Annotated in this window: 168 protein-coding genes, 5 tRNA genes, 9 rRNA genes and 5 pseudogenes (2 of these 187 cut by a window edge); 135 read left to right on the top strand and 52 right to left on the bottom strand. The window is 41.8% G+C overall.

Features of this window, described 5'->3' with window-relative positions; all coding sequences use genetic code 11:
• Both AC2VOY_RS04840 and AC2VOY_RS04835 read right to left on the bottom strand, forming a co-directional pair.
• Window positions 1-496: the start of a Do family serine endopeptidase gene (locus AC2VOY_RS04840; RefSeq protein WP_491832648.1), read on the bottom strand. 863 nt of this gene lie to the left of the window's left edge; only the first 496 of its 1,359 coding nucleotides appear in the window; its start codon is at window positions 494-496; its stop codon lies off the left edge, out of view.
• 183 nt (window positions 497-679) lie between these two features.
• A complete protein-coding gene (locus tag AC2VOY_RS04835) occupies window positions 680-1,165 on the bottom strand; it encodes a Z-ring associated ZapG family protein (RefSeq protein ID WP_491832647.1) in 486 nt (161 codons plus the stop codon).
• Window positions 1,166-1,444: 279 nt separating this feature from the next.
• On the opposite strand from AC2VOY_RS04835, the gene AC2VOY_RS04830 reads away from it, so the two are divergent.
• Entirely contained in the window at window positions 1,445-2,281 is an 837-nt protein-coding gene (locus AC2VOY_RS04830; protein WP_491832645.1) for a patatin-like phospholipase family protein, read from the top strand.
• Between the two features lie 117 nt (window positions 2,282-2,398).
• Here AC2VOY_RS04830 and AC2VOY_RS04825 read toward each other — a convergent pair whose 3' ends face one another.
• A complete protein-coding gene (locus tag AC2VOY_RS04825; RefSeq protein ID WP_491832643.1) occupies window positions 2,399-3,007 on the bottom strand; it encodes a single-stranded DNA-binding protein in 609 nt (202 codons plus the stop codon).
• Between the two features lie 245 nt (window positions 3,008-3,252).
• Between AC2VOY_RS04825 and galU the strand changes: the two genes are divergently transcribed.
• The 3 genes from galU to AC2VOY_RS04810 all read left to right on the top strand — a co-directional run bounded on the left by galU (window position 3,253) and on the right by AC2VOY_RS04810 (window position 9,068).
• A complete protein-coding gene (gene galU, locus AC2VOY_RS04820) occupies window positions 3,253-4,125 on the top strand; it encodes a UTP--glucose-1-phosphate uridylyltransferase GalU (protein WP_491832641.1) in 873 nt (290 codons plus the stop codon).
• A gap of 248 nt (window positions 4,126-4,373) precedes the next feature.
• Entirely contained in the window at window positions 4,374-7,211 is a 2,838-nt protein-coding gene (gene uvrA, locus AC2VOY_RS04815; protein WP_491832639.1) for an excinuclease ABC subunit UvrA, read from the top strand.
• 42 nt (window positions 7,212-7,253) lie between these two features.
• A complete protein-coding gene (locus AC2VOY_RS04810) occupies window positions 7,254-9,068 on the top strand; it encodes a PglL family O-oligosaccharyltransferase (protein WP_491832637.1) in 1,815 nt (604 codons plus the stop codon).
• 18 nt (window positions 9,069-9,086) lie between these two features.
• On the opposite strand, the gene AC2VOY_RS04805 is transcribed toward AC2VOY_RS04810, so the two are convergent.
• The gene (locus AC2VOY_RS04805; protein ID WP_491832635.1) at window positions 9,087-10,220 is read right to left on the bottom strand and encodes a pyridoxal-phosphate-dependent aminotransferase family protein; all 1,134 of its coding nucleotides are present in this window, start codon (window positions 10,218-10,220) and stop codon (window positions 9,087-9,089) included.
• Window positions 10,221-10,862: 642 nt separating this feature from the next.
• Here AC2VOY_RS04805 and lysC point away from each other — a divergent pair.
• The 10 genes from lysC (at window position 10,863) to metA (ending at window position 19,706) form a co-directional block, all read left to right on the top strand.
• Window positions 10,863-12,155 carry a lysine-sensitive aspartokinase 3 gene (gene lysC, locus AC2VOY_RS04800; RefSeq protein WP_491833018.1) on the top strand — a complete coding sequence of 431 codons (1,293 nt, stop codon included), beginning with the start codon at window positions 10,863-10,865 and terminating at the stop codon, window positions 12,153-12,155.
• A 41-nt stretch (window positions 12,156-12,196) separates the two neighbouring features.
• Window positions 12,197-13,324 (top strand): cell division protein ZapE, encoded by a 1,128-nt coding sequence (gene zapE / locus AC2VOY_RS04795; RefSeq protein WP_491832633.1) that lies wholly within the window; start codon window positions 12,197-12,199, stop codon window positions 13,322-13,324.
• A gap of 204 nt (window positions 13,325-13,528) precedes the next feature.
• The gene (rplM, locus tag AC2VOY_RS04790; protein WP_491832631.1) at window positions 13,529-13,957 is read left to right on the top strand and encodes a 50S ribosomal protein L13; all 429 of its coding nucleotides are present in this window, start codon (window positions 13,529-13,531) and stop codon (window positions 13,955-13,957) included.
• Window positions 13,958-13,972: 15 nt separating this feature from the next.
• Window positions 13,973-14,365 (top strand): 30S ribosomal protein S9, encoded by a 393-nt coding sequence (gene rpsI / locus AC2VOY_RS04785; protein ID WP_491832630.1) that lies wholly within the window; start codon window positions 13,973-13,975, stop codon window positions 14,363-14,365.
• A gap of 321 nt (window positions 14,366-14,686) precedes the next feature.
• A complete protein-coding gene (petA, locus tag AC2VOY_RS04780) occupies window positions 14,687-15,283 on the top strand; it encodes a ubiquinol-cytochrome c reductase iron-sulfur subunit (RefSeq protein WP_491832628.1) in 597 nt (198 codons plus the stop codon).
• A complete protein-coding gene (locus tag AC2VOY_RS04775; RefSeq protein WP_491832626.1) occupies window positions 15,283-16,548 on the top strand; it encodes a cytochrome b in 1,266 nt (421 codons plus the stop codon). Before petA ends, AC2VOY_RS04775 begins: the two co-directional genes overlap by 1 nt.
• Window positions 16,545-17,282 carry a cytochrome c1 gene (locus AC2VOY_RS04770; protein ID WP_491832624.1) on the top strand — a complete coding sequence of 246 codons (738 nt, stop codon included), beginning with the start codon at window positions 16,545-16,547 and terminating at the stop codon, window positions 17,280-17,282. Before AC2VOY_RS04775 ends, AC2VOY_RS04770 begins: the two co-directional genes overlap by 4 nt.
• Before the next feature lie 183 nt (window positions 17,283-17,465).
• On the top strand, window positions 17,466-18,101 hold the full coding sequence (sspA, locus tag AC2VOY_RS04765) for a stringent starvation protein SspA (protein ID WP_491832622.1): 636 nt from the start codon (window positions 17,466-17,468) through the stop codon (window positions 18,099-18,101).
• A gap of 30 nt (window positions 18,102-18,131) precedes the next feature.
• On the top strand, window positions 18,132-18,623 hold the full coding sequence (sspB, locus tag AC2VOY_RS04760) for a ClpXP protease specificity-enhancing factor (protein WP_491832620.1): 492 nt from the start codon (window positions 18,132-18,134) through the stop codon (window positions 18,621-18,623).
• 141 nt (window positions 18,624-18,764) lie between these two features.
• Window positions 18,765-19,706, top strand: coding sequence for a homoserine O-succinyltransferase MetA (gene metA / locus AC2VOY_RS04755; RefSeq protein WP_491832619.1), 942 nt, complete (start codon window positions 18,765-18,767; stop codon window positions 19,704-19,706).
• 286 nt (window positions 19,707-19,992) lie between these two features.
• On the opposite strand, the pseudogene AC2VOY_RS04750 reads toward metA, so the two are convergent.
• Window positions 19,993-21,249, bottom strand: a pseudogene (locus AC2VOY_RS04750) (cation:proton antiporter); the annotation flags it as partial.
• A 468-nt stretch (window positions 21,250-21,717) separates the two neighbouring features.
• Between AC2VOY_RS04750 and metH the strand changes: the two are divergent.
• The 5 genes from metH to AC2VOY_RS04725 all read left to right on the top strand — a co-directional run bounded on the left by metH (window position 21,718) and on the right by AC2VOY_RS04725 (window position 30,779).
• Entirely contained in the window at window positions 21,718-25,389 is a 3,672-nt protein-coding gene (gene metH / locus AC2VOY_RS04745; protein WP_491832618.1) for a methionine synthase, read from the top strand.
• A 313-nt stretch (window positions 25,390-25,702) separates the two neighbouring features.
• Window positions 25,703-26,125, top strand: coding sequence for a MerR family DNA-binding protein (locus AC2VOY_RS04740; protein WP_491832617.1), 423 nt, complete (start codon window positions 25,703-25,705; stop codon window positions 26,123-26,125).
• 2 nt (window positions 26,126-26,127) lie between these two features.
• The gene (locus AC2VOY_RS04735; protein ID WP_491832615.1) at window positions 26,128-28,710 is read left to right on the top strand and encodes a heavy metal translocating P-type ATPase; all 2,583 of its coding nucleotides are present in this window, start codon (window positions 26,128-26,130) and stop codon (window positions 28,708-28,710) included.
• A gap of 194 nt (window positions 28,711-28,904) precedes the next feature.
• Window positions 28,905-30,293 (top strand): sigma-54 dependent transcriptional regulator, encoded by a 1,389-nt coding sequence (locus AC2VOY_RS04730; protein WP_491832613.1) that lies wholly within the window; start codon window positions 28,905-28,907, stop codon window positions 30,291-30,293.
• Window positions 30,294-30,467: 174 nt separating this feature from the next.
• Window positions 30,468-30,779 (top strand): DUF6482 family protein, encoded by a 312-nt coding sequence (locus tag AC2VOY_RS04725; RefSeq protein ID WP_491832611.1) that lies wholly within the window; start codon window positions 30,468-30,470, stop codon window positions 30,777-30,779.
• A gap of 1 nt (window position 30,780) precedes the next feature.
• On the opposite strand, the gene mutH is transcribed toward AC2VOY_RS04725, so the two are convergent.
• On the bottom strand, window positions 30,781-31,500 hold the full coding sequence (gene mutH, locus AC2VOY_RS04720) for a DNA mismatch repair endonuclease MutH (protein ID WP_491832609.1): 720 nt from the start codon (window positions 31,498-31,500) through the stop codon (window positions 30,781-30,783).
• A gap of 624 nt (window positions 31,501-32,124) precedes the next feature.
• On the opposite strand from mutH, the gene rppH reads away from it, so the two are divergent.
• From rppH to AC2VOY_RS04675, 9 genes and pseudogenes are all read left to right on the top strand, one after another.
• Complete coding sequence (gene rppH / locus AC2VOY_RS04715) at window positions 32,125-32,658, top strand: RNA pyrophosphohydrolase (RefSeq protein WP_491832607.1); 534 nt, start codon at window positions 32,125-32,127, stop codon at window positions 32,656-32,658.
• Between the two features lie 148 nt (window positions 32,659-32,806).
• Window positions 32,807-35,056: a phosphoenolpyruvate--protein phosphotransferase gene (gene ptsP, locus AC2VOY_RS04710; protein WP_491832605.1), complete on the top strand. Its 2,250-nt coding sequence runs from the start codon at window positions 32,807-32,809 to the stop codon at window positions 35,054-35,056.
• 51 nt (window positions 35,057-35,107) lie between these two features.
• Window positions 35,108-35,941 carry a prolipoprotein diacylglyceryl transferase gene (gene lgt / locus AC2VOY_RS04705; RefSeq protein ID WP_491832604.1) on the top strand — a complete coding sequence of 278 codons (834 nt, stop codon included), beginning with the start codon at window positions 35,108-35,110 and terminating at the stop codon, window positions 35,939-35,941.
• A gap of 167 nt (window positions 35,942-36,108) precedes the next feature.
• Window positions 36,109-36,663, top strand: a pseudogene (locus AC2VOY_RS04700) (thymidylate synthase); the annotation flags it as partial.
• A 153-nt stretch (window positions 36,664-36,816) separates the two neighbouring features.
• Window positions 36,817-38,073 (top strand): tyrosine-type recombinase/integrase, encoded by a 1,257-nt coding sequence (locus AC2VOY_RS04695; RefSeq protein ID WP_491832602.1) that lies wholly within the window; start codon window positions 36,817-36,819, stop codon window positions 38,071-38,073.
• Window positions 38,070-40,649, top strand: coding sequence for a tyrosine-type recombinase/integrase (locus AC2VOY_RS04690; protein WP_491832600.1), 2,580 nt, complete (start codon window positions 38,070-38,072; stop codon window positions 40,647-40,649). Before AC2VOY_RS04695 ends, AC2VOY_RS04690 begins: the two co-directional genes overlap by 4 nt.
• 2 nt (window positions 40,650-40,651) lie before the next feature.
• Window positions 40,652-42,709 carry a hypothetical protein gene (locus AC2VOY_RS04685; protein ID WP_491832598.1) on the top strand — a complete coding sequence of 686 codons (2,058 nt, stop codon included), beginning with the start codon at window positions 40,652-40,654 and terminating at the stop codon, window positions 42,707-42,709.
• Window positions 42,709-43,206: a hypothetical protein gene (locus tag AC2VOY_RS04680; protein WP_491832596.1), complete on the top strand. Its 498-nt coding sequence runs from the start codon at window positions 42,709-42,711 to the stop codon at window positions 43,204-43,206. The genes AC2VOY_RS04685 and AC2VOY_RS04680 overlap by 1 nt, the downstream gene beginning before the upstream one ends.
• Window positions 43,207-43,314: 108 nt before the next feature.
• Window positions 43,315-44,523, top strand: a complete 1,209-nt coding sequence (locus AC2VOY_RS04675) for an IS256 family transposase (RefSeq protein WP_491833016.1) — start codon at window positions 43,315-43,317, stop codon at window positions 44,521-44,523.
• Between the two features lie 124 nt (window positions 44,524-44,647).
• On the opposite strand, the gene AC2VOY_RS04670 is transcribed toward AC2VOY_RS04675, so the two are convergent.
• Window positions 44,648-46,039, bottom strand: a complete 1,392-nt coding sequence (locus tag AC2VOY_RS04670) for a DEAD/DEAH box helicase (RefSeq protein WP_491832594.1) — start codon at window positions 46,037-46,039, stop codon at window positions 44,648-44,650.
• Window positions 46,033-46,533, bottom strand: coding sequence for a VspR family transcription factor (locus AC2VOY_RS04665; RefSeq protein ID WP_491832593.1), 501 nt, complete (start codon window positions 46,531-46,533; stop codon window positions 46,033-46,035). The genes AC2VOY_RS04670 and AC2VOY_RS04665 overlap by 7 nt, the downstream gene beginning before the upstream one ends.
• Before the next feature lie 132 nt (window positions 46,534-46,665).
• Between AC2VOY_RS04665 and AC2VOY_RS04660 the strand changes: the two genes are divergently transcribed.
• Complete coding sequence (locus tag AC2VOY_RS04660) at window positions 46,666-46,989, top strand: helix-turn-helix domain-containing protein (RefSeq protein WP_491832591.1); 324 nt, start codon at window positions 46,666-46,668, stop codon at window positions 46,987-46,989.
• A 262-nt stretch (window positions 46,990-47,251) separates the two neighbouring features.
• Here AC2VOY_RS04660 and AC2VOY_RS04655 read toward each other — a convergent pair whose 3' ends face one another.
• A complete protein-coding gene (locus tag AC2VOY_RS04655) occupies window positions 47,252-48,112 on the bottom strand; it encodes a thymidylate synthase (RefSeq protein ID WP_491832589.1) in 861 nt (286 codons plus the stop codon).
• Window positions 48,113-48,398: 286 nt separating this feature from the next.
• Here AC2VOY_RS04655 and AC2VOY_RS04650 point away from each other — a divergent pair, with 286 nt between their 5' ends.
• Window positions 48,399-48,725, top strand: a complete 327-nt coding sequence (locus AC2VOY_RS04650) for a type IIL restriction-modification enzyme MmeI (RefSeq protein ID WP_491832587.1) — start codon at window positions 48,399-48,401, stop codon at window positions 48,723-48,725.
• On the opposite strand, the pseudogene AC2VOY_RS04645 reads toward AC2VOY_RS04650, so the two are convergent.
• Window positions 48,718-49,895, bottom strand: a pseudogene (locus tag AC2VOY_RS04645) (IS3 family transposase). The gene AC2VOY_RS04650 and the pseudogene AC2VOY_RS04645 overlap by 8 nt on opposite strands.
• A gap of 154 nt (window positions 49,896-50,049) precedes the next feature.
• Window positions 50,050-50,367, bottom strand: coding sequence for a hypothetical protein (locus tag AC2VOY_RS04640; RefSeq protein ID WP_491832586.1), 318 nt, complete (start codon window positions 50,365-50,367; stop codon window positions 50,050-50,052).
• A 99-nt stretch (window positions 50,368-50,466) separates the two neighbouring features.
• Here AC2VOY_RS04640 and AC2VOY_RS04635 point away from each other — a divergent pair, with 99 nt between their 5' ends.
• The 12 genes and pseudogenes from AC2VOY_RS04635 (at window position 50,467) to nhaR (ending at window position 65,295) form a co-directional block, all read left to right on the top strand.
• Window positions 50,467-51,216, top strand: coding sequence for a response regulator (locus AC2VOY_RS04635; RefSeq protein WP_491832584.1), 750 nt, complete (start codon window positions 50,467-50,469; stop codon window positions 51,214-51,216).
• An 8-nt stretch (window positions 51,217-51,224) separates the two neighbouring features.
• Window positions 51,225-52,676 carry a HAMP domain-containing sensor histidine kinase gene (locus AC2VOY_RS04630; protein ID WP_491832582.1) on the top strand — a complete coding sequence of 484 codons (1,452 nt, stop codon included), beginning with the start codon at window positions 51,225-51,227 and terminating at the stop codon, window positions 52,674-52,676.
• A gap of 131 nt (window positions 52,677-52,807) precedes the next feature.
• A complete protein-coding gene (locus tag AC2VOY_RS04625) occupies window positions 52,808-53,185 on the top strand; it encodes a hypothetical protein (RefSeq protein WP_491832580.1) in 378 nt (125 codons plus the stop codon).
• Between the two features lie 103 nt (window positions 53,186-53,288).
• On the top strand, window positions 53,289-54,611 hold the full coding sequence (locus tag AC2VOY_RS04620) for a TolC family protein (RefSeq protein ID WP_491832578.1): 1,323 nt from the start codon (window positions 53,289-53,291) through the stop codon (window positions 54,609-54,611).
• An 11-nt stretch (window positions 54,612-54,622) separates the two neighbouring features.
• A complete protein-coding gene (locus AC2VOY_RS04615; RefSeq protein WP_491832576.1) occupies window positions 54,623-56,359 on the top strand; it encodes an efflux RND transporter periplasmic adaptor subunit in 1,737 nt (578 codons plus the stop codon).
• Entirely contained in the window at window positions 56,359-59,490 is a 3,132-nt protein-coding gene (locus AC2VOY_RS04610) for an efflux RND transporter permease subunit (protein ID WP_491832574.1), read from the top strand. Before AC2VOY_RS04615 ends, AC2VOY_RS04610 begins: the two co-directional genes overlap by 1 nt.
• A gap of 71 nt (window positions 59,491-59,561) precedes the next feature.
• On the top strand, window positions 59,562-60,155 hold the full coding sequence (gene copI, locus AC2VOY_RS04605; RefSeq protein ID WP_491832572.1) for a copper-resistant cuproprotein CopI: 594 nt from the start codon (window positions 59,562-59,564) through the stop codon (window positions 60,153-60,155).
• Between the two features lie 95 nt (window positions 60,156-60,250).
• Window positions 60,251-61,864, top strand: coding sequence for a multicopper oxidase CueO (cueO, locus tag AC2VOY_RS04600; RefSeq protein ID WP_491832570.1), 1,614 nt, complete (start codon window positions 60,251-60,253; stop codon window positions 61,862-61,864).
• A gap of 179 nt (window positions 61,865-62,043) precedes the next feature.
• Window positions 62,044-62,436, top strand: coding sequence for a Cu(I)-responsive transcriptional regulator (gene cueR / locus AC2VOY_RS04595; protein WP_491832569.1), 393 nt, complete (start codon window positions 62,044-62,046; stop codon window positions 62,434-62,436).
• Window positions 62,437-63,320: 884 nt separating this feature from the next.
• Window positions 63,321-63,785, top strand: a complete 465-nt coding sequence (locus AC2VOY_RS04590; protein WP_491832567.1) for an HNH endonuclease family protein — start codon at window positions 63,321-63,323, stop codon at window positions 63,783-63,785.
• 320 nt (window positions 63,786-64,105) lie between these two features.
• Window positions 64,106-64,405, top strand: a pseudogene (locus AC2VOY_RS04585) (thymidylate synthase); the annotation flags it as partial.
• A gap of 2 nt (window positions 64,406-64,407) precedes the next feature.
• Entirely contained in the window at window positions 64,408-65,295 is an 888-nt protein-coding gene (gene nhaR, locus AC2VOY_RS04580; protein ID WP_491832565.1) for a transcriptional activator NhaR, read from the top strand.
• Window positions 65,296-65,387: 92 nt separating this feature from the next.
• On the opposite strand, the gene rpsT is transcribed toward nhaR, so the two are convergent.
• Window positions 65,388-65,648 (bottom strand): 30S ribosomal protein S20, encoded by a 261-nt coding sequence (gene rpsT, locus AC2VOY_RS04575; RefSeq protein WP_491832563.1) that lies wholly within the window; start codon window positions 65,646-65,648, stop codon window positions 65,388-65,390.
• 292 nt (window positions 65,649-65,940) lie between these two features.
• Between rpsT and murJ the strand changes: the two genes are divergently transcribed.
• From murJ to AC2VOY_RS04540, 7 genes are all read left to right on the top strand, one after another.
• The gene (gene murJ / locus AC2VOY_RS04570) at window positions 65,941-67,497 is read left to right on the top strand and encodes a murein biosynthesis integral membrane protein MurJ (protein WP_491832561.1); all 1,557 of its coding nucleotides are present in this window, start codon (window positions 65,941-65,943) and stop codon (window positions 67,495-67,497) included.
• A gap of 80 nt (window positions 67,498-67,577) precedes the next feature.
• On the top strand, window positions 67,578-68,510 hold the full coding sequence (ribF, locus tag AC2VOY_RS04565) for a bifunctional riboflavin kinase/FAD synthetase (RefSeq protein ID WP_491832560.1): 933 nt from the start codon (window positions 67,578-67,580) through the stop codon (window positions 68,508-68,510).
• Window positions 68,511-68,571: 61 nt separating this feature from the next.
• Window positions 68,572-71,439, top strand: a complete 2,868-nt coding sequence (gene ileS / locus AC2VOY_RS04560; RefSeq protein WP_491832558.1) for an isoleucine--tRNA ligase — start codon at window positions 68,572-68,574, stop codon at window positions 71,437-71,439.
• Window positions 71,440-71,462: 23 nt separating this feature from the next.
• The gene (gene lspA / locus AC2VOY_RS04555; RefSeq protein WP_491832556.1) at window positions 71,463-71,975 is read left to right on the top strand and encodes a signal peptidase II; all 513 of its coding nucleotides are present in this window, start codon (window positions 71,463-71,465) and stop codon (window positions 71,973-71,975) included.
• A gap of 101 nt (window positions 71,976-72,076) precedes the next feature.
• On the top strand, window positions 72,077-72,520 hold the full coding sequence (gene fkpB, locus AC2VOY_RS04550; protein ID WP_491832554.1) for an FKBP-type peptidyl-prolyl cis-trans isomerase: 444 nt from the start codon (window positions 72,077-72,079) through the stop codon (window positions 72,518-72,520).
• Between the two features lie 37 nt (window positions 72,521-72,557).
• Window positions 72,558-73,508, top strand: coding sequence for a 4-hydroxy-3-methylbut-2-enyl diphosphate reductase (ispH, locus tag AC2VOY_RS04545; protein WP_491832552.1), 951 nt, complete (start codon window positions 72,558-72,560; stop codon window positions 73,506-73,508).
• 221 nt (window positions 73,509-73,729) lie between these two features.
• On the top strand, window positions 73,730-74,125 hold the full coding sequence (locus AC2VOY_RS04540; protein ID WP_491832550.1) for a DUF3597 domain-containing protein: 396 nt from the start codon (window positions 73,730-73,732) through the stop codon (window positions 74,123-74,125).
• Between the two features lie 129 nt (window positions 74,126-74,254).
• On the opposite strand, the gene AC2VOY_RS04535 is transcribed toward AC2VOY_RS04540, so the two are convergent.
• Window positions 74,255-75,748: a carbon starvation CstA family protein gene (locus AC2VOY_RS04535; RefSeq protein WP_491832548.1), complete on the bottom strand. Its 1,494-nt coding sequence runs from the start codon at window positions 75,746-75,748 to the stop codon at window positions 74,255-74,257.
• A 293-nt stretch (window positions 75,749-76,041) separates the two neighbouring features.
• Here AC2VOY_RS04535 and AC2VOY_RS04530 point away from each other — a divergent pair, with 293 nt between their 5' ends.
• Window positions 76,042-76,431: a DUF2799 domain-containing protein gene (locus AC2VOY_RS04530; protein ID WP_491832547.1), complete on the top strand. Its 390-nt coding sequence runs from the start codon at window positions 76,042-76,044 to the stop codon at window positions 76,429-76,431.
• 262 nt (window positions 76,432-76,693) lie between these two features.
• A complete protein-coding gene (locus AC2VOY_RS04525; RefSeq protein ID WP_491832545.1) occupies window positions 76,694-78,589 on the top strand; it encodes a cation:proton antiporter in 1,896 nt (631 codons plus the stop codon).
• Here the strand turns inward: AC2VOY_RS04525 and btsR are convergent.
• Window positions 78,586-79,365 (bottom strand): two-component system response regulator BtsR, encoded by a 780-nt coding sequence (btsR, locus tag AC2VOY_RS04520; RefSeq protein WP_491832543.1) that lies wholly within the window; start codon window positions 79,363-79,365, stop codon window positions 78,586-78,588. The genes AC2VOY_RS04525 and btsR overlap by 4 nt on opposite strands.
• Window positions 79,362-81,041, bottom strand: a complete 1,680-nt coding sequence (locus AC2VOY_RS04515; RefSeq protein WP_491832541.1) for a LytS/YhcK type 5TM receptor domain-containing protein — start codon at window positions 81,039-81,041, stop codon at window positions 79,362-79,364. The genes btsR and AC2VOY_RS04515 overlap by 4 nt, the downstream gene beginning before the upstream one ends.
• A 326-nt stretch (window positions 81,042-81,367) precedes the next feature.
• Here AC2VOY_RS04515 and AC2VOY_RS04510 point away from each other — a divergent pair, with 326 nt between their 5' ends.
• From AC2VOY_RS04510 to AC2VOY_RS04500, 3 genes are all read left to right on the top strand, one after another.
• Window positions 81,368-82,438: a 3-deoxy-7-phosphoheptulonate synthase gene (locus AC2VOY_RS04510; RefSeq protein WP_491832539.1), complete on the top strand. Its 1,071-nt coding sequence runs from the start codon at window positions 81,368-81,370 to the stop codon at window positions 82,436-82,438.
• Window positions 82,439-82,651: 213 nt separating this feature from the next.
• The gene (tyrA, locus tag AC2VOY_RS04505; RefSeq protein ID WP_491832537.1) at window positions 82,652-83,779 is read left to right on the top strand and encodes a bifunctional chorismate mutase/prephenate dehydrogenase; all 1,128 of its coding nucleotides are present in this window, start codon (window positions 82,652-82,654) and stop codon (window positions 83,777-83,779) included.
• 112 nt (window positions 83,780-83,891) lie between these two features.
• The gene (locus AC2VOY_RS04500; protein WP_491832535.1) at window positions 83,892-84,770 is read left to right on the top strand and encodes a DUF6279 family lipoprotein; all 879 of its coding nucleotides are present in this window, start codon (window positions 83,892-83,894) and stop codon (window positions 84,768-84,770) included.
• A gap of 127 nt (window positions 84,771-84,897) precedes the next feature.
• On the opposite strand, the gene ettA is transcribed toward AC2VOY_RS04500, so the two are convergent.
• Entirely contained in the window at window positions 84,898-86,565 is a 1,668-nt protein-coding gene (ettA, locus tag AC2VOY_RS04495) for an energy-dependent translational throttle protein EttA (protein ID WP_491832533.1), read from the bottom strand.
• A gap of 296 nt (window positions 86,566-86,861) precedes the next feature.
• Here ettA and sltY point away from each other — a divergent pair, with 296 nt between their 5' ends.
• Both sltY and trpR read left to right on the top strand, forming a co-directional pair.
• Entirely contained in the window at window positions 86,862-88,808 is a 1,947-nt protein-coding gene (sltY, locus tag AC2VOY_RS04490; protein WP_491832532.1) for a murein transglycosylase, read from the top strand.
• Between the two features lie 79 nt (window positions 88,809-88,887).
• Window positions 88,888-89,238, top strand: a complete 351-nt coding sequence (gene trpR / locus AC2VOY_RS04485) for a trp operon repressor (protein WP_491833014.1) — start codon at window positions 88,888-88,890, stop codon at window positions 89,236-89,238.
• A gap of 81 nt (window positions 89,239-89,319) precedes the next feature.
• Here trpR and yjjX read toward each other — a convergent pair whose 3' ends face one another.
• The 4 genes and pseudogenes from yjjX to bamD form a co-directional block, all read right to left on the bottom strand.
• Window positions 89,320-89,865 (bottom strand): inosine/xanthosine triphosphatase, encoded by a 546-nt coding sequence (yjjX, locus tag AC2VOY_RS04480; protein ID WP_491832531.1) that lies wholly within the window; start codon window positions 89,863-89,865, stop codon window positions 89,320-89,322.
• 14 nt (window positions 89,866-89,879) lie between these two features.
• A complete protein-coding gene (gene pheA / locus AC2VOY_RS04475) occupies window positions 89,880-91,064 on the bottom strand; it encodes a prephenate dehydratase (protein WP_491832529.1) in 1,185 nt (394 codons plus the stop codon).
• 153 nt (window positions 91,065-91,217) lie between these two features.
• Window positions 91,218-91,565 (bottom strand): ribosome hibernation-promoting factor, HPF/YfiA family, encoded by a 348-nt coding sequence (gene hpf, locus AC2VOY_RS04470; RefSeq protein ID WP_491832527.1) that lies wholly within the window; start codon window positions 91,563-91,565, stop codon window positions 91,218-91,220.
• Window positions 91,566-91,955: 390 nt separating this feature from the next.
• Window positions 91,956-92,678: pseudogene (gene bamD, locus AC2VOY_RS04465) on the bottom strand (outer membrane protein assembly factor BamD); the annotation flags it as partial.
• A 195-nt stretch (window positions 92,679-92,873) separates the two neighbouring features.
• On the opposite strand from bamD, the gene rluD reads away from it, so the two are divergent.
• The 15 genes from rluD to AC2VOY_RS04390 all read left to right on the top strand — a co-directional run bounded on the left by rluD (window position 92,874) and on the right by AC2VOY_RS04390 (window position 115,454).
• A complete protein-coding gene (gene rluD, locus AC2VOY_RS04460; protein ID WP_491832525.1) occupies window positions 92,874-93,854 on the top strand; it encodes a 23S rRNA pseudouridine(1911/1915/1917) synthase RluD in 981 nt (326 codons plus the stop codon).
• 181 nt (window positions 93,855-94,035) lie between these two features.
• Window positions 94,036-94,791: a peptidoglycan editing factor PgeF gene (gene pgeF, locus AC2VOY_RS04455; protein WP_491832523.1), complete on the top strand. Its 756-nt coding sequence runs from the start codon at window positions 94,036-94,038 to the stop codon at window positions 94,789-94,791.
• A gap of 100 nt (window positions 94,792-94,891) precedes the next feature.
• A complete protein-coding gene (gene clpB / locus AC2VOY_RS04450) occupies window positions 94,892-97,474 on the top strand; it encodes an ATP-dependent chaperone ClpB (protein WP_491832522.1) in 2,583 nt (860 codons plus the stop codon).
• Between the two features lie 707 nt (window positions 97,475-98,181).
• Window positions 98,182-99,724 (top strand): 16S ribosomal RNA (locus AC2VOY_RS04445).
• A 360-nt stretch (window positions 99,725-100,084) separates the two neighbouring features.
• A 23S ribosomal RNA gene (locus tag AC2VOY_RS04440) occupies window positions 100,085-102,978 on the top strand.
• A 134-nt stretch (window positions 102,979-103,112) separates the two neighbouring features.
• A 5S ribosomal RNA gene (rrf, locus tag AC2VOY_RS04435) occupies window positions 103,113-103,228 on the top strand.
• Window positions 103,229-103,636: 408 nt separating this feature from the next.
• A 16S ribosomal RNA gene (locus AC2VOY_RS04430) occupies window positions 103,637-105,179 on the top strand.
• 360 nt (window positions 105,180-105,539) lie between these two features.
• A 23S ribosomal RNA gene (locus tag AC2VOY_RS04425) occupies window positions 105,540-108,433 on the top strand.
• Between the two features lie 145 nt (window positions 108,434-108,578).
• Window positions 108,579-108,694: ribosomal RNA gene (gene rrf, locus AC2VOY_RS04420) — 5S ribosomal RNA — on the top strand.
• Between the two features lie 408 nt (window positions 108,695-109,102).
• Window positions 109,103-110,645 (top strand): 16S ribosomal RNA (locus AC2VOY_RS04415).
• A 65-nt stretch (window positions 110,646-110,710) separates the two neighbouring features.
• Window positions 110,711-110,786, top strand: a tRNA-Ala gene (locus AC2VOY_RS04410).
• Between the two features lie 458 nt (window positions 110,787-111,244).
• Window positions 111,245-114,138, top strand: a 23S ribosomal RNA gene (locus tag AC2VOY_RS04405).
• A gap of 108 nt (window positions 114,139-114,246) precedes the next feature.
• Window positions 114,247-114,362, top strand: a 5S ribosomal RNA gene (rrf, locus tag AC2VOY_RS04400).
• Together the 16S, 23S and 5S rRNA genes with 2 tRNA genes alongside form the textbook arrangement of a ribosomal RNA operon.
• 94 nt (window positions 114,363-114,456) lie before the next feature.
• Window positions 114,457-114,533: transfer RNA gene (locus tag AC2VOY_RS04395), tRNA-Asp, on the top strand.
• A 366-nt stretch (window positions 114,534-114,899) separates the two neighbouring features.
• A complete protein-coding gene (locus AC2VOY_RS04390; RefSeq protein ID WP_491832520.1) occupies window positions 114,900-115,454 on the top strand; it encodes a metal-dependent hydrolase in 555 nt (184 codons plus the stop codon).
• Here the strand turns inward: AC2VOY_RS04390 and AC2VOY_RS04385 are convergent.
• The gene (locus tag AC2VOY_RS04385; protein ID WP_491832518.1) at window positions 115,447-116,676 is read right to left on the bottom strand and encodes a sensor histidine kinase; all 1,230 of its coding nucleotides are present in this window, start codon (window positions 116,674-116,676) and stop codon (window positions 115,447-115,449) included. The two genes, AC2VOY_RS04390 and AC2VOY_RS04385, sit on opposite strands and share 8 nt — an antisense overlap.
• Window positions 116,677-116,681: 5 nt before the next feature.
• Complete coding sequence (locus AC2VOY_RS04380; protein ID WP_491832516.1) at window positions 116,682-117,353, bottom strand: response regulator transcription factor; 672 nt, start codon at window positions 117,351-117,353, stop codon at window positions 116,682-116,684.
• Between the two features lie 86 nt (window positions 117,354-117,439).
• Between AC2VOY_RS04380 and AC2VOY_RS04375 the strand changes: the two genes are divergently transcribed.
• Together AC2VOY_RS04375 and AC2VOY_RS04370 are read left to right on the top strand one after the other, a co-directional pair.
• Window positions 117,440-117,829, top strand: a complete 390-nt coding sequence (locus AC2VOY_RS04375; RefSeq protein ID WP_491832514.1) for a YgiW/YdeI family stress tolerance OB fold protein — start codon at window positions 117,440-117,442, stop codon at window positions 117,827-117,829.
• A 21-nt stretch (window positions 117,830-117,850) separates the two neighbouring features.
• Window positions 117,851-118,219 carry a YgiW/YdeI family stress tolerance OB fold protein gene (locus AC2VOY_RS04370; protein WP_491832512.1) on the top strand — a complete coding sequence of 123 codons (369 nt, stop codon included), beginning with the start codon at window positions 117,851-117,853 and terminating at the stop codon, window positions 118,217-118,219.
• An 80-nt stretch (window positions 118,220-118,299) separates the two neighbouring features.
• Here AC2VOY_RS04370 and AC2VOY_RS04365 read toward each other — a convergent pair whose 3' ends face one another.
• Window positions 118,300-118,800, bottom strand: a complete 501-nt coding sequence (locus AC2VOY_RS04365; protein WP_491832511.1) for an RDD family protein — start codon at window positions 118,798-118,800, stop codon at window positions 118,300-118,302.
• 193 nt (window positions 118,801-118,993) lie between these two features.
• Here AC2VOY_RS04365 and AC2VOY_RS04360 point away from each other — a divergent pair.
• Window positions 118,994-119,078 (top strand) — tRNA-Leu (locus AC2VOY_RS04360).
• Between the two features lie 424 nt (window positions 119,079-119,502).
• Window positions 119,503-120,525, top strand: a complete 1,023-nt coding sequence (locus tag AC2VOY_RS04355) for a PLP-dependent cysteine synthase family protein (RefSeq protein WP_491832510.1) — start codon at window positions 119,503-119,505, stop codon at window positions 120,523-120,525.
• Between the two features lie 19 nt (window positions 120,526-120,544).
• Here AC2VOY_RS04355 and AC2VOY_RS04350 read toward each other — a convergent pair whose 3' ends face one another.
• Complete coding sequence (locus tag AC2VOY_RS04350; RefSeq protein WP_491832508.1) at window positions 120,545-121,441, bottom strand: LysR family transcriptional regulator; 897 nt, start codon at window positions 121,439-121,441, stop codon at window positions 120,545-120,547.
• Window positions 121,442-121,598: 157 nt separating this feature from the next.
• On the opposite strand from AC2VOY_RS04350, the gene AC2VOY_RS04345 reads away from it, so the two are divergent.
• The 3 genes from AC2VOY_RS04345 to nfsB all read left to right on the top strand — a co-directional run bounded on the left by AC2VOY_RS04345 (window position 121,599) and on the right by nfsB (window position 123,948).
• A complete protein-coding gene (locus tag AC2VOY_RS04345) occupies window positions 121,599-122,258 on the top strand; it encodes an NAD(P)H-dependent oxidoreductase (protein ID WP_491832506.1) in 660 nt (219 codons plus the stop codon).
• Window positions 122,259-122,460: 202 nt separating this feature from the next.
• Window positions 122,461-123,117 carry a nitroreductase family protein gene (locus AC2VOY_RS04340; protein WP_491832504.1) on the top strand — a complete coding sequence of 219 codons (657 nt, stop codon included), beginning with the start codon at window positions 122,461-122,463 and terminating at the stop codon, window positions 123,115-123,117.
• Window positions 123,118-123,294: 177 nt separating this feature from the next.
• Window positions 123,295-123,948, top strand: coding sequence for an oxygen-insensitive NAD(P)H nitroreductase (gene nfsB, locus AC2VOY_RS04335; RefSeq protein WP_491832502.1), 654 nt, complete (start codon window positions 123,295-123,297; stop codon window positions 123,946-123,948).
• Between the two features lie 96 nt (window positions 123,949-124,044).
• Here nfsB and arcB read toward each other — a convergent pair whose 3' ends face one another.
• Window positions 124,045-126,456, bottom strand: coding sequence for an aerobic respiration two-component sensor histidine kinase ArcB (gene arcB, locus AC2VOY_RS04330; RefSeq protein WP_491832500.1), 2,412 nt, complete (start codon window positions 126,454-126,456; stop codon window positions 124,045-124,047).
• 588 nt (window positions 126,457-127,044) lie between these two features.
• On the opposite strand from arcB, the gene gltB reads away from it, so the two are divergent.
• The 8 genes from gltB to AC2VOY_RS04290 all read left to right on the top strand — a co-directional run bounded on the left by gltB (window position 127,045) and on the right by AC2VOY_RS04290 (window position 144,633).
• Window positions 127,045-131,604 carry a glutamate synthase large subunit gene (gltB, locus tag AC2VOY_RS04325; RefSeq protein WP_491832498.1) on the top strand — a complete coding sequence of 1,520 codons (4,560 nt, stop codon included), beginning with the start codon at window positions 127,045-127,047 and terminating at the stop codon, window positions 131,602-131,604.
• Window positions 131,597-133,066, top strand: coding sequence for a glutamate synthase subunit beta (locus AC2VOY_RS04320; RefSeq protein ID WP_491832496.1), 1,470 nt, complete (start codon window positions 131,597-131,599; stop codon window positions 133,064-133,066). The genes gltB and AC2VOY_RS04320 overlap by 8 nt, the downstream gene beginning before the upstream one ends.
• 311 nt (window positions 133,067-133,377) lie before the next feature.
• Entirely contained in the window at window positions 133,378-135,480 is a 2,103-nt protein-coding gene (locus AC2VOY_RS04315; RefSeq protein ID WP_491832494.1) for a chondroitinase-B domain-containing protein, read from the top strand.
• A 254-nt stretch (window positions 135,481-135,734) separates the two neighbouring features.
• Window positions 135,735-140,363 (top strand): chondroitinase-B domain-containing protein, encoded by a 4,629-nt coding sequence (locus tag AC2VOY_RS04310; RefSeq protein WP_491832492.1) that lies wholly within the window; start codon window positions 135,735-135,737, stop codon window positions 140,361-140,363.
• Window positions 140,364-140,526: 163 nt separating this feature from the next.
• Window positions 140,527-141,381, top strand: coding sequence for a M23 family metallopeptidase (locus AC2VOY_RS04305; protein WP_491832490.1), 855 nt, complete (start codon window positions 140,527-140,529; stop codon window positions 141,379-141,381).
• Window positions 141,382-141,604: 223 nt separating this feature from the next.
• Window positions 141,605-143,287, top strand: coding sequence for a carbon starvation CstA family protein (locus AC2VOY_RS04300; protein WP_491832488.1), 1,683 nt, complete (start codon window positions 141,605-141,607; stop codon window positions 143,285-143,287).
• A 14-nt stretch (window positions 143,288-143,301) separates the two neighbouring features.
• Window positions 143,302-143,589, top strand: coding sequence for a cory-CC-star protein (locus tag AC2VOY_RS04295; RefSeq protein WP_491832486.1), 288 nt, complete (start codon window positions 143,302-143,304; stop codon window positions 143,587-143,589).
• Between the two features lie 51 nt (window positions 143,590-143,640).
• Entirely contained in the window at window positions 143,641-144,633 is a 993-nt protein-coding gene (locus tag AC2VOY_RS04290) for an ArsA family ATPase (RefSeq protein ID WP_491832484.1), read from the top strand.
• A 7-nt stretch (window positions 144,634-144,640) separates the two neighbouring features.
• Here the strand turns inward: AC2VOY_RS04290 and AC2VOY_RS04285 are convergent, their stop codons facing one another.
• Together AC2VOY_RS04285 and AC2VOY_RS04280 are read right to left on the bottom strand one after the other, a co-directional pair.
• The gene (locus AC2VOY_RS04285; protein WP_491832482.1) at window positions 144,641-145,723 is read right to left on the bottom strand and encodes a nickel/cobalt transporter; all 1,083 of its coding nucleotides are present in this window, start codon (window positions 145,721-145,723) and stop codon (window positions 144,641-144,643) included.
• Window positions 145,720-146,379 carry a DUF1007 family protein gene (locus AC2VOY_RS04280; RefSeq protein ID WP_491832480.1) on the bottom strand — a complete coding sequence of 220 codons (660 nt, stop codon included), beginning with the start codon at window positions 146,377-146,379 and terminating at the stop codon, window positions 145,720-145,722. The genes AC2VOY_RS04285 and AC2VOY_RS04280 overlap by 4 nt, the downstream gene beginning before the upstream one ends.
• Window positions 146,380-146,500: 121 nt before the next feature.
• Here AC2VOY_RS04280 and AC2VOY_RS04275 point away from each other — a divergent pair, with 121 nt between their 5' ends.
• The 6 genes from AC2VOY_RS04275 to AC2VOY_RS04250 all read left to right on the top strand — a co-directional run bounded on the left by AC2VOY_RS04275 (window position 146,501) and on the right by AC2VOY_RS04250 (window position 154,543).
• Window positions 146,501-146,938: a YqaA family protein gene (locus tag AC2VOY_RS04275; RefSeq protein WP_491832478.1), complete on the top strand. Its 438-nt coding sequence runs from the start codon at window positions 146,501-146,503 to the stop codon at window positions 146,936-146,938.
• A gap of 59 nt (window positions 146,939-146,997) precedes the next feature.
• The gene (locus AC2VOY_RS04270) at window positions 146,998-149,844 is read left to right on the top strand and encodes a M16 family metallopeptidase (RefSeq protein ID WP_491832476.1); all 2,847 of its coding nucleotides are present in this window, start codon (window positions 146,998-147,000) and stop codon (window positions 149,842-149,844) included.
• A 150-nt stretch (window positions 149,845-149,994) separates the two neighbouring features.
• Complete coding sequence (gene gshA / locus AC2VOY_RS04265; protein WP_491832474.1) at window positions 149,995-151,581, top strand: glutamate--cysteine ligase; 1,587 nt, start codon at window positions 149,995-149,997, stop codon at window positions 151,579-151,581.
• A gap of 6 nt (window positions 151,582-151,587) precedes the next feature.
• On the top strand, window positions 151,588-152,214 hold the full coding sequence (locus tag AC2VOY_RS04260; protein ID WP_491832472.1) for a transglycosylase SLT domain-containing protein: 627 nt from the start codon (window positions 151,588-151,590) through the stop codon (window positions 152,212-152,214).
• Between the two features lie 142 nt (window positions 152,215-152,356).
• Complete coding sequence (gene luxS / locus AC2VOY_RS04255) at window positions 152,357-152,866, top strand: S-ribosylhomocysteine lyase (protein WP_491832470.1); 510 nt, start codon at window positions 152,357-152,359, stop codon at window positions 152,864-152,866.
• Window positions 152,867-153,406: 540 nt separating this feature from the next.
• On the top strand, window positions 153,407-154,543 hold the full coding sequence (locus tag AC2VOY_RS04250) for a porin (RefSeq protein WP_491832468.1): 1,137 nt from the start codon (window positions 153,407-153,409) through the stop codon (window positions 154,541-154,543).
• 93 nt (window positions 154,544-154,636) lie between these two features.
• Here the strand turns inward: AC2VOY_RS04250 and AC2VOY_RS04245 are convergent, their stop codons facing one another.
• Together AC2VOY_RS04245 and AC2VOY_RS04240 are read right to left on the bottom strand one after the other, a co-directional pair.
• Window positions 154,637-155,923 (bottom strand): HlyC/CorC family transporter, encoded by a 1,287-nt coding sequence (locus tag AC2VOY_RS04245; protein WP_491832466.1) that lies wholly within the window; start codon window positions 155,921-155,923, stop codon window positions 154,637-154,639.
• 62 nt (window positions 155,924-155,985) lie between these two features.
• Window positions 155,986-156,780 carry a cytochrome C assembly family protein gene (locus AC2VOY_RS04240; protein ID WP_491832464.1) on the bottom strand — a complete coding sequence of 265 codons (795 nt, stop codon included), beginning with the start codon at window positions 156,778-156,780 and terminating at the stop codon, window positions 155,986-155,988.
• Window positions 156,781-157,075: 295 nt separating this feature from the next.
• Here AC2VOY_RS04240 and ffh point away from each other — a divergent pair, with 295 nt between their 5' ends.
• The 8 genes from ffh (at window position 157,076) to carB (ending at window position 166,811) form a co-directional block, all read left to right on the top strand.
• Window positions 157,076-158,455 (top strand): signal recognition particle protein, encoded by a 1,380-nt coding sequence (gene ffh, locus AC2VOY_RS04235; RefSeq protein ID WP_491832463.1) that lies wholly within the window; start codon window positions 157,076-157,078, stop codon window positions 158,453-158,455.
• A 220-nt stretch (window positions 158,456-158,675) separates the two neighbouring features.
• Window positions 158,676-158,924 carry a 30S ribosomal protein S16 gene (gene rpsP / locus AC2VOY_RS04230; RefSeq protein WP_491832461.1) on the top strand — a complete coding sequence of 83 codons (249 nt, stop codon included), beginning with the start codon at window positions 158,676-158,678 and terminating at the stop codon, window positions 158,922-158,924.
• A gap of 26 nt (window positions 158,925-158,950) precedes the next feature.
• The gene (rimM, locus tag AC2VOY_RS04225) at window positions 158,951-159,484 is read left to right on the top strand and encodes a ribosome maturation factor RimM (RefSeq protein WP_491832459.1); all 534 of its coding nucleotides are present in this window, start codon (window positions 158,951-158,953) and stop codon (window positions 159,482-159,484) included.
• Between the two features lie 32 nt (window positions 159,485-159,516).
• Window positions 159,517-160,260 (top strand): tRNA (guanosine(37)-N1)-methyltransferase TrmD, encoded by a 744-nt coding sequence (trmD, locus tag AC2VOY_RS04220; RefSeq protein WP_491832457.1) that lies wholly within the window; start codon window positions 159,517-159,519, stop codon window positions 160,258-160,260.
• Between the two features lie 41 nt (window positions 160,261-160,301).
• Complete coding sequence (gene rplS / locus AC2VOY_RS04215) at window positions 160,302-160,655, top strand: 50S ribosomal protein L19 (protein ID WP_244358289.1); 354 nt, start codon at window positions 160,302-160,304, stop codon at window positions 160,653-160,655.
• Window positions 160,656-161,037: 382 nt separating this feature from the next.
• Window positions 161,038-161,847, top strand: coding sequence for a 4-hydroxy-tetrahydrodipicolinate reductase (dapB, locus tag AC2VOY_RS04210; protein ID WP_491832456.1), 810 nt, complete (start codon window positions 161,038-161,040; stop codon window positions 161,845-161,847).
• Window positions 161,848-162,378: 531 nt separating this feature from the next.
• Complete coding sequence (carA, locus tag AC2VOY_RS04205; protein ID WP_491832454.1) at window positions 162,379-163,515, top strand: glutamine-hydrolyzing carbamoyl-phosphate synthase small subunit; 1,137 nt, start codon at window positions 162,379-162,381, stop codon at window positions 163,513-163,515.
• Window positions 163,516-163,592: 77 nt separating this feature from the next.
• Window positions 163,593-166,811 carry a carbamoyl-phosphate synthase large subunit gene (gene carB / locus AC2VOY_RS04200; RefSeq protein ID WP_491832452.1) on the top strand — a complete coding sequence of 1,073 codons (3,219 nt, stop codon included), beginning with the start codon at window positions 163,593-163,595 and terminating at the stop codon, window positions 166,809-166,811.
• A gap of 122 nt (window positions 166,812-166,933) precedes the next feature.
• Here carB and dacB read toward each other — a convergent pair whose 3' ends face one another.
• Entirely contained in the window at window positions 166,934-168,319 is a 1,386-nt protein-coding gene (gene dacB / locus AC2VOY_RS04195) for a D-alanyl-D-alanine carboxypeptidase/D-alanyl-D-alanine endopeptidase (protein ID WP_491832450.1), read from the bottom strand.
• Between the two features lie 192 nt (window positions 168,320-168,511).
• Window positions 168,512-169,645 (bottom strand): porin, encoded by a 1,134-nt coding sequence (locus AC2VOY_RS04190; RefSeq protein ID WP_491832448.1) that lies wholly within the window; start codon window positions 169,643-169,645, stop codon window positions 168,512-168,514.
• Between the two features lie 747 nt (window positions 169,646-170,392).
• Here AC2VOY_RS04190 and greA point away from each other — a divergent pair.
• Window positions 170,393-170,866, top strand: a complete 474-nt coding sequence (gene greA / locus AC2VOY_RS04185; protein WP_491832446.1) for a transcription elongation factor GreA — start codon at window positions 170,393-170,395, stop codon at window positions 170,864-170,866.
• Between the two features lie 172 nt (window positions 170,867-171,038).
• Here greA and yhbY read toward each other — a convergent pair whose 3' ends face one another.
• Entirely contained in the window at window positions 171,039-171,335 is a 297-nt protein-coding gene (yhbY, locus tag AC2VOY_RS04180) for a ribosome assembly RNA-binding protein YhbY (RefSeq protein WP_491832444.1), read from the bottom strand.
• Window positions 171,336-171,526: 191 nt separating this feature from the next.
• Between yhbY and rlmE the strand changes: the two genes are divergently transcribed.
• The 17 genes from rlmE to AC2VOY_RS04095 all read left to right on the top strand — a co-directional run bounded on the left by rlmE (window position 171,527) and on the right by AC2VOY_RS04095 (window position 190,299).
• Entirely contained in the window at window positions 171,527-172,156 is a 630-nt protein-coding gene (gene rlmE / locus AC2VOY_RS04175) for a 23S rRNA (uridine(2552)-2'-O)-methyltransferase RlmE (RefSeq protein WP_491832442.1), read from the top strand.
• A gap of 39 nt (window positions 172,157-172,195) precedes the next feature.
• Window positions 172,196-174,190 (top strand): ATP-dependent zinc metalloprotease FtsH, encoded by a 1,995-nt coding sequence (ftsH, locus tag AC2VOY_RS04170; protein ID WP_491832440.1) that lies wholly within the window; start codon window positions 172,196-172,198, stop codon window positions 174,188-174,190.
• Between the two features lie 74 nt (window positions 174,191-174,264).
• The gene (gene folP / locus AC2VOY_RS04165; RefSeq protein ID WP_491832438.1) at window positions 174,265-175,143 is read left to right on the top strand and encodes a dihydropteroate synthase; all 879 of its coding nucleotides are present in this window, start codon (window positions 174,265-174,267) and stop codon (window positions 175,141-175,143) included.
• Between the two features lie 191 nt (window positions 175,144-175,334).
• The gene (gene glmM / locus AC2VOY_RS04160) at window positions 175,335-176,675 is read left to right on the top strand and encodes a phosphoglucosamine mutase (protein WP_491832436.1); all 1,341 of its coding nucleotides are present in this window, start codon (window positions 175,335-175,337) and stop codon (window positions 176,673-176,675) included.
• Between the two features lie 249 nt (window positions 176,676-176,924).
• A complete protein-coding gene (secG, locus tag AC2VOY_RS04155) occupies window positions 176,925-177,278 on the top strand; it encodes a preprotein translocase subunit SecG (protein ID WP_491832434.1) in 354 nt (117 codons plus the stop codon).
• 87 nt (window positions 177,279-177,365) lie between these two features.
• A tRNA-Leu gene (locus AC2VOY_RS04150) sits at window positions 177,366-177,450 on the top strand.
• 32 nt (window positions 177,451-177,482) lie between these two features.
• Window positions 177,483-177,559: transfer RNA gene (locus tag AC2VOY_RS04145), tRNA-Met, on the top strand.
• Between the two features lie 394 nt (window positions 177,560-177,953).
• The gene (gene rimP / locus AC2VOY_RS04140) at window positions 177,954-178,409 is read left to right on the top strand and encodes a ribosome maturation factor RimP (RefSeq protein WP_491832432.1); all 456 of its coding nucleotides are present in this window, start codon (window positions 177,954-177,956) and stop codon (window positions 178,407-178,409) included.
• An 18-nt stretch (window positions 178,410-178,427) separates the two neighbouring features.
• On the top strand, window positions 178,428-179,921 hold the full coding sequence (gene nusA, locus AC2VOY_RS04135; RefSeq protein ID WP_491832430.1) for a transcription termination factor NusA: 1,494 nt from the start codon (window positions 178,428-178,430) through the stop codon (window positions 179,919-179,921).
• Between the two features lie 23 nt (window positions 179,922-179,944).
• Window positions 179,945-182,662 (top strand): translation initiation factor IF-2, encoded by a 2,718-nt coding sequence (gene infB / locus AC2VOY_RS04130; RefSeq protein WP_491832428.1) that lies wholly within the window; start codon window positions 179,945-179,947, stop codon window positions 182,660-182,662.
• A 103-nt stretch (window positions 182,663-182,765) separates the two neighbouring features.
• Window positions 182,766-183,158 (top strand): 30S ribosome-binding factor RbfA, encoded by a 393-nt coding sequence (gene rbfA, locus AC2VOY_RS04125; RefSeq protein ID WP_491832426.1) that lies wholly within the window; start codon window positions 182,766-182,768, stop codon window positions 183,156-183,158.
• Window positions 183,158-184,102 (top strand): tRNA pseudouridine(55) synthase TruB, encoded by a 945-nt coding sequence (gene truB, locus AC2VOY_RS04120; RefSeq protein WP_491832424.1) that lies wholly within the window; start codon window positions 183,158-183,160, stop codon window positions 184,100-184,102. The genes rbfA and truB overlap by 1 nt, the downstream gene beginning before the upstream one ends.
• Before the next feature lie 114 nt (window positions 184,103-184,216).
• Window positions 184,217-184,486, top strand: coding sequence for a 30S ribosomal protein S15 (gene rpsO, locus AC2VOY_RS04115; RefSeq protein WP_491832422.1), 270 nt, complete (start codon window positions 184,217-184,219; stop codon window positions 184,484-184,486).
• A 438-nt stretch (window positions 184,487-184,924) separates the two neighbouring features.
• Window positions 184,925-187,033, top strand: a complete 2,109-nt coding sequence (pnp, locus tag AC2VOY_RS04110) for a polyribonucleotide nucleotidyltransferase (protein ID WP_491832420.1) — start codon at window positions 184,925-184,927, stop codon at window positions 187,031-187,033.
• Between the two features lie 344 nt (window positions 187,034-187,377).
• On the top strand, window positions 187,378-188,337 hold the full coding sequence (nlpI, locus tag AC2VOY_RS04105; protein ID WP_491832419.1) for a lipoprotein NlpI: 960 nt from the start codon (window positions 187,378-187,380) through the stop codon (window positions 188,335-188,337).
• A gap of 172 nt (window positions 188,338-188,509) precedes the next feature.
• Complete coding sequence (locus tag AC2VOY_RS04100) at window positions 188,510-188,932, top strand: MarR family winged helix-turn-helix transcriptional regulator (protein ID WP_491832418.1); 423 nt, start codon at window positions 188,510-188,512, stop codon at window positions 188,930-188,932.
• Between the two features lie 38 nt (window positions 188,933-188,970).
• Window positions 188,971-190,299, top strand: a complete 1,329-nt coding sequence (locus AC2VOY_RS04095) for an MATE family efflux transporter (protein WP_491832416.1) — start codon at window positions 188,971-188,973, stop codon at window positions 190,297-190,299.
• 219 nt (window positions 190,300-190,518) lie between these two features.
• Here AC2VOY_RS04095 and AC2VOY_RS04090 read toward each other — a convergent pair whose 3' ends face one another.
• The 5 genes from AC2VOY_RS04090 to arcA all read right to left on the bottom strand — a co-directional run bounded on the left by AC2VOY_RS04090 (window position 190,519) and on the right by arcA (window position 194,904).
• The gene (locus tag AC2VOY_RS04090; RefSeq protein WP_491832414.1) at window positions 190,519-190,905 is read right to left on the bottom strand and encodes a RidA family protein; all 387 of its coding nucleotides are present in this window, start codon (window positions 190,903-190,905) and stop codon (window positions 190,519-190,521) included.
• 20 nt (window positions 190,906-190,925) lie between these two features.
• Window positions 190,926-191,405, bottom strand: coding sequence for an aspartate carbamoyltransferase regulatory subunit (gene pyrI / locus AC2VOY_RS04085; RefSeq protein ID WP_491832412.1), 480 nt, complete (start codon window positions 191,403-191,405; stop codon window positions 190,926-190,928).
• A 14-nt stretch (window positions 191,406-191,419) separates the two neighbouring features.
• Window positions 191,420-192,361 carry an aspartate carbamoyltransferase gene (gene pyrB / locus AC2VOY_RS04080; RefSeq protein WP_491832410.1) on the bottom strand — a complete coding sequence of 314 codons (942 nt, stop codon included), beginning with the start codon at window positions 192,359-192,361 and terminating at the stop codon, window positions 191,420-191,422.
• A gap of 257 nt (window positions 192,362-192,618) precedes the next feature.
• Entirely contained in the window at window positions 192,619-193,623 is a 1,005-nt protein-coding gene (gene argF, locus AC2VOY_RS04075; RefSeq protein ID WP_491832408.1) for an ornithine carbamoyltransferase, read from the bottom strand.
• Between the two features lie 57 nt (window positions 193,624-193,680).
• Window positions 193,681-194,904 (bottom strand): arginine deiminase, encoded by a 1,224-nt coding sequence (gene arcA / locus AC2VOY_RS04070; RefSeq protein ID WP_491832406.1) that lies wholly within the window; start codon window positions 194,902-194,904, stop codon window positions 193,681-193,683.
• Window positions 194,905-195,139: 235 nt separating this feature from the next.
• On the opposite strand from arcA, the gene rraB reads away from it, so the two are divergent.
• From rraB to AC2VOY_RS04055, 3 genes are all read left to right on the top strand, one after another.
• Window positions 195,140-195,565, top strand: a complete 426-nt coding sequence (gene rraB / locus AC2VOY_RS04065) for a ribonuclease E inhibitor RraB (protein ID WP_491832404.1) — start codon at window positions 195,140-195,142, stop codon at window positions 195,563-195,565.
• Between the two features lie 130 nt (window positions 195,566-195,695).
• A complete protein-coding gene (locus tag AC2VOY_RS04060; protein WP_491832402.1) occupies window positions 195,696-196,706 on the top strand; it encodes a DUF4822 domain-containing protein in 1,011 nt (336 codons plus the stop codon).
• Window positions 196,707-197,007: 301 nt separating this feature from the next.
• Complete coding sequence (locus AC2VOY_RS04055; RefSeq protein WP_491833012.1) at window positions 197,008-198,294, top strand: glycoside hydrolase family 18 protein; 1,287 nt, start codon at window positions 197,008-197,010, stop codon at window positions 198,292-198,294.
• A 207-nt stretch (window positions 198,295-198,501) separates the two neighbouring features.
• Here the strand turns inward: AC2VOY_RS04055 and AC2VOY_RS04050 are convergent, their stop codons facing one another.
• The 7 genes from AC2VOY_RS04050 to pepA form a co-directional block, all read right to left on the bottom strand.
• A complete protein-coding gene (locus AC2VOY_RS04050) occupies window positions 198,502-198,987 on the bottom strand; it encodes a GNAT family N-acetyltransferase (RefSeq protein ID WP_491832400.1) in 486 nt (161 codons plus the stop codon).
• Between the two features lie 139 nt (window positions 198,988-199,126).
• On the bottom strand, window positions 199,127-199,594 hold the full coding sequence (locus tag AC2VOY_RS04045; RefSeq protein WP_491832398.1) for a DUF2061 domain-containing protein: 468 nt from the start codon (window positions 199,592-199,594) through the stop codon (window positions 199,127-199,129).
• 175 nt (window positions 199,595-199,769) lie between these two features.
• Window positions 199,770-200,030 (bottom strand): hypothetical protein, encoded by a 261-nt coding sequence (locus tag AC2VOY_RS04040; protein ID WP_491832396.1) that lies wholly within the window; start codon window positions 200,028-200,030, stop codon window positions 199,770-199,772.
• Window positions 200,031-200,090: 60 nt separating this feature from the next.
• Complete coding sequence (yqfB, locus tag AC2VOY_RS04035; protein WP_491832394.1) at window positions 200,091-200,408, bottom strand: N(4)-acetylcytidine aminohydrolase; 318 nt, start codon at window positions 200,406-200,408, stop codon at window positions 200,091-200,093.
• A gap of 76 nt (window positions 200,409-200,484) precedes the next feature.
• The gene (locus tag AC2VOY_RS04030) at window positions 200,485-203,346 is read right to left on the bottom strand and encodes a valine--tRNA ligase (RefSeq protein ID WP_491832392.1); all 2,862 of its coding nucleotides are present in this window, start codon (window positions 203,344-203,346) and stop codon (window positions 200,485-200,487) included.
• 14 nt (window positions 203,347-203,360) lie between these two features.
• Window positions 203,361-203,816 (bottom strand): DNA polymerase III subunit chi, encoded by a 456-nt coding sequence (locus tag AC2VOY_RS04025; protein ID WP_491832390.1) that lies wholly within the window; start codon window positions 203,814-203,816, stop codon window positions 203,361-203,363.
• A gap of 396 nt (window positions 203,817-204,212) precedes the next feature.
• Complete coding sequence (pepA, locus tag AC2VOY_RS04020) at window positions 204,213-205,724, bottom strand: leucyl aminopeptidase (protein ID WP_491832388.1); 1,512 nt, start codon at window positions 205,722-205,724, stop codon at window positions 204,213-204,215.
• A gap of 339 nt (window positions 205,725-206,063) precedes the next feature.
• On the opposite strand from pepA, the gene lptF reads away from it, so the two are divergent.
• A complete protein-coding gene (lptF, locus tag AC2VOY_RS04015) occupies window positions 206,064-207,155 on the top strand; it encodes an LPS export ABC transporter permease LptF (protein ID WP_491832386.1) in 1,092 nt (363 codons plus the stop codon).
• 2 nt (window positions 207,156-207,157) lie between these two features.
• Window positions 207,158-208,231, top strand: coding sequence for an LPS export ABC transporter permease LptG (gene lptG, locus AC2VOY_RS04010; protein ID WP_491832384.1), 1,074 nt, complete (start codon window positions 207,158-207,160; stop codon window positions 208,229-208,231).
• 203 nt (window positions 208,232-208,434) lie between these two features.
• Here the strand turns inward: lptG and grcA are convergent, their stop codons facing one another.
• Window positions 208,435-208,812 carry an autonomous glycyl radical cofactor GrcA gene (gene grcA, locus AC2VOY_RS04005; RefSeq protein WP_491832382.1) on the bottom strand — a complete coding sequence of 126 codons (378 nt, stop codon included), beginning with the start codon at window positions 208,810-208,812 and terminating at the stop codon, window positions 208,435-208,437.
• Between the two features lie 480 nt (window positions 208,813-209,292).
• On the opposite strand from grcA, the gene ung reads away from it, so the two are divergent.
• On the top strand, window positions 209,293-209,973 hold the full coding sequence (gene ung, locus AC2VOY_RS04000) for a uracil-DNA glycosylase (RefSeq protein WP_491832381.1): 681 nt from the start codon (window positions 209,293-209,295) through the stop codon (window positions 209,971-209,973).
• Between the two features lie 85 nt (window positions 209,974-210,058).
• On the opposite strand, the gene AC2VOY_RS03995 is transcribed toward ung, so the two are convergent.
• A complete protein-coding gene (locus AC2VOY_RS03995; protein WP_491832380.1) occupies window positions 210,059-210,244 on the bottom strand; it encodes a DUF3545 family protein in 186 nt (61 codons plus the stop codon).
• 910 nt (window positions 210,245-211,154) lie between these two features.
• Here AC2VOY_RS03995 and AC2VOY_RS03990 point away from each other — a divergent pair.
• Together AC2VOY_RS03990 and yaaA are read left to right on the top strand one after the other, a co-directional pair.
• The gene (locus AC2VOY_RS03990) at window positions 211,155-212,618 is read left to right on the top strand and encodes an alanine/glycine:cation symporter family protein (protein WP_491832378.1); all 1,464 of its coding nucleotides are present in this window, start codon (window positions 211,155-211,157) and stop codon (window positions 212,616-212,618) included.
• 118 nt (window positions 212,619-212,736) lie between these two features.
• Entirely contained in the window at window positions 212,737-213,513 is a 777-nt protein-coding gene (yaaA, locus tag AC2VOY_RS03985; RefSeq protein ID WP_491832376.1) for a peroxide stress protein YaaA, read from the top strand.
• A 94-nt stretch (window positions 213,514-213,607) separates the two neighbouring features.
• Here the strand turns inward: yaaA and AC2VOY_RS03980 are convergent, their stop codons facing one another.
• The 3 genes from AC2VOY_RS03980 to AC2VOY_RS03970 form a co-directional block, all read right to left on the bottom strand.
• Window positions 213,608-214,864 carry a lactonase family protein gene (locus AC2VOY_RS03980; RefSeq protein ID WP_491832374.1) on the bottom strand — a complete coding sequence of 419 codons (1,257 nt, stop codon included), beginning with the start codon at window positions 214,862-214,864 and terminating at the stop codon, window positions 213,608-213,610.
• 199 nt (window positions 214,865-215,063) lie between these two features.
• Entirely contained in the window at window positions 215,064-216,302 is a 1,239-nt protein-coding gene (gene srmB / locus AC2VOY_RS03975; RefSeq protein WP_491832372.1) for an ATP-dependent RNA helicase SrmB, read from the bottom strand.
• A gap of 122 nt (window positions 216,303-216,424) precedes the next feature.
• Complete coding sequence (locus tag AC2VOY_RS03970; protein WP_491832370.1) at window positions 216,425-217,126, bottom strand: tRNA1(Val) (adenine(37)-N6)-methyltransferase; 702 nt, start codon at window positions 217,124-217,126, stop codon at window positions 216,425-216,427.
• A gap of 404 nt (window positions 217,127-217,530) precedes the next feature.
• On the opposite strand from AC2VOY_RS03970, the gene brnQ reads away from it, so the two are divergent.
• Together brnQ and AC2VOY_RS03960 are read left to right on the top strand one after the other, a co-directional pair.
• Window positions 217,531-218,835: a branched-chain amino acid transport system II carrier protein gene (brnQ, locus tag AC2VOY_RS03965; RefSeq protein ID WP_491832369.1), complete on the top strand. Its 1,305-nt coding sequence runs from the start codon at window positions 217,531-217,533 to the stop codon at window positions 218,833-218,835.
• A 297-nt stretch (window positions 218,836-219,132) separates the two neighbouring features.
• Window positions 219,133-220,716, top strand: coding sequence for an AbgT family transporter (locus AC2VOY_RS03960; RefSeq protein WP_491832368.1), 1,584 nt, complete (start codon window positions 219,133-219,135; stop codon window positions 220,714-220,716).
• Between the two features lie 126 nt (window positions 220,717-220,842).
• On the opposite strand, the gene fldB is transcribed toward AC2VOY_RS03960, so the two are convergent.
• A complete protein-coding gene (gene fldB, locus AC2VOY_RS03955) occupies window positions 220,843-221,361 on the bottom strand; it encodes a flavodoxin FldB (protein WP_491832367.1) in 519 nt (172 codons plus the stop codon).
• A 146-nt stretch (window positions 221,362-221,507) separates the two neighbouring features.
• On the opposite strand from fldB, the gene xerD reads away from it, so the two are divergent.
• The 6 genes from xerD (at window position 221,508) to lysS (ending at window position 228,399) form a co-directional block, all read left to right on the top strand.
• Complete coding sequence (gene xerD / locus AC2VOY_RS03950) at window positions 221,508-222,407, top strand: site-specific tyrosine recombinase XerD (protein WP_491833009.1); 900 nt, start codon at window positions 221,508-221,510, stop codon at window positions 222,405-222,407.
• Between the two features lie 9 nt (window positions 222,408-222,416).
• A complete protein-coding gene (gene dsbC, locus AC2VOY_RS03945; protein ID WP_491832366.1) occupies window positions 222,417-223,145 on the top strand; it encodes a bifunctional protein-disulfide isomerase/oxidoreductase DsbC in 729 nt (242 codons plus the stop codon).
• Window positions 223,146-223,148: 3 nt separating this feature from the next.
• Window positions 223,149-224,927 (top strand): single-stranded-DNA-specific exonuclease RecJ, encoded by a 1,779-nt coding sequence (gene recJ / locus AC2VOY_RS03940; protein WP_491832364.1) that lies wholly within the window; start codon window positions 223,149-223,151, stop codon window positions 224,925-224,927.
• A gap of 4 nt (window positions 224,928-224,931) precedes the next feature.
• Complete coding sequence (locus AC2VOY_RS03935; protein ID WP_491832362.1) at window positions 224,932-225,351, top strand: hypothetical protein; 420 nt, start codon at window positions 224,932-224,934, stop codon at window positions 225,349-225,351.
• Between the two features lie 211 nt (window positions 225,352-225,562).
• Window positions 225,563-226,661 (top strand): peptide chain release factor 2 gene (prfB, locus tag AC2VOY_RS03930; RefSeq protein WP_491832360.1). Its coding sequence is split into 2 segments (ribosomal slippage): window positions 225,563-225,637 and window positions 225,639-226,661, totalling 1,098 coding nucleotides; the frame shifts between segments, so codons are not numbered across the junction.
• Between the two features lie 208 nt (window positions 226,662-226,869).
• A complete protein-coding gene (gene lysS, locus AC2VOY_RS03925; RefSeq protein ID WP_491832358.1) occupies window positions 226,870-228,399 on the top strand; it encodes a lysine--tRNA ligase in 1,530 nt (509 codons plus the stop codon).
• Window positions 228,400-228,414: 15 nt separating this feature from the next.
• Here the strand turns inward: lysS and AC2VOY_RS03920 are convergent, their stop codons facing one another.
• The gene (locus tag AC2VOY_RS03920) at window positions 228,415-229,332 is read right to left on the bottom strand and encodes an alpha/beta fold hydrolase (RefSeq protein WP_491832356.1); all 918 of its coding nucleotides are present in this window, start codon (window positions 229,330-229,332) and stop codon (window positions 228,415-228,417) included.
• Window positions 229,333-229,566: 234 nt separating this feature from the next.
• On the opposite strand from AC2VOY_RS03920, the gene AC2VOY_RS03915 reads away from it, so the two are divergent.
• Window positions 229,567-229,788 (top strand): VF530 family protein, encoded by a 222-nt coding sequence (locus AC2VOY_RS03915; RefSeq protein WP_491832354.1) that lies wholly within the window; start codon window positions 229,567-229,569, stop codon window positions 229,786-229,788.
• A 102-nt stretch (window positions 229,789-229,890) separates the two neighbouring features.
• Here AC2VOY_RS03915 and metK read toward each other — a convergent pair whose 3' ends face one another.
• A protein-coding gene (gene metK / locus AC2VOY_RS03910) for a methionine adenosyltransferase (RefSeq protein WP_491832352.1) crosses the window boundary here: on the bottom strand, window positions 229,891-230,686 show its 3' portion. 359 nt of this gene lie beyond the right edge of the window; 796 of the gene's 1,155 nt are visible here — the last part of the coding sequence; its start codon lies off the right edge, out of view; the stop codon is at window positions 229,891-229,893.

The following is a 230,686-nucleotide window of genomic DNA, read 5'->3' as shown; positions in this document are numbered from 1 at the left end:
CGGAGAAATCACCAACTTGGATTTGATCTGAATCCGCGATTTTAATTTGGGTAAGATTCTTAGGATTATCGAGTTTTACGAGGGCTATATCAGAAAGCTTGTCGCCGCCTAGAACTTCAGCTTTAAACTCTCGACCATCGGTAAGCTGAACACGAATTTCATCTGCGCCATTAATAACATGGTAGTTGGTCACCACATAGCCTTTCTTCGCATCAAGGATGACGCCAGAACCTAAGCCTTGGAAAGGACGTTCTTGGGCAAATTGACCAGGGCCAAAGAAGTATTTGAATTGCTCGGGAATCTGGACCTTAGTGGCTTGTTTTCCCTTCACTGCGATGGTGACAACTGCTGGGGTTACATCTTTGAGCATAGGCGCTAAGCTTGGGATTTGCTCACCATTAACTGACGCCGGAAGTGCCGCATTTGCAGCGATTGGCGTCATAATAGCGCTTAGGCTTAAGGTTAGTGCACTTAAAACAAGCAAAGGTTTTTTCATCGATGATTCTCCTTCATGTATAGATAAAAAAACAGACCAAGATTTTTTTTGTAAGTTCAATTCGATTTAATTGTAACAATATATTTCTGAATAATTATATTGTAAGTGATTGATAATTAAATGAATAAAAAATGCTTAAAAATTGGTCTGATCTCTTCTTATTTTGTCTAAATTTGCACTATATTAGGCTTTTGTTGCTTCCTTTTCAGTGGCTTGTGGCTCAGTTTTGTTCTCTTCTGGCGTTTCTTTACCAGTAAGTAGACCTGCCGCACCATCGGCATAATCTTTTGCCGGTTCTGTGCTTGTTTCTTCATGCTTGCGCTCTTCGAGTTGCACTTGCGCTTCTTCACTTTCAGCTTCTTCAAGCTTTGCGTCTGCTTGGGTGGCAACAATTGATTTTTGTGCTTGCAAGCGGTTCGCACTTTGTTTTAGGTGGTCACTTAGTTTTTGTTGGACTTGTGCAACCTCTTGCAACAGCTGGCTTGATTTATCAAAATGATCATCCAATTCTTGTTGGTTTTGCGCGAGAGCAAACTGTGCTTTTTCTAGTTCTTTTTGTAGTGCTTTATGTTTTTTGTATTCAGGCATGCAGAAACGGGCAAAAAGAACGCCTGCGAGGATACCAACAATAAAAGCTGCCCCGATATATAAGTGCATAGATTCGTTCATTTATCACTCCTTGTGGATTTTTATTATGTAATACACCCCGAATAGATGCAGCTTCATATATAAGGGGCATAAGCCAAATGGGCTAGAACTCAGCTTACTATGATTAAACAATAAGATAAAATTAAAACCAACAGATAATCGCTGCCTACCCCAAATACTGGGGGATAGGTCGAATTAAAATCGGTTTTGGCGATTAAATTAATACAGTGAATATATTTTTAACTATGGGGTCGATTTGTTAAATTTAAATCTATAAATAAAAAATAATGGGTAAGGTATATGAAAAAAGCATTAGTTGTTGAAGGAGGAGCCATGCGCGGAATTTTCGCCAGTGGCGTACTCGATAGCTTTATGTCTCAGGATTATCATGAATTTGATTTTGTTATGGGGGTTTCAGCTGGAGCTTCAAACCTAGTGGGCTATTTAGCCAAGCAACCAGAACGTAGCTATAAGGTCATCACCGAACTTGCCACACGCCGCGAATTCTTTAACCCCTTGCGCTTTATGAAAGGCGGCGATCTTGTCGATGTGAAATGGCTAGTGGAAACCTCGAATGAGCTTTATCCTTTTGATCCAGAAGAAACTTTTACCAACAAACCTTTTTATGCCGCTGCCACTAATGTTGATACCGGACGTGCGCATTATTATCGCGTCACCCCTGAAAATTATGAGTTGGCACTGGAAGCAACAGCTGCATTGCCGCTAGTGTACAAACAAACCCCGTGTTTTGGCGGGCAATGTTTTACCGATGGTGGCGTGGCGGATTCTATTCCTGTGATTGAAGCTTATCGCCGCGGCGCGCGTGATTTAACCGTGGTGTTATCCCACCCATTGAGTTATCAAATGCAGCCACCAAAAACAACTTGGTTAATGAAGAAAATGCTTGCAGAGCATCCGCATGTGGCGAGAGCTTTATTGCTACGTTCACGCAACTATCAAAAGTCGGTTGAGTTTATTCGTAACTTTCCAAAAGATGCAGTTGTGCGTGTGATAGCGCCACCGGAAAACTTTAATGTGAAGCGTTTAAGTATGAATACAAGTGTATTGGATGAAGGGTATCAAATGGGGGTTGAGGCAGGGGATCTTCATTTATCCCATTTAGATCTGAGTATTTAAATTATTTATTAAGACAGTATTAGGATATTCAGATGTAAATGAAATAAAAAACCCAGTTATGATCACTGGGTTCTTTTTTATCTTTATTCAGCTAAAAGCTAACTTTAAACAAGTGCTTTAGAACGGAATATCATCATCAAAATCAACAGATGGCTCATTATATTGAGGTGCTTGTTGAGGGCTTTGCTGTGGCGCACTTTGTGGCGCTGGCGCAGGAGCTGATTGCTCTGGTGCATAGCCTTGATTTTGATTGTTTTGATATTGGTTGTTCGGTTGGCTAAATTGCTGACCGCCTTGTTGATTACCCTGTGAAGGATTACCCCAAGAACCTTGTTGGCCACCGTTATCATAACCACCTTGCTGACCACCACCTGAGCGGCCGCCTAGCATTTGCAGTGTGCCGTTAAAACCTTGCACAACCACTTCTGTGCTGTAACGGTCTTGACCGCTTTGGTCTTGCCATTTACGCGTTTGAAGTTGGCCTTCCACATAAACCTGTGAGCCTTTACGTAGGTATTCTTTTGCGATTTCAGCAAGTTTGCCAAATAACACAACACGGTGCCATTCAGTTTTTTCTCGGTTTTCACCTGTCGCTTTATCACGCCAAGTTTCTGAAGTTGCAATAGTTAGGTTGGCAACAGCACCACCGCTTGGTAGGTAGCGAACATCAGGATCATTACCTAGGTTACCAACTAAAATGACTTTATTTACGCCGCGGCTTGCCATATTTTGCTCCGTTTCGTTTGTATTGAATTCTGTGATCTAGAATGAGATTTAGCTCGCTATCATACCATGATTTTAGTTCAATCCTAGCGCGAATATCTGGTTAAATACTCAGTATGTTTTAGCTTAGCCGATAGAGAAGGCAACTTATGTCTTAACTTTGATACATTTATAGATTCGCAAGGAAGGTTGAAAAAATATATACTTAGTTGAGCATACTCATTTTATTTCACAGCAAGGACTCTCAAATGATCAAAAAATGTCTCTTCCCCGCAGCGGGTTATGGTACGCGTTTTCTACCCGCGACTAAATCTATGCCAAAAGAAATGATGCCAATCGTTAACAAGCCTTTAATTGAATATGGCGTTGACGAAGCGATTCAAGCTGGCATGAATGGCATGTGCATCGTAACTGGGCGTGGTAAAAACTCTCTCACTGACCACTTTGATAAAAATTACGAGCTTGAGCACCAAATCAGTGGTACTAACAAAGAAGAATTATTGGATGATATTCGTGACATCATCGATTCTGCAAACTTTACTTATATCCGCCAACGTGAAATGAAAGGCTTAGGTCATGCGATCTTAACCGGTCGTGAGCTTGTTGGTGATGAACCTTTTGCTGTGGTTCTTGCCGATGACTTATGTGTTGCACCAGAAAAAGGTGTTTTAGCACAGATGGTATCTCTGTATAAGCAATTTAGATGCTCAATTGTGGCAGTAGAAGAAGTACCAGAAAACGAAACTCATAAATACGGCGTGATCAAAGGTGAGATGATTAAAGATGACCTTTACCGTGTGGATGACATGGTTGAAAAACCAGAGCCAGGCACAGCGCCAAGTAACATGGCGATTATCGGTCGTTATATCTTAACTCCTGATATCTTTGAATTAATTGAGCAAACAGAACCAGGTAAAGGCGGCGAAATCCAAATTACCGATGCGTTATTAAAACAAGCGCAAAATGGTTGTGTGCTTGCGTATAAATTTAAAGGTAAGCGTTTTGACTGCGGTAGTGTGGATGGTTATATCCAAGCAACGAACTATTGCTATGAAAATATTTATCTAAAAAATGAAGAGAAAAAAATTGAGCTCGCCAAACAAAAAACGGGCAAGAAATAATTTTTAACCGTCTTTATTTTTAATCATTTCATATTTATATATGAGATACCTAAGCTTATGTTTTGCTTTAGCTATCCTTTGATCTTTGGGATATGCAGTTAAAGTTAAAACATAAGCTTTTTTTGTTTAAGCTGGCCTTGCTTTTATCTTTAACTGTACCTTTAACCAGTAAAGTATTTTCACTTATCTGACTCTGTGCCATACTTGAGCTTCGATTTCATACATAGCTTGATGGAAAAATAGATAGAATGGAAAGCATAGATATTCGCGGTGCGCGTACTCATAACTTAAAAGATATAAGCCTCACCATCCCACGCGATAAACTTATCGTGATCACTGGATTATCCGGCTCAGGTAAGTCTTCACTTGCTTTTGATACCTTGTATGCAGAAGGCCAGCGCCGATATGTTGAATCCCTTTCTGCCTATGCGCGTCAATTTCTATCCTTAATGGAAAAGCCAGATGTGGATCATATCGAAGGCTTGTCACCAGCAATTTCTATTGAGCAAAAATCAACTTCGCACAACCCAAGATCAACTGTTGGTACCATTACCGAGATCTACGATTACTTGCGTCTTTTGTATGCGCGCGTTGGTGAGCCGCGTTGCCCTGAGCACGATACGCCATTAGCTGCGCAAACTGTTTCGCAAATGGTGGATCAAGTTTTAGCACTGCCTGAAGGCAGTAAAATGATGCTGCTCGCACCTATTATTCAAGAGCGCAAAGGTGAGCATGTTAAAACCTTAGCCAATCTTGCTGCGCAAGGTTTTATTCGCGCGCGCATTGATGGTGAAATTGCTGACTTGTCTGATCCACCGACGCTTGAGCTACATAAAAAACATACGATTGAAGTTGTGGTCGACCGCTTTAAAGTACGTAATGACTTGCAGCAGCGCCTGGCAGAATCGTTTGAAACCGCGTTAACCCTTTCTGGTGGCAATGTGATTGCTGCGCCGATGGATGACTCAGAGCAAGAAGAATTGGTCTTTTCTGCTAACTTTGCTTGTCCACATTGTGGCTATAGCATGCAAGAGCTTGAGCCGCGCCTATTCTCATTTAATAACCCAGCGGGCGCCTGCGGCACTTGTGATGGTCTTGGCGTGCAGCAATATTTTGATGCCAGTCGCGTGGTGTTGGATGATAATTTAAGCCTCGCTGATGGTGCTATCCGCGGTTGGGATAAGAAAAACTTTTATTATTTTCAAATGCTCACTTCATTGGCGACGCATTATGATTTTGATCTCTCTACCCCCTTTAATAAATTGCCGAAAAAAATCCGTGACATCGTATTAAACGGCTCGAAAAAACAAAGCATTGAGTTTACTTATATCAATGACAGAGGGGACACACGAGTTAAGCGTCACCCGTTTGAAGGGATCTTAAATAACTTAAATCGCCGTTATCATGAAACCGAGTCGAACTCAGTACGTGAAGACTTAGCAAAGTATATCTCGAATAAAGCTTGTTCTAGTTGTGGTGGCACGCGTTTGCGCATCGAAGCAAGACATGTGTTTATCAATAACACTAACTTGCCAAATGTCGTGGAGATGAGTATCCAAGAGGCGATGGACTTTTTTGTGTCACTTGAACTCACCGGCCAACGCGCACAAATTGCCGATAAAATCTTAAAAGAGATCCATGACAGGTTGCACTTTTTAGTCAATGTTGGCTTAAATTATCTGAACCTTTCACGCAGCGCAGAAACTCTATCCGGTGGGGAAGCGCAGCGTATTCGTTTAGCAAGTCAAATTGGCGCAGGCTTGGTTGGAGTTATGTATGTCCTTGATGAACCATCCATTGGCTTACACCAAAGAGATAATGAACGCTTGCTGAACACCCTGACCCATCTGCGCGATCTCGGTAATACAGTGCTAGTGGTGGAGCATGATGAAGATGCGATCCGCGCAGCCGATCATGTGATTGATATTGGCCCGGGCGCTGGGGTACATGGTGGTCAAGTGATTGCTCAAGGCACAATGAAAGAAGTGATGCAGGTTGAAGAATCCCTAACGGGTCAATATTTAAGTGGTAAGCGTGCGATAGAAGTGCCGACTGAGCGTACGCCAGTTGATCCAAAACGTATGGTTAATGTATTAGGCGCATCCGGTAATAACCTAAAAAATGTCGATTTAGAAGTACCGCTAGGGCTCTTTACTTGCGTCACTGGTGTTTCAGGTTCAGGAAAATCGACGTTAGTGAATGATACCTTCTTCCAGATTGCGCATCGCAGTTTAAATAATGCGACGACTGCAGAGCCTGCGCCATATGCGAAAATTGAAGGTTTAGATCAGCTTGATAAGGTGATTGATATCAACCAAAGTCCGATTGGTCGGACCCCAAGATCTAACCCTGCCACCTATACTGGTATTTTTACCCCAATTCGTGAGCTTTTTGCGGCAACGGCTGAATCGCGTGCACGTGGTTATAAGCCTGGACGCTTTAGCTTTAACGTCCGTGGCGGCCGTTGCGAAGCTTGCCAAGGGGATGGCGTCATCAAAGTAGAAATGCACTTTTTACCGGATGTGTACGTTCCATGTGATACTTGTCATGGAAAGCGTTATAATCGCGAAACCTTAGATGTGAAATATAAGGGCAAGAGTATCGATCAAGTGCTTGAGATGACGGTGGAAGACGCACGTGAGTTCTTTGATCCGATTCCTGTGATTGCACGTAAACTTCAAACCTTGATTGATGTGGGTCTGTCTTATATTCGTTTAGGGCAAGCGGCTACCACTTTGTCTGGTGGTGAAGCGCAGCGCGTGAAATTGGCCAAAGAGCTTTCCAAGCGTGATACGGGCAAAACCTTGTATATTTTGGATGAGCCAACCACAGGTTTGCATTTCTATGATATCGAGCAATTACTGACAGTTATCCATCGTTTGCGCGATCGTGGCAATACTGTGGTGGTGATCGAACATAACCTTGATGTGGTCAAAACTGCTGATTGGATCATCGATCTTGGTCCTGAAGGTGGACAAGGCGGTGGTGAGATCATTGCTCAAGGCAGACCAGAAGAGGTTGCCTTGGTTGAAGGGTCACACACAGCAAGATTTTTAAAGCCAATGCTTCATTTGAATAAGGCTTAAATTGGTTTATTAACCAATGAAACATAAAGGATATTCGTACTCATGGCGGTTTTACTCTTAAACCAAACTCAGCTTGCATCTAAAGCAACGCCTTTGCCTTTGGCGAAGTATTTTTTATATGCTATTGCTGTGATGTTTGTGATCGCTATGCATTTATATTCTTTAACTGACCTGCAAAGTGATAAACAAGTACTATCTAATGCCGCGGTTTGGATAGTACTTAGTATTGCGGGTATGATAGGTGCATATCATGTTACAAACCAAAGGTTTATACGCTTTTCGCGTTTAAGTATTGGTTTGTTTATTGGCTGCCTACTTTTAACCTTGCCGCTGTTTTATCACTCCGCAAACCTTGATTTAGCATGGAGTCGAGTGATTGCTTTATGGGCAGGCTGGTGCTTATATGCCTTGCTCCAGCAGTTTGCTTTTACTCACCATCAGAAATATAAACTCCTTTTTTATATCCTTCTTGCCACTTGGATCGAGAGCTTGCTAGCCTATGCTCAAATCTTACTGCCTAATTTAGGTTTAGGAGCGGCAGGGCAAGTTTTTGGTGTGTTTAAAAGTGCAGATCTTTTAGTTAGTTTTTTAAATATGGGGCTAGCTATTTCAGGCGTACTCATCGCACGTCAAACTGAGTCTTTGGTTGCGCGAAATAAGTTTCGCCATAAATTATTGATTCTCTCGCCGGTTCTACTCGTGCCAGTGATCATTATTTACTCTGGCGTGGTGCAGTGGAGTGTCTTGATTTCAATCCCTTTGCTGATAGGTCCTTATCTTTATCAATTTGCCACACGCTCTAATCTAAAGCTTTGGTTTACAAGCTTATTAGCTGGCGCTGTGATTGGCTGCGTGAGTCTTTATGGATTGCACCAAGCGGATTCAAAACTTGTCCAAACCTTACCGACGCAAGAAGAGGCTTGGCAGCAACAAATTCAAGCCAAGTCAGATCTCTGGCGTCAAAGTATGGATATGTTGATTGAAAAACCGATCACAGGCTATGGCTATGGCAAGTTTGAATCCGCTTATTTACTTTATACTGCGCAACAACATCAACTTAACCCTAAGTATCCTGCTGGCCAAGTCGCCTTAGAGTCACCGGATAATGACATTATGTTGTTTTTTATTGAAGGAGGGCTCGCGAGCATTTTAGGGGTCAGCCTTATTGTTGGCTTATGCTGCATGAAACTATTGCGTTCTGTGCGCTTCTCACGTTTAGCTGTTTTAGCTATCTTTTTACCTTTGCTTATCCAATCTCAGTTTCATCCAAGCTTTAGTGTGTCTGCGATTCACTGGTTTAGCTTTATCATTCTCATTTTTTGGTTGGATAGAGTCAGTCGCCATTATTATCGTTATGAGATTAGTAAAGTTAGTGCGATTGGCGTGCGTTTGATTGCCTGTATTGTGCCTGGAATCATTATTTTTGTGATGGTGACAAGTGTACGCACCAACCACATCTTAACGGAACTGGAGCGTAAACAAGTGGTCAGCCAAGTGAAGATTGAAACCCTACGTTATCCTTTTTATTGGTATCAAAGGTATCAATGGGATAAGCATAAAAATATGCTAGCTGTAGGGATGGGGAGTAATGAGCAAGCTTATATAGATAGCTTTATCGATCATGCGATCAAGCTAGTGCAGTCACACCCAAGACCTCTGGTTTATCAAAAGCTAATTGAAGCATATCAATTTAAAGAAGAAAGTTTAAAAGCAAAACAAGTGCTTGCAGAAGCTAAATTTTTATTTCCACAAGACACTCGCTTTGCTGATATGATGATAGAAACTAAGCTCTCGCAGCAGTCTTCAGACTTAATTAAGACTAACTTGCAAGAGGCTTATAGTCAGTATCATCAATAGAGCTAAGCCTGACAAGCGTTAGGCTGTGAGCACATCTTCTAGGGCCTTAAGACACAGCGCGATATTTTCTTTTTTCGCGCTGTAACCCATCAAACCAATACGCCAAACTTTCCCTGCAAGTGCGCCAAGGCCGCTGCCAATTTCTAAGTTATATTCATTGAGTAGGCGCGCACGTACGCTTGCATCATCGACGCCTTCAGGCAGGTAAACTGCATTAAGTTGTGGTAGGCGATAGGCTTCATCCACCACATAGCGGCAGCCAAGTTTCTCTAGACCTTGCTTTAATTCTTGGTGCATATCTTGGTGTCTTTGCCATGCGTTCTCAATGCCTTCATTATGCAGTGCCACCAAAGACTCATGCAGTGCATATAAGCTATTGACTGGCGCAGTATGGTGATAACTACGTTTGCCTTCGCCACTCCAATAACCTAAGACTAAGCTTTGATCTAAAAACCAACTTTGAATCGGTGCGCCGCGAGATTGAATTTTTTCTATTGCTTTTGGCGAGAAGGTCACAGGTGATAAACCAGGCACGCAAGAGAGGCATTTTTGTGAGCCTGAATACACAGCATCTAAGCCCCAGTCATCGACTCTCAGCTCAACACCACCAAGTGAAGTCACAGCATCGACGATAGTAAGTGCGCCGTGATCTTGTGCTACTTTAGCCAATGCTTTGGCGTCAGAGCAAGCCCCTGTCGAGGTTTCAGCATGCACAAAGGCCAGAACTTTTGCATCTGGATGAGCTTTAAATGCGGCTTCAACTTTTTCAACTGAAACCGGCTGTCCCCACTCATCGTCGACGAGCACAGCTTCACCGCCACAGCGGATCACATTTTCGCGCATGCGCTCGCCAAACACGCCGTTGCGACAGACGATAACTTTCTCACCTTTTTCGACCAAGTTAACAAAGCAAGCTTCCATCCCAGCACTGCCCGGCGCTGAAATAGGGATAGTAAATTCATTTTCAGTTTGAAACGCATATTTGAGCAGAGCTTTAAGCTCATCCATCATTTGAATAAATAGCGGGTCAAGGTGGCCGATTGTTGGTCGGCTTAAGGCTTGCAGAACGTCTGATGAAATATCAGAAGGACCAGGGCCCATAAGTACGCGGCGCGGCGGGAAAAAGCTTTGGTAAGATGGCGTCTCGCTCATAAGAATATCCTTTTCATTTTATTAAACAAAATAACTAAATATTGTATACAATTTTAGTCTAGCAAAACTAACTGAATAAAAAAACATCAAAATTCCGTTATATTTTAACGTTTATTTTAGGATGTATTTTATTTCAATCCAGTCCGTTTAAATTCCTTCTGATTATCTGCAATTGACTATTGACAGTCAGGGTTAAAAAAAGCCATATTGGATTCCATTAAGAAGAGGCGCATAAGCTAGGTTAATCGTTTGCTGAACCCGATATTCAAGTGTTTTTACACTGGGCGGCGAGGAGGGAGACTTATGCCGAGGTAAAATTTAGTACGGGCTATATTTTATCGGGTGTTTAGGCTGAATCCTAGCAACTGTCCCTCTCTGCGTCGATGATAGCTATGGCTTTTAGATGACAAAGGAAAGGGAAGAGCTTCTAAAGAACAAGATATATCTCTACTATTTTGCACACTCTGCAGCTGTTTATATTTTTTCTTTTTCAAGCTCTCGAATGCTCTCTTCTCTATATATGGATATTCAATAATAAAAAGAATTTTGGAGAAGCTCGTGACTGCAACAAGTGTAAGCAATACCACCCCATCGATTAATGTCGCCAAATTTGGTGGCACTAGTGTCGCAAACTTTGAGGCGATGAGTCGCTGTGTCGCGATTGTCGCGAAGAACCCAAATACTAAGATTTTAGTCAGCAGCGCTTGTTCTGGCGTGACCAATCTACTGGTTGAACTTGCCAATGGTGTGAGTGATGACAAAGAACGTGAATCCTTATTTGCACAAATTAAAAAGATTCACCTTGAGGTGCTCAACCGCTTGCAACACCCAGAAGCAATTGAACCACAACTTGCACAACTTTTTGAACAGTTGCAAACCCTTGCGCGCCAATCTGCAACCAAAGCGACCACCCAAAGAACCGATGCGATTGTTGCTTGTGGCGAACTGGCATCGACTTATCTGTTAACTCAAATTTGTGTCGAGCAAGGTATTTCTGCTGTGCGTGTTGATATTCGTGACGTACTGCGTACGGATAGCAAGTTTGGTAAAGCCATGCCACAGCTTGATGAGATTAAACGCCTCGCAAGCGAAAAACTGGTGCCATTATGCCAAGATCACTTAGTGATCACGCAGGGCTTTATTGGCAGTGATAGCGAAGGTAATACCACAACCTTAGGTCGTGGCGGCAGTGACTATAGCGCGGCATTAATCGCCGAAGCAGTCGGTGCGATTGGCCTTGAGATTTGGACGGATGTTCCGGGGATCTACACAACTGATCCAAGGATTGCACCAAAAGCTGCACCTATCCCTGAAATTAGCTTTATTGAAGCCTCTGAAATGGCAAACTTTGGCGCGAAAATCTTACACCCTGCAACCTTGATCCCTGCATTGCGTCAGCATATCCCTGTGTTTGTGGGCTCATCTAAAGCGCCAGAATTAGGCGGAACTTGGGTACGCAAAGAAGTCGAAAGTAAGCCTTTATTCCGCGCGATTGCACTGCGTAGTAATCAAACTATGGTGACTTTGCATAGCACTAATATGTTCCAAGCTTATGGTTTCCTTGCAAAAGTATTTGAAATCTTAGCTCGTCATCAAATTTCGGTTGACCTTATCACCACATCAGAAGTAAGCGTCTCGCTAACTCTTGATCAAACGGATACTTCTGGCGGTGCGCCAGAGTTGCCGGTTGAAGCGCGTGAAGAGCTTGAAGCCTTATGTGAAGTAAAAGTTGAGCATGATCTTTGCCTTGTGGCGCTGATTGGCAACCAAATGAGCAGCTCGCGCGGCAGTGCCAAACAAGTCTTTGGTACCTTAGAAAACTTTAACTTGCGCATGATTTGCTATGGCGCCAGCCCGCATAATTTGTGCTTCTTATTACATAAATCTGAGTCGCAGAAAGCGGTGCAAAAGTTGCATGAGTCTTTATTTGAATAAATACTACGAGATGATTAATTTATAAGACTCAAGGAAGATCTATGGCTCAAGAGAATACGCCACTTAGCTTATATCAATATGATTTAGAACATAAAGATTTTACTCCGGATAGTGCCCAGCAATATGCGGTTGAAAAGCTCGATACGCTCTATCATGCTATTTTGGCGCTTGAGCCTATTTCAGATCCTGCGCCTAAAACAGGCTTTTTTGGCAAGCTATTTAAGCGCGAGACACAAGCGCCGGTGCAAGTCATGCCCAAAGGGTTATATTTTTGGGGGGGCGTTGGGCGTGGTAAGACGTATCTGATGGATCTTTTCTATGAAAGTTTGCCATACCCAAGAAAGCAAAGGTTTCACTTTCATCATTTTATGCAAAAGGTTCACCATGAGCTAAAAAGCCTGCAATCTGTTTCTGATCCTTTGCAAGTGGTTGCAGACAGATTTAAAGCGCAGGCTGACATTGTTTGCTTTGATGAGTTTTTTGTTTCAGATATTACCGATGCAATGATTTTAGGCACCTTGTTTGAAGCTTTATTCGAGCGCGGTATCGTCCTCGTTGCGACCTCAAATATTATCCCCGCAAACCTCTATAAAAATGGCTTACAACGGGCTCGTTTTTTACCTGCTATTGCGCTACTTGAGCAAAACTGTGAGGTGATCAATATCGACAGTGGTGTGGATTATCGCATGCGTACTTTAAGCCAAGCGCAGATTTACCATTACCCATTAGATGAAGCAGCGAACGAAAACTTACATAACTATTATCATCAACTGACCTCAGATAAAGCCTGCCCGAAAGAGCGCCTTGAAATTAACTTAAGAGAAATAAGCGTGATTGCCCATTGTAGTGGCGTGCTACATGCTAATTTTAACCAGCTATGTAAAAGTGCGCGTAGTGCTAGTGATTACATTGAACTCGCAAGACGTTTTCATACTGTGTTATTAGCTGATGTGCCGATCATTACGCCAGATTTAGACGATGCAGCAAGGCGCTTTATTGCCATGGTGGATGAATTTTACGAGCGCAAGGTAAGTTTGATTATGTCTGCTGCGACTTCCTTGGATGAGATTTACCAAGGAGAGCGCTTAAATTTTGAGTTTGAACGCTGTCGATCACGCCTTGTGGAGATGCAAAGCCAAGAATATTTGTCTTTAGCGCATTTAGGGTAGTTTTTAGGCTTGATTTTTATATGCGAGATCTCTATAATCTTGCGACCCACCGTTACTGCGGGTTGGTTTTTATAACCAGCCGAGAGTGCCAACCACTCGAAGGGGTGATGAAGGGGACTCTTAGACAGTGGGAGTCAAGGCTATTTATTAAAATAGAAAGCTTGCTCCTTAAACTATGAATTTAATTAAACGGGTATTATTAGCATGAAAACTTTCGTTGCTAAACCAGAAACTGTAAAACGCGACTGGTATGTTGTAGACGCTGAAGGTAAAACTCTTGGCCGTCTAGCAAGTGAAATTGCATCTCGCCTACGTGGCAAACATAAAGCTGAGTACACTCCTCACGTTGACACTGGTGATTACATCATCGTTGTAAATGCTGAGAAAGTAGCTGTTACAGGTAACAAAGCGAAGGGTAAAATCTATTACCGTCACTCTGAGTTCCCTGGTGGTCTAAAATCAATCACTTTTGAAAAACTGATTGATCACAAACCAGAAATGGCAATCGAACTAGCTGTTAAAGGTATGCTACCACGTGGTCCTCTTGGCCGTGCTATGTACCGTAAGCTAAAAGTTTACGCTGGCGCTGAGCACAACCATGTTGCTCAACAACCACAAGTACTAGACATCTAATCGAGGATTATCGAAATGGCAGAGAATCAATACTACGGCACTGGCCGTCGCAAAAGCTCAGCTGCTCGTGTTTTCATCAAACCAGGCAGCGGCAACATCGTAATCAACAAGCGTGACCTAGACACTTATTTTGGTCGTCCAACTTCACGTATGGTTGTTAAACAACCTCTTGAACTTGTTGAAATGACAGAGAAACTAGACCTATACATCACTGTTAAAGGTGGTGGTATTTCTGGTCAAGCTGGTGCTATCCGTCACGGTATCACTCGCGCTCTTATGGAATACGATGAGTCTCTACGTCCTGCGCTACGTGCAGCTGGCTATGTTACGCGTGACGCTCGTTGCGTTGAACGTAAGAAAGTTGGTCTACGTAAAGCACGTCGTAAACCACAATTCTCTAAGCGTTAATCTTCTCGCAAGATTATTGCTTTCCAGTTTTACTGGTTGGAATTCAAAGCTCGGCAGAAATGTCGGGCTTTTTGTTTTTCTGCGAGTGTGACTTTTCTCCACCAACCCTCCTGAATCCTTCGCATATAAAATTCAATTACCTCCCTTTCTGTGAAGTCACGAACAAATATACTTTATAGATCTTAACAATCGGGTTACATCCCTTGTCGCTAACTGGCTATTTATTTATCATTTAACCCACACAAATATAATGAAATTCATAAGTTTTCAGATTTTTGAGAATGTGTAGATGAAAGCTTATGCTAAACAGGGAGATGTTGGATGAGCACTGTGCCAATTAATAATGGCCGTCGCCGCTTTTTAACTGCCACCACAGCCGTGGTTGGCGGGGTTGGCGCTGCATCGGTTGCGGTTCCGTTTATCAAGTCATGGAATCCAAGTGAAAAAGCCAAAGCTGCTGGCGCCCCAGTTGAAGTGGATATTAGTAAACTCGAAGAAGGGCAACTCGTACGCGTCGAATGGCGAGGCAAGCCAGTTTGGGTGGTACGTCGCTCTCAAGCTAGCTTACAAATACTTGAAACACTTAACGATCAATTAAGAGATCCGGCTTCAGAAGAAGCACAACAGCCGGAATATGCACAAAATCAATATCGCTCAATCAAGCCTGAACTCTTTATTGCAGTTGGTATTTGTACTCACCTTGGCTGCTCTCCCACTTACCTTCCTGACACCTTTAGCGAGCAAGTGCAAGGGGTGCAATCTGGCTTTTTTTGTCCTTGCCACGGCTCAAAGTTTGATCTAGCTGGACGTGTTTTCCAAGGCGTTCCGGCGCCACTTAATTTGGTGATCCCACCCCATACTTATTTGAGTGACACTAGGATCATTATTGGTGAAGATGATCAAGAAGGAGCAGCTTAATGTCTGGATTACTTGATTGGGTCGAAGCTCGACTCCCTGCAATGAATGCCTATAAAAAGCATTTATCTGAATACCCAATGCCGAAAAACTTTAACTTCTGGTATCTATTTGGCTCTCTTGCCATGCTGGTGCTCGTTAATCAAATTTTGACAGGCATTTGGCTCACCATGAATTACAACCCATCGGCTGAAGGAGCGTTTGCATCGGTTGAATATATTATGCGCGATGTCGAATATGGTTGGCTGCTGCGCTATATGCACTCTACCGGCGCATCGGCATTTTTTGTTGTAATTTATATGCATATGTACCGTGGTTTGATTTATGGCTCTTATCAAAAGCCGCGTGAACTGGTTTGGCTGTTTGGCATGATGATTTTTCTTGTGCTGATGGCGGAAGCCTTTATGGGGTATTTGCTTCCTTGGGGGCAAATGTCCTATTGGGGGGCGCAGGTTATTATTTCACTCTTTGGTGCGATCCCTGTGATTGGTGATGACTTGACGCTTTGGATCCGTGGTGATTATGTTATTTCAGGCGCTACTTTAAACCGCTTCTTTGCGCTACATGTGATTGCTCTGCCGCTTGTATTGGTGCTTTTACTTGCGCTGCATGTCTTGGCGCTGCATGAAGTTGGTTCGAACAACCCTGACGGTATTGATACCAAATTAGCACGCAAAGAAGGCGAACCACCGGCTGAGTCTCAATTTAAGTTTCATGAAGATTTTACTAAGAAATACAATATTATAGACTCTGTTCCTTTCCACCCGTATGGCACAGTCAAAGACATAGTTGGGGTAGGTTTCTTCTTATTCTTCTTCTCTTATGTACTATTTTTTAATCCTGGGATGGGCGGGTATTTCTTGGAAGCGCCAAACTTTGAGGTCGCCAATGCGCTTAAAACGCCAGAGCATATTGCGCCAGTTTGGTATTTCACGCCTTTCTATGCAATTTTACGCGCCGTACCGGATAAGCTCTTGGGCGTTATTGCGATGGGTGCATCGATTGCACTGCTCTTCTTACTGCCGTGGCTAGATCGCTGCAAAGTACGCTCATTCCGTTATCGTAGCAAGCTGCATACGCTCAATATTGCGCAGTTTACTATTGCTTTCATTATCTTAGGCTATTTAGGCGTTCAACCTGCGACACCGACTTATACCCTGATGGCGCGTATCTTTAGCTTGTGTTATTTCATGTTCTTTGTGCTTTTGTTCTTCTACAGCAAAAATGAAAAAACCAAACCATTACCAGAGAGGGTGACGTATAAATGAAAAAGTTATTAATCCTGCTTTTTGTACTTTTACCTTCGTTGGCAACGGCCGCTGGTGGCAATCTTAAGCTCGATGTGGCGAACAATGATCTCACTGACAAGGCGTCACTGCAAAATGGTGCCAAGTTGTTTATGAATTATTGCTTTGCATGTCATTCGACGAAATATCAACGTTATCAAAGGGTCGCACAAGATCTTGAGATTCCAGAAGATATTATGCAGAAGAATTTGATGCCAGATCCGAATGCGAAAATTGGCGATCTGATGGAGAATGCATTACCAGAAGAAGTGGCAGCAAAATGGTTTGGCACAGCGCCACCAGATCTTACTTTAGTGGCTCGGGTGCGTGGCACTGATTGGCTTTATACCTATTTAAGATCTTTTTATGCGGATCCAAGTCGTCCATTTGGGGTGAATAATATTGTTTTCCCAAATGTTGGCATGCCTCATGTGCTTGAAGAGTTACAAGGCACACCGACGGCTGTGTTTGAAACCCATGAAATCGATGGAGTTGAAAAGCAAGTCCCGGTTGCGGTGAAGAGTAACGGGCGCGGTGAAATGACAGCAGAGGAATATGATGATGCAGTGCGTGATATTGTCAATTTCTTAGAGTATTCAGGCGACCCAGTCAAACTTGAACGTCATCGTTTAGGTTGGTGGGTAATGGGCTTTTTAGTCATCTTCACCTTTATAGCTTATCTTCTGAAGAAAGAATATTGGCGCGATGTCCATTAATTAAAACTGAATTTATCGCTAAATATGAGGCGCTGTATCTAGGTTTAGGTACAGCGTTTTTTTGTAGTGCAAAATTTTATCACTAGCTAAGATATAGCAAAATATGTTATCATTTAATGCTAATTTTTTTAATGATGTCAAGATACATCATGTTATTTTTATTTAAGTGTGCTGGAGGGCTCTATGGCTGTAGCTGCCAATAAACGTTCTGTAATGACTCTATTCTCAAGTGCTTCAGATTTATATAGCCACCAAGTTCGTATCGTACTGGCTGAAAAAGGCGTAAGTGCGGAAATTGAACTTGTTGATGAAGCGAACTTACCTGCTGAATTAATCGAATTAAACCCTTATCAAACAGTACCAACGCTAGTTGATCGTGATTTAACGCTTTATCAATCTAATATCATTATGGAATATTTAGATGAGCGTTTTCCGCATCCACCGCTAATGCCTGTCTATCCTGTCTCACGTGGTAAAAGCCGTGTGATGATGCACCGCATCGAAAATAACTGGTACTCACTAGCGAAAAAAATCGAATCTGGCTCTGCAGATGAAGCTGAGCGTGCGCGTCAAAAACTGCGTGGTGACCTACTTTCTCTTGCGCCTATTTTTGCGCAATATGACTACTTCACAACCGAAGAGTTTAGCTTAATCGATTGCTACTTAGCGCCTTTATTGTGGCGTCTACCTAGCTATGGTATCGAATTATCTGGCCCAGGTTCAAAAGAAATTAAAACTTATATGAACCGCGTATTTGAACGTGATTCATTCCTTGCGTCATTAACTGAAGCTGAACGCGAAATGCGTCTCGTGCGTTAATTTAATTTGAAAACGAGTTTGGTTTAGAAAATGCAAGAATTAGAACTAACAGCGAAGCGCCCATATATGCTACGCGGCTTTTATGACTGGATGGCGGATAACGATTTAACGCCACACATTGTTGTAGATGCCACGCTGCCGGGCGTGCGCGTGCCGACTGAGTTTGTTGATGATGGCCAGATTGTGCTAAATATAGCGCAGCGTGCGGTCGGTAATCTTGAATTAAGCAATGATGCAATTACCTTCCATGCGCGTTTTAGTGGTCGTCCTCATTCAGTCTATGTGCCTATGTATGCAGTGATTGCTATCTATGCACGTGAAAATGGCGCAGGCACTATGTTTGAGCCTGAAGAAGCTTATCAAGATATTGAATCTATTGAATTAGAAGAAGCTAGCCAACCAGAAGTCGAAATTGTTGCACTGGATACACAGGCACCAGTTGACGCTTCGGATGATGAGCCTGATCCGGACTCACCACCGCCAAGACCAAGTGGGCGTCCAAGCCTAACTGTCGTCAAATAGTTGGTTTAATATAAAAGATAAGAGGCAGCTCAGTAGGGCTGCTTTTTTTATGCGTAAAATTTAGACTCATTACTCGACAAACTTGCTTTCCTCATATAGTCTAGCTATATAGACGTCTAGATAGCTTATGGAGAAGTAACGATGCCAATTAAGATCCCAGATCAACTACCAGCCAGTGATGTATTGCGCCAAGAAAATATTTTCGTGATGTCGGAAACGCGCGCCATGACACAGATGATACGTCCGCTTAAAGTGTTGATTTTGAATCTAATGCCGAAGAAAATTGAGACCGAAACTCAGTTATTGCGTCTGCTTTCAAATAGCCCGCTGCAGTTAGATATTGAGCTGTTACGCATCGATGATAGACCAAGTAAAAATACCCCAACCGAGCATTTAAATAACTTTTATCGTCAGTTTGAAGCCGTAAAAGGGCGTAACTTTGATGGCTTGATTATTACCGGTGCGCCGCTTGGTTTGGTTCAATTTGAAGATGTTGCCTATTGGGAGCATTTACAAACTATCATGACTTGGGCAGACCGTCATGTGACCTCGACCTTATATATCTGCTGGGCTGCGCAGGCTGGTTTGAAGATTTTATATGATTTGCCGAAACAAACTCGGGATGAGAAATTATCAGGAGTTTACTATCATGAAATCAAAAGTCAGTTTCATCCTTTGCTCCGTGGCTTTGATGACACTTTCGTCGCGCCACATTCGCGTTATGCTGATTTTTCAGCAGATTACCTTTCTGAACACACCAACTTAGAGATTCTAGCCACTTCTGAAGATGCAGGCGTATACCTTGCCACTACGCCAAATAAGCGTCATGTGTTTGTCACAGGTCATCCTGAATATGATGCACATACGCTGCACAACGAGTACATACGCGATCTAGGCGCAGGTTTAGAACCAAGCATGCCAGTGAATTACTATCCGAATGATAATGCCGACAATACCCCGTGCGCGACGTGGCGCAGTCACGGGCATTTATTATTTGCTAACTGGTTGAACTATTGTGTGTACCAGCAAACGCCTTATGACTTGGAACACTTCTCAGAAGATAACTTTACCAAAGATGAGTGATAGTTTTGGCTCTTGGTGATTTTACCTAATCTAGGACAAGATCAAAAAAGGCACTTGAATCAGAGCTATATTTGCGAGATTCAAGTGCCTTTTGTTTGTGCTTTATATCTGTGTGAGCTTAGCTCTTGGTTGTAGTTTCAGACTTATCATCTGAATTGTCATCCGAGATTGCTTGATCAACTTTTGCTAATTCCATTTCTTGCTCAGCTAGTAAAGTCGCCTCAGCTTGCTGCGCTTGCTTCTTTGCAAGTAAATCCTGGTTTTGCTTTTTTTGCTCTTCATATGCTTTGGCTTTATTGATCATAGGCGTAATGGTTGAACCTTGAACCAAGATAGAGAAGACCACGACGGCATAAGTCATCACCATAATAACTTCTTTAACATCAATGCCTTTTGCATCTATAACCATGTGTCCGGATGGAATTGAAAGTGCCATAGCTAATGCAAGGCCACCACGTAAACCACCCCAAGTTAAGATTTTAACTGATTCAGGGTTATAATTACGGAAGCGTTTAAAGCCAATGTATGAGCAGTAAACACTTAAGTAACGTGCAAGTAATACCAATGGTACGGCAATCAGCATCACAATCCAGTCTTCTTTGTGGAATTCAAACAAGAGCATAGACATACCGATAAGCAAGAAAAGAACGCCATTTAAGAACTCATCAATCAGCTCCCAAAATGCATCGACGTGCTCGCTAGTATCTTTTGAAAAACCAATAAAGCGTGTCCAGTTACCGATCATGATCCCTGAAACCACCATTGCCAGCGGGCCTGAAACTTCGATGAACTCAGCAAATGCATAGCCAGCCGTTGGCACACAGATCATAAGTAATAATTCCATCGAGTGTTCATTGGTTGAGCTGATCAAGTAGTGGGCGATCACCCCAAGAATCAAACCGTAGATAATCCCGCCGACTGCTTCTTGTAGGAAAAGCTCGACTACACTTGTCACTGTTGGCGCTTCTGTGCCAAAGGCCACGGTGAACATAGTGACAAAAATAACCAAACCAAAGCCGTCATTGAAGAGAGATTCCCCTTCAATTTGAGTCGAAATACGTTGTGGTGCATGCAGTTTCTTAACAATCGCAAGTACTGCAATCGGGTCGGTTGGAGAAATCAAAGCGCCAAATAATAGGCAGTAGATTAAATCAAAAGGAATCGCGAGTAATTGAAAAATAAAGTACAGCGCAAAGCCGATAAAGAAAGTTGAGAAGAGGGTTGCACCTAATGCGAGCCCTGCAATTTCCCATTTTTGATCTCTAAAATGCGGCAGCTTAATTGCCAGTGCGCCACCAAAGAGTAAGAATCCTAAAATACCGTTTAAGAGAAATTCTTCAAAATTAATCGAGTCGATGGTCTCTGTTGCAATTTGAGTGAGGCTAAACCAGCCATTTTGACCTGCAATCAATATAAATAGAGACAACATCATCGAACCAGCTGTAATCGCAATCGTGGTTTGAAGGCGACCAAATTTGCTGTTTATAAAAGCTATCAGCATGGCTGCGGCTGATAGAAAACAAAGCGTATGATAAACGGACATAGCAAGACCTTAGATAATGGAGTTGGTTGTATACCTAAGTAACTTCAATCGATAGGCGAAGCCTTAACCTGAAGTCACTTGGGTATAAAGTATTGTTACAAATTGTAAGTTTATAATTTTCGACTGCTTAGACCTAAAGATCAATCTATTTTTGTAAGACAGTGCGTCTTAATCCCAAGTATTAATTATTCTAGCGGGAAAGTTGGGATAAAATAGATGTTAAATGTAAATATGCTCAAAATTTATTCTATCTTAGTTTTGGTTTACTTCACTAGCCACAAATCAAATTCTTTTGATTTAAACTAACTTTTGTTTATCTTTGATTTAAAATCGGTTCAGATCTAAAGTTATTTAGACGTCTAGATTTCTATATTGATTTATCAAAAAGGTGTGATAGGATGAATTATCACCATGACGCACGGACAGCGAGGTAAGAATACCGTGGCACAAGTTTTTAACGATTCCAATATGAAAACGCATCCTATCGCCCAAGCGCTAGAAAAACGCATTCTTATTATAGATGGCGGGATGGGCACTATGATCCAAGGCCATAAACTTGAAGAAGCAGACTATCGTGGTCAGCGCTTTCAAGACTGGCATTGTGATCTTAAAGGTAACAATGACTTACTTTCTCTCACCCAACCACAGCTGATCCAATCTATCCATGAAGATTATTTAGCAGCTGGCGCTGATATTCTCGAAACCAACACCTTTAACTCGACTAGCATCGCAATGGCCGATTATGATATGAGCGAGTTAAGTGCTGAGATTAACTTGGAATCAGCCAAGCTTGCGCGTGCTGCTGCAGATAAATATACAGCTCTAACGCCTGAAAAGCCGCGTTATGTGGCCGGTGTCCTCGGCCCAACCAACCGTACTTGTTCAATTTCACCAGATGTGAATGATCCCGGCTACCGTAATATAGATTTTGATACTTTATCAGAGGCTTATCAAGAATCGACGCGCGCACTGATTGAAGGTGGCGCTGATCTTATTTTAATCGAAACTATTTTTGATACTTTGAATGCCAAAGCTTGTGCCTTTGCGGTGGAAACTGTCTTCGAAGAGCTAGGTTATAAGCTACCTGTCATGATTTCAGGTACGATTACCGATGCCTCTGGCCGTACTTTATCCGGTCAAACTACCGAAGCTTTTTATAATGCCTTACGTCATGTGCAGCCGCTATCTTTTGGCCTCAACTGCGCCCTTGGGCCTGATGAATTGCGTCAATATGTTGAAGAGCTATCGCGCATTGGAGAAGGCTTCGTTTCTGCGCACCCAAATGCTGGGTTGCCAAATGCTTTTGGTGAATATGATCTTGGCGCCGAAGAAATGGCGGAGCATATTAAAGAGTGGGCGCAGGCGGGTTTTCTAAACCTTGTTGGCGGCTGCTGCGGAACCACGCCTGAGCATATAAAAGCCATGAGCGAGGCTGTGTCTGGGGTTGCGCCACGAAAACCTGCGACACTCACCACTGCTTGTCGTTTATCTGGCCTTGAGCCTTTGACAATCGAAAAAGACTCTCTTTTTGTGAATGTCGGTGAACGTACCAATGTTACGGGTAGTGCGCGATTTAAGCGTTTGATAGTCAATGAAGAATATGATGAGGCGCTTGACGTTGCGCGTCAGCAAGTTGAAAATGGCGCCCAGATCATCGATATCAACATGGATGAAGGCATGCTTGATGCTAAAGCCGCGATGGTGCGCTTTTTAAATCTATGTGCAAGTGAACCTGAGATCTCCAAAGTTCCTGTGATGGTGGATTCCTCTAAGTGGGATATTATCGAGGCAGGCCTGAAATGCATTCAAGGCAAAGGCATCGTTAACTCGATCTCGCTTAAAGAAGGTGAAGAAAACTTTATTGCTCAAGCCAAACTTGTACGTCGTTATGGCGCAGCTGTGATTGTGATGGCGTTTGATGAAGCGGGGCAAGCGGATACTCGTGAACGTAAATTTGAGATTTGTAAGCGCGCGTATAAGATCTTAGTCGAACAAGTAGGCTTCCCACCTGAAGATATTATTTTCGATCCAAACATTTTTGCAATTGCGACAGGGATTGATGAGCATAATAACTATGCTGTTGATTTCATTGAAGCGGTTGCGGATATCAAACAAAACTTACCGCATGCGATGATCTCCGGTGGGGTCTCGAATGTGTCGTTCTCATTTCGTGGCAATAACTATGTGCGTGAAGCGATTCATGCTGTCTTCTTATATCACTGCTTTAAAAACGGCATGGATATGGGGATTGTTAACGCAGGTCAGCTTGAGATTTATGACAATGTTCCCGAAAAACTGCGTAACGCGGTCGAAGATGCAGTCCTAAACCGCCGTGATGATGCGACTGAACGTTTGCTTGATGTTGCCGAAGAGTATCGTAGCAATGCCGTCGGTAAAGCCGATGATCCGGCGGCACTCGAATGGCGCACTTGGCCGGTTCGAAAACGCCTTGAGCATGCGCTAGTAAAAGGCATCACTGAATTTATCGTTGAAGATACAGAAGAAGCGCGCGCCCAAAGTGCCAAGCCACTTGAAGTTATCGAAGGCCCGCTGATGGATGGCATGAATGTGGTTGGCGATCTCTTCGGTGAAGGGAAAATGTTCTTGCCGCAGGTGGTGAAATCTGCTCGCGTCATGAAGCAAGCTGTGGCTTATCTTGAGCCTTATATCGATGCGGAAAAACAAGTCGGTCAAACCAATGGTAAGATCTTACTCGCGACGGTTAAAGGCGACGTGCACGATATCGGAAAAAACATTGTTGGCGTTGTTCTACAATGTAATAACTATGAAATCATCGACTTAGGCGTTATGGTGTCAGCGGAGAAAATCCTCCAAGTCGCTCGTGATGAAAAGGTCGATATTATTGGTCTGTCAGGGCTTATTACCCCATCACTCGATGAAATGGTGCATGTTGCCAAAGAAATGGAGCGTCAAGGCTTTGATTTGCCTCTATTAATTGGTGGCGCAACGACATCAAAGGCGCACACTGCGGTTAAAATTGAGCAAAATTACTCGCAACCTGTAGTGTATGTGAATAATGCGTCACGTTCGGTTGGGGTCTGCTCAGCACTCTTATCTGAGACGCAAAAGCCTGCTTTTGTTGAAAAACTGCAAGCAGATTATGACATTGTGCGTGAGCAACATGCGCGTAAAAAACCGCGTACGCCGCCAGTGACTATAGAAGTTGCTCGCGAAAATGCATTTAAAACCGATTGGCAAACTTACACGCCGCCAGTACCCAAGCAAACTGGAATACAAGTTTATCAAGATGTGTCCGTTGCAACCTTGCGTGAATACATTGACTGGACACCATTTTTCTTAACTTGGGGGTTGATGGGCAAATATCCTGCGATCTTAAAACATGAAGAAGTCGGTGAAGAAGCTGGGCGTTTATTTAAAGATGCGAACGATTGGTTAGATAAAATCGAAGCCGAAGGTATGCTCAAAACAGCTGGTGTGTGTGGTCTGTTCCCTGCAAACTCAAATGGTGATGACATTGAAGTTTACGCGGATGAGTCCCGAGACGAGGTGATTGAATGCCTGCATCATTTACGTCAGCAAACTAAAAAACCAAGAGGTGCGAACTATTGCTTGTCTGACTTTGTGGCGCCAAAAGCAAGTGATAAGCAAGACTGGATTGGCGCATTTGCAGTGACAGGTGGTATAGGTGAGCGTGAACTAGCCGATGACTTTAAAGCCAAAGGCGATGATTACAACGCCATTATGGTGCAAGCTGTGGCGGATCGCCTAGCAGAAGCCTTTGCGGAATATTTACATCAAGAAATGCGCATTAAAATTTGGGGTTATAGTCCAGATGAAAGCCTTTCCAATGATGATTTGATCCGTGAGAAATACCAAGGTATACGCCCAGCACCAGGTTATCCAGCCTGCCCTGAACATACAGAAAAACAAGCGATTTGGGATTTACTTGATGTTGAAACCCGCATTGGCATGCAACTGACAACAAGCTATGCCATGTTCCCAGGCGCATCGGTTTCGGGTTGGTATTTCTCTCACCCAGAGTCGCGTTATTTTGCAGTTGCGCAAATTCAACAAGACCAAGCGCAAGATTATGCCAAGCGCAAAGGCTGGGATGACGTGGAAATGGAAAAATGGTTAGGGCCAAATCTGAATGCTTAATTAGTATTTAACTAAATCTATAACCAGCAAACAATCTAAAAGCTCAGATCGATATAAGATCTGGGCTTTTTTTCATTCCATCTTTGGCATAAAAACGATAATGACTTGACCTGTGTGTTAGACATATGTTTTAGACTGTCTTTATGCTGTCATGATTTTGAATCCTTTATATAGATAAAGAGGTGCTTATGGGATGTTGTAATCAACCACCAAAAGGTGGTGGTGACTTAAAACTAGGCTTAAAAGTCTTTGCTGTGATGATGCTTGTGGTCGCGTTATTAGTGATCTTTTTTGGCTAACTCAAGGGGCATTTATGTATACCAAAGAACTCGCAAACGCAGCTCAAGTGAGCTTAGATACAGTGCGTTTTTATACCCGTAAGGGCCTGCTTTCGCATGTTAAAGATCCGGATAATGGTTATAAAATTTATGATCAACAAGCGCTCCATCGACTCAAGTTTATAACCGGCGCACGTGCGTTAGGCTTTAGCGTCAGTGAAATTGAGCAGATCATTGATACCTCAAATAAAGGTCATTCACCTTGCCCTGATGTGCGTGAATTGATGGCACAAAAAATTTATGAGACAGAACAACGAATTAGACAAATGCAAACCGAACTCACGCAAATGAAGACGGCCTTTAATACATGGCAATCACAAGCGGATGGCCAACCAAATGGAAAGAGTATTTGCTGTCTCATCGAAACTTGGCAACAAGAGCAGCAAGATAAGGAGTAAAAATGGCAGAGCAAATAGTTTATTTATCCGGTGTTCGTTGTGGCAAGTGCATGAATAAAATTAAAAATCATCTGATTGATATTGAAGAGAATTTAACTCTAGAATTTTCTGATGATAAGTCTTGGGCGAAAGTGAATACATCGCTTTCCCAATCTAAATTGATAGATGAGATTGCTAGCCTTGGTTATGGCGCAAGTGCTACGCCGATAGGTTCAGATAAAGTCAAGCAAGATGTTAGCAACCAAACTCCGCAAACAGATACCAAGCAAGTTGAATTAAGCCTTGAACAAGCAGCTAAACCTGCCGCAAAAACTAGCCAGACAAATTCTCAGGATGCACACTCACAGAATATTAGCTTAGCCTTAACCGGCGTCACTTGTGCCAGTTGTGTCGCAAGTATTCACAAAGCCTTGATGAATACCCAAGGCGTCACAAATGTTGAGATTAATTTTGCCAACCGCACCGCGCAAGTTGAATCGAGTTCAGATCCAAAAATCTTGATCCAAGCGATCGAAGATGTAGGCTATGGTGCAAGCTTGATTGAAGATAAAGATCAAGCACCGGATGTTCAAATCCAACGACAAGAATCTGAATATAAAACCAAAGTCTCGCAAAGCTGGCTTGGCTTGGGCGTAGGTGTGCCACTCATGCTATATGGCGTTTTAGGTGGCAATATGGCAGTAGAGACAGGTGTTTCTCAGCTGATTTGGGGCATTGTTGGTCTGGTTTGTTTGGCTGTCTTGTATTTTTCAGGACGTCACTTTTATATCAGTGGCTTTAAAGCAATTAAAAATCGTCATGCCAATATGGACGTTTTAATTGCGATGGGGACAGGCGCAGCTTGGCTTTATTCTATGCTGGTGGTTTTAGTGCCGACTTTGTTCCCAGAAGCAGGGCGCCATTTGTATTTTGAAGCCTCGGCGATGATTTTAGGTTTGATCAATTTAGGCCAAGCCCTTGAAGTCAAAGCACGATCTCGAACTTCCAAAGCACTGCGTCATCTTTTTGATCTGCAAGTAAAAACTGCTGTAATCATTCAAGATGGCAAAGATATACAAGTGCCAGTTGAAGACGTCAAAATTGGCGATCGCTTGCATGTTCGCTCAGGCGAGAAGATCCCTGTTGATGGAATAATACAAGAAGGTGAAAGCCTGATTGATGAATCTATGCTAACTGGTGAGCCGATCCCTGTGGTGAAAAAGCAAGGTGATCTTGTGCATGCAGGGACTGTCAATGGGCAGGGTAGTTTTGTGTTTGAAGCTCAAAAAGTTGGCAATGAAACTATGCTTTCACAAATTATTGATATGGTGAACAAGGCGCAAAATACCAAACCGCCGATTAGCCAACTCGCAGATAAGGTTGCAGCAATATTTGTACCTTGTGTGATTGTGATTGCTCTGCTCAGTGCTTTGATCTGGTTCTGGGTTGGGCCTGAGCCAAGTATCTCTTATATGTTAGTGGTCGCGACTTCTGTACTTATCATTGCTTGCCCGTGCGCACTTGGGTTAGCGACACCAATTTCGACCATGATAGGTATAGGCAAGGCAGCGCAATTTGGTGGATTAATTAAAAATGGTGATGCACTGCAAGTAGCCAGTGAGTTAGATGCTATCGTGCTCGATAAAACAGGGACGATCACCCAAGGTAAACCTGAAGTGAAACAAGCTTTCTTTGCTCAGGACGAACTAAGTTTAGAGCTCGCATTGGTCAAAGCGCTAGAGCGAAAAACCCATCACCCACTTGCGGATGCTTTGATCGCTTTCGTCGATGAAAAAGCACAAACGCAAGGAGTAACCTTAGAGTCGCTTAAGCTTCAAGAATTTGAGTCAGTGTCAGGGTTTGGGGTGAAAGCTCTTTATCAAGATGAGGCGCTACTGCTCGGTAATCGCAAATTGATGCAAACTTCTGGTGTTGATCTTAAAAGCGTTCAAGCGCAAGAAACAAGCTGGCAAAAAACTGGGCATACCTTGGTTTACTTTGCGAGAGGCAATCAATTAATGGCGCTTTTTGCCATCATTGACCCGATCCGTGAGGATGCCATAGAGGCGATTGCAGGCTTCAAACAACGCGGTTTACAAATCATTATGTTAACCGGTGATAATCAAGCCAGTGCAAAACTTGTGAGCGAAGAAGCTGGCATTGATGAGTTTCATAGTGAACTGTTACCACAAGATAAACTGGATTGGATTGAAAAACTTCAAGCGCAAGGTCTTAAAGTCGGGATGGTTGGTGATGGGATTAACGATGCACCAGCGCTAGCTAAAGCAAACCTTGGTTTTGCCATTGGCGCAGGCACTGATGTAGCGATTGAAGCATCTGACATCACCTTAATGCGAGATTCTTTACTCGGTATTCTCGATGTGATTGATGTGAGCCAAGCGACTTTGACTAACATTAAACAAAATCTATGGGGCGCCTTTATTTATAATAGCTTAGGTATCCCTATTGCAGCTGGAATATTATTTCCCTTAACGGGCATGTTACTTAATCCAGTAGTGGCCGGCGCTGCGATGTCTTTATCATCGATTACCGTGGTGAGCAATGCGAACCGTCTGCGTTTATTTAATCCAGAAACAAAAAAATAAAACACCTATACAAATAAGATTTTGTTTTAAATATATGTTTTAAATTAAAAAGGAGCTAAGTGAAAATTTAGCTCTTTTTTATTTGTGTTAAATATTCCACTTCACATATTCAGATAATCAAATATTAAATTTGAGACCTAATACGAAATAAAGTGCTCTATTATGACAGGCACACTGTAATAGAGGTGGAAATAATGAAAGCATATCATCCTAACAATAAACAAAACTATTTACTTGAAGAAGTGAATGATGCACAACAAATAGACTATCAATTAAATCAGCAAGTCAAAACGAGCTTCATTATTTTTACGAGTCAGGCTAAACATTGGCAAGACTTTGTTGATCTTTGCGCGTGGGAGACGCGACTCATCGATGATGTTCGCAAGTTAAAACTTTCGCTCACAACGAAACCCTCGATTGTCTTACTTGATCTAACCAAAGATAACTGTAGTTACACCAGTTTAGCGAGTGTAATGATGCACTTTCCAAAAGTACGTTGGTTTGCTTACATCAAAAAAGAACAGCTTGAAAATGAGCATATCCGGTTATTAATTTCACGCTTATGTATTGAATATTTTACCATCGCCAACCAGATTCCATATATCTTGAATCGATTGATTTCACAGGTAAATATGTTACAACTCGCGATTCAAGATCATCAGGATTGGCATCAGTTTGATCATCATAATCAGCTTGGTCAATCGAAAGCTTACTTAAGATTAAAAGAGCAAATGAACCGTCTGGCCAAGACAGATGCTTGTTTACTTATTTATGGTGAAATCGGCGTTGGTAAAACCCTTTCGGCATGTAAAATACATCAACGCTCGATTCGTAGATTAAGGCCTTGCGTAGCCTTTGATTGTGAAAACTTACGCGCCTATAAAAAGAAACCAAATGGCCTTGAAGAAGCAAAATTTATTTTACGTCAGCAATTAGAATCTGCGAGCGAAGGGAGTTTAATTTTGAAAAATATCGAAAGTTTGCCCTTTGAGTTGCAGCACTTTGTTTTAGCTTGTTTATCTGATTCACAATTAGAGACTAAACTGCAAGATGACTTTTTAAATGTACGCATTTTAGCTACGACGAGTTTAGATTTAAATGATGCTAAAATTAGTCAATTTTTTAGTCCTGAGCTTATTTTTAGGTTTAATGCTATGCATTTAAAAGTGCCATCACTGTCAGATAGAATAGAAGATTTAGGTTTTCTTGCGCAGCACTTTTTAGATAAATATTGTTTAAAATATGCTAAACCGAAAAAATTATTAACCAACGAGGCGATAGAGCATATTTCAGGCTATGCTTGGCCTGGCAACTTCCATGAGCTGAAATCAAGGTTAAAGCACTTAGCTCTCACGGTTTCAGAGGTTTATATATCAAAACAACATATTGATTTACCAAGGCTTTACTTTTTAGATAATGATCTCAAAGATCTACGTGATGTCTGTGAACATGAGGCTTTAGTTCGAGTATTAAATACCTGTGATGGGAAGATCCAGGAAGCTGCGAAGCGACTTAAAATTTCACGTGCAAGTATGTATCGATTAGTTAATAAACATCATTTACAGTATCTGTTAAAGCTATAAGTAAACTTAAAAATTGACTCGCTTGCACAAATTCAAGTCTATTACTAAGCTAAAAAAGGGTAAACCTATACTCATAATTTTTAAGCCAGTGACATAATACTTACTGTATTCGATTATTTGAGTATAGATTAGGTAAGAAGATAATCATCTTATCTTGAATAAGGAGAGCTTATAATGAAAAAGAAGCAATTAGAACTATGGCTAAAAGCGTATAAAAAAGAGCATCAGCAATGTCCTAAAGTTTTTATTTTAAGCTGTGCTAACTTATCAAGATATTCATTAGCTGTTGAGTTTAAACATAAAATTGAGCCGATTTTACTCGATGGTGAAGCGATTTATTTTTCATCTTTAGAATGTGCAAAAGAAGAGCTTAAACGCATCGGCTTAGAGTTTGCTTATTTACGTGTGACGAATGTTTATGATGAGTTAGGTTGCCCTGAATTTAGCCAGACAGCGCAAGATATAGAACTGCCGCTTGCGAGTTAATTTATAAATCGATCATTTGTTGATAAAAGTCTTGTAAGATTTGCTCGGTAAACTGAGTACGTAAATAAAAACCTCGCGGTAAGGTTTGGATTAATTCCCCATTTTCTCCATATGCTTGGGTCAAAGCTTTGCTATTGGCAGCTTTTGGCCTTAGCTGCATCACATCACCCGCCTTGGCACTAATAGATCCCACTTGTCCGAGCGTGATCTTCGCCATATGCTCTTCCCAATCTTTTTTGAGTGCTTGATTTTGAGCTTCTGTAGGCTGCCATAAAATAGGGAAGCCGACGCGTCTTTGCGCCAAAGGAATACTCGAATCACCCTCAATCGGTACCCATAATACTTTAGCAAGTTTATGTTTTATATGGCTTTTCTCCCAAGTTAAACCTTGTACGCCAGTTAATGGTGCGACACACACAAACGTCGTTTCAAGCGGACGCCCATTTAAACCAACCGGAATAGTTTTAAGTTCAATACTCAGATCTTCAAAGTCAGGGGTTGGCTTGCTACCTGCTTGCGCGCCCAGATGCCACTCAAGTAACTGACCCACCCAACCTTTGGCACGCTTAAGATCTTGTGGCACGAGAATGTGAGCACTTTGCGCAAGTTCAGCAAAGGTTTTTCCTGCAAGATCTTGTGCTCGCGCTAAAAGCTCTGCTTGGGTTTTAGGCAAAGGCGGTTGAAAATCAGGGGAAAAGTTTGCTTGGTATGGGTTTGTCATAAGATCATTTCTTTAATTGAGAGAGCATAGTGTAAGAAAAATCCTTGTTAGGATCTAGTGATGGAAAAAATTTATCGGTTTAGATCGAACGATCTTTGATTATTTACAACTTATCCACAGAATAGGTTGGTTGTTTAAATTTTTTTCGTCTTGATTAATTTTTTATCGCCCGAATTTGGGATAAATAGGCATTTGAAGGGAATTAAATACTTTTATTGTTTAAATTTTAAAGTGGTCAGGCAAGCTGATTGATCTTTAACCGATCTTAAATTGGGGATGATCTTTTGGATCTTTTTTAAGCGATTATAGCTTTTGGATGCACTTAATTTATTGTTTATTAATGTTTTTTGTTGCTGATCTTGGCGTATCCTGTACAAAGGGGGATTTCATATTTATTTTGGCCTGTGAGTTAAAATGCGCTTCTTCACATACTTATTCACAGAAAAAGTGAATAAATCAAACTTAGGTCACATAATGCTGTGGATCTTTCTCATTTATCGCTTCAAGCTCGCAAGATCATACTTTATTGAAATAAAATTAACATTTTTCACAGATGAAGTTTGCGGTAATTGGGGATATGTGAAAAAATTAGGATAAGAGAAGTTTTATTTTAGAGGTCAGCCAGTGATAGATGGCGATGGTTACCGACTGAATGTCGGAATCGTAATATGTAATAACCATGGTCAGGTACTCTGGGCTAAACGATATGGACAACATTCATGGCAATTTCCTCAAGGAGGAATTGATGAGGGGGAAACCCCAGAGCAAGCCATGTATCGTGAATTATATGAAGAGGTCGGGCTGAGTAAGCAAGATGTCAAGGTGATAGGCGTTAGTCGTCATTGGTTAAAATATAAATTACCTAAGCGTTTAGTTCGTTGGGATTCAAAACCCGTGTGTATCGGACAAAAGCAAAAGTGGTTCTTGTTACGAATAAATTGTGAAGAGTCTCAGATTAATATGTTACGTGGCGGTTCGCCCGAGTTTGATGGGTGGCGTTGGGTCAGTTTTTGGTATCCAGTCAGGCAAGTTGTGTCGTTTAAACGTGATGTTTATCGACGTGCAATGAAAGAGTTTGCGGCGGCAGCGATGCCTTTTCGTGAGCCTAAATCAAGACATAGTAAGCCTAAGTCACGTAAATTTAGATCCTATTCCTGATACGACTCAAGAATAATGAATGAAAACTCAAAAGAGGTTTGCTGTATTCAATTTTTTTGATGCAGTCAGCCTCTTTTTTATTTATTCTCTAAGCTTGGGGATTAAGCTGATAGTGAGCTTTTGTTTACAACTTACAAAAGGGACTTAAATGTTAAGGCGATTGCGAGAAATAGTTGAACAAGTATCTAAGGCTGATGGCATGCATCAAGCTTTCGATGTGTTGGTAAAAAGTACTTGTGACGCCATGCAAACAGAGTGTTGCACGCTTTATCTTGCAAACGACAAAGAAAAATACCTTGAACTTATGGCAACCCAAGGCCTAATTTTTCGAGGTCAAAGTATTAAAATCCCTTTTCATGAGGGCTTAGTTGGCCTTGTTAGACGTAGCGCAGAGCCGCTTAACCTTGCCAATGCTCAATTGCACCCCAATTTTAAGTTCTTCCCCGAACTTGGTGAACAAACCTTTAACGCCTTTCTTGGTACCCCCATTATCTATCAGCGCCAAGTCTTAGGCGTATTAGTTATTCAGCAGCGTGATTCGCGTCAATTTACCGAAGATGAAGAAGCCTTTTTAGTGACCCTTGCTGCGCAATTAGCATTGGTTATTACCCACAGCCAATCGAAAGCAGTTTGGGATCAAGATGGTTCTAATATCCAAACTTATCAAGGTGTTGCTGCTTCTTCAGGGGTTGCCGTCGGAGACGTTTGGTGGGATCAAGATCAACCTAGCTTAGATAAAATCACGCCAAGTAGTACCTTAGACTCAAAGCAAGAGATTGAATCCTTAAGCCAAGCAATTGAAAATACTATTCTTGATTTTCGCCGGATGCATAAGGGCTTTCATCATGAATTGCATAAAGACACATTAGCTATTTTTGAGTTTTATATTCATCTTTTACATGATCCTATGCTCAATCGCGAGTTAGAAGAAAAGATCAATAAAGGTGATGCGGCTTCTTGGGCGCTTAAGCAAGTGATCGAATCTTATATGAAGCGCTTTGCCGCAATGAAAGATCCGTATTTGAAAGAAAGGGCGCTGGATCTTAAAGAGCTCGGTCAACGAATCTTGTTCTTTCTTGAACAGCGCACCTTGCGCGAGCATAGTTTCCAAAAGCCAATCATTTTGCTTGTGTCAGAGCTAACCGCGAGTATTTTAGCAAGTATTCCGCGTGAAAATTTACTCGCAGTGATAAGTCTTGAAGGGGCGGCGAATTCACATGCTGCTATTTTAGCGCGAGCATTAGGCATTCCAACTGTGATGGGGTTAAGTCTTAATCCTGAGCATTTTGCGAATAAATCTGTCATCGTTGATGGTTATAGTGGTCAGGTGATCCTCGAGCCTTCAGAGCAGCTGCGTAGCGAATATTATGCATTGGCACAAGAAGAGAAATTACTCTCTAACCTTGCAGAGCAAGATGTTGATAAATCTGCGACCACACTAGATGGTGAAAATATTCATATTATGCTTAATGCAGGTTTGAGCGCTGATACTCAAATTGCACATAATCAAGGTGTTGACGGGGTTGGATTGTATCGCACTGAAATTAGCTTTTTATTGCAGCAACGCTTTCCATCTGAATCAGAGCAAATTCAAGTTTATCAGAATATTTTAAGTGCTTACCCAGATAAGCCTGTGGTGATGCGCACCCTTGATATTGGCGGTGATAAATCATTGCCTTATTTTCCAATTGAAGAAGATAACCCATTCTTGGGGTGGCGTGGGATCCGCTTTACCTTAGATCACCCAGATATTTTCTTAATCCAATTAAGAGCCATGCTGCAAGCAAGCATTGGGTTAGATAACCTTGAGATTATGCTGCCGATGATCTCCGGCTGTAAAGAGTTGGATGATGCAATCGATTTGATCCATCAAGCCTATTTTGATGTTAGTGCAATTCACCCACAAGTAAAAAAACCGAAAATCGGTATGATGCTTGAAGTCCCATCTATGATTTACCTATTGCCATTTGTTGCCGATAAAATCGATTTTATTTCGATTGGTAGTAATGACTTAACTCAGTATCTGCTAGCGGTTGATCGCAATAATCCAAATGTTTCAAGCGTGTATGAACAAGTCCATCCAAGTGTGATTTGGGCGCTCAAGCAAATTCATGAAACTTGCCAGACTCATCAATTGCCGGTGTGTATTTGTGGTGAACTGGCAGGGGATCCTCTCGGCGCACTTATTTTAGTTGGACTTGGCTATAGGCATTTAAGTATGAATAGCGCGAATGTGGCAAAAATTAAATATATTTTGCGCCGCACCAATAGTGATGATTTAGCCAAAATAGCGAATCAAGCACTGGCAATGTCCTATGGGGAACAAATTCATGATATGTTGTCTGATTATATGAAAGCGAATGATTTAGCTGGCTTTATTCGAGCTGGCAAACACTAATATCTAGTCTTGCTAGGTTTTTATTACTACTAAACAATCAAAGAGAAGTTAATGAGCTCCCAATTTTTAGTTTTCCCACAAATCGATCCGATAATTTTCTCTATCGGTCCTTTGTCTGTCCGTTGGTATGGCATGATGTACCTACTTGGCTTTGTATTTGCGATGTGGATGGCCAATCGCCACGCTGATAAATTAGGCACTTGGACCCGAGATCAAGTTTCTGATTTACTTTTCGCCTGTTTCTTAGGTGTCGTCATCGGTGGACGTGTGGGCTATGTACTCTTCTATGGCTTTGAATACTTAATGGAAGATCCACTCTACTTATTTAAAGTCTGGACCGGTGGGATGTCTTTCCATGGCGGCTTGCTTGGGGTGATCACCGCTATGTTTTGGTATGCGCGTAAAAATCAGCGTACCTTCTTTGGCGTTGCCGATTTTATCGCACCGCTCGTGCCATTTGGCTTAGGCGCGGGGCGCATTGGTAACTTTATCAATGGTGAGCTTTGGGGACGCGCAACCGATGTGCCGTGGGCGATGGTATTCCCAACTGGTGGTGATGTGCCTCGTCACCCATCACAACTCTATGAATTTGCACTAGAAGGCGTGGTACTGCTACTTATCTTGAATATCTTTATTCGCAAGCCTCGTCCATGCGGTGCTGCGGCTGGTTTATTTTTAATGGGTTATGGAACCTTCCGCTTTATTATTGAATATTTCCGTGAACCGGATGCACAGCTTGGACTTTTCGCCGACTTTATTTCTATGGGACAAATCCTGTCCTTACCTATGATTATCTTCGGCGCGTTGATTATTGCTTGGGCGTACAAAACTCAGCCAATGAGCCCTGCAACAGGTTTGGCAAGCTCGGCGCCAAAAGTGAAATAAGCAATTCACAACTTTGAATTTTAAATCTCTCTGCTCCTTGACGGGTTAGAGAGATTTTTTTTAACTTTTTTATGTTATTTTTTTAGATTCTTATAAAGAGATAAGTTTGCTAAAATCTAAACCTGTATATTTTTAAGATTTTTAAAATTTAACCAAGGACATCAAACATGAAGCAGTATCTTGACTTGTGCCAACGCATCATCGACCAAGGACAGTGGGTCACCAACGAACGTACAGGGAAGCGCTGCTTAACCATTATCAATGCTGATTTAACTTATGATGTGGCAGCTGGTGAATTTCCACTTGTGACAACGCGTAAAAGCTTTTGGAAAGCAGCCGTTGCAGAACTGCTTGGTTATATTCGCGGCTATGATAACGCAGCAGATTTTCGCAAACTCGGCACCAAAACTTGGGATGCTAATGCCAACCTAAACCAAGCATGGCTCGATAATCCATATCGTAAAGGTGAAGATGATATGGGGCGCGTCTACGGAGTGCAAGGGCGTAACTGGGCGACACCTGATGGCGGGCATATTGATCAGCTGAAACAAATTGTTGATGACCTAAGCCAAGGGATTGATAACCGAGGTGAAATTTTAAATTTTTATAACCCAGGTGAGATGCATATGGGCTGTCTGCGTCCTTGTATGTACAGTCACCACTTTTCACTGCTTGGGGATACCTTGTATCTAAATAGTACCCAAAGATCTTGTGACGTACCCTTTTTATAACCCTTCCCAATAAATGCATAGTCCGTAATAATATCAAGTCTCTTTTAATTAGTATAATGGTTTTACTGTGAAGTAATGTAATTTGCACAATACGTAATATTTGTGTAATTTGTTTCATATATTAATGCACAGTTCGAGGCTGTTATGGATAAGCTGGTTATTATCTCAAGAGGCAAAACACTTGATGTTTCAAACTCTGTCGCACATGAAGATTCTGAAGACTACTCTAACGTACTGCTATTGGCTGATGGAGTTGCGGCATTTAATGAGAATATGGAATTATTACCATTAATCTCAGACTTTCTAACTCACTACAAAATAAATCACAGTGATCAATCTGTTGTCACATACGGAAAAAATTTATGCTATTTAGTTAAGTATCTGACTACTTACGATGAAGTGCACAAGAATTCTAAACGTGATGAGTGCTTATTAACGGTACATGCACATTCAATTCAGCAGTATTATCTTTATTGTAGAAAAGATGAAGATAAGGATGGCAATCCCAAAACTCCTGTTTCAGCAAGAACTATACAAAATAGAGATGCTACTTACGCTCGATTTTTTGGAGAGTTCTTATGCAATCCTCCTTCTGGCTATAAATGTTTAAGAGTTGAAGAAAACCCTTATGAATATGGAGGCTTAGCAGGAGCAGCAAAAGAGTCGTTAATTATACCTGCACAATTTTCGGATGTTGCAACTTTGATTTATGTTGCCAACCATGAGCGAGAAAAGTGTTTAATCCAGTTTATGTACGATTCTGGAATACGTCGAGGTGAAATTAAAGACGTATTACAACGGGATATATTGAGTTTGTCTAGGCAAGAAAGAAAAAGTTTAATTGTCGATAACCAAACATTTTGCATTCCTAGTCCATATAGTACTTTAACAATTAAAGGTAATAAAGGGAGAGGAAGGGAAGGGAAATATCGAAATACAGTTATTTCAAAGGAAACAATTAATCGAGTACAAAAGTACAATTCAAGTCTTGAGTATAAAAAACACAAGAGAAAGTGGGGGCAAAAACCCATACCTGCATTTCTTAATAGCAATGGTCACCCATATACCGCTAACTCAGTTTCTAAGCTAGTTATTAAGTTATCGAAAAGAGCTTATAAGTTAGGTTTACTTGATAAACTTATTTCACCCCACAAAATTAGGCATGGATTTGCTGCAATGTTGTTGAACTCAGATGATCTAGGAGATTCGCAACTGGATAGATTATTGTTATTACAACAGTGTTTAGGCCATGAATCGCTAGACACTACGCAGAGGTACACGAAAATACCAGTGGAAGTCTGGGATAAGTTTGTTGATAGCAGTGGCGTAGAGCTTAAAAGGCATGAGTTGATGAAGAAACTACGAGATAAAACAAGGCCAAGACGAGGGGCTATTAAGTGAAAATAAAAGACTATCGAAAGCTACTCAATGATTGGTGGTACAACTTAACTTATGAAGAGAAGAAGCTAACTCCTATCAGTCGAAACTCTGTTGATTTACGTGCATTGTTCAGCGTAACAGATACTAAACATTATTACTCCCTACGTTCGTCTTTACAAAAAGAAATAAAAAAAATAAATGCAGAGCTAATTGATCTTGGAGTAATTGTTTTATCAAATACTCGTAATGAAATAGCTATCGAAATAATGCGTGATTTTGTTTCTCAATGCGAAGATAACCCTGACTTATTATGGGATGTTGAGTTTTCTGGTCACCAAGGGATGAATTCTTTAAATCTCACGGATCAAGAACAGGATTATTTGATTGATAAATTTGGGCTTGTTTCTAGAGCGTATTTGTTGAAGAAATTGTCATGTAAAGCTAAAAGCCTTAAATTACCAGATATGCTTGTTTTAAGAGAAAAGCTTAATCAGTTACTTCTCATGCATGGTGTTTCTTTACCTTATAAACAAATAAAAGAGAGTAGTCATTCTGTTGCTTACGATTTAAATAATAGAAGACTATTTTTGAAATGGAAAAACAGCTTAACAAATGAAGAAAAGCTTGCACTGCCTATGTTTGGAAAAGTAATTGACAGGAAAGCATTCAGCCATGTAATTCCACTTGAGCGTACTTGCCGTTTACTCCCACTATTAAAAACTGAGTTTCAACGTTTTTCTAATGAGGTGCTTAACCTAAAGGGAATGAATTATAAAACTGTCAAGGAGCGAGAACAATCACGTAAAGAAAAGGCTTTAGGTAAAAATAAAAGTAAGATTGAAGTTTTCGTAAAGCTGCGAGATAAAACACTTAACTCTATTTCAGATTTTGGTTATGAAAAAGGTGAGTATGGTGATGTTCAGCATGCGTTTGCGATTGCTTCTTTAAAAGTAGAATCCAAATCTGGAATTTCTAATTACTTGCAGAGTTATTATCATTATTGTGAGTTTTTATCAAATAAAGGTATTCGTGGTTTTGGGGGGGTTAGGGAGTATTTTGGTTCGTGGTCACTGAGAGATTTTAAAGATTTTCTAGGTAAAAAAATTAGTGATGAGATATTAACAACGTCAACTGCAAATACGATTCTGTCTTCACTGAGAGTGACACTTGATATGTTAAAATCAATAAGGGGATATGATTTTAACTATATGCCTGCCGATGGATTTGAAGTAGTAAGAGTTTCACTGGCATACAAACCATATTCTCCATATGAGCGAGAGCAAATACATAAAATGTTTGATAAGGAACTAGCTTTAGTTGAAGAGAAGCTAGTTCCTTATAAGAAATTAGATCGAGAGAACGTTGATTTAACAGACCCCAAAATTCAAGCAAGATTAATGTTCGAAGATTGTTGTAATTGTATACCTGTTTATAATGGTGAATTAGCCGTACGAGAGAATACTGTTCAGCAGAATAAATTTGTTAATTTTGTCTCAAAAAGAAGACTTTCTTTAGTTGAACTGTATATAGAATGGGGGGTATTGAATCGAAGAGTAACATCTAGCGAGGTTGGTGTCTATGTGCTAAAAATGAGTCAGGTCTTAGGTATGAATTTAGAATCCATATTAAGCCTTGAATATAGTGACTATCAAGATCACCATCCACTTACTAATAAGCCTTGTTTGACGTATTGGAAAGAGCGCTCGACGGGAGAAAAAATGATACACCTTGATCTATTTCATGCTGATCTTCAGTGGTTAAGTGTTAGTCAAGAAAGCTTTGTTAAAAAGGTATTTGAAGACGTTCAGAAGTTAACTTCGGAGGCAAGGAAATTTGCTTCAGGTAAGTTAAAAAATCGTATATTTATAAATTTCGGCACGAAGCCGAAGTTATTAACTGTTAACGATATGTCTGATTTGTATTCTGAGCTTGTAGATAAATATCAATTAAGAAGCGATGATAATAAACCTCTATTACTTACGACAACAAGGTTTAGACCAACGCTTGTTAGTGAATTAATTGAAGCTGATATTTCGTTGAGAGAAATACAATACTTGCTTGGGCACAGTTCCCTTTACACTACTATGAAATATATAGAAAACTTAGATTTTGATCGAGTTATAAAAGACAAGGCAAGAAAAGCATTAGAAGATATATATAGTAATGCTGTTCTTAAGCGAACAAAAAGAATAAGCAAGTCAACGCAACGTAAATATGATGATAATCAGGTTATAATGAAAACCCCACTAGGGGGATGTAAAAATATATTTGATCCACCAGATTTTATTAAAAAATCCTCCATGTATATCAAAGGTAAACCATGCTCTCAGTATAATAAGTGTTTATCTTGTGAGAATGTAATGTTAACTGAACAGCATTTACCTGAGTTATTTGCGATGCAGAGAGATTATTTAGCGTCACTAGAAAATGGTGAGGTGGTTAATACGCCTTATCATGTGGTTCTACTAGAAAATCTTACCTTACTTGATGATATATTGAATTTAGAAACATCGGAGTTTGAAGATAACATTTTGATTAAGGCAAAAGAAGACTCGCTATTTATTGAAACTTCAATACTGGATAGTTGGGGCAACTAGTTATGAAGAAAGAATATGTAGAACATCTTTACAAGATTAATCAATACTGGGAAAGTGTGCACGCTAACCTTTCGATTCTAAATGATAATATAAGTCAGTCTAATGGTGCTATTAACTCATATGTAGCTCAGCTTGCTTCATTACCAGTATCTAAAACGTCGCTCTTCAAGGAAATGTTGTGGGATTATGACAAGGAAACTTCAAATAGATCTGCATCTGTAGGTTTATCAAAGGTTCAACTTGACTTCGATCGTTATACTCATATCCCTTTGGGGGTTATTACTGAATTAAAGTGTTTATTTTTAGCTATTTATGCATCTCCAAAGGATTTTGGACACAGAAAAAATGAAATCAAGGTAAACACTTTGATATCTGTATTTAAATCTGGTTTGAATTTCTTAAATTTTACTTTTTTAGATATCCAAAGTCGATTAGGTAAAGAGTATGTAAATCTTCAATATAATCGGCTTTCAGAAGTTACATTGGTAGATTTTGAAGGTGCAGCGAAGAAAACATCGTTAAATTTAACAGGTGTAAGAAATGGTTATAGTAGTTTTTTCCGTTATTTAAACGCTCCAAAAGCAGCAGAAACTATTGGTATTGAATCTCAGGCTGATTTTGACGCAATAGAGCAGGCGTATAATGCAGAACACTTTTCAGACACTACTAATGATAACACACCAGAACCATTACCTTATTTAGAAACCTCCATCTTCGACAATACACTAAAGCAAGCATCATTTAACGTTGTTAGTTTTTTAAAAGCAGTTGATGAGAAAGTTACTGATCCGATAATGATTAAACATTATGACACTCTAGCAACACGTTTTGGAGTATTTAATTATTCTAAAGGAGACTTTAATGACTATGGAGCTTATCGTTTGAATTCGAAGAAGTACTCTTTCGATGTTATCAATGCTATTTTTGTCGACAATCAAGTAGCAAAGTTTGATCCTACGATATTAGCTACACCTTCTATGTTGAGTCATATCTTTCGTAAAAAATACAAATATACAACATCTTTACGATTAGCTATTAACAAAGCATATTATTCGGCACTTTGGGTTATTGGTTCATTAATGGGAGCAAGACCAAATGTTCTTTCGGACTTGAAGATTGATGGCTGTTTGGATATAGAGACACATACAATAGTTTCAGAGGAGCATAAAGGTAGAGATAATCAATGGAATCTATTTAATGATCGTTGGGTAGCTATACCAATTGTTGTAGATGCAATGAAAGTGGTTGAATTAATAGGTGGGAAAATATTTCAAAATACTTATGTTTTCGGAAATGTTGATACATTAAAGCCTGATGGTATAAATAAGCCTATGAGTTCTCTATCTGAACTTATCAAAAATAGTATAGAAGCGATCAGAGGTAAACCCTCAAATGATATAAACAGTAAAATCAATGGTTATCTGTTTCGCCATAGTTTAGCACATCAAATGTATAGGGCAGATGTTGGCCTTCCTGTTATTTCTTATCAACTTAAGCATATTGTTACAGCTGCGGAGAGTTTGATTCGTAAGGGTAAAGTTAGTAGCACTACTTTAGGTTATGGGGGAATTGCTAACCAATTAACCAGCGGTAATGAAGGGAAAAAATCAATCAACCTCAGAAGAGTAGCTGAAATTGAGTCAGTTAAAACTAATTTTAACCCTGATGGGACTTACCTTGGGGGGAAAGCTGATAGACACCTTGCTAATATCAAGAAGTTCTTCAATGGCTGCATTCAGTCCAATTATACAGAAGAAGAAATCTATGCAGCTATGGTCGATCAGGGGTTAGCTATCATTAATGTTGGTAGTGGATATTGTTTTGGTGGTGCTGAAGATTTCGATGAGACATTACCATGTATTGGTGGCTTAAGATGTAACCCCGTCCGCTGTAGCAATGCAGTAGTAACGAAAGCTAATGCTCCAAAATGGAGAACTATATATATAGATAATTTGAAGTTGATCGATGCTAAAGGCTACGAAGATATTCAAGATCAAATAGTTGCTGTCATCGAGGAAGCCAAAAGTGTTCTGGAGTACTTGGGAGAGGAGTTGATTTAATGGGTGAGTATTATGACGAAAAAAATAAAGAAGTTTTTGAGGCTAATACTCAAAAGATATGGGATGCATTAGATGCTATACGAAATGATAAAAAATTAAAACCTACTAAAGCTCAACTAGTTAAACTGACGGGACTTACCCGTAACACCTTTAATCCCAAAGGAGCTAGAGGATGGGTTGGTAGCGAACTTGATAATATTAAAAGAGACAGGATAGTTGATGCCGAAAAAAAGAAAGCAATTAAAAAGGAAGAAGCTCAGAATTTAAATGTACTACTGGATCAATCAAAGTTAGAGATCCTGCATTGGTTTACAAAATACTCTGAATCAGAGCGAGAACTAGAAAAGTTAAGTATAAGTTCTAGGAGATATATTGAGAGTCTTGAGTGGTATAAAACTGAACTTAATAAAGAGAGAGAGGCTAAAAAGAATCTTAATCAACGGATTGAGTTATTGGAGAGTTTATTAAACGATAAAGTAAATGATAATGGGGCATGATGCCCCATAAGAAAGGCTGAAGACCGCTTAGAAAGAGACTGTAACTAACTTTGTGTAATTACCTATAATCGACTACCTTTTAATAAGGTCAAGGATAGGTATATGAATATGAACAAAAAAGAGTTAGAAGCTTTCGCTAAAGAAGCTGCAAAAGGGATTAAAACACCTGAAGATTTAAATGAATTTAGCCAGATGCTCAAGAAAATCACCGTTGAAGCAGCTCTCAATGCTGAAATGGATGAGCATCTTGGCTATGAAAAGCACCAAAAATCCAATTCTGAAAACTCTCGCAATGGCAAAAGCCGAAAAACTGTCAGAACTGAGGACGGTCAGTTTGAACTTGAAACACCTCGTGATCGACATTCTACCTTTGAACCTAAGTTGATTAAAAAGCACCAGTCTCGATTTACTTCAATGGACGATAAAATCTTATGGCTATATTCCCAAGGGATGAGCACAAGAGATATCGTTAATGCTTTCGAGGAATGGTATGGCGCTGAAATTTCACCGACACTTGTTTCTCGCGTAACAAGTGCTGTCATTGAGCAAGTTATCGAGTGGCAGTCTCGACCATTGGACTCGATTTACCCGATTGTTTATTTAGATTGTATCGTAGTAAAAATTCGCCAAGATAAGCGAGTCATAAACAAATCTATTTTCTTAGCTCTAGGCGTCAATATAGATGGTCACAAAGAGCTCATGGGGTTATGGATAGCTGAAAATGAAGGCTCTAAGTTCTGGTTGAATGTTCTAACTGAACTTAACCAACGAGGCGTCCAAGATATTTTGATTGCTTGTGTTGATGGCTTAAAAGGCTTTCCTGATGCGATAAATACCGTATTTCCTCAAACTAAAATACAGCTTTGCATTGTTCACATGGTGAGAAATTCACTTAAATATGTTTCTTGGAAAGACTACAAATCAGTGACGGCAGATCTAAAGAAAGTTTATGGCTCAGCTACCGAAGAGGAAGCTTTACTTGAATTAGAACGGTTTAGCGATACCTGGAGTCATCAATACCCTCAAATTGCTAGATCTTGGCAGGCCAATTGGGAGAACTTAAATACTTTATTTAATTATCCTGAAAATATTCGTAAAGCTATATATACAACAAATGCCATTGAATCACTAAATAGCGTCATCCGTCGAGCCTTGAAAAAACGTAAGGTTTTTCCAAACGATGATTCCGCACGCAAAATGATCTATTTAGCGATAAAAGAAGCCAGTAAGAAGTGGACAATGCCGATTCGAAACTGGCGTCAAGCAATGAGCAGATTTATAATTGAATTTGAAGACCGCTTAGAAAAGCATCTTTAATACATGAGGTAGTTACACAGAATATGTTACAGCCTCTACACAGAATATGTTACAGCCTCCTTAGAAAAGCATCTTTAATACATGAGGTAGTTAACAGAATATGTTACAGCCTCCTCAAGACCGGTTACAGCATCTCCTCAAACGCAGATATAACTCTCTTTTTAAAAGCACCTAATCTAAGCTCATCAAATACTTCAATTGATCGATATGATTTTTCATCTTGTTTAATAGACTTATTCCACAGAAACTCAGATAATGCTTTATCTTGCCCATCTAATATACGACTTACCCCCATAAGACGGCGTAAATCTTCACCCTTTGTAAACTCAGGTTCGACATTACTTTCCATCTTGGCAAACATACATGTTTCAGGAATATCTTGCTCGATTCTTTCTGAAAATTCAATGAGACTCTTCTCTGCAAAAGTAAATAACCAGGCTTGCTGATTTGATGTTCCGTTTACTCGTAGAATTCGACCAAGAACTTGTCTAAAGTACAACTCTGTTTTAACGGAACTCATATGACAACAAACTTGAAGACGAGGAATATCTGTCCCTTCACTTATCATTCCAACACTAACTATCCATTGAGTATCATTTTGACGATATCTATCAATCTCCGCAATTGGCTCTTCATGGCGATACGTCACGATAGATACCGTTTGGTGGAATTTTTGAGAGAGTATTTTTTGAATACTTTTGGCATGTTGAACAGAAGATGCGACAACTAACCCACCTGCATTCGGAGTCTGGGAGCGGATTTCAGCTAATTTTTTACAACCAAGCCCCAATAAATACTCCATTGCATCTTGGTTATGTATGACTGTTTGATACGAGGTTTTGCTTTCCTTTATCATCTCCAAGATTGAAGAAAAGGATTTTATTCTCTTATCACGACTCAAGGTTAAGTGTTCGTTATCAACAAGGACCAGTTTAGGAGCCCTGCATACATTATCAGTAATTGCCTGTTTCAATGTGTATTGATAATCGACTTGAAGTTGACCTTTTGGATCAGTGTATTCGCCCATAGTGATAGGCAAAGAGTCCGAACGCCATGGTGTTCCAGACAGTGCTAAAGTATAAGTCGCCAAGCCTTGAATTTTCGTTAATACTTGCTGCCCCCAAACATTCGCATTTTCAATGTCAGCACCAGAGCAATGGTGTATTTCATCAAACACAACAAAAACTCTGTAGGTACGTAACGCCTCCCAAAAATCGTTATTAAGAAATTGGATAGATTGATAAGTCAATGATTGACCAATCGAACCTAACCCACCATTGAACGGGCAACCCAGAACTCTTGAGAAAGTATTTTTGATACTATCAGAAACGCTCAAAGCGGGAGAAAAGCACAATACAAGATCAACCATATTAGCTTGCAATAGTTGAGATGCAACTTCAGCAGCCAGTACTGTTTTTCCTGATCCTGGCGTGGCTTGACAAAAGAAGTGTAGTTGATTCTGCTTATATTTATCCAATGCTTTTTGGGAGCATTCAGCCTGCCACAGCCTTAACATTCGAGAGCATCCTTCGAAAGCTTATTGATAACATGCGTAAGAACATTCAATTTCCCTAACAATAGTGTCGAACGCTCTTTTGATTTTTGAAGAAAAGGAGTTAGCTCTTTTTCCAAGTTAGGAAATCTAGAAATAAGAGATCTGCATTCATCTATTTCATTCAGAGTAATATCCAATTCGCCTGCATATTGGTTACGCTCATTCAGCAAAATTGCATAATCTGTATTTGCTTCCACAGGTTCTGGAGTGATTGCATTGTTAGTTCCATTAGAGATAAATTGCTTCTTGAATTTCTCAGTCTGAAAGTATTTTTTATCTCGTCCCGATCCTTCACTGCTAAGCCACCCTTTGTTCTGAAAACGCAGAATTTGTCGGTAAACTTTTTTTCGAATATCAATGGGCTCGAACTTCTCCTCATTAAGAGATAAAAAAGCATCTCTTGCTTCCAGAACGGAAAAACCATTCATTTCTTTTTCCACCAGTAACTTATGCATTAATGCACTCGTTTTCGTAGACCGTTTCATTTACTTACTCACATCAATCAAAACTAAGGATTGCTTAGTATACAGAAATAGATAAAACTAAGAAAATCTTAGTTAATCTAGGCTCAGAGAAATGAATAATAAGTGTCTTTCAAAAACCCAATCCCAATACGGCTTAAAGAAGCTCGTAAAAAAGCAAATCTCTCTCAAAAAGCATTGGGGGTTAATATAGGTATGGATGAAAGTTCAGCAAGCCCTAGAATGAACCAATATGAGAAGGCCAAGCATACGCCAGACATCAATACACTAAAGCTACTTGCAGATGAGCTAGGTGTACCGCTTAATTACTTTTTTTGTGAAGATGAACGAACGGCAAGGTTGGCTTGTCTTATTGCAGAATTGAGTGAAAGTGAAAGAGATGAGCTTATATGTACACTAGAAAAAAAGAGCTCCAACTTGGAAAAATAATTCAGGTTAGATTAATTAAACGACTATTTTAAACTCATTAGCTTTAGCTATTTCGATGAGGGTATAAACATCAGTTTGGTCTATTATCAAATGCCTACCCGCCAAGGTGGCTTGCTAATGTGCTTCATTGATTCAATAGTGTATTGTGGGATGCCTTATATAAAGACTCAAGACGGCTTAATATACTGATTTAAGAATTGGAAATCTTATTATGGGGTGTGATACCCCATAATAAATATAATATTACTAGCCTTGGTTATGATTAAACAGCAAAAGGATATTGAATCGGATCATGGTGTTGGTAATCAACTACTTCAAAATCATCGACTGTAACCCATGTTTCTAAATCTTCTAATGATTTAATCTTTGGGTTAATAATTAGTTTAGGCGGAGTAAAAGGTTCCCTTTTTAACTGCTCTTTCATTAGCTCTAGTTGATCTTCATAGATGTGTCCATTTACTATTTTATGGAACACTTTACCTGCTTTCAAACCAGTAATTTGAGCAGTAATAGCAAGCAGCCAGAAAGTTTGTGGAGCGTTGAAGACTTGCCCTAAAGGTAGATCATTCGAACGTTGAATACTGTTTAAATATAATGTATCGCCTAGCAAACTGAACTGATGTAAAAACATACATGGACGTAAACACCCCATATGAAATTCACCAACGTTATAAAACGATAGTATTTCACCACGATCATCAATGCCATTCGTCAGGTTGTGGACGATTTTTTTATATTGATCGACAGAGCCTCCATCTGGCTTTGCCCATGCTCTTCCTTGGACTCCATAGACCCGTCCCATATCATCTTTACCTTTACGATAAGGGTTATTTAGCCATGCTTCGTTTAGGTTCGCATTTGCATCCCAAGTTTTTGTTCCTAACTTACGAAAATCAGCTGCGTTATCATACCCACGTAAATACCCGAGCATTTCTGCGATAGCACTTTTCCAATAAGCTCTACGAGTTGTTACTAATGGAAATTCATTAGCAGCAACATCGTATTCCAAATCTGCATTGATTACGGTTAAGCAACGTTTGCCCGTTCGCTTGTTTTCGATCCAAACGCCTTCTTCTATAACTCGCTTACATAAGTCTTCGTATTGACTGTATATCTTCTTCATTCTATCTACCGATTATCTTTTGATAAATTATACCAATATTATGGTTCAATGTTTATAACAAAACTTAATTATTGTCACTTTCCAGACTAAACTAATGACTGAGGTTGCAAGGCTGTGCTTCACTACAGACTGCTAGTTTTATTTGTAACAATCATAAAGAAATAAATCAGATAGAGTCGACAGACAAAGAAGTATACAATAATTAGAATATATCTTTATAAACAAAGAGTAATCAAGAGTTGATCTGGTTGTTTCTGGTGTCGATTTAACCGCTATAGGATTTTAAATGAACATTACCCAAATAGAAGAAGTTGTTAAGAAGTTAGTTAGTGATGTTAATGCGAGTAACGTTAGCAAGGATGAGTTCATTTATCATTTAATGGCGGCTTATGGGCATCGTAAAACGACTATAGGCCGAATCAAATCAGGTGAGCGTAATTTAGCTGATGTTGAAGGGGAAGTCAGAGCTAAACGACACATTTATTTCAAACATTGCCAAGGGAATGATGTGCTATTAGATATTGATGGTATGAAAAAACATCCATCGGTGAACCGTGATAAAATTCGTTTTGTTATAGCAACTGATTTTAAGCAGTTTGTAGTGGTCAAATAAAATTGGCCACGATTTTAGAATTTTCCCAATATAATCGCTCTGACTCATTTGGAGTTAACCCTCCATTATAGCTATGAGGCCTGAGTTGACTGTAATAACCGGTAATATACCGAGTAATATGTTGTTTGGCTTCACCAAAGTTTTTATAACCTGAATGCGGTACCCATTCCGTCTTTAAACTTCTAAAAAAGCGCTCCATTGGGCTATTGTCCCAACAATTTCCACGTCTTGATAAGCTTTGTTTGATTTTATAACGCCAAAGTTTTTGCCTATAATAGCGGCTTGTATAATGTGTACCTTGATCGCTATGAAACATTAAATCTTTTGGCTTTCCACGTGATTCAAAAGCCATTGTGAGGGCTTTTGCGGTTAGTTTACTATCTGGGGAGACTGACATCGCCCAACCCACTGGTTTTCTGGTGAATAAATCCATTACAACTGCAAGATACATCCAGCGTTGCCCAGTCCAAATATATGTCACATCGCCAACCTAAACTTGGTTCGGTGCTGTAACAGCAAATTGGCGAGATAAATGATTGGGGATATCTACATGTTCTTTCTCTGCTTTACGGTAGCGATGCTTAGGTACCTGACAACTAACTAAGCCTAATAATTTCATTAGCTTAGATGCACGATATCGGGTTAATTTTACACCTTGAGATGTAACCATCTCTGCAATACTTCTTGCTCCAGCCGAACCATTACTAGCTGCATGAACTTCTTTAACTAAGTTTTGTAACTTAGTTTGTTCTGAACAAGAGTATTTTGAGCGGGCACGCCAATATTTATAACTGCTTCGATGAACACTAAATACCTGACATAATGTTTTTACGCTGAAGCTCTTCCTGAGTCTCTCAATTATCGAGAATTGTTCAGTGAGTCCGACATCAAGAGAGCTGTAGCCTTTTTTAATATTTCATTGTGCTCTTCAAGTTGTGCAATTTTCTTTCGTAATTCACGATTTTCAATTTGCTCTGGTGTCATAGGAGAAGCTTTAGGCGCTTTACCATGACGATCTTCCCTGAGTTGCTTTACCCACTTGCACATTGTCGATTCACCAACCCCCATTGCTTTGGCTGCTTCAACAATAGTGTAGTTTTGGTCTAGGACAAGTTGTGCAGCTTCGAGTTTAAATTCAGCACTGAAAGTTCGTCTTATTCGTTTAGTCATAATTCCACCTATTTTCATATAAAGTGAGTTTAACACTTCTAATTAGGTGGCCAAAATGAGTATGCCACTACAAACTTATTGATTTATCATACAGACTTCTTTGCAAACATCACTTTATTATGTTTGCAAAGAAGTCTGCATCGTCTGTTTTACCTTAATTTTTCTGCATTTGAGCCATCATGGTTTGCATCTCGGCTATATCTTCATCTGACATATCCGCCATCATGGCTTTCATTGCTTCAGGGGTCATGTTGCCCATATGCTGCCTATGCAACGCTTGCATATGATTGCTATTCCCCATCATTCCTCCTGACATGCAATCTTCCATATTATTTTCGTTCATATGATTGGTTTTATTGCTAGACGTTGCAGCAACTGAATTGTCAGAATCTATCATCCCATTTGCAAAGACAGCCGTTGGAACCATAGCTAAAAGAGACACTAAAAGCCATTTCATGTTTATATTTTTCATAATAATTTCCTCGTTGCGAATAATTTATGTCACTATATAAACAGCAAAATTTGTCACAATTGTGTCAAGATGTGAAAATCTTATAAAAGTAGAAACAGAATGAACGAAAAAATAATGATGCCAAACAAGCGCCTCCTCATTGTTGATGATCACCAAGAAATTCGTGAGCTATTGCAGAGGTTTTTAGCACAATATGAATTTGATGCTTATACCGCACAAGATGGGAATGAAATGTTGGAGCAACTTACTCGTTATCCAATTGATTTGATCATTCTCGATCTCATGTTGCCGGGAAAAGATGGGTTAACTTTATGCCAAGAGTTGCGCCAACACTCTAATGTTCCTGTCATTATGTTAACCGCAATGGGCGAAGAACAAGATCGGATTAAAGGATTAAATTTAGGAGCGGATGACTATCTTGCTAAACCATTTAACCCACAAGAGCTACTTGCTCGAATTCACGCCATATTCCGACGCACGACATCAAATCTAACAGATGCTCAAGCATCAACAGCTTACGATGTTTACCATTTCGACCGTTGGCAATTGACACTTCAGACTCACCAGTTAGTCGATGATAAGCTGGTTTTGACGAGCTTAACTCAAGCAGAATTTTCAATGCTCAACGTCTTTCTCAACCATCCAAAGCAAGTGCTCAGCCGAGAGCAACTTTTAACCTTAATCAATGATCATGATGCAGATGTATATGATCGAGCGATCGATAGTATTATTAGTCGATTACGCAAAAAATTAGAGCTAAACCCTAAAAAACCAACCATCATTAAAACTATTTGGGGAGGAGGTTATCAGCTCATTTGTTCGGTAAAAAAACAAACCACAATTCAATAGGCTCATGTATGTCTAAATTTATTCCCAAAAGCTTAATTGCTCAATGTTGTATAATTTTAATTATTGGTTTGATGTTTGAGTTATTAATCACATTAACGGTCATCTCAACAGACAAAGACCAGTTAATCTCATTGAACTCTGAACAAGCTTCGATTGAGCGGATTATTTCCTTAATCAATGTGTTAGATAAAACTCCAGCGTCACTTCATACTGAAATTATTAATGCTAGCCAAAGTTTTGGTTTTTTACTTTCATTAGAAAAATCACCGTTAGTAACGGAGGAAAATACAGATATTGATGAGCGGCTTAATGCTCAAATTTTATCCATTCCTCATGAGTTTCGTATTCATTCATCACACCAATCCAATCGTTCAAAGATTTCTAATAATGCTCATCAAAGCATGATGCAACATCACAATATGATGATGGGAAACGGCCATTCAGGTATGATGGGTTCAGGGCAAATTATGGGAAATATGATGCACGATGAGAATTATCAAGTTGAGCTCACAGCTTCCATTAAGCTCAATCCAGACCATTGGCTTAATATCAGCACTTATGTCGATCCAAATCAATCTCAGTGGTCTTTAACAGCACTCGGAGCTATTGGTTTTGTTGCATTAATTATGTTAATTGCGGTTTATTTTACGCTAAAAAAAGCACTTAAACCAATTAAATACCTAGGTGTTGCTGCACAACAGTTTGCTCAACAGCGAGATGTGGTCTCCTTACCTGCTAATGGGCCGACGGAAATTTTACCGACAATCGACGCATTTAACCAAATGCAGATAAAACTTGCACAATTTATTGATGACCAAAGAAAAATGCTTGCCGCGATTTCCCATGATCTAAAAACGCCCATCACAACAATGAGATTAAGATTAGAATTTTTTCCAGACAACCATGAAAAGCAAAAGCTATTGGCTACGGTCGATCAAATGGATGCTATGCTAAAAGCGACGCTCAACTTTAGCCGTGCCAGTATTGAGCAAGAATCTTTTCAAAAAACAGAAATTACCAGCTTCCTAGAAATTATTTGTGATGACTTTCAAGATAAAGGACACCCTATTGATATTATTGCAGAGCAAAAATCTATCGTATCCATTAAGCCAGTTTCATTTCGTCGGCTGATAGAAAATTTAATTAATAACGCCATCCACTATGCTCACCCAAAAGATGAGCAGTTACTTATCCAAATCAAAGTAAGTCAGATTACTGCAATGGATCAGTTATCTATTCAAGTCTGTGATAACGGACAAGGCATTCCTGAAGAGATGTTTGATGAAGTGATCAAACCATTTGTTCGTCTTGATAAAGCGAGAGGGACACAAACAGGTCATGTCGGACTGGGGCTTTCTATATGCCAATCCATTGCTCAAATTCACAATGGCACACTAACATTAACAAATAAGGGGAGCGGCGGCTTGTGCGTGACTATTTTTCTACCAAGTACATTTTGACCGAATGACAAAATATTTTAATAAATGATTGACCTTACCCTTAGGGGAGCCTTTATAATTTGGTCTGTAAGTTATTATTATCCTAGCTAAATATTGAGATTATGGGCCAAGTTATTCGTACATGGAGTATTGTGACATTTGTTATCACTGCACTATTGCTTCCAAGCTTTAGTTTTGCAGCGGCATCACTGTGTCTACAACCAGTATCAATGTCGGCGCATCACAACATGCCAACCCACTCAATGGGCAAGCAAATATTATCGGATTGTCACCAAGAAACTCAATCTGCCGATAAAGCTCAAGATAAAAATCAATCTGAACATCGTGTTGCTAAGCATCAAGGCCAACTTAGTGATTGTTGTAGTGCGAGCTGTGTACCAAGCTATACCTCGACCCATCATACAGTTAGCACCCATATAGCCGCAATATATCACCTAGATATACCGTTTTTTAACCCCCAATATACCTCCCAATATCAACCGTCATTATATCGCCCTCCGATAGCATAACTTTCCTATTTTGTAATAAAAAATAGAACTAAAACAATCGAATTACATTGTTTTGAAATTGAGCTTTCAAACCGCTGTTTTTGTTTTTTAATGGAAAGTAATTATGACAATCAAACCAAGTGCATGGTTTGCACTCTTGGCTTTATTTAGCTCACCACTTTGGGCTAAAACTGAGCTTACCTCAATGATTGAGCAAGCATTGACGCTTGATTCAACACGAGATCAAATATACTCGCAATCACAAGCCATTCGAGAAAATGGTATTGCAAGTGCGACTTTATCCGATCCTAAACTTAAAGTTGGTGTTGGCAATTTACCGATTGATTCGTTCCAGTTTGACGACGATCCTATGACCAATATCTCTGTTGGTTTAATGCAAGAATTTGGTCGGGGCGACACGCTTGAGCTACAGAAAAAAATGGCAAATCGACAAGCCGATGGCACTGCTGTTCAAATTCAAACCCGTGAACTTGATGTTGCGAATTCAATCACTCAACTATGGGCTGAATTAGTTTATCAACAACATGCACAGCAAATAATCCTCGAGAATAAAAAGCTAGTCAAAGAATTGGTTCGTTTTATTGATACCAACTACTCAATGGGTCGAGGGGAATCTCAAGATCTGTTACAAGCCAAAGTACAGGTATCAAAGCTCGATGATCAATTGCAAAAAAACCTACAAACGCAACACAAAATCAAGGCTCAGTTATCTGAATGGCTAGGTGAGAATTGGTATAGCGAACAAAAGCAAACCGCAGTTGATGACAAGTTTGATTGGCACAATTTAGACCAGTTATTGGCTAATCAATCTGGTTTTGATGGTAAATATTATGACCAATTAATGATACACCCATCTATAAAAGTCGCCGATGCCAATATCAAAGCTAATCAAGTGAAAGTTGAAATTGCTGATGAGTCTTATTCGCCAAAATTTGGTGTTGAAGTAATGTACGCACATCGAGAAGCCAATAGCATGGATGGTCAACCGGCTTCTGATCTGATGAGTGCCTACCTCACCATGGACATTCCATTATTTACAGGTAAACGACAAGACCGTCAATATGCAGCGGCACAACTTGGTGTTGGTGCGGCAAAATCGGCTCGCGATGTCATGCTCAAGCAGATGAATGCCAAGGTGAATGCCTTAGTTGTCGATCGTGAAAACTTGATGGCACGTATTAGTCGTTACCAAAATACGATCATAGATCAATCCAATGCACGTCTAAAAGCAGTTGAACGAGGGTATCAAAATAACACGGCACAATTTAATGATGTCGTGACTGCGATCAGAGATAAGCTTGCTTTATCGCTTGAAATGTATCGCCTTGAAGCGGATCTCAACATTACAAATAGCAACCTTGCTTATTTATTAAATCGCTTTTCTTACCGCGTTGACGCCCCATCACTTGCCCAAACAGATCGCTAGGAAAAAATATAATGAAAACACTATCAACTATTTTGCTCACGACAGTTATTAGCGCTTCATTCGCTGGCGGGGCTACTTATTATTACTTGTCGTCTCATCAGTCGATGCAATCAGCATCAGCTCAAACAAACACAAAGGCGAATAAGGAGCCGTTATATTGGGTTGCTCCAATGGATGCCAACTACAAGCGAGACAAACCCGGAAAATCACCAATGGGTATGGATTTGGTACCCGTTTATGAGGAAGGCAATGCTACGCAAGAAAACCCTGCTGGTACCGTAATGATATCTCCAGCGGTTGAGAATAATCTCGGTGTGAAAACAGCTCCTGTGATCAAAGCGAAACTATCACCCAATATTGATACAGTTGGATATATTGCGTTCGATGAAAGCCGCCTTTGGCAGACCAACGTTCGAGTTAGTGGTTGGGTACAAAAACTTAATATTAATGCCGTTGGAGAGAAAGTTCGCAAAGGTGAGGTTCTTTTTACTCTCTACTCTCCCGATCTGGTTAAAGCGCAAGAAGAACTGCTAAACGCTTACCGAACAGGCCGCAGTGGTTTAATTAAAGGCGCCACCGAACGCTTGGTGACACTCGGTGTTGACCGCCCTCAAATTGCACAAATCGTAAAAACAAAGAAAGTGGTAAATTCTGTTGAAGTTAAAGCGGTTAACGATGGGATCATTGCCAGCTTAAACATCCGTGAGGGAGGTTACTTATCTCCAGCTCAAGCGGTGATCAGTGCTGGCCCCATTGATGAAGTTTGGGTCGATGCGGAAGTATTTGAACGTCAAGGCCACTGGATTAAAGCCGGCACTAAAGCCAACATGACGTTAGATGCGATTCCGGGGAAAGCGTGGCAAGGGCGTGTTGACTACGTCTATCCCATTTTAGATCCCAAAACACGAACGTTACGTGTGCGTTTAAAGTTTAAAAATGATGATAACAATTTAAAACCAAACATGTTTGCTAACATTATCTTGCAACCAGAGACTCAAGAAGAAGTGTTGACGATCCCTAGAGAATCGGTGATCCGTTCCGGTGCTATGACACGCGTGGTACTTGCTCAAGGAGATGGTAAATTCCGTTCAGCACGTATTGAAGTTGGTCGTGAAGCTGGTGACGAGGTTGAAGTGATCGCAGGCTTAACCACAAAAGATACTGTCGTGACTTCTGCTCAATTTATGTTGGATTCAGAATCAAGTCAAAATGCCGACCTCAGCCGCATTAATGGGATTGATGCTGTGAGTGATTCCGTATGGACGAAAGGTGAAATCACCAAAGTCATGACTGATCACAAGATGCTAACCATCAGCCACCAACCGATTCAAGCGTGGGATTGGCCGGGAATGACCATGAACTTTAATGTCAGCGATAAATTAAATATGGAAGATTTTAACCAAGGGGAAGCCATTGAATTCAAAATTGAAAAACAAGCTGATGATAGCTATTTGATCACGGAATTCAAACCTGCATCAAAAGCACCACAAGAGGTTTGGGTAACAGGAACAATTAGTTCATTAATGGCAGATTTTGACATGATCACTATCAAGCATGATGCCGTAGATGAATGGCAGTGGAAATCAGGAGAAATGAACTTCACGGTTGATCCCTCAATCGCTCTTGATGGCCTAGAGGTTGGCCAAAGTGTTCGATTTCTGATCGGTAAACAACAAGGTGAGTTCACCTTATCCAAAATAGATGGCTCTCAGTCTAAATCAATGAACCATGAAACAGGAGCGCACTGATGATCCCCGCAATTATTCGTTGGTCAATCAATAATCGCTTTCTCGTTATCGTGTCGGCTATTTTATTGACTCTCGCTGGTATCTATAGTGTCAAACAGACCCCTGTTGATGCCTTACCAGATTTGTCTGATGTTCAAGTGATCGTAAAAACCAGTTACCCCGGCCAATCACCACAAGTGGTTGAAGACCAAGTTACATACCCACTAACCACTGCTATGCTTGCGGTGCCGGGGGCGGTCACTGTGCGTGGCTTCTCTTTCTTTGGTGACTCTTATGTGTACATCATATTCGACGATGATACCGATATGTATTGGGCACGTTCACGAGTGTTGGAATATTTAAGCCAAGTTACGCCAAACTTACCACCACAAGCCAAACCAACATTAGGACCCGATGCGACTGGTGTTGGCTGGGTATTTAACTATGTATTGCAAGATAAGTCAGGCAAACATGATTTGGCCGAATTGACGAGTTTGCAAAATTGGTTCTTAAAATATGAATTACAAACCGTGGATGGTGTGTCGGAAATTGCAACCGTGGGTGGGATGGTAAAACAGTACCAAATCCAAATCGACCCTGCGAAATTAAGAGCTTACGATTTAACCCTCAAGCAAGTTAATGCTGCGATTTCTCAAGGCAACCAAGAAACGGGAGCTTCTGTAATTGAAGTTGCCGAAGCGGAGCACATGGTTCGTACCACCGGTTACCTAAGTAGTATCGAGGATATTAAATCACTACCTCTGAAAGTGACCGATAAGGGGACACCTTTATTACTTGGTGATATCGCTGAAATCAACATTGGGCCAGAAATGCGCCGAGGTATTTCCGAGCTTAATGGTGAAGGAGAAGCCGTCGGAGGTGTCGTTGTGATGCGCTATGGCGAAAATGCGAGTGAAGTGATCAAAAACGTCAAAACAAAGTTGAAAACACTTCAAAAAAGCTTACCGGATGGGGTTGAAATTGTAACCACTTACGACCGATCAACATTGATCAACCATGCTGTTGACAACTTATGGCATAAATTGCTGGAAGAGTTCATCGTTGTTGCGATTGTGTGTGCCTTGTTCTTATTCCACTTTCGTTCGTCGCTTGTGGTTGCATTAAGCTTACCCGTAGGGATTTTATCTGCATTTATTATCATGCACTGGCAAGGCATTAACGCCAATATTATGTCGTTGGGGGGAATTGCCATTGCGATTGGTGCCATGGTCGATGGTGCTATTGTGATGATAGAAAATGTGCACAAGCATATTGAACGTACACCACTCACCGACCAAAACCGTTGGCAAGTGATCAGTAAAGCAGCGCAAGAAGTGGGGCCACCACTCTTTTTCTCTTTGCTTATTATTACACTAAGCTTTGTACCTGTCTTTGCACTGCAAGGTCAAGAAGGGAAAATGTTCGCCCCTCTTGCCTTTACTAAAACCTTAGCTATGGCTGCATCGGCAGGGCTTGCCATTACTTTGGTTCCGGTTTTAATGGGCTATTTTATACGCGGCAAAATCCTACCTGAGCATAAAAACCCAATTAACCAAGCCCTTATCGCTATTTATAAACCACTACTGAACATCAGCTTGAAGTACTCAAAAACGATGATCTTAGTTGCGATTGCTTTAATGGCTTCAGCTTATTATCCACTCACTAAAGTGGGCAGTGAGTTTATACCACCATTGGATGAAGGCGATTTAATGTATATGCCAACCACTTATCCGGGTATATCCATCGGTAAAGCTCGTGAATTATTGCAGCAAACCAATCGCTTAATCAAAACTGTGCCAGAAGTTAAAACAGCATGGGGTAAAATTGGTCGAGCAGAGACCGCTACCGATCCTGCACCATTAACCATGATTGAAACTGTGATCCAGTTAAAACCTAAAGATCAGTGGCGAGATGGCGTTACCACCGAATCTTTGCGGAAAGAACTTGATAACTTGATTCAATTCCCCGGCCTAACCAACGCTTTTGTCATGCCGATCAAAACTCGAATCGATATGCTTTCAACCGGGATTAAAACCCCAATTGGGATCAAAATTGCAGGTCCCGATTTAAAAGAAATAGAGAAAATCGGCGCACAGCTCGAACCTATTTTGAATACCGTTGAAGGTACCACATCGGTTTATGCGGAACGTGTTGCTGGTGGTCGTTACGTCACGATTGATATCAAACGCCGTCAAGCTGCTCGCTATGGCTTAAGTATTCAAGATATTCAACGGGTAACCTCAACGGCGATCGGCGGCATGAATGTTGGTGAAACAGTTGAAGGTTTGGAACGCTATCCAATCAATGTCAGGTATCCACAATCGTATCGTGATTCTGTGGTGAAATTGCAGAACTTACCTTTAGTTACACCAAATGGTGCGCGTATTTCTTTAGCGGATGTTGCTGATGTTCGTTATGAAGATGGTCCACCGATGATCAAAACAGAGAATGCACGTCCAAATGGTTGGGTTTTCGTTGATATTGATGGCCGTGATTTAGGCTCGTATGTCGCAGAAGCGCAGCAAAAAGTAACAGAACAATTGAAGTTACCGTCTGGATATTCTCTTGTCTGGTCAGGTCAATATGAATATATGGAACGCGCAAAAGCGAGATTGAGTATTGTGACTCCAGTGACATTAATGATCATCATGTTGCTCTTGTACTTGAGCTTCCGACGCGTGGGGGAGGTTGCCATTATCATGGGGACATTACCTTTAGCCATGGTTGGCGGTTTATGGTTAATGTATTTACTCAACTTTAACTTCTCTATTGCTGTCGGAGTCGGTTTCATCGCACTTTCTGGCGTAGCTGTCGAGATTGGCGTGATCATGTTGGTTTATCTCAATCAAGCATGGGATCAAAAACTGATTGATGCAGATGAAAGAAAAATACCAGTCGACAACAAAGACTTAATGACAGCGATAAAAGAAGGCGCAGGTTTAAGAGTTCGACCAGTTCTGATGACGGTTCTAACCGTGATCATTGGATTAATTCCAATTATGTACGGCTCTGGTACGGGATCTGAAGTTACTCAACGTATCGCTGCACCCATGATTGGGGGGATGTTTTCTGCGCTTATCTTAACGTTATTAGTATTACCCGCAGTTTTCAAATTATGGAAGCAGCACTCATACAAGTTAAAGGGAAAATAAATCAATGACCTAGATAGATGCAGGTCATGGTTTATCTAGGCTTTATCACTTAATTTTACAAGGAAATACACATGAAAAAATCACTACTTACTATTGCTTTAGTGCTGAGCTCTTCTATTGCTTTCGCAGACAATAACCATGAAATGATGGATCATCAAACCATGAATAGTCAGACTATGGATATGAGCAGTATGGATCATTCACAAATGGATCATAGCCAAATGAGCGAAAGCAAAACAACAATGCAAGGCATGAATCATAGCAACATGGCGATGGAAAATATGTCGGATGTTGGGATGCCAGCAAAAGGGGCTGCACCTGATAAAGTGATTCAGGTGGTTTTAGCGGATGATATGAGCATGACCTTTAAAGGCAACACAGAAATTAAGCCGAATGATATTGTTCAATTTGTGGTGATGAATACAGGAAAAATCGATCACGAATTTGCAATCGGTAGTCATGCTGAACAGAAAAAACATCGAGAAGAAATGAAAAGCGGTCAAGCTCAACACGACCATGGTTCAATGGGTAATATCGTCACGGTTAAACCCGGCAAAGCCAAACAATTAACATGGCATTTTCATGGAGATAGCAAGATTGAATTTGCTTGTAATATTCCTGGGCATGCTGAAGCAGGCATGATAAAAAAAATGACATTGAAATAACTATTTATCGGAGATGATTTTTTAGTAGTTGACGTTGCGGATAACAACTACTCCGCAACGTTATGCTGATAATGAAATGATAATAGGAGAAAAATATGAACCGTCGAGATTTTATCAAGTTTACAAGTATAACTGGTGCCTTTACGGTATTAAATGTACAAACATCATGGGCACTAACAAGGCAACAGCAGACCGCGAATATACAGCAACCGCTTGCTATACCGCCAATGATAGAAACAAGTGATCAACACGTCACTGAGCTAAATATTCAGTCAGGTCAATCTTCATTTCTACCTCACCTAAAAACGGAAACCGCAGGGGTAAATGGTAGTTTTCTTGGCCCTGCGTTAAAAATGCGTCGAGGCAAAATTTCAAAATTAAAAGTAAACAATCAATTAAATGAAACCATCACACTTCACTGGCATGGGCTTGATATTGCAGGAAAGTATGATGGTGGCCCACATCAAAAAGTTCCATCAAATCAATCATGGAATATCGATATTCCCATTGAACAACCAGCAGCAACGTGTTGGTTCCATCCTCATCAATACCCAAATACGGCAGATCTTGTAATGCGCGGTATCGCTGGTTTAATTGTTATTGAAGATGAGGAAAGTGACGCATTAAACCTTCCTTCTGATTGGGGATTTAATGATATTCCAGTTATTATTCAAGACCGACGTTTTGATGATAAAGGTCAATTTGATTATGAGCTTTTAGACATTGTTAATGTCGCAATGGGTTTTGCAGGTGACACACTATTAACCAATGGTGTTATTCATCCAAAATTTGATGTGCCTCAAGGCTGGGTTAGACTTCGACTGTTAAATGGTTCAAATGCTCGCAGTTACCAACTTTCAGCTTCAGATCAGCGAGAATTTTATGTCATTGCCTCTGATTCAGGCTTTATCGAAAAACCGATACGCTTAACACAGTTACATATGGTCGCCGGTGAACGTTATGAAATAATGATAAAAATTTCTGGAAAAGAGCCTTTTGATCTAATCACAAGCCCAATCCAACAAATGGGCATGAGGGCAGCTCCATTTAACCGTCCAGTACCTTTTTTAACTCTTATTCCACAAGCCACTGTGAGCCATGCGGAGTTACCAGAGCAACTCACCAAGATAGAACGTTATCAATTAGCAGATGCCAAGGTTAAACGAGAAATTACTCTTGGCATGGGAGAACATTTAGATCAACAAGCGATGATGTTAATGATGCAAAAACAATCAAAATTTCAGCAACGTATGCAAATGGCCAATGATAACAAGATGAATATGGATGATGGTATGTCGATGAAGTCAGATCATATGATGGCTAACAAGGTTAAAGAATCGGATCTATTGACACCTGATGATTTAAAAAACATCAATAGTATCAATGGTAAAGCCTTTGATATGAATCGCATAGATTTAGAGGCGAAAAGGGGTATTTTAGAGCACTGGGTCATTAGTCAAGGGGATGACATGATGGTCCACCCGTTTCATATTCATGGTTGCAGGTTCCAGATTTTATCCATTAATGGAGAGGCTCCAGCAGCCCATTTAGCTGGTTGGAAAGATACTGTGACCGTCTTTCCTAAAGGGAAAAGCGAAGTATTATTGAAATTTAACCACTTAGCAGATGATAAAACTCCTTATATGGCACACTGTCATATTTTGGAGCACGAAGATACAGGAATGATGATGCAATTTACGGTAAGCTAGTTATTCAATTTATATTATAACTAATTGAAATTGTAGTGAGTTGAATGGTTTGTATATCTGATAGCCGCTCAACTCATCAATTGTAACGCTATCATCGATATAATTAGTTTATGGCTTGTGAAACAACTCTGTATTTTTAAGCTGATGTGTTTTAGAGTATTAAATAGAGGGTCTAAATTATGAATATAAGTGAAGTAGCAAAACTCACTAACCTTTCAACTAAATCAATTCGATTTTATGAATCTAAGGGGATCATTGCTCCGCCAAATCGAGCAGATAATGGTTATCGATTTTATTCACCAATACAAATAGAACAGCTTCAACTTGTTTCACGTGCACGCTCTGTTGGTTTTAGTTTGGATGAGTGTAAAGGATTAATTGAGTTATCTGAGGATCCTAAAAGAACCAGTGCTGCAATCAAGAAAAAAACAGAACAAAAATTAATAGAGATTGAAAAACAAAAACAGGAACTTGAGATCATAAGTAATCAACTGAAGTTATGGTTAGCAGAATGCCCCGGAGATGATGGTGCTGATTGTCCTATAATAGATAATCTTAAAGGGCATATTTAGTCGAACGAATAATTATTATTAATAAGAGCAGAAACAAAAAGCTAAAGTATTTAAGTTTATTTGATGCCCCACCGTCCTTACGCTTGTTATCAAACATTGAGCACGAGACGTATAGAGATGAAAACGAATTGATAAGTGATACTTTCTTTTGCCAGAACTGACTTGAGTATATATGGAAAGCTATTATTTTAACAAATTAAACAAAGATGAGTCTAAGTATGGGATGCTGCAACAAACCACCAAATAGTGGCAGTGATATAAAAATGGCAATGAAGCTTTTTGATGTGTTGGCTGTAGTTGTTTTGGTTATTGTTCTAGTGTGGGGTTAATACCGAGTTGATCTGCTCATGTTAAAATGAACACATTATTGATAGAATAGCAATATTGGAAAACAATAGCTGAGTTAATTTGAAAGTAATTTTCTTACAGGATTATTTTCGACATTAAAGTTATGCAAACTTTTACTTCATTTTTATGCAAATTTTTGTTGCAAAATGGCATGTAACTTATTGATTGACTCAATTTATTATGCAGACTTATGTTGCAAACATCAAACTCCTTCGGAGGCTTATGCTTATCTTACAGAATTAATTGAGTATGCTCCAATTTATGCCTCACTTATTAACCCTAGTGATTCATGGTGGGCTGAACAACCTCAAGAATATAGAGATTCTCTCAAGTTCTTAGTTGGTATTAGGTTGTTCAATATTAAGCAACCATTAGCCATCCTGCTCCCTGCATTTAAGTACTTCACGGCAGGATAGTTTGTAAAAACCGTTAAATATATATACGTTTTGTCTATTCGATATAACGTCATTTGTCATTTGTCACCAAGTGAGCAAGAATCACTATATAACCAAATAGCAATAAAGGTATCAGGAGGAGTGTATGAAAGAGCAAGCCATATAAAGAATAGTGAAGAGTTCAAACGGTTATACCCAAATGATGATACATTTTTTAATGCTTTTGAGTTTCATCGAATGCCAAGTAGACAAACAGCGAAAAAAATCAGGTTTTTACTTGCTGAGATTGAAAATTACCTTGGATTTAATTGTGAATTTAATAGAACAACGTTAGAGCATATTTGTCCTTATAACCCTGAAGAGCAATGGATTGGAAGCTTCGGTGAAGGCATAAATGATGTTAAAGATCGTTTAGGCAATATGCTTCTACTTAATAAAGATGAGTTAAAACGAACTAGTTTTGAACAAAAAAAGAAAGTATACGGCAATGCTCCATACCGTTTAGCTCAAAAGGTTACTGAATACGATGAATGGAATTTAGATGCAGTTAATGAGCAACAAAAATGGATGGCCGAACAAGCGGTTCGCACATGGCGTGTTGACTAAATATCGGGCATGTTAATAAACTATGCAGGTGATAAAAGTTTATTGCTTTTCGATATTCGCATCACATAGCGGCATTGTAATGAGTATTTGAGCAGTGTTGTTTACTAGTCAAATAAAGCAAAAATGAAATTGTTATACTGTAGTTTTTTGTTGCTAATCGATTCTGCATCAAAGAGCTTAGTGTTAGTTATTAGTTTGTGATGTTTACAATTATACTTGAAACTTGACCAGTGATTGTGCATTATCTCAATATCACAGTGCCATAATCTAATCTAAGATAGGTAATAATTCGAATTATGCAAAAAATATGGGAAGTAAAGCCCTTGGGGCTTAATTTCAACATGGTGCAAGTGTATGTCTTTTTAGCGTTAATGGCGCAAATTACAGGCAAGAAACCCGGGCAAGCTTTCCATAAGATAGTCAATGGCCATATTTATGAAGATCAACTTGATCTGATGCAAAATGTGCAGCTCAAACGCGAGCCATTGCCTTTACCGACATTTAAGATTAATCCGAAAATTAAGACGCTTGAAGATCTAGAAACTTGGGTGACTTTGGATGATTTTGAAGTTGTGGGTTATGAACATCATGATGCAATTAAATATCCATTCTCGGTTTAAGCATGTCACATTTAAACTACAATCACCTGTATTACTTTTGGATGGTCTGCAAACAAGGCTCAGTGGCGAAAGCTGCGAAGGCCTTGTTTTTGACGCCGCAAACCGTGACAGGGCAAATTAAAGCTTTTGAGTCACGCATGAATGGCAAACTGCTTAAGCCGAGTGGGCGCAGTGTGCAGCCGACAGAGTTAGGCGAGCTAGTGTTTCAGTATGCAGATAAGATGTTTGATTTGAGCTATGAAATGCTTGATATCGTCAACTACAGCCGAGTTGAAAACATCTTGTTTGATGTTGGGGTGGCCGATGCCTTATCCAAAAACCTTGTCAGCCAGATTTTATCCACCACAGTGCCACCAGATCAGCGGATCCACTTACGTTGTTTTGAATCTTCAACCCATGAGCGGCTACTGGAGCAGTTATCGCAACATAAGTTGGATATGATTCTTTCTGATTGCCCTGTAAACTCTAGCCAAACAACTGATTTATATCATAAGAAATTGGGCGAGTGTAAGATGAGTTTCTTTTCTTATACACCAATTAAAGCAGCAGAGTTTCCTGCTGTACTTGAAAAGCGTAAGCTCCTATTGCCGGGCAGTAGTACCACGATGGGGCGAGTGATCATGCATTATTTTGATAAGCTTGGCGTTACTGTGGATGTGCTCGGCGAGTTTGATGATGCAGCTTTAATGCAAGCCTTTGCGCGCCAATATCCTGATAGCATCTTTGTTGCGCCGACGCAGTTTTCGCAAAGTCTGCATAGTAAAGGTGTGCATTGCCTTGGTGAGATTGAAGGGATCACAGAGTCTTATTATGTCATTTTTGCTAAGCGTATGATCCAGCACCCGGCAGTAAAAAACATTTGCGAAGCCGACTTTAGCTATTTGTTTTAGTTATTTGTTTACACGCAGCACTAATGAGCAGGCACAAAAAAACCAGCCACATGAGCTGGTCTTTATATTAGTATTTAAGTTTAAATTAAAACTTAAAGTGCTTTGATAGCAGCAGAGAAGCGAGACTTATGACGCGCAGCTTTATTCTTATGAATAAGGCCTTTAGTTGCCATACGGTCTAGTAGAGGTGTAACTTGAGCAAATGCTTCAGTTGCAGCTTCTTTGTTACCTGCTTCAATAGCAGAGATTGTTTTTTTCATGTAAGTGCGCATCATAGAACGACGGCTAGCGTTGTGCTGGCGACGTTTCTCAGCTTGGATAGCGCGCTTCTTAGCAGATTTAGTGTTTGCCAAGGGTCTAACTCCCAAAAAACTTTAGTTTGGTGACAATATAAGGGCGAGGACTATGCCTGTTTCCCGTCAATATGTCAACTTAATTAGTGCAAAAATCCAGTCTTCACAAAACAAATTTTGCGAAATCTAGGCAATTGCGGTTAAGATGGCGTGGATTCTACCAGTATTTCTATTGCAATGCTAGGGATTGTTTAATTTTATACCTAACTCGGTTAAGTTATGCCTTTATTCAGATACACACTATAAAGCTAGCTGTCTGTTATATTCATTTTGGTCTTTTTTTGAGGTTGCTGTGAGCAAAAAACTTTTACGTTCTGGGCTGATCGTCAGTGCCATGACTTTTTTATCTCGCGTGCTTGGCTTAGTGCGAGATGTGGTGGTTGCAAACCTAATGGGCGCAGGCGCAAGTGCCGATGTATTCTATTTTGCCAATAAAATCCCAAACTTCTTGCGTCGCTTGTTTGCTGAAGGGGCATTTTCGCAAGCTTTTGTGCCGGTGTTAACTGAGTATCACAGCCAAGGTGATGAAGATAAGACTCGTGAGTTAATTGCTCGTGCAGCTGGTACCTTAGGTGGCCTTGTCACCATTGTCACTTTATTTGGGGTGCTCGGCTCAGGAATCGTCACTGCAATGTTCGGTTTTGGCTGGTTTCTTGATTATTTAAATGGTGGTCCAGCCGCTGCGAAATTTGAACTTGCCAGTTTCTTGTTAAAAATCACCTTTCCCTATCTTTGGTTTATCACCTTTGTTGCTTTATCTGGGGCAATTTTAAATACGATAGGAAAATTTGCGGTGTCATCCTTCACCCCAGTTTTTTTGAATGTGATGATTATCTTTGCCGCGACTTTCATTTCCCCACGCTTAGCACAACCTGAAGTTGGACTTGCGATAGGTGTGTTATTGGGCGGCCTCGTGCAATTTGCTTTCCAACTGCCGTTTATCTATAAGGCGGGCTATTTAGTCATGCCCAAGTGGGGTTGGCGCGATCCGGGCGTGACCAAGATCCGCACCTTAATGATCCCAGCGTTATTTGGCGTTTCAGTGAGTCAAATCAACCTCTTATTTGATACTTTTATTGCAAGCTTTTTAGCAACAGGCTCTATTAGCTGGTTGTATTATTCAGATCGCTTACTCGAATTTCCGCTAGGTCTGTTTGGCATTGCAATTGCTACTGTCATTTTGCCTGCTCTTTCTCGCAACCATGTTTCAGCGCAAAGCCAAAGCTTTAGTCAAACCATGGATTGGGGCGTGCGCATGGTGATCTTGCTTGGCTTGCCAGCTATGTTAGGTTTAGTCGTGCTGGCTGAGCCTATGCTGATGGTGCTCTTTATGCGCGGTGAATTTACTCCATTGGACGTACATCAAGCGTCGATGTCATTGCATGCGTATGCGGCAGGGCTGTTAAACTTTATGCTGATCAAAGTCTTAGCGCCGGGTTATTATTCGCGTCAAGATACGAAAACCCCAGTGCGTTACGGGATCATCGCTATGGTCACTAATATGGTGTTCAACGCTATTTTTGCTTATTACTTTAGTTATGTAGGGCTTGCGATGGCCACATCTTTATCTGCTTTTGTAAACATGGCGCTGTTATACCGTGGTCTGCATCGCGCTGGCGTTTATAAAGTGAGTAAGCAAACCATCTTCTTTATCGTGAAGATTTTGCTTGCAGGCATTGCGATGATTAGCGCTATTTTATACTTGATGCCGACAAACCAAGCATGGCTTGATATGGCGTTCCAATCACGCGCATTATGGCTTACAAGTCTGATTGCTGTTGGTGGTGGGGTTTACTTGATCAGTGCATTCGTGTTTGGCTTGCGAATTCGTGATATAAAATCAGCTTAATTCTCGCTGAAACTAGCATCTTTAGGTGACTTGAGTATATAATTCAAGGCTTTTAGCAAACTTGTTGGTAATAAGGTTTTATGGAACTCATTCGTGGCATCCACAATTTAAAATCGCAACATCATGGCTGTGTTTTAAGCATAGGCAATTTTGATGGCGTGCACCTTGGGCACCAACAAGTTTTGCAGCAATTAGATGCCCAAGCAAAACGCTTAAATTTACCCTCTGTGGTGATGACATTTGAGCCGCAACCTCTTGAATACTTTCTAAAAGAGAAGGCGCCAGCACGTTTAACACGGCTGCGTGATAAGTTTGAGAGACTTGCAGAGATGGATGTGAAACGCTTATTATGTGTGCGTTTTAACCAAAGTTTTGCCCAGCTTTCACCACAAGATTTTATCCAAGAATTATTGGTCAAAAAGCTTGGGGTGAAGTTTTTAGTCGTTGGGGATGACTTTTGTTTTGGCAAAAATCGTCAAGGCAATTTTGCGGACTTAAAAGCTGCGGGCGAAAAATATGGCTTTGAAGTCGTCTCCACCCAAAGTTTTTGCATTCAACAGCAGCGCGTCAGTTCCACCATGATACGCGAAGCCCTTGCCGCGGATGAACTGGCAAGCGCAGCGCATTTTCTCGGACGTGACTACAGTATTTGTGGACGCGTTTCACATGGACGCAAACTTGGGCGCACCATAGGTTTTCCGACAGCTAATGTGCCGCTAAAACGTCAAGTCTCACCAGTGCAGGGCGTATATGTGGTGCAAGCGAAACTTTTGGATGGAAGATGCTTTAAAGGGGTTGCGAATATCGGCAACCGCCCAACTGTCCAAGGCATTCGCCAACAATTAGAAGTTCACTTGTTTGATTTTCAAGGGAACTTATATGGTAAGCAGCTCGAAGTCGTCTTGCTTGCCAAGCTTAGAAATGAACAAAAATTTGATTCATTTGAGCTACTTAAACAACAGATACAAATTGACGCCGAACAAGCCCGCAACTGGTTTGTCGACGCGAAATAATACAGATCAAACAAAGTTTTGATTCACTTTTAAACTCGCCAATGTATGGAATAAACAATCGATGACTGATTATAAAGACACCCTGAACTTACCTGAAACAGGGTTTCCAATGCGCGGGAATCTGGCAAATCGTGAGCCAGAAATGCTCAAGCGTTGGTACCAAGAAGATCTTTACGGCGCAATCCGCGCTGCGAAGAAAGGCAAAAAATCATTTGTACTGCATGACGGCCCTCCGTATGCGAACGGTGATATTCACATTGGTCATGCGTTAAATAAAATTATTAAAGACATCATTATCAAGTCAAAGACACTTTCTGGTTTTGATGCGCCATATGTACCAGGTTGGGACTGTCACGGTCTACCAATCGAATTAATGGTTGAGAAGAAAAAAGGCAAGCCAGGTCAAAAAATTACTGCAGCTGAGTTCCGTGAAGAATGCCGTAAATACGCAACTAAGCAAGTTGAAGGTCAACGTGAAAGCTTTAAGCGTCTTGGCGTATTAGGTGAGTGGGAAAAACCTTACCGCACTATGGATTTTGGCACAGAAGCGAACATTATCCGCAGCCTAGGTAAAATTGCCGATCAAGGCCACTTACTAAAAGGTTTCAAACCTGTTCACTGGTGTACAGATTGTGGCTCTGCATTGGCAGAAGCTGAAGTTGAATATAAAGACAAGCAATCACCATCAATCGACGTACGCTTTAAAGCGGTAGATGAAGCGGCAACCCTTGCTAAGTTTAATACGACTGAAGGGGAAGGTGATGTTTCTGTTGTGATCTGGACAACCACGCCTTGGACACTTCCTGCAAACCGCGCAGTTTGTTTGCATGAAGAGCTTGAGTATGTGTTACTTCAAGTTGAAGCAACGGCTGAGCGTCCTGCTGAGCGCATCATTGTGGCAACTGAGCTTGCAAAAGATGTTGTCGCGCGCGCTGGTATCGAAAACTATCGTGAACTGGGCGTATGTAAAGGTAGCGATTTAGAGCTTGTTCGCTTTGCGCACCCATTCTATGACTTTGACGTGCCTGCAATTTTAGGTGAGCACGTGACCACAGATTCTGGTACAGGTGTGGTTCACACGGCGCCAGGACACGGTCAAGAAGACTTCGTTGTCGGTCAAAAATACGATCTTGAAGTCGCAAACCCTGTTGGTTCAAACGGTGTTTATCTTCCTGATACTGAGCTATTTGCCGGTCAACACGTATTTAAAGCAAACAAGTCAGTGCTTGAAGTGCTTGAAGAAAAAGGCGCATTGCTGCACCACCATAGTTATGAGCACAGCTACCCACACTGCTGGCGTCACAAAACACCGATTATCTTCCGCGCAACGCCGCAATGGTTCGTTTCTATGGATCAAGCAGGTCTACGTGCGAAAGCATTAGGTGAAATCAAAAATGTTCAATGGATGCCAGAGTGGGGTCAAAGCCGCATCGAAGGTATGATTGAAGGTCGCCCAGAATGGTGTATTTCACGTCAACGTACGTGGGGCGTGCCAATTGCATTATTTGTACATAAAGAAACGGCTGAGCTTCACCCAAATACACTTGAGCTCATTGAAAAAGTAGCCAAGCTAGTTGAAGAAAAAGGCATTCAAGCATGGTGGGATCTTGATCCTGCAAGCATCATGTCTGCAGAAGATGCGGATAAATATGAAAAAGTGCTGGATACTTTAGACGTATGGTTTGACTCAGGTGTGACGCACTTTGCTGTGGCAGATAACCGTGAAGAGCTAAACTTTGCTGATGAAGGCCGCACTCACAGCGCTGATCTTTACCTTGAAGGTTCGGATCAACACCGTGGTTGGTTCCAATCATCGCTTATCACTTCGGTTGCAATGAAAGATAAAGCACCATACAAACAAGTGTTAACACACGGTTTTGTGGTAGATGGTCAAGGCCGTAAGATGTCTAAATCTATCGGTAACGTGGTTTCTCCAACAGATGTAACCAATCGCCTTGGCGCAGATATCTTACGTCTTTGGGTCGCATCAACCGATTACACAGGTGAAGTTGCAGTTTCAGATGAAATCCTAAAACGTAGCGCTGATGCATATCGCCGTATCCGTAACACTGCGCGTTTCTTGCTTGCAAACCTAAGCGGCTTTAACCCAGAAACAGACATGGTTGCACCAGAAGATATGGTTGCACTGGATCGCTGGGCAGTTGGTCGTGCACATGCTGCGCAAACTGAAATCGTTAAAGCTTATGACGAATACAACTTGCACACAGTGACGCAACGCTTAATGCAGTTCTGCTCAATCGAGATGGGTTCTTTCTATCTTGATGTGATTAAAGATCGTCAATACACAGCGAAAAATGGTGGCCACGCACAACGTAGCTGTCAAACTGCGCTTTACTATATTGTTGAAGCATTAGTACGTTGGATGGCGCCTGTGATGTCATTCACTGCAGATGAAATTTGGAACGAAATGCCAGCGAAATTGCCGACAGGTGAAAACCGCGACAAGTTCGTCTTCACTGGCGAGTGGTTTGAAGATTTATTTGCTCTAAACGATGACGAAGCACTGAACAATGCTTATTGGTCGCAGGTTCAAACCATCCGCACCGAAGTGAACAAGCTGCTTGAAAATGCACGTAAAGATAAAACGATTGGCGGCGCGCTACAAGCTGAAGTCACTTTATATGCTGATGATGCGATTGCAGCTAAATTAAGCCAGCTTGAAGATGAACTGCGCTTTGTGATGCTGACTTCAAAAGCAATTGTGAAACCACTTGCACAGAAAACAGACGCTGCGCAAGCAACTGATCTTGATGGCTTATTTGTTGAAATCACAGCAAGTGAAGCGCAAAAATGTGACCGCTGCTGGCACCATGTGGCAGATGTTGGCACGATTGCAGGTCACGAAGAAATTTGTGGTCGCTGCGTGACAAACATCGAAGGTGACGGTGAATCTCGTCAATTTGCTTAATATTTTAGAAATAGGAGCAAAAAATGACGAGTCCTAAGTTTGCACTCAAAGACTCAGGTGTGCGCTGGCTATGGCTGGCGCTACTTCTGGCGGTGATCGATGTTACAGTCAAACTCGTTGTGATGAATAGCATGGGCTATGGTTGGGCAAACCGCATTGAAGTGTTGCCTTTCTTTAACTTGTTATATGTTCACAACCTTGGCGCAGCGTTTAGCTTTTTAAGCGATCAACCCGGTTGGCAACGTTGGTTCTTTACTGGCATCGCAGTTGTCGTGGTGAGCTTTTTGATCTCAATGATGCGTAAACTGCCGAAGGCTGAAAAGTGGAACAATATCGCCTATGCCATGGTGATTGGCGGCGCTGTGGGCAATGTGTTTGATCGCCTGATGCATGGCTATGTGATTGACTTTTTAGACTTTTATATTGGCGATTCACATTGGCCAGCATTTAACCTCGCGGATACCTTTATTTGTATTGGCGCGGTGATGATAGTGCTCGATGGCTTTCGCAATAAAGAGCAGAAAAGCGACGCATAAGCAAAAAGTCAAACAAGTAGCTTCATTTTAAATTCTAAAGCGTGGTATCTTCGGATGCTGCGCTTTTTTGTTTTTAAAGCAGAACTTTAGAAGGAATTAATATGACAACCCAAACGCAAACGCCAATCACCCAAGACAGCCAAGTCTTACTCCATTTTACGATTAAACTGAGCAATGGCTCAGTGGCAGATAGCACTCATAACTTAGGCAAGCCGGCTAAGTTTGTCATGGGAGATGGCAGTCTAAGTCCTAACTTTGAAAAATGCTTACTTGGCCTGCATGCAGGGGATAAAAAAGCGATTGATTTGAAAGCAGCAGATGCTTTTGGTATGCCCAACCCTGACTTTATTCAATATATGGATAAATCGAACTTTCAAACTCAAGATTTAGAAATTGGCACCATTATGGGCTTTGAAGGTCAAGGCGGAATGGAAATTCCGGGGGTTATCAGTGAAATTTCGGGCGATTCAGTCACGGTTGACTTTAATCACCCATTAGCCGGACAAGATGTGTGTTTTGAAGTTGAGATTTTAGAGGTACAATAGCCGATAATTTGAACCCCTCAAAGCTAGAGTGAAAGAAATGAATATATTACTCGCAAACCCACGTGGATTTTGTGCTGGTGTTGATCGCGCGATCAGCATCGTTGAACGTGCCCTAGAAATGTATCAACCGCCAATTTATGTGCGTCATGAAGTGGTGCACAACAGATTTGTGGTTGAAGGCTTAAAAGCGCGTGGCGCAGTATTTGTTGAAGAGCTTTGTGAAGTGCCAGATGACAGCATTGTTATTTTCTCGGCGCATGGGGTTTCTCAAGCCGTACGCGCAGAAGCGAAAGAACGTCAATTAACGGTTTTTGATGCCACTTGCCCTTTGGTGACGAAAGTACATATGGAAGTTGCGCGTGCTAGCCGTCGCCATATGGAAGTGGTTTTAATTGGCCATGCTGGGCACCCTGAAGTTGAAGGCACTATGGGGCAATATGCAAGTAGCGAAGGCGGAATGTACTTGGTTGAAAAGCCAGAAGATGTATGTGGCTTAAAAACAAAAGTAAAAGATCCAAGTAACTTGCATTATGTCAGTCAAACCACGCTTTCTGTGGATGAAACTGCCGATGTGATTGATGAACTGCGCTGCGTCTTCCCTGAGATTCAAGGGCCACGTAAAGATGATATCTGTTATGCAACGCAAAACCGTCAAGATGCCGTGCGCACTATGGCTGAAACGGTTGATGTGATGGTCGTGGTAGGCTCTAAAAATTCATCCAATTCAACCCGCTTAAAAGAATTGGCAGAAAAACTTGGCACCGAAGGGCACCTGATTGATTGCCCAGAAGATATTAACCCTGCTTGGTTTGAAGGCAAAGCCAAAGTTGGCGTCACCGCTGGCGCTTCTGCCCCAGAGGAGTTGGTCGCACAAATTATTCAGCGAATTCAAGATTTGGGCGCAACCAATGTTGAAGAGTTGCAAGGGCGTGAAGAGAATATGTTCTTTGAAGTGCCAAAAGAGCTTCAAGTGAAACAAGTAGATTAAGCAAACAATCTTTAAATATTTAAGTTAAAGAAATGTTAATTTACTGATTTTATGTATTAAAAATGTGGATATATAGTTAACTTGGGTTTATGATGATTAAGCACTTGCATGCTGTGACATCCATTATATAAGCGATAAAAAGCTTAGGGTGAAGCACAAGTTAGGCTGGACTGGTTTGTAACCTAGCGCAAGGCTTATCATTATTTAAATAGGAGTTAGATATGAGCATTTTTGGCAATATCATGAGCAAACTTGGCTTTGGCGATGACAAAGTTGAAGAAGCAGTAAAAGTGGCAGAGCTTGCACCTGCAGAAGTAGAAGCAAAAGTTGAAGCAGGTGAAATTGCAGCCCCTGCACCAGCGCAAAGCGTTGATGTGACGGCTATCCTAGAAGAAAAAGCAGCGGGTTCTGGCCTGAACTGGAAAACTTCTATCGTTGATCTACTGAAAGTTCTCGGTCTTGAGTCTAGCCTAGATTCACGTAAAGAGCTTGCTCGTGAATTAGGTTGCCCAGAAGATAAAATGTCTGATTCGGCATCAATGAATATCTGGCTTCATAAAACAGTACTGCAAAAGTTAGCACAAAATGGCGGTAATGTTCCGGCTGATCTACTGTAATCTTTAAAGTTACTGTAATTTTTAATCTTATTTGTTTGTTAGTATAAATTTAAAAGGCTGCCAAGGGATTCCTCCACTGGCAGCCTTTTTATTTCAATGTCTTATCTAAATGGTTTATGTAAGCTTAAGTTATGCTTTCGCATCCGCTTGTGGGCGAAGCAATGCTTTTTCAGCTTCCTCATCGACCACATCACCTTTGCCTTTTGAAATCTTGATAACATAAGTCGTTACGCCAAGCATAATCACAAGGCCGGCAATGGTTGAGATTTGCATATCTAGACCAAAACCAAGGCTTTCGCTGTTTAAGATAAAGGTTGCGCAAACACAGGTCATAAACATTGCCGGAATCGTTGTGATCCAGTGTAGTTTGTTCATGCGTAGCAAGTAAGCCGAGGCAGTCCAAAGCATCATTACGGCTGTCATTTGATTTGCAAAACCGAAGTAGCGCCAGATAATTCCAAAATCAACTTGCGTTAAGATGCCACCGACAACGAACAAAGGAAGCGCCATAAATAAACGGTTTTTCAGGCTTTTTTGTTCCATGTTGAAGTATTCAGCTAAGATCAAGCGGCTAGAGCGAAACGCTGTATCGCCAGAAGTAATAGGCAGAATCACCACACCTAAGAAAGCAATGATGCCACCGAATACGCCAAGTAAACCAATTGAAGAGTCATAAACCACTTGACCTGGGCCACCAGAGTGAATCACTTCAGATAATGCATCCATTGAGCCAAAGAAAGTTAATGCAACCGCACACCAAATCAGAGCGATAACGCCTTCACCTATCATTGCGCCATAAAACACAAAGCGACCATTTTTTTCGTTTTCAAGGCAGCGTGCCATCAGTGGTGACTGAGTCGCATGAAAACCTGAGATTGCGCCGCATGCAATGGTAATAAATAGCGCAGGCCAAAGCGGTAGATCGTTCGGGTTCATGTTAGTGAACATATCGCTCATCTCAAATCCGCCTAAGATGTGGTGTTCGCTTGAAAACGCAATTGCAGCGATAAGGCCGACAGACATAAAGATCAGTAGAGCGCCAAATAGTGGGTAGAAGCGACCGATAATCTTATCGACAGGCACAACAGTGGCTAGAATGTAGTAAGCAAAGATAATTGCAACCATAGTGCCCATGCTTAGGTTGACATCGGTTTGTTCATTCACAAGGTTGGTGATCATGCCAGCAGGCGCTGATACAAATACAACCCCAACGAGTAGCAGCAAGACAATCGCAAACACATTCATAAAGTGTTTTGCACCAGTGCCTAAATAGCGACCAGTGATGCTTGGCACCGATGCGCCATTGTTACGAATCGACAACATGCCTGAGAAATAGTCATGCACAGCGCCAGCAAAGACACAACCTAAGACAATCCATAACATAGCAGCAGGGCCATATAATGCGCCCATAATTGGGCCAAAAATTGGACCGACGCCAGCGATATTAAGAAGTTGAACTAAATAGACTTTTTTATTCGACATCGGGACATAATCGACCCCATCTTGCTTACTAAATGCAGGAGTGGTACGGCGTTCATTGATACCAAATACTTTTTCAACAAAACTTCCGTATATGAAATAGCCGGCGATAAGGGCGACGACACAAATCAAAAACATTGCCATAATTAGACCTATAGTGTTATTGGAGCGTGTAGGATTAAAGGTTCTTTTATCTAAAGTCTGTGCTTTATTCTTGGATAAAAGATGATTATTTGTTCAGACTTTAACTAGTTTTTAACAAAGCTGCATTCGTTGTTAACTTGAATGGTCGTATAATCTATTAAGCGGTTAAAGTGGCAATTAAGTGGTTTGGAGGCGAGGTGAGAGGTCCAAGTGTTGAATTATTAGCGTTGAAACTAGCATCTTAAGGTGACTTGCGTATACACTTAGATAATACCTAAAAACTTGGACTAATTATGATAAAACAACAGCCTATATTTCATATCAAGGCATTCCCAAAGCTTGCTTTGATTGCATCAGCTCTTCTGCTTGGTGCTTGCTCTACCACAGGTGATCAATACATAGAAAATGGCGATTGGTATCAGCTTGGGGTACATGATGGCCAAAGAGGGCAAGAAGCGCGCTCTGTATCTAAACTCACTAGCTATGGCAGCGCAGATCAAGGCGCTTATGACGATGGCTATATGCAAGGGATCCAAGAGTATTGCAATCCTGATCATGCTTATCAAATAGGCCTTTCAGGTAGTGATTACCAAGGCATGTGTGAGAACACACCAGACGGACAAAAGTTTCGCCTAGAATGGCAGCGCGGCTGGCGACATTATCAAAGCAATAATTCGTTCTAATCGAGCTAAAAATCACTTTATTTAATAAAGCCTTTGTATGATGCAAGGGCTTATTTTTTGTGCTCACCCTCTTGGGCCTTATGGGCCATCAATGGTTTTGAGTAGACTGAGGTAAAAATTAAACTTGTGACTTAAGTATAGCCTTGCTAACTTAATTAAAGTTCATCTTGCTCCCTTTGGTGTTTGAAATTGCAGCGTGTTTTTGCATGACAAGAAGAAGGGAGACATTACATAAATTGATATTGCATCATAGGAAGTTTGTATGCATGAAGAAATGATCGGCCTTAGCCTTGCCTTAGTCGGCGTGGTGGGGCTTGCTTGCCAGTGGCTCGCTTGGAAGATGCGTTTACCGGCGATTTTATTTTTGTTGATTGCTGGCTTTATTATGGGGCCTGTGACACACATTTTTAACCCTAATGAGATCTTTGGCGATATGTTATTTCCGCTGATTTCTTTAGCGGTAGCGGTGATCTTATTTGAGGGTAGTTTAACCTTAAACTTAAAAGAGATCCGTGGTGTTGGCGGTACAGTGCAAAGTATTGTCAGTATTGGCGCCTTGATCACTTGGGCATTAACCAGTGTCTTCACCCACTATCTACTCGATTTTAGCTGGGAGATGTCGTTACTTTTCGGTAGTTTAACTGTGGTGACAGGGCCGACTGTGGTGGTGCCTTTGCTACGCACTGTTCGCCCGAAAGCTAAGCTTGCCAACATTCTGCGCTGGGAAGGGATTTTAATCGATCCGATTGGCGCGCTGTTTATCGTGATTGTATATGAGTTTATCGTTTCAAGTAGCGAAATGCATAGCTTGAATGTGTTTGGACTTATCATCGCCATCGGGATCATTTTTGGGGTTGTGGCAGGCTATTTGCTCGCGCAAGTGCTACGTCGTGAATGGTTGCCAGAATATCTACAACCATTTGCTGTCTTGACCTTAGTTCTTGGGGTGTTTGCAGCTAGTAATCATCTTGAATCAGAGTCAGGCTTATTATCTGTGACTGTGATGGGGATGTGGCTAGCAAACTCGCGTGATGTCAATATTAGTCATATTCTTCACTTTAAAGAAAACCTAACTATCTTACTGATTTCAGGTCTTTTCTTGATTCTTTCCGCGCGCATGGAAATGTCTGATTTTGCGACCTTAGGGGTTGGCGCTTTTGTACTTTTTGCTTGCATTCAATTCTTATCGCGTCCGATTGCGATTTTAATTGCAACCATGAAAAGTAACTTAAGCTTTAAAGAAAAGTCTTTCATTGCTTGGGTTGCGCCAAGAGGCATAGTTGCCGCATCAATTTCTGCATTGTTTGCGATTAAACTTGTCGATCAAGGGGTTAAAGATGCTGAAATGCTAGTTCCTTTGACCTTTATGGTGATTGTTGGAACTGTTGTGTTACAAAGTATCACAGCACGTCCACTGGCGCGAATATTAAAAGTCTCTGAGCCATCACCAAGTGGTTATCTAATTGTTGGTGCCAACGATGTGGCACGTACGATTGCTTGTGCACTGAAAAAATATGATGTGCGTGTCGTGGTCTGTGATTCTAACTGGGATTATATTCGTAAAGCACGTATGGAAGGCTTGGAAACTTATTATGGTAACCCAGCATCGAGCCACGCTGAAGAATACTTGTCGTTAATTGGCATAGGTCATCTGATTGCCGTAACGCCAGATAAGCACTTTAATATGGTAACTTCTCGTGCCTTCTTAGCTGATTTTGGTGAAAACAATGTGTTTTGCTTAAATGGGGCTAAAAACTCTAGCAAGATCACGACAACTTCACATGAAAAGCATGGCGTGTCTGAAGACTTCCACGGGCGTACTTTATTTAATCAAGATGTTAGTTACAAGAAATTGGCGAGTTTGATTAACCAAGGCGCTGAAATTAAGCACACTAAGTTAAGTGAAGAGTTTCAGTGGAAGGACTATATTAAGAAGAATATGGAAATGCATATGGTGCCTATGTTTACCATAGATCCAAAAGGTAAGATCCATGTGATTGCAAGTAACTCTAGCTTTGATGTGTGCGAAGGCTCGACTGTGGTTTCAATTCTTAAATCTGAAATGAAACCAAAACCAGAAAAGCCAAAGCAAGACGGCAAAGAAAAAGCGAGTGTTGGTGATAAATTGCCGACACCAAAAGCAGAAGGCTCTGTTTAATTGACCCCAAAAGCTTCTTTGAGAGACTTTAAATAACGACGACTGACAGGGATTTTAGCGCCACTTTGGCTTAAAATTTCTGCCAGTCCATTCTCAAGAAGCTTTATCTCTCTTATCTTAGATAAATTGACCAAGCATTGGCGGTGACAGCGAATAAGGTCCGTTTTCTCTTCTAATACTTTCAACGTGAGTTGGCTGGTTGCAAGCTGATTTTGCGTTTGAATATGCACGCCAGCTAAATCACTAAATGCAGACTCAACCTCATTGACTGGAATAATCAAAATACGGTTATGCCCAGTACAAGGAATATGTGAGAGCTTTTTCGGTGATAAACCTAAGGACTGCATACTTTCAATTTTTTGCGCCGGGATCTGCTCAAGTTCAATTGATGGCTTATCAATTAAGCTGCGAAATCGCTTCAATGTTTTACTTAAGCGGCAAGTTTCAACTGGTTTTAATAAATAATCAAAAGCGTTGTCTTCAAATGCTTGCAGAGCGTATTGATCAAAGGCTGTGACAAACACAAAGTGTGGCATCACATCTTTATCTATCATGGTGAGCATTTCAAAGCCATTGATTTGTGGCATCTGAATATCTAAAAATACAAGATCCGGCTTATGCTCAGCAATCGCTTTTAAACCTTCAATCGCATTATTTGCCTTGGCTAGAATGTCGACATCACCCATTTCCATGAGAAGCTCAGATAACTCGTCACGTGCGAGTTCTTCATCATCAATAATTATGATGCGAATAGGTGTTAGTGCTAATGATTTCATTTCGTTTCTTTTACTTCTGGAATGAAAAAACTCATTTGAGTCAATTCATTCGGTTGAACGACAGTTTGTAATTTAGCGGCGCAGCCGAAATGCTTTTTCAATCGTTTGTTAACAATCTCAAGCCCTAAACCTTGATGATCTGGCGCTGGTGGCGAATAACACCCAGCATTATCTTCGACAAAGATTCGATGCCCATTGGCTTCGCGTTGGCTATATATGTGAACCTCTCCTGCGCTAAGCAGTTGCGAAATACCATGTTTAATTGCGTTTTCAACTAAAGGTTGCAAGGTAAAGGTTGGTAATTCTTGAGTCAGTAATTCATCGGCTATATTTATGCTCACTTGAAGTCTATCCGTAAAGCGGGCTTTTTCTATTTTTAAATAAGCATTTACGTGGGCAAGTTCGTCTTTTAAGGTGACAGTTTCTATGTTCTGCTTCAAGTTACTTCTGAAGAATTGCGATAAGTGTTGAATTAATTCACGCGCTTTTTCTGGATCGCGACGGGTGACCGCATTAATTGTGTTGAGTGCATTAAACAAAAAGTGCGGGTTTACTTGAGCATGTAAGAGCTTGATTTCTGCTTGATTGAGCAAGATCTCTTGGCGTGAAAAGTTACCATATAGTAACTGGCTCGATAATAGTTGACCTAAACCTTCCCCCATCGAACTGCTGATGTTCGAAATCATTTTATTCTTTTTCTCATACAACTTAATCGTGCCGACGACTTCTTTGCCCATTTTGAGTGGAATAACCATAACTGCGCCAAGTGAGCATTCAGGATCAAGGCTGCATTGATACTTAATTGCGCCGCCATCAAGATGGATCACTTCACCTTCAAGCAAGGCTTGATGGGTATAATTAGATGAGATAGGCGTATTTGGCCTGTGGTGAGAGGCGCCAACACCGATAAAGGCTAAAATCTTTTCTTTGTCTGTGATGGCGACTGCTGCAACGTTGGTTTCTTCATAAATAATACGCACGATACGCTCAGCGGTTTGCATGGTTAAACCTTGGGTGAAGATCCCTATGCTACGCTCTGCAATGGTTAAGGCGCGACGTGAAAAGCTGGCCGAGTACTTCTCATATAGGCTTTTTCTGTCTTGCAAAATACTCACAAATAAGGCTGCGCCAAAGCAGTTGGCTAAGATCATCGGCGCTGCGATGGCTGAGACGAGATCTAAAGCTAAATCAAAAGGTTTGGCTATCACTAAGATGATGATCATCTGTAAGGACTCAGCAAATAAGGTGATCAAAAAAACCAAGATAGGGTTAAACAGCTGCTCAGTTTTATCACGGCGCATGGCATATAAATGAAATAAACCGCCAATTAAACCTTCGACGGTTGTTGAGATCATACAAGCAAAATCAGTAAACCCGCCTAAGCTATAGCGGTGCACCCCACCGGTTAAACCAACTAAAAATCCCACTACAGGACCACCAAATAGACCGCCCATAATAGCGCCTATAGCACGTGTATTGGCAATCGCATCATAGATCCCTTGACCAAAATAAGTGCCTAAAATGCAAAATGATGAGAATAAGAAATAACAAATCAGCTGGTGCGAAAAACGTTTTGATAAGTTAAATAAGGGCAAAAAAATTGGTGTTTTACTTAGCATGTAAGCCAACACAAGATAGACGCACATTTGTTGCAACAAAGAGAGGATAAGTTCCATGCTAAAGGCTCGTATAGTGAGAGTGTATTTGTGAGTAAAAAACCATGCCCTTGGTTATCATGGCTGCTGATGTATTGTAGTGAATATTGATTGGATGTAAAAACAAAGATTAAAGAAGCGAATTGTAAATATATTTTTACACTGTGTTTTAATGTTTTTACACTTGGCATTCTGAATTTTGGCTGTTACATTAAATTCAAAGCGAGTGAATACAAAGAAGTCTTTTAAATTATGATGATATTTTGAAGATAAAAGACTTTAAGTATTGGCTAATCAGTTATTCATATCAGCCAATTAAGCTGTATAAAAAAGTTTACGGTATCAATATGCAAAAATCGAATCTAAGCAACATCAATATCACAGACGAAACTATTCTATGTACGCCAAATGAGCTCAAAGCAAAACTGCCTTTGTCTGAAAATGCACGCAAATTTATTGCTCAATCACGTGAAACTATCGCAAACATTATCCATAAAAAAGATCACCGTTTGCTAGTCGTATGTGGCCCATGTTCGATTCATGATCTAGAAGCGGCGCGAGAGTATGCAAAACGTCTAAAAGCACTTTCAAGCCAGTTAAATGATCAGCTTTTCATTGTGATGCGTGTTTACTTTGAAAAACCACGTACAACAGTGGGTTGGAAAGGTTTGATTAATGATCCGCATATGGATAACTCATTTGATATTGAACATGGTTTGACCCAAGCGCGTGAGCTTTTAGTTGAACTTGCGGAAATGGAAATTCCAGTGGCAACCGAAGCACTCGATCCAATTAGCCCACAATACATTGGTGATACGTTCAGTTGGGCGGCAATCGGTGCACGTACCACTGAATCACAAACCCACCGTGAAATGGCAAGTGGTTTATCTATGCCAGTTGGCTTTAAAAATGGTACCGACGGCAGCCTAGCGACAGCGATTAATGCGATGCAAGCAGCAGCCTCAAGCCATAGATTTATGGGGATCAGCCGTGAAGGTGAAGTGGCACTTTTAACCACAAAAGGCAACCAAGATGGACATGTGATTTTACGTGGTGGCAAACAGACTAACTATGATTCAGTTTCGGTTCGCGAGTGTGAAGAAGAAATGGCGAAACATGGCCTAGATGCCGCGCTGATGGTTGATTGCAGCCATGCGAACTCTCGTAAAGACTACCGTCGTCAGCCTTTGGTAGCAGAGGATGTGATCCATCAAATCCGTGAAGGCAACCGTTCAATTATTGGTGTGATGATTGAAAGCCATATTAATGAAGGAAACCAGGCGTCTGATATTCCTTTTGCGCAAATGCAATACGGCGTTTCTATTACGGATGCATGTATTAATTGGCAGACAACGGAAGATCTTTTGCGTCACGCCCACAAGGAGCTTGTGCCGTTTTTAGAAAATCGTTTAAAGTAAGACTGTATATTAATTTGTAAAAGAGGCTTAGGCTTGTATCAGCGTAGCAAAGTATGTGAGCACATGGATGTGCGAACTAAGCGAACCAAGGATGGCTTTGAGCAACTTTGCGTGAGTCGATATAAGCCTGAGCCTATTCGTATACTTGTTTGATACACTTACTTCAACGAACAGCAAATAGCACTTGCGCGCAAAAGATAAGAAAGGAATAACATGACACAAGCATTGGATCAGCTTAGAGATAAAATTGACTCAGTTGATAAACAAATCTTAAATCTACTCGCCGAGCGCCTCGCCTTGGTTGAAGAAGTCGGCGTAGTCAAAAGCGAACACGGCTTACCAATTTATGTACCCGAGCGCGAAGCTGCCATGCTCGCATCACGTCGCCTTGAAGCCGAGAAAATTGGCGTCCCACCACAACTGATTGAAGATGTACTGCGCCGCACCATGCGAGAGTCTTATGCTAGTGAAAAAGATTCAGGATTCAAATGCTTAAATACCGATCTTAAAAAAGCAGTCGTCATTGGCGGGCATGGTCAACTTGGCTCACTCTTTACTCGCATGTTGAAACTTTCTCGCTATCAAGTGGAGGTTTTAGGTGAAGAAGACTGGGATCAAGCTGAGCAGATCTTGCATGATGCTGGCTTAGTTATAGTTAGTGTTCCAATTGGGCAAACGCAAGCCGTGATTGAAAAGCTGCCAAAATTGCCACAAGACTGTATTTTATGTGATTTAACCTCAATTAAAGCCAAACCTTTAGCCGCAATGCTTAAAGCGCACCAAGGTCCAGTGGTTGGTTTGCACCCAATGTTTGGCCCTGATGTGCCAAGCCTTGCCAAGCAAGTAGTGGTACGTTGCGATGGCCGTATGCCAGAGAGCTATCAATGGCTGATCGATCAAATCAAGATCTGGGGCGCAAGCGTGATTGAAATGAGCGCGGCTGACCATGACCAAGGCATGACCTTTATTCAAGCATTGCGTCACTTTACTTCTTTTGCTTATGGCTCACATCTTGCAACCGAAATGCCACAACTGAAAAACTTAGTCACGTTAAGTTCACCAATTTATCGTTTAGAATTAGCCATGGTTGGTCGTCTGTTTGCTCAAGATCCTGTGCTTTACGCTGAGATCATCATGTCTTCAGAAGAAAACCTTGCTATGATCAAACGCTTTGCCAAGAACTTAAATCAATCTATTGCTTTAATTGAAGAAAAAGACAAGCAAGGCTTCATCAACCGATTTAAAGAAGTCAGCGATTGGTTTGGTGATTATGCTCCGAAGTTTATGCAAGAAAGCCAAGCACTTTTGAAGCAAGCCAATGACTCGATTGTACGAGATTAAGCGCCAGCATTAATTTTACGATCTTACCTATCTAACATCTTTCTATTTCTTAACTTGTCTTAGGTTTTAAATCATAGGACACTGGGACAAGTTAAGTATTAAGGAAGATCTTATGAAACACCTCAGCACATTTTTTTCATCTCTTAAATCCAAATCCCATTCACGGATCTTACTTGTGGTCACAAGCATTCTTTTGCTTGCCGGTTGTGTGTTCCAAACAGCTTATAAGCAGTTGGACTGGGCGACAGTGATGATGCTAGATCGCTATGTTGATCTTAAATCGTCACAAAAAGATCTCACCAAGGCAAATATGCAAAAGCTCCTTGCTTGGCATAAACAAAATGAGATCCCTAAGCTCAAAGCTTTAATTCAAAACGTTCAAGCTAAGCCAACCAATGAAATCACCAGCAGTCTGTTACTTGCGCAATGGGAAACCTTAGAAGCGAGTATGTGGCGCACATATGATGAACTTGAACCTTATGCTTATACATTTTTACGTGATTTAGATAAAGAGCAGCAAGCGGAGTTACTTGAATATTTAAATAAGAAATATCAAAAGCGCATTGATAAATATAAAAAACGCAGCCAAGAGGATAGAGATGAACGCGATCTGACAAACTTTAGTGAGTTGGTTGAGTATTGGGTGGACGATCTAACTAAAGAGCAAGAAGCGATTTTAAAACAATGGGGTGAAACCAAGCAGCATAATTATAGCCTTGAAGTGGCGCGCTATATGCTTGATGAAGTCGGTAAGTTCAGTAGTGTAGTGTTTAATCATGAACTATCAGAAGAAGATGCGAAAGCAAAATTTGCCAAGGTTTATGCCGATGCGAAAAACATTCAGCCGGCATCACTTAAAAATGGTTTAGAGTCGAATAAACAGGGTAAAGCAGAAGTGCTTGCACAAGTGTTGCAAACCCTAACGCCAAAGCAAGAGAAGTATTTTCGTAAGCGTTTAGCTATGTGGGAAGATAACTTCACTATCGAGTAGTGGTTAGATTTGAAGTTTTAGAATGAGCTTAAAATAAGGCGATAAGTCAGCAAGACCCTAGGCCAATAAGAATATGGACTAGGGCTTGGAAGTTCAGTCAGCCGAGCAATAAGCTCAACAGTGAAGATTATTTAGATATACGCTTATACTTAATGCGATGCGGCTCAGCAGCAGCGGCGCCAAGGGTTTTCTTCAACCACTCAGAGTATTCGGTATAGTTCCCTTCAAAGAAGTTCACTTGGCCTTCATCACGATAATCAAGGATATGGGTCGCGATACGGTCTAAGAACCAACGGTCATGCGAGATGACCATAGCGCAACCTGGGAACTCAAGAAGTGCTTCTTCAAGTGCACGAAGCGTTTCAACGTCCAAGTCATTGGTTGGCTCATCGAGTAGTAAGACGTTACCGCCAGCCTTGAGCAGTTTAGCTAAGTGAACACGGTTACGCTCACCACCAGAAAGCTCACCAATACGTTTTTGCTGATCCACACCTTTAAAGTTAAAGCGTGAGCAATATGCACGTGCAGGGATCTCAAAGTTGTTGATCTTGATGATATCAGCGCCTTCCGAGATTTCTTGGAAGACAGTGTTGTTATCATTCATGCTGTCACGGAACTGATCAACCGATGCCAATTTAACAGTGTCACCAAGCTCGATTGTGCCAGAATCTGGCTGCTCGCTACCACTTAGCATTTTAAATAGGGTAGATTTACCCGCACCGTTGGCACCCACAATCCCGACAATCGCACCTTTTGGCATGCTAAAAGATAAGTTATCAATTAATACGCGATCGCCAAATGATTTGGTTAGGTTGTTCACTTCTAACACTTTATCCCCTAAACGCTCACCCGGCGGAATAAACAGCTCATTGGTTTCATTACGTTTTTGGTGATCAGTTGTGGTCAACTCTTCAAAGCGGGCCATACGTGCTTTTGATTTTGCTTGGCGACCTTTCGGGTTTTGACGAACCCACTCAAGCTCTTTCTCAATCGTCTTCTTACGTGCATTTTCAGCCGAAGCTTCTTGCGCTAGACGGGCATCTTTTTGCTCAAGCCAAGAGGTATAGTTACCTTCCCATGGAATACCTTCACCACGGTCAAGCTCTAAGATCCAACCTGCTGCATTATCAAGGAAATAACGGTCGTGGGTAATCGCTACCACAGTGCCGCTGTAGTCCACTAAGAAGTGCTCAAGCCATGCCACAGATTCTGCGTCCAAGTGGTTGGTTGGCTCATCAAGCAATAACATATCTGGTTTTTCAAGAAGCAAACGACAAATCGCCACACGGCGACGCTCACCACCTGAAAGGTGCTCAATTTTTGCATCCCATTCAGGTAAACGCAGTGCATCGGCTGCACGCTCAAGGGCATTTTCTAGGTTATGACCATCTTTGGCTTGAATTAGGGCTTCAAGCTCTGCTTGCTCTTTTGCTAGCTCATCAAAATCAGCATCAGGTTCTGCGTAGGCTGCGTAAACTGCGTCAATGCGTTTGAGTGCATCGGCAACATCACTCACGGCTTCTTCAACAATTTCACGTACGGTTTTTGACTCGTCAAGCACTGGCTCTTGCGGTAGATAACCCACTTTTAGGCCAGGTTGTGGACGTGCTTCCCCTTCAATATCTGTATCTATGCCAGCCATAATGCGCAGCAAGGTTGATTTACCTGCACCATTTAGACCTAAGACACCGATTTTAGCGCCAGGGAAAAAGCTTAAAGAAATATCTTTTAAAATTTGACGTTTCGGCGGAACAATCTTGCTCACGCGCGACATGGTATAAACGTATTCAGCCATTGCTGGATCATCCTATCATTTTTTACACAGAAGAAAGCTCTCATAGATGAGAGAAATATGCCTAAGTTTACATCTTATTGACCTAAATTCACATGCTAATATGCTCTCGTTTATCTGGCTTGCATTCTATTTGTACGATTTAAAAACAAGACAAACCTTGAGGGTAAAATGTAAAAGAAATTACAATTTCCTTGTTTAAAATAACAGCGTGTAAATAATAAACTTGCTATGATGGAAACGTTTGGTGAATTAAGTATTCATTTTTTGTTATTGTTTTTATAGGGAAATTGCCTTCTATGTGTCACGCTCATTCTTCCTCACCTAAAAAGCGCAAGCCTTTGCTTGGTCTGCTTTGCTTTGGCCTTGCTGGGGTCTCCTCGGTTGCGCACGCTGATTTAGCTCAGCAAAGATCTTGGTATGATCAGGCGCAAGATTTGATTTCAGCCAATAAAATCAGCGAATACCAAGCGCTACGTCCGCGTATTTCAAATTATCCGCTTACGCCTTATTTGGATTACCGAGTATTTAATTCAAACCTAAGCAGTAAAACCCCCGCTCAAGTTGAAGCTTTTTCTAAGGAATATCAAGATTTTCCATTTTCAGAAAGCGTACGCGCGAACTATTTAGATACCTTAGCAAAATCAGGCAATTGGCAGCGTTACTTGCAATATCAAACCACAGAGCCAAATACAGAGAAATATAAGTGCCAATATTATTATGCCAAATATGTAACAGGGCAAAAATCAGAAGCCTTTAAAGGCGCTGAAAATTTATGGCTTAGCGGGCGCAGCATTGATTCAGCTTGCGATCCTTTATTTTCACGTTGGGAAGCCGCCGGTCAGCGCGGTGATGATTTAGTCCTAGAGCGTATGAAGCTTGCATTTGATGCGCGCAATACGAGTATTGTAACTTATTTGGCAAAAGAGCTTCAGTCTTCGCAAAACAAAGCATTAGGTAATGCTGTGGTTGAGATGATAAAGAGCCCAAGTAAGGTTGTTGATTTTAGTAAGCGCCGCCCAATTACAGAAGATAGCCAAGAATTTACCGTGTTAGGTCATGAATTACTGGCGCGTAAGAATACGCAACAAGCTGTCAGTGTGTTTGAGCAAGTGGCTGCGAATCAAAAGCTATCGAAAGATCAGCGCCAACAAATGGCTGATGAAACCGCCTCTTGGCTCACCAATACAGAATCAAGTTATTTAGCTCAATGGCGTGATAAAGCGCTATCAACATCTTCAAACCTTGATAGATTAGAACGTCGTGCGCGTTTAGCGATTCAAAATGGCAATATGAAAGGGCTTGAAGGCTGGATTGCGCGTATGCCAAAAGAAGGCCAAGAAGATTTACGTTGGCAATATTGGCAAGCTCGCGTGGAACAATCTAAGGGGGAAACCAAAAAAGCTGAGCAGCGTTTAAATGCTATGCTTGGGCAGCGTAACTTTTACAGTGCGGCAGCAGCCTTTGCGTTGGGCAAGCCCGTGCAAGTTTCAGGGATTGTGGTCAAAAGCGAGCCTGAAGAATTAGCCTCAAAACAAAAAGCACTTTCTCGCATTAAAGAGATGAAAGCGCTAGATAAAGCAGGCTCTGCGCGCAGTGAATGGTTGTATCTGATTAAACATGCCACTGAAGATCAAAGAGAGCAATTAGCTTTATATGCGCAGCAGCAACATTGGTATAACGATGCAGTGGTTGCAACCATTGAAGGGGACATGTGGGATCATTTAAGCTTACGTTTTCCGATTGCGTATCGCTCAACCTATGAAAGCTATGCACGTAAACATGGCTTAGATTTCATTACCTTGATGGCGTTATCTCGCCAAGAAAGTGCCTTTAATGAAAAAATTCGCTCACCTGTTGGCGCGCGTGGTTTGATGCAAATTATGCCTGCAACGGCAACCCATACGGCGAGACTGTTTAATATTCCTTATTCTGGTGCGCATCAGTTAGTGCAACCAAATAAGAATATTGAGATCGGTAGCCAATATTTTGCAAGTTTAATGGATGACTACAACAATAACCGCATCTTCTCACTTGCAGGTTATAACGCAGGACCAAGCCGTGTGAAACTATGGCGCTCACGTACCAATGGGCGTGTGGATGCTTTCTCATTTATTGAGGCGATCCCATTTAATGAGACGCGTGGTTATGTGCAAAACATCTTGATGTTTGAAGTTTACTATCGCAGCCTACTTGGCAAGCAAGGTAGTTTCTTAACGCCAAGTGAAGCTAAAACACGCTATTAAATTCATATTTTGTACTAGCTCCTGAATACATGTTATATTACTAACATACTCATTCAGGAGCTTTTTTATGCAAGAACAGATCCAAGACACCCCAGAATTTAGTGACTGGCAAGATGTATTAAGCTTGCTGGCAAAATCCGATCCCACTTCTACGCATTCGACAACTGAATCTAGCGACAATAACCTCCAATTATCCAAGGCCCATATTGGATTTATTCTTTCTGTCTTACTCACTCCTGATGAGCGTGATACGGTTTTATCGCGCATGAATATTGTGTACGAGCTTTTAGAAGGTGAGAAATCACAGCGTCAAATCAGTCAACTGCTTAAAGTTGGAATCGCGACAGTGACCCGTGGCTCCAATCAAATGAAGTCGGTTGCCGCAGAGGATAAAGAAAGGCTGAAAGCGTTATTTGAAAGCTTAAAATAGATAAAAAAGGACGCTGTCAGCCTACTTTAAAAGTATTATGACGCGCCCTTTATATGCTTTTAACAAGGTGATGCAAAGCTTTTATGACTTATAGCGCTCCGAATGTAGAAAAGGTGCGAGCGCGAGCAAAATTGCATCTTGATAGACACTTGAACGGGTAATTAGCCCATTGGTGAAGAGGCTAATCGCGCCGCCTGCTTGTTTAACATTTGTGGTGCTAAATTCTTCATCCATCACATCCCCAAGCTCTTTGCCTTGGTTAACTTTCTCTAAGACTCTTTGAGGGAGTTCAAGCCCAGCTGAGCGTGATTGACCACGGATCAAATTTTTCTCATCGACAGGATTATTTTCAATAATCATCCAAGCGTAAGTCATGCTGTCATCTATGCCGGCCTCTAACGCCACATAAAAATCAGCGCCAGGGTATTTTGCTTTTGCATCTTGCACTCGATTAAGTGCGCCTTGCTTGGTTTCTGCGTCGGATAAAGGTTGGTCTGCGACCTGACTTTGCGCATCAATACCTTGCACAATTAGCGCCTTCATTGGATAAGCAAGACAAAATGCTTCTTTTACCGCTCGAATTTTAGCTGGATTTTTAGATGCTACAGCTATCGTTAAAGTTGTCATATCTCGACCTAAAATTATGCTTTAGCTAGATGCACTTGCGTTGGTTGAATATTTTCAATTGGATAGCAGCCCAGAACTTTTAAATGACGAGTTAACTTGGTGAGCTCACTTAATGCATTTTGCATTGGCATTGAATCTAAATGCGCCTCAAGATCCACATAAAACATCTCTTCCCACGGGTTACCTAAGATAGGACGTGATTCGAGTTTACTCATATTGATGTCATAACGACGTAGTACAAGCAGGGCCTCAACTAAGGCGCCAGGCTCTTGTGAGGTTGACATAATTAAGGTTGTTTTTGCCGGGATTTGCTCCGAAACCTCAACCGGTTTACGCGCAACTAAAATAAAGCGAGTTTGGTTTTCAGTTTGATTCGCAATATCTGTTTTAATGCTTTGTAAGCCATATAGTTTACCGCTTAATGCATTACCGATAGCCGCAACATTTGGATCATCCATTTGCGCCACAGTTTGCATCGCATCGGCTGTACTATTACAAGTTTTTAGCTCTACATTTTCAAGACGGTGTAAGAATTCACTGCATTGCTGATGCGGTTGTGGGTGAGAATAAAGGGTCGTGATCTTCTCTAATGGCAAATCGGTTTTAGCCAGCAAACAATGCTCAATTGGTTGGGTGATTTCACCAATAATCGATAGTGAAGTGTGCTGCAGAAGATCATAAACTTCATTGATCGAGCCTGAGCTGGTGTTCTCAATCGGCAGAACGCCATAATCGGCATGCCCTGATTCTACCGTATCGGTAATATCTTTGAACTTGGCACAGTTCATTTCGACCAAGTCCATGTTCTTGCGGCCAAAATAATCAAGGGTTGCAAGATGTGAATATGAGCCTTTTGAGCCTAAAAACGCGACTCTTGCCAAAGGTTTACGACTTTGCTCTGGGTTGGCAAGGTTTTGCAAGAAAGATTGTTGTAACAGCACTGAGTCTTCAATAATGATATGGAACAACTTAGTGATATAGCGGGCATCGAGTTGATATTTATCTTTGCCGTTATTAATCAGCTTGACTAAGAGCTCTTGCTCTCGTTTTGCATCACGCACAGCTTTAGATGTTTCGACTTTGCTTTTCGCAACTTCTAGGCTTAATGCACGTCTTTGAGATAATAAAGAGAGTAATTGATCATCCAGATCGTTTAAACGTAGACGTATCTCATCAAGGGAAAGTTGCTCTATGGTCATGTGCGTATCCTATTTCGCGAAATTATTTTATTTATCATTTGAAGATACCGAGTAAAGCCAATTCAAGCAAGCTTTGACAAACTAAAATCACATAAAAAAAGCACCCCAAGTGGAGTGCTTAAAGATAAATCTAGTTTTATCTAAGAAGTGAAATTAATCTTCGATTTCCGCTTCTGATTCTTCAGCGGCGAAAGCAGGGCGGTCGGCATTGCGACGAGCTTCTGGTTTGTGGCTAAGCTTATTGAGCTGACGCTCTAGCTTTTGCTCTGCTTCGTTAATCGCTTTATATAAGTCGTCGTTGACTGCTGAAGCGACAAGTTGTCCCTTAGGAACGCTTACAGTGACATCGATTTTGTGTTGCTTGTTTGGCTCAGCACTAATACTTGCTTGGCAGCCAATTAAATCAACTCCCCATTTTTCAAGTTTGCTAATTTTAGCCTCAATGTGCGCTTTGATTGCATCTGTAACTTCGATGTTTTTGCCGGTAATATTTATTTTCATAGACGACTTTCCTTTTCACTTACCGATATAGGTACAAATTCAGAGTACGTACTTCTGAGAGAAAAAGGTGTGATCAAGATCACTTTTATTTAACATCATATGTAAACTTGGAGGAAGTGTGAGACTTATCAGTATGAATCGATTAAAACTTGCGCGATATGATTCTTTTGTATGCTATTTGGGGTGTTTTGAGTTGTATCTAAATGTTAATAAGTATATAAAAAATAAATAAAAAAACAGCGACCTCAAATGAAAGCCGCTGTTTTAATCTATTATTTTATTTAATTCAAGAAGCCAAGTTTTGACTTAGAACCAGTCAAACCAATCTGTCCAGCTTGAGTCATCATCATCATCTTGTACATCATTAATGTTAACAACTTCATCTTTGCCGACAGGGTTTAATTTCATCATTTTTTTCGTGTTAGCTGCGGCTGTTTCTAAACCAAGTTCTTTGTATGCATCATACTGAATATGTAATGACTTGCGCGCAGCTTGGGTATCAGGATAAGTTTTTTGCAGTTCTTGAGCTCGATTTACCGCAGCAATATAAGCCTCACGGCGTAAGTAATAATCAGCTGAAGCTAAGTCATATTGTGCAAGGCGGTTTTTCAAGTAGACCAAACGTTGCTTGGCATCAGCAGAATATTGGCTGTTAGGGTAGCGCTCAAGTAATGTTTTAAAGTCATTGAAGGCAACTTTTGCTGGCTCAGGATCGCGATCCGATCTGTCCATATGGAAAATGGAATGCAAAAAGTTATTATCTTGTGCCATATAATTCAGACCACGCATATATAAAACCCAGTCACTACGCTCATGAGTTGGATTTAAGCGTGTAAAGCGTGAAATAGTTGCCACTGATAGCGGATATTGGCCAGATTTGTAGTAAGCATAAATAAGATTTAGCTGTACTTGATCTGAATACGGGCCAAATGGATAACGTGAATCCAAAGCTTCAAGGCTAGAAATCGCACTCTGCCAGTCTCCAGATTGGAGCTTTTGCTGCGCTGCTGCGTAAAGTTCTGCCGGTGGCGTGTCTGGCACTACTTCTTTCGTTGAAGAACAACCAGCGAGTAATGCTATTAAAATCAGTGTTATAAAGCGTTGATGTTTCATCTTGAGGAGAAATTTCCTTGATTTAATGGGTTCGTCCGTTACTTCTTGTAGTTTAACAGATACAATGAAGGATAAACCTATCCTATTTATTCGATTCTATCATTAAATTTGTTGAAGTTGTTACGACAGCTTCAGAATTAAAGAGTATATAGATTTGATGGATATTAGTCTCATTGTTTTTTAAAAAGTTCAAATATGGCCCAACAGATAAAATTAGAAGATACGATTAAACCGTCTCAATTGGGGCAGCGCTTAGATCAAGCGATTGCCGAAATTTTCACAGACTTCTCTCGCTCGCGTCTGAAAGAGTGGCTCCTGCAAGGTAAAGTTGAACTTGATGGACAAGTGGTGACTAAACCGCGCGTCAAAGTGATGGGTGGCGAAAGCGTGCTTATCCATGCTGAGCTTGAAGATGAAGATCGCTGGGTGGCGCAAGACTTGCCACTTGATATTGTTTATGAAGATGATGATTTACTCGTTATCAATAAACCGCGTGACTTTGTGGTTCACCCAGGTGCTGGTACGCCAGATGGCACAGTGCTAAATGCTTTGCTGCATCATTATCCTGATATTGCAGAAGTGCCACGTGCTGGTATCGTGCACCGTCTGGATAAAGACACGACTGGCTTAATGGTAGTGGCGAAAACTGTTCCTGCGCAAACGCGTCTGGTTCGTGCCCTGCAAAAACGTAATATTACGCGTGAATATGAAGCGATTGTCATTGGCACTATGACAGCGGGTGGCATGATTGAAAAGCCAATCGGTCGTCATTCTACTAAACGTACGTTAATGGCGGTGAATGAGCTAGGGAAGCCAGCGATCACTCACTACCGTGTTGCCGAGCATTTCCGTGAGCACACACGTATTCGTCTGCGCCTTGAAACCGGTCGTACGCACCAGATCCGTGTTCATATGTCTTATCTGCAGCATCCACTGCTTGGGGATATAGCTTATGGCGGACGTGCGCGTATTCCAAAAAATGCTTCAGAAGAACTAACTCAAATGATCCGCAGTTTTGATCGTCAAGCGCTACACGCAGTCATGCTGAAATTCAAACACCCAGTCACAGGTGAAGAGATGCAGTTCCATGCACCGATCCCAAATGATATGGTGGTGATGACCGAAGCGCTGCGTGAAGATACTAAGCTGCATAAAGATGAGATGATTAAAGATTAAAAAAATACTCTTCATCCTTGAAGCTGCAACTTCGCTGATCTTTTTAAAAAGAAAGGTACGGCGACTCGCCCTAGTCACATATTCCTATATGCTCCTAGGGTCTCACCACCTTGTTGCCTTGCTGCATCTCCAATGATTTTGAGTATATTTTATAGTTGAAATAGAAAAGAAAGGATTGCAAATGAGTCAAATTGAGATGGCGATTACTCCCAACTGGCCGGCGCCAAAAAATATTCGAGCATTTTCGAGTACGCGTTTAGCTGGGGTATCTCAAGGTGCATATCAAGGGCTTAATTTAGGCATGCATGTGGCAGATGATGAACAAGCTGTGCTTGAAAATCGTCGACTGATCATGCAAGCGTTAAATATGCCAAGTGCGCCAATTTGGCTCTCGCAAATCCATTCCGCTAAGCTTTTATCATTTGACGCGCCAACATCTGAGGTTTTTGAAGCTGATGCCAGCACAACTAAAACTTCTGGTGTGGTGTGTTGCGTGATGACGGCTGATTGCTTACCTGTGTTACTGACTAATAAGCAAGGCACACAAGTGGCAGCTGTGCATGCAGGTTGGCGCGGTTTAGCCGGCGGTGTGGTGGAAAACGCAGTCGCAAGTTTTGCAGATCCCAATGAGCTGATGGCTTGGGTTGGCCCTGCAATAGAGCTTGAAGCCTTTGAAGTCGGGCAAGATGTGTATGATGCTTTTGTGATCCAAGGCGCGCCAATGGCTGCTGAGTTTGCCAAAGCATTTCATTCACATCCAGTCGAAGGCAAGTATTTTGCTGATATGAACAAACTGGTTGAACTTCGCTTGCAACTAGCTGGGGTTTCCTCTGTCTATCAAAGCAATCTATGCACCTATCAAGATAAAGAACGTTTCTATTCTTATCGCCGAGATGGCGTAACCGGTCGTCAAGCAAGCTTTATCTGGATTGAATAAAATCCAACTGTATTTTTGATTGTTTTTTAATCGCCCCTTGAATTTACGCCAAATCAGACCAATTTATAAAAGCAGATAATCTTTTATATTGGAGGTCAATATGCGTTTTGATAAGTTTACGAGTAAATTTCAACTTGCCGTATCAGATGCGCAATCTCTCGCACTGGGTCGTGATCATTCCTTGATTGAGCCTGTACACATTATGCAGGCACTGCTTGATCAAGAAAACAGTGTCGCGCGCTCAATCTTTTCTATGCTCGGTGTCGATGTGGCGCAGTTTCGCACTAAATTAGCCGCAGAGTTAAATAAACTTCCAAAAGTAACCGGCACCGCTGGTGAAGTGCAACTTAGTCGCCCAGCAACCAATCTTTTAAATCTTTGCGATCAAATTAGTCAAAAACGTAAAGATAGCTATATTGCAGCCGAAATCTTTTTGCTTGCAGCAGTAGAAGACAAAGGCGCTTTGGGTGAGCTATTTAAACAATTTAAATTAACCAAGCAAAATCTAGAGCAAGCAATCGATCAAATTCGCGCAGGGCAAACGGTGGATGATCCAAACGCTGAAGAATCTCGTCAAGCCCTTGAGAAATACACTATTGATCTCACCGAACGCGCTGAGCAAGGTAAACTTGACCCTGTGATTGGGCGTGATGATGAAATTCGCCGCACGATTCAAGTTTTACAACGCCGCACGAAAAATAACCCAGTTTTGATTGGTCAACCGGGCGTAGGTAAAACTGCGATTGCAGAAGGCCTAGCACAACGAGTGGTGAATAACGAAGTCCCAGAAGGCTTGCGTGGTCGCCGCGTATTATCTTTAGATATGGGCGCTTTGATTGCCGGTGCAAAATACCGTGGTGAATTTGAAGAGCGTTTAAAAGCCGTGCTCAATGAGTTAGCAGCAGAAGATGGCAACGTGATCCTCTTTATTGATGAGCTTCATACCATGGTTGGGGCAGGTAAAGGTGAAGGTTCGATGGATGCTGGTAATATGCTTAAACCAGCACTGGCTCGTGGTGAGCTCCATTGTGTAGGCGCAACAACCCTTGATGAATATCGTCAATATATAGAGAAAGACCCAGCACTTGAGCGTCGTTTCCAAAAAGTATTGATTGATGAGCCAAGTGTTGAAGATACGATTGCGATTTTACGTGGCCTGAAAGAGCGTTATGAGTTGCATCACCATGTTGAAATCACAGATCCTGCAATTGTGGCGGCAGCTAGTTTGTCGCATCGCTATGTTTCTGATCGTCAACTGCCAGATAAAGCGATCGATTTAATCGATGAAGCTGCGTCAAGCATCCGTATTCAAATGGATTCTAAACCCGAAGAGTTGGATAAACTTGATCGCCGCATCATTCAATTAAAAATCGAGCAACAAGCGCTGAAAAAAGAAAACGACGCTGCGAGTTTGAAACGTCTAGAAGCGATTAGCCATGAGCTTGAAGATAAAGAGCGTGAATACAGTGAGCTTGAGCAAATCTGGACGAGTGAGAAAGCTACGGTTTCTGGCACGCAACATATTAAAGAAGCATTAGAGCAAGCGCGTATCGAATTAGATATTGCGCATCGTGCTGGTGATTTATCACGTATGTCTGAGCTGCAATATGGTCGTATTCCAGAGCTTGAAAAACAACTGGCACAAGCCTCGCAAGCTGAAAGCGCAGAGCAAGCTCAATCCTTTACGCTGTTGAAGAACCGTGTGACGGATACAGAAATTGCAGAAGTTCTGTCGCGTCAAACAGGGATCCCTGTTTCAAAAATGCTTGAAGCGGAAAAAGTGAAGCTTCTTTCGATGGAAGATGTGTTACATGAGCGCGTCATCGGGCAAGTGGAAGCTGTCGATGTTGTGGCCAACGCGATTCGCCGCTCACGCGCAGGGCTTTCTGATCCCAATAAACCTATTGGCTCTTTCTTATTCTTAGGTCCAACTGGTGTGGGTAAAACCGAGCTATGCAAAACCTTAGCGAACTTTATGTTTGATAGTGAAGATGCCATGGTGCGCATTGATATGTCTGAGTTTATGGAAAAACATTCCGTCTCACGTCTAGTCGGTGCACCTCCAGGTTATGTTGGCTATGAGTCCGGTGGTTATTTAACCGAAGCGGTGCGTCGTAAGCCATATTCAGTGATCTTACTCGATGAAGTCGAAAAAGCGCATCCTGATGTGTTTAATATTTTACTGCAAGTATTAGATGATGGGCGGTTAACGGATGGCCAAGGACGCACGGTTGATTTTAAAAATACTGTGGTGATCATGACATCTAACCTTGGCTCTGATCGCATCCAACAAAATGCCGATCATGCAACTTATGATGAAATGAAAGCTGCCGTCATGGAAGTGGTGAGTTCTCACTTTAGACCTGAGTTCTTAAACCGTGTGGATGAAAGCGTCGTGTTCCACCCATTAGGTAAAGAGCATATTAAGTCGATTGCGAAAATTCAGCTTGATCGCTTAGCTCAAAGAATGACTGAGCAAGAATTAACGCTCGAAGTTGGCGATGCTGCGCTTGAGATGATAGCTGAGATTGGTTTTGATCCTGTCTATGGCGCAAGACCATTAAAACGAGCGATTCAGCAATATGTTGAAAACCCATTGGCACATGCAATGCTTTCAGGTGAGTTTACACCTGGGCAAAGTGTTTACTTAAATGTTGAAGATAGTGAGATAGTGATTCACTAAAGCTAACTGTCTATCTATGACTACTAAATAAAGACAAAAAGCTCAGCATTAATTTTTATGCTGAGCTTTTTTGTATCGAGAAAACAAGACGCTCAAAAAACAAGCAAAACCAAGGTTATCCACAGATTTTTGTGGGTAAGGTGTAACTAAAAAGTGTGTAAATAAGGCTTTAATGCTTAATTTTAAATAAAATGCACTTTTTTGTGATTTTTGCAAAATAACGCTTGCCAATGTGATCTATATCCCTATAATGCGCACTCACTGACACGGCAGACGCCGCCTAGCTTGAAGAGCAAAGCAGCAGAGCAAGTCAGTTAAATAAGTCGCTTTCTTCTTAAATGAAAGAAAATAGAAAAACTTCAAAAAAGTGTTTGACACTTGAGTTTAAATCTATAAGATAGCGCACCTCTTCAAGGCAAGCCACTAAGCAAGCTAAGAAGATGCTCTTTAACAATTTAAACCTATCAATCTGTGTGGGCACTCGTTGATTGTACAATTAGACTTCTTAGTTTACTAAGAGTCAAAATTTCAATGAACTAGTGACCAAATCGAGATTTCTTATCGTTTTACGATATAGAAAACTTGGCACAGTCAATTCATTATCTTTCTGTTGGAAAGATAATAGCTTTAGAATTACATCTTATTTTCGGATAAGAATTAGTTTTGAAGTCAGTATTCATTGAGCTTGTCGAAAGACACAAAATCTTAAATTGAAGAGTTTGATCATGGCTCAGATTGAACGCTGGCGGCAGGCCTAACACATGCAAGTCGAGCGGAAACGAGAAGGTGCTTGCACCTTCGGCGTCGAGCGGCGGACGGGTGAGTAATGCATAGGAAATTGCCCTAATGTGGGGGATAACTATTGGAAACGATAGCTAATACCGCATAATGCCTTCGGGCCAAAGCAGGGGACCTTCGGGCCTTGCGCGTTAGGATATGCCTATGTGGGATTAGCTAGTTGGTGAGGTAATGGCTCACCAAGGCGACGATCCCTAGCTGGTCTGAGAGGATGATCAGCCACACTGGGACTGAGACACGGCCCAGACTCCTACGGGAGGCAGCAGTGGGGAATATTGCACAATGGGCGAAAGCCTGATGCAGCCATGCCGCGTGTATGAAGAAGGCCTTCGGGTTGTAAAGTACTTTCAGTTGTGAGGAAGGTAGCGTAGCTAATAACTGCGTTGCTTGACGTTAGCAACAGAAGAAGCACCGGCTAACTCCGTGCCAGCAGCCGCGGTAATACGGAGGGTGCGAGCGTTAATCGGAATTACTGGGCGTAAAGCGCATGCAGGTGGTTTGTTAAGTCAGATGTGAAAGCCCGAGGCTCAACCTCGGAACTGCATTTGAAACTGGCAGGCTAGAGTACTGTAGAGGGGGGTAGAATTTCAGGTGTAGCGGTGAAATGCGTAGAGATCTGAAGGAATACCAGTGGCGAAGGCGGCCCCCTGGACAGATACTGACACTCAGATGCGAAAGCGTGGGGAGCAAACAGGATTAGATACCCTGGTAGTCCACGCCGTAAACGATGTCTACTTGGAGGTTGTGGCCTTGAGCCGTGGCTTTCGGAGCTAACGCGTTAAGTAGACCGCCTGGGGAGTACGGTCGCAAGATTAAAACTCAAATGAATTGACGGGGGCCCGCACAAGCGGTGGAGCATGTGGTTTAATTCGATGCAACGCGAAGAACCTTACCTACTCTTGACATCTACAGAACTTAGCAGAGATGCTTTGGTGCCTTCGGGAACTGTAAGACAGGTGCTGCATGGCTGTCGTCAGCTCGTGTTGTGAAATGTTGGGTTAAGTCCCGCAACGAGCGCAACCCTTATCCTTGTTTGCCAGCACGTAATGGTGGGAACTCCAGGGAGACTGCCGGTGATAAACCGGAGGAAGGTGGGGACGACGTCAAGTCATCATGGCCCTTACGAGTAGGGCTACACACGTGCTACAATGGCGCATACAGAGGGCAGCCAACTTGCGAAAGTGAGCGAATCCCAAAAAGTGCGTCGTAGTCCGGATTGGAGTCTGCAACTCGACTCCATGAAGTCGGAATCGCTAGTAATCGTGGATCAGAATGCCACGGTGAATACGTTCCCGGGCCTTGTACACACCGCCCGTCACACCATGGGAGTGGGCTGCAAAAGAAGTAGGTAGTTTAACCTTCGGGAGGACGCTTACCACTTTGTGGTTCATGACTGGGGTGAAGTCGTAACAAGGTAGCCCTAGGGGAACCTGGGGCTGGATCACCTCCTTATACGAAAGTGCATAGATGAGTGTCCACACAGATTGATATGTTTAAATATTAAAGCGTTATTGATAAGTGCATGTTGAATGTATTTATCAATAACTTCACTATTTTCAGTGAGTTTGCTCTTTAACAATTTGGAAAGCTGACGAAATAATAAATTTCAATTTTTATTATTTCACCAAAAGTTCTCAATCTTATCTTTTAAGATAAGTAAACAAACACACATTTAAGTGTCTTGGCGTTTAATTACTAAGTAATTAAACGTATCTATTGAGTCCGGCAATCGATATTTAGATTAACCCTCTAAATATCAAAAACAAATCTTATTTGTTTGGTATACAACACTAAAACTTTTTAGGGTTGTATGGTTAAGTGAATAAGCGTACACGGCGAATGCCTTGGCAGTCAGAGGCGATGAAGGACGTATTAACTTGCGATAAGCCCAGATTAGGTAGTAAAAACCACTTGAGTCTGGGATTTCCGAATGGGGAAACCCACATGCATAAGCATGTATCATTAACTGAATACATAGGTTAATGAGGCGAACCGGGGGAACTGAAACATCTAAGTACCCCGAGGAGAAGAAATCAACCGAGATTCTGAAAGTAGCGGCGAGCGAAATCGGATTAGCCCTTAAGCTTTTGATGAGGCAGGTGAACAAGCTGGAAAGCTTGGCGATACAGGGTGATAGCCCCGTAACCAACACCTCATAATCAGTGAAATCGAGTAAGGCGGGGCACGTGAAACCTTGTCTGAACATGGGGGGACCATCCTCCAAGGCTAAATACTACTGACTGACCGATAGTGAACCAGTACCGTGAGGGAAAGGCGAAAAGAACCCCTGTGAGGGGAGTGAAATAGAACCTGAAACCGTGTACGTACAAGCAGTAGGAGCACCTTCGTGGTGTGACTGCGTACCTTTTGTATAATGGGTCAGCGACTTATATTTAGTAGCAAGGTTAACCGTTTAGGGGAGCCGTAGGGAAACCGAGTCTTAACTGGGCGTCGAGTTGCTAGGTATAGACCCGAAACCAGGTGATCTAGCCATGGGCAGGTTGAAGGTTGAGTAACATCAACTGGAGGACCGAACCGACTAATGTTGAAAAATTAGCGGATGACTTGTGGCTAGGGGTGAAAGGCCAATCAAACCTGGAGATAGCTGGTTCTCCCCGAAAGCTATTTAGGTAGCGCCTCGGATGAATACTACTGGGGGTAGAGCACTGTTAAGGCTAGGGGGTCATCCCGACTTACCAACCCTTTGCAAACTCCGAATACCAGTAAGTACTATCCGGGAGACACACGGCGGGTGCTAACGTCCGTCGTGGAGAGGGAAACAACCCAGACCGCCAGCTAAGGTCCCAAATTATAGCTAAGTGGGAAACGATGTGGGAAGGCTAAAACAGCTAGGATGTTGGCTTAGAAGCAGCCATCATTTAAAGAAAGCGTAATAGCTCACTAGTCGAGTCGGCCTGCGCGGAAGATGTAACGGGGCTAAGCTATAAACCGAAGCTGCGGCTGCATATTCTTATGAATATGCGGGGTAGGGGAGCGTTCTGTAAGCCGTTGAAGGTGGTCTGTAAGGGCTGCTGGAGGTATCAGAAGTGCGAATGCTGACATGAGTAACGATAAAGGGAGTGAAAAACTCCCTCGCCGGAAGACCAAGGGTTCCTGTCCAACGTTAATCGGGGCAGGGTAAGTCGACCCCTAAGGCGAGGCAGAAATGCGTAGTCGATGGGAAACGGGTTAATATTCCCGTACTTCTTACAATTGCGATGGGGGGACGGAGAAGGCTAGGTGGGCCTGGCGATGGTTGTCCAGGTTCAAGTGCGTAGGCTAATTTCTTAGGTAAATCCGGGAAATTGTTAGGCTGAGACACGACGTCGAGCACCCAAGGGTGTGAAGTCATTGATGCCATGCTTCCAGGAAAAGCCTCTAAGCTTCAGATTGTAAGGAATCGTACCCCAAACCGACACAGGTGGTCGGGTAGAGAATACCAAGGCGCTTGAGAGAACTCGGGTGAAGGAACTAGGCAAAATGGTACCGTAACTTCGGGAGAAGGTACGCTCTTAGCGGTGATGAGACTTGCTCTCTAAGCTGCCGAGAGTCGCAGATACCAGGTGGCTGCAACTGTTTATTAAAAACACAGCACTGTGCAAAATCGTAAGATGACGTATACGGTGTGACGCCTGCCCGGTGCCGGAAGGTTAATTGATGGGGTTAGACTTCGGTCGAAGCTCTTGATCGAAGCCCCGGTAAACGGCGGCCGTAACTATAACGGTCCTAAGGTAGCGAAATTCCTTGTCGGGTAAGTTCCGACCTGCACGAATGGCGTAATGATGGCCACGCTGTCTCCACCCGAGACTCAGTGAAATTGAAATCGCTGTGAAGATGCAGTGTACCCGCGGCTAGACGGAAAGACCCCGTGAACCTTTACTACAGCTTGGCACTGAACATTGACCCTACATGTGTAGGATAGGTGGGAGACTTTGAAGCGCAGTCGCTAGATTGCGTGGAGTCAACCTTGAAATACCACCCTTGTATGCTTGATGTTCTAACTTAGCCCCATTATCTGGGGTGAGGACAGTGCCTGGTGGGTAGTTTGACTGGGGCGGTCTCCTCCCAAAGAGTAACGGAGGAGCACGAAGGTGGGCTAATCACGGTTGGACATCGTGAGGTTAGTGCAATGGCATAAGCCCGCTTGACTGCGAGAATGACAATTCGAGCAGGTGCGAAAGCAGGTCATAGTGATCCGGTGGTTCTGAATGGAAGGGCCATCGCTCAACGGATAAAAGGTACTCCGGGGATAACAGGCTGATACCGCCCAAGAGTTCATATCGACGGCGGTGTTTGGCACCTCGATGTCGGCTCATCACATCCTGGGGCTGAAGTCGGTCCCAAGGGTATGGCTGTTCGCCATTTAAAGTGGTACGCGAGCTGGGTTTAGAACGTCGTGAGACAGTTCGGTCCCTATCTGCCGTGGGCGTTGGAAGATTGAAGGGGGCTGCTCCTAGTACGAGAGGACCGGAGTGGACGAACCTCTGGTGTTCGGGTTGTCATGCCAATGGCATTGCCCGGTAGCTAAGTTCGGAATCGATAACCGCTGAAAGCATCTAAGCGGGAAGCGAGCCCTAAGATGAGTCTTCCCTGGCACTTTAAGTGTCCTAAAGGGTTGTTCGAGACTAGAACGTTGATAGGCAGGGTGTGTAAGCGTTGTGAGGCGTTGAGCTAACCTGTACTAATTGCCCGTGAGGCTTAACCATACAACACCTAAAAAGTTTTGTAGTTGGATTGAATAGAAACACTTGAATGTAGTGTTAGAGAATTTTTTCTTTAAAAAGAAATAGCAGCTTTCCGAATTATTATTTAATGTGAAACGTTAAATAAAAAGAATTTACTTGGCGACCATAGCATTATGGACCCACCTGATCCCATGCCGAACTCAGAAGTGAAACGTAATAGCGCCGATGGTAGTGTGGGGTTTCCCCATGTGAGAGTAGGACATCGCCAGGTTCTAATTTGCACTTTTCCTGTAAAGGAAAAGTCACCATAAAACTTTATCGAATAAGTTAGAGTTTTATGTTGACTTTCAAAGTGAAAAGCGTATTATACGCATCTCGCAACGATAATCTTAAATGTAAGTCGTTGAAAGTTAAGCTCTTTAACAATTTAAACCTATCAATCTGTGTGGGCACTCGTTGATTGTACAATTAGACTTCTTAGTTTACTAAGAGTCAAAATTTCAATGAACTAGTGACCAAATCGAGATTTTTTATCGTTTTACGATATAGAAAACTTGGCACAGTCAATTCATTATCTTTCTGTTGGAAAGATAATAGCTTTAGAATTACATCTTATCTTCGGGTAAGAATTAGTTTTGAAGTCAGTATTCATTGAGCTTGTCGAAAGACACAAAATCTTAAATTGAAGAGTTTGATCATGGCTCAGATTGAACGCTGGCGGCAGGCCTAACACATGCAAGTCGAGCGGAAACGAGAAGGTGCTTGCACCTTCGGCGTCGAGCGGCGGACGGGTGAGTAATGCATAGGAAATTGCCCTAATGTGGGGGATAACTATTGGAAACGATAGCTAATACCGCATAATGCCTTCGGGCCAAAGCAGGGGACCTTCGGGCCTTGCGCGTTAGGATATGCCTATGTGGGATTAGCTAGTTGGTGAGGTAATGGCTCACCAAGGCGACGATCCCTAGCTGGTCTGAGAGGATGATCAGCCACACTGGGACTGAGACACGGCCCAGACTCCTACGGGAGGCAGCAGTGGGGAATATTGCACAATGGGCGAAAGCCTGATGCAGCCATGCCGCGTGTATGAAGAAGGCCTTCGGGTTGTAAAGTACTTTCAGTTGTGAGGAAGGTAGCGTAGCTAATAACTGCGTTGCTTGACGTTAGCAACAGAAGAAGCACCGGCTAACTCCGTGCCAGCAGCCGCGGTAATACGGAGGGTGCGAGCGTTAATCGGAATTACTGGGCGTAAAGCGCATGCAGGTGGTTTGTTAAGTCAGATGTGAAAGCCCGAGGCTCAACCTCGGAACGGCATTTGAAACTGGCAGGCTAGAGTACTGTAGAGGGGGGTAGAATTTCAGGTGTAGCGGTGAAATGCGTAGAGATCTGAAGGAATACCAGTGGCGAAGGCGGCCCCCTGGACAGATACTGACACTCAGATGCGAAAGCGTGGGGAGCAAACAGGATTAGATACCCTGGTAGTCCACGCCGTAAACGATGTCTACTTGGAGGTTGTGGCCTTGAGCCGTGGCTTTCGGAGCTAACGCGTTAAGTAGACCGCCTGGGGAGTACGGTCGCAAGATTAAAACTCAAATGAATTGACGGGGGCCCGCACAAGCGGTGGAGCATGTGGTTTAATTCGATGCAACGCGAAGAACCTTACCTACTCTTGACATCTACAGAACTTAGCAGAGATGCTTTGGTGCCTTCGGGAACTGTAAGACAGGTGCTGCATGGCTGTCGTCAGCTCGTGTTGTGAAATGTTGGGTTAAGTCCCGCAACGAGCGCAACCCTTATCCTTGTTTGCCAGCACGTAATGGTGGGAACTCCAGGGAGACTGCCGGTGATAAACCGGAGGAAGGTGGGGACGACGTCAAGTCATCATGGCCCTTACGAGTAGGGCTACACACGTGCTACAATGGCGCATACAGAGGGCAGCCAACTTGCGAAAGTGAGCGAATCCCAAAAAGTGCGTCGTAGTCCGGATTGGAGTCTGCAACTCGACTCCATGAAGTCGGAATCGCTAGTAATCGTGGATCAGAATGCCACGGTGAATACGTTCCCGGGCCTTGTACACACCGCCCGTCACACCATGGGAGTGGGCTGCAAAAGAAGTAGGTAGTTTAACCTTCGGGAGGACGCTTACCACTTTGTGGTTCATGACTGGGGTGAAGTCGTAACAAGGTAGCCCTAGGGGAACCTGGGGCTGGATCACCTCCTTATACGAAAGTGCATAGATGAGTGTCCACACAGATTGATATGTTTAAATATTAAAGCGTTATTGATAAGTGCATGTTGAATGTATTTATCAATAACTTCACTATTTTCAGTGAGTTTGCTCTTTAACAATTTGGAAAGCTGACGAAATAATAAATTTCAATTTTTATTATTTCACCAAAAGTTCTCAATCTTATCTTTTAAGATAAGTAAACAAACACACATTTAAGTGTCTTGGCGTTTAATTACTAAGTAATTAAACGTATCTATTGAGTCCGGCAATCGATATTTAGATTAACCCTCTAAATATCAAAAACAAATCTTATTTGTTTGGTATACAACACTAAAACTTTTTAGGGTTGTATGGTTAAGTGAATAAGCGTACACGGCGAATGCCTTGGCAGTCAGAGGCGATGAAGGACGTATTAACTTGCGATAAGCCCAGATTAGGTAGTAAAAACCACTTGAGTCTGGGATTTCCGAATGGGGAAACCCACATGCATAAGCATGTATCATTAACTGAATACATAGGTTAATGAGGCGAACCGGGGGAACTGAAACATCTAAGTACCCCGAGGAGAAGAAATCAACCGAGATTCTGAAAGTAGCGGCGAGCGAAATCGGATTAGCCCTTAAGCTTTTGATGAGGCAGGTGAACAAGCTGGAAAGCTTGGCGATACAGGGTGATAGCCCCGTAACCAACACCTCATAATCAGTGAAATCGAGTAAGGCGGGGCACGTGAAACCTTGTCTGAACATGGGGGGACCATCCTCCAAGGCTAAATACTACTGACTGACCGATAGTGAACCAGTACCGTGAGGGAAAGGCGAAAAGAACCCCTGTGAGGGGAGTGAAATAGAACCTGAAACCGTGTACGTACAAGCAGTAGGAGCACCTTCGTGGTGTGACTGCGTACCTTTTGTATAATGGGTCAGCGACTTATATTTAGTAGCAAGGTTAACCGTTTAGGGGAGCCGTAGGGAAACCGAGTCTTAACTGGGCGTCGAGTTGCTAGGTATAGACCCGAAACCAGGTGATCTAGCCATGGGCAGGTTGAAGGTTGAGTAACATCAACTGGAGGACCGAACCGACTAATGTTGAAAAATTAGCGGATGACTTGTGGCTAGGGGTGAAAGGCCAATCAAACCTGGAGATAGCTGGTTCTCCCCGAAAGCTATTTAGGTAGCGCCTCGGATGAATACTACTGGGGGTAGAGCACTGTTAAGGCTAGGGGGTCATCCCGACTTACCAACCCTTTGCAAACTCCGAATACCAGTAAGTACTATCCGGGAGACACACGGCGGGTGCTAACGTCCGTCGTGGAGAGGGAAACAACCCAGACCGCCAGCTAAGGTCCCAAATTATAGCTAAGTGGGAAACGATGTGGGAAGGCTAAAACAGCTAGGATGTTGGCTTAGAAGCAGCCATCATTTAAAGAAAGCGTAATAGCTCACTAGTCGAGTCGGCCTGCGCGGAAGATGTAACGGGGCTAAGCTATAAACCGAAGCTGCGGCTGCATATTCTTACGAATATGCGGGGTAGGGGAGCGTTCTGTAAGCCGTTGAAGGTGGTCTGTAAGGGCTGCTGGAGGTATCAGAAGTGCGAATGCTGACATGAGTAACGATAAAGGGAGTGAAAAACTCCCTCGCCGGAAGACCAAGGGTTCCTGTCCAACGTTAATCGGGGCAGGGTAAGTCGACCCCTAAGGCGAGGCAGAAATGCGTAGTCGATGGGAAACGGGTTAATATTCCCGTACTTCTTACAATTGCGATGGGGGGACGGAGAAGGCTAGGTGGGCCTGGCGATGGTTGTCCAGGTTCAAGTGCGTAGGCTAATTTCTTAGGTAAATCCGGGAAATTGTTAGGCTGAGACACGACGTCGAGCACCCAAGGGTGTGAAGTCATTGATGCCATGCTTCCAGGAAAAGCCTCTAAGCTTCAGATTGTAAGGAATCGTACCCCAAACCGACACAGGTGGTCGGGTAGAGAATACCAAGGCGCTTGAGAGAACTCGGGTGAAGGAACTAGGCAAAATGGTACCGTAACTTCGGGAGAAGGTACGCTCTTAGCGGTGATGAGACTTGCTCTCTAAGCTGCCGAGAGTCGCAGATACCAGGTGGCTGCAACTGTTTATTAAAAACACAGCACTGTGCAAAATCGTAAGATGACGTATACGGTGTGACGCCTGCCCGGTGCCGGAAGGTTAATTGATGGGGTTAGACTTCGGTCGAAGCTCTTGATCGAAGCCCCGGTAAACGGCGGCCGTAACTATAACGGTCCTAAGGTAGCGAAATTCCTTGTCGGGTAAGTTCCGACCTGCACGAATGGCGTAATGATGGCCACGCTGTCTCCACCCGAGACTCAGTGAAATTGAAATCGCTGTGAAGATGCAGTGTACCCGCGGCTAGACGGAAAGACCCCGTGAACCTTTACTACAGCTTGGCACTGAACATTGACCCTACATGTGTAGGATAGGTGGGAGACTTTGAAGCGCAGTCGCTAGATTGCGTGGAGTCAACCTTGAAATACCACCCTTGTATGCTTGATGTTCTAACTTAGCCCCATTATCTGGGGTGAGGACAGTGCCTGGTGGGTAGTTTGACTGGGGCGGTCTCCTCCCAAAGAGTAACGGAGGAGCACGAAGGTGGGCTAATCACGGTTGGACATCGTGAGGTTAGTGCAATGGCATAAGCCCGCTTGACTGCGAGAATGACAATTCGAGCAGGTGCGAAAGCAGGTCATAGTGATCCGGTGGTTCTGAATGGAAGGGCCATCGCTCAACGGATAAAAGGTACTCCGGGGATAACAGGCTGATACCGCCCAAGAGTTCATATCGACGGCGGTGTTTGGCACCTCGATGTCGGCTCATCACATCCTGGGGCTGAAGTCGGTCCCAAGGGTATGGCTGTTCGCCATTTAAAGTGGTACGCGAGCTGGGTTTAGAACGTCGTGAGACAGTTCGGTCCCTATCTGCCGTGGGCGTTGGAAGATTGAAGGGGGCTGCTCCTAGTACGAGAGGACCGGAGTGGACGAACCTCTGGTGTTCGGGTTGTCATGCCAATGGCATTGCCCGGTAGCTAAGTTCGGAATCGATAACCGCTGAAAGCATCTAAGCGGGAAGCGAGCCCTAAGATGAGTCTTCCCTGGCACTTTAAGTGTCCTAAAGGGTTGTTCGAGACTAGAACGTTGATAGGCAGGGTGTGTAAGCGTTGTGAGGCGTTGAGCTAACCTGTACTAATTGCCCGTGAGGCTTAACCATACAACACCTAAAAAGTTTTGTAGTTGGACTGAATAGAAGCGCTTAAATGAGTGTGAGAACCTTATATTTTATAGCTTATGTTATAAAGAAAATAACAGCTTTCCGAATTATTATTTAACGTGAAACGTTAAATAAAAAGAATTTACTTGGCGACCATAGCATTATGGACCCACCTGATCCCATGCCGAACTCAGAAGTGAAACGTAATAGCGCCGATGGTAGTGTGGGGTTTCCCCATGTGAGAGTAGGACATCGCCAGGTTCTAATTTGCACTTTTCCTGCAAAGGAAAAGTCACCATAAAACTTTATCGAATAAGTTAGAGTTTTATGTTGACTTTCAAAGTGAAAAGCGTATTATACGCATCTCGAAACGATAAGCTTAAATGTAAGTCGTTGAAAGTTAAGCTCTTTAACAATTTAAACCTATCAATCTGTGTGGGCACTCGTTGATTGTACAATTAGACTTCTTAGTTTACTAAGAGTCAAAATTTCAATGAACTAGTGACCAAATCGAGATTTCTTATCGTTTTACGATATAGAAAACTTGGCACAGTCAATTCATTATCTTTCTGTTGGAAAGATAATAGCTTTAGAATTACATCTTATCTTCGGGTAAGAATTAGTTTTGAAGTCAGTATTCATTGAGCTTGTCGAAAGACACAAAATCTTAAATTGAAGAGTTTGATCATGGCTCAGATTGAACGCTGGCGGCAGGCCTAACACATGCAAGTCGAGCGGAAACGAGAAGGTGCTTGCACCTTCGGCGTCGAGCGGCGGACGGGTGAGTAATGCATAGGAAATTGCCCTAATGTGGGGGATAACTATTGGAAACGATAGCTAATACCGCATAATGCCTTCGGGCCAAAGCAGGGGACCTTCGGGCCTTGCGCGTTAGGATATGCCTATGTGGGATTAGCTAGTTGGTGAGGTAATGGCTCACCAAGGCGACGATCCCTAGCTGGTCTGAGAGGATGATCAGCCACACTGGGACTGAGACACGGCCCAGACTCCTACGGGAGGCAGCAGTGGGGAATATTGCACAATGGGCGAAAGCCTGATGCAGCCATGCCGCGTGTATGAAGAAGGCCTTCGGGTTGTAAAGTACTTTCAGTTGTGAGGAAGGTAGCGTAGCTAATAACTGCGTTGCTTGACGTTAGCAACAGAAGAAGCACCGGCTAACTCCGTGCCAGCAGCCGCGGTAATACGGAGGGTGCGAGCGTTAATCGGAATTACTGGGCGTAAAGCGCATGCAGGTGGTTTGTTAAGTCAGATGTGAAAGCCCGAGGCTCAACCTCGGAACTGCATTTGAAACTGGCAGGCTAGAGTACTGTAGAGGGGGGTAGAATTTCAGGTGTAGCGGTGAAATGCGTAGAGATCTGAAGGAATACCAGTGGCGAAGGCGGCCCCCTGGACAGATACTGACACTCAGATGCGAAAGCGTGGGGAGCAAACAGGATTAGATACCCTGGTAGTCCACGCCGTAAACGATGTCTACTTGGAGGTTGTGGCCTTGAGCCGTGGCTTTCGGAGCTAACGCGTTAAGTAGACCGCCTGGGGAGTACGGTCGCAAGATTAAAACTCAAATGAATTGACGGGGGCCCGCACAAGCGGTGGAGCATGTGGTTTAATTCGATGCAACGCGAAGAACCTTACCTACTCTTGACATCTACAGAACTTAGCAGAGATGCTTTGGTGCCTTCGGGAACTGTAAGACAGGTGCTGCATGGCTGTCGTCAGCTCGTGTTGTGAAATGTTGGGTTAAGTCCCGCAACGAGCGCAACCCTTATCCTTGTTTGCCAGCACGTAATGGTGGGAACTCCAGGGAGACTGCCGGTGATAAACCGGAGGAAGGTGGGGACGACGTCAAGTCATCATGGCCCTTACGAGTAGGGCTACACACGTGCTACAATGGCGCATACAGAGGGCAGCCAACTTGCGAAAGTGAGCGAATCCCAAAAAGTGCGTCGTAGTCCGGATTGGAGTCTGCAACTCGACTCCATGAAGTCGGAATCGCTAGTAATCGTGGATCAGAATGCCACGGTGAATACGTTCCCGGGCCTTGTACACACCGCCCGTCACACCATGGGAGTGGGCTGCAAAAGAAGTAGGTAGTTTAACCTTCGGGAGGACGCTTACCACTTTGTGGTTCATGACTGGGGTGAAGTCGTAACAAGGTAGCCCTAGGGGAACCTGGGGCTGGATCACCTCCTTATACGAAAGTACATAGATGAGTGTCCACACAGATTGATATGGTTTGAAATTAAAGAGATTCGTAGAGGGGCTATAGCTCAGCTGGGAGAGCGCCTCGCTGGCAGCGAGGAGGTCTGCGGTTCGATCCCGCATAGCTCCACCATTTCTAAATGTATTTATTAATAAAGATATTAATGAGTATGCTTAGAAATGGTTCATCTAGTAATATATGAATCTGCTCTTTAACAATTTGGAAAGCTGACGAAATAATAAATTTCAATTTTTATTATTTCACCAAAAGTTCTCAATCTTATCTTTTAAGATAAGTAAACAAACACACATTTAAGTGTCTTGGCGTTTAATTACTAAGTAATTAAACGTATCTATTGAGTCCGGCAATCGATATTTAGATTAACCCTCTAAATATCAAAAACAAATCTTATTTAGTTGTCATACACTAAAAATCTTAAGATATGTTTTTTAGACAGATTTGGCAGTTAATACAAGGCAAGGATAGAAATTGTCGCTGGGAACATAGTTCATCTATGTGACCAAGCAATTTTTAGACTTAACGACGTAGTAACAAACAAATCGAACTAAAAAAACTTTTTAGGGTTGTATGGTTAAGTGAATAAGCGTACACGGCGAATGCCTTGGCAGTCAGAGGCGATGAAGGACGTATTAACTTGCGATAAGCCCAGATTAGGTAGTAAAAACCACTTGAGTCTGGGATTTCCGAATGGGGAAACCCACATGCATAAGCATGTATCATTAACTGAATACATAGGTTAATGAGGCGAACCGGGGGAACTGAAACATCTAAGTACCCCGAGGAGAAGAAATCAACCGAGATTCTGAAAGTAGCGGCGAGCGAAATCGGATTAGCCCTTAAGCTTTTGATGAGGCAGGTGAACAAGCTGGAAAGCTTGGCGATACAGGGTGATAGCCCCGTAACCAACACCTCATAATCAGTGAAATCGAGTAAGGCGGGGCACGTGAAACCTTGTCTGAACATGGGGGGACCATCCTCCAAGGCTAAATACTACTGACTGACCGATAGTGAACCAGTACCGTGAGGGAAAGGCGAAAAGAACCCCTGTGAGGGGAGTGAAATAGAACCTGAAACCGTGTACGTACAAGCAGTAGGAGCACCTTCGTGGTGTGACTGCGTACCTTTTGTATAATGGGTCAGCGACTTATATTTAGTAGCAAGGTTAACCGTTTAGGGGAGCCGTAGGGAAACCGAGTCTTAACTGGGCGTCGAGTTGCTAGGTATAGACCCGAAACCAGGTGATCTAGCCATGGGCAGGTTGAAGGTTGAGTAACATCAACTGGAGGACCGAACCGACTAATGTTGAAAAATTAGCGGATGACTTGTGGCTAGGGGTGAAAGGCCAATCAAACCTGGAGATAGCTGGTTCTCCCCGAAAGCTATTTAGGTAGCGCCTCGGATGAATACTACTGGGGGTAGAGCACTGTTAAGGCTAGGGGGTCATCCCGACTTACCAACCCTTTGCAAACTCCGAATACCAGTAAGTACTATCCGGGAGACACACGGCGGGTGCTAACGTCCGTCGTGGAGAGGGAAACAACCCAGACCGCCAGCTAAGGTCCCAAATTATAGCTAAGTGGGAAACGATGTGGGAAGGCTAAAACAGCTAGGATGTTGGCTTAGAAGCAGCCATCATTTAAAGAAAGCGTAATAGCTCACTAGTCGAGTCGGCCTGCGCGGAAGATGTAACGGGGCTAAGCTATAAACCGAAGCTGCGGCTGCATATTCTTACGAATATGCGGGGTAGGGGAGCGTTCTGTAAGCCGTTGAAGGTGGTCTGTAAGGGCTGCTGGAGGTATCAGAAGTGCGAATGCTGACATGAGTAACGATAAAGGGAGTGAAAAACTCCCTCGCCGGAAGACCAAGGGTTCCTGTCCAACGTTAATCGGGGCAGGGTAAGTCGACCCCTAAGGCGAGGCAGAAATGCGTAGTCGATGGGAAACGGGTTAATATTCCCGTACTTCTTACAATTGCGATGGGGGGACGGAGAAGGCTAGGTGGGCCTGGCGATGGTTGTCCAGGTTCAAGTGCGTAGGCTAATTTCTTAGGTAAATCCGGGAAATTGTTAGGCTGAGACACGACGTCGAGCACCCAAGGGTGTGAAGTCATTGATGCCATGCTTCCAGGAAAAGCCTCTAAGCTTCAGATTGTAAGGAATCGTACCCCAAACCGACACAGGTGGTCGGGTAGAGAATACCAAGGCGCTTGAGAGAACTCGGGTGAAGGAACTAGGCAAAATGGTACCGTAACTTCGGGAGAAGGTACGCTCTTAGCGGTGATGAGACTTGCTCTCTAAGCTGCCGAGAGTCGCAGATACCAGGTGGCTGCAACTGTTTATTAAAAACACAGCACTGTGCAAAATCGTAAGATGACGTATACGGTGTGACGCCTGCCCGGTGCCGGAAGGTTAATTGATGGGGTTAGACTTCGGTCGAAGCTCTTGATCGAAGCCCCGGTAAACGGCGGCCGTAACTATAACGGTCCTAAGGTAGCGAAATTCCTTGTCGGGTAAGTTCCGACCTGCACGAATGGCGTAATGATGGCCACGCTGTCTCCACCCGAGACTCAGTGAAATTGAAATCGCTGTGAAGATGCAGTGTACCCGCGGCTAGACGGAAAGACCCCGTGAACCTTTACTACAGCTTGGCACTGAACATTGACCCTACATGTGTAGGATAGGTGGGAGACTTTGAAGCGCAGTCGCTAGATTGCGTGGAGTCAACCTTGAAATACCACCCTTGTATGCTTGATGTTCTAACTTAGCCCCATTATCTGGGGTGAGGACAGTGCCTGGTGGGTAGTTTGACTGGGGCGGTCTCCTCCCAAAGAGTAACGGAGGAGCACGAAGGTGGGCTAATCACGGTTGGACATCGTGAGGTTAGTGCAATGGCATAAGCCCGCTTGACTGCGAGAATGACAATTCGAGCAGGTGCGAAAGCAGGTCATAGTGATCCGGTGGTTCTGAATGGAAGGGCCATCGCTCAACGGATAAAAGGTACTCCGGGGATAACAGGCTGATACCGCCCAAGAGTTCATATCGACGGCGGTGTTTGGCACCTCGATGTCGGCTCATCACATCCTGGGGCTGAAGTCGGTCCCAAGGGTATGGCTGTTCGCCATTTAAAGTGGTACGCGAGCTGGGTTTAGAACGTCGTGAGACAGTTCGGTCCCTATCTGCCGTGGGCGTTGGAAGATTGAAGGGGGCTGCTCCTAGTACGAGAGGACCGGAGTGGACGAACCTCTGGTGTTCGGGTTGTCATGCCAATGGCATTGCCCGGTAGCTAAGTTCGGAATCGATAACCGCTGAAAGCATCTAAGCGGGAAGCGAGCCCTAAGATGAGTCTTCCCTGGCACTTTAAGTGTCCTAAAGGGTTGTTCGAGACTAGAACGTTGATAGGCAGGGTGTGTAAGCGTTGTGAGGCGTTGAGCTAACCTGTACTAATTGCCCGTGAGGCTTAACCATACAACACCTAAAAAGTTTTGTAGTTGGATTGAATAGAAACACTTGAATGTAGTGTTAGAGAATTTTTTCTTTAAAAAGAAATAACAGCTTTCCGAATTAAAGAATTTACTTGGCGACCATAGCATTATGGACCCACCTGATCCCATGCCGAACTCAGAAGTGAAACGTAATAGCGCCGATGGTAGTGTGGGGTTTCCCCATGTGAGAGTAGGACATCGCCAGGTTCTTTTAATTGTTTTCAGATTTTAATAAAAATCTAAAAGCAAAAAAACAATAAAGCAGTTTAAGTAAGACTTTATTGTGCACCAAATTAGTTGCGGAGTGGTAGTTCAGTTGGTTAGAATACCGGCCTGTCACGCCGGGGGTCGCGGGTTCGAGTCCCGTCCACTCCGCCACTTATTAGAAAGCCTGATTCGGAAGAGTCAGGCTTTTTTTGTTTGTATAAAATTAAGTAAAAAGAAGTGGTAGTTCAGTTGGTTAGCTTTTTACCTAGAGCAGGCCGGCCCGTCACGCCGAGGGTCGCGCCAAGCGGGTATTAGGGAGTCCCGTCCACTGAGCCACTCTTCTTTTATAAACAAATAGCAGAAACCTGATTCGAAAGAGTCAGGTTTTTTTTCGTCTGTAGAAAAGTAAATAACCAAGGTACAGTCAATATTTATACTTGATAAAAATAGTCGGATTTTTCATCTAACGAAAATCAAACTATATGATATACTGTATAAAAGTGATAAAATACACAGTTTTATACAGTAGGTTGTTTTATGACAGGGGCAGGTCACTATCAAAGTGGTGTAGCGGCATCAATGTTTCCGTTCGCAGTATGTTACAAGTATCAACTACCGCTTATCGTATATCTGGTAATGTTTATTGCTTGCTTGTTAGGTGTTACAGCGCCAGATTACTTAGAGATACGTCGTAGCAAACGGGTGAATTATGGTTTGTTTGGGCGTAAGACAAAGACGATCACACGAACGATGCTAACCCATAGAGGGATCACACATACCATTTCCTTATGGTTGATTGCTACATGGTGGTTCTATACTCAAGCGATTCAACCTCAAGTATTTTGGCCAATGATAGGGTTTAGCTTTGGCTTTGCATATTGTTATGGCGCAGTGATTCACTTACTTGGTGATTTCCCAAATAAGCAAGGGATCCCTTTTTTACCATTTGGGCGCAAGTATTGCCTTAATTGGTGGAAGAGTTCAAAGTACGAGTGGTTCGCAAATATTTGTCTAGCATGTATTGTATTAATTTGTACTTTGTATTACTTAGGGCGCTCGGACTTTTTATCGCTTTCACATATTCTTAATTAAAATGGACTTGAGCACAAAAGCTGTGCTCATTTTCTATAATCTTAAATTGCCAACCTTGTCGGTCACAAATTCTCTCTACAATAACAAGGCCACAGCCATAGCCAGCATTGTAAATTTCATTCCCATCATGACGATTCGTCACTTCTAGACATGTATTATTTAAATCGATCTTAATATCTCCAATACTATAGCTAAAAGCGTTTTTAATCAGGTTATTCATGATAATCATAATAAAACTTTTCGGTGCATAGACATCAGCATCTTGCTTAACATCTAAGTGATAACTAGCATTTTGTTTTGCAAAAAGTCCTGCAAGTTGATCTAATTCTTGAGTTAAAAGATTATGCAATGAATGGGTATCGAAATGATGATCTTCTATCTCTTCTTTGCCTAAGAGCAAGAAAGTCTCGGTTAATACTTTCATTTCTTCACTTGCCAGTTGCATCCGCTTAATCGCGCGTTTGGCAACATTAGGTTGATCTGGAATCTTAGTTAAAATATCCGTTGATCCTTTGATCACCATGATTGGCGTTCTTAACTCATGCGAAGAAAATCGGCTAAACTCTTTTTCTCGTTGGAAGAACTTGGCAATACTTTGTTTATTTTCTAATAGTGCTTGCTCAATCATATATGTTTCTTGATAGGGTGAATCCAGTTCAAAATCAGGTATATTAGGAGACATCTGATTAATTTTTGTTTTTATATTATTTAATGGGCGAGCAATACTACGGACGAAAAAGATCCCATAAATAGCGACAAGCAAGGTTAAGAAAGATCCAAATAAGAAGGTATATAAGTGTAGATTATCTTCATACTGATCTAGATAGTCATCCGCATCATCTTGAAAGAGCAAATACATTAAGCCTTTACCTGATGGGTGCGGATAAACAATAAAATGCTTATCTTCTTCGCCGAGTAAGTGTTCATAAAAACCCGGCGTTTGGTATTCACGTAGCCAAGTTGGGATTGGAGTTTGTGACCAGTAACTTAAAAATTCAGCTTCATTTGGTAAACGTGCTTTTATGCCATCTTCTTGATAGCGCTCAACATAGTGCTGGGCTTCAGTATCTAACCAGTGATGCAAGCTTATCACTTCAAGTTGGCTTTCTGCGATATATATAAGACTCCAGAAAATACCAAAAAAGGCCACCGCAGAGATCAAGAAGCGACGACGAATCAGTTTTAATAAGCTTGGCAACTCACGAGTATTTTGATTGGGCATAATTCTTAATCTTGTTTTAAGCGGTAGCCTTGACCATGAATAGTTTCAAGGCGTGAGGTTTCAAAGTTTTTATCTAAGGCATTGCGTAACCCATAAATATGGCTGCGTAGTGCATCACTTGAAGGGGTTTGCTCCCCCCATACGGCATAAGTAACTTCTTGGCGAGAAACAATATTCGGTGCATTCTTGAGTAGTACTTGTAGAATTTTGAACTGAATTTGACTTAGTTTTAAAACTTGATCTTTGCGTGTGGCTTGTTCTGTTTGAGTATTTAGTTTGATATCTGCAAAGCAAATCTCGCCTATATCTTGCCTTGGACCACGACTATTAAGTGCAAGCAAGCGTAAATGAAGCTCTTCCATCGCAAAAGGCTTTAATAAATAATCATCTCCACCAGCTTGAAAAGCTGCCACTTTATCATCGAGATGATCCTTGGCAGTGAGGAATAAAATTGGTGTATTGCAAAATAGCTCTTCGCGTAGCCTTTTGACAGCTGTAATACCATCGACTTTTGGCATCATGATGTCCATAATGATCACATCAAAATGCTGATCTTTAAGTATTTCTAAGGCTGCTTCACCATGGTAAGCAAAGTCAACATCAATGCCTTCTAGCTCTAAATAATCAGCAATAGTTTCAGAGACATTATAATTATCATCAACAATTAGTACTTTCATATACATTCTTCACGTTTGCTTCACACTGTAAGAGGTATAGTTTATCTCATTAAGAAGTACTGAGTTAGTGATTGAGGGTTAATCAAGTGAAAAAAATATATCTAGTGACAAGTTTAGCCTTTGCATCCTTTGCTTGTGCTGCTCAAGGTGGTTTTCAAGGCCCTAAAGCGGATTTGAGTCAAAATCTTCAAGGTGGTTTTAAAGGCCCGAGTAAGGTATCTAAATACTTAGTTTCAGATCTAAAAAATATGCCAGAAGACAGTTTTGTGCGCTTAGAAGGTTCTATTTTAGAATCACTTGGCAATGAAGAATATAGATTTCAAGATCAAAGTGGGGACCTAATCATCGAAGTTGACCATGATGATTGGAATGGATTAACGGTTCTACCTGAAACGCCTGTTATTATCGAAGGTGAAGTAGAGGTAGAGCGTGGTGAATTACAAGTTGAAGTTGAACATATCCAACTTTCTCAATAAAAGAATATAAAGGTGAACAACATGAAAAAATTTCTTGCAGCGACGATGGTTTTATTTTCTGCAGCAACATTTGCAAATACGGCAGAGCAAACAACAACGGGTGGCTTCCAAGGTCCATCTTCAAACCGTTATGAAATGACAGTTAAACAAGCACTTGATCTAAGTGATGATGACAAGGTTTCACTAACAGGTTATATCACTGAATCATTAGGTGATGAGAAGTATACATTTAAAGATGAGACGGCATCAATTGTTATCGATATTGATAATGATGATTGGAATGGTCTGACAGTGACGCCTGATATGAAAGTCAATATCCAAGGTGAAATCGACAAAGATTTAATGCGTGAATATAAAGTTGATGTAGATGTTATTAATGTTGTGAAATAAGCACCATCAGTTTTAAAAGCTAATTATATCAAGCTAGTTTGGATGTTCTGAACTAGCTTTTTAGTATCTATAAGGCGCGTTTAGAGTTTATTTTTACTTAATTTTATATTAGCTGAGGTTGGATAAAGAATGACTTCAGATTGACTGCAGATATCTTGCAGTGAGCGCTTTGGTCGCGTGAATAGGATAGTTAAGTTACCTAATCCAAATAGTGAACTAATGCAGCGGAGCAGAGCCTGCTTGGTATTTATATTGGTGCCATCTTTGTTTTGTACTCTAAGCTGCCATGCTCGCATCCCAAGGGTTTGCCCCTTACGCCAAAAGCTAATAAAAAAGCCAAGCCAAACAAAAAGTAAATAAAATTGAAACAGCCAATGAGCAATAGGGTGGTTGGATAGAAAATCTGATACATCTTGATAATGGCCATATGAAAAAATATTTGCTGCATGCAGGGCTTCAAGCAAGGCAACGATGATACCAGCGGACATCATTAATAAAGCGATTAAAAGTAGCCCATCATAAAAAAGTGCAGCCAGGCGACGTATGAATCCTGCAGTTTGACCATACTTTAAAGCTTTCATCCTAATCCTTAAATTTTACTATTATTTCATCAGGATATAAGTTATCGCCAAAGCTGGAAAGAGATCTAGCACGTAAAACGAATAATTATGGTGAAAATATCAACATTCAAACATTTTTTGCTAAGAAAAACTTGCACACTAAGCTTTGATACGTATAATCAATTTCATCAAAGCAAATCATGTATTTGCAGATGCCGGTGTGGTGAAATTGGTATACACGACGGATTCAAAATCCGTTGCCTTCGGGCGTGGCGGTTCAAGTCCGCCCACCGGTACCATATTTTTTTAAGTTGTCTAGTCAACAACTTAGATTGACTTACTAATAAGTCACAATGATTGAATCCCTATACATTAAACGCACTTCGCGGTGCAAAAGAGTGTAAGGGATTTTTTTATGCCTAAATTTTGTCTAATTCGATCTCATTTCCTTATTTCTTCTTTCGTCTCTATTTTCCTTTTATTCATTATATTCTAGCCTTCGTATATGAATTATAGGTATAGGCTTTATTGATCTATTTTAAATTAGGTAGTATTTATTTATATACAGGCTCAAAGAGAAAAATATTCTCCTGGATGCTTAAAATAGAGGTGATTGAGCAAAAACTTTCTCCCTTATGTAGGTTAAATTATCTATATACCACTTGTTATCTTAAATCGGCAAGATGTTGGTAAATAGAATAAAAATACATAAGGGAGATTTCGATGCAACATGACCGTACTTGGGTAAATCAAGCGATTCGTAAAATAGAAGCAGATTTTCAGCGCTCAGCAGATACGCATCTAATCAAAATCGAACTTGAAGAGTTTCCTGAGATCGATTTTTATCTAAAAGATGAAAGTACGCATCCGACAGGCTCACTCAAACATCGCTTAGCTCGCTCGCTATTCTTATATGGATTAAGTAATGGTTGGATTGGTCCAAAGACGACTATTATCGAATCCTCATCTGGCAGTACTGCTGTTTCTGAAGCTTATTTTGCACGTCTACTTGGCCTTCCTTTTATTGCTGTGATGCCAAAAACCACTGCTAGCAAAAAAATCCAACAGATTGAATTTTATGGTGGTAAAACCCATTTGGTGGATAGTTCAGATCAAATCTATGCCGAGTCACGCCGCTTAGCATCTGAGCTTAATGGGCATTATATGGATCAGTTTACCTATGCTGAACGTGCCACTGACTGGCGTGGGAATAACAATATTGCTGATAGCATTTATCATCAAATGGCGCTTGAAGAATATCCGATCCCTGAATGGATTGTGATGAGCGCAGGCACAGGTGGTAATTCAGCAACGATTGGGCGTTTTATTCGTTATCAAAAGTATGAGACTAAGCTTTGCGTGGTCGATCCTGAAAATTCAGTTTTTCATGAGTATTATAAAACTGGCAATGCCAATTTAACCTTAGATAAAGGCAGCAAAATTGAAGGTATAGGACGACCGCGAGTCGAACCAAGTTTTATCCCCAACGTAGTCGATCGCATGTATACGATCTTAGATAAAGATAGCGTTGAAATGATGCTTAAGCTCGAAGCTATTTTAGGTAAAAAAGTTGGGCCTTCAACGGGCACCAATATTTGTGGCGTCATCAAACTTGCTAAAGAAATGCAAGCAGAAGGGAAAAAAGGTTCGATTGTGACCTTGCTGTGTGACAGTGGTGAGCGTTATTTAGATTGCTATTACAACGAAGAATGGCGCCGCAAAAATATTAATAATTGGGGCGCTTAAGCTTGGTTTAGTTGTTGCTTTAATCCTGATCCCAATATACAGGTGCTTGATAGCATTTAACTAAATAATCAATAAATACCCTAACTTTTGGCGCGAGCAGTCGAGAGCTAGGGTATACCGCCCAAATCCCGTAATCCGAAGCTAATGGGTAATCCTTTAAAACTTGGATCAGGCGACCTTCTTTTAGCTCCTTGTAGGAGCTCCACCTTGAATTAATTGAAAGCCCAAGCCCATCACAAGTGGCATCACGCATTGCATCCCCATTGTCGGTTTTAAAACGTCCGCGAGTTTTAATATTCATCAGACCGCATTTGGTTTGAAAGCTCCACGTTTCCCCGCCGGTTAAGTTTATACATTGATGATCTTTAAGATCTTTCGGGCATTTGGGTTCACCATATTTTTCTATGTATTCAGGAGAGGCGCAGATAATTCGTTTATCATTTGCAAGTTTGCGCGCAACAAGGGTCGAATCTTTAAGATCGGCATTACGTATCGCTAAATCAAACCCACCTTGAACAAGATCCATAATCGTATCGCTTAACCTTAGGTCGATATCCAACTCAGGGTATTGGCTCAAGAAGTCTTTCACAATAGGTTGCAAGTGTAGGCGTGCAAAAGTTGAAGGTGCGGTGATGCGCAGCGTACCGGTTGGCGATGTATCTCCGACACCGAGGGCACTTTTGGCTGCTTCGACATTGGCGATAATGTTTTCGGCATGCGGCAGAAAGTCTTGTCCTTCTTGAGTTAAGGAAACACTTCGTGTGGTACGCGAGATAAGTCGAACATTTAAGCTTTGCTCAAGCTTAGTTAAATGTGCGCTGGCAACAGCTGGTGACAGACCTAGAGTTTGCCCAGCTTGGCTAATGTTTTGAATTGCAGCAAGGCGCACAAATAGACGTAGATGCTCAATGTTCATAAAGGTAGACTCGCTCGTATTTATTTCCTTATAGCATATCAGGGCTTCATTGATTATCAATAAAAACTAAAAAGTGATTTAATATATTCAGAGATTATCAATACACTCAAATTATATATGATGCATATATTCAAACTTATAGTTAAAAGGGTTTTTTATGTCGCATCCAATTATTGAAGAGTTAAATTCGCGTTATACAGCAAAAAAATATGATTCAAGTAAACGTATCTCTGCGGAAGATATGGAAGTGATCAAGGAAACATTGCGTTTATCTGCATCTTCTATCAACTCACAACCTTGGAAATTTATCGTTTTAGAGTCAGATGAAGCTAAGCAGAAATTTCATGATACATATGCGAACATGCATCAGTTTAACCAACCGCATGCCAAAGAAGCGTCTCATACCATTCTATTTGCTTATGATCCTTATTTTAATAAAGAAAAACTTGCAAAACGTGCAGATGCAGAAGTCACTTCTGGGCACTTAGCACCTGATATGTACGATACCTTTGTGAATTCTTACTTTGGCTTTGTTGAAGCTAATAGTGATGAAAAAGGTTATAACGGTGAGTGGACTCGTTCTCAGCTTTATTTAGCATTAGGTAATTTGATGCATACATTGATGCGTTTAGGTATTGACTCAACAGCAATGGAAGGTATTGATACGAAACTTGTTGGAGAGGCATTTGCAGCAGATCTTGAAGGTCATGTTTGCCCTGTGGCATTGGCTATAGGCTACCACCTTGAAGGTGAGGATTATAACAAGCCTTTGCCAAAAGCTCGTCTTGCTCAAGAAGATGTGCTTGTAACCTTATAAGAGAATTTCTTATATAATTAGTATATAAATGGACACCCATACTTTGAGTTTTCAAATGTGGGTGTCCTTTTGCTTTGTATAGGGTTGAAATCTTGAATTATCAATAAAATCTAAAAAGTGATTTAATATAATTGGCTATTATCAATGAATCAAAATGCTATATGATACACGCATCTCAACTTTATAGTGAAAAGGTTCCATTATGTCTCATCAAATTATTACTGATCTTAACGCACGTTATACTGCAAAAAAATATGATCCATCAAAACGTATCAGCGCTGAAGATATGCAAGTAATTAAAGAAGCTTTGCGTTTGTCTGCGTCATCGATTAACTCACAGCCATGGAAATTTATCATCTTAGAATCAGATGAAGCGAAACAACGTTTCCATGATACATATGCGAATATGCACCAGTTTAACCAGCCGCATGCCAAAGCAGCCTCGCACACTATTTTGTTTGCGCATGATCCTAAATTCACCAAAGAGAAGTTTGCGAAACGTGTTGATGCTGAAGTTACTTCAGGTCACTTACCTGCAGATATGTACGATGCATTCATGGGCGCTTATGCTTTTGCTGAAGCGAATACAGATGAAGCTGGTATGAACGCACAATGGACTAAAAACCAAGTTTATATCGCATTGGGCAACATTATGCACACACTTGCACGCCTTGGCATTGACTCAACTGCAATGGAAGGGATTGACGCGAAACTTGTGACTGAAACTTTCGCCAAAGAGCTTGATGGCCATGTTTGTGAAGTTGCACTGGCAATTGGTTATCACCAAGATGGTGAAGACTATAACCACGGTCTACCCAAAGCACGTCTAGCAATGGAAGAAATCATCGAAACTATCTAAGACGACGAGTGATTCTCGGCTCTTTAAAGAGCAATGCGTCTTGAAAAGGGGCACCTAGGTTTGAATATTCAAATCGGGTGTCCCTTTTTATTTGTTTATATCTAGTAAAAACGCTTTCTTCTATGCTTAAATGATTGCGTTCTAATTTCTATATTGATCAAATTGAAAGGAGTTCCAATGTCTATAGTAGAAGCTGCTAAAGCGCGTTATTCAACGAAAGCCTTTGATCCAACTAAGACTTTAACTAATGAACAAATCCAAGAGCTAAAAGATTTGGTACGCATGAGCGCCTCAAGTGTTAACTCTCAGCCTTGGCATTTTATTCTTGCCGGCACGAAGGAAGGAAAAGCGCGCATCGCTAAAGCGACCCAAGATCAATATGGGTTCAATAATGCAAAAGTTTTAAATGCTTCGCATGTTTTTGTCTTTTGTACCAAAACGCAAATTGATAATCAGTATTTAGATGCATTATTAGCACAAGAAGATAAAGATGGCCGTTTTGCTAATCCTGAATTAAAACAAACCGTTGCAGCAGGGCGTAAGTTTTTTGTCGGTCTACACAATGAAGAGTTAAAGGATGCGCCAGAGTGGATGGAAAAACAGGTCTATTTAAATGCAGGGACTTTGCTTTTAGGCGCATCTGCTATCGGCGTGGACGCTGTGCCAATTGAAGGTTTTGATAAAGAGATTTTAGATAAAGAATTTGGCTTGGCGCAAAAGGGCTTAAAATCAAGTGTGATCGTAGCTGTCGGTTATCGTAGTGAAGATGATTTTAATGCTAAATTGCCAAAATCACGCTGGGGTGAATCGCAGGTATTTACTGAGATCTAAGACGTAATAGCTTTCTCTGGAAATAAAATAAAGGACACCCATGTATTAAGATTTAAAATATGGGAGTCCTTTTTGTTGTGTTACGTTTGTAGGATTTTAGGCTTCATAATGCGTCAGCCAATCTTTTAACACCGTGATATCTGTACGATAGTTGGTTTTAATCTCATCCACCCAGCTTGAAATATTTCCCCACCACATTGGCTCTTCAGGTGTTTGCGCTTTTTGCGCGACTTGCTGAATATGCTTTAAGCCAATTGCACTGGCTGCACCTTTAATTTTGTGCGCCTCAGAGGTTATCCCAGCTTGATCTTCAGACAGAAGGTTCGAGTCTAAGATTTCAATATATTCAGGCATCATTTTTTCAAACATTGCAATGCTTTCATAAACAGGCGTTTTACCGACGATCTCAATATAAGAGGTTAACATATCGATATCTAAGAGTTTGTCCCAAAGTTTTTCTTGCTTGCTTTTAGCTGATGGCTGCTGATTGGTTGAGCTAGATTCTACTTTGCTAGCTGTATTTTCATTTTGTTTATCTGCTAAGGCTCTAAAAGTTACATCGTTATGCTTATATTTATTATTAATACAAAGATCGACAACTTGTCTAATCGATGAAACCGATAGCGGCTTACTGATCACATCATTCATACCTTGTTCTAAATACAGCTTTTTGTCTTTCATCACATTCGCGGTTAAGGCGACGATTGGTGGCAACTCACTAAAGTTGCTGCGCAAGTGGGATGCAATATCGAAACCTGTCATATCTGGCAATTGAATATCAAGCAAGATCAAATCATAGTTTTCAGGTTGAAGGTTATCAATTGCTTCTTGACCAAGCATAGCAACATCAACAGTATGCCCCATTTTCTCTAAAATCGAGCGTGCGACTGTAATATTGAGCTCAACATCTTCGACCATATAAATGCGTAAGCTTTGTTTAGATAGGGTATGGTTGTCTTCGATTAATTTTTCGATCTTCGCGATAGGCAAGCGTACATGAACCGTGAAGGTACTGCCAAAGCCTTCTTCACTTATCACATCAATATGCCCGCCCATACGGCGAATCAGCTCTTGAGAGACGGCAAGGCCAATCCCTGTACCGACTGCATGTAAGTTGTCCTTGCCAGATTTGACTTGATAATACATAGCAAAAATATTATCGATTTCAGACTCTGGAATACCGACTCCGGTATCTTCAATTTCAATTTCAATTGCAGCAAATTCATCATCAAAATCTGAACTAACATTAATACTTACGCCACCTTCTTTAGTGAACTTAATCGCATTACTGATAAGGTTCCAAAGCACTTGGCGAAAGCGTGTGGCATCCACATAAATGCCTTCGGGCAACAGTGATAATCTTTCTAAATCAAAGCGTAAGCCTTTTTGCTGAGCCATTAGTGAGGAGATACTTTCGATTTCATCGACAAATACAGGAAAATCAATCGGCTCAGGGAATAACTCTAAGCGGCTACGATCATGCTTATCTAAATCAATAATATCGTTAAAAATATGCCCGAGGGTAACCGCGCTAACATGAATAGTTTGCATGTGTTTTTGCTGCTCTTGGCTCAGATTTGATTCCAGCAGCATACGGCTTAAACCGACAATTCCATTAAGTGGGGTGCGCAGCTCATGACTAATAGTTGAGATAAAGGTGGTTTTATCGCGGCTGGCTTTTTCCAGTGCATCTTGATAAACCTTGTGCTGGGTAATATCACGCCCAAAGCCTACCAAACCCATATGTTGGCCCGCTTTATTATAAAGAGGCAATTTTCGGAACTCGAAGTATGCTTTTTTACCTGTAGGGTATTCAAGCCAAAAGTCATAGGTCGCTTCTTGGCCTTCGACAACGAGTTTATCGGTTTTGGTGACAGTTACGGCGACATCAGTTGGATAAATATCTTCAGGTTTTAAGCCGATAAGGTCGCTTTCGGTTTTTCCTGTTAGCTCCTCAAATGCTTTATTACAGCCTGAAAACTCGCCTTTGGTATTGCGATAATAAATGACATCTGGCGAGGCATCTAAAAAGGAGCGCATTAAAGTACTTTGACGGCTGAGCTCGTATTGAGTTTTTTCACGCTCAAAGACTTCATTTTCTAAATCTGTCATCATGCCTTGCAAGGCTTGCTCAGCTTTTTTTCTATCTTCAATTTCTTGGTTTAGTTTATGAATATTCTCTTTGAGTTGATCGTTTCGCTCAATGTCTCGCAGTCGCAGTTGGCGCAGTTCAACAACCATAGATTTTAAGCGTCGGCGTGAATCTTCAAGCTGCTCGACGACAACGGTTAAAAAGTATACCGCCCAAGGGGTGATGATGAGGCCAAAGAAAACCGAACGGATAATATCGACGTCAGAGACGCGGCCTTTTAACACCATAGTGACAGAGACTTGGATGACCACAGCGAGCGCCACCAAGATAAAGGCTAATAGCATAGAGAAGCGTACTAAGCCTAGCTTTACTAAAAGATCGACATAATATTGCGCCAAACGCTTTAATGGCTTCATTGAAATACCTTAGTTATTGAGGGAGCATTTAGATCTGACACCAAATAACGTAAAAAAACAACCAAAACAATCTTAGTAACCATACATAAAATACGGCTTATTTAGATTTCAATGATGTTTTATGTGTTTTTTATGCTTAATTATTTAGTATAATGGCATTTACTCCTTTGCGTAGCTATAATTATTCATAATAGCTTGCAAAAAAGTTAGCATTTTTTTAAAGTTTAGTTGGAATTTAACAAACATAATTGTAGGATGTTTGAACGGCTGTATATTGTAAGGTACAAACTTACATTTATAGTAGTTACTACGGCTTCGGATAAATCTTGTATTCAAGCCCCGAGTATTATACTAATCTCCTAAATATAATATAAAACAGTCCGCACCCAACACAACAAAAACTAGATGAAATGCCTTCTCTGTTTAACCTTTGTGGTCTAACAGGGATTTTGTGCCCTCTAAAGTCAGAGCAATGACTCCTAGAGGTTGATGAAAAGAGGCCACCGAGGCATGATGATTGAATCTTGATGTTGAAAATTAAGTGAAATGCTTAAGTTTCAATGCGCTACAATGAGGAAGGAAGTACCTATGGAAAGTTACGAGCAGGATACTGATGTACAAGGGAAAGGTACACAAGGAATGTACACCCCTGAGCTTGAGCATGATGCCTGCGGAATCGGCTTTGTTGCCCACCTAAAAAATCGCAAATCGCATGCTGTTGTGACACAAGCATTGGATATGCTAGCCAGAATGGAGCACCGTGGTGGTCAAGGCTGCGATCCATGTAGTGGCGATGGCGCGGGAATTTTACTCCAAAAGCCACACGAATTTTTACTTGAAGAAGCAGTCAAGCAAGATATGCGCCTGCCAAGCTTTGAGCAATATGGTGTCGGCGTGGTGTTATTTCCGAAAGATGAATATAAACGCCAGCAATGCCGTGATATTTTAGAGCGTAATGCACGACGTCTTGATTTAGAAATTATTGGTTATCGCGTTTTACCGGTTGATAACTCAATGATTGGCGCTGACCCACTCAGCACTGAGCCGCAATTTGAGCATGTGTTTATCACTGGCGGTAGCGCAATGGAGCCAGAGGTTCTTGAGCGTAAGCTATATGTTTTGCGTAACTACACTGTGCGCGTGTGCCTTGAGTCAGTTTCAAATATTGGCGATGACTTTTATATCAACTCTATGTCTTATAAGACAATTGTGTATAAAGGCCAGCTCACAACTGAGCAAGTTCCACAATATTTCTTGGATCTACAAAACCCAACCATGGTGACAGCGCTTGCTTTAGTGCATTCTCGCTTTTCAACAAACACCTTTCCTAAGTGGCGCTTAGCACAACCTTTCCGTTATATTGCGCACAATGGTGAAATCAACACAGTTCGCGGTAACTTGAACTGGATGAAAGCGCGTGAAGCTATCTTAGAGTCAGAGTTGTTCACGCCACAAGAAATCCAAATGTTGTTGCCTATCTGCCAAGAAGGTAGCTCGGATTCATCAAACTTTGATATGGCGTTAGAACTACTGGTTCTTTCTGGCCGCTCTTTGCCACATGCTTTAATGATGCTTATTCCTGAAGCTTGGCAAGAAAATAAAAACATGGACCCAGCACGTCGCGCATTTTATCAATATCATGCCAACGTTATGGAACCTTGGGATGGCCCAGCATCGGTTTGCTTTACTGATGGTGTTCAAGTAGGTGCAACACTTGACCGTAATGGTCTGCGTCCATCGCGCTATACAGTTACTAAAGATGATTTCCTTGTGATGGCATCTGAGTCAGGCGCAGTTGAAATCGACCCTGAAAACATTGTTTCACGTGGCCGTTTGCAACCTGGTCGTATTTTTGTTGCTGATCTTGAGCAAGGTCGCATCATCTCTGACGATGAAGTGAAAGACACGATTGCTAATGCACAGCCTTATGAGAAATGGGTGAAAGAGAACCTATTGAAACTTTCTCAACTGCCTGAGCCTGAGCATCAACATCAACAACCTTCTGCGCCGCGTCTGCTGCAACACCAGCAAGCATTTGGCGTGACCTCAGAAGAAGTGAATGATGTAATTAAAGTCTTCGCTGAGACAGGTTATGAGCCGCTGCTTTCTATGGGCGCAGACTGGCCTTTGGCTGTGCTATCACACCAATCGCAGCATCTATCTAACTACTTTAAGCAATTGTTTGCGCAAGTGACCAACCCGCCAATCGATCCGATTCGTGAGCGTATGGTGATGTCACTTAAGACTTATTTAGGTAAAGATCAAAACTTACTTGAAGAGTCGCCACGTCACTGCTGTAAGGTTGAACTAGACTCGCCAGTACTTTCAAACCAAGAGCTTGAAAAACTACGTGCGATTGATAACGAACACTTACAAGCGAAAACATTAGATATTGTTTTCCGCGCAACAGAAGAGCCGGGTAAATTGCAACGTGCGCTGAAGCGTATTTGCCAATATGCTGAAGATGCAGTTATTGATGGTTACTCTATCATCTTGCTGACCGACCGTGCGGTGAACTCTAACCATGCAGCTATCCCAGCGATGCTTGCTGTGGGCGCTGTGCATCACCACTTGATCCGTAAAGGCTTACGTGCCAAATGTGATATCGCAATCGAAACCGCAGATGCACGTGAAACGCACCACTTTGCAACCTTGATTGGTTATGGCGCGAATGCGATTAACCCATATCTAGTGATGGAAACTATTGTTGATCTACAAAAGAAAAACAAGTTAGATCCAAACAAAGATGCGTCTGAATATTTTGAGAACTATCGTAAAGGGATCAATGGCGGTCTATTGAAGATCTTCTCTAAGATGGGGATCTCAACGCTTCAGTCTTACCACGGTGCGCAAATCTTTGAAGCACTTGGTATTAGTAAATCAGTCGTAGATAAATACTTCACAGGTACAGTTTCACGTATTCAAGGTTTAACCATTGATGATATCGCAAAAGAAGTTGTGATCCGTCATCGCGTCGGTTATCCAACTCGTGAAATCCCAATGCAAGTTCTTGATGTTGGTGGTGTCTATCAGTGGAAACAACGTGGTGAAAAACACTTGTTTAACCCTGAAACCATTTCTTTACTACAGCAATCTACGCGTAATAAAGATTATGCCCAATTTAAGAAATATACAGCTGCAGTCGATCGTCAAGGCGATGATGCTGTAACCCTACGTAGCCAACTTGAATTTGTTAAAAATCCATTAGGTTCAATTCCGCTAGAAGAAGTTGAATCAGTAGATAAAATTCTAAAACGCTTTGCAACGGGTGCAATGAGCTTTGGTTCGATTTCTTACGAAGCCCACTCAACTTTAGCTGTAGCGATGAACCGCATTGGCGCGAAATCAAACTCTGGCGAGGGTGGTGAAGATCCAATTCGTTTTGAAATGAAAGCAAATGGTGATTCAGAGCGTTCGGCAATCAAACAGGTTGCATCGGGCCGCTTTGGGGTAACTTCTTACTACCTAACCAATGCAGATGAGCTGCAAATCAAAATGGCGCAAGGTGCAAAACCGGGCGAAGGTGGTCAGCTGCCGGGTGATAAAGTCGATGACTGGATTGGCGCAACGCGTCACTCAACTCCAGGGGTCGGTCTAATTTCGCCGCCGCCACACCACGATATTTACTCTATCGAGGATTTGGCTCAGCTTATTTACGATTTGAAAAACGCAAACCGTAAGAGCCGCGTTAACGTGAAGCTCGTATCTGAAGCGGGCGTAGGCACGATTGCATCGGGCGTTGCGAAAGCAAAAGCAGATGTTGTCTTGATTGCTGGTTTTGATGGCGGTACGGGTGCATCGCCTATGTCATCGATTCGCCACACAGGTTTGCCGTGGGAGCTAGGTCTTGCTGAAACGCATCAAACGCTGCTCACCAATGGTTTACGTAACCGTATCGTGGTGCAAGCTGATGGTCAGATGAAAACGCCACGCGATTTAGCCGTAGCAACACTGCTTGGCGCAGAAGAATGGGGCGTAGCAACTGCAGCGCTTGTCGTTGAAGGCTGTATCATGATGCGTAAGTGTCACAAAAACACTTGCCCAGTTGGTATCGCAACTCAAAACAAAACTTTACGTGAGCGCTTTGATGGCCGCGTAGAAGATGTTGTGACTTTCTTCACTTACATGGCTGAAGGCCTACGTGAAATCATGGCAGAGCTTGGCTTTAGAACAATCGAAGAAATGGTTGGTCAAGGGCAGAAACTAAAAGTTCGCTCTGAAGTGAAACATTGGAAATATAAAAACCTAGATCTTTCGCCTGTGCTGCACCATGTTGCGCCGCGTGAGCAAGATGGTATTTTCAACCAAATTAAACAAAATCATAACCTTGAAGCAGTGCTTGATCGCAAGCTAATTGAACTTGCCAAACCTGCACTTGAAAAAGGTGAAGCGGTAACTGGTGAATTCCCAGTGATCAACACAGATCGCGCCGTTGGGACTATGCTTTCAAATGAAATCTCTAAAGTCTACAAAGATGCAGGCTTACCTGAGACAATGAAAGTTAAGTTCACAGGTAGCGCAGGTCAATCTTTTGGCGCATTCCTAGCGAAAGGCGTTCACTTTGAAGTGGAAGGTGATGCTAACGATTATTGGGGTAAAGGCCTATCAGGCGGTCGCCTCGTGCTTTATCCAAACAATAAATCTGCATTGATTGCACAAGATAACATTGTTGTTGGTAACGTTTGTTTCTATGGCGCGACTTCGGGTGAGTCTTTCATTCGCGGCGTTGCTGGTGAACGTTTCTGCGTACGTAACTCTGGTGCAAAAGTTGTCGTTGAAGGTATCGGTGATCACGGTTGTGAATACATGACAGGTGGCGCTGCAATTATCTTAGGTCCAACAGGTCGTAACTTTGCTGCTGGTATGAGCGGCGGTGTGGCGTATGTTTGGGATAAAGCTGGTGATTTTGAAGCGAAACTCAATGCTGAGCTTGTGGATCTTGACCCAATCGAAGAAGAAGATCGCAACTTCATTAAAGAGATGCTTGAGAAGCACCTTGAATTCACAGGAAGTGATGTGGCAACAGCATTCCTAGAAAACTTTGATGAAAACCTAAGCAAACTCGTCAAAGTCATGCCACGTGATTACAAAGCTGTTCTGCAAAAGAAAAAGCAAGAAGCAGCACAAAAGGAGGCCGTAAATGGGTAAGCCAACTGGATTTTTAGAGCATGGACGTGAACTACCAAAAAAGGTTGACCCTAGCGTTCGCATTCAAGATAACAAAGAATTTGTATTAGATAGCGAATTCGGCGAAAAAATTAATACACAAGCGTCACGTTGTATGGATTGTGGTGTGCCTTTCTGCCATAGCGGCTGTCCGATTGGTAACATCATTCCAGAGTTTAACGACGCTGTGTACCGTGATAGCTGGGATGAGGCTTGGCAGATTTTGTCAACAACCAACAACTTCCCAGAGTTCACCGGTCGCGTTTGTCCAGCGCCATGTGAAACTGCATGTGTGCTTGGGATCAACCAAGATCCTATCACTATCTGTAATATCGAAAAAAATATTGCAGAGCGTGCGTATCAAGAAGGCTATGCACAGCCGCGCACACCACGCATTCGCACAGGTAAAACAGTTGCGATTATCGGCTCAGGCCCAGCCGGGCTTGCCGCTGCTGAGCAGTTAAACGCGGCAGGTCATACTGTGACTGTGTTTGAGCGTGATGAAAAAGTCGGTGGTTTGCTGCGTTTTGGTATCCCTGATTTTAAATTAGGCATGGATGTGATTGATCGCAAAGTTAACTTGATGGCAGAAGCTGGCATAGAGTTTAAAGTCAACGCACACGTAGGTGTCGACATCAACTCACAGCAACTGCGTCAAGAGTATGATGTGGTGCTATTAACTGGCGGCTCAACCGTGCCACGTGATTTGCCTATTCCAGGGCGTGATCTAAAAGGCGTTTATTTTGCGATGCAATTCCTTGCACAAAATAACCGCCGCGCGAATAACATGGATCTTAAAGGTGAAGAGATCCATGCTAAGGGCAAACATGTGGTCGTGATCGGTGGTGGTGATACAGGCTCTGACTGTGTTGGTACTTCTAACCGTCATGGCGCAGCGAGCATTACGCAAGTTGAAATCATGCCGATGCCACCTGAAAAGCGTCCAGCGAATCAGCCTTGGCCTGAATACCCAATGATCATGAAAACTACCACTTCACATGAAGAAGGTTGTGAGCGTTATTGGAACATCTTGACCAAAGAGTTTATCAGCAATGATAAAGGCGAAGTCGAAGGTCTGCGTATTGCTGATATCGAATGGCAAGCAGCAGCGCCGGGTGAGCGTCCAAACTTTGTTGAAGTCGAAGGCTCTGAGCGCGTGATCAAGTGTGACATGGCTTTCTTGGCGATGGGTTTCTTACACCCTGAACCAGGTAGCGTCTTAGCGCAATTGGACATCCGTCTTGATGATCGCGGCAATGTAGCAACAACAGACTTTATGACTAACCAAGAAGGCATTTTTGCTGCTGGTGATATGCGTACGGGTCAGTCTTTGGTTGTTCGTTGCATTAACGAAGGCCGTGAATGTGCACGCGCTGTTGATGCATACTTGATGGGTGATTCAAAACTTGAAGCCAAAGCTGATTCTTTGATGAAATCTGCGTAATTTGGCATTTTATTCCCTAAATAGTCGAAGCTCTGGCTTACTTATATAGGGAATAAATGTGTAAAAATATGAAAGTCCAATGCCTAAGGTGTTGGGCTTTTTTTTATGTTTTTAATTAATACAAATACTCTATATCTATTTGAATACTCATACATATGAGCTGTACTTCGCAAAAATATTAATTCAATTGTCATATTAAATCACAAGTATCTTCGCTTTGCAGACAGGATAAAAAGGCTGAATTAAGATAGAACCATTCTCTATATAAATCATGGATACAAGTCGGATGTATCGAATAACAGGATGGTTAAATGAAATATAAATCTCTTGCGCTGTTAATTAGCTTAGCTTTAATTGGTTGTGGCGGGGGCGGTGGCGGTGGCGGCGGTGGATCTTCATCGAGCTCTGAGGTCGTTGAAGTGCCTGATGTGCCAGAATCACCAGAGGCTCCAGAAGTACCTGAAACACCTACAGCGCCGCCAGAATCTGGCTCTCTTGAGTTTTTATCATCTGGGATTCCAGAAGGTGTCGTCAGTGTACCTGATGTGAGTTGTACACAAACCTTTGATTCTATCAGTGACTTGGAAGATGCTGTGAGTGAAACTATGCAAGCGGGTACGACCCTTTGTTTAGCGGATGGTGAATATTCAGGTTTATCATTGCAGTTTGGTGGTCAAGGTACGCAAAATGCGCCAATTAAAGTTGCAGCGCAAAATTCTGGCAAAGCGATAATCAAAGGCGGCGAAGTCTTGGTTAAGATGGCAGGTTCAAATGTTCAGCTTCAAGGACTTGTATTTGAAGATGTGACCTATGGCTCTAGCTTAATTGAAACCCGTTTTGGTCAGCAAGAGCTTTGCCATGATTGCCGGATCACAGAGGTGAGTATTATCAATGCGCAAGCTGAAGATGAATCAGGCGTCTTGGTACACCTTTATGGTAAGGATGTTTGGTTTGATCACAGTATCGTTAGTGGCAAGACTTCTGCAAGTCCGATGATTTCGTTTAATCGCTGGGTCGATGAATCATGGGATGAAGAAACGAAACTTGCTGAACTTGCGCAAGGCATTGTTGTATATAAAAACTATATAGCGAACCGTCCACCTGTCGATGGGAAATTATATCCAGATAGCAGTGATAATGATTACGAAGCGATTCGTACAGGTGTTAGCGCCACGCATCAATACCCAAGTGATTCTTTTATTGTTGGTAATTTATTTGAGCAAATTCAAGGCGAAGCTGAAGTCATCTCAAATAAAGGTACAAATAATGTAATCAGCAATAATACGATAAGAAATAGCTATGGCTCGCTCACCACACGTCATGGTGGGAATAATACCATCTCAAATAATTTTATCTTAGGTGAGGGGTACCCTCAATCTGGTGGCATTCGCGTTGTCGATGGCGGACATTCGATTACTAATAATTATATTGAAGGTGCACGTTATAAAAATACTAGCCATCATGGTGGGATTGTTTTATTAGGCTCAGACGGTGCTGGTGATGCCGAAAATGGCTACCAACAAGTCGAGAATGTGTATATAGCTTTCAATACCATTGTCGATAGTGTGAATAGTTTTAATATTGATGGTGGCGGTAAATCCTATAAACCAAAAGAAATTTATTTCTCGAATAACTTAATTGATAAAGCGATTGGTCCTGTGATTGTGCGAGCCGATCGCGGCTTACCTGAAGAGTCTTTTTATGAAGGCAATATTGTTTACGGGCAGTCATTTTCAGATGATGATGAAGTGAGTCTTGGCGTGGCAGGGTTTGAGTTTAGCTCCGCGGAACTTGTGCGCGCTGATGATGCTTTATACCGCCAAAGTTCAAACACACCAAATATTGATGCCGTATCGAACTATGAGAAAGGTAACTTTGCTGATGTCACTTTAGATATGGATGGGCAAGAACGCTCTGAGACGACTCAAGTGGGCGCGGATGAAAACTTAACGGCAGACGCAAAATACAGACCGCTCAACTACGAAGATGTTGGTCCAATCTCATATACGATGGATAAACCTGAGCCAATCATGGTTGAAACCAGTATTGAGAATGCTGATTTTGAATCCGATCTTGAAGGTTGGCAATCAAGCAATGCTGTGGTTCAAGCGAATGAAAAGTCTTTCTCAGGTTCAAGCTTAGCGATAACGAATGAGTCTGAAGTTGTGGCGCAAACCGTTGACCTGCTGCCAAATCATGATTACGTATTATCTGCATTTGTGATGGGCGAGTATCGCTTAGAAGTCGATGGGATCGCATCGAAACAAGCTGATTCGGACGATGATGAATATTCTTGGGTTACCCTTGAATTTAACTCCGGCTCAGCTTCCAGTGCAAGAATTGAATTATCAACCACAGATGATAAAGAAGGCGCTCATTTTGATGAAGTGCGTCTTGTGACCCGTAGTCGCTAATTAATAATAGAATATTAATTTTAAATAGTTAGCCCTATGCTTAGGTGTTGGGCTTTTATATTATTAGTTAACATGAAATTATTATATCTATTTGAATTTTCAATATGAATGAGAAGTGAGTCTCAAAAAGTTATTTTAATTGTCATATTAAATTACCAGAAATAAATTGTTACAGACATGATGTTTATTTGTTGCTTATTATTTGTACTACGTGAAACAAGTAGGAATATATGAATAATAATTATGGTGATTAAATGAAATATAAAACTATAGCTCTTTTAATAAGCCTAGCTTTATTTGGCTGTAATGACAGTGATGGTCCTGATTATAATGTGGTAACACCTACAGACCCAACTGATCCGAGTAATCCAACCGATCCGAGTAATCCAACTGATCCGAGTAATCCAACCGATCCGAGTAATCCAACCGATCCTGTTGAAACTACCTCAGCAGCCTTAGCATTACCAGAATCGGCTGATATTATCGTTGGTGCAGCAACAACGCGCTCGGCACAATCTTTCGCAAACTTACAAGATGCCATTAATAGCGCGACAGCTGGCGATGTGATTGGTTTAAGTTCAAACGCTAATTTCGCTGATCTAGGTGTGATTACATTAAACAAACCTGTGACTATAGTATCAGTTGATGCAAATGGCGATGTTAGTGCATCTGGCGCAGATCAAGCAGTAGTGAGTGGCCAGTCATGCTTCTATGTTCCAAGCTCAATTGAAGAATCAGAAGAATACGTACGTATTGCAAATGTGACTTTCTCTGATGTGACGCTAATGAATTGTCCTGGAGCAGATGCGGTGACGGAAGAGGCCAATGAGTCTGATCCAGATTTAGCTATTATCAACATAGGCAAAGTTAATAATGGCGTTTACCTTGACCGTTTGACTTTTAATGGCGAAGGTTTTGTTGAACAAGAAGGTTCAAACTGGATACATACGCGCGGCTTAGTTTATGTTGATAACAACAAGTTCATTACTAAAGATTATGCAACTGAAAAAGAAATCATAATCAAGACTTCTGTTATAGAGACAAACTGTAGCAGTTCTGCATCTCTTGACGCCGATGGTGTAGGCTCTCAAATTCGTCAAAACTATTTTGGTCGAGAAGATTTGCCGACTAAAACATATGACGATGGTTTTAATATGTCTAATGTCAAAGTTAGCGGCATCATGCTTGGTGATTATGACAATAATGAATGTAATGCGACGGTTTCTGAAAACTTATTTACTTACTTGCAGTCCAGCACAAGTTCAACCGATGGCGGCGCATTAGTTGTTGCGAGTAATGGTAATACTGTGACGGATAATACCTTCTACAAAACCTTTGGTGGCTTACGTATTGGTCATTTAAACTCGACTACTGAAGCCGGTGAAGTCGCAGAGAATACAGTGAGTAACAATCTCTTCTTTGGTAGTGAACTTGAAGGTGATAATCAAAAACATGACAGTGGTATAGCTGTCCATACTTTAGCGAATAATGTTATCACTAATAACTATCTAGATAACGTTATTTTCACCAAAGGGACTTCAAATACTGCAGCTATTCGTATCGAGACTAAAGATCTTGGCGACAACGCAACTATCGATATAAGCAATAATACCATTGTCGATACGCGTCAAGGCTTGTATTTTAAAATCCCAGAAGATGGCGCTTGCTACATGAGTGACGGTGCGTTTAACAATAACTTAATTGTTTCATCTAGCAGCTTTAGTGGCACAAGTGATGTTGCAGTGTTAAATGACGAAGGTTGTCTTGCCGATCCAGCGTCAGCCGCGTATTGGGTTGATGACTTCTATGCAACTTCAAATATTCTAGAGGATGATAAGGCAGCGCAAACAGATTTACCTGGCGTGACCGAACATGGTAAAGATGTTGATGATGCTTATTTAGCAACAGCAACACTAACAAGTTCTATCTTGGGTAATTCAGTCTCTATTCGTCTAGGTGTAGGTGAGGCGGCAACTTATGGCGCTTCTATTGACTCACTTGCAATTGTCTCTGACGGATTAGTTGGCCCTGAATCTGCTGACAATGCAGAAGATGGAACTGATGGTGGCACAGACGGCGGAACTGATGGTGGCACAGACGGCGGAACTGATGGCGGCACAGACGGCGGAACTGATGGTGGCACAGACGGCGGAACTGATGGTGGCACAGACGGCGGAACTGATGGCGGCACAGACGGCGGAACTGATGGTGGCACAGACGGCGGAACTGATAGTGGCACAGACGGCGGAACTGATGGCGGCACAGACGGCGGAACTGATGGCGGCACAGACGGCGGAACTGATGGTGGCACAGACGGTGGTGAAGTGCCAACAGCTCCACCTGTCTCAGGTAATCTTGAGTTCTTAGAAACAGGGATCCCTGAAGGTGTTGTTAATGTTCCTGAAATTGCATGTACTGAAACCTTTGATTCAATTAGCAGTTTAGAGGATGCTGTGAGTGAGGAAATGGAGCCTGGGACAACGCTTTGTCTCGCAGATGGTGAGTACTCAGGTTTAGAGTTAAAATTTGGCGGTCAAGGTACAGCTGAGGCGCCAATTAAAGTCGCGGCAGAAAATCCAGGAAAAGCGGTTATCAAAGGCGGCGAAGTTTCCATCAAAATGGCTGGTTCATATGTTCAACTTCAAGGGCTTATCTTTGAAGATGTGACTTATGGTTCTAGCCTAATAGAGACTCGTTTTGGTACACAAAATCTTTGTCATGATTGTCGTATCACGGAAGTGAGTATTATTGATGCGCAAGCTGATGATGAGTATGGGATTCTTGTGCATATTTACGGTAAGAGTGTCTGGCTTGATCACAATATAATTAGTGGTAAAACGGTGGCGAATCCGATGGTCTCTCTTAATCGTTGGGCCGATGGAGGTTGGGATGAAGAAACAATTCTAGCTGAACTTGCTCAAGACATAGTAGTGTATAAAAACTATATTGCGAACCGTCCACCGGTTGACGGCAAGTTATATCCAAGTAGCGATGACAATGACTATGAAGCAATCCGCACAGGCTTGAGTGAAACGCATCAATACCCTGGTGATTCGTTTATTGTGGGTAACTTTTTTGAAAATATCCAAGGTGAAGCCGAGGTTATTTCAAACAAGGGCACCAATAACGTTATCAGTAGTAATACGATTCGTAACAGCTATGGTTCATTAACAACTCGTCACGGTGGTGATAACACTATCGCAAATAACTTTATTATTGGTGATGGTTATCCGCAATCTGGTGGTATTCGCGTGGTCGATGGCGGGCATACGATTACCAATAACTATATCGAAGGTGCACGTTATAAAGATACGACGCATCATGGCGGGATTGTCATACTTGGCTCAGATGGTTCAGGTGATGGTGATAATGGTTACCAACAAGTTGAAAACGTTCATCTAGCCTTTAATACTATTGTTGATAGTGTTAATAGTTTAAACATTGATGGCGGTGGTAAATCAAAACAGCCTAAGGATCTTTATTTATCAAATAACCTTATCGATAAAGCGATTGGCCCCGTGATTGTGCAAGCAGAGCGCGGCTTACCTGAAGGTTCATACTATGAAGGTAATATTGTTTATGGTCAATCATTCTCAGATGATGAGGAAGTGAGTCTTGGCGTGGCAGGGTTTGAGTTTACTTCAGCTGAACTTTTACGCGCTGATGATGGTTTATATCGTCAAAGCTCAAACACGCCAAATATTGATGCTGTATCTGGTTATGAGAAAGGTGATTTTGCCTATGTGACCTATGATATGGATGGGCAAGAACGCTCAGAAACTACTCAAGTTGGCGCTGATGAAAACTTAGATACGCAAGCGAATCTAAGACCATTAACTTATGCTGATGTAGGGCCTACATCTTATTCTATAGATAAACCTGAGCCGATTATGGTCGAAACAAGCATCAATAATGCTGATTTTGAAGATGGCGTAGAGGGTTGGTATTCTACGAATGCTAGTATAGTAACCGACGAGGATTCTTTTTCTGGCGCAAGCTTAGCAATATCTGATGCTGATGAGGTTGTCTCTCAAAGTGTCGAATTACTACCAAATCATGATTATGCCTTATCTGCATTTATCAAAGGCTCATATCAGTTAGCGATTGAAGATATTGATGAAGTGCAAGGTGTGTTAGCCGATGATGAATACACTTGGGTAACCCTTGAATTCAACTCAGGTTCTGCCACAACTGGAAATATTTCCTTATCTATGGCTGATTCAGTGACGAAACAAGCTCCTGTTATGGATGGTAATATGGCTGATTTTCGTGCCAGCAGTGGTAGCAGTGATTTCTGGAATACCTATGAGGGTAGCGGTGACGGTTTAGGGGATGTGGGTACATCAAGTGACTCAGCATTCTCTGATGAAGGATCTGCGCGTATTCGATTTAAAAAAGATGAAGAATCACATGACTTTAGTGCAACGCCAGGTGTAAGCCAAGTCGTCAATGGGTTAGAGCCGAATACGGATATGACTTATTCACTCTATTATTGTGATAAGAAAGAAGAAGACTCACTTAGCACGCTTTATTATGGTGTCCGTGAAGTCGGAGAAGATAATCTATCTGGCGCTGTGATTGCAGATGCAAGAGCACATGTCAAAGACTTAGAAGATGCACCAGAAGGGACGAATAAAGATTGCTTTAAACAAGTGACGCTTGAGTTTAATTCTGGTTCATATGAGTCTGTTGAAATCTTTGCTTTGATGGAGATAGATGTTAATGATGAATTTACGGATGAAGAGATCTATGCTTCAGATCAGTATCTAGATGATGAGTTAGAAGTGCGTGTTGATGAGTTTGCATTGACTTATCAGGGTGAGCCGGATGATGAATCAAGTGCTCATTTTGATGAAGTGCGTCTTGTGACGCGTAATGACTAACTAGGACAACTAAACCTAAACTTAAAACGCCCAGTGAATTTCATTGGGCGTTTTGTATTAAATGAGTTGCAACAAAGTTTAAACATGGACTATTTCTAAAACAAAAAATGTACTATTCTGGTGAATGACAAAATATGGATATCCCATTTTTCAGGAGTAACTTGTGAAGCAAAAACGGAAATTAAAAGCGCTGCTTGCAGTATGTAGCTTATCCCTTATGACAATTGGCTTAACTAGTATGGCGCAAGCCGCGGATAGAGTCAGCTTTGATGGAACATTTGAACAATCTGCTTTGATTCGCGCACAAACTGAGCCAAAGACTAAAGTTTTGCTCAATGGCGAAGAAGTCAAAGTCTCTCCCAATGGTAAGTTTGTCTTTGGCTTTGAGCGTGAAGCCGATCTTGAGCAAACGTTAGAGCTCATCTACCCTGATGGTCAAAAAGCTATCAAGCACATCAAACTTCGCAAGAAAAACTACAATATTCAAAAAGTAAACGGTATTGCTAAAAGCATCATGAACCCGAACTCTGCCGCGCAAAAACGTGCCGTCAAAGATAGCCAAATGGTTCGCGCAGCAAGGGATACGTTTAGCGATCAAGAAGCCTTTGCCGGTGATTTTATCTGGCCGTTAACAGGTCGCATTTCAGGAGTTTATGGTAGCCAGCGAATTTATAATGGTGAGCCAGGCACGCCGCACTATGGCATCGATATTGCGCGCCCAACTGGAACGCCAGTGGTTGCGCCAGCAGATGGTGTGGTGACGCTTGCTGTACCAGATATGTTTTACTCAGGCGGTACTATGATTATCGATCATGGTTATGGCGTGAATTCTACTTTCTTGCATTTAAGTAAATTGAACGCGAAAGTTGGCGATAAAGTCACTCAAGGCCAAAAGGTTGCCGAAGTAGGCAGCACAGGACGCTCAACCGGTGCACACCTTGACTGGCGTATCAACTGGTATCAAATGCGCCTTGATCCAAGGTCAATTGTGCCGCCAATGAGTCAAGTGACTAAATAGTTTTATTAAGTTTTTGATTTTTATATAAGTAGCGTAGCATTTTAGGTGCTGCGCTTTTTTATACCCACAATACTTAAAAGTCATTGATATGTAAGCTTTTCTTGTATGCGTGATGTGCATCTAAAAAGTTAAAAATCTCCGCTTTAGCCCCTAGCTTTAGCCAACCAAATCAATCATTTCAGACTAAGCTCTATGTGGATAATATTCAATCACGGAGCGACTTATGAATGCACTAATCCTGATGATTATAGGCTTAGCCGCTATGTTTACCGGCTATAGATTCTATTCTTTATATATAGCTAACCATATACTGAAATTGTCAGACGACAATCCAACCCCTGCACACGTGTTGCAAGATGGTGTGGATTATGTACCAACCAATAAATTTGTCCTTTGGGGGCACCACTTTACTTCCGTTGCGGGCGCTGCGCCAATTGTCGGCCCTGCAATTGCGGTTATTTGGGGTTGGCTACCCGCATTTATTTGGGTGGTTTTAGGGACGATTTTCCTTGCTGGTGTGCATGATATGGCTGCCATTTGGGCAAGTCTGAAAAACAAAGGTCAATCCATGGGCACAGTTGCCGGTGTGGTCGTTGGCAAACGCGCAAAATCTGTCTTGATGATTGTTGTTTTTCTTGTGTTGATGATGGTTAATACTGCCTTTGGCGTTGTCATTGCTGGGCTGATGATCTCCAACCCCACTGCGGTGATCCCAGTGTGGGGCGCTTTAGTTGTGGCAGCGGTGATCGGCCAATGTATTTATCGTTATAAGATGTCATTGCTATGGGTGTCGATTATTGGCGTCTTGGCACTATATAGCTTGATTTATGTAGGCACCTTAATTCCGGTAGTGATCCCTGACGGCGCTTTCTTTGGCTTGCCAGCCAAAACCACTTGGATCTTGATTTTATATCTATACGCCTTTATTGCCTCTTTGCTACCAGTTTGGGTGTTATTACAACCGCGCGATTATATAAACGGCCTACAGCTTTTCATTGGCTTATTTATTTTGTATGGCTCTGTGATGCTGCTACAACCAAATATGGTTGCGCCTATGGTAAACAGTGACGTTCCAGCTGATACGCCTTCTTTCATTCCTTTATTATTTGTGACCATCGCTTGTGGCGCAATTTCTGGTTTCCATGGTTTGGTTGCCAGTGGCACCACCTCTAAACAAGTCGATAAAGAAACAGATACACGTTTTGTTGGTTATCTTGGCGCATTAGGTGAGGGGATGCTTGCGCTCGCAACTATCATTGCCGTTTGCTCCGGTTTTGATTCACTTGATTCTTGGCGCGCAATTTATCAAAGCTATGGGCAAGGTGGCGCGGGTGCCTTTGTGCAAGGTGGTGCGACTATCATCAACCAAGGCTTTGGGATCCCGCCGAATGTGTCACAAACTATGCTCGCTGTAATGGTCGCATTGTTTGCCGGCACAACCATGGATACAGGGGTGCGTTTATTGCGTTATATTTTCCAAGAATGGGGTGAAATGTATAGCATAGAGCCACTACGCAAAGGTGTCGTCGCCACTATTTTTGCTGTTGGCGTGTGTTTACTCCTTACCTTCGGTCAAGGCGGTGATGGCAAAGGTGGTCTGTTGATTTGGCCTTTATTTGGCACTACCAACCAATTGATGGCAGGCTTAACCTTGCTGATTATCTCAGTGATGCTGCTTAAAAAAGGTCGCAATGTGTATTTCACTTTGATCCCTATGTTATTTTTACTTTCAATGACATTTATTGCATTGCTAGTGAATATGAAAGCCTTTTATTTCAAAGGCGACTATTTCTTATTAGGGCTTGATGTTGTGATTTTAGTGGCAACCGTTCTGGTTTGTTTAGAGTGCTTTAAAGCATTGAAAGATAATTGGAACAAGCCGGCAAGTGAAAGGGATCCATCTTAGTTTAGGAGGGGAGCATGAAGATATTCAAAGCTAAATTAGACAAGTTGTCGCATAACCTTGAGCAGTTCTCGCAAGGCTTAGAAGAGTTCTATCATGCTCCTTATCGCCGAACCTTAACCCGAGCCTATCGGGATGAAGAAGATTTCTTTATGCTGCTTATTTTTGCAGAAAGCTTAGGTATGGATAATCCAGTTAGCTTTTATACCCTTGAGTTGCAACCATTTTTCCTTGAATCTTTTCATGAATGGCATTTGCGCATGGGAATGGAAAAATCTCCCATAGAGCACTTTGGTTGTTGTTAGATTTATCTAAATATTTACTTATGTTCTTGCCACATGGAAGTCGAGGTTGTCATGCTAGCATCGTTAAACACTCAAAAAATTATTTTTGTTGGCGGCAAAGGTGGGGTCGGTAAAACCACTACGGCTGCGAGTATTGCTTGTTATTTTGCCAAGCAGCAGCAAAAAGTTTTAGTGATCTCAACCGATCCTGCGCATAGTCTAGGCGATGCATTTGATACACCTTTAAGTGGTGAGATCCAAGCCTTAACCCCATATTTATCGGCGCTTGAATTTGATCTTGAAGCGATCACCCAGCGTCACTTTGAGAGCTTATCGAAAAAAATTGCCAAGTTCACCAAACCTGAAATGCGTCCAAGAATGGCGCAGCAATTAGCCTTAGCCAAATATGCCCCTGGTGGTCAAGAAGCCGCTTTGCTTGAAGCTATGTGTGATTATTTAATCAACTTTGAGTCTCTAGGTTTTGATAAGCTGATTTTTGATACTGCGCCTTCAGGCCATACATTGCGCTTGTTAAACTTACCTGAAATGATGAGCGCATGGACAGAAGGGTTAATTGCTCAGCAAAAGAAACAGCAGCAACATAAAGAGGCCGCTGAGCCATTTTGGAAACGCGCAAACAGCGCAGGTGCGCACAATCCATTTCGCGCTGCTGAGCAAGAGCCTTGGCAGCAAGCATTAAATAGCTTAGAAGCACGTAAGGCATTGTTTAAACAGGCGCGTGATAGAATCCATGACACTAATCAAACAGCTATAGTGCTGGTGATGATCCCAGAAAAACTGCCGCTGGAAGAAACTTGCCGTAATTTAGAACAATTTGAACGTATGGCTTTGGATTGCCACAGTGTCTTGATTAATCAAGTGATTGATAAGTCATTGTGTGAGAATGAATTTTGGCAGCAGCGTTATGCTCTGCAACAGGGGATTTTGGCCCAAGTGAGCGCAAAAATAAAATCCCCAACCTATCTTTGCCCTTTGCAAGCACAAAACGTAGTGGGGATTGATTTATTACAAAACTTTTTAACCAATAGTACTGGCTTAAATTAATAGCTAGTTAACCCAAAATAGGCGACATTCCAACGCTCTGGCCTTGCCAAAGAATCGTCCCAAGCAAAATCAGCACTAAGCCGCCTAAGATACGTATGCCTAAACTAATATTTGAACCTGTACTTAAGTTCAAATACTTGCGCACTATTTTACGCCCAGAAACAGTCAACAAAGCAATCATCGAAGTGCTGAGGGCGGTGCCAACGGACATCAAAAAGCAGCTTAAAACACCCAGCCAATAAATATCGAGCAAGTTCGCAAACAGCAATACCATCAGCGCCCCTGTACATGGGCGGATCCCAATACTGGCAATAATTGCTAGATAATCGGTGAACTTATGCGCCTGATTAATCTCTTGTGCATCGGCAAAATGTTTGTGCCCACAGGCGCAGGCGCCATCTTGATCAAAGCTATGTTGATGTTGCGGCGCTTTGATAAATGTAGGCGTATTTGGTTTTCTCGGAGATATATTTGCCGCGCTTAGGTTTGCCAAGCTTTGCTTTGTTTCACTGAGTTTGATCGGATTAGTATCGATTGGACTAAAGGATGTCGCAAAGGCTGGTTTGCGGCGGTTTTTTACCAGAGATTTAATACTCGCAATTAGCATCGATAGGCCGAGCAGAACCATAAGTCCATAACTGGCTTGAATAAAATGCAATGAAGCTTGGTTTACTTCTTTCATCGAGGCGCTAAATAGCCACAGCAAACTCGTCACCAAAACGCAAGCTACCACGGCTTGCATTAGCGCAGAGATCACGGTGAGCCAAAGGCTTGCTTTGACTTTGGTTGGGTGTGTTGCTAAGTAAGTGGTAACTATCACTTTACCATGCCCAGGGCCTAAAGCATGAAAAAATCCATACAAGGCACTAAAGCCAAGGAGTAGCCAAGCTGCATGGCTGTCTTCTTGTTTGGCTTGGTGCAATAGTGCGCTGAGCTGATCATTGATCTCTCTTTGCCATTGAATACTTTTTAGCATTAAACTTGGCCACAATTGCCACAACTCATGGCAGGCGAAAATAATCGCAATAAAGGCAATCAGTGTATAAAACCAAGTCTTTTTAGGTGATTGGGTCTGAGTTAAATCTATCATTTGTTACATTCAAAAGTAGCAGTTTGAGTAAAAAGTTGACCAAGTGCATTGTCTGGATCAGCGTCTGCTGGCAAGGCCATCGCATAGCTCATTTGCTCAGGGGTTGGCGTTGGCTCGATAATCGTCACTTGGCAGTTTTTCGCTAGCGCATCGCTTAGTTTAATGTCATCTTTTGACTGCCAAGACATATCAATATAATAACTTGGCTCAAAAATAAGTAATTTTAAATCAGCGCCTTGTATCGGCTGAGGCTTTTCTAAATCCAAATCAAATGAAAGCGTTAACTTGCCCTTATCTAAGGTGTAATTAGCATTATCAACTTCCAAATAACGTACAGGCTCATCGTTAGAATAAAAGTACGTAAAGTAGTGCTCAGGCAGCATATTTTGGATTGAATCATTGGCTAAGGTTTTCAAGGTTTCAGGCAGGGCTTCTTCACTTGTATCCTCACCATCTAAGGTATATGCCGAGGTCATGGCATCAAACTCCCAACGCATATGAAAGCCAGTAATCGTCGAATCATCGCCTTTTACATCGACCATGGTAGTGATCCAAGAGTGCGGGTGGGCGAAAACAGGGTGTGCAAACAGGCCAAAAAGAATCGGTGTCCAATATCTTGCAGATTTTAAAAATGCGGGTGTTCTAAATTTTGTCATCATTTTGCCTTAGGCTTGCTGAATAAATAAAAACCGATGTTATAGTATAACAAGATTTAATATCAAGCGATCTGTCGTTTCAAATGTACTAAGTAAGAGTAAATATGAGTATTCTAAATTCATGACAGATTTTATCGTCACAAACTTTTCTGCCAACCCTTTGCTGGCTCTGTTCTTATCTGGCTTTTTAAGTGCAACGCTCTTACCGGGCAGCTCCGAAGTGGCTTTGTATGCGAGTTTGCAATTAGAGCTTAGCCCAATTTGGGTGATAAGCGTGGCAACGCTCGGCAATACTCTTGGCGGATTAACCAATTACTTGATTGGAATCTACTTACCAAACAGAACCTTAAAGGAAAAAAGAGGTCATAAGCTAGAATCTTTGATTCATCAATATGGGTATCTAACATTGCTCCTAAGCTGGTTACCTGTGATTGGCGATCCCTTGTGTGTGGCAGCAGGTTGGATGCGCCTTAAGTTTTGGCCATGCGCGATTTGTATTTTGCTAGGGAAAGCTTTACGTTATGCTTTCTTAAGTTTTGTTTTTCTCTCTCTTGGGTAACTTTTAGCTTAACTTTTTCACTCAAGACTTTTCACTCAAAATAAATAAGAAGGATGGTTATGAAAAAGCTGTTGCTCAGTTCATGTTTAGTGGCGCTTATGGCCACAGGTTTACCAAGTTATGCGGCGGACGCATTGCCGCAAGGGGTGAAATTAATTGAATCTTCCGTCACCCCCAAGCAAGGTGAAGTATCTATTCCTTATAAAAAATATCAGCTTGAAAACGGATTGACCTTAATTCTTTCACCTGATAAATCAGATCCTCTTGTGCATGTGGATGTGACTTATCATGTGGGATCGGCGCGTGAGCAAATTGGCCGCTCAGGCTTTGCACACTTTTTTGAGCACATGATGTTTCAAGGCTCCGAGCATGTGGGCGATCAGCAGCACTTTAAAATCATTACCGAAGCTGGCGGCAGTTTAAACGGCAGTACTAACCGTGACCGCACCAATTATTATGAAACCGTGCCGGCAAACCAATTAGAAAAAGTTTTATGGCTTGAGTCCGATCGAATGGGCTATTTGGTCAATGCGATCTCACAGCGCAAATTTGAAATTCAGCGTGATACGGTGAAAAACGAACGCGGTCAAAATTATGATAACCGTCCCTATGGCCTCATTTATGAGCGTATAGGCGAAGCTTTATATCCGAAAAATCACCCTTATTCATGGCAAACCATTGGCTATGTGTCGGACTTAGATCGCGTGGATGTGAATGATCTCAAAGACTTCTTCCTACGTTGGTATGGCCCAAATAATGCCGTGCTCACCATAGGTGGCGATATCGATGAAATGCAAACGCTAGCATGGGTGAATAAATACTTTGGGCAGATCCCGCGTGGCCCAGAAGTCACCAATGCTGACAAAGCGCCAGTCAAACTCACTGAAGATCGCTTTATTACCCTTGAAGATCAGATTCGCCAACCAATGCTGATGATGGCCTATCCAACCCAATATCAAGGCGCCAAAGATCAAGTTGCAACCGATATGCTCGCTTCATTGCTTGGTAGCGGTAAAAACAGCGTCTTGTACCAAAAACTGGTCAAAACTGGCAAAGCGGTTGATGCTGGGGCATATCAAGATTGCGCAGAGCTTGCTTGTACCTTGTATCTCTATGCGATGACAGATTCAGGTGATACAGCTGCGCTGAAACCTATCTATCAAGAAATACAATCTGCATTAGATGAGTTCAAAAAAACCGGCGTATCCCAAAGCCAGTTGGATGAAGTCGTGGGGCGCGCGAAAGCCAATGCTGTCTATGCGCTGCAAAGTGTTTCCGGTAAGGTGACGCAACTTGCTGAAAATCAAACTTTCTATAACGATCCTGATCGCATTCAAACTGAGCTAGAGCAGCTAAAAGCAGTGACGCCAGAATCTGTGATGCAATCTTTTGATACGTATGTTGAGAAAGGGCATAAAGTTGCCTTGAGCGTGGTGCCAAAAGGGCAAACCAACTTACAAGTACAAGAGCCGAACTTCACACCACCAGCGCGTGATCTGCCAAAATATGACAAGATCACTGAAGCGGATCTTGATGTTCGTGAGCCAAAAGAGAATTTTGATCGCAATAAAATGCCTGAAGTGGCAAAAGCGGTTGAAACTAAGGTGCCAGAGATTTATCGCGCAAGCTTTGACAACGGCATGGATCTTTTAGGAACCGTCAGCACTGAAATTCCAACCGTTGATCTTGTGTTTAGCATGCCTGCGGGCGCGCGTTATGTTGAAAAAGGCAAAGAAGGTTTGGCCGATCTAACTGCAGCTTTGATGGATGAAGGCACAAAAAAACGTAGCAGTGAAGACATTCAAAAAGAGCTTGATAAGCTAGGTAGTAAAATCAACTTTGGCAGTGGTCAATACAATACCACAATGACAGTTTCAAGTTTAACCGAGAACTTGGATAAAACCCTTGAAATTGCAAAAGAAATCTTGTTTGAGCCAGCCTTTAAGCAAGAAGATTTTGACCGAATTAAAAAGCAAACCATTGAAGGGCTAGTATATGGCCACCAAACTCCAAGTTGGATGGTTAGCCAAGCGACGCGCCAAGTGATTTATAAAGGCAGCGCCTTTGAATCTGACTCAGATGGCACGCTTGAATCTGTCAAAGCCTTAACTCTTGATGATGTGAAAGCTTTCTATAAAGCCCATTATACGCCGCAAGATTCAAGCTTGATTGCAGTCGGTGATATTGAGCAAAAAGATCTCTCTGAAAAAGTGAAATTCTTAACTGATTGGCAAGGTAAAGCTGTTGAGAAGATTGCTTTAGGTGCGCCACAACCACCAGAGAAACAAAGCATTTACTTAGTTGATAAGCCTAATGCACCACAAAGTACGGTTCGTTTTGTGCGTTTAGGTTTGCCTTATGATGCAACCGGTGAAATGTACTTAGGCCAACTTGCAAACTATAATCTTGCGGGTAACTTTAACAGTCGTATTAACCAGAACTTACGTGAAGATAAAGGCTTTACCTATGGCGCAAGTGGCGGTTTTCTTGCTGGCAAAGAATTAGGGAGTGTGATCTTTGGCGCAGAAGTTCGCGCTGATTCAACCGTGCAATCAATTCAAGAGATCCAAAAAGAGTTAACCAACTATGTGAAAACAGGTGTGACGCAAGATGAAATCGATTTTATGCGCCTTGCGATTGGTCAACAAGATGCCTTGAAGTATGAAACAAATGCGGATAAAGCAAGCTTATTGCTACGTCTACATGACTATAAGCTTGCCGATAACTACATGGATGAGCGTTCACAGATTCTAAAAAGTGTTGATAAAAAGACCTTGGATGAAGTGACTCAAAAATGGTTTAATCCGTCAGACTACCAAATTATCGTTGTTGGGGATGCAAAAACGCTCAAGCCAGAACTGGAGAAATTGAATATTCCAGTGCAAATGCTTGAAGTTGTGCAATAGCACCCTTATATTGGATAATATAGAGAGATAGACCAAAAATTGGGATCTTCGGATCCCTTTTTTATTTATAATCAGAGCAACCGCAAAGTATTTGAAAGCGAAATCTTTATGCTTGTGGCTTACTCATTCGAACAACAAGTGAGCGCTATTTTGACAAAATTTTCTAAACGTCTAGGCCAAGTCAGTGAAAAATCTGAAATTTTTAAATCATTTGGTCGCGGGCTTGAGCGCGAAGCGCTGCGCTATACCCAAGATGGGCACCTCGCCTCAACGCCACATCCTAAAGGTTTAGGATCAGCGTTAACCAATCAATGGGTGACAACGGATTTCTCTGAATCTTTGCTTGAGTTTATAACACCTGTTTCAAACGATCCCAAAGTTTTGCTTGCGCAATTAAAGGATATTCATCATTTTACTTTAACTAAGATGGGTGATGAGACCTTGTGGCCTATGTCTATGCCGTGCAATGTATCGGGCGATTCTGATATTAATTTGGCTGATTATGGCAGTTCAAACTCTGGGCGCATGAAAACTCTTTATCGCCAAGGCTTGAAGCATAGATATGGCAGTTTGATGCAAATCATTTCTGGCGTGCACTTTAACTTCTCGTTTCCTGAAAGCTTTTGGGATGCACTTGAAGGGGAGCAAAACGAAACAGACAGAGCGCAAACGAAGTCTGATTATTATTTTGCGATGATCCGTAATTATTACCGTTATGGCTGGATCATTCCGTACCTATTTGGCGCATCACCTGCAATTTGTGGAGCATTTTTAAAGAATAAGCAAAGCCCGTTTGAGTTTGAAAAAATGGGCGAGACGCTTTATTTACCTTATGCAACTTCATTACGCTTGAGTGACTTAGGTTATACCAACAGCGATCAAAGCGATTTGCATATTGGCTTTAATAGTTTGCAAGAGTACTTAAAAGGACTTAAACAGGCGATCCATACGCCGTCAAAATCTTTTGCTAATATTGGTGTGAAAGTTGATGGCGAGCACCGTCAACTTAATGCGAATGTGTTGCAAATCGAAAATGAGTTGTATGCACCGATTCGTCCAAAACGCGTCGCTAAATCTGGTGAGAAGCCATCTGAAGCACTTTGCCGTGGTGGTGTTGAATATATAGAAGTGCGCTCACTGGATGTGAACCCATTTAGTGAAATCGGGATCACCGAAGAGCAAGTGCAATTCCTTGATCTCTTTATTACATGGTGCACATTAAAAGACTCACCACAGATGGATGAATCCGATGTCGCACGTTGGGGGAAAAACTGGGATAAAGTTGTGACTGAAGGTCGTAATCCAGAACTAACCCTTGATATTCATGGTGAAGGTGAGCAGCTTTTATCTGAGATCGGCACGCTTATTTTTGAGCAGCTTGAAGAAGTCGCAATTGCGATGGATAAAGAAAATAGCTCTCAAGACTATCAAACAGTTTGTTTAAAACTTAAATCTTGGGTGAAAGAGCCAAGCAAGACGATTTCCGGCCAAGTGATGGCAGAGATTGAACGTTTAGGTGGTATAGGTAAATTTGGTTCATCTTTAAGTGAGACTTATCGTAAGAACCTACTTTCTCATCAATATACTGTTTATAATCAACAAATGATGGAGAAAGAAGCTGTAGAATCGGTTGCTAAACAAGCAGAAATTGAAGCCGCTGATAAGCTAAGCTTTGATGACTTCTTAGAAGACTATTTTGCTTACTTAAACCAACAAACAGCGACGTCATCTATTTGATTTAATATGAATGTACCTTTAAATAAAATCAACAGCGGTCGAGCATGTCTGGCCGCTGTTTTGTCTTTACTACTCAGCGCTTGTGCGACGAGTCCTCCTTCTGATCAATCCAATATCTGTAATATCTTTGAAGAGCATTCAAGTTGGTATGAGGATGCCAAGGATATGAACCAAGAATTTGGCGTGCCGATTCAAATTGCGATGGCATTTATCAAGCAAGAAAGCTCGTTTATTCATGATGCTCGCCCGCCGCGAAAATATTACTTAGGCTTTATTCCAGGCCCTCGTCCATCAAGCGCCTTTGGCTACGCACAAGCACAAGATCCAGTCTGGGGTGAGTATCAAGATCAATTTGATTCTGGCGCAGATCGAGATGACTTTGGCGATGCGATTATGTTTGTCGGCTGGTATATCGATGGCTCACAGCGCCAACTTGGCATATCCAAGTGGGACACCTATCGTCAATACTTAGCTTATCATGAAGGGCGTGGCGGTTTTTCGCGTGGTTCATTTAATAGTAAACCGAGTCTTTTAAAAGTCGCTCGTAAAGTTGAAGCGACCGCAGGGGATTATGGTTGGCAACTTAAGCAATGCCAAGCGAAGCTAGATAGCAAGAAGGGCTGGTTCTTTTAAGCTAAACTAAAAAGTGATAGCAAATAGCCAAGCGTTGCGCATCAATAAAAATCAGGGCGCAAAAGTTTCCCTTAAAGCTTGGCTTTCGGCTTTAAATTCACTAATCTAAATGCACTTTAATACAGCACAAAGAGAGAACACAATGCCATTATTAGATAGCTTTACTGTTGACCACACACGCATGCAAGCACCTGCTGTACGTGTAGCCAAAACAATGCAAACCCCAAAAGGTGACACTATTACTGTATTTGATTTACGTTTTTGTGCGCCGAACAAAGATATTTTATCTGAAAAAGGCATTCACACTTTAGAGCACTTATTTGCAGGTTTCATGCGCGATCACTTAAATGGCTCTGAAGTTGAAATTATTGATATTTCACCTATGGGTTGCCGTACAGGTTTTTACATGAGCTTGATTGGCACGCCTGCAGAGAAAAAAGTGGCCGATTGCTGGATTGCTGCAATGCAAGATGTATTGAAAGTTGAAAGCCAAGAAAATATCCCAGAGCTTAATGAGTATCAGTGCGGAACTTATAGCATGCACTCACTTCAAGAAGCTCAAGCGATTGCACAAAATATCTTAGATGCTGGTGTCCAAGTCAATAAAAATGATGAGTTGGCATTGCCAGAGTCAGTTTTACAATCACTTTAAATTGTCTTTAGAATATAACTAACGTTAAAACTGCGTTCAGCTTGTGCTTGAGCGCAGTTTTTTTATATATTACATAGCAGATCACAAGCATTTGTGATTGGTGATCGAATTTTATTATAAAATTATTAATTTTAATTGAAGGTTGTTTTATTTTCATTGATATTAATAACCCCAATGAATGATTTAAATCCTATGATATAAATATAAAATTAATTATATTATGGGTAAATATCATAATTATTAAATTTGATAATCTGATATTTTAATTATACTTCATTAGTGTCTTTATTGTTAAAATGTTTCATTGGTGTGAATGAAATGATATAAATATCAGTATATTAAAGGTTATAATTCTGAATATAGAAGGTTTTTATATTCAGTAATATAACCTCTATAGGCAAAGTGATATATTTTAGCTAAGATGGTTATATTGGCAGTCTAAATCTATTTGCCAAGAGGTCTAATAATAAAAATAAATCAGGGGTTTAAATACTCCTAATTAAATTTTAATGAAAAAGCATATAAGTTAGGATTATTAAGATGAATAAAAAACTGATCGCACTAGCCGTATCGGGCATTATTAGTGCAGGGACAGCAAGCGCAGCTGATATCTTTAAGTCGGATGATACAAGTCTTTCAATGGGTGGTCGTGCTGAAGCTCGTATGTCTATCCAAGATAGAGATAATTATGATGATGTATCTCGCGTACGTTTAAATTTTCTTGGTAAAACTCAAATTGACGACAATCTGTATGGTGTTGGCTTTTATGAAGGTGAATTTAAAGGTAATGACCGTGGTGCACCGACAGATGCCGACTCAGATGACTTAACCAACCGTTACCTCTATGCTGGTATTGGCGGCAACTTTGGTGAAATCACTTATGGTAAAAACGACGGCGCGCTAGGCGTACTAACTGATTTTACCGATATCATGGCATACCATGGGAACAGTGCAGCATATAAATTAAACGTAGCTGACCGTGCTTCAAATATGTTGACCTATTCGGGTAGTTTTGCAGATTTTGATCTTAAAGCATCTTATCGCTTTGAAGATAGTGATAACAACCGTGATGGTTTCTCTTTATCTGGTATCTGGAATGTCTATGACACCGGCCTGCGTATTGGTCTTGGCTATGCGCAACAAGATGTTAATGCTTGTTCACAATCAGAAGAACGCCCAATATTTGATATTAATGATGCTGGTGAAATCGTTGCAAATGGTTCTGAAACTGTATGTACAGCAACAAAAGATGATGACCAAAATGAATTTATGGCAACAGCATCTTGGGAATACAACAACTTCTATACTGCATTTAACTATGTTACAGGCGAGGCGGCTGAATATAATGCTCTAATGTCTGAAACTGATGATTCAGATGTTGTATTTGATGAAGTACATGACATTGATGGTTATGAGTGGGCGGGTGCTTATACTTGGGGGAAAACAGTATTTACCACTACTTGGAACTACCAAGAAGTTGATGATGAAGCTTTCGTAAATAATTTAGCGTTTGATGCAACTTATTATTTCAAGCCTAATTTCCGAGTGTATGCTTCTTATAACTACAATGTTCTAGACAAAGGCGATGCTAGAAAGATGCGTGATCACACTGATGGTAAAGTCACTATCTCTGATACGAGTGATGATGCTGCTGTTGGTATCCGTTACGACTTCTAGCTATATTGAGTATTAGCTCATAGGTTAAATTAGAAAAAGCGCCCGTTATTGCTAGCGGGCGCTTTTTATCTATTCAATTAGCAAAATTATTAATTAGTGCTTTTTCTTTTTCTTAAGTTTCTTTTTAATTGGCGAAACTTTTACTAGTTTGATTTTATTCTCTGCAATATCAACTAGCTCCATTGTATGGCCTGCGACATCAATACTAATGAAGGTTTCAGGGATGTCTTGTAAATACTCCAAGATCAAACCATTTAGGGTTCGCGGCCCATCCGTTGGCAGTTCCCAATTTAAACTCTTGTTGATATCACGAATATTAGCGCTACCTTCAATCAAGAAGCTGCCATCACTTTGTGGTGTGATTTCATCGGATAGGCTTGAGGACATAGAAGTCGTAAACTCACCCACAATCTCTTCAAGAATATCTTCAAGGGTGATCAAACCATTGATATCACCATATTCATCAACAACTAAGCCAATACGCTCTTTATTACGCTGAAATTTTAAAAGCTGCACATTCAAAGGCGTTGATTCAGGGATAAAGTAAACCTCATCGGCTGCGCGCAATAGCGTTTCTTTATTGAATTCATTTTTATCTAGCATAGTACGATAAGCTTTGTGCAGACGTAGCATGCCCACTACTTCATCGATTTGGTCACGATATAAAACAACACGCCCATGTGGTGAGTGAGAGAGTTGGCGCACAATCGATTTCCAGTCATCATTGATATCTATCCCAGTAATTTCATTACGTGGCACCATAATGTCATTGACGGTGACATGCTCTAAATCAAGAATAGAAATCAGCATATCTTGGTGACGACGCGGGATCAGACTGCCGGCTTCATTAACCACAGTGCGGAGCTCTTCTGAGCTAAGATGATCTTTGGTTTCGGCGTTATTTAAACCCAGAATACGCAAAAAGCCATTGGTAATGAAGTTCACTAAAATGACTAATGGCGCAAGGATACGCATCAGAATTTGCAGCAAGACGCTACTGGTAAAGGCGACTTTTTCAGGGTATAGCGCTGCGACCGTTTTAGGCGTTACTTCTGCAAAAACAAGGATCACTAGCGTCAACGCACCCGTGGCAATCGCAACTCCTAAGTCGCCATATAAGCGAATACCAATCACTGTGGCAATTGCTGAGGCTAAGATATTAACTAGGTTGTTGCCAATTAAGATAAGGCCAATCAGGCGGTCAGGTCTAGAAAGGAGTCTTTCAACGCGTTGCGCACGCTTGTCGCCTTCACTTGCCATATGGCGCAAGCGATAGCGGTTCAAAGACATCATGCCGGTTTCTGAGCCAGAGAAATAGGCAGAAATAATAATAAGTAATGCCAAAATGGCAAACAGAACCTCAGTAGGTAAAAGATCCAAGCTGATTTATTCCTTTAACTAAATAATAAATAGATGTAAGTAAAACGATGTTAGAGCCGATGTTAACTTAAAATGACTTCACGTACAAAGCGGCTACCAAAGTAAGCCAAAGTTAACACGCACGTGCCGGCGATAGAAAACCAAAGTGCCTTTTTACCGCGCCAACCTTGGCGATAATGACCCCAAAGTAGCACTGAATATAAAACCCAAGCAACAAAAGACAAGATAGTTTTATGTGAATTTTGCGCGGATAAAGCCCCTTCGATGTAAACTACACCTGTAATGAGCGTTATAGTCAGCAAAATATTACCGATGAAAATGATTTTAAATAACTGACGTTCAACCATCATTAACGGTGGTAAGTTTGGGTTTATGGTTAAGGATTTTTTGACTTTAATCTTGTGGTCTAAAAAAGCTAACTGGAGCGCATAAAGTGCGCCAATGGTTAGGGTTGAATAGGCGAATAAAGCGACAGTAATATGAAATAAAAGCTCTGGCTGACCTTCAAAATGGGTGAGGAATGTGCCTGGTAAGAAAGTTGCGGCTAAAATATTAATCCCAGCAAAACTATAGGCGATTGGCAGCAAGAACCAGAGCTTAGTTTTAAGCATAGAAATACTCATAACCAAACAGATGATAAAGCCAATCATGGAGGCAACATTTAAAATGCTAAAATTTTGCCCTGAAGGATCTAAGATTAAATCTTTTAATAGAAAAGCATGCGCAAGAAGTGCTATCGCCGCAAAGCCAAACACAAGTTTACTATGAATGCCTTTTTGATTGATAAGACCTGGCAAAATAAAGCCAATTGCCGCAAAGTAGAAAAGCACTGAGATAATAGAAAGCAAAATTTCCATTGTGGTATTGATTCATCCATTGATACAAAAGAAGAAACCTAAGACTGGCACATAAATTGTGCGGATAAAGCCGAAGGTGCTCGAAAACTAATTATACAGATTTGCACTAAGATCGGCTATTAACTTCAATCTTGAATGTATAATAACTGACTAAATCTTGATGAAAAACACCTTTCTTTTGTAAATTTCTTAATTCAATTTTTGGATAAGTCTAAAACAGACCCCATATAACTGGTATACTCACATCATATGACTGTAAACGCTCATTTTCGGGCGAAGAATTTAGGTAAAAAATATGTTTGATAATTTAACCGATAGACTTTCCCAAACCCTGAAGAACATCAGTGGTAAAGGGCGTTTAACGGATGACAATATAAAAGACACATTGCGCGAAGTGCGCATGGCGCTACTTGAAGCAGACGTTGCTTTACCTGTGGTGCGTGACTTTATTAAACAAGTCAAAGAGCGTGCGGTTGGCCTAGAAGTTTCGAAGTCGCTGACGCCAGGTCAAGAATTTATTAAAATGGTGCAAGGCGAGCTTGAAGCCGTCATGGGGGAATCAAACGAATCCCTAAACCTTGCGATGCAGCCGCCGGCTGTCATTTTAATGGCTGGTCTTCAAGGTGCGGGTAAAACCACTTCTGTTGGTAAGTTAGCCAAACTCTTAACTGAGCGTGATAAGAAAAAAGTTCTGGTTGCTTCTGCCGATGTGTACCGACCAGCGGCGATCAAACAGCTTGAAACGCTAGCTGCCGATGTTGGTACGAACTTCTTCCCATCAGATCCTAGCCAAAAACCAATTGATATTGCCAATGATGCGATTGCATTTGCCAAGAAGCAGTTCTTTGATGTGGTGATTCTAGATACCGCAGGCCGCTTGGCGATTGATGAAGAGATGATGTCTGAAATCAAAGACCTTCATCAAGCAATCAACCCAGTTGAAACCTTATTCGTTGTTGATGCAATGACAGGTCAAGATGCTGCCAATACAGCAAAAGCTTTTGGTGAAGCACTTCCGTTAACCGGTGTGGTCCTAACGAAAGTCGATGGTGATGCACGTGGTGGTGCCGCGCTTTCTGTGCGTCACGTCACTGGTAAGCCGATTAAATTCTTAGGTGTAGGTGAAAAAACTGATGCCTTAGAAGCTTTCCACCCCGATCGCGTCGCTTCACGTATTTTAGGTATGGGCGATGTCTTATCTTTAATTGAAGATATTGAGCGCAGCGTTGATAAAACCAAAGCTGAAAAGCTAGCGAAAAAATTCAAACAAAAAAAAGGTTTTGATTTAGAAGATTTTCGTGAGCAGCTTGGACAAATGCAAAACATGGGCGGCATGGCTGGCATGATGGGTAAACTTCCAAGTATGGGCAACCTACCTGATAATGTCAAAGATAAAGTTGATGACAAAATGTTTACCCAAATGGAAGCTATGATCAACTCCATGACTATGAAAGAACGTCAACATCCTGAGCTGATTAAAGGTTCACGCAAAAAACGTATCGCTGCTGGTTCTGGTACGCAAGTTCAAGATGTTAACCGCATGCTTAAACAGTTCACCCAAATGCAGAAGATGATGAAGAAAATGCAAAAAGGTGGCATGAAAGGCATGATGCGCAATATGCAAGGCATGATGGGCGGTGGCGGCATGGGTGGAATGGGCGGCTTCGGTCGTTAATTTTACTCACAGCAATTTTAATTGCGAAATGTCAACGCCTTACTATCGCTAAATGATAAGCGTTACTTCTGAATATTACTGAGATTATGAAAGCAGCTCAAAAAATAGCTTGCAATTATATCTCAGATAAGTAAAATTCGGGGGCTTTAATTTGGCACGCGGCTCCAGATTTAACCATCTGGGGCCAATTTTATTTTTATGAGAAAGCAAAGAGGACGATATGGTAACCATTCGTTTGGCACGTCACGGCGCGAAAAAACGCCCATTTTATCAAATCGTAGTAGCTGACAGCCGTTTCGCTGCAACTGGCCGCTACATCGAGAAAGTAGGTTTCTTTAACCCTACAGCTCAAGGTCAAGAAGAAGGTCTACGTTTAGATCTTGATCGCGTTAACCATTGGGTTGGTCAAGGCGCATCTGTTTCTGACCGTGTTGCTAAACTAGTTAAAGACGCTCAAAAAGCGGCTTAATCTTGTTAGCAGAAGAAGGGAAGACGATGAGCAAAGTTGATAGCGAAAAAATGGTTGTAGGTAAGCTTGGTGCTACTTATGGCATTCGTGGCTGGCTTAAAGTTTTTTCTTTTACAGATAATGCAGAAAGCATTTTTGATTATGCACCTTGGTATTTAAACCAAAATGGTAAATTAATCGAAACCAAAGTTGAAACGTGGAAGCGTCATAATCAAGGTTATATTTGTAAGCTTGAAAATGTTGATGTGCGTGAAGATGCACAACTTTACACCAACTTTGAAATCTTAATTGATCCTAATTCATTACCAGAATTGTCAGAAGAAGAATTCTACTGGCGTGAGTTATTTGGAATGCAAGTTTACACTGACAAAGGCTATCACTTAGGTGAAGTCATTGACATGATGGAAACTGGCTCAAATGATGTTTTGGTGGTGAAGGCAAATCTAAAAGATGCTTTTGGCAAAAAAGAGCGGTTAATCCCGTATCTTGAAGAGCAGGTGATCAAGTCTGTTGATCGCACTGCACAACGGATCGAAGTTGACTGGGATCCTGGGTTTTAGTCAGCCGTAATTTTGAAACGAAAGGAAATCCCATGTGGATAGGAATTATTAGCCTTTTTCCTGAAATGTTCCGCGCTGTTTCAGATTATGGTGTAACAGGTCAAGCGGTAAAAAAAGGTCTTTTATCATTTAATTTGTGTAATCCTCGCGATTTCACGCATGATAAACATCAAACTGTTGATGATAGACCTTACGGTGGTGGTCCGGGCATGTTAATGAAAGTTGCGCCTCTTAGAGATGCAATTTTAGCAAGCAAAGCCACAGCACCGAGTACGGCGAAAGTTATCTACTTATCTCCGCAAGGTCGAAAGCTCGACCAAGCAGGGGTTGAAGAGTTGGCTCAAAATGAGAATTTAATTCTGATTTGTGGCCGCTACGAAGGGGTAGATGAGCGCATCATTACAGAGTACGTTGACGAAGAATGGTCAATTGGTGACTTTGTAATGACGGGTGGGGAACTCCCAGCCATGACGTTAATTGATTCAGTCGCAAGGTTTATTCCTGGCGTGCTGGGGGATTTTGCGTCCGCAGAAGAAGATTCTTTTGCAAATGGTTTGTTAGATTGCCCGCACTATACGCGCCCTGAGTCACTGGATGGTAAAGATGTTCCGGCAGATTTACTTTCAGGGGATCATGAAAAAATTCGTCGCTGGCGATTAAAGCAATCGTTAGGCCGAACTTGGCAAAGACGCCCAGAGCTTCTGGAAAACCTAGCTCTGACTGACGAACAGGAAACATTACTTGCGCAGTTCATTTTAGAACATAAGTCGAAGTAACCTATTTATATTAGTTTCAGTTTAATCTAGGAATTTAAAAAATGAGTAATATCATCAAAGCTCTAGAAGAAGAGCAAATGAAATCAGACCTACCTAAATTTGCACCAGGTGACACTGTTGTTGTTCAAGTTAAGGTAAAAGAAGGTGACCGTGAGCGTCTACAGGCGTTCGAAGGTGTTGTGATCGGTATTCGTAACCGTGGTCTACACTCTGCATTCACAGTTCGTAAAATCTCGAACGGTGAAGGTGTTGAGCGTACTTTCCAAACTCACTCACCAATGGTTGACAGCATCGAAGTTAAGCGTCGTGGTGCAGTACGTCGTGCCAAATTGTACTACCTACGTGAGCGTTCTGGTAAGTCAGCTCGTATCAAAGAGAAGTTGGCGAAGAAATAATAACGCACGCTGCGTTCTCATCGAGAAGCGATCCTCCGGGGTCGCTTTTTTTATGTCTAAATTTTGTTAAAGGAATTAATTATTCTATACTCTCTGAATTTGACACTTTAATGACAGTTTTATCACGCAAAGTTAGATTAATTCGGAATAAAAAATTAGCAAGAGATCATAGTTTTAGCTTTAATCTGTAGTTATTTCTCGACTCACTTCATCTTTTGCTTTAAATTTATTTAAGTCTGCTATCTTAACGATTTACTTTTTATCGTTTAAACTGAATAAATATTAGATAAATAGTAGCATTGAGAAATTATCTACTATAAAGTCAATTAGATAGACTATTCTTAGTAACAACTACAAATATTAAATTACAATGGAGATGAATATGGTACGTGTTGCAGTTGCGGGTGCTGCTGGTCGAATGGGAAGAAACTTAGTTCGAGCGGCTTTTCGAAACCCAGATGTTGAAATTGTGGCAGGTTCAGAGAGCTCTAACTCATCACTTCTTGCAGCGGATATTGGCGAGATTTGTGGTGAAGGTAAGCTTGGTATTCGTCTTATTGCAGATCTATCTACTCAAGTTGAAAACTTCGATGTGATTATCGATTTTTCGTCACCTGTAGCCACGCTTGAAAATATCGAACTATGTAAAAAATATAATAAAGCGATTGTTATCGGCACAACTGGCTTTAATGAAGCTCAGCTGAAAAGTATCGATGAATCAGCAAAGTTAATTCCTATCGTGATGGCGCCTAACTATAGTGTTGGCGTCAACCTAGTGTTTAAGTTGCTAGAAAAAGCAGCGAAAGTGATGGGCGATTATTGCGATATTGAAATTCTTGAAGCGCACCATAGACATAAAGTTGATGCGCCATCAGGCACAGCTATCGGTATGGGTGAAGCGATTGCTGGCGCTATGGGTAACAAACTAAGTGATGTTGCTGTCTATGCACGCGAAGGGATCACGGGTGAGCGCAAGCCTGAAGAAATTGGTTTTGCGACGATTCGTGCTGGTGATATTGTCGGTGAGCATACTGCAATGTTTGCTGATATTGGTGAACGTGTAGAAATTACGCACAAAGCCTCAGATCGTATGACCTTTGCCAATGGTGCGATTCGCGCATCAGTATGGCTTGCAGACAAGCAGCCTGGTTTCTATACCATGACGGATGTATTGAATTTGAATGAGCTATAAGTCTTATCGAATTTTTATTCATTTTTCATTATTGAAATGTTAAGATTTATATCTAAAACGTCATCATTTTGTATGGCGTTTTTTTATATCTCTTCTCAATAAAAGAAACGATTGCTTTGCAAGTTAAGTTGTTAAAAGTTGTTTTTTTATCTATTTACGGTGTTAAAGCTTTATATTTGTACTTAAAGTTGCCTTTTATTTACTTTTTATACCTAGTTTATTTTTGATTGAGTGTTTTTTAACTACTTCTGAATGTACTTAATAGTTTATCGTTTGCTTCTTAGGTTTAACCATAGAAGTTATATGATTTAGACGCTTTGAATCAAAAAAGGCTTTAAGTGATAAGAATGCGATAATTAATTTTTTATTATTTGTTGACACATATCACAAGTATCCTTAGAATACGGTCAATTTATCTAAATTCAGTGATTCGAGTTTAGGTTAAGTTAAGGTGAATTTAAATATACATTTATTGAATTAATATGTTACTTTAAGCATATTAATAAGCGAATCTAAATTTCGGAGGTTATCTTGAGTCATTCCGCTCTGCTTGTCCTAGAAGATGGGACAGTATTCCACGGTCAATCAATTGGTGCACAAGGCTTGGCTGTAGGAGAAGTTGTTTTCAATACCTCGATGACGGGGTACCAAGAAATCCTCACAGATCCTTCCTATTCTCATCAGATTGTTACTTTAACTTATCCCCATATCGGCAACACCGGCACAAACTCTGAAGATGAAGAGTCTTCTAAAATCCACGCTGAAGCATTAATCATTCGCGATCTTCCTATTATTGCTTCAAACTTCCGCTCTGAGCAAAGCCTTTCTAGCTATCTTAAATCTCAAAACATTGTCGGTATTGCAGACATTGATACACGTAAGCTAACGCGTATTTTACGTGAAAAAGGTTCGCAAAACGGCTGTGTGGTTGCAGGTAAGAACCTAGATGAAGCATTAGCACTGGCGAAAGCAAAAGACTTTGCGGGCTTAAAAGGCTTAGATTTAGCAAAAGTTGTGACCACACAAGAATCTTATGAGTGGAAACAAGGCTCATGGACGCTTGAAGGCGGTCTGCCAAGTCCAAAAGCTGACAATGAGTTAGATTTCCATGTTATTGCTTATGATTTCGGTGCAAAACGCAACATCTTACGCATGCTTGTTGACAGAGGCTGCCGCCTAACGGTTGTGCCGGCACAAACAAGCGCAGAAGAAGTATTAGCCTTAAATCCAGATGGTGTTTTCCTATCAAATGGCCCAGGTGACCCAGCGCCTTGTACTTATGCAATTGAAGCCACAAAAGTATTTTTAGAAAAAGGCTTACCAGTCTTTGGTATTTGTCTTGGTCACCAGATCCTTGCATTGGCATCTGGCGCAAACACAATCAAGATGAAATTTGGTCACCATGGTGCAAACCACCCAGTGAAAGATTTAGATCGTGATGTTGTGATGATCACCTCTCAAAACCACGGTTTCGCAGTAGATGGCGACACATTGCCTGAACATTTGCGTGCAACCCATGTTTCATTGTTTGATGGTTCACTACAAGGTATTCATCGCACAGACGTACCGGCATTTAGCTTCCAAGGTCACCCTGAAGCAAGCCCAGGTCCACATGATGCAGCGCCATTATTTGACCATTTCATTGAGCTAATTAAAGAATCTAAATAATTTAAGACTATACCCAATTTTGTGAAGCTAAGTTGAACGGTTTCACAATTAAGGGTGTAAGGAAGGAACACAAGATAATGCCAAAACGTAACGATATTAAAAGTATTCTGATCTTAGGTGCAGGCCCGATTGTTATCGGTCAAGCATGTGAGTTTGACTATTCTGGTGCGCAAGCATGTAAAGCACTGCGTGAAGAAGGTTATCGAGTCATCCTAGTGAACTCTAACCCTGCAACCATTATGACAGACCCAGAAATGGCAGATGCGACTTATATTGAGCCGATCCACTGGGAAGTTGTGCGTAAAATCATCGAAAAAGAGCGTCCAGATGCAGTGCTACCAACTATGGGTGGTCAAACCGCTCTAAACTGTGCGCTTGATCTTGAAAAACACGGCGTACTAAAAGAATTCAACGTTGAGATGATTGGCGCAACAGCAGATGCGATTGATAAAGCAGAAGATCGTTCACGTTTTGACGCTGCAATGAAATCAATCGGTCTTGAGTGTCCACGCGCTGATACAGCCAAAACCATGGAAGAAGCATATAAAGTGCTGGATATGGTTGGCTTCCCTTGTATTATCCGTCCGTCATTTACTATGGGTGGTACTGGTGGTGGTATCGCTTATAACAAAGAAGAGTTTGAAGAAATTTGCCGTCGCGGCCTCGATCTTTCACCAACTAACGAATTATTGATTGATGAATCATTGATCGGTTGGAAAGAATATGAAATGGAAGTGGTACGTGATAAAGCTGACAACTGCATCATTGTGTGTGCAATTGAAAACTTTGACCCTATGGGTATTCACACAGGTGATTCAATCACAGTAGCTCCAGCGCAAACACTGACAGATAAAGAATATCAAATCATGCGTAATGCATCGCTTGCAGTACTGCGTGAAATCGGCGTTGAAACAGGTGGTTCAAACGTTCAATTCGGTATTAACCCGAAAGATGGCCGCATGGTTATCATCGAGATGAACCCACGTGTATCGCGTTCATCTGCGCTAGCTTCAAAAGCAACAGGTTTCCCGATTGCAAAAATCGCGGCAAAACTAGCGGTTGGTTATACGCTTGATGAGCTAATGAATGACATCACAGGTGGTAAAACACCAGCGTCATTTGAGCCAACAATCGATTATGTTGTCACAAAAATCCCACGCTTTAACTTTGAAAAATTTGCCGGCAGCAATGACCGTCTAACCACGCAGATGAAATCTGTAGGTGAGGTGATGGCGATTGGTCGTAACCAGCAAGAATCACTGCAAAAAGCACTTCGCGGCCTAGAAGTTGGCGCAACTGGTTTTGATGAAATGGTTGATTTAGAGGCACCAGATGCATTAACTAAAATCCGCCAAGAATTAAAAGAAGCCGGTGGCGATCGCATCTGGTATATCGCTGACGCATTCCGTGCAGGGATGTCTGTGGATGGCGTGTTTAACCTAACCAATGTTGACCGTTGGTTCCTGGTTCAAATCGAAGACATTGTTCAGCTTGAGCAAGAAGTCAAAGAAGGCGGCTTTGCGGGGCTTAATGCAGACAAATTACGCAAGCTAAAACGCAAAGGCTTTGCCGATGCACGTCTAGCGAAAATCTTAGGCGTAGCAGAAGGTGAGATTCGCCGCATGCGTGAGCAGCACGATATTCACCCTGTCTACAAGCGTGTAGATACTTGCGCCGCTGAGTTCTCATCAGATACTGCTTATATGTATTCTTCTTATGATGAAGAGTGCGAAGCAAATCCAAGTGACAAAGAAAAAATCATGGTTATCGGCGGTGGTCCAAACCGTATCGGTCAAGGTATCGAGTTTGACTATTGCTGTGTACACGCATCTCTTGCTCTGCGTGAAGACGGTTATGAAACCATCATGGTGAACTGTAACCCTGAAACTGTTTCAACCGATTATGACACATCAGATCGCCTATACTTTGAACCAATTACACTTGAAGATGTACTTTCAATTGTTCGTGTTGAAAAACCAAAAGGTGTGATTGTGCAATACGGTGGTCAAACCCCACTTAAACTAGCTCGTGCTCTGGAAGCGGCTGGCGTGCCAATTATTGGTACGAGCCCTGACGCTATCGACCGCGCAGAAGACCGTGAGCGTTTCCAAACTGCTGTTGAGCGTTTAGGTTTACTTCAACCTGAAAACGCAACAGTTACAGCTATGGAACAAGCGATTGATAAGTCAAAAGAAATTGGCTTCCCATTAGTCGTTCGCCCATCATATGTATTGGGCGGTCGCGCAATGGAAATAGTGTATGATGAGCAAGATTTACGCCGTTACTTCAATGAAGCTGTAAGCGTATCAAACGAATCACCAGTACTACTTGACCGCTTCCTAGATGACGCAGTGGAAGTTGACATTGACGCAATTTGCGATGGTGAGCGTGTCGTGATTGGCGGCATTATGGAGCATATTGAGCAAGCAGGGGTTCACTCTGGTGACTCAGCATGTTCATTACCTGCTTATACATTAAGCCAAGAAATTCAGGATGAGATGCGCCGTCAAGTTGAGAAACTTGCATTTGAGCTTGGTGTTCGCGGTTTGATGAATACTCAGTTTGCGGTGAAAGATGGCAAGGTTTACCTGATTGAAGTGAACCCTCGCGCAGCACGTACGGTTCCATTTGTTTCAAAAGCAACCGGCGCACCACTTGCGAAAATTGCAGCCCGCGTGATGGCAGGTCAAAGTCTTGAGCAGCAAGGTTTCACAAAAGAAATCATTCCACCTTATTACTCAGTGAAAGAAGTTGTGCTACCTTTCAACAAGTTCCCAGGTGTGGATCCACTGCTTGGCCCTGAAATGCGCTCAACGGGTGAGGTTATGGGTATTGGTGAAACATTCGCTGAAGCTTTCTCTAAAGCTGAGCTTGGTTGCGGTAACATTTATCCAGAAGGTGGCCGTGCATTACTTTCAGTACGTAGCGGCGATAAGAAACGTGTGGTAGAACTAGCAAAAGAGTTGATTAACTTAGGTTATCAATTAGATGCAACACACGGCACTGCTGTGATTCTTGGTGAAGCAGGCATTAACCCGCGTCTTGTGAATAAGGTTCACGAAGGTCGCCCACATATTCTTGACCGTATTAAGAACAATGAGTATACCTATATCGTCAACACAGCTGCGGGTCGTCAAGCGATTGAAGATTCAAAAGTGTTACGTCGTGGCGCATTGGCTGAGAAGGTAAACTACACTACAACGCTTAATGCTGCGTTTGCGACTTGTAAAGCGCACACAGCAGATAGCCGTGAGAGCGTGAATTCAATTCAAGAGCTACATGCTAAAATCAAGTAATTGAATAAGCTATAAAAACAAAAAAACCTTGCCATGAGAAATCAGGCAAGGTTTTTTATTGTTTAGCATATTTAAAATATGGAGACTTTCCCCAAAAGACTTGTACTTTCAGGGAAATGAGATTAATTCATCGCTGATGAATATAACTTACGCTCAAAATCAGCTAATGCAGTCGTGCCACCTGATGTTGGATGATAGTCAGTAACAAACTCAACAAAAGTGTTTTTAGGACGACCGTTGGCATCTAAGGTAAAGCCTGCCATATTGTAAGTGCCAAAAATTGAACCACTTTTCGCTGCAATATTACCTTTAATCGGCGCTTTTTGCATGCTACGACGATAAGTCAAGGTGCCGCTTGTACCCGAAACTGGCAGTAGTTTCACTATCTGCAAGCTTGCATCATTCTTACGCACAAAATTGAGCACATCCATCATTTGTTTTGGCGTAATGCGGTTACTGCGTGACAAGCCTGAACCATCGACTAATACTGCACTATCAAGATTGACTCCACGAGATTTAAAGATAGCTTTAATTGCTTTTTCACCATTTGTGAAACTGCCTGGCTGCTTATAATACGAAGCGCCAACAGCTTTGGCGATATTATTCGCATAAAGGTTATCTGAGCGTTTTAGCATATGATCAAGCAGCACAGTCAAAGAGTTTGAGTTATGCGTCATCACAACTTTGCCTTTTGGCACAGCCCCAGTTCGAACTTTACCTGTGATCTTAAAGCCTTGCTGACGAGCCAATTGAGACACGACATTTACCGCATACAAGCTTGGATTTTGCACCGCAAACTTAAGTGGTAGGGGATCTTTTCTTGGGGTTAAGCAACCAGAAAGTTGGTAGCTATTATCTAAGTTAGAGATAAGCTCTAAATCACAACTCAGCTTACTACGCGTTTCAGCGCTAACGGTTTGTGCTGTGGTGCTGACGCGGATAGGCTGGTAATCAGGCACGTGCGCGCGAGTTGTGCCATTGCTGCTGTTGGTATATATCGAGCCTTGGACACAGTTACCATCAATTACGACAGGGCTTGAAGGCGTACTATAACAACTACCAAGGATATCCCATGGCCAGCCGACAGCGCGCTCATAACCAGTAAAGGCACTGGTATCTAAGATTAAATCACGAGTACTTGAAATACCTTTTTTCTTAGCTAAAGCAAATAGGTTACTAATGTTTGCACGGGTTAGGCTAGGATCACCGGTAAAACGCAGGACTAAATTATTTCCAGATTGCTCAAGAGTGGTGCTAAAACGGTAGTTGCTGCCGAGCTGAATTTTGGCAGCAGTCGCTGTGAGTACTTTTAAGGTACTCGCTGGCGGAAAAAGTTTGTCGGCATTTTCACTTTGGGTAATTTGGTTATTTTTTTGAACTAAAATACCAGCACGAGCACCTGCTGGGAGCATATCACTATTGGCAGCGAAACTTGCCCATGAAGTGACGGCTAAGCCTGCACAAATACTTGTAGAAAGCAGTGATGAGAGAATTTTTTTATATCGCATAATAAACATCCTTGAAAGTCTAGATTTAGTATACCTAACTCAAGAATAGATGCGAAATGAAACAGGTGACAAAGTGATATTTTTACTTAGCTTTTACCACTATTGTATTTTGAATGCTGCACAAAACAAAACGCCCACTATAAATAGCGGGCGTTTTTTTAACTTTATCAGTTAGCCTAAGGCTAAGCTTGATTAGAAGTCGTAACGGATACCTAGAGCCGCTTCATCTTCTTTGCTTGGTTTACCAACGTCTTGTAGATCGCCTTTACCAAACTTATTAACATCCGAGTTGCTTAGTAGGTTAAAGTTGTAAGAAGCATATACACGGAAGTTAGGCTTGAAGTAGTAAGTCGCATCGATCGCATAGTTGTTTACGAATGCTTCATCTTCAACTTCTTGGTAGTTCCAAGTTGTTGTGAATACTGTTTTACCCCAAGTGTAAGCACCAGCCCACTCGTAACCATCGATGTCATGTACTTTATCAAATACAACATCTGAATCATCAGTTTCAGACATTAGAGCATTATATTCAGCAGCTTCACCTGTTACATAGTTAAATGCAGTGTAGAAGTTGTTGTATTCCCAAGATGCTGTTGCCATGAATTCATTTTGGTCATCATCTTTTGTTGCAGTACATACTGTTTCTGTACCATTTGCAACGATTTCGCCAGCATTATTAATTTCAAACGTTGGGCGATCTTCTGATTGTGAACAAGCATTAACGTCTTGTTGTGCATAACCTAGACCGATACGTAGGCCTGTGTCATATACATTCCAGATACCTGATAGAGAGAAACCGTCACGGTTGTTGTCGCTATCTTCAAAACGGTAAGATGCTTTAAGATCAAAATCAGCAAAGCTGCCAGCATAAGTCAGCATGTTTGATGCACGGTCAGCAACGTTTAGTTTGTATGCTGCGCTGTTACCATGGTATGCCATGATATCAGTAAAATCTGTTAGTACGCCAAGTGCACCGTCGTTTTTACCGTAAGTGATTTCACCAAAGTTACCACCAAGACCAGCATATAGATAACGGTTTGTTAGATCGTCTGCGTCGTTATCTGTTGGAAGACCACGGTCGTTGCCTTTAAACTCACCTTCATAAAAACCAACACCGTATAGGTTGTCATTGATTTGAGTTTTACCAAGGAAGTTTAAACGCACGCGTGATACGTCTTCAGTGTCACTGTCTTTGATAGACATACGCGCTTCAGCACGGCCGCCCATAGATAGAGTAGTGTCATCCGACTTAAAGATGTCAGCAGCGCTTGCTGTCCCTGCGGTAGCGATACCTGCTACTGCTAGTGCGATCAATTTTTTATTCATCGTAATAATCCTAACTTATGTGCTTTTTTCATCAAAAATTTAAATAGGAGCGCTCAAGCACCCTCTATGATTTTTATTATTAAACTGCTTGGCAAAACATGTACGACATGCCAGCGACAAGCATCTTAGCGAAAAGATTTTGCTTTGCCTATAGGTGCTTTATCAAGGTTTTGATAAAAAGTTCCATATTTTGGTTTATTTTTTTTAAACCTATTTCATTTTGCTGTAGTTTGATCACAGATTTGAAACATTTAGCCATTCTCGTAAGTCCTCTTTTTTACAAGGGAAGAAGCTTTATATTTTTCATTTTGTTAAAGTTATGTTGCATTTATGCGGGGCGAAAAATAAACAAAAGCGGACTTTATGATTGAAAAATTGAAATTTGATGGATGTTTTTTTATGTGATCTATTTCAAATTTTTTTGCTGAACTTTATCAAAAACTTAATTACAATTAGGTTACAAAATGATGAATAACACCAATTATGCTACCTAGTTGAGAGTTCACTCAATAGGTCGGCAGGTTGGCTTTTTGCTGTTTAAAATAATAGATTTAACAAGAAACAGATAAATTGGTGAGTAAACCAAGATAAATCCTGATAAACTTGCCAGTACATAACAGATATATCCCCCTGAACTTTAAATCCTGTGATGGCTTTGTAGGCCAGACGCAGCTTTGTTTGCTTTAAACAAAAGTAAGCAATGTCTCTATATAGAGGGGATAAATAACATTTTAGGATGAGGTAATAATGGAAAAGGTTCCAATGACTGTACGTGGTGAGCAAATCCTACGTGAAGAATTAGAAGTTTTAATGAAGCGTCGCCCGCTGATTTCTGAAGCAATCGCAGAAGCGCGTGAGCTTGGTGATTTAAAAGAGAATGCTGAATACCATGCAGCGCGTGAAGAACAAGGCATTTGTGAAGCTCAAATTCGTGATATCGAATATAAGCTTTCTGTTGCACAAGTGATTGACGTCAGCAAAATGGAAAACACAGGCAAAATCATTTTTGGTACGACTGTAACTTTAATCGATATCGATACAGATAAAGAAGTGAAGTACCAAATCGTGGGTGATGATGAAGCAGATATTAAACAAGGCAAGATTTCTGTAAGCTCACCGATTGCCCGCGGTCTTATCGGTAAGTTTGAAGGGGATGATGTGACCATCTCTACACCTGGTGGTGACAAAGACTTTGAGATTGATAAAGTAGAATACATCTAAAGCATTCTAGATCATTGGTCTGAGCCGCATCATAGCTCTTCTAGCTAGATGGTCATAAGGTCAATGATTTACGTCAATTCTCAGGAAATAAAAAAGCTACAGCTTGAATTTGGGCTGTAGCTTTTTTTGAAACTTAGTATTTCGCGCGTCTAAGCTTATTTATAATCTAAGCTTACTTACGAGGAAGTTCGATTTTCTTCTCTTCAGTTTGACGATAAAGCACTAAAACTTTACCAATGCTTTGTACTTTTTCAGCATTCGATTCACGAACAATCGCATCAATGATCAAGTTTTTCGTGTCGCGATCTTCCGATGCTACGCGGATCTTGATAAGTTCATGATGATCAAGTGCTTGATCGATTTCAGCCAAGACTGCTTCAGTCAATCCATTGGCACCGAGAAGTACAACAGGTTTTAAATTATGTGCAAGTCCTTTTAAATACTGCTTTTGTTTGGTGCTAAGGTTCATTATGCCGCCATTTTTGTTAATATAAGGGTTGAAAACAGCTATTTTAACGCCATCTATACTAGAAGACTATATATTCTCGACCTTATTCATAAATTTTCGCATTTTGATACAAGTCAAATTCTCACCTCGTTGATTTTTTTGATACTATTTGTGTAAGGTAAAGTTGGTATAGCATAAACTTTGGAATATCCATGAGCAAAAAGAAACATTCGGCGAGTTCAGGCCGTTGGTTACAAGAACATTTTGATGATAAATACGTTGCCGAAGCGCAAAAACGTGGCTATCGCTCAAGAGCTATTTTTAAAATTGAAGAGATTCAAGAAAAAGATAAGCTCTTAAAAGAAGGCATGACGGTTGTCGATTTAGGCGCAGCGCCAGGTGGCTGGTCACAATATGCTGCTGGAATCGTTGGCGATGATGGACAAGTGATCGCTTGTGATATTTTGCCAATGGACTCCATTGCTGGCGTGAGTTTCCTACAGGGGGATTTTCGTGAAGATGCAGTCTTAGAAGCTTTGCTTGAGCGTATTCAGCCAGATATGGTTGATGTCGTAATGTCTGATATGGCGCCAAATATGAGCGGCAACTTAGCGGTTGATCAGCCGCGTGGTATGTACCTGGTTGAGCTCGCTTTAGACATGTGTCGACAAGTTCTAGCCCAAAATGGTAGCTTTGTTGTCAAAGTTTTCCAAGGTGAGGGCTTTGATCAGTACGTAAAAGATGTACGTGACTGCTTTAAAGTGGTAAAAATAAGAAAACCCGACTCATCACGAGCGCGTTCTCGTGAGGTTTACATAGTGGCGACCGGCTATAAAGGCTAACCCGCTTTATTTATTAATTAGTTATCGAGAGGCTGCACCTTGAGTGACATGGCAAAAAATTTAATTTTATGGTTAGTAATCGCCGTTGTTTTGATGTCTGTGTTCCAGAGCTTTGGCCCTGGGGATGCAAACGGCAAAACAATTGATTACACATCATTTGTACAGGACGTAGGTCAAGGTCAAGTGCGAGAAGCGAAATTTAACGACCGCGAAATCTCTTTCGTGCGTAGTGATAATTCTCGTTATGTAACATATATGCCAGTATATGACAGTAAGTTACTAGACGATTTGATCAATCAAAAGGTGAAAGTTTCAGGTACGCCACCAGAGCAACCTAGCCTATTAAGCACTATCTTCATTTCTTGGTTCCCAATGATTCTTCTCATTGGTGTCTGGATCTTCTTCATGCGCCAAATGCAAGGCGGTGGCGGCGGTAAAGGCGCGATGAGCTTTGGTAAGAGTAAAGCTCGCATGATGAGCGAAGACCAAATCAAAACAACTTTTGCGGATGTCGCAGGTTGTGATGAAGCCAAAGAAGATGTGAAAGAGCTGGTTGATTATCTTCGCGATCCAAGCCGCTTCCAAAAGTTAGGTGGTAAAATCCCAACGGGCGTCTTGATGGTTGGTCCTCCTGGTACAGGTAAAACCTTGCTTGCAAAAGCGATTGCAGGCGAAGCCAAAGTTCCATTTTTCACTATTTCAGGTTCTGACTTCGTTGAAATGTTCGTGGGTGTCGGTGCATCACGTGTGCGTGACATGTTTGAGCAAGCGAAAAAATCATCACCTTGTATCATCTTTATCGATGAAATCGATGCTGTAGGTCGTCAACGTGGCGCTGGTGTTGGTGGTGGTCACGATGAGCGTGAACAAACCCTGAACCAAATGTTGGTTGAAATGGATGGTTTTGAAGGTAATGAAGGTATTATCGTTATCGCAGCAACCAACCGTCCAGATGTATTGGATCCAGCATTACTTCGTCCGGGTCGTTTTGACCGTCAAGTTGTGGTTGGTTTGCCAGATGTTCGTGGTCGTGAACAAATTCTTAAAGTACACATGCGTAAAGTGCCGCTTGCGGACAACATTGAGCCATCAGTGATTGCGCGTGGTACACCAGGTTTCTCGGGTGCAGACCTTGCAAACCTAGTGAACGAAGCAGCACTATTTGCAGCACGTGGCAACAAGCGTAATGTCTCTATGGTTGAGTTTGAATTGGCCAAAGATAAAATCATGATGGGCGCAGAGCGTAAATCTATGGTGATGACAGATGCGCAAAAAGAATCAACCGCTTACCATGAAGCAGGACACGCAATTGTTGGTCGTTTAGTACCAGAGCATGATCCAATTCATAAAGTGACCATTATTCCACGTGGCCGCGCTTTAGGTGTAACTATGTTCTTGCCAGAAGGCGATGAAATTAGTATTAACCTGCAAAAGCTTGAGAGTAAAATCTCGGTTGCTTATGGTGGTCGTTTAGCTGAAGAAATCATTTATGGCCCGCAACGTGTGTCAACGGGTGCATCTGGTGATATCCAATATGCAACGGACATTGCGCGTAAGATGGTGACTCAGTGGGGCTTCTCAGACAAGCTTGGTCCGCTTCTTTATGCTGAAGATGAAGGTGAGGTTTTCCTTGGTCGCAGCGTGACGCAAAGCAAGCACATGTCTGATGACACGGCGAAGCTTATTGATAATGAAGTACGTGATATCATCGATCGTAACTATAAGCGTGCACGTAAGATCCTTGAAGAAAACATGGATATCTTACATGCAATGAAAGATGCCTTGATGAAATACGAAACCATTGATTCACCACAAATTGATGATTTAATGGCTCGTATTGAACCAATTCGTCCGCCACAAGGTTGGAGCGCAACGGATGCAGAGCATGCAACGCGTCAGGAAACAGCGCCACAAGCGAAAGCTGAAACGCAACCAGAAGCTAAACCTGAATCAGATTCTGAGTCAGAAGTAAAAGCGGAAGATGCATCAAGTTCAGCATCAACTGACAATGAGCAAAATAAAGAAGATAAATAATCTGATTATTTGCCCTATGTTTTAATATTAAGCCCTGATTTTTCGGGGCTTTTTTGTTGTTATTGGTATATACAATGAAATTTCAAACCTCACATCCAGTTTTCGAAAGTCCGCTTTCAATTAAAGCTAACTCAAAACAATTACTTCTAGATAAACCACAAATCATGGGGATCTTAAATGCGACTCCTGATTCATTTTCAGATGGCGGCAAGTTTAATACCTTAGATAAAGCGTTAAGGCACGCTGAAGCTATGATCCAAGCGGGGGCCAGTATGATAGATGTCGGTGGTGAGTCGACTCGCCCCGGTGCTAGCCTTGTGAGTGATGATGAAGAGTTATCACGGGTTGTGCCTGTGGTGGAAGCGATTGCTAAAAACTTCGATGTTTGGATTTCAGTGGATACAAGCAAAGCGATAGTGATGCAAGAGGCTGCCAAGGTAGGTATGGATTTAATTAATGATATCCGCGCCTTAAGTGAACCAAAGGCTTTAGACACCGCTGCTCAGTTAGGCTTACCTGTGTGCATTATGCATATGCAAGGTCAGCCAAAAACCATGCAAGATGCGCCAAGTTATAGCGATGTTTTACAAACCGTAGATAAGTTTTTAAGTCAGCGTATCGAAGACTGTATTCAAGCAGGCATCAAGCGAGAAAACATTATCTTAGATCCAGGCTTTGGATTTGGAAAAACCTTGGCGCATAATTATGAACTGCTCGCCAATATCGGCCACTTTCATCATTATGGCCTGCCTGTGTTGTCTGGCTTGTCACGTAAGACAATGATCCATAAGCTATTAGATATCACGCCCCAAGAAGCCACCACAGGTAGCGTCACTGGCGCTCTCATTTCAGCTATGCAAGGCGCGCAAATTCTGCGTGTACATGATGTACTTGAAACGAAGCAAGCGCTGCAAGTCTGGCAGGCGTGCAATACTACTCTTGCGTCAAACTAGATTTAAACCAATGCTTGGCTTAAATCAATCTTAGACATATTTAGCCCAGCTTTGGCTGATTAGTTTTTGTATTTTAAACGCCTAGCCTTTATCATCTGTTTTAGATTGTATTTGCACACTTGCAGGCTCTGGCTTTTAAATGCCTTACTGTGGGCATAACAGATAAATAAAAGCGTAAATAAGGAATTTTTATGTCTGAACAAAGACGTTATTTTGGTACCGATGGTATCCGTGGTCGTGTTGGCCAATATCCAATTACCCCTGATTTTGTATTAAAATTAGGTTGGGCTGCAGGTCGCGTGCTCGCAAAACAAGGGTCTCGCCAAGTCATTATTGGCAAAGATACACGTATTTCTGGTTATATGCTTGAATCTGCGCTTGAAGCAGGGCTTGCAGCCGCAGGTTTAAAAGCTATTTTCACCGGCCCTATGCCAACCCCTGCAATTGCTTATTTAACTCAAGCGTTTCGCGCGGAAGCTGGCATTGTAATTTCAGCGTCACACAATCCTTATTATGATAACGGGATCAAGTTCTTTTCATCACAAGGCACTAAGTTGCCCGATGCGGTAGAGCTTGCGATTGAAGCTGAAATTGATAAGGACATTGAATGTGTTGATTCTGCGCTTTTAGGTAAAGCTCGCCGTATGACGGATGCAGCAGGGCGCTATATTGAATTTTGCAAAAGCACTTTCCCACACAACTTAAGCCTTGAAGGGTTAAAGATTGTTTTAGATTGTGCCCATGGCGCAACTTATCATATCGCACCAAATGTTTTCACTGAGCTTGGCGCAGATATTATTACTATGGGCGTGACGCCAGATGGCCTCAACATCAATGAAGAAGTTGGCGCAACGGATATTAAAGCCTTGCAAAAACGCGTGCTTGAAGAAGGCGCCGATCTTGGTTTAGCGTTTGATGGCGATGGCGATCGCATCATTATGGTCGATCATTTAGGCCATAAAATTGATGGCGACCAAATCGCTTACATCATCGCTCGTGATGCACTGCGTCGTGGTAAGTTAAACGGTGGCGTTGTTGGCACGCTGATGACTAACCTTGGCATGGAAAAAGGCTTAAAGCAGCTTGGTATTCCATTTGTACGTGCCAAAGTTGGTGATCGATATGTGATGGAACAGCTTGTCGAAAAAGGTTGGAGCATTGGCGCTGAAAACTCAGGCCATGTGATTTTACTAGATAAAGTTACGACGGGTGATGCGATTGTTGCTGGCTTGCAAGTGTTACGCTCTGTTGTAGATAGTGGCCTATCTTTACATGAGTTATCACAAGGCATGACCTTATACCCACAAGTTTTAGAAAATGTACGCTTCTCTGGCGAAACGGATCCACTTGAGTCGGACGCGGTAAAATCTGCAGTCAAAGATGTGGAAGCACAGCTTGCGGATAAAGGTCGTGTACTGCTTCGCAAATCAGGCACAGAGCCTTTGATCCGAGTGATGGTGGAAGGCGAAGATGCTGAGCTAGTGAAGGCGTCAGCACTAGCGATTGCGAAAGTTGTTAAAGAAACTTGTTAGGCTTAATATCGATAGTTGCCACTAAGTTTTTATTATAACAATGGCAACTATTTACTTGATATCGTCATTAGCATGTTGAAGTTTGTTGTATTTTTGAACATTTAGGTTGAAAATATTAGCGAAATAACACTTTTTTTTAATTTATACTTGTCAGCTGTGATTTCTTTGGGTAGTATCTTCGCACCTTCTAAAGAGCTTCTTTAGAATAAGGGAAGATAATCCCAATTAAATTACAGTGTAGGTGATATTATGTTTACGATTCTACTTGTGATTTATCTGTTAGCTGCAATTGGTGTGATTGGACTTGTATTAGTTCAACAAGGTAAAGGCGCAGACATGGGCGCTTCGTTTGGAGCTGGCGCTTCAAATACAGTATTCGGCGCAGGTGGTTCTGGTAACTTCCTAACTCGTTCAACTGCTGTACTAGCAACTGTGTTTTTTGTCTTAAGTTTGGCGCTAGGTAACTTATCTACGCATAAAGACGCATCACAATGGGCCGCTCCTGTTTCTGTTTCAGAAGAAGCTGCTCAGCAAAAAACTGATAAATCAGATGCGGATGCCGCACCAGCAGAAAAAACAGTTGGTGATGAAATCCCACAATAAGATTTAAAGATTGACTTATATCTATTTGAAAGATAAGATACTTTAACGATAAAGATTTTATTTCAATTGATGTAAGTGAATTGAAATGCCGAGATGGTGAAATTGGTAGACACGCTAGCATGAGGTGCTAGTGCTCTAGGGCGTGAGGGTTCAAGTCCCTCTCTCGGCACCATGATTTGATTATTTATAATCCTACAGTACGGACGCGGGGTGGAGCAGCTTGGTAGCTCGTCGGGCTCATAACCCGAAGGTCGTCGGTTCAAATCCGGCCCCCGCAACCAATTTTGGCTAAGCGTAAGCGAGAAGAAAGGTAGTTAGTTATAAACTAAGCCTTTCAGCCAATAGTGAAAATGTTGTATTTGAACCCAAATATGGCATTTTGATTATAAATAAAGGTGATAAGTTTTCATTTAACTTATTGCTGCTAAACTTAAACTAAGTTTAGTGCTATCAGGGTCCAGCAACAAAAAACCCCGACTTTCGGGGTTTTTTGTTATTTGTCGCTTGTAAATCAACTGCTTGATTTGTAAGGACAATACTAAGGCAAGATCTTGCAACTTGGTATATTTCAATGGGCGCTTATGCCCTTTTTTTGTTTCTGGTACCTTGTAATTTATACTAATTGGTAATCATCACCTTCGAAGATGAAGGCAATACCATTTAACGGAGAAGACAATGACAGGTTTAGAGCGACAACTCACAGAGTTACTCGAAGCACCGGTTGCAGCAGCAGGCTACGAATTGGTGGGTTTAGAGTTCATTCGTGCTGGTGAGCATTCCACACTACGCGTATTTATTGACCATGAAAATGGTATCAATGTAGATGATTGCGCAGAAGTGAGCCACCAAGTGAGCGCAGTAATGGACGTTGAAGATCCTATTACTGTAGCCTATAACCTTGAAGTATCATCACCAGGCCTTGAGCGCCCACTTTTTAAAGCTGCACATTATGAGCAATTTATAGGGCAGGAAGTAAAACTAGTACTGAAAATGGCATTGGCGAACCGTCGTAAATGGCAAGGTATTATTTCTAAGGTTGAAGGTGAAACGATTACTTTAACTGTAGATAACAATGAAGAAGAATTTGCTTTAAGTAATGTTGCTAAAGCGAACCTAGTCCCTAAATTTTAAGTCTTAAAGAGGCGAATAATGAATAAAGAGATTTTAGCGGTAGTTGAGGCGGTTTCGAATGAGAAAGCCGTTCCACGTGAACGTATTTTCGAAGCGTTAGAAATCGCTTTAGCGACAGCAACAAAGAAAAAAAGTGAACAAGAAATCGAAGTTCGAGTTGAGATTGACCGTAAAACAGGTGATTTCGAAACTTTCCGTCGCTGGAAAGCGGTTGAAGAAGTTGAATTTCCAACCAAAGAAATTTCAATTGAAGCGGCAAAGTTTGAAGATGAAACACTTGAAATCGGCGACTATGTTGAAGACGATATCCCATCTGTAACCTTTGACCGTATTACGACTCAAACAGCAAAACAAGTTATCGTGCAAAAAGTTCGCGAAGCTGAGCGTGCACAAATCGTTGAGCAATTCGTTGATAACGAAGGTGACTTAGTTACTGGTGTAGTGAAAAAAGCAAACCGTGATCAAGTTATCGTTGATTTGGGTAATAATGCTGAATCTGTTATCCTACGTGAAGATCAATTACCACGTGAGAATCTACGCCCAGGCGATCGCATCCGTGGTCTTCTATATAAAGTTGCACCTGAAGCGCGTGGTTTCCAACTATTTTTAACGCGTTCTAAGCCGCAAATGCTTGAAGAGCTTTTCCGCATTGAAGTGCCAGAAATTGGTGATGAGCTGATTGAGCTTAAAGGCGCAGCGCGTGATCCTGGTTCTCGTGCTAAAATTGCAGTAAGAACAAACGATAAGCGTATCGATCCGGTTGGTGCTTGTGTCGGTATGCGTGGCGCACGTGTACAAGCAGTTTCAAGTGAATTAGGCGGCGAGCGTATTGATATTGTGCTTTGGGACGAAAATCCTGTACAATTTGTAATCAATGCAATGGCGCCTGCTGATGTTGCACGTGTTATCGTTGACGAAGATAACCATTCAATGGATATCGCTGTTGAATCAGACAACCTAGCACAAGCAATTGGTCGTAGCGGTCAAAACGTACGTCTAGCATCTCAACTAACGGGTTGGGAACTGAACGTGATGACAGTTGCAGACCTAGACAAGAAACACCAAGAAGAATCAAGCGCAGCAATCGAAGCATTCGTTGAGCACCTTGATATTGAAGAAGACTTCGCTCAAATGCTTGTGGAAGAAGGTTTCACAACACTTGAAGAAGTGGCTTACGTGCCAACAAGTGAACTACTTGAAATCGACGGCTTAGATGAAGATCTAATCGACGAGTTACGTGGCCGTGCAAAAAATGCTTTAACAACGATTGCATTAGCAAAAGAAGAAACATTCGATGGCGCAGCGCCAGCGGAAGATCTTTTAGCATTAGAAGGTCTTGAGCGTGAGCTTGCATTTAAACTTGCTGCTAAAGGTATTGTGACACTAGAAGATCTTGCAGATCAAGGCGTAGATGACCTAGATGGTATCGAAGACCTAACCGACGAACGCGCAGGTGAGCTAATCATGGCTGCACGTAATATTTGTTGGTTCGGTGATGACGCAAACGCATAGTATATCAGCAGGAGAAGTGCCATATGACAGATTTGACAGTAACGAAACTTAGTAAAGATATTGGTACACCGGTTGAGCGTCTAATTGAGCAATTTGCAGATGCTGGAATGAAAAAATCCCAAGCGGACACAGTGACAGATTCAGAAAAGCAGCAACTACTTGCTCATTTGAAGAAAGCACACGGTGATACTTCAGGCGATGCAGAGCCAACACGTTTGACTTTGCAACGTAAAAAACGTTCGACCCTTAGCGTTCCGACAACGGGCGGTAAAAGCAAAGACGTTCAAGTTGAAGTCCGTAAAAAACGTACTTATGTGAAACGTGAAACGGTTGAAGAAATCGAAAAACGTGAAGCCGAAGAAAAAGCACGTTTAGAAGCAGAAGCAATTGCAAAACGTGAAGCTGAAGAAAAAGCGGCACAAGAAGCAATCGAAAAAGCGAAGCGCGAAGAGGCTGAAAAAGCTAAGCGTGAAGCGCAAGAACAAGCGGAACGCGAGGCGAAAGCAAAAGCCGAGCAAGAAGCCAAAGCCAAGGTGGAGCGCCCAGTAGATACTGAACGCGAAGCTCAAGAGAAAGCAGAGCGCGAAGCTGCACGTATCGAAGCACAAGCTTTATTACGTCGTAAAGAAGAAGAAGCGCAGCGCAAAGCTGAAGAAGAGAGTCAACGCCAACTTGAAGAAGCGAAGAAACTAGCTGAAAAGAATCAAGAGCGTTGGTCTGCTGAAGAAGAGAAAAAGGGCCAAATGGAAAATACAGATTATCATGTAACTACATCTGCGCATGCTCGAGAAGCCGAAGATGAGGCAGACCGCCGCCAGGAAGCCGGCCGTCGTAAGAAGAAAAAAGCTGCTGCGGCTAAGAAGGAAGAATCACGTTCAGGTGGCCGTAATGGTCGCGGTCGCGGTGGTCGTAACAACCAACAAAGAGGCAAGCTAGCAAAACCAACGTCAATGCAACACGGCTTTGATAAGTCAGCAACTGTTGCCAAAGCAGACGTTGTGATTGGCGAAACTATCGTTCTTTCAGAGCTAGCAAGCAAAATGTCAGTAAAAGGCACCGAAGTCATCAAAGTGATGATGAAAATGGGTGCTATGGCAACAATCAACCAAGTGATTGACCAAGAAACAGCGCAACTTGTTGCTGAAGAAATGGGTCACAAAGTTATTTTACGTAAAGAAAATGAGCTTGAAGAAGCTGTACTTTCTGATCGTGATAACACGGCGCCACGTACACCACGTGCACCTGTTGTAACGATTATGGGTCACGTTGACCACGGTAAAACATCAACACTTGATTACATTCGTCGTACTCGCGTTGCTTCTGGTGAAGCGGGCGGTATCACACAGCATATCGGTGCTTACCACGTTGAAACGGGTAACGGCATGATCACCTTCCTGGATACTCCAGGACACGCAGCGTTTACATCAATGCGTGCACGTGGTGCACAAGCGACAGATATCGTTGTACTTGTTGTTGCAGCAGATGATGGCGTTATGCCACAAACAATCGAAGCGATTCAACACGCAAAAGCGGCTGAAGTTCCTTTGATTGTTGCAGTAAACAAAATCGATAAAGAAGGCGCAAACCCTGATAACGTGAAAAATGAGCTTGCTCAATATGACGTTATTCCAGAGGAATGGGGCGGTGAAAACATCTTCGTTCATATCTCTGCAAAACAAGGGACTAACATTGACGGTCTTCTAGAAGCTATTCTACTTCAAGCGGAAGTTCTTGAACTTGAAGCGGTAAGCGAAGGCATGGCATCTGGTGTAGTTATCGAATCTCGCCTTGATAAAGGTCGTGGTCCGGTTGCAACTGTACTGGTTCAAGAAGGTACGCTGCGCAAAGGCGATATCGTTCTTTGTGGTCAAGAATATGGCCGTGTTCGTGCTATGCGCGATGAAAATGGTCGTGAGATTGAATCTGCAGGTCCATCTATTCCAGCTGAGATCTTAGGTCTATCAGGCGTACCATCATCAGGTGATGAAGCGACAGTTGTTCGTGATGAGCGTAAAGCACGTGAAGTTGCAAACTATCGTCAAGGTAAATTCCGTGATGTGAAACTTGCACGTCAACAAAAAGCGAAACTAGAAAACATGTTCTCTAACATGGAAGCTGGTGAAGTTGCTGAGCTAAACGTTGTGCTTAAAGCTGACGTTCAAGGTTCTGTTGAAGCAATCGCTGACTCACTACGTAAACTTTCAACTGATGAAGTGAAAGTTGGCATCGTAGGTTCGGGTGTTGGTGGTATCACTGAAACTGACGCAGTTCTTGCAGCAGCATCAAACGCTATTATCCTTGGCTTTAACGTTCGTGCAGATGCTTCAGCGCGTCGCGTGATTGAAGCTGAAAACCTAGATCTTCGTTACTACTCAATCATCTATCAATTGATTGATGAAGTGAAACTAGCGATGGGCGGTATGCTTGCTCCTGAATTCAAACAAGAAATCATGGGTCTTGCAGAAGTTCGTGACGTGTTTAAATCACCTAAGATTGGCGCAATTGCAGGTTGTATGGTTACCGAAGGTAACATCAAGCGTAGCAACCCAATCCGCGTTCTACGTGATAACATCGTTATCTACGAAGGTGAGCTTGAATCACTACGTCGCTTTAAAGATGACGTTCAAGAAGTACGTAGCGGCTACGAATGTGGTATCGGCGTGAAGAACTACAATGATGTTCGCGTTGGTGATCAGATCGAAGTATTCGAAACAATCGAAATCAAACGTACACTTGACTAATTTTCTATATTTTTGAAAATTAAATAATTAATACGAAGGGGGGCTTGTTGCTCCCTTTTTTGCCAATAATTACATTGGTTTAAATAGATAATAAGAAATCACTATGTCTAAAGAATTTAGCCGCACACAACGTGTGTCAGGGCAATTACAAAAAGAACTTGCCCTTATTCTGCAACGCGAAGTTCGTGATTCACGCATCGGAATGGTAACCATTTCTGATGTTGAAGTTTCACGCGACCTTGCATATGCAAAAGTATTTGTAACCTTCCTATGTGTTGGTGATCAAACTCCAGAATCAAGCCTTGCTGCACTTAAAGAGCATGAAGTTGCGATTCGTATGACCCTAGGTAAACGTATTCGCTTACGCCTAACGCCTGAAGTTCGTTTCGTATATGACGACACTTTGGTTGAAGGTATGCGCCTATCAAACCTAGTTTCAGAAGTTGTGAGCCAAGATAAAGCGCGCTCTAAGAACGACGAAGAGGGTGATGCGTAATGGCTCGCAGACGTCGTGGCCGTTTAATTGACGGCATAGTTTTGCTAGATAAGCCGACAGGCATGAGCTCAAACGATGTGCTGCAAAAAGTTAAACGTATTTACTTTGCACAAAAAGCGGGTCACACCGGCGCGCTCGATCCTCTTGCTACCGGTATGCTGCCAATTTGCTTAGGTGAAGCAACCAAGTTTTCACAGTTCTTGCTCGATTCAGATAAAACCTACCGTGTGATCGCTAAACTTGGCGAGCGCACGGACACGTCTGACTCTGATGGTGAAGTAGTGCAAACGCGCGAAGTCAATGTTGAGCTTACGCAACTTGAAGCTGAAATTGAAAAGTTTCGTGGCACCACTGAGCAAATCCCGTCAATGTACTCAGCATTAAAATATCAAGGCAAGCCTTTATATGAATATGCGCGAAAGGGCATTGAAGTGCCGCGCGAGTCACGCCCAATCACTGTTTATTCAATAGAGTTATTGCGCTTTGAAGGTGATGAAGTTGAAATGCAAATTTATTGTTCAAAAGGCACTTATATTCGCACTATTGTTGACGACCTCGGTGAAATGCTAGGTTGTGGCGCACATGTGACTTATTTACGTCGCATCGGTGTTGCGAAATACCCAGCAGATAAAATGGTGACCCTTGAAGAGCTAAATGAGCTACTTGAGGATGCGCGTGCGCAAGAGATAGAGCCAAGTAAGTTCTTAGATCCTTTGCTTTTGCCTATGGACACCGCAGTTCAAGACTTAGCAAGCGTTGAGCTTTTACCTGAACTCGCGCACTTTGTAAAACATGGTAATCCAGTTCAAGTGGGCGGCTTGCCAATCGAGGGTATGGTGCGCATGATGTCGCAAGGTGTTTTCCTTGGTGTCGGCGAGATGAATGATGATGGGATGCTGGCACCGAAACGTGTCGTTGTTTTCCCTGAAGATACGCAGGAATAACTGATAAAAGGGTTGAATAATAGCAAAACTTGCGTATAATTCGCCCTTCGCGTGTTGGCTGAATCAGAGATTGGCTAACACATTTTATTAAACTACTCTTATTAGGAGAGAATTATGTCTCTGAATGCAGAAACTAAAGCAGCAATCGTTGCAGAATACGCGCAAGCTGAAGGCGATACAGGTTCACCAGAAGTTCAAGTTGCACTACTTACAGCTTCAATCAACCACCTTCAAGGTCACTTTGCAAACCACAAACACGATCACCACAGCCGTCGTGGTCTGTTACGTATGGTTTCTCGTCGTCGTAAACTTCTAGATTACCTAAAAGGTAAAAACCTAGATCGTTACCACGCACTAATCAAGCGTCTTGGCCTACGTCGCTAATTCCGTTTGTAAGCTGTTGACTTTTTAATAAGTTTCTAGCTTTAAAAACTGATTAAAAGAAAGAGATCTTCGGGTCTCTTTTTTTATGTCTGGCGTTTTATTTTTCGCTTTAAACGATATTTTGCCCTGTCATTAAACTGCCATAAATAAGTGCTAGTTAAGCCCTAACGCATTTAATTCTCACCGAAAACTTCACTTTTTATCCCCGATCAGTCAAAGACAATTCATTCAAAATAGGTTATACTCTGCGAGGTTTATCAAATTCATTCGTAGTCGCTATGACTTGGTTTTGAGCTGATAAATCAAACACGCTTTACAGTCACCGATGTCGACCATAAAGGTCGCGACTAATATAAGATGCATTTGACATTGATGCTTTTTATATTAGTCGCGATTGGTAAAGCAAAATTAAATTTAACTTTAAATGAAGGTATTTACGTGAATCCAATCGTAAAAAAATTCCAATACGGTAACCACACAGTTACTCTTGAAACTGGTGTGATTGCTCGTCAAGCTACTGCTGCTGTTATGGCAAGCATGGATGATACATCTGTATTTGTTTCTGTTGTTGCAAAAAAAGAAGCTGTTGAAGGTCAAGATTTCTTCCCGCTAACAGTTAACTATCAAGAGCGTACATACGCTGCTGGTAAAATTCCTGGTGGTTTCTTCAAGCGTGAAGGTCGTCCTTCTGAAGGCGAAACACTAACAGCGCGTCTAATCGACCGTCCAATTCGTCCACTTTTCCCAGAAGGTTTCAAAAACGAAGTGCAAGTGATTGCAACCGTTGTTTCTGCAAACCCTGATATCTCTCCAGACATCATCACTATGATCGGTACTTCAGCTGCGCTTTCTATCGCAGGTGTTCCGTTCAATGGTCCAATTGGTGCAGCGCGTGTTGGTCACATCAATGGTGAGCTAGTACTTAACCCAAGTGAAAAAGAGCTAGAAAACTCTCGTCTTGACCTTGTTGTTTCGGGTACTGAAGGCGCTGTACTTATGGTAGAATCAGAAGCTGACAACCTAACAGAAGAAGAAATGCTAGCAGCAGTTGTATATGGTCACGATCAACAACAAGTTGTGATCAATGCAATCAACGAATTTAAAGCTGAAGTAGCAACGCCTGCATGGGATTGGGCTGCGCCTGCTGAAAATACTCAGCTTAAAAACAAAATCGCTGAACTTGCGCAAGCGAAATTGGTTGAAGCATACCAAATCACTGAAAAAATGGCGCGTTATGATCGCATCCACGCAATCAGTGATGAAGTAAAAGAAACACTTTTGGCTGAAAACGAAGAGTTAAATCCAAAAGAAATTCACACTATCTTCCACGATCTTGAAAAAACAGTTGTACGTAGCCGCATCATCTCTGGTGAGCCACGTATCGATGGTCGTGAAAAAGATATGGTTCGTGCGCTTGACGTACGCACTGGTATTCTTCCACGTACTCACGGTAGTGCACTATTTACGCGTGGTGAAACGCAGGCAATGGTTACCGCAACACTTGGTACACAACGTGATGCGCAAATCATTGATAGCCTATTAGGTGAGAAGAAAGATAACTTCCTACTTCACTACAACTTCCCTCCATACTGTGTTGGTGAAACTGGTTTTGTTGGTTCACCTAAGCGTCGTGAAATCGGTCACGGTAAACTTGCAAAACGTGGTATTGCTGCGGTAATGCCTTCTGCTGATGAATTCCCATACACAGTACGTGTTGTGTCTGAAATCACAGAATCAAACGGTTCATCTTCAATGGCTTCTGTATGTGGTACTTCTCTAGCACTTATGGACGCTGGTGTACCAATCAAGTCATCTGTAGCGGGTATCGCTATGGGTCTTGTGAAAGAAGGCGATGATTTCGTTGTTCTTTCTGACATCTTAGGCGATGAAGATCACCTAGGTGACATGGACTTTAAAGTTGCGGGTACTTCTGAAGGTATCACTGCGCTACAAATGGATATCAAAATCGAAGGTATCACTAAAGAAATCATGCAAATTGCTCTAAACCAAGCGCAAGGTGCACGTCATCATATCCTTAAAGTGATGGACGAAGCGATTTCTGGTGCGCGTGATGATATTTCTGAGTTTGCTCCGCGCATCCACACAATGAAGATCTCTTCAGAGAAAATCAAAGACGTGATCGGTAAAGGCGGTGCGGTAATTCGTGCGCTAACTGAAGAAACTGGCACAACGATTGAAATCGATGATGACGGCACAATCAAGATTGCAGCAACTGAAGGCGCTGCAGCTAAAGAAGCGATTCGTCGTATTGAAGAAATCACTGCTGAAGTTGAAGTTGGCCGCATCTACACAGGTGTTGTTGCACGTCTAGCTGATTTCGGTGCGTTCGTGACTATCCTGCCTGGTAAAGATGGTCTAGTACATATCTCTCAAATCGCTAACGAGCGTGTAGAGAAAGTATCTGACTACCTAAAAGAAGGTCAAGAAGTTCAAGTGAAAGTACTTGAAATCGACCGTCAAGGCCGTGTACGTCTAAGCATGAAAGAAGCGCAACCTCAAACTGAAGAAGCGCCAGCTGCTGAATAATTTTTTAGCAATTCATGACATAAAGAGGCGCTTAAGCTGCTAAAGTTTAAGTGTTCTCCATATAAAAGGAGGCCTAAGTGCTTCCTTTTTAATGCCTTGCATATTTTGAAATCTCTGCTTAATGCTAAGCATTTCCGCTAAATCACATGTTTTTGTCTATCCGTATAGGCACATCATTTTATGACTTTGCAGTATCTTCAACTATTTAAGGTGTTACATTTAATCATTAGAAACTTGAAGAGAAAATCAATACATTTCAAGTAAACTAAGTTAATATGCTTTTAATCTTATACGTTTGAAATCTATTACTCACCTAGGAAGTTAGACCAAAGGGAGCTATATACGTGAAATATTTTCGATATCTAGGTTTAGCATGCATCTTGATGCTAGCTGGTTGCGCCTCAAGTCAGCAAAACTATTGGGGCTATCCACCTATGGCTGTGCCATTACAACCAGGTGTAGATCAAGAAGTCAGCTTAGCTAAAATTAATGCTCTATTGGCTCGCAGTGACACTTCTCAAGCAGACAAAGCGCAACTGTTTAAATTACGTGGTTTCTATCATGATAGTGTCGGCTTGCGTGATTTAGCTCGTTTAGACTATGAATACTCTTTAAAACTTAATCCAAAACAAGCGGATGTCTTAAACATGCTTGGCGTGTTTTATACTCAAGTTGCAGCTTATGATAATGCGATTGATGCATTTGATATTAGTTTAAAGCTAGAGCCTGAAAGTAATTATGCGTTAAGAAATCGTGCTATTGCCTTGTATTACGGTAACCGTTTAGGTCCTGCATTTGATGATATGACCAAGGCCTATGAAGCGGATAAAGCGGATCCATATACGGCATTATGGCTGTTCTATATTGAGCGTGGCTTGGATCCTGAAAATGCGAAGCAAAACTTAGAAGCACGTTATCAAGCTCAAGGTCAATCGGAAGAGAGTCAGTGGGGTTGGCTGCTTGTTGCGATGACATTAGGTGACGTTTCTCAACAAGAAATTTTTGAGAATATTGCTGAACATGCAGAAAACAATGAACAAATGGCGCAGCAGTTAACCGAAACTTATTTCTATCTTGCAAAAGAGTTTCATTATGAAAAAGACTATCCGAATGCGATAGCTTTATTCAAGCTTGCGATTGCGCAAAATGTTTATGACTTTGCCGAGCATCATTATTCTTTTGTGGAGTTAGGACAAATCTTTGATACGTTACGATCTGAAGTCGATCAAGATTTTGAAGATGATCCGATTGCCATTGATTTTATGGAAGCTGAAAGAGCTGAAGCAGAATCGACAACGAACTAACCAATACTTCTCCATGAGTTGATACAATTTAAGGGCTTGATCTGGGTTATCTAGATCAAGCCTTTTTCGATCTTACCTTAGCAACTTTTCCCTTTTCGTGCTTTTCTTTTATATAAAAAGCATGATATATTATTAGTTAGACTAACTAACTATATGGGCAATTAGATTTATCATGCCAAACAAAGAACTCGCAAAACATCTCGAAACCATTGAAAGAGTCACTGCAAAAGAGTGGCGTAAGCAAGCACAAGATCCATTGGGGCATTTGAGCTTTAATGAATATGACTATTTAAAAGTTGTAGAGATGGTTCCAAAAGGGATCCGCTTAACCGACCTTGCCGAGCAAATGCAAGTAACTAAGGCTTCGGCGTCGAGCATGGTTAAACGATTGGAAGCAAAAGGTTTACTTGTGAGTTTGCCTGCGCCACAAGATGCACGCTCAAAGTTGATTTTCTTAACCGATTTTACTAAGGCTGGGTTTAATCAAGATCATCAAGTGTATCAAGTGATCGCTCAAAAGATGTTAGCGCGACTAGATGACGATCAAGCGAGTTACTTAACTCAGCTGCTTAATCAAGCATTAAAGGACACATGATTAATGTTATTGCGTAACCCTGAATTGATGAGGTAGATATGAATCGAAATATAAATCGAGAATTTCGCCGTTATGCGATTCCAACTGTTGCGGCAATGTTGGTCAACGGCTTATATCAAATAGTTGATGGGATCTTTATTGGGCGCTACTTAGGAAGTGAAGGCTTAGCTGCAATTAATCTTGCTTGGCCTGTGATTGCGACAATTTTAGGTATTGGCATGATGATCGGGGTGGGCAGTGGCGCTTTATCTTCGATTAAGCAAGGGCAAAAAAAGCCGCTTGAAGCCAAAGAGGTTTTGGCAACAGGTTTGTTACTGTTAGTTATTTTATTACCTTTTATCGCTGCTATTTTATATTTTTTCTCGGAGTTTTTTCTCTCGATTCAAGGTGGTGAAGGGGATGCTTTAAAGTATGGGCAAGAGTATTTAGATGTCTTGATCTATAGCTGCGCCTTTACCCTAGGCTCGGTTGCTTTGCCATTTTTACTGCGTAATGATCACAGCCCTAAACTCGCGACGCTTTTGATGATCATTGGCGCTTTGCTCAATATTATTTTTGATTATTTGTTTATTGTGGTGCTTAAGTGGGAGTTTACAGGCGCAGCATTAGCAACGGCGGGTGCGCAGTTTGTTGTGACCCTTGCTGGGGTGATTTATTTCTTCTCCGCCAAAGCCAATATGCGCTTAACCTTAGCTGATTTACGAGTACACCCTGAATATATCGGGCGAATTTTTATTATCGGCACTTCTAGCTTTTTTATGTATGTGTATGCTGCCTTGATGGTTGCTATTCATAATGTGTACTTTAGTCTTTATGGCGGCTTAGTTTATGTCGGCGCCTTTGCTGTCGTTGGGTATCTAGTCACAGTTTATTACTTGATTGCAGAAGGGGTAGCCAATGGCATGCAGCCGCTTGTGAGTTATTATTATGGCGCGCGCCATCCAAGAAATATCTTACAGCTTTTAAAAGTTGCAATGGGCAGTGCAATCATCATAGGTCTTGTCTCAACGCTTGGGATTAATTTGTTTGCCACATCTATCATGCAAAGCTTTAATTCACACAACCAGGCTTTAATTACAGCTGGCGTGGAAGGGATACGTTTGCATACCTTTGCTTTGTTTTTAGATGGCTTTTTAGTGGTGGGTGCAGCGTTTTATCAGGCGATTAATAAAGGTAAAAAAGCAACTTTAATTATGGTGAGCAATCTATTGATTCAGCTTCCATTTTTATGGATTTTACCTAGGTTTTGGGATGTTCAAGGGGTGTGGCTCGCGTACCCGTTATCAAACTTTGTGTTGGCTGGGATTGTGATTGTGATGCTTAGAAAGGATTTGCAGCCGATTGTCGCAAAGGCGAGAGCTGCTTAGAACCCCACCTAACCTCCCCTTGGAAAGGGGAGGGACTAGATCTAGCGATAGATTTGGGCAACTAGAACTAACCCTATCTAATCTCCCATTGAAAGGTGAGAGACTAGCTCTAGTGCTAGATTTGGGTCACTAGAGTTAACCCCACCCCACCTAACCTCCCCTTGAAAAGGGGAGGAACTAGATCCAGAGCCAGAGCTAAACTTAGCTAACTAGAATAAATTAACGTACTGCAATTGCTTCGATTTCAATGCCAACATCTTTTGGTAGACGCGCAACTTCCACACATGAACGTGCTGGGTAGTTTGCGACGTTATGCTCATCAAAAAATGCACCGTAGACTTCGTTTACAGAAGCAAAGTCATTGAGATCTTTAACAAACACAGTCATTTTTACAATGTTGGTGACGCTTAAACCTGAAGACTCAACCACAGCTTTAACGTTTTCTAGAGACTGACGAGCTTGATCTTTAATATCTGCTGGCACTTCACCTGTTGCTGGGTTTACAGGGATCTGACCTGATGTCATTACCATGCTCCCAAGATCAACACCTTGTACATATGGGCCAATTGCTGCTGGTGCAGATTCTGTGTGTAGAACTTTAGTCATGAATTTTCCTTATTTTTCATTTAACCTTCAGTAACAATATCACGATCAAAGGTTTTTTCACAATATGTACATTTGAGGCGAATTTCTTCATCTTGACTTGTTTTTGATACCTTTGTGCTCACAGCAAAGCGGCTCGGAACAGGTTCATTATGTGTAATGCAGTTTGCATTTGGACAAGAGAATACGCCTAGCACTTGTTTTGGTAGACTTAAGTTTAGCTTTTTGACTACTTCATAGTTTTCAATTTGGTTAACTGTCGCTTTTGGTGCATAAAGTGCTAATTTTTGCGCTTGTTCTTCGCTGATAAATGTATTTTCAGCTTTTAAAATATCTTTGCAGCCCATTGCAGAAGATGGCAAGTTTAGACCCATGGTCACGCGCTCACCAGTCTTATCAAAGTTAAATAATTTTAATACCTGTAACCCGACTTGAGCTGGGATATGATCAATCACAGTACCTTGCGCAATCGCTTCGACTTGGAGTTGTTTTTCTTTAGACATCATCATGCTCCGGGTTATTGGTTAAAAGTAAGTTCAGGGCTAAGGACTAAGGCTAATAAAGCCATGCGTGCGTAAACGCCATTTTGTGCTTGTTGGAAATAATAGGCATGCGGCGTAGCATCCACATCTGTAGTGATTTCATCCACGCGTGGTAGAGGGTGCAAGACTTTTAGGTTTGGCTTAGCATGCTCTAATGATTTTGCGGTTAATACAAATGCAGATTTAATATGCGCATATTCAGAAGCATCAAAACGCTCTTTTTGTACGCGCGTCATATATAAAATATCAAGCTTAGGCATGACGGATTCAATATCTTGGTGCAGACTATATTTTATGCCTGCATCATCCAACTCTTCGCAGATATAATCTGGCATAGCGAGCGCTTTTGGCGCAATGAAGTAGAAATTCACGTCATCAAATTTAGCCAATGCTTGAGTTAAAGAATGCACCGTACGGCCATATTTTAAATCCCCAACAAAGGCGATATGAATGCCATCTAGCTTTTCTTGCGTTTCATAAATGCTATATAAATCAAGCAAGGTTTGGCTTGGGTGTTGGTTGGAGCCATCACCTGCGTTAAGCACTGGGACACCGTTTGAGAACTCAGAAGCTAAACGCGCAGCGCCTTCTTGTGGGTGACGCATGACAAAGGCATCCACATAGCTTGAGATCACTTGGACTGAATCAGAAAGGGTTTCACCTTTATTTGCCAGCGATGTATTGCCGCCGCTATCAAAGCCAATTACGCGTCCACCAATGCGTTGAATCGCAGTTTCAAAAGATAAACGTGTGCGCGTTGAAGGCTCAAAAAAGCAGCTTGCAACAACTTTGTTTTCAATCAGTTTTGGTTGCGGCTTGGCTTTGATTTTAGCCGCTGTATCGACAATCAGCTCAAGTTCATCACGTGAAAGCTCAGGAATAGAGATGATATGCTTTTGGTAAAGGCTGTTGTTCATGAGTGATCCTTTAAATTTGTCATTTAAACGGCAAAAAAAAGCCCCCTAGGTAACAGGAGGCTTAGTCTGAAAATCTTAAATTATGGAAAACGTTGTGTCGAACAGCAAATGCTGCCTTGAGGCTTAATAAGATAGAAGCAAAGATGTACCCAAGCAAGACGACAAACCTCATACGTTTAATAAAATCTTGCAGATTATAGCTAAGTTTTATCATGACGCAAGCGTTTGCTTGGATCGAATTTGCAATTTGATATTTCTTAAGCGCCCAAAGTCGCCACCATCACAGCTTTGATCGTATGCATGCGGTTTTCTGCTTGATCAAACACAATTGAATGCTCAGATTCAAAAACTTCTTCTGTGACTTCAAGGCCTTGCATTTGATATTTTTCAGCTACAGCTTTACCTACGCCTGTTTCATCATTATGAAAAGCCGGTAAGCAGTGCATAAATTTCACCTTTGGATTACCCGTTGCATCGAGCATGGCTTGGTTCACTTGATAAGGCTTCATCTGCTCAATGCGCTCAGCCCATGCTTCTTCAGGCTCACCCATAGACACCCACACATCTGTGTATAAGAAGTCACACCCTTTAACCCCGGCTTGAACATCTTCAGTGAGTAAAATTTTTGCGCCTGTAGTTTTCGCAATTTCCTGACAAGTTTCAACCAGTTCGCTTTCAGGCCAATAATCTTTCGGTGCAACGAGGCGAATATCCATCCCCATTTTTGCAGCGCCAACCATTAATGAGTTCGCCATGTTATTACGCGCATCACCAAGGTAAGCAAAGCTCAACTGATTCAGCGAGCGGTTTGGGCTAAACTCTTGCATAGTCAAAAAGTCAGCAAGGATTTGAGTGGGATGAAACTCATCGGTTAAGCCATTCCATACCGGTACGCCAGCAAACTCAGCGAGCTCTTCAACACGGGCTTGACCAAAGCCGCGATATTCGATGCCGTCATACATACGTCCAAGAACACGCGCAGTATCTTTCATTGATTCTTTATGGCCGATTTGGCTGCCAGATGGACCAAGATAGGTGACTTGGGCGCCTTGGTCAAAAGCTGCTACTTCAAATGCGCAGCGAGTACGAGTAGAGCTTTTTTCAAAGATTAGCGCAATATTTTTGCCAGTTAGGCGAGGCTGCTCAATGCCTGCATATTTAGCAGTTTTGAGATCTTTCGCCAGTTGCAGCAAAAATTCAATTTCTTGAGTTGAAAAGTCTAACAATTTCAAAAAGTGACGATTGCGTAAATTAAAAGCCATACTCGATTCCTTGTATGTGTAGCGACTAAAAATGCTAATTAATTGAATAAAGATGTACTATAATCCATCTCGCTCAATTGGGCAACTCATACAGCGTGCGCCACCTCGACCACGTCCAAGTTCATTGCCATCTATGGTTAAAACCTTGATCCCAGCCTTATCATATTTTTCATTAGTATAAATATTGCGTGCATAACTCACCACCTCACCAGGGCGCAAGGTCAAAACATTATTCGCATCATTCCATTGTTCACGCTCAGCCTCTGAGAAGTTTCCGCCTGTGGTGATAGTTTTAATTTGGCTTACATCTAAGGCTTGTTCGAGCGCGTTTAAATAACTTGGCATCAAGGTGACCTGAACATTCGAGGCATCGGCATTTGGTTCAAGCTTCCAAGTGGCGAGACGTTTGTGAATCACTTCAGGGTAAATCGAAAATGTATCTCTATCCATATGCGTCATGACGGTATCAAGATGCATACAAGCGCGGTGCTTGGGCAGTTCAACTGCTAAGACTTGCTTTGCTTGACCTGAGATAAATAGATTTTTTGCAAAGTTTTCAATTCCTTGTGGGGTGGTACGTTCGGACATGCCAATGAGTACAGCGCCATTACCAAGAACTAATACGTCGCCACCTTCGATATTAGCGTTATCATAATCACCGGCTTGGTTACCAAAATAATAATGAAAATCTTGGCTTGCAAATAGAGGGTGCCAGCGATAAATCGCACGTAAGTGGTTGGTCTCACGCTGACGTGCTGGCTTCATCATAGGGTTAAGGCTGACGCCATTGTAAACCCAACAAGAGGTGTCACGCGTAAAGAGATGATTTGGCAGCGGTTCAATCACAAAATCTTGTGGGCCTTGCATTGCAGGAAGCAGACCATGTGGCGTGAATGGGATTTCATCGTAAGTCAGGCCACCGAGTAAAATACTGGCGAGCAGATCATTGTCAGTTTGCGCGGCATAATCACGCAGTTGCTTGGCAAATAGGGAGCCAAAGCGATAATCTGAAATTTGAGTATCGAGCAGCCATTGTTTGGCTTCGTCAATTTCAAGGGTTTGGGCAAGCAAATCGTGCAGTAGTAAAACTTCAACCCCCTGATTAGTCAATAGGTTAGCAAATTCGTCATGTTCTTTGCCGGCATCTTCGACCGAGAGGACATCATCAAACAATAAGTCTTGAAAGTTTGAAGGAGTAAGGTGGGTTAAAGCGCGCTCGGGGCGGTGTAAGATCACTCGTTTTAATTGGCCAATCTCTGAACCAACGTATAACTTAGACATAAAATTCCTTTTTTGCCATGCGGCATTTATCTATTCCCTTTCATTATGGGCAGTTGAAGCTTAGATAGTCAAATTCTTTTTCCTTATGCTTCTTGCTAATTTATTGATATAAAAGCACTTATTCTTGTTCTGGGTTTGTTAATAGAAAATTAATTTTTCCACACAAATTTACTTACTAATCAAGTCAAATCATGGCAAAATACTGCTAACTAAAAGCCGAATATTGGAAATAAATATGTCTGATCAAAATTTACAAGATGATTATCTAAGTGTTGAAGAACTTATTGAATATCAAAAAGAAGAAACTCGCGATATTATTGCAGCTTTAATTGAAGATGGCAGTGATCCTGAAGCTCTTTATGATATTGAGCACCACTTATTTGCTGAAAATTTTGAAACCCTTGAAAAGGCTGTTATTGAAGCTTTCCAAATGGGCTTTGAGGTTTTAGAAGCTGAAGAAGTTGAAGATGAAGATGGTCAAAAAGTTTTATGCTGCGATGCAATTATGCAATCAGCGCTTGATCCGAAACTGATTGACGAGCAAGTTGAGAAGCTGGTGCATTTAGCTGAAAAATTTGACATTATTTATGATGGTTGGGGCACCTTCTATGAAGGCGAAGATGCGATCTATCATGATGAAGAAGATGGCGAAGAAGATTAATTGTAGCTATTTTTATTAATTTTTTGGAGCTGGCTTAGATTTTATGAATAATTTTTAATTATCTTACAGGAAACTTATCTATATAGGGTAATGTCTTAGGATAGGTGTGATGAAAATTAAAGGATGAATAATGAATAAAATCATGATTGCAGCGTTAATTGGTTTAGTCCTTTCCGGATGTGATAACCAATCTTCGCAATCTGCAGAGGATAAGTCAGCGCCAGAATCACAAACTCAGACAGAGCCTCAAACACAAATCGAGCAGGTGCAAGATCAATCACAAATGCAAGTTGAGCATCCTGATCCAGATGAAATGTCTGAAGAGATCATGGACTCGATGCAAGTGAGCCTGTTTGATACGCCTTGGCAAGGCACGAAAGTGACCGATGCAAATGGCAATGATCTGACAAAAGAAAACTCAAATTATATTGGTCTCGCACGTTACGGAGAGCTTGGCGATTATGAGTTTTTTGATAAAGATACTGGCGAATCTCGTGATGATTATGGTTATTATTTTGTAACCAATGATGGTGAAAAACGCATTCTGATCTCTGAGTCTAAAAATTATGCGGCCATCGTAGATATGGTGAAGTTAGATCAAAATGTCTTTACCTATAAGCGAGCGGGTCAAAATGCCAATGGTGAGCCAGTCAATGTTTTGGTTGAGCACAAGCCATACCTTGGCAAGTTTGATTTAGAATTTACAAAAGATCATTCATTTAAGCATCAGACGGGGCAAATCATTACCACTGAAGATGGCGCAGATATTCTTGCTGGAGCTTTATGGCAAGGTACGCGTGTTGTGAATGATGAAGATGAAGATGTGACTCAATATAACCAAAACTTTATTGGTTTAGCGCGTTATGATTCATCGACAAACCGTTACGAATTCTTTGATAAAGCAACGGGTGAATCACGCGGTGACTATGGTTACTATAGCGTGCTACATAATAACAAATTGCGCGTAATCTTATCTCAAGGGAAAAAGTATCAATCTGCTGTTGAGTTGACTGAGCTAAATCCTGATAAATTTACTTACCGAGTAATGGGCAAAGGTGCAGATAACAAACCAGCTTGGGTAACAGTTGAGCATGTTCCTTATAAAGGGGATTTTAAGCTTGAGTTTACTCATGATGAATAATACTCCCTTATATTTATCTTTATTTTCAGCTTTAAAAAAGTAACTTAAACATCAACTAACGTGACGCCTATTCATTTCATTTGGAGTGAGTAGGCGTTTTTATTTGGCTTGTATATGAATTTACATGGCTTTTTGTTGGTTTTTTGAACTCTGTCTGAAAACAGAATTCGTTTTTTGATGTTTCTTTTTTTATGACGCAAATTTAGTTGGTCACGGACTCTATTTGCACGTCATATAAAAGGATTTACAAATGAAAAAAATCAAAACTCTCAAGCTTTCTACGCTCGCGCTGTCTTGCGCCATGCTTTCTTTTAGCCAAATATCAATGGCTCAGTCACCCCCACAAAATCCTGTTGTCGCAGGGTATTTTGCAGACTGGCAATATGAAAACCAAGATCATCCCTATACGGTTAAAGATATTCCTGCAGATAAACTGACACATATTATTTATGCCTTTTTAAGTATGTGTGGACCACATACGGGCGCAAATCAAAATGTTCAAACCAACATCGCCAAAGCTTGTGAGGGCAAGGATCCTTTTACGGCTGTGATTGTTGATCAAAAATCTGCATTAGAAGTGGACTTTGGTCAGGTGGATCTGGACTTAGATTATAAGGGGCATTTTGCGCAACTTGCTCAACTTAAAAAAGATCATCCAAATCTAAAAATACTCCCTTCTTTTGGCGGTTGGACTATGTCTGAGCCTTTTCATGCGATGGCAAAAGATAAACAGGCGATGCAGCAATTTGCTAAAACAGCAGTGGAATTAATCGCGAAATATGACTTTTTCGATGGCATAGATCTCGACTGGGAATACCCTGGTGGTGGCGGTTTAACGACTTCTCCTTGGGATGAAAAAACTAAGCTAAGTGATGAGCAAAAAGCACTTGAACGCGACGCCTTTACTTATTTAGTTAAAACTATACGCACAGATCTTGATGCGCTAAGCGAGAAAACAAAACGTGAGTATGAACTCTCAACGGCTGTCGGTGTAGGCGCTAAATCTGAGCAAATTGACTGGAAAGCTGCATCACCTTATTTAACCAATATGTTTGCCATGACTTATGATTTTCTTGGCGGTTGGGGGCAACAAACAGGGCATTTAACTAACCTTCATGCGACCGAGCGTAGTTGGTGGGGAATGGGCGCTGATGCCTTTTTAAATCAAATGATGACGCAAGGGATCCCTGCAAATAAATTGGTAATAGGCGCAGCATTTTATGGTCGAGGATGGGAAGGAACAAAAGACTTTGATGGGAAGCTTCCTACTGCAGATTTAACTTCAGAAAAAGGTGCAAGTTTCGGTACTACAGAGCTAGGCTACTTCATGTATTGGGATATTGTAAAAAACTATACCCAAGAGCAGGGATATAACTATGGTTATGATGAAGCATCTCAAGCGCCATTTATCTGGAACCAAGATAAGAAGGTATTTATTTCGTTTGATGATGTCCGCTCGATCCAAGCTAAAACTGCTTGGGCGAAAGAGAACGGTTTAGCTGGGATTTTTGCTTGGGAGCTAACGGGTGATACGGATGATTATGAATTAACGAATGCGATGTATTCTGGGATTTTTTCTCAAAAATAATAATTTGTTCGTAAGTGTTTTTAAAATAAAACATTTGCCCATATATCAGATAGTTAATTATCGTATATACTCAAAATCATTGGAGTTGCAGCAAGGCAACAAGGTGATGAGAGCCTAGGAGCATATAAGAATATGTGACTAGGGCGAATCAGCGTCGTTAACGCAGTTGCAACTTCAAGGGTGAAGAGTATATGGGCATTGTTAGATTTAATCTATCACTTTTAACAGGCAAATTTCACAATCATTATGCCCAGTATCACCTAAACGTTGATGCGCCTTAAAGCCTAGTTTTTGATACAAGGCTAGGGCTTCTTCTAGGCAAGCTGTGGTTTCTAAATAGCAGCTTTTAAACCCATATTCTTTGGCTTTTTCAAAGCACAACTGGGTGAGCTTCGTTGCAATGCCTTGCTTACGCGCACTCTCTAAAATATACATTTTTTGTAGTTCGCAAATCTTATCTTCGCCAGAAATTGGCGCAATTCCAGCCCCACCTAGCACTTGTCCTTTGTCATCTATCACAACCCAATATGCATGTTTATCTGCTTGATAGGTCTTAGATAAAATATCTAGATGTGGATCAGCAACGCTAAAGCCTTTGTCTGCGGTTAAGCCATACTCTTGCGAAACGCAACGGATCACTGTAGCAATTTGAGTATCGTATTGAGCGGTTAATGGGATAAATTTTATAGTCATTATAAAGTTAGTTTTATCATCAGGTTAAAATCATTATCTATCATAGCATTTTAGACATAAAAAAAGGCCCCCTAAATTTAGGTGACCTGATTAGTTTTACAAGATTGATGCTCTGTGTATCGCTTGAAAGTCTATTCCCTCAAGCTACTAAGTTGTGTTCTGTTGGCGTGACTTGCATATCAACGTTAGATAGCTCTTTTGTATGAGTGTTCAAGTCATCATGGTGGCAGTGCAAGCTGATTTTCGCATCTTCTTTACGTAACCAAAAACGTTCGTGGAAGTAGAAAACAACTGTATTGACACTTGGCTCTAGTGTTGCCATTAAACCACCGATAAATGCATCACCGGTTAATAGGTAGCTGACCAAGAAAGCAACGCTAAAGTGAAGCACTGCAAAGCTCATTGTTTTTTTGCTTGGCGCATCATGAGCAACTTGCTTTAATTTGCCTTTTTGCCACACCTTGTCGTGGAAATAGAAAGCAACTGTATTCACCATAGGCTCTGTCATTGCAATCAAGCTACCTAAGATGATGTCACCAGTTAGGATATAAGCTAATGTAAATGCAACGCTAAAGTGTAGAACTGCGAATGTTAGTGTCTTTTTCATAATTCCCCCTCAAGGGTGATCTTTTAAATTAATGTGGATGTTTGCATCCGATGAATTCATATTAATCTAAGTGAGAATTATTTGCAATTGATTGCTTTTATATAATTAATAGGTTTAAGCTATCATTTTTATTAGGTTAATTTGCAATCTCGTTAAATTCACTTAACTATTTGTTTTATTTGGTTATTATATGATTCATTAAAAAGTGAATAACCTTTTTCTCTGGCATTTCACAAGGTTTTAGCAAACTTTGTTTACTTAACTGATAAAAATTTAAGCTGATAAAATCCTTTCCTGCCAGTTCTTTGGCAAAAATTTTTATTGATTTTCCTTGATTGAAACTGCGTTTGGTGAGGCTATACTTTTTGCCTTGATACAAGGTTTCGCTATAGCCTTCGGGGATGGCGTTTAAGTAAGGGATTAGGTTTGGCTGCATATAACAAGCTCCCAACTAGATTGGCATTTATATAAAGAGGCCAATCTAATCTGAGATCTTTCAGTTAACAAGCTGATAGGCTATGACATAAAGCTCTTGCTCATTTGGGTAGATGTCTTGGATCACAGCTTTGAGCTCATCTAGGCTCATGTTCTCTTGCTCGGCATGAAATGAATTGAGCGCATCAAACTCTATTGGGGTCACGCTTTGGATTTGAATGCGGCAAAACTGGCGTTCATCTTCAAAGGTTGCCACATCAACTATGCTGCCAATTTGGTAGTTCTTCTCATGTTTATCACGAATCGTAATCGTCTTTTTGGCGCTTAAAATATCTTTTTCAAAACGCTCAAAGAAAGTGATTTTATTGCTGTATAACATTTTATTTTCCTCAATAAAAAAACCGCCAACCTAAAAGAAGATTGACGGTTAAATTAGCTGATTAAACTATAAAAGATTAAAGGTTAGCAATTGTCTCTTGCTGCGCTTTGATCTTCTCAAGTTTCTCTTCATAACCTGCTAGTTTTTCACGCTCTGCTGCAACAACAGCTTCAGGTGCTTTAGCAACAAAACCTTGGTTACCTAGTTTGCCAGCGATGCGCTTGATTTCACCTTGAGTTTTCTCAAGCTCTTTTTCAAGACGCGCAAGCTCTGCTTCTTTATCAATCAGGCCAGCCATCGGGATCATCAGTGTTGATTTACCGACAAGTGCTGTTGCACATGCTGGGGTTTCTTCACCGTCTTCAAGAATGCGGATGCCTTCAAGTTTCGCCAGCGACACCAATACAGCTTGGTTTGCTTGAACGCGCGCTTTATCTTCATCGCTTGCCGCTTGAAGCATCACATCTAATGCTTTGCTTGGCGCGATATCATATTGCGCACGTAGGTTACGGATGCTAGTGATAAATGCTTTCACCCACTCGATGTCTGTGATCACATCTTGATCAAACTTGTCTGCTTCAAATTGAGGCAGGGCTTGCGTCATGATGGTATCGCCTTCAACGCCATCAACAAGTGGCTTCACGCTTTGCCAGATAGACTCAGTGATATAAGGGATCACTGGGTGTGCGAGGCGAAGTGTTTTCTCAAGTACAGTTACCAGCATATAGCGAGTTGCTTTTTGCTGCTCTGGTGTACCTTTCCATAATACAGGTTTAGTTAGTTCTAAATACCAGTCACAGAATTGGTTCCAGATGAATTCATACAGAACACCAGCAGCCATATCTAAACGATAGTTATCTAGGTGTTGGTTGAAATCTTGCGCTGCTTTTTGGAAGGCAGATTCGATCCATTTGTCCGCTAATGAGAACTCAAGCTCAGCTGGGTTTTGCATGCCACAGTCCTCGCCTTCAGTGTTCATCAGTACGTAACGGCTTGCGTTCCATAGCTTGTTACAGAAGTTACGATAACCTTCGAGACGTTTCATATCCCAGTTGATATCACGACCTGTTGAAGCTAATGCCGCAAGAGTGAAACGTAGTGCATCTGTACCATAAGCTTCGATACCGTTTTCAAACTCTTTACGCGTTGCTTTTTCGATTTTCGCTGCAAGCTTAGGCTGCATCATGTTGCCACAACGTTTTTCAACTAAAGCTTCAAGGTCGATACCGTCGATCATATCGATAGGATCAAGCACGTTACCTTTAGATTTAGACATTTTCTGACCATTTTCATCACGGATAAGGCCCGTCATATAAACAGTTTTAAATGGTACTTGTGGTTTGCCGTCTTCGTCTTTAACAAAGTGCATGGTCATCATGATCATACGCGCAACCCAGAAGAAGATAATATCAAAGCCAGAGACTAAAACATCTGTTGGGTGGAAAGTGCTTAGATCTTGAGTTTTCTCAGGCCAGCCCATAGTGCCGAATGTCCAAAGCGCAGAGGAGAACCAAGTATCCAGTACGTCGTCATCTTGAGTCAGGACAACAACAGGTGCTAGGTTGTGTTTTTGACGGATTTCGTCTTCATCACGACCCACATAAACATTGCCTTCGTTATCATACCAAGCTGGGATGCGGTGACCCCACCAAAGCTGACGTGAAATACACCAATCTTGCACATCACGCATCCATGCAAAATACATGTTTTCGTATTGTTTTGGCACAAATTGAATGTCGCCATTTTCAACGGCTTCAACTGCTGGTTTGGCAAGTACGTCAGTGCGCACATACCATTGGTCGGTGAGCATTGGTTCAATCACTACGCCGCCGCGATCGCCGTAAGGCACGGTTAGGTCGTGATCTTTAATTTCTTCTAAAAGGCCAAGGGCATCTAAATCTGCAACGATAGCTTTACGCGCAGCAAAACGCTCCATGCCTTGATATTTTTCAGGAATATCAGTTGCATAAGCATCGCTTGGCTCGCCTTTGGTGGTAAAGACTTCAGCAGCGTCACGAATATCAGCATTTAGCGTTAAGATGTTGATCATCGGCAGGCTATGACGTTTACCTACCTCATAGTCATTAAAGTCGTGCGCAGGGGTGATTTTCACACAACCTGTGCCTTTTTCCATATCCGCATGCTCATCACCAACGATAGGGATCAAGCGATTGACGATAGGAAGTAAAATGTTTTTACCGATTAGATCTTTATAACGAGGATCTTCTGGGTTAACCGCAACGCCAGTATCACCAAGCATAGTTTCAGGGCGCGTGGTTGCAACAACGATATAGTCTTTACCGTCTGCTGTTTTTGCTCCATCTGCTAGTGGGTAGCGAAAATGCCACATGTGGCCTTTTTTGTCTTTGTTTTCAACTTCTAGATCTGAGATTGCCGTGTGTAGTTTTGGATCCCAGTTGACTAGACGTTTGCCGCGATAGATAAGATCTTCTTCATACAGGCGTACAAAGACTTCTTTGGTTGCGTTGGATAGGCCATCATCCATAGTAAAGCGTTCACGATCCCAATCAACTGATGCGCCTAGGCGACGTAATTGACGCGTGATGTTACCGCCTGATTCTGCTTTCCATTCCCAGATTTTGTCAATGAAAGCTTCACGGCCGTAATCGTGTTTAGTTTTGTCTTCTTCAGCAGCAATTTTGCGCTCAACAACCATTTGGGTTGCGATGCCTGCGTGGTCAGTACCAACCTGCCAAAGGGTGTTTTTGCCTTTCATGCGCTCTGCACGAATCAAAGTATCCATAATGGTATCTTGGAAAGCATGACCCATGTGCAAGCTACCCGTGACGTTTGGCGGCGGGATGACGATGCTATATGCTGGTTTTGAAGTGTCACCGTGTGGCTTGAAGTAGCCTTTTTCTTCCCAGTCTTGATAGAGCGACTGTTCGATAGATGTTGGGTTATATGTCTTTTCCATAATACCTAGATTCTTTAATTTAATGTAATTGTTTGCATTTGAAAGCCATTATTGCGGTAGATTTTATATCTTTCTCGCGCATCTTGCTTGGCTTTTTTTTCAGATGGCACAAAGTCTACCACTTGTGCAAAGGATTCGGCAAAATTTGTGGTGCTATTGGCTAAATTTATCACCAAATTTCGGGTGTAATGGGGGCGAATTGGGGATTTTTCGTTTAAATAGCCGATTTCGAGCGGGCAACCAAACCTTGGGCCTTCGCCAACTAGGTTGTGCGGAATAAATTCGTCGAGGGATTGAGCGAAGCAAATTTCATCAAGTTGTTCGGCTTGTTGTTTGTTTTGCGCATGCAAATACACTTTGGCGTCTTGCTTGGCAAAGTGGCGGGCAAGAAAGAGGGCATACTCAAGTAAGCCTTGTTCTGTATCTTGAGCTGAGTTTTCTTCGATGATGTAAAAGGTTGCATTTTTCATGTGAGCTTCAAACTGTGGTTTATGCTTAGCTGAGGTTATATCGACTTCGCAAAGTCGCTCTAAGCCATCCATGGCCGCTTACTCGGCACATCCATGTGCCTCGAAAACTTTGCTGCGCTGATACAACAACAGCTAATCATTTCAGCTTATGTTGAGCTTCAATTCAAACTGTGGTTTATGCTTAGCTAAGGTTATATCGACTTTGCAAAGCCGCTTTAAGCCATCCATAGTCGCTTACTCAGCATATCCATGTGCCTTGAAAACTTTGCTGCGCTGATACAACAGCTAATCATTTCAGCTTATGTGAAACTTAAAAACCGTTGCTTGCTTCAATAGATTGAGACGAACAACGGTTTGATGTATCAATATAGCTTGCTATTGATTGTAGTTTCGAGATTACTCTTCAGTAATTTGCTCATTACTACGGTTAAGCAAGAACTGAACCAGCAAAGACACTGGACGACCAGTTGCGCCTTTCTTCGCGCCAGACTTCCAAGCTGTCCCTGCAATATCAAGGTGAGCCCAGTTGTACTTCTTGGTAAAGCGCGACAAGAAACAACCTGCTGTAATCGTGCCCGCAGGACGACCACCAATGTTAGCCATATCCGCAAATGGACTTGCTAGCTGCTCTTGGTATTCAGTTGTCATCGGCAAACGCCATGCTCTGTCACCAGCTTGCTCAGAAGCATTTACAAGCTCATGTGCAAGTGGGTTATGGTTTGCGAGAAGACCAGAGATGTGGTGACCTAAAGCCATCACACAAGCGCCAGTTAGTGTTGCCACATCAACTACACATTCAGGCTCAAAACGCTCAACATAAGTTAACGCATCACAAAGGACTAAACGGCCTTCAGCATCTGTGTTTAACACTTCAACCGTTTGACCAGACATAGTCGTTAAAATATCACCTGGGCGATACGCATTACTGCCCGGCATGTTTTCACATCCTGCTAGCACGCCAACCACGTTAATCGGAAGGTTTAGTTTTGCAAGTGCTTTCATTGTGCCAAAAACAGAGGCTGCGCCACACATGTCATATTTCATCTCATCCATGCCAGCGCCTGGTTTTAGCGAGATGCCGCCTGAATCAAAAGTTAAACCTTTACCTACAAGCACGATTGGCTTTGCAGTTGAGTCAGGGTTACCTGTATAAGTCATCACAGACATCATAGATTCATTGTGCGAACCACGGCCAACGGCTAGGTATGAGTGCATGCCTAGTTTTTCCATTTCTTCTTCGCCAATAATCTTGGTTGAAATGGTTTCAAAGTCATCGGCAAGGCGACGCGCTTGAGATGCAAGGTAAGCTGGGTTGGCAACGTTTGGTGGCATGTTGCCAAGATCTTTAGCAGAGCGGATACCTGATGCAATCGCAAGACCGTGGGCAATTGCTTTTTCGCCAAGATTTAGTTCACGACGAGTTGGCACATTGAAAACAAGCTTGCGCAGTGGGCGACGAGTTTCTGGCTTGTTGCTCTTGAATTGATCAAACGTATACAAACCATCTTTGGTTGCTTCAACCGCTTGACGTACTTTCCAGTAAGTATCACGGCCTTTTACGTGTAGCTCTGTTAAAAAGCAAACCGCTTCCATTGAGCCAGTTTCGTTTAGCGTGCTAATGGTTTTTTGGATGATTTCTTTATATTGACGCTCATCTAGCTCACGCTCTTTGCCACAGCCAACAAGTAGAACGCGCTCAGAAAGCACACCAGGTACTTGATGAAGTAAAAGCATTTGGCCTGCTTTGCCTTCAAGATCGCCACGGCGTAGTAGTGAGCTAATATAACCATCACTAATTTTATCAAGTTGCTCCGCAACAGGAGAAAGACGACGTGGTTCAAATACACCAACGACGATACAGGCACTGCGCTGCTTTTCAGGGCTGCCACTTTTTACACTAAATTCCATGTAGACTCCTACATCTATTATTAGATTAATATTTCTATGAAATAGTTTTAAAACAATGACGCACATGGCTAATGGGCATCACTTTGTAAATTTTGAACACTGTTTTTCAAATCTGCTTGGATCGATTGATGAAAATCTAGTAATCTAAGCGAGCAAGTTGAAAGAAAGTGATATCATAACTAAATAGAAGTTAGTAACATTACATAACTTCTATAAGTTCAACAGCTATTTTATTGAACCAATAGCTCTAATATAGTTAAAACTTGTGTAAATTAATATACTCAGCGGGAAATTTAACTAATTCCGTTAAAAAAATAAGTTTTGTATAGGTAATGATGCGTGATTATTGTTAGATATTTGATCCGCGAGACCCTAAAAAGCCAGTTTGCCGTATTCTTTGTGCTTTTTCTCGTGTTTTTAAGCCAAAAATTTATTAGTGTGCTTGCGGATGCGTCAGATGGTGATATTCCAGCCAGTCTGATTATCTCAATTGTAGGCCTGAACATGCCTTCAATGGGAACCCTGATGCTTCCATTGAGCCTATTTATCGGTATTTTGTTAACTTTCGGTAAGCTTTATGCTGAAAGTGAAATTACCGTAATGAATGCCACGGGTATCGGCAATAAATTTTTAATCCAAGCTGCATTGTCGCTCGCTATTATTACGGGGGGCTTAGCTGCGTTTAACTCATTGTGGTTGTCTCCAACATCACAAGATTTAGTCACAGAGAAAATCGATCAGGTTTCACAAAACAACACTATAGATCTTCTGCAAGAAGGGCAGTTCCATCGCTTTAAAGAAAGTGGCACAGTTGTGTTTGTTGATAATATTAACAAAAAACAATTAACCAACGTTTTTGTAGCGCAGCCGTTTCAAAATAAAGATGCACGTCCAAGTGTGATGTTTGCTGATCGCGGTTTTGTTTCTGAGCAAGAAAATGGCAACCAAGTACTGACTTTAGAAGATGGCACTCGCTATGAAGGCCAAGTCAATTCACTTGATTTTCAGAAGACCCAATATGAAAGTTATGATGCAGTGATTGCGCAAAGCGAGGCAAAGTCAAGCGATCGCGATTGGGATGCGTATCCAACCAAAGCTCTGCTTAAAGAGACAGATCTTGAAGCCAAAGCTGAGCTACAGTGGCGAATTGCTTTAATCGTATGTATCCCGCTTTTGACTTTAGTTGTCGTGCCATTGTCGGCGGTCAATCCGCGTCAGGGACGCTTCGCTAAATTAGGCCCAGCTATTTTAATCTATTTAGCATACTTCTTAGCCTTAAGTGCGAGTAAATCTATGATTGAAGATGCGCATGCACCGGTATGGATTATGTGGGTAATTAACTTGGTGATGTTAGTGGTTGGTATTTTACTAAATATTTGGGATAGTTTACCTATGCGCCGTTTGAAAGATAAATATAAGAAAAGGGCATAAGAGTGTTTAAGATTTTAGATTGGTACATTGGTCGCACCATTATCGCAACCTCTTCATTATGTTTAGTCACACTTGTCGGTCTTTCGGGCATTATTAAATACGTCGACCAGATCCGTAAAGTAGGCAAAGGCACTTATGATCTTTTATCCGCAGGCCAATTTGTGCTCCTGAGTATGCCGCGTGATATCGAGATGTTTTTCCCTATGGCAGCTTTGCTTGGTGCCTTGATTGGCCTTGGGATGTTAGCATCAAGCTCTGAGCTTGTAGTGATGCAAGCCTCTGGCTTTTCGAAATTAAACATCAGCGTCTCAGTGCTAAAAACGGCTGTACCCTTGATGCTTATGATCACCTTGCTTGGCCAGTGGGGCGCGCCTCAAGCACAAAAGCTTGCGCGTGACTCGCGCGCTGAAGCTATTTACGGTGGTAATATTTTAGCGGTGCAAAATGGTGTTTGGGCAAAAGATTCGGATGACTTTATATATATAGGCCGAGTGGGTGAAGATAAGGTTTTATCCAACATTAATATCTGGAAGTTTGACCAAGATAAAAAATTGGTCAGTCTATTACGCGCAGGCAGCGCTGTATTTGATAAGGATAACATTTGGACCTTACGTAATGTGCTCCAAGTCGACGTCAAAGATGAGGTCCAGCTCAGCCGTAAACACTTAAAAAGCTTAGATTGGGAAACCACATTGACACCAGACAAGCTAGGCGTGGTAACAGTTAAGCCAGAAGAGCTATCAATTTCTGGACTGTATGGTTATATGACTTACTTAAAAGCTTCTGAGCAGGACTCTGCGCGTTACGAGTTAGCATTTTGGCGTAAGGTTTTTCAGCCAATTTCAATTGCTGTAATGATGTTGATGGCACTATCGTTTATTTTTGGTCCACTGCGTAGTGTGAGTATGGGGGCAAGAATTTTAACAGGTGTTGTCGCCGGCTTTACCTTCTATATTAGTAGTGAATTCTTTGGCCCGCTAAGCCTAGTGTACAACACGCCTCCAGTTGTTGGAGCTTTAGCCCCAAGTGTGATTTTCTTTATTATTGCAGTGCTCCTGTTAAGGCGTAAAGCTTAGCCTTTAAAGCTTATAATTGATGCTAATATATTTAAATATCAATACCCTAGTTAGAAATAGCTGGGGTATTTTTTTACCTATCTCATACAACTTAAATGAACCTGCGAATGATCCAATTTTCTTCTAGGCACAAAAAAACGCAATAGCCTAAGCCACTGCGTTTATCTGAAACTTTATTTATTCAGCCTAAAGACTGGGATAAATTATAGAGACTCAGTGAAAGTACGTGCGATAACGTCTTGTTGCTGCTCTGTTGTTAGCGAGTTGAAACGAACTGCATAACCAGAAACACGGATAGTAAGCTGAGGATAGTTCTCAGGATGTTTTACTGCGTCTTCTAGTGTTTCACGTTTTAGAACGTTAACGTTTAGGTGTTGACCACCTTCGATGCTAGGTGCTTTTTCAATCGCAACTTCGCGGCTTTCATATTCACCTAGATCAGCAGCAGGAACTACTTGATCAGCTTCAAAAGCACCGCTTGAAACAACACAGCGTGCTTCATTTTTCTCGCTGTCTAATAGCCAGATAGAGTTAAGAAGTGCATCGTTTGCTGCTTTTGTGATTTGAATACCTTGGATCATTTTAATCTCCTTGCCCTTGAGAGGGATTATTGAATGTGTAATCTAGTTAATAAACCACATTGTATAGCTAAAACCCTTACTTTGTACATTGATTTAAATCAAAAAAAGTTGAAAATTATTTTGCATATTTGATCCATTTTATTGACCTAGCACAATAAAATGTACGATTTTAAATCTCAAAGACAAGTAAATCTTATTTTCCAAAAATGAATAAAAACTTAATTCAAATGAAAATGTAGTAAATTTACGAATACTTTTGTGCATATTTAACAAAGTCTTATTGTAACTTTTTTTGATATTTTCAAAAATTACGATACCACTTTTTAGTATAGGTGAGTATGAATTATGGGTTAATTTTTTATCTCTATTTAACATGTGCGAGTTAAAAATCGAGCGCGATATCTTTTAGCGGTAGGTTAGCAGGTCAAATTTAGGTACACTCGATGAAGCGCTAACCCTAATTTGAAATCAGGAGGTTAAATGAGGACTTGGGAAGCTTTTATTCAATCACAACAACAATTGGATTATTTTCAGGAGCTGGATGCTTTTGTGACACAAGAGCGAGCAAAAAAAGAAGTTTATCCGCCACAAGAATTGGTTTATCAAGCGTTCGAAAAAACTGCATTCGAAAATGTGAAAGTGGTTATTTTAGGCCAAGATCCATACCATGGTCCCAATCAAGCTCACGGTTTAAGCTTTTCTGTGCCTTTTGGTGTGAAAACACCACCTTCATTGGTAAATATTTATAAAGAGCTTGCGCAAGATATCGAAGGCTTTGACATCCCTGATCACGGCAATCTTGAAACTTGGGCTGAGCAAGGGGTACTTCTTTTAAATACAGTGCTTACGGTTGAGCGTGGCAAAGCTCATTCTCATGCCAAAGCGGGTTGGGAGCGCTTTACTGATGCTGTGATAGAAAAGATTAATCAAGAAGCGAAAGGGGTTGTATTTCTTTTATGGGGAGCGCATGCAATTAAAAAGGGCGCATCAATTCGCACAGATAAGCACTGTGTGTTAACTTGCGCGCATCCATCGCCTTTGTCTGCTTATCGTGGTTTTTTTGGTTGCCAGCATTTCTCACAAACCAATGCTTACTTAAAAACACAAGGAAAAGCCGAGATCGATTGGCGTCTAGCGCCACAAATGAAAGGTTTGTTCTAAGAAAACAAGAAAGCTCGAGGGGAAGACTCGAGCTTAGCTCCCGTTAAGTTGGGAGGGATAAAGAGTAAGGGGTTAAACCTGAAGGTTAAATATCATAATCATCAAGTTTAAAGTTGCCAGTTGGGTCAAGTTCTCGTAATTCCTTTTCAAGTTCTCGACGTTCTTTTAATGCTTCAATTTCACGCCACTTGCGTTTTGCAGGTTTTTGACGTGAACCACGACTATACACAGGTTCAACTTCCATCAGATCATCTAGTTGAAAAGCTTCCATGTCATTTCCTCATGTTGTTTGCCAAGGGATCAAAGCGTGTATAAACAAGACTTTGATCTTGAATTGTTACGACTTAATACAGGTTTCAATCTTGGTAAAGCAGGCATTGCTTTTGCGCATTACTAGGCATTTTATTTTCTAATCTGCCATACAGCAATTCATACCATATTTTAGCAAAATATAACTTTGAACTGTTTCGCACTTATGGCGTTTTTATGATGTTTTTGTGTCATTTTTCATCGAACTTTAGTTTTTTGATAGCGAAGAAGGCGAGCTAAAAAAAGATGAAAAATGCATAAAAACTAAAAAAACAGACATAAAACACAAAAAAAATTGAAAAAATCATCAGGTTAAATTCTGTCATATGCATGGTTTTTTGTTGTGAATTTGTTACCTTGTTCTATATTTAATACTTAGTTAAGTACAAAAAACGAACACTTTGCATCTGTTTGTCAATAACTTTTAAATCAGTATCTTATATCGATTTTTGTTTGTTTTTATAGCTTTTTATTCTAAGTAAATTAAAAGCAAACGTTTGCTTTTTGTTTTGCAAAAATGTAACCAAAAAGCATTCTTAACTATGAGATTTTAAGATATATTCATTTTTATATGCAACATGTTTTATATTGATTTTTTTTGTTTGAGGCTGCATTATCCTGCGGTCAGGATTCTGACTCTATACTATGAGGATAGATATAGACGCTCACTTCTAATCAATTAAAGATCTACTATTACATAACCAATATCTTTAAATGAAGTCGAGCAACATGAGGGAGCCTATCTTGATTATATCAATGCATACATAATTAAAAGTAAGTCATCACTTAGGTGTTAACTGCTTTATTCTTGAGTTTGCTTTGATATCAGACCTAGATAGGAAATTTATCGTCATACTCTATGTGAGGTTCACGTGACAAGTTTTATTAGTTTATTAAATGATCTTCTGTGGGGATCTGTGCTAGTTTATTTACTAGTAGGGGTTGGGATTTACTTTACGCTGCGTTTAGGCTTTATCCAGCTTCGCCACTTTGGGCACATGTTCTCTGTGCTAAAAAATAGCCGCACTTCAGACGAGTCAGGCATCTCTTCTTTCCAAGCATTTTGTACAAGTCTAGCGGCGCGTGTCGGTACTGGTAACATGACAGGTGTTGCGGTTGCGCTAACCGTTGGTGGTCCTGGTGCTATTTTCTGGATGTGGTTAATTGCTATGCTAGGCATGGCGACTGCGTTTGGTGAAAGTACATTGGCTCAGCTTTATAAAACTAAAGATGATGATGGCAACTACATTGGTGGTCCAGCATACTATATGGAAAAAGGCCTAGGTATGCGTTCGATGGGGATCTTGTTCTCTATCTTCCTAATCATCGCTTTTGGTTTTGCATTTAACTCAGCGCAATCAAACTCTATTGCAGAAGCAATGGAAACAGCATTTGGTTTTAACCGTGTTGCGGTTGGTGTGGTTTTAGTTATTCTATCTGGCTTTGTTATCTTTGGTGGTATCCGCAAAATCGCACGTACTGCTGAGATCTTAGTTCCTATCATGGCTATCCTATATATTGCACTTGCAATTGTGGTTGTGATTATGAATATCGGTGATGTTCCTGCTGCGCTTTCTTATATCGTTAAAAGTGCATTTGGTCTGCAAGAAGCTGCTGCTGGTGGCGCAGGTTATGCCATCATGAAAGCTGTTCAAACTGGTGTCGCTCGTGGTCTTTTCTCGAACGAAGCTGGTATGGGTTCTGCGCCAAACGCTGCTGCATCAGCAACGCCTTATCCGCCGCACCCAGCGTCACAAGGTTATGTACAAATGCTAGGTGTATTTGTGGATACCATCATCATCTGTACAGCAACAGTAGCTATCGTTTTACTTTCTGGTGAATATGTTCCACATGGTGAGGGCGGCATTAGCTTGATCCAACGTGCGCTTTCTTCACAAGTAGGTAGCATGGGTAGCGTGTTTGTTGCGATTGCAATTTTCTTCTTCTCATTTACGTCGATTATTGCAAACTACTCTTATGCTGAAACCAACGTTGTGTTTATCTTTAAGCACAACAAATATGCGAAGAACATCTTCCGTGTAATGGTTCTAGCAATGGTTCTATTCGGTTCATTTGCAAGCCTACAAACGGTTTGGAACTTAGCTGATGCTTCTATGGGTCTGATGGCTATCGTCAACTTAATCGCAATGATCTTACTTTCTAGCATTGTGTTTAAGCTTGCAAAAGACTACAACAAGCAATTGGATGCAGGTAAAGTGCCAACATTTGACCAAAAAGATTTCCCTGAGCTAGTTTCTCAACTAGAAGACGGCATCTGGGTTGGTGAAGATCCAAGTGCAATTAAACCAGTTGATGGCGTTAAACTAACTAAATAATTTAGTCATAGTTTTAACGAACTGGAACAATAGCTAAAACAATTAAAAGTCATGCTCACAAGGCGTGGCTTTTTTTGTTATATTAAGGTTAACTAAATAACAATGGATACGGATTTTTATGCTGATTGTTGTCTCGCCTGCAAAAACTTTAGATTATGAATCAAGCCTTCCAACACAAGCACATAGCTTGCCTGAGTTTATTGACCAAAGCGCTAAGCTGATTGACGTGTGCCGTAAACTTACACCTGCGCAAATTGCCAGTTTAATGAAAGTGAGTGATAAGATTGCTGGCTTAAATGCAGCGCGTTTTGAGCAGTGGTCAAAAGACTTTAATTTTGAAAATGCACGCCAAGCTGTGTTCGCATTTAAAGGTGACGTTTACACTGGCTTAGATGCTTATACGCTTTCAGACAAAGCCTTGGACTATGCTCAAGGGCATTTTCGCATGCTATCTGGCCTGTATGGTTTATTGCGTCCACTTGATCTGATGCAGCCATATCGCCTTGAAATGGGGACTAAGCTTGAAAACCCACAAGGTGCGAACCTGTATGCATTTTGGGATGAAAGTTTAACGGCTAAGCTCAATCAAGAACTCGCTGCATCCAAGAGTGATTACTTGGTCAATCTTGCTTCCAACGAATACTTTAAAGCAGTCAAGCCTAAGCTATTAGATAAGCCTGTGGTGACGCCTGTGTTTAAAGATTGTAAGAATGGTCAGTACAAGGTGATTAGCTTTTATGCGAAGAAGGCGCGCGGCATGATGGCGCGTTATATCATTGAAAATGAAATCAAAGATATCCAAGGTCTGAAAGGCTTTGATACGGCGGGGTATTATTTTGTCGAAGCAGAATCAAATGACAAAGAGCTCGTCTTTAAGCGTGAAGAGCAAAACTAATCGAATCTTTTAGTTTTAATCTCTAAAAAGAAAGCAGCACTTCAGTTATTTATGTGCTGCTTTTTATATGACTTATCTGTTATCTTTTATTGAGTTAACCTGCATCTAAGGCGACTAAGCCATAGGTACCAAGCTTAGGTAAACCAGAGGCAACGCCTTGGAGTGATAAGCTGCCTTTTTCGCCTATATCAAAGACATAGACCTTACCTTGGTTACCAATAAGTTGGTAAAGTTCTTTGCCGTCACTAGAAATAGTCAGATCACCAAAGAAAAGTTGTTCGCTGCTATTCTTATATGCCGTTGCATCAAGTAGTTTGAGTTTGCCTTTCTCGCCGACTTCATAAAGGCTAATCGAGCTTGATAAAGCATTGGCTGCCCACAGATATTTACCATCTTTGGATAAGACTACCCAGCAGTTTGCTATCTCATCGCCTTCTGTTTTCTCGCCTGTGAGTACATCAGGATCAACAAGTTTTAAGCTGCCATCCTCCATGAGTTCATAGCTTGATACTGAGCTTGTTTGCCAAGAGTATTGAGGAAATTGTGCAGAGCCTTTAAAGTCATCACTGGTGCTTCTGAGCTTAAAGTCAGGAGTTAAAAAGCGTGCTTCAGACATTAAAACATAATCGGCATTCTTGCCTTTTTTCACATCAAAGCCAACCGGAATGGCTTGGAATCTATCATCGGCGCGTGGTGAGTCGATGACAGATGTTGGCTCAGAAGATAAGTTGTCGCTAAAGGTGAAAGTTTTAATTTTCCCGGTAACCAATTCGCTTAAAATAATATGCTGACCATCACTTGAAAATTTAACCGTAGAAGGACGAGCACCTAAGTCACGGCGTGAGTTTTGAATGCTCTTGAGACGACCATCTTCAATGACATAAGCACTGACACTACCTTTGCCATTATCTTCTCCAACACTCACAACAGCGACTTTATTTCCTGAAACCGCAATACTGAGTGGAAACTTATCACTAGCTGGCTGAGTGTTGATAGCGGTTAAGCTATTATCGGCATTACGCTTTAATAAGCTGACAGTTGCATCACCGGCATTAACCGCAAGCATATATTGCCCATCTTGAGTGGCAACAATACCATACGCAGAAATTAAAGGATCATCACCATTTGCCAGTGGGTGGTTTGGATCTTTTTGTAGTGATGGAACTTCTAGGTCTCCTGTCCCTTTGCCGCCAGTTTGGTAACTGCCAATTTGTACATATTCACCTTTTTCTTCTTGGAAAGCTGCAATGCTATTATTCTCAGCGTCATTGGTTGCGACATAGAAAACATCTGCTGCCATGCTGTGCTGGCTAATAGCGAAAAGAGAAAGGGCTAAGAGTGTCTTTTTCATATTTTATCCTTAAAATATTGAGGGTTTACCTCTTAAACTAGTGCTTGATTTAAGGTTTGTATAATGAAAACTATAATTTTGTTATTGAAATGTTTGCTAGGTAGGAGGTAAGTGCGAGAAGGTCAGAATGATTACATAAAAAATACGCCAAAGCTCTAATATCTCAAGCTTTGGCGCATCTATTGTCATGATTTAAGAATTACTTTTTTGACTTCTTTTTCTTCGGCGATTTTTTAGCCGCAGATTTCTTACCTGCTGCATCTGGCTTTTTCTTCTTTTTATTGAAGCTTGGCTTTTTGCTCTTAGGACGAAGATCTTTGATATAACGTTCTTTGATATCTTCTTTAGTGTAACGCATCACACGTTCAATCATAGGTTGATCATGCGCTTCAACAATAGATAGGGCATTACCTTTCTTGCCTGCACGTGCAGTACGGCCAATACGGTGAAGGTATACGTCAGCGGTACGTGGCATATCATAGTTGATAACATGGCTCACGTCAGGAATATCAATCCCGCGCGCTGCAACATCAGTTGCCAATAAAACTGCAACTTCATTATCACGGAAGCGGCGGATGGCATTGTTACGACGATCTTGTGGCATTTCACCTTGGATCCATGCACATTCAATTTGCGCAGATTCAAGTTGCGAGCGCAATTCTGCAAGGCGATCACGGGTTTTCACAAAGATGATGCTACGCTCAGCGCGGGCAAGGCTTGCTTTTAAAAGCGCAAGTTTGTGCTCGGCATTGTCGGCGCGGTGATACCACTGAGTGATTTTCTTGCGCTCACGACGAGAAGGATCCGCTTCGACCTGAACTGGGTTTTTAAGTAGATCTTCGGTAAAGCCTTCAACACCTTTGCCCTCAAGCGTTGCTGAGAATAAAAGGGTTTGCTTACGCCAGCGACATTCTGCTGAGAGTCTATCAACCACAGGGCCAAAGCCCATATCTAGCATGCGGTCGGCTTCATCTAGGATAAGCCATTCAATTGCACGGCAATCAAAACGTTCATGTTCAATGTATTCCATTAAACGGCCAGGGGTTGCCACAACGATATCTTGAGTTTGCGCTAAGATATCAGCATGCTCTTGATACATCACGCCGCCGGTAATCGTCACAACGTTTAGTTGGGTGTGTTTGGCTAAAAAGCGTGCTTGCTCGGCTACTTGCATTGCAAGCTCACGAGTTGGCGTAAGAATTAAGATACGCGCAGGGCCTGCTTTTTTACGTGGAAAATCAAGTAAGTATTGTAATGCAGGAAGGGCAAACGCTGCGGTTTTACCTGTGCCTGTTGGCGCACTTGCAAGAACATCTTTACCATCTAAAGCAAGCGGAATCGCCTCTGCCTGAACATCAGTTGGGCGCTCAAAACCAATTTCTTCGATAGCCTCAAGTAGGTTAAAATCTAAATCAAGTTCAGCAAAAGTTCGGATCACTGTTTCTCTCCAATCAAGAAGGGTCACGCTAAGTCTAGGTGAGGCTAGCTTGCGTTGGGTAAAAATAAAGTATAGCGGTGGATTATAGCTTTTTTAGGGCAAATTTTATATCTAAATATGCATTACATTTTTAAATAAAAGTCTTTAGTTAAACTAATAAACTCCGACGTATATACAGAGCCCTCTGAGATCACTAGATTTTTGCTTTCAAGTGGCGCAGCTAATTTAGATATTTGAATTAACAGTCGTTGGCAAGGTTTGCGCTCAGTCGTATGCACATGTGTGCTGCGAGTTAAGTGAAAGCCTTGCTGCTTGGCAAGTTCAATAAAAGTTTTCCCTTCATCAAAGGGCAAGATAAAGCTAGCGCGGCCCTCATTGGTTAGTAAGTCATAACATACCTTTAATAAACTGGCATGGGTGAGGCTTTGAGTATGCCGTGCATCGGCGCGGGCTTTATTCTGAGCCGTTTCCCCTGAGACAAAATAGGGTGGGTTACAAATAATAGAGTCAAATGAACTTGGGCTGTCAAAACTTAATATATCTTGGTGAATAAGCTTAATTCTGTCTTTCCAAGGGCTGTTTACAATATTTTTCTGGGCTGTTGTGTAAGCACCTACTTCTAATTCTATTCCTGTTATTGCTATGTTTGGGTCACGCTGCGCAGCCATTAAAGATAATAATCCTGTCCCCGCGCCTATATCTAACACCTTGCCTTTTAAATTCGCCCAAGCCCCAAGTAAGACGCCATCTGTGCTTACTGGCATGCCGCAATTGTCTTGATGAATCGTAAATTGTTTAAATTGAAACGGTTTTGATTGGCGCATGCGATAAGCTCTAAAACTAGATAAATTACTATAAGTTTAACATTCAATTTAAAAAACAAAAACTTAAGTAGTAGATTGTTTATCCACCAATTATCGCCTTGTTTTTAGTCATATCATCTTTTATGGGTAAGTTTTAGTTAATTAAATGTTAAGTTTTAATAACTGCTAATTTTTATATTTACTAGTATTTATAACTGGTTTTGTGTTAATTGAGCGTTATTTTGTAGTGTTCTGTCTTGAGGGCTTGCGATATGTCAGTTATTTCGTCATTATCTACGCATATAATTAAAGTTAGATTTTTATGCTTTTCATTAAATATTGTAGATAATTTTATGATTTTTAGTGCATTTTTCTAACTTGATTGAATAAAAAAATAAACACGACAAAGAATTAAAGGCTCTATTTTGAAACAGACTTTGAAATTTACAGATATATGCGGCTTAGGCTTTATGCTTTTTGCCTTCTTTTTAGGCGCCGGGAATATTATCTTTCCGCCACTTGCTGGTCAACTAGCAGGTGAAAACTTTGGCATTGCCATGTTTGGCTTTTTAGTTACAGCCGTCGGCTTACCCCTTTTAGCGATTGTCGCAACAGCTTTTGCCGGTGGTAGTTGGAGTAAACTTACGCGTGACTTGCCAACTGCAGTCGCAACACTCTTTGCTGTGCTGATTTATATCATTATCGGTCCTGCATTTGCTGCGCCACGTGCTGGCTTGGTGGCGTATGAAATGGGTGTACAACCTTTCATCACTGAACCAACAAGCATGCACTTAATTGGCTTTTCTGTTGTTTTCTTTGGGATTGCAATTTTCTTCGCGCTTTATCAAGGCAAGCTATTGGATCTAATCGGTAAAGTATTAACCCCAATTCTATTTATCAGCCTTGTGCTTTTATCTGTGATGGTGGTTTTAAATCCACAAGGTGGGATTGAAGCGGCGCAAGCTGAATATGTTGACGGTGCTTTAGTCAAAGGCTTCCTTGAAGGCTATAACACTATGGATAGCTTAGCGGCGTTGATGTTCGGTATTTTAATTATCGATGCTATCCGTGGCAAAGGCGTGAGTGATAAAGCTCTGCAAACTCGCTATCTATTAATGGCTGCTGTGATTGCTGCGGCGGGTCTTGCATTTGTTTATGTATCACTTTTCTACCTTGGCGCAACCAGTGGCGCAATTGCTGCAAATGCTGCAAACGGTGGCGCAATTCTTACCACTTATGTCCATGCTTTGTTTGGTGATGCGGGTCAGTACGTACTTTCAACTATTATGCTGCTTGCATGTCTAACGACTGTGATTGGTTTGATTTCTGCATGTAGCGAATATTTCAGCTCGCTAACATCAATCAGTTATAAAGCTTGGGTTGTTATTTTAGGCTTTATCTGTGGCTTGGTGGCAAACGTTGGTCTAAACCAATTAATCAGCCTGTCTATCCCAGTGCTAATGACAATTTACCCTGTTGCGATTGCAACTATCGTTCTCGCGTTCTTGCGTCCAATGTTCTCAAACCCACAATTGGCTTATCGTTTAGTGCTATGTATTGCGCTGCTATTTGGTCTCATTGATGGCGGTAAAGCTATGGGGCTTGATATGTCTGCATTTGATGTGTTGCCACTTGCAGCCGTTGGCATGGCATGGCTTCCACCAACATTAGCAATGATCGTCTTAATGTTTTTTGTAAAAAAGCCTAGCGCTGAGTTACAACAAGCATAAAAAACTTTTAAGTTAAATACAGTTAAGCGTCAGTAGGTGAATACTTACTGGCGCTTTTTTACATTTAAAAAAAATTAATTTAGATATCCTTTTTATTTTAAGTTGAGAGTAGTCTAGGTGTATATAAAAAACTATTATTGGTTAAATATGAGGCTATTTACACTATTTGTTACGTTTTAACTAGTCTTATATATTGACCTTGTGGCTTGGGTTCCCTATCTTGTAGCGTCAAAATTTCATTAAATGAAATGATTTTTAAGCCAAAATAAGAAACCCCAGCACACAAGGAGGTTCGTTGTGCAACACAATCAAACGATAGATACATCAAAAAAGTCATTATTCACTAGGTTTTTAAACTCAGTTGAATACCTAGGAAATTTACTCCCACACCCAATCACTTTATTTGCAATTTTTTGTGTCGGGATTTTAATCCTTTCAGGTATCGCTGGTTACTTTGGTGTTGAGGTGGTTGATCCTCGTCCTGAAGGCGCAGCAGGACGTGCAGCAGATGGCATGATCCATGTTGTGAGCTTATTAAATGCAGAAGGCTTGCAATTAATTCTTACTCACCTTGTTTCAAACTTTACGGGCTTTGCACCGCTTGGCACAGTATTAGTAGCCATGTTAGGTGTAGCGATTGCAGAGCATTCAGGCATGCTTTCAGCTGCAATGCGTGGCCTTGTGATGGGCGCATCAAAGCGCATGGTAACAGTGACAGTTGTGTTTGCGGGTATTATCTCAAACACTGCGGCTGAGCTTGGCTATGTGGTCTTGATCCCACTTGCAGCTATGTTATTCCACTCTTTAGGTCGTCATCCATTAGCCGGCCTTGCGGCTGCGTTTGCTGGTGTTTCCGGTGGTTATTCTGCAAACCTACTTATCGGTACGGTTGATCCACTGCTTTCAGGTATCACTGAAACCGCAGCGCAAATGATTGATCCGACTTATAGTGTTGGCCCAGAAGCAAACTGGTACTTCATGTTTATTTCAACTTTCTTTATTGCCTTCACTGGTGCATTTGTGACAGAGAAGATTGTTGAGCCAAAACTTGGTAAATATAACCCTGATGATGCTTCGGTTGATTTATCTAATGATAAAATGGGCGCACTAAGCGATCTTGAAAAGCGAGGTCTTAAATTTGCCGGCATAAGTGCATTAATCGTTGCGCTGGTTTTAGCTTGGACGATTGTTCCAGAAGACGGCATTTTGCGTCACCCAGAGACAGGTGAGATTGCAGGGTCGCCTTTCCTTAAAAGTATTGTTGCTTTCATTTTTGTTTGCTTTGCGATTCCTGGTTTTGTCTTTGGCCGCGTGACAGGTTCAATGAAAAATGACCGTGACGTGATTGATGCGATGAGTAAGTCAATGTCAACCATGGGCATGTATATTGTCTTGGTTTTCTTTGCTGCGCAGTTCGTGGCTTTCTTTAAGTGGACTAACTTTGGTCAAGTCTTTGCGGTAAGTGGCGCAGAGTTCTTACAACATATTGGCTTAACTGGCCCTATGTTGTTCTTCGCCTTCATTTTAATGTGCGCTTTCATTAACTTAATGATTGGTTCAGCGTCAGCGCAGTGGGCGGTTACCGCGCCTATCTTTGTGCCTATGTTAATGCTGGTTGGTTATGCGCCTGAAACGATTCAAGCGGCGTACCGTATTGGTGATTCGGTGACGAACATTATCACGCCGATGATGAGCTACTTTGGCCTTATTTTAGCTGTTGCGACTCGTTATGTGAAAAACTTAGGTATAGGCACCTTGATTTCAACCATGTTGCCATATTCACTATGTTTCTTAGTTGGTTGGAGTCTACTCTTCTACATTTGGGTATTCTTGCTTGGTATGCCAGTTGGGCCAGGTAGTGCAACTCACTACGTGCCATAAATTTAATGCTAAAAATATTCTTCAACTCGCTTGAGTAAAATTTAAAGTATAAAAAAAGCGTCAGTCGGAACTTTCCACTGACGCTTTTTTGTTGGATATAAATGCTAAGTTTGGCTTTCGTATAAGTTACAAACTTTCTTGATATTCCACTAAAATTTGTTCACACCAAGTGGCAATACGTTCATCAGATAACTCATATTGTGAGTCTTCATCTAAGGCAAGGCCAACAAAATGTGATTTATCTTCAGTCAGTGCTTTAGAGGCTTCAAAGTCATAGCCTTGGTTTTCCCAATAGCCCACAAACTTTGCGCCGGTTTGCGCGAGCTCATCATGCAGCAGACCCATAGCATCTAAAAACCACTCGCCGTAACCTTCTTGATCGCCAAGGCCAAATAGGGCGATTGTTTTATCTTTGAGGCTTAATCCTTCAAGTTCATCCCAGACAGCTTGCCAATCTTCTTGGATCTCACCGAAATCCCAAGTTGAGATCCCAAGAATCAACAAATCATATTCTTGCATTTGCGCAGGTGAGGTATCCTTAATATTAAAAATATCGACAAGATCTTCACCAATAATATTGCGGATCTTCTCTGCTGCCATTTCTGTATAACAGGTGCTTGAGCCGTAAAATAATCCAAACTTCATAGAGACTTCTTTTTTGTTAAAATTAATTTAAGATATGATTTTGAAGATTCTACGCGGAAAATTAACATTTTGCGATATTTGGCATACTATGATTTGTGTATGTTATCGAAAACACACTAGGAATAAATGTGACTCAAACTAATTCAATGAATGAAATCGATCAACAAAGGATGGAACAATTTTTAGATGCCAGCTGGATGGAGCGTGGTTTATCTGATAATACGCTCAACTCTTATCGCCTTGATTTGGTTAAGCTTGGGCATTGGCTACAGCAAAAAGAGCTGACGCTATTAGATGTTTCGACCCAAGATCTTCAAGCATACCAAGCATTTTTACTCGACAAAGGTTTTAAGCAAACCTCGCGCGCACGTATGCTTTCCGCTATTCGCCGTCTATTTCAATATTTATATCGAGAAAAGCTGCGTACTGATGATCCAAGCGCCTTACTGATTGCGCCAAAGCTGCCAAAACGTTTACCCAAAGATCTCAGCGAAGCGCAAATTGAAGCCTTATTAGAAGCGCCAGAGGTCAATGATCCGCTTGAGCTCAGAGACAAAGCCATGCTTGAGCTTTTATATGCCACAGGATTGCGCGTCACTGAGCTGGTGAGCCTGACTATGGAAAACATTAGCTTACGCCAAGGCGTGGTACGGGTGACAGGTAAAGGCGACAAAGAACGCTTAGTGCCCCTTGGTGAAAATGCGATGGACTGGGTGGAAGCTTTTTTAGAACAAGGCCGGCCACAGCTGTTAGGTGAAAAGAGCTCAGATGTTGTCTTTCCAAGCAAACGCGCAAGACAAATGACGCGTCAAACCTTTTGGCATCGAATTAAACATTATGCACAAATTGCAGGCATAGATGTGGACACTCTTTCTCCGCACGTGTTGCGTCATGCTTTTGCTACGCACCTTTTAAATCACGGCGCAGATCTACGTGTGGTACAAATGCTGCTCGGACATAGTGATCTTTCAACCACACAAATATATACTCATGTAGCTACTGAGCGTTTAAAAAGCTTACATCAAACACATCACCCAAGGGCATAAGGATTTTTCATGCGTTTATTTTCCGCAGTTTTAGTTATGTTTAGCATCATGCTAACCAGTTTTCAAGCGAATGCTTTAGAAGCGAATCGTGCACAAATAGATAAAAAGTTTGGATTTCTAGGCTTAACCGTTAGCGATGTTCAGCCTTCTGATATGACAGGTTTATTTGAAGTTTCAACCGATCAAGGTTTATTTTTTGCCAATGCTGATGGCAGTTATTTTATCCAAGGTAAGCTGTATTCTATTTCTGATGATGGCAAATTTAGTGATGTGTTGACTCAGCGTTATGCTAAAGACGTTGAAAAATTTGCTAAGGAAATGATTGTTTACCCTGCAAAAAATGAGAAATATGTGGTCAACGTGTTTACCGATATTACTTGCGGCTATTGCGCCAAACTACATAGTGAAATGAAAGATTATAACGATCTTGGGATTACCGTGCGCTACCTTGCTTATCCGCGCCAAGGCCCAGTCAGTCCTGTAGCCGAAGAAATGGCAAAAATTTGGTGTGCAGCGGATAAAAATTCAGCCATGGATTTTGCCAAAGCAGGTAAAAACTCAAGTTTTGATTACGATAAAGATAACTTTAGAATGTGCCAAAAAGCAGTCTATGACCAATATCAATATGGTCGCCAAGTTGGGATCAATGGCACGCCTGCAATCTTAACTTCATCTGGCCAACTTGTTGCGGGTTATGTTCCAGCAAAACAGTTACTTAGCATGCTAGAAGAAGGTTAATCTGTGAGTGTAGTTAAAATCAAACGTCGCCCCGAATACGATATTAGCCTTTTACCTGACACTATGTCAGCGTTAATGCGCAAGATTTATATCGCTCGTGGGGTGACTTCGAGCGCCCAACTTGATCGCAGCTTACAAGGTTTGCTCACTTATAAGCAAATGGGCGGAGTGGATGAAGCGGTAAAGCTTTTACAAGACGCTATCGATAAGAATCAACGCATTATTGTGGTTGGTGATTTCGACGCCGATGGCGCCACCAGTTGCGCCGTATCGGTTTTAGCCCTGCGTATGCTTGGTTCAACCAATGTGGATTATCTCGTTCCCAATCGCTTTGAAGATGGTTATGGCTTAAGCCCTGAAGTAGTAGATCAAGCGATTAATATGGGCGCTGAATTTATCATGACGGTGGATAATGGCGTCTCTTCGATTTCTGGCGTGGCACATGCTAAAGAAAAGGGCTTAACTGTCGTGGTCACAGATCACCATTTACCCGGTGATGTGCTGCCGATTGCTGATGCTATGGTCAACCCAAACTTAGAGTCTTGCCAGTTCCCATCCAAAGCATTAGCTGGGGTCGGTGTTGCCTTTTATTTAATGTCAGCACTGCGCGCAAAAATGCGCAGCGATGGTTATTTTACGAACTCACCAACACCTAAACCTGATGCTAAGCCGATGCCAAACCTTGGCGAACTGCTGGACTTAGTTGCCCTTGGCACAGTTGCCGATGTGGTGCCTTTAGATGAAAACAACCGCCGCTTAGTGCAAACTGGGCTCAGCCGTATTCGTCAAGGCAAAGGACGTCCAGGGATCAAAGCTTTAATAGAAGTTGCCAAACGTAATGAATATCGCCTCGTTGCGTCTGATTTTGGTTTTGCTTTAGGCCCAAGACTTAACGCTGCAGGGCGCTTAGATGATATGTCCTTTGGGGTTGAGCTTTTGATTTGCCAAGATATTCACGCTGCGAGACGCATGGCATCTGAGCTTGATAGCTTAAACCTGTCACGTCGTGAAATTGAAGCTGACATGAAGCGTGAAGCGATGGCATTTTGTGAGCGTTTGCAATTAAGCGCCTCGAGTGAATTGCCATTTGGGATATGCCTGCATCAAGCTGACTGGCACCAAGGCGTGATTGGGATCTTAGCTTCACGGATTAAAGATGAGTTTCATCGCCCAGTGATAGCTTTTGCTGATGACGCAACGGCTGGGATCATCAAAGGTTCCGCGCGTTCAATTAAAGGCTTTCATATGCGTGATGCCTTAGATCGCATAGATACCCAAAACCCTGGACTTATCCTTAAGTTTGGTGGCCATGCGATGGCAGCAGGTTTAAGCATAGAGACAAGTCGATTCAAAGAGTTCTGCCAAAAATTTGATGCGTTAGTACGCAGCCAGTTAACAGAGTCCGAGCTAGAAGGGGAGATCCTCTCCGATGGCGTGTTAACCTCTCATGATTTTAACCTTGAAACTGCGCAAATGATCCGTGACGGTGGCCCGTGGGGACAAGCCTTCCCTGAGCCGATTTTTGATGGTGAATTTATCATTAAAGATCAGCGCCTTGTTGGTGAAAAGCATTTGAAATTAATGCTTGAAGTGATGCATAACGGACATGGCACAGGCACTTTAGTTGATGCAATCGCCTTTAATGTTGATTTGCGTCGCTGGCCAGATGCTGCGGCGAAAACCGTTCATCTTGCGTATCGCTTAGATATTAATGAGTTTCGTGGCAACCAATCCTTGCAATTGATGGTTGAAAGCATGGATGCCAAACTAGTCGAGGCATAATCGAATGGGAATGCTGATCTTACCTTTGTTGCTGCTACATGGACTGTTTTTTGTTGCAGCGCTTGCGGTGCTCGTGCTATTTGCGCGCAAACAAGGTTACTCAGCATGGTTTTATCTTTGGGTATTTATTGGCGCTGCGCTTCTTAGCATAGTGATGATTGAGCAGCGCCTGAGCGCCGAGTTTATCAATCAAAACGTCTATAAATTTGGCTTGATGTTTGATTTTATGATCGGCCCGCCGACTCGCCTTTTGGGGATGCTAGGGATTGGTTTTGTGATAGCTAACCTACTTCTTCCTTGGTTTAAGAAACTCACTCTGATTGGCGCTTTTAGCTCCTTTTTAGCTGTTGGATTCATGGTTTTTCAACTCATTGCTTTTCTACCTTGGCTTGCAAAAATCTTCAATATGACGCTGACGTATTAAAATACTTGCAACGCATAAAGCTTCATTGCAAGTATTTTAAGCATATTCCATTAAAAACCCTGTATCTTGCTCACATTTTTGGGTAAAATTCGCCAGTTATAATTTGTGCTATATTTTGCACGAATAAGCCAATATTTCTAATTAAACCCCAAGTTTTACTTATATTCATTTGGGGTTTAATGAATAAATTAACCCAAAATGAAGAGTCGTTATGTTTGAAATCAATCCGATAAAAAACCGTCTTCAAGATATCGCCGAGCGCACCAATGTTCTTCGGGGGTATCTTTGACTATGACGCCAGAAAAGAGCGTCTAGAAGAAGTTAACGCTGAGCTAGAACAACCAGATGTATGGAATGAACCTGAGCGCGCACAAGCCTTAGGTAAAGAGCGTTCAAGCCTTGAAGCTATTGTGGAAACCATCGATCTGATGGATCAGGGAAGTGAAGATATCGAAGGTCTACTTGAGCTTGCTATCGAAGAAGAAGATCAAGAAACTTTTGATGAAATCGAACCTGAACTCCAAGAGCTTGAAGCTAAACTTGCAAAGCTTGAATTCCGTCGTATGTTCTCAGGTGATCATGACGAATCGGATTGTTATATCGACTTGCAATCAGGCTCAGGTGGTACAGAGGCGCAAGATTGGACCTCTATGCTACTACGTATGTATTTACGTTGGGCTGAAAGCAAAGGCTTTAAAACTGAAGTGATCGAAGTTTCAGAAGGTGATGTGGCTGGTTTGAAATCAGCAACTGTGCGCATCAGCGGTGAATATGCTTACGGTTGGCTGCGCACTGAAACCGGTGTGCACCGTTTGGTACGTAAGTCTCCATTTGATTCAGGCGGTCGTCGTCATACATCATTTGCTTCAGCATTTATTTATCCTGAAATTGATGACAACATTGCGATTGATATTAACCCTGCTGATTTGCGTATCGATGTATACCGTGCATCAGGCGCGGGTGGTCAGCACGTTAACACCACTGAATCTGCGGTACGTATTACTCACTTACCGACCAATACTGTGGTGCAGTGTCAAAACGATCGTTCTCAACATAAGAACAAAGATCAGGCGATGAAGCAGTTGAAAGCGAAGCTTTTTGAGCTTGAATTGCAAAAGCAAAATGCTGAGAAACAAGCGAATGAAGATGCGAAATCTGATATCGGTTGGGGCAGCCAGATCCGCTCTTATGTATTAGATGATTCACGCATTAAAGACTTGCGTACGGGTGTTGAAAACCGTAATACGCAAGCTGTGTTAGATGGTGATCTTGATAAGTTTATTGAGGCGAGCTTGAAGTCTGGATTATAAATTTAGATAAGAGCTTGGTTCTTCGCCAATATTAAAAATTAAATTTAGTGCAAGAGAAGCCCTAGTATTCATTCCACAAAGACGCTGTCCCATCCATGGGCGCTTTGAAAAGTACATCCATGTACTTTTAAACTTTGTTCCATGAAACACTAGGACTTCTTTTCAAGACAGAACATACAAAATTTTAGCCAAGACAAGGGCAACAACAATGACAGATAATACGCAAAACCCACAACAAGATGTTAATCAGCAAGAAGAAAACAAACTCATTGCTGAGCGTCGTGCCAAACTTGATCATATCCGCCAAAACTGCAAATCAAATGGTCACCCAAATGATTTCCGCCGTGAGCACCTAGCGGGTGACTTACAAGCCGAGTTTGGTGAGAAGAGCAAAGAAGAGCTAGAAGCTCTAGATACTAAAGTTGCTGTGGCTGGCCGTATTATGGCAAAACGTGGTCCTTTCCTTGTATTGCAAGAGCTATCTGGCCGCATCCAAGCATACGCTGCAAAAGATGTGCAAAAAGATCTGAAAGCAACATACCAAGGTCTAGACATCGGTGACATCATTGGCGTAAAAGGTGCACTGCATAAATCAGGTAAAGGCGATCTTTACGTGAACATGGAAAGCTATGAGCTATTAACCAAAGCACTTCGCCCATTACCAGAAAAATTCCACGGCCTAACTGACCAAGAAATGCGTTACCGTCAGCGTTATGTGGATCTGATTGTAAACGAAGAATCACGTAACACTTTCATCATTCGCTCAAAACTGATCGCGTCAATCCGCAAATTCATGACTGAGAAAAGCTTCCTTGAAGTTGAAACCCCAATGATGCACGTGATCCCTGGTGGTGCGACTGCGCGTCCATTTATCACTCACCACAATGCACTTGATATCGACATGTACCTACGTGTTGCACCTGAGCTATACCTAAAACGTTTAGTTGTTGGCGGCTTTGAGCGTGTATTCGAAATCAACCGTAACTTCCGTAACGAAGGTCTATCACCGCGTCATAACCCAGAATTCACTATGATGGAATTCTATATGGCGTACGCAGATTATAAAGATCTGATGGACTTAACAGAAGAAATGCTACGCACAGCAGCAGTTGAAGTGCTTGGTCAAACTTCTATGCCTTACGGTGAAGACACAGTTGAGTTCGGCGGCACTTATGCACGCATGAGCATGATTGATGCGATCAAACACTACAACCCAGACCATAGCGACATTGCTAACCTAAACGAAGAAACAGTCAAAGATCGTGACTTCATGGTGAAAATCGCTAAATCTGTTCACATTGATGTGGAAGATTTCTGGACATGTGGTCAATTGCTTGAAGAGATCTTTGGTGAAACTGCAGAGCCACAACTTCTGCAACCAACTTTCATCACAGGTTACCCAGCAGACATATCGCCACTTGCGCGTCGCTCTGATGACAACCCATTCTTTACTGATCGCTTCGAGTTCTTCATCGGTGGTCGTGAAGTGGGTAATGGTTTCTCTGAGCTTAACGATGCAGAAGATCAAGATGCACGCTTTAAAGCGCAAGTTGATGCGAAAGATGCTGGTGATGATGAAGCTATGTACTATGACGCAGACTACATCACAGCGCTTGAGCACGGCCTACCGCCAACAGCAGGTCAAGGCATTGGTATCGACCGCCTTGCAATGCTATTTGCCAATGCGCATACAATCCGTGATGTGATTTTATTCCCAGCGATGCGTCCACAAGCATAATCTAAGCAAAATAGATTAGAATACTAAACCACCAGTTTGAGTTATTTCGCTGGTGGTTTTTTTATGCTTTTGAATTTTTATTTCGCACTCATCAGCAAAGCTTAATAAAGTATCTATGATCAACTCTGTTTGCGTCAGATGGATCAAATGTCCTTCACCTTCTAACTTGATCACCTCAAGATCAGACTTGTTAAATAACTCCTTGGCATAATCGGCGCTTTGCGGACGGACTAAGTCATCATCCATCCCTTGGATCACTTTGATCGGGATTTTCAAATCCGCATATTTGGCATTTAAATTTTTTAAGCTTGTAGATAATGCCTGAACTTCTTGGTTTGAGTAATAAAGTTTATTCGACATTATGGCTTTTGGAAGCATGCCTCCGATTTGATTAAACCAACGTCCACGGGCAAGCTCGGATTCTAAATCACCTGCAAGGATAAGCATTCCTTCAACAATATCTGAATTATCATACGCAAGTTTAGGCACGAGTGAGCCGCCATAAGAGTGACCAATTAAAATGATCGGTTGCTTGGTTTGTTTCGCAAGCTCACGCAGTGCGGGATCAATTAGCTTGGATTGGGCTTCCAAACTTGCAGGGAACTCATCTAACGCATCAGGGTAGCCAGATTTTCCCCATCCTGGTCTATCTAGCGCATAAATAGCATATTCTTGGGCAAGTTTATAAGAGAGAAAGTAGGGCGCAAAAGCTTGCCAAGAGCCAGGCGTACCATGCACAAATACAAGATTTACCTTGCCAGGGTTTGGCCTTGCTGCAAAGTGAATTTGATAGTCTTCAAAGTCAATATCTTGTTGCTGCAAAATAGGGTCTTGCAAGAGCTCGTCAGCCAAGGCTTGATTCTCTTTCACTTCTTTAGGCATTGAGCATGCAGATAAACCACATAAAAAAAATAAATGTGAAAGGCGTTTCATCCGTGTACCTTATTTATAAATAGGTATTAATTTTAAGAGTTTGCCTAAAGATTAAGCCTAGGCAAAATTTAAAATTTAAACTTGTGATAAGCGTAAGTTTTTTGATGTAACCTCTGAGTTTTTCTAAATTATTTCATCGAATAGATACGACAAAAGCCATTTTGTTAGAAAACAAAGGTGATTTTAGGAGCTTGCAGGTATAATAGGCGTATATTCTTAAAGAAGACTTAAACTATGACACAAACCAACAACCCTTTGCATGGGGTCAAACTTGAGAAAATCGTTACTGATCTTGAAGGGCATTATGGCTGGAAGCAGCTTGGAGAGATGATTAATATTCGTTGCTTTACCCATGATCCAAGCGTTAAATCGAGCCTGAAGTTTTTACGTCGCACGCCTTGGGCAAGAGACAAAGTGGAAGCTTTATATATAGATACTTTTGTCAATCAAGATTAATCGCTGCCACAAAGTAATTAAAATAAAAAAGGCTCCGCGCTGCAAAGCATACGGAGCCTTTTTTGTATTGGTTAGCTTTTAACTAAGCTTAAGCTCAGGGCATTAACCTAGGTTAGCAAATGCACGCAATGCTTCTGCTTTGTCCGTGTTTTCCCAAGGGAATTCTTCACGGCCAAAGTGACCATAAGCTGCTGTTTTCTTATAGATAGGTTGCAGCAAGTTAAGCATTTCTTGTAGGCCATATGGACGTAAGTCAAAGTGTTGGCGAACCGCTTCAATGATGATGTCTGATGGTACTTTTTCAGTGCCAAACGTTTCAACCATGATAGATGTTGGATCTGCTACACCGATGGCATAAGAAAGTTGAATTTCACAACGATCCGCAAGGCCAGCCGCAACAATGTTTTTCGCAACATAACGCGCTGCATAAGCTGCACTACGGTCAACTTTTGATGGATCTTTACCAGAGAAAGCACCACCACCGTGACGCGCTGCGCCGCCGTAGGTATCAACGATGATCTTACGACCCGTCAGACCACAGTCACCCATAGGGCCACCAATAACAAAACGACCGGTTGGGTTGATAAAGAATTTAGTTTCTTTGTTGATCCACTCGCTTGGCAATACAGGTTTGATGATTTCTTCCATCACGCCTTCACGTAGTTTTTCAGTCGTGACTGAATCACAGTGTTGCGTCGATAGAACGACTGCATCGATACCAACGATTTTACCTTGGTCATACTGGAAAGTGACTTGAGATTTTGCATCTGGGCGCAAGAAGTCAAGTTTACCGTTTTTACGTACTTCAGCTTGTTTTTGAACAAGTAGGTGAGAGTAAGTAATAGGTGCAGGCATAAGCACTTCAGTTTCGTTACATGCATAACCAAACATGATGCCT

It is taken from the genome of Vibrio sp. KMM 9700, assembly GCF_058545285.1.
This window is presented reverse-complemented; position numbering and strand designations above follow the sequence as displayed.

What these genes read in the sequence shown, in the direction of transcription:
- AC2VOY_RS04835 (WP_491832647.1), bottom strand. Translation starts at nt 1,165, where the DNA reads ATGAACGAATCTATGCACTTATATATCGGGGCAGCTTTTATTGTTGGT.
- AC2VOY_RS04830 (WP_491832645.1), top strand. Translation starts at nt 1,445, where the DNA reads ATGAAAAAAGCATTAGTTGTTGAAGGAGGAGCCATGCGCGGAATTTTC.
- AC2VOY_RS04825 (WP_491832643.1), bottom strand. Translation starts at nt 3,007, where the DNA reads ATGGCAAGCCGCGGCGTAAATAAAGTCATTTTAGTTGGTAACCTAGGT.
- galU (WP_491832641.1), top strand. Translation starts at nt 3,253, where the DNA reads ATGATCAAAAAATGTCTCTTCCCCGCAGCGGGTTATGGTACGCGTTTT.
- uvrA (WP_491832639.1), top strand. Translation starts at nt 4,374, where the DNA reads ATGGAAAGCATAGATATTCGCGGTGCGCGTACTCATAACTTAAAAGAT.
- AC2VOY_RS04810 (WP_491832637.1), top strand. Translation starts at nt 7,254, where the DNA reads ATGGCGGTTTTACTCTTAAACCAAACTCAGCTTGCATCTAAAGCAACG.
- AC2VOY_RS04805 (WP_491832635.1), bottom strand. Translation starts at nt 10,220, where the DNA reads ATGAGCGAGACGCCATCTTACCAAAGCTTTTTCCCGCCGCGCCGCGTA.
- lysC (WP_491833018.1), top strand. Translation starts at nt 10,863, where the DNA reads ATGAGTCGCTGTGTCGCGATTGTCGCGAAGAACCCAAATACTAAGATT.
- zapE (WP_491832633.1), top strand. Translation starts at nt 12,197, where the DNA reads ATGGCTCAAGAGAATACGCCACTTAGCTTATATCAATATGATTTAGAA.
- rplM (WP_491832631.1), top strand. Translation starts at nt 13,529, where the DNA reads ATGAAAACTTTCGTTGCTAAACCAGAAACTGTAAAACGCGACTGGTAT.
- rpsI (WP_491832630.1), top strand. Translation starts at nt 13,973, where the DNA reads ATGGCAGAGAATCAATACTACGGCACTGGCCGTCGCAAAAGCTCAGCT.
- petA (WP_491832628.1), top strand. Translation starts at nt 14,687, where the DNA reads ATGAGCACTGTGCCAATTAATAATGGCCGTCGCCGCTTTTTAACTGCC.
- AC2VOY_RS04775 (WP_491832626.1), top strand. Translation starts at nt 15,283, where the DNA reads ATGTCTGGATTACTTGATTGGGTCGAAGCTCGACTCCCTGCAATGAAT.
- AC2VOY_RS04770 (WP_491832624.1), top strand. Translation starts at nt 16,545, where the DNA reads ATGAAAAAGTTATTAATCCTGCTTTTTGTACTTTTACCTTCGTTGGCA.
- sspA (WP_491832622.1), top strand. Translation starts at nt 17,466, where the DNA reads ATGGCTGTAGCTGCCAATAAACGTTCTGTAATGACTCTATTCTCAAGT.
- sspB (WP_491832620.1), top strand. Translation starts at nt 18,132, where the DNA reads ATGCAAGAATTAGAACTAACAGCGAAGCGCCCATATATGCTACGCGGC.
- metA (WP_491832619.1), top strand. Translation starts at nt 18,765, where the DNA reads ATGCCAATTAAGATCCCAGATCAACTACCAGCCAGTGATGTATTGCGC.
- metH (WP_491832618.1), top strand. Translation starts at nt 21,718, where the DNA reads ATGAAAACGCATCCTATCGCCCAAGCGCTAGAAAAACGCATTCTTATT.
- AC2VOY_RS04740 (WP_491832617.1), top strand. Translation starts at nt 25,703, where the DNA reads ATGTATACCAAAGAACTCGCAAACGCAGCTCAAGTGAGCTTAGATACA.
- AC2VOY_RS04735 (WP_491832615.1), top strand. Translation starts at nt 26,128, where the DNA reads ATGGCAGAGCAAATAGTTTATTTATCCGGTGTTCGTTGTGGCAAGTGC.
- AC2VOY_RS04730 (WP_491832613.1), top strand. Translation starts at nt 28,905, where the DNA reads ATGAAAGCATATCATCCTAACAATAAACAAAACTATTTACTTGAAGAA.
- AC2VOY_RS04725 (WP_491832611.1), top strand. Translation starts at nt 30,468, where the DNA reads ATGAAAAAGAAGCAATTAGAACTATGGCTAAAAGCGTATAAAAAAGAG.
- mutH (WP_491832609.1), bottom strand. Translation starts at nt 31,500, where the DNA reads ATGACAAACCCATACCAAGCAAACTTTTCCCCTGATTTTCAACCGCCT.
- ptsP (WP_491832605.1), top strand. Translation starts at nt 32,807, where the DNA reads ATGTTAAGGCGATTGCGAGAAATAGTTGAACAAGTATCTAAGGCTGAT.
- lgt (WP_491832604.1), top strand. Translation starts at nt 35,108, where the DNA reads ATGAGCTCCCAATTTTTAGTTTTCCCACAAATCGATCCGATAATTTTC.
- AC2VOY_RS04695 (WP_491832602.1), top strand. Translation starts at nt 36,817, where the DNA reads ATGGATAAGCTGGTTATTATCTCAAGAGGCAAAACACTTGATGTTTCA.
- AC2VOY_RS04685 (WP_491832598.1), top strand. Translation starts at nt 40,652, where the DNA reads ATGAAGAAAGAATATGTAGAACATCTTTACAAGATTAATCAATACTGG.
- AC2VOY_RS04680 (WP_491832596.1), top strand. Translation starts at nt 42,709, where the DNA reads ATGGGTGAGTATTATGACGAAAAAAATAAAGAAGTTTTTGAGGCTAAT.
- AC2VOY_RS04675 (WP_491833016.1), top strand. Translation starts at nt 43,315, where the DNA reads ATGAACAAAAAAGAGTTAGAAGCTTTCGCTAAAGAAGCTGCAAAAGGG.
- AC2VOY_RS04670 (WP_491832594.1), bottom strand. Translation starts at nt 46,039, where the DNA reads ATGTTAAGGCTGTGGCAGGCTGAATGCTCCCAAAAAGCATTGGATAAA.
- AC2VOY_RS04665 (WP_491832593.1), bottom strand. Translation starts at nt 46,533, where the DNA reads ATGCATAAGTTACTGGTGGAAAAAGAAATGAATGGTTTTTCCGTTCTG.
- AC2VOY_RS04655 (WP_491832589.1), bottom strand. Translation starts at nt 48,112, where the DNA reads ATGAAGAAGATATACAGTCAATACGAAGACTTATGTAAGCGAGTTATA.
- AC2VOY_RS04650 (WP_491832587.1), top strand. Translation starts at nt 48,399, where the DNA reads ATGAACATTACCCAAATAGAAGAAGTTGTTAAGAAGTTAGTTAGTGAT.
- AC2VOY_RS04640 (WP_491832586.1), bottom strand. Translation starts at nt 50,367, where the DNA reads ATGAAAAATATAAACATGAAATGGCTTTTAGTGTCTCTTTTAGCTATG.
- AC2VOY_RS04635 (WP_491832584.1), top strand. Translation starts at nt 50,467, where the DNA reads ATGAACGAAAAAATAATGATGCCAAACAAGCGCCTCCTCATTGTTGAT.
- AC2VOY_RS04630 (WP_491832582.1), top strand. Translation starts at nt 51,225, where the DNA reads ATGTCTAAATTTATTCCCAAAAGCTTAATTGCTCAATGTTGTATAATT.
- AC2VOY_RS04620 (WP_491832578.1), top strand. Translation starts at nt 53,289, where the DNA reads ATGACAATCAAACCAAGTGCATGGTTTGCACTCTTGGCTTTATTTAGC.
- AC2VOY_RS04615 (WP_491832576.1), top strand. Translation starts at nt 54,623, where the DNA reads ATGAAAACACTATCAACTATTTTGCTCACGACAGTTATTAGCGCTTCA.
- AC2VOY_RS04610 (WP_491832574.1), top strand. Translation starts at nt 56,359, where the DNA reads ATGATCCCCGCAATTATTCGTTGGTCAATCAATAATCGCTTTCTCGTT.
- copI (WP_491832572.1), top strand. Translation starts at nt 59,562, where the DNA reads ATGAAAAAATCACTACTTACTATTGCTTTAGTGCTGAGCTCTTCTATT.
- cueO (WP_491832570.1), top strand. Translation starts at nt 60,251, where the DNA reads ATGAACCGTCGAGATTTTATCAAGTTTACAAGTATAACTGGTGCCTTT.
- cueR (WP_491832569.1), top strand. Translation starts at nt 62,044, where the DNA reads ATGAATATAAGTGAAGTAGCAAAACTCACTAACCTTTCAACTAAATCA.
- nhaR (WP_491832565.1), top strand. Translation starts at nt 64,408, where the DNA reads ATGTCACATTTAAACTACAATCACCTGTATTACTTTTGGATGGTCTGC.
- ribF (WP_491832560.1), top strand. Translation starts at nt 67,578, where the DNA reads ATGGAACTCATTCGTGGCATCCACAATTTAAAATCGCAACATCATGGC.
- ileS (WP_491832558.1), top strand. Translation starts at nt 68,572, where the DNA reads ATGACTGATTATAAAGACACCCTGAACTTACCTGAAACAGGGTTTCCA.
- lspA (WP_491832556.1), top strand. Translation starts at nt 71,463, where the DNA reads ATGACGAGTCCTAAGTTTGCACTCAAAGACTCAGGTGTGCGCTGGCTA.
- fkpB (WP_491832554.1), top strand. Translation starts at nt 72,077, where the DNA reads ATGACAACCCAAACGCAAACGCCAATCACCCAAGACAGCCAAGTCTTA.
- ispH (WP_491832552.1), top strand. Translation starts at nt 72,558, where the DNA reads ATGAATATATTACTCGCAAACCCACGTGGATTTTGTGCTGGTGTTGAT.
- AC2VOY_RS04540 (WP_491832550.1), top strand. Translation starts at nt 73,730, where the DNA reads ATGAGCATTTTTGGCAATATCATGAGCAAACTTGGCTTTGGCGATGAC.
- AC2VOY_RS04535 (WP_491832548.1), bottom strand. Translation starts at nt 75,748, where the DNA reads ATGGCAATGTTTTTGATTTGTGTCGTCGCCCTTATCGCCGGCTATTTC.
- AC2VOY_RS04530 (WP_491832547.1), top strand. Translation starts at nt 76,042, where the DNA reads ATGATAAAACAACAGCCTATATTTCATATCAAGGCATTCCCAAAGCTT.
- AC2VOY_RS04525 (WP_491832545.1), top strand. Translation starts at nt 76,694, where the DNA reads ATGCATGAAGAAATGATCGGCCTTAGCCTTGCCTTAGTCGGCGTGGTG.
- btsR (WP_491832543.1), bottom strand. Translation starts at nt 79,365, where the DNA reads ATGAAATCATTAGCACTAACACCTATTCGCATCATAATTATTGATGAT.
- AC2VOY_RS04515 (WP_491832541.1), bottom strand. Translation starts at nt 81,041, where the DNA reads ATGGAACTTATCCTCTCTTTGTTGCAACAAATGTGCGTCTATCTTGTG.
- AC2VOY_RS04510 (WP_491832539.1), top strand. Translation starts at nt 81,368, where the DNA reads ATGCAAAAATCGAATCTAAGCAACATCAATATCACAGACGAAACTATT.
- tyrA (WP_491832537.1), top strand. Translation starts at nt 82,652, where the DNA reads ATGACACAAGCATTGGATCAGCTTAGAGATAAAATTGACTCAGTTGAT.
- AC2VOY_RS04500 (WP_491832535.1), top strand. Translation starts at nt 83,892, where the DNA reads ATGAAACACCTCAGCACATTTTTTTCATCTCTTAAATCCAAATCCCAT.
- ettA (WP_491832533.1), bottom strand. Translation starts at nt 86,565, where the DNA reads ATGGCTGAATACGTTTATACCATGTCGCGCGTGAGCAAGATTGTTCCG.
- sltY (WP_491832532.1), top strand. Translation starts at nt 86,862, where the DNA reads ATGTGTCACGCTCATTCTTCCTCACCTAAAAAGCGCAAGCCTTTGCTT.
- yjjX (WP_491832531.1), bottom strand. Translation starts at nt 89,865, where the DNA reads ATGACAACTTTAACGATAGCTGTAGCATCTAAAAATCCAGCTAAAATT.
- pheA (WP_491832529.1), bottom strand. Translation starts at nt 91,064, where the DNA reads ATGACCATAGAGCAACTTTCCCTTGATGAGATACGTCTACGTTTAAAC.
- hpf (WP_491832527.1), bottom strand. Translation starts at nt 91,565, where the DNA reads ATGAAAATAAATATTACCGGCAAAAACATCGAAGTTACAGATGCAATC.
- rluD (WP_491832525.1), top strand. Translation starts at nt 92,874, where the DNA reads ATGGCCCAACAGATAAAATTAGAAGATACGATTAAACCGTCTCAATTG.
- pgeF (WP_491832523.1), top strand. Translation starts at nt 94,036, where the DNA reads ATGAGTCAAATTGAGATGGCGATTACTCCCAACTGGCCGGCGCCAAAA.
- clpB (WP_491832522.1), top strand. Translation starts at nt 94,892, where the DNA reads ATGCGTTTTGATAAGTTTACGAGTAAATTTCAACTTGCCGTATCAGAT.
- AC2VOY_RS04390 (WP_491832520.1), top strand. Translation starts at nt 114,900, where the DNA reads ATGACAGGGGCAGGTCACTATCAAAGTGGTGTAGCGGCATCAATGTTT.
- AC2VOY_RS04385 (WP_491832518.1), bottom strand. Translation starts at nt 116,676, where the DNA reads ATGCCCAATCAAAATACTCGTGAGTTGCCAAGCTTATTAAAACTGATT.
- AC2VOY_RS04380 (WP_491832516.1), bottom strand. Translation starts at nt 117,353, where the DNA reads ATGAAAGTACTAATTGTTGATGATAATTATAATGTCTCTGAAACTATT.
- AC2VOY_RS04370 (WP_491832512.1), top strand. Translation starts at nt 117,851, where the DNA reads ATGAAAAAATTTCTTGCAGCGACGATGGTTTTATTTTCTGCAGCAACA.
- AC2VOY_RS04365 (WP_491832511.1), bottom strand. Translation starts at nt 118,800, where the DNA reads ATGAAAGCTTTAAAGTATGGTCAAACTGCAGGATTCATACGTCGCCTG.
- AC2VOY_RS04355 (WP_491832510.1), top strand. Translation starts at nt 119,503, where the DNA reads ATGCAACATGACCGTACTTGGGTAAATCAAGCGATTCGTAAAATAGAA.
- AC2VOY_RS04350 (WP_491832508.1), bottom strand. Translation starts at nt 121,441, where the DNA reads ATGAACATTGAGCATCTACGTCTATTTGTGCGCCTTGCTGCAATTCAA.
- AC2VOY_RS04345 (WP_491832506.1), top strand. Translation starts at nt 121,599, where the DNA reads ATGTCGCATCCAATTATTGAAGAGTTAAATTCGCGTTATACAGCAAAA.
- AC2VOY_RS04340 (WP_491832504.1), top strand. Translation starts at nt 122,461, where the DNA reads ATGTCTCATCAAATTATTACTGATCTTAACGCACGTTATACTGCAAAA.
- nfsB (WP_491832502.1), top strand. Translation starts at nt 123,295, where the DNA reads ATGTCTATAGTAGAAGCTGCTAAAGCGCGTTATTCAACGAAAGCCTTT.
- arcB (WP_491832500.1), bottom strand. Translation starts at nt 126,456, where the DNA reads ATGAAGCCATTAAAGCGTTTGGCGCAATATTATGTCGATCTTTTAGTA.
- gltB (WP_491832498.1), top strand. Translation starts at nt 127,045, where the DNA reads ATGGAAAGTTACGAGCAGGATACTGATGTACAAGGGAAAGGTACACAA.
- AC2VOY_RS04320 (WP_491832496.1), top strand. Translation starts at nt 131,597, where the DNA reads ATGGGTAAGCCAACTGGATTTTTAGAGCATGGACGTGAACTACCAAAA.
- AC2VOY_RS04315 (WP_491832494.1), top strand. Translation starts at nt 133,378, where the DNA reads ATGAAATATAAATCTCTTGCGCTGTTAATTAGCTTAGCTTTAATTGGT.
- AC2VOY_RS04310 (WP_491832492.1), top strand. Translation starts at nt 135,735, where the DNA reads ATGAAATATAAAACTATAGCTCTTTTAATAAGCCTAGCTTTATTTGGC.
- AC2VOY_RS04300 (WP_491832488.1), top strand. Translation starts at nt 141,605, where the DNA reads ATGAATGCACTAATCCTGATGATTATAGGCTTAGCCGCTATGTTTACC.
- AC2VOY_RS04295 (WP_491832486.1), top strand. Translation starts at nt 143,302, where the DNA reads ATGAAGATATTCAAAGCTAAATTAGACAAGTTGTCGCATAACCTTGAG.
- AC2VOY_RS04290 (WP_491832484.1), top strand. Translation starts at nt 143,641, where the DNA reads ATGCTAGCATCGTTAAACACTCAAAAAATTATTTTTGTTGGCGGCAAA.
- AC2VOY_RS04285 (WP_491832482.1), bottom strand. Translation starts at nt 145,723, where the DNA reads ATGATAGATTTAACTCAGACCCAATCACCTAAAAAGACTTGGTTTTAT.
- AC2VOY_RS04280 (WP_491832480.1), bottom strand. Translation starts at nt 146,379, where the DNA reads ATGACAAAATTTAGAACACCCGCATTTTTAAAATCTGCAAGATATTGG.
- AC2VOY_RS04275 (WP_491832478.1), top strand. Translation starts at nt 146,501, where the DNA reads ATGACAGATTTTATCGTCACAAACTTTTCTGCCAACCCTTTGCTGGCT.
- AC2VOY_RS04270 (WP_491832476.1), top strand. Translation starts at nt 146,998, where the DNA reads ATGAAAAAGCTGTTGCTCAGTTCATGTTTAGTGGCGCTTATGGCCACA.
- AC2VOY_RS04260 (WP_491832472.1), top strand. Translation starts at nt 151,588, where the DNA reads ATGAATGTACCTTTAAATAAAATCAACAGCGGTCGAGCATGTCTGGCC.
- luxS (WP_491832470.1), top strand. Translation starts at nt 152,357, where the DNA reads ATGCCATTATTAGATAGCTTTACTGTTGACCACACACGCATGCAAGCA.
- AC2VOY_RS04250 (WP_491832468.1), top strand. Translation starts at nt 153,407, where the DNA reads ATGAATAAAAAACTGATCGCACTAGCCGTATCGGGCATTATTAGTGCA.
- AC2VOY_RS04240 (WP_491832464.1), bottom strand. Translation starts at nt 156,780, where the DNA reads ATGGAAATTTTGCTTTCTATTATCTCAGTGCTTTTCTACTTTGCGGCA.
- ffh (WP_491832463.1), top strand. Translation starts at nt 157,076, where the DNA reads ATGTTTGATAATTTAACCGATAGACTTTCCCAAACCCTGAAGAACATC.
- rpsP (WP_491832461.1), top strand. Translation starts at nt 158,676, where the DNA reads ATGGTAACCATTCGTTTGGCACGTCACGGCGCGAAAAAACGCCCATTT.
- rimM (WP_491832459.1), top strand. Translation starts at nt 158,951, where the DNA reads ATGAGCAAAGTTGATAGCGAAAAAATGGTTGTAGGTAAGCTTGGTGCT.
- trmD (WP_491832457.1), top strand. Translation starts at nt 159,517, where the DNA reads ATGTGGATAGGAATTATTAGCCTTTTTCCTGAAATGTTCCGCGCTGTT.
- rplS (WP_244358289.1), top strand. Translation starts at nt 160,302, where the DNA reads ATGAGTAATATCATCAAAGCTCTAGAAGAAGAGCAAATGAAATCAGAC.
- dapB (WP_491832456.1), top strand. Translation starts at nt 161,038, where the DNA reads ATGGTACGTGTTGCAGTTGCGGGTGCTGCTGGTCGAATGGGAAGAAAC.
- carB (WP_491832452.1), top strand. Translation starts at nt 163,593, where the DNA reads ATGCCAAAACGTAACGATATTAAAAGTATTCTGATCTTAGGTGCAGGC.
- dacB (WP_491832450.1), bottom strand. Translation starts at nt 168,319, where the DNA reads ATGCGATATAAAAAAATTCTCTCATCACTGCTTTCTACAAGTATTTGT.
- AC2VOY_RS04190 (WP_491832448.1), bottom strand. Translation starts at nt 169,645, where the DNA reads ATGAATAAAAAATTGATCGCACTAGCAGTAGCAGGTATCGCTACCGCA.
- greA (WP_491832446.1), top strand. Translation starts at nt 170,393, where the DNA reads ATGGAAAAGGTTCCAATGACTGTACGTGGTGAGCAAATCCTACGTGAA.
- yhbY (WP_491832444.1), bottom strand. Translation starts at nt 171,335, where the DNA reads ATGAACCTTAGCACCAAACAAAAGCAGTATTTAAAAGGACTTGCACAT.
- rlmE (WP_491832442.1), top strand. Translation starts at nt 171,527, where the DNA reads ATGAGCAAAAAGAAACATTCGGCGAGTTCAGGCCGTTGGTTACAAGAA.
- folP (WP_491832438.1), top strand. Translation starts at nt 174,265, where the DNA reads ATGAAATTTCAAACCTCACATCCAGTTTTCGAAAGTCCGCTTTCAATT.
- glmM (WP_491832436.1), top strand. Translation starts at nt 175,335, where the DNA reads ATGTCTGAACAAAGACGTTATTTTGGTACCGATGGTATCCGTGGTCGT.
- secG (WP_491832434.1), top strand. Translation starts at nt 176,925, where the DNA reads ATGTTTACGATTCTACTTGTGATTTATCTGTTAGCTGCAATTGGTGTG.
- rimP (WP_491832432.1), top strand. Translation starts at nt 177,954, where the DNA reads ATGACAGGTTTAGAGCGACAACTCACAGAGTTACTCGAAGCACCGGTT.
- nusA (WP_491832430.1), top strand. Translation starts at nt 178,428, where the DNA reads ATGAATAAAGAGATTTTAGCGGTAGTTGAGGCGGTTTCGAATGAGAAA.
- infB (WP_491832428.1), top strand. Translation starts at nt 179,945, where the DNA reads ATGACAGATTTGACAGTAACGAAACTTAGTAAAGATATTGGTACACCG.
- rbfA (WP_491832426.1), top strand. Translation starts at nt 182,766, where the DNA reads ATGTCTAAAGAATTTAGCCGCACACAACGTGTGTCAGGGCAATTACAA.
- truB (WP_491832424.1), top strand. Translation starts at nt 183,158, where the DNA reads ATGGCTCGCAGACGTCGTGGCCGTTTAATTGACGGCATAGTTTTGCTA.
- rpsO (WP_491832422.1), top strand. Translation starts at nt 184,217, where the DNA reads ATGTCTCTGAATGCAGAAACTAAAGCAGCAATCGTTGCAGAATACGCG.
- AC2VOY_RS04100 (WP_491832418.1), top strand. Translation starts at nt 188,510, where the DNA reads ATGCCAAACAAAGAACTCGCAAAACATCTCGAAACCATTGAAAGAGTC.
- AC2VOY_RS04095 (WP_491832416.1), top strand. Translation starts at nt 188,971, where the DNA reads ATGAATCGAAATATAAATCGAGAATTTCGCCGTTATGCGATTCCAACT.
- AC2VOY_RS04090 (WP_491832414.1), bottom strand. Translation starts at nt 190,905, where the DNA reads ATGACTAAAGTTCTACACACAGAATCTGCACCAGCAGCAATTGGCCCA.
- pyrI (WP_491832412.1), bottom strand. Translation starts at nt 191,405, where the DNA reads ATGTCTAAAGAAAAACAACTCCAAGTCGAAGCGATTGCGCAAGGTACT.
- pyrB (WP_491832410.1), bottom strand. Translation starts at nt 192,361, where the DNA reads ATGAACAACAGCCTTTACCAAAAGCATATCATCTCTATTCCTGAGCTT.
- argF (WP_491832408.1), bottom strand. Translation starts at nt 193,623, where the DNA reads ATGGCTTTTAATTTACGCAATCGTCACTTTTTGAAATTGTTAGACTTT.
- arcA (WP_491832406.1), bottom strand. Translation starts at nt 194,904, where the DNA reads ATGTCTAAGTTATACGTTGGTTCAGAGATTGGCCAATTAAAACGAGTG.
- rraB (WP_491832404.1), top strand. Translation starts at nt 195,140, where the DNA reads ATGTCTGATCAAAATTTACAAGATGATTATCTAAGTGTTGAAGAACTT.
- AC2VOY_RS04060 (WP_491832402.1), top strand. Translation starts at nt 195,696, where the DNA reads ATGAATAAAATCATGATTGCAGCGTTAATTGGTTTAGTCCTTTCCGGA.
- AC2VOY_RS04055 (WP_491833012.1), top strand. Translation starts at nt 197,008, where the DNA reads ATGCTTTCTTTTAGCCAAATATCAATGGCTCAGTCACCCCCACAAAAT.
- AC2VOY_RS04050 (WP_491832400.1), bottom strand. Translation starts at nt 198,987, where the DNA reads ATGACTATAAAATTTATCCCATTAACCGCTCAATACGATACTCAAATT.
- AC2VOY_RS04045 (WP_491832398.1), bottom strand. Translation starts at nt 199,594, where the DNA reads ATGAAAAAGACACTAACATTCGCAGTTCTACACTTTAGCGTTGCATTT.
- AC2VOY_RS04040 (WP_491832396.1), bottom strand. Translation starts at nt 200,030, where the DNA reads ATGCAGCCAAACCTAATCCCTTACTTAAACGCCATCCCCGAAGGCTAT.
- yqfB (WP_491832394.1), bottom strand. Translation starts at nt 200,408, where the DNA reads ATGTTATACAGCAATAAAATCACTTTCTTTGAGCGTTTTGAAAAAGAT.
- AC2VOY_RS04030 (WP_491832392.1), bottom strand. Translation starts at nt 203,346, where the DNA reads ATGGAAAAGACATATAACCCAACATCTATCGAACAGTCGCTCTATCAA.
- AC2VOY_RS04025 (WP_491832390.1), bottom strand. Translation starts at nt 203,816, where the DNA reads ATGAAAAATGCAACCTTTTACATCATCGAAGAAAACTCAGCTCAAGAT.
- pepA (WP_491832388.1), bottom strand. Translation starts at nt 205,724, where the DNA reads ATGGAATTTAGTGTAAAAAGTGGCAGCCCTGAAAAGCAGCGCAGTGCC.
- grcA (WP_491832382.1), bottom strand. Translation starts at nt 208,812, where the DNA reads ATGATCCAAGGTATTCAAATCACAAAAGCAGCAAACGATGCACTTCTT.
- ung (WP_491832381.1), top strand. Translation starts at nt 209,293, where the DNA reads ATGAGGACTTGGGAAGCTTTTATTCAATCACAACAACAATTGGATTAT.
- AC2VOY_RS03995 (WP_491832380.1), bottom strand. Translation starts at nt 210,244, where the DNA reads ATGGAAGCTTTTCAACTAGATGATCTGATGGAAGTTGAACCTGTGTAT.
- yaaA (WP_491832376.1), top strand. Translation starts at nt 212,737, where the DNA reads ATGCTGATTGTTGTCTCGCCTGCAAAAACTTTAGATTATGAATCAAGC.
- AC2VOY_RS03980 (WP_491832374.1), bottom strand. Translation starts at nt 214,864, where the DNA reads ATGAAAAAGACACTCTTAGCCCTTTCTCTTTTCGCTATTAGCCAGCAC.
- AC2VOY_RS03970 (WP_491832370.1), bottom strand. Translation starts at nt 217,126, where the DNA reads ATGCGCCAATCAAAACCGTTTCAATTTAAACAATTTACGATTCATCAA.
- fldB (WP_491832367.1), bottom strand. Translation starts at nt 221,361, where the DNA reads ATGAAGTTTGGATTATTTTACGGCTCAAGCACCTGTTATACAGAAATG.
- xerD (WP_491833009.1), top strand. Translation starts at nt 221,508, where the DNA reads ATGAATGAAATCGATCAACAAAGGATGGAACAATTTTTAGATGCCAGC.
- dsbC (WP_491832366.1), top strand. Translation starts at nt 222,417, where the DNA reads ATGCGTTTATTTTCCGCAGTTTTAGTTATGTTTAGCATCATGCTAACC.
- AC2VOY_RS03935 (WP_491832362.1), top strand. Translation starts at nt 224,932, where the DNA reads ATGGGAATGCTGATCTTACCTTTGTTGCTGCTACATGGACTGTTTTTT.
- lysS (WP_491832358.1), top strand. Translation starts at nt 226,870, where the DNA reads ATGACAGATAATACGCAAAACCCACAACAAGATGTTAATCAGCAAGAA.
- AC2VOY_RS03920 (WP_491832356.1), bottom strand. Translation starts at nt 229,332, where the DNA reads ATGAAACGCCTTTCACATTTATTTTTTTTATGTGGTTTATCTGCATGC.
- AC2VOY_RS03915 (WP_491832354.1), top strand. Translation starts at nt 229,567, where the DNA reads ATGACACAAACCAACAACCCTTTGCATGGGGTCAAACTTGAGAAAATC.